Genomic DNA, 219,168 nt, shown 5'->3' with positions numbered 1-219,168 from the left:
TAAACTAGGACAAAAAAAGTTAACAGTTTAATATTATTTTAACATCATAGCATATTGCTGTGGTGTTTTTCAATTTAAAATTGATTGAATTCTATAGTTGTTGTATCAAAATATATAATCAGCAATTATTTTTTTCAGATCTTCTAAAGTTATTTTACTGTAATCTAATTCATTTAAACATTCGCTTTTTATAATAGAAAATCAGTATTCAACCTCCCTATTATCCAAAGAATTTCCTACACGGGATAATGAAACAGTTCCTCCCATTTTATTTATTTTGTCAATATAGATTTTTGAAGTGTATTGAAATCCATGGTCTGAATGAATAATAAAATCTTTATCGATAGACATAAATGTATTTATATTATCCATAACTAAATCAATATCATTGTTTACAGATAATTTAAAATCTCTGATTTTTTTAGTTTTATGCTCAATTATTACAGACAAAAATACATGGTTATCCTTAACATCTCTTGGCGCTTTTACATATGAAACATCGGTAGCGAAAATATTTCTGTTTAATTTGTCATTGTAATCGCGTTTAACAATATCTGGCAAAGCGAATTTAGTGTTCTTAATTTCGCTCTTTCTTCTTTGTTTTCTAATTTTGCATATTAAATTCAATCTTTTTAAATCTCTTCCAAGACTTCGAGGGTTAATGTAAATATTATATTTCATAGAAATATAAGCACTCAACCTTAAGCGACCATATCTACCTTTGTTATCAAGAAAGGATTTTCTAATTATTGCATCGTTTTTGTGTTCCTTTACTTTTATAACTCTAGTTTTAAATTTTGCTACTGCTTGTCTGCATACATTAAAAATTTTTGCAGATTTACTGTAGGGAATATTTAGTTTTTTAGCTTCACTAAGTTTTCCTGATTTTGATTTATTTTTATTGATCTCGTAATATCTCTTAGCTATTTCTATTAATTCTTCTTTTGTGAATTCGTTTCAATCGGGTTCGATTGGTTTTTTAGGTCTACCACTACCTGGCTTTCTGTTCGCACCCTTTTTATCTAATAATTGATCTTGCATACCATTATTATAGTATCTTATAATTTTTCTGATTCTTTCAAGTAGATGTTTTCTCGTTATAAAATTTGTGTCTGGCGAAATATCATTTATATAATTTATTGTTTGTTTTAACCCAAATTCATTGTAGATTTTATAAATCATATCAAACTCTTCTTTGATAAAGTGTCTTGACATTTGTATTCTCCTTTTTGTTGCATTTGAAAATTTAAAAAAGCTAACACTTTTGGTGTTAGCCTCCCCCTTAAACTCGGACAAAAAAGCCAACACCTCAGTGTTAACTTTTTTTGTCCTGGTTTAATCAGGGCTGAAAAACAAGCTAATTTGTTTAATTTTATGGAAAAATATTTAAATTTTCCATATTATCAATACTTGTTTGGTTCAATTTGTGAATTAATATACATAATCCTTATTGTAAAATGCCTTATTTTGTAATCATAGTTGAAATGATGCAATATGCTTAAATATGTTAAATAAAAAAATCAAGCACAAATTTTGCGCTTGAACTGACTATTTAATAATTAGGCACTTAAGATTAAAGTTTTTTATCCTATTTAATAACTAGCGATATTTTTATTCTTATTATTGCTTAGGATTTGTAATTACGGTATTTGATTTATTTTTTAACAGATTATTGTCATTCCCTTTAATAAATAAACCTTTTAATGTTACTGGAAAATTCTCTTGAGGAACTTGACCTTTTACAAATCTAAATTCTCCAAATATTGTAAATGAAACTTTACCATCTTGTGAATGTGTAACTCTTGTGAATATTGTAGGATTTTTAGGATCATGTGTATATACTCCGGCTGAGTATTTTTCATCGGCATAACTTGTATTTGTGTATTCAAACAATAATTCTACATTTTTTTCATTAGCTTTTAGATAGTCAAAATTTTCTTTTGAAGTAGTAAATCTATAATCAATATATCCGGTGCCTTTATCTAACACCCCATTAGGTGCATCAAGTAGTATTTTAGTTGGTTTAGCTATTTCTTGGATTTTAGTTAAAGGCTGAGTTTTTTTAATAGGTTTTGCAATATCTTGGATTTTAGTTAATGGTTTAGTTTCTTTTTTAGACTCTGTTGTATTTTGTATCTCAGGTTTTGGATTTTGTTTTTTATTTTTCATAGTAACAACAACTGCTGCGGTAGTAACTCCAGCAACTGCTAAAACTGATAGTGTACTTGCTAATATTATTTTAGTTTTTGACATATTAATCTCCTTAATATTTTTTTAAATATCTGCTAATCTTGCGCGCAGATACAATGAGTTTAACAAAAAAAAAAAAAAAAAGAAAATCAAGATCAAAAAATCGGTAAATTTGCTCTATTTTGCGGAAAAAATAAGATTTTTTTCATAATTTAAATAAGATACACACTCATATATTTAATAATTCATTAGTTTTTGAAGCGCTTTATTTTAAGTTATTAAGATTTTAATAAAAACAAGAGAGTATGATTAATACTCCCTGTTATTAATTACATTAATAATTGTGTATTTATATTTAAGAAAAAATGTAAGAAAATTTTATTTTTAATTTATTTGAAATTAAAAGTTACAGCTTCAGATTGTTTACTTAATAAATTATTAGCTTTATCCCCATTAATAAACAATCCTTTTAATGAAACTTTGTTTTCTGGTCTATCTGGTAATGTGTCTTTTTGGAAGTAATATTCACCAGATAACATAAATGAAACAGTTTTTCCATTTTCTGATACTTTTGTAAAGTATGTATCATGAGGGCTAACACCGAATTTTGCTGCTCTATATGATAAATCTTGATAACCTTGTATGTCATATAGCATCTCTATTGCTTTAGATTTTTTTAAAATTTCAAAATTATCTTTAGTTGTCTCAAAGTAGTAATTTATGTATGCCTTTTGTTTTTTTGAATCTGTTCATTCAACTTCTACTTTTTTCACTTCTAATTTTATTTGTGTCTCTACCTTATCATTAAGTTTTTTATCTGGTGTGCCAGTTCCACCATTAGTTTGTCCATTATTTGCTTGGTCTGCTTGTTGTTTATTAGTTTCCGCTCCTTCAGTTGGTTTAGTTATTGAGTTGCTATTGTCTTTGCCATCGCCAGTACCACCATTAGCACTTGGACCATCACTTTGGGGTTGGTTATTTGGGCTATCTACACTATTAGGTTGTTTATTCTTTTTAATTTGTTCTTCTCAATATTTTGCAACATTATCATCGTATTCATTAATTATTTGATTTTCTTTGTCATATTCATTTTTGATTGCATCATTTATTTCTTTGAAATCATTTTTATTTTGAACTATTTTTTGTGGATTGGTTTGATTATTGTTATTATTTTTTCCCGTTTCAGGTGTTTGTGTTTGTGTGTTGTCTTTATTTGGTTCTGTTTCAGGTGTTTGTGTTTGAGAACCATCTTTTTTACCATCTTTTATTTTTTTAGCGGGATCTTGCTCTTTACCTAATTCGGGGTTATTTTTTTGTTTATCCTTATTTTTGGTAGTAACAACAACTGCTGCTGTTGTAACTCCAGCAACCGCTAAAACTGATAGTGTACTTGCTAATATTATTTTTGTTTTTGCCATATTAAACTCCTTAATATTTCATAAATATCTGCAATTTCGCGTGCAGATAATATGAGTTTACAAAAAAAAAAAAAAAAGAAATCAAGGTTGAAAAACAAGCTAATTTGTTTAATTTCATGGAAAAAAATATAATTTTTCCATATTATCAATACTTGTTTGGTTGAATTTGTGAATTAATAGACATAAACTCTTATAGTAAAATGCTTTATTTGTAATTACAATTGAAATTATGAAATAAGTTTAAATATGTTAAATAAAAAATCAAGCGCAAAATTTTGCGCTTGAACTTACTATTTAGGGACAATTAGAGTTTGGATTTCTCCAATTGTCTTTTAAAGTTTTATATATTTCGTTTTCTATTTTTTAATCCATTTTCCTATTCGGGAACTAACTTACAAAAAATGTTTGACGCCTTCTTTTCATTGCAAAACCGTTATATGCTAATTTTCATTCTTTATTTTTTCCACCATTTTTATTCCATTGTTTAACACTTCTTCAAAGGTTATATCTTTAGAATATAAATTTTTTCTTGAATAGGCTTGCCATCTTTTTAAAAAAGCTTCATTCGTTTTCAATTTTTCAAGTAAGTCTACAATTTTGTTTATATCGAATTCTGTTTTTCTATACCTAAATGTTTTTCTACAAGCATCTTTTAATATCTCTGCATTTACATCTTTATTCTTTAATTTATAAATAATATAAAGATCATAATAATCCTTACTTCTACTATTTAAGAATCCTCTTGCATAAATGGTCTGTATTTTTTCTGCAAGCATGGTTTCTATCGGATAAGCTTTGATTATTATTTCTTCTTCTCCAAAAGAACTTACATACTTATAATCTATCGGATGAGGTGTAATAACATCTCCTGTTGCAATGTCAAGTGGTACAATCTGTCTTATATTTTCCATTTTACATAAAATATTTGCACGAAGGCCTCCATATTGATCTTCTTCTTTGATTGGTACAATACTTTGCAATTCATAAAAGATATCGTCAGTTTCTTCCGGGTTCAAAGTTTCATTCAACATTCGAACAATATTTTCTTCCGATAGCTGCATGTTACTCAAAAGAAAATCTATATCTACAGTACTTCTTGAATCAATTCCAACTACGCTTGATAACAAAAAACCACCCTTAAAAATAAATCGTTCATTATATTTGCTTCCTGCTATTTTTTTTAAAATACTTTCTAAAAAATAATACAACATAACAGAATTAAACGAAATACCGACTTCTTTGCTCACTTTATGGCAAAGAGCTGTTAATTTTGCTTTATTCATAAACCGTCTCCATAACTTCTCTCACTTTATTTTCAATTCCCATTTTCGTTGCAATATCATAAAGGGAATGAATATCTCTTTCTTTATATGAGAAATACGAACGAATGAGTTTTACATAAACCTCTATATCCATTTCTTCTTTGTGAGCAATAAAATCACAGAGTATCCTTTCATATGAATATACCTTAACTTTATTTCCAAACATTGTGTTTTTTTGGATTATGCCTAAATCATAAATTGATTTTTTTACATAATGAACATTGAAACCATTCGGTTTTTCATTAAATTTATAGCCGTTATAAACGGTTATGTCGATATTCCAAGGAATTTTATCCGTTTGTCCAAGCAGATAAAGAGCGGTCTCATAGGAAAATATCGCTTTTTTATACTGATGCTGAAAGAAATAATACTCATCGTAATCCCCATCTTTCGTTATATAAATTCCTTTTCTTACTTTTGACAATCTCCCATCTTTCAATAGTCGACTGAGATATATCGTAGGTATATTATTTTCCTTACAGTATGCTGTTGTAATAATTCCACCTGATTGCTTCAGATATTTTTCAATTTTATTTTTATAATTCATCCCATCCACCCTCTTTGTTGCGTTTGCACTTGCATTATATCATTTTTTGAGTGTAAACGCAACATGGTGTATTGATAATTTATATCTATTTTTTATTCCTCGTCTTCTTTATCATAAGAGTCGATTGCCATATCATCTATATTTTTCTATTCTTTTTCTTCTAAATATTCTGCATCATCTTCTTTTTCATACTCATCTTCAAATTCGGCATATTCTTCTTCATCTTCATCATAATCATCATCCTGCTTTATCTTGTAGATTTTAAAGTAATATCCTGCTCCTAAATTAGCCGCTAATACAAGAGCTAAGAGAATATATGTTCCTAAATTACTTTGTTCATCTTTTTAACAGGCTTTTAAACCAGGACAAAAAAAGTTAACACTGAGGTGTTGGCTTTTTTTGTCCTTGTTTATTTTTTGGTGCTAGTCTTTTCTTGCCTTTAAAGGTGCACGTGAGCTCGCAAAGAAAAAAATGGGCGCCACCAAAAAAATACCCGAAAATAACGTTATTCTTTACAATGTTAAATTACTTATTAACCAGCATGCCCGGTTTTACTCATTCAATTTTAAATAGTTATCTGTAAAAATATACCGTTAATTTCGGAATTTTTTTTGTGTAGAATATTATTAATTAGTAATTAAAAATTATTTGTATTACTTTGTAAGAGTATTAATCTTAGGTGGAGGGAAATATGGCAAAAATAAAATCAATCGAGCCTAACATAGCACAAAAAACAAATGAAGAGTTAAGGGATTATGGTTTAGATTTTAAATTAGAGCAAGAGAGTTTAAACTACCAAATCGATAAAGCATTGGATGAGTATAAATCCAAAAATGGCGGAGGGGGGGGGAACCGTCCAGATGTTAAATTACTTTTAAAGGGTAAAAATCTTAAATATTATCCTATTCTTATTGAATATAAGGGATATAAAGACACATTAGTTAAATTGGATGACAACAACAGAGTTGACAACATAACAAGCAAAAATCATCCCAATTATCAAAATATAAATAAATATGCAGTAAATGGCGCTGTTCATTATGCGAATGCAATTTTACATCATACAAATTATGACGGGGTAATTGCGATAGGAATTACTGGGCATAAAAACATAGATGGAGAAATAGAACGTTTGATTGGTGTATATTACGTTTCAAAAGACAATTTTGGTGTTGGGCAAGAAGTTGGCAAATATAGCGATTTATCTTTTTTACAAAAGGATAAATTTGATGAATTTATAGAAAAAATCAATGAATTATCTTTAACAGAGAAAGAATTACAAAAACTAAGAGAGAAAAAAGAAAAAGAAATTGAGGCAAGTTTAACTAAACTTAATAATGATATTTATCAAAACGAAAATGGACTAAGCGAAAATGACAGAGTATATTTAGTAGCTGCATCGATTATGGCATCATTAGGCATTCCAGATAAATTACAGCCACTAGAAAAATCAGAATTAAAATCTTCACCTGAATTAGGTAATACTGATGGTGATGTTATTATTAGAAAAATTGAATCATTTTTAAGGGAAAAAAATCTGCCAGATTCAAAACAACATTTAATTATACGAACGCTTAAAAACACTTTACTATCTGACAATATTAATAAAGTTGAAAATGGTGAAAGTCAACTAAAAAGGATATATTCAAAAATTGTTGATGATTTAGGCATATATTACAAAATAGGCTTAACAACAGATTTTACTGGAAAATTATTTAATGAAATGTATTCTTGACTTGGATTTACTCAGGATAAATTAAATGATGTTGTTTTAACTCCGTCATATGTAGCAACTTTATTAGCAAAACTAGCAAGAGTGGATAAAGATAGTTATGTTTGAGATTTTGCAACAGGAAGTGCTGGATTATTAGTTGCTGCAATGAATGAAATGATTATTGACGCAAAATCAAAAATCACATCCCCTAAGGATTTACAACAAAAAATACTCGATATCAAAGCCGAGCAATTACTAGGTCTAGAATTATTACCAAATATTTATATGCTTGCTATTTTAAATATGATTTTAATGGGAGATGGTAGTTCAAACATACTAAATAAAGACTCTTTAAAAGATTTTGATGGAAAATATGGTTTTGGTAAAACAAATGAAGTTTTCCCTGCAACCGCATTTATTCTTAACCCACCATATTCAGCAGATGGTAATGGTATGATTTTTGTTAAAAAAGCATTATCAATGATGAACAAAGGGTATGCTTCAATTATTATTCAAAATTCAGCAGGTAGTGGTAAGGCAAAGATAATTAACCAAGAAATATTAAAAAGGAATACATTACTTGCAAGCATAAAAATGCCGACAGATTTATTTATTGGCAAATCAAGTGTGCAAACAAACATATATGTATTTAAAGTTGGTGAATCTCATTCAAAGGATGATATTGTCAAATTTATTGATTTTACAAATGATGGATATTCACGAACAAATAGAAAAAAATCTAGTTCAAATCTAAAAGATAAGGATAGAGCAAAAGAAAGATATCAAGAACTTGTTGATTTAGTGCGCTTTGGAAAACATAAATTAAAAATATTTACTGAACAAGAGTATTATGAAGGCCATGTTGATCCTGAAAATGGCGCCGATTGAAATCAAACAGCACCAAAAGACAATAAGGTAACTCTTGAGGATTTTAAAAAAACAGTTGCAGAATATTTAGCATTCGAAGTATCCAACATACTCAAAAATCAAAATAAGGTTGATGATAAGATAAAAAAATAGATACCTCACTGAACGCAAAACTCCAAAATGTTCAGTGGGGTGAGTATAGAATTGGAGATTTGTTTAAGGTAACAGGAACTAAATCGTTAGATAGCAATGCAATTAAATTTATTGACGATGGAGTAAATTTTGTTGGTAGAACATTTGAAAATAATGGAATACAAGGGAAAATAGAAAAAAGAATGTTTGAGCCTAATGAACCTTTTACAATTACAGCTACAGTAATAGGAAATTATAAATATGTAAAATTTCAAAAAGAATCTTATTATTGTTCACAAAACATAAATAAATTAACGCCAAACGATTTAATAAGAAAATGGAATGAAAAAATCGCATATTTTTTTGTTTCTAACATTCAAAAGTTTGTTTCGTTATATGATTATCAACAAGCTGGTTATAAATTAGATGATATAAAAAACCACAGTATCCAACTCCCTACAAAAGATGGAAAAATAGACTTTGAATTTATGGAATCTTTTATTGCCGAGCTGGAAGCTCAACATATTGCCCAGCTGGAAGCATATTTAAAGGCAACTGGTCTAAATAATTATGAATTAACCAGTGACGAGAAAAAAAGCATTGATAATTTTAATAACATTAAATGAGTTGAGTATAGAATTGGTGATTTGTTTGATAGTGAAAATGGAGATTTTGATATACAAAAAAGCCATATCAATGATGTAGGCGAATATGTTATCACTGCTGGTGTGACAAATAATGGTATATTAGGAAAAACAAACATAAGTGCAAAAGTTATTAATGGTGGCACTATCACTATTGATATGTTCGGGAACTCTTTTTATAGAGATTTCAAATATAAAATGGTGACTCACGCAAGAGTTTTTTCTTTGATTCCTAAGTTTAATATGAATAAAGAACAAGGTTTATATATAGTGAACTCTTTTAAATATTTGATATTCGAATTCGGGTATGGAAATATGTGTTCGTGAGACAAAATTCAGAACAGGAAAATCCAACTCCCTACAAAAGACGGAAAAATAGACTTTGAATATATTGAATTATTTATAACTGCTGTTCAAAAATCAGTTATAAAAGATGTAGTTATTTATGCAAATAATAAAATTAGTGCAACTAAAAATGTATGTAAAAGTAAATAAGGCGCGCAAGCGCTTTTTCATTTATGCCGAAATAATATAATTTAAATATAAGACATTTTGGAGGCAAATTTTTTATGCAATTTGATAAATTCACCCCATATTTACCTAAACATAATATACTTTTTAATGTTTTTGGGCAACCAATAGATAGACACCCTGTTGTTATTTGATATAACGATAACGAGGATATGTATTATTTTGCCAAAGCACGAAGTGCTTCTAAAAAAGGAATAATAAGAGATAAATTACCAACAGAAATTCTTATTCCTGCAAGTGCAACAAATTCTGATTCTTTATTTTTTAAAGATAGTCTACTTGACTGTTCACAAATTTTTAGAATGCGTGGGAAAGATTTTGAAGTTGCTTATGGAAATAATAAGACTTTAAGTGTGGATGAACTCCCTTTTAATTACGCTACACAAATTATCAATGAAATTGAAAAAAACCTTAAAAATGACCACATCTCATTAATGAATGTAAGTATTACAGGGTATGACGATAAACAAGAACCTATTATTGAACCAGAATTGCTATATGCGAGTGGAGGTAGTTTTGAGCAAGAAAAAGGATGATATCATAATTTAACTAATAATGAAACCATAGGAAAAGTTAATAAGTTTGTAGATGATTATTTTAAGAAAACGCACCAAGCAGCCGAATTAAATTCTATTAAAGATGGTATTTATATAGTAAATGAAGAGTTAAGATATAGAATTAACTATCCTATTTATCATTATATATATGATAATGAACTATTGGATAAAGGTTATAATGTCGTTGAAATTATCGATTTAGTCAAAAGAGATATCTTTAACACAGAAGAATTTAAAGACTATAAAGTATCTGATGCTGATGTTTGAGGTAGTCTTACACTTCGTTGAGGCAAAAGAAGAACAAGTTTAAATAGTGTTGATGAATATCGCATCAATTCAGACAAATTAACTAAGATTCAACAAGACCATTTTTTCAATAATGTAAAAGATAATGAACTTTTAGAATTCAAAAAGGCTTATGAAAATGAATCATTAGGTGAATGAATTGACAATAGTTGTTTTATCAATGAATTTGAAGATTATATCAAACAAGAATTTGAAGATTACTATTTGCCAATAGAAAAAATGGCTAGTTGATACATCCAAAAAAGATTCCGCATTGAAAATAATTCAATCATCGATGAGGAATTAGAAAACAGAAACCTTTTAAATCAAAATTCACATGAACTTAAGCAACAAGTCCAAAAACACAGAAAAATGCGTATGTAATGTATATTAAAACATAGTTGTAAACCATGACAAAAAAGCCAACACCTCAGTGTTAACTTTTTTGTCCTGGTTTAGCAAGCGCTTTTTCATTTATGGCAAAATAATATAATTTAAATATAAGAAATTTTGGAGGCAAATTTTTATGCAATTTGATAAATTCACCCCATATTTACCTAAACATAATATACTTTTTAATGTTTTTGGGCAACCAATTAATGGACATCCTGTTGTTATTTGATATAACGGTAATGAGGATATGTATTATTTTGTTAAAGCGCGAAGTGCTAATAAAGAGAAAATGGGAAAAGACAGATTTTCTACAGAAATTTTTATTCCTGCAAGTGCAACAAATTCTGATTCTTTATTTTTTAAAGATAGTTTACTTGATTGTTCACAAATTTTTAGAATGCGCTCAAAAGATTTTGAAGTTGCTTATGGAGAAGATAATTTTCCGAGAGTAGATCAACTCCCTTTTAATTATGCAATGCAAATTATCACTGAGATTGAGAAGAACTTTAAAAATGACCACATCTCATTAATGAATTTAAGTATTACAGGATATAACGATAAACAAGAACCTATTATTGAACCCGAATTACTGTATGCAAGCCAAGCAAGTTTTGAGCAAGAAAAAGGATGATGAAAAAATCTATTTGATAATAAAGAAACTGAAACAATTAGAAAAGCCAATGCTTTTGTTGTTAGTTATCATAGAACAAACCGCACAATGGCAGAACTAAATCCAGTTGATGCTGGAATAGATATAGCAAAAGAAGAATTAAAGGTTGATAGGATTTACACCCCCATTTATCATTATCTATATGACAATGAACTATTAGATAAAGGTTATAATGTCGTTGAAATTATCGATTTAGTTAAAAAAGATATCCTTAACACAGAAGAATTTAGAGATTATAGAGTATCAGATGGAACTATATGGAGTAGTCTTACTCTTCCTTGAGGTAAAAGAAGAACAAGTTTAAATTTTTATGATGAATTTCGCATCAATTCAGACAAATTAACCAAAATTCAACAAGACTATTTTTTCTTTAATGTAGAAGATAATGAACTTTTAGAATTCAAAAACGCTTATGAAAAAGAATCTTTAGGTGAATGAATTGATAAAAGTGTTTTTAGCAATGAGTTTAAAGATTTTAGTAAAGAAATATTCGGCAATTCTGGTTGACCAATGGAAGAGATATCTACTTGATTTATTAAAGAAAGATATTGTGTTGAAAACACTTCAATCATTGATGAAGAATTAGAAAAAAGAAACCTTTTAAATCAAAATTCACAAGAACTTGAGCAAGAGCCAGAACACCAAATCAAAAAACGCAGAACAATGCGTATGTAATGTATATTAAAGCATAGTTGTACTATGTTTTTTCATAATTTTTATGCTATTGATTTTCATATTAATATATTTAACAATGACTTATATTTAAGTAATTTTTATGCTAAAAAAGCACAAGAATTAAATGTGATAGAACAAGAATTTAGAACAAAAAATCGTTTTATATTACACCCAGAATGAAAGATTTCTAAAAGAAAATCCAAGTGTTGAATAACGCCTGGAGGTATTTTTAAACTAAATTATACGATGTATGAATACATAGATGCAAGGGGCAAAAAGCATCGAATAACGCATTATCACGACGATATTATTAAGCGTTTAAAATGTTCAAAATATGATTTTGATTTAATAAAATTCTGCATTATAAGTGATTTAAATAATCAAAAATTACCTAATGAATTAGTTAATTTAAAACCATCTAAACAGTTGCTATATGAGAAGAAAAAACGCTTTAAAATATCGCAGCAAATTATTGAAAAAAATGACAAAAAATATAACGAAAATACGTCGGTATTTAAGCGAAAAATTACAAGAAAATTCATATCGAAGTTGACGATTTTTATACTCGATTTCAAGGTTCAAAATATCGCCCAAAAATGCGAATTAGAGAGGTAATATTACATCAAAATTTTATAGGTAAAAACGCTAAAAAAGACACTAAAAAAGCAAGTGCAATAAACTAGGACAAAAAAGCCAATACCTCAGTGTTAACTTTTTTGTCCTGGTTTAAATTAGCGTATAATATTTACGATATTAAATTGCTTGACAAGCAACACACCCGAATTTTACTCATTCCAGAAAAATTTAATTTAAGAATATACTATATTAATAAACCTTTAAAAATAAGATTTTTAAATAACGGAGTAATATGAAAAATGTATTTTCAATTTCAAAACAAATAAACACATTTACCAGTTTAACACCCGTTTCGGTTGTGCAAGCTCAAAATGGTATTGATAGTGAAAATGATGTTAATAATGAGCAATTAACAAAACTTTTCAATAATATGATTAATGAAAATAGTGAACTTTTTGACTCACTTACAAATAAAATGAATAAGGAAAAAGCATCCACTAAACAAATAATGAACAGCATAACTGAAAGCGAAAAAGATCAATTATGCGACGCTTTAATAAATAAATATAAAAAAGCAAATTTATTAAGCGAAGATGCCATAAAAAATATTGATCTAAATAAAGAGGACTTTAAGAAAAATTTATTTAAGCAAATAAGAAATAAGCTGTTAGAAGAAAAAAGAAAGTCTAAAAATGAGAAAAAAGAATTAAATAAACAATTTGATAGCTACTATAAAAGAATTGTTACCGATGCAAAAAATAAATTTGCTGTAAATGATGATGGCACAGAAAATGGCAAAAACATCTTTCAAGAAATTTCTAGGTTTGAAGAATTGTTAAAAAATATAGAAGAAAAAGTTAATCCACTAGCAAAGAAAATCAAAAACCTAAGAATAGCCTCAATGGCCTTCAAAGCTGGAGCTTTTGCTGCAGGTGCTCTTGCCGCTGGTCTTTATGCATTAGCTCCTTCAACCCTTGGTGCAACATTACCATTTGCAACAGGAGCAACAGCAGCAGCTGCCACTTTTGGAGCCATTTCTACGATGTTAGATATTATCATAAATAGTTTTGAGAAAAAACAGGCATTAGTTTTAAAATTAATTAATAATTTTAAAGAGTGAAAGACAAAGCCCACATCATGAGTAATAAAAAAAGCAGTTTCATTTTCTGTAAGTATTGAGTATGCCAAATTTAAAGCATTATCATTAATTAACTATAAAATTACTGAACGCGCTATTAAGCTTAGCACTATTAGCTCGAGGTTATCTAGTTTTGGTGTAATGATAAATATTTATGATCTGTCGGTTAGCATAAATGAATATAATAAATTTCAAGAAAGAATGGATAAGTTGAAGTTAGTAACAGAGCAAATATCAATCCAAATTGGCAATATGAAAAATATTAAATGAATAGTAGTTAATGAAACACCTATGGATAAGCCTTATTGAGAAGGGGGCGTTGGCGGTAAGAATTTGCATTTTAAAAATACTGAAACTGGTGAAATAAAATCATTAGAGGAAATGCTAAAGTATACAAATTTTGAGTTGAGCTCATGAAAAATGCTAAAGGTATATAGCAAAAAATATGGATGATATATCAAAACATTTCCTAACAAAGTTAAATTTGATAATTTGGGCTAGGAGAGAGGTATAACATTGTTTCAAGATGGTTTGCTCACAGCCTTTGGCAAATTAATTATAGCCATAATCTTTTGATTGCTTTTCATATTAGCTGACTGGTTATGTTCATTGACATGTTTATGGTTCAAAAAAGTTAATAGTATCACCTATAAAAAAATATTAAAGGATAATTATTCATCATTGATGAATAACATTAATAAAAATAAACAAAGAAAAGTAAATAAAATTTGTTTCAATATATTTGACTCTAAATTAAAATTTTGAAAAAAAGAAATTATCATATGTAGTATTCTAGGTTTAGCTTCTTTTATTTTACAAATTGTCAGCATTTCAATTTTTATAGTTAATTGAAAAGAGTTGCAACAATCGAGTTTTAATGTATATGATTTTGTTGAAACATGTCTTTATTTTTGCTTTTTACCTATTTTCACTATAACAAATAACTTAAAGACTATTTTTAAAATATATACATTTTTTAGTATTAAAAAAATCCTAATAGAATGAAAAGATAAAAACGATAAATTACCTGATGAGTTATTGATAGAAAACACACCAGATGTAGAAAATAAGGAAATGCTTGAAGTTTTTGTAAAATTTAATCTTAAATTAGAACGAACCATAGAGAATTCTAATTTTAAAACTATTGTTGAAATCTTAAAGTCATGCCAGAGTTACGAAGAATTTTGTAATGAATTTTATTTTTGTGTTGTATGCAATTATCAAAATATTTCTGTAAATGGTGTTAGATTTGAAAAAGAAAACTTTTCATGGTTATGAAAAAATAGAGAGTATATTTATGAACATTTTTTTAAAAACCAAAAATAATTTTTTAGTAAAAGTTTAGGCGAAAAATATTAAACGAATAGTCATTAATGAGACCCCAATGGATAAACTTTATTATAAAGGTGGTATAGGTGGTAAAAATTTATATTTTAAAAATACTGAAACCGGTGAAATAAAATCATTAGAAGAAATGCTAAAATTTACAAATTTTGAATTAAGTGTTTGGAATATGATGAAGGTATACAGCAGTAAATATGGCTGATATATAAAAACATTTCCTAATAAGGTGAAATTTGATAATTTAGGATAGAGGGGAAATAAAGTATGCTATTTGAAACTGGGAAACTCGGGAATTAATTGAATCTTATAAAAAATATATTCAAAATTGAATCGATTCTAGTGAATATAAATTGTTTAGTAGTGAAATTAGTATTGCTGTATGCTTTGTCAAAAGCGACAACAACGATAACAATTATTATTTAATAGGTGCAAGCACAAATAAAGAATTCAACAACAAAATCGATTTAGAAGTGCCGTCAAATTTAGAGCGTGATGTTGTAAGTAATCCAAATAAATACACTCCTTATGAAAACGCTATAAATATAATTGATGATGCATTAAATATTAATTAGTTTATTGAACTTTTTCAATAAAAATTCAATCACAACACAGTATTTAGCTAATTACTGTGTTGTTTTTAATAAAAAAATAGAACCAAATTCTATTTATTTACCTTTTCAAAAAATTATCTTCAACTGCTATGTGTAATAGGATGAGCGGAGCGACTTACAAATATAATTATTAAAATGATAATGTCAATAATCATTAGAATTATTGAAATTGAAATTGACACCTTAGATAATGTTTCTCCACGTCCCTCTAAACTGCCTGACCTATGATAAGCGATTGATGAAACAATTAATCCCACTAGTGGAAATAGAATGGCAAAAATGATACCGAAATAAGCTCAATTGTTTGAAATAGTGTCAAGGTATGTTTCTCTTTGCACTATTTTTATTGTGTTTGATGTATATTCCGCTTGTTGGTCATTGTGTTTGTTTTCGCAATTTTGATTTTCATCTTGACTTTTTTTATTTTTTGTTCTCGAAAATTTCACTTGAATAGTACATTTTTAATTTATTTTGACACACATCACAAATATCTTGATTGTTATTAAAAAATTTATTACAATTTTCGCAAATTAATATGCCCATAAAGTTCATCTCCTCAATATTTTTATAAATTTTGCTTAATTGATTGCTGCAACATTAGTATACAAAAAAAAAAAAAATAAGCAAGTAAGCAAAAATGGCTTTCAAAAACTGCGGTATGTGAAAAACTATGTTTATTTTTCCCTTTTATTTTTGAGTGATTTTTGCAATATTTGATTAGTTTTAATATTATTTGGTGTTTGAAAATTTAAAATTTAAATAAATTTAGTTGGGAAAATACTCTAAATTTCCATCTTTATGTGATTTTTTAACTATATGTTTTTCATATATATATATATATATATATGTATATAATGTTTACACTTGATAAAAGGAGAATCATGAAAAAATCACTTAAAAAATTATTTATTTTTGGCTCATTATCGCCAGTATCATTATTGCCACTTATTGCTTTTTCTTGTGCGAAATCAGAGAAAAAGCAAGATGATAAATTAAATGGCACAAACATTCCAAATCCAACACCAGGGCAACAAATTAAAGCTAAAACTACATTTGAAGTTAAGTTAAGCACTGATGAGAACTTAAAACTTAAAGATAAATTAAATGATTTAGTTAATCAATTAAACCAAGCATCTCAATCCAATGATGACTTTATAAATGTATCTGTAAATTTTTCAGGCAAAAGTTTGTCTAAAAAATTTACAAAAAATGAATTCTTGCAAAATATATTTAATAAAGTAGACAAATTTGATTTTACAAATCTTAAACCAGAGATTAGAACAGAAGAAATAAATGTTCAATTCGAAACTGAGTCTGATGCTAAAGAATTTGAAAAATTGCTTCAAAAAGAATTTAATAATTTTTATGTAACTGAAAAATGATTTACAAATGAACTTAAAGATGTTATTCATAAAGTAGGAACTAAAAGTGTTAAAAATGGTAAAACATCGCTTGATGAAGCAAAAAAAGATAAAAAAGAAACCGAATATCAAGCAGCTGAAAAAATGATTTTAGACTTTTTAAAATCACAAAATGTAACTTTTGAAAAGGATATTAGAATTACTAAAATAAATCAAAATATTAATGCTGGTTGGTCATTAAATATCGAACTAACAAACACAAAAAACAATATAAAAACCAAAAATGTTAAATTAGACTTTAAAAAACCAGATTCAAATTGAAGTGAAGATGAAATTAAAGAAAAAAATAGAGTCAGAACTATAGGTGCTAAACTAGCTGATCAACTTTCTGAATTATTTGATAATAGCATTATTGAAAATTTAGGTAAAACAATTTATTTAATGGTATTAATCGACAATCAGAATGTAATTTCTAAGGATTTATCTGAAAAAATTTCTAAATTGATTGTTAACAATCTTAAAAAAGTTGAAAAATTTGCGCTTTTAAAAATTAAATTCATTGACAAGGCAGCGAATAAATTAGTTAATAAAATTATTACTCCATTAGTAACTAAAATTGAAAATGCTGCAAAAAATAAATAATTATTAATATATTTTATCCCTATAAATTAGGGATTTTTTAGTCTTATTAATTTACTAATAAGCCTTATTTAAAAATTAAAAATATAACTTATATTTAAAAGTTTTAATAATTGCGCATTTATTGATATGAAAAAAATATGGAAATAATTATGAATTGTATAAATAAAGATATTTATTTCATGTTAATAAGTCAGCTAGTATATTATAACCATATAAATTTTTCGAGGAGAGATAATGAAAAATAAAAGAATTTTACTATTGGCAAGTGCAACTACATTTTTACCATTGGTGGCTATTTCATGCACTAAAACAAAAGAAGTAAAAAAAGTAGAAGAAGAAAATAAAAATAATAAAGTAATGAATCCCTCAGATCAACAAGGCGATCAAGGTTCTAAACCAGGATCGCCAGATAAAAATGGTCAACAAGACCAAAAACCTAAACAAGGACAATCTGGAAATACAAATCAAGATGGTTTAGCTAAACAAGGACAATTTGGAAATACAAATCAAGATGGTTCATCAGCAAATAATGCCGACAATGGCAGAGTGCAACAAGATGATCCTATGTCTGATCAAGAAAAACCTAAAACTCAGCAAAATGATCAATTAACAGAAATAAAAGCAAAATACGAAAGTGAATATAAGGAAGCTAAATTGTTATTTTCTGACGAAGAATTAGACAAAGAACAAATTGCGGAATTGGAATCAATAAATAAAACTCTTGGTGACAATTCTACTGTTCAAGATTATGAAGCGGCAATCAAAAAAATAAATGAGCTTTTAAGTAAAAATGATGTACAAACAGATGAGAGCGATACCAAAGAAAGACCACTTGAAGAAGCCAAAAAAGAATATGAAATGTTATTGGAGCAAGCTGGAATAATATTGGAAGGAGAAGATGGTAAAAAAGAATTAGAAGATCTAAAACGCATAAATGACCAAATTCCTTCAATCCCTCGTACATATGATTATGAAACCGCAATTGAAAAAATCAATAAATTAATTGGAAATAATGAAGATGATGAAGAAGATGTTGCTGCAGAATCAGAAGCCATCTAATTTAACCAATAATAATCTAAGATATAAAACCGCATAGGTTTTTTATTTTTCCAATTTGATTTTGAATGAATTGGTAAAATATTCATTATTTATTTAATTAAATAATTTTAAAAGTATAATAGAACAATTACGTAAAGAGGTCATATGAAGTTAAATAAATTTTTATCAATATCAAGTATATTTAGTGTTAGTGTAGTTTCAATATCTTGTTCTAAAACAACTAATGATATTAAGAACCCTGAAAAACCCAAACAACCCGATGATGGTATTGAAACTAACCCATCTAAAGGTTCTAGTGGTCAGAATGGTGGGGGCAATAACTCGGATTCACAAAAAATTGAATTAAACAATCTGAAAGCCATTTTGCTTCAAAGAATAAATCTTATCGAAAAACACTATAAGTCAATTAGTCTTGAGAAAGCAAATGATATTCTTAAATTAAAAAAAGAAATTAATGGTGCTGATAATAAAAACAATCTAGAAATTTTACGCAAAAAACTAATTGATACTTTTTTAGTTCCTTTAACAAAACAAGATTATCTTGAAATGTTAAATTACACTAAAACTAATTTTGCCATCCAAGAAAAAAGAATTGGCGAAATCAATTCAGAAACAGAGCAAAAAGTAAAAGAATCGAAAGAAAATTATGCCATAGTAGAAGCTTATAATCAAGGTAAGAATTCATTGATTAACTTCATCAAACCTTTGTTTGACGAAAAAATTAAAAATGGAATTGATTTACCCGCAACTCCTGAATTACATAAAGCATCAAGAATTTTAGAACGTGAAATTTTTGATGACAAAAAATATGCATTAAATCAATGAGAACAAATATTTAAAGAAGCACAATATATCCTTAGAGTAATCGACAAAGAAGAATACAACAAGATTATTAAAATTAATAATGAGATTATAAATTTAGATGAAAATCAAATTAATCAGCATATTTGAAATATCAAAAAAAATTTTATCAAAAATATTGATAAATATCTTGAATACGACAAAAAATTAGAAGTTCTTATTGAAAAATTTAAGGAATTATTAGCAAAAATTGCTTCATATATTGAAAAAAATAACGACAACGAACTTAAAAAAACAATTGAAAAGTTTGTTGCAAAAATGGATTCATCAGAATCAATTGAAGATAAACAAAAAGTTGTTGATGAATTAAACGATTTTATAAAAAAAGACGCTCGTTTTAAACAGAAATAAAGAGCTAATTCACGTAATTTATAATTTTCAATGTCTAATAGTATAAAATGTTAATATGAATAAATTAATTAAAAAAATTGCTACAGCGTCGTTGATAATCGTTTCAATGCTATTTATTTTAAATTTTATTGGAATAATTTTTATAGGAATTGAACTACAAAAATTTATTTTAGCAGCTGCTAATGGTCAACAACAATCATTGGCTTCTCTTTTATCAGAAATTTTGATGAGTATTGGAATTATCTATGCAATTATTATCCCACTAGAAACGGCACTTATAGTCTTGATAATTATTTTATTAACCAGTAATATAAAAGCAGTGCATAAAGTTTTAATTGGGTTAGGGATTTTAATAACTCTTTTAGCTTTGATTGGTTTAATTGTCTTGTTGATTGATATTAATAAAGAAGCCAAGATTTGTGCGCAAAATACGCAAAATTGTGAGAATAATAAAATGAGCTCGTAAAAGCTCATTTTATTAATCCTTTGAAGCGGTGTAAATATCATATGAAAGATGTTTGTTGAAACTAATAATATCTAGCGCAATGCTGTGTTGTTTAATTCGTTTTTCCATTGCTTCAAATTCTTCGTGTTTAAGAGTCTTGATTTTTTCTAATTTATAGATAAATGAATTGATTGCGATAATTAAAATGATTGCATATAAAGACAGAAAAGCAAAAATGCAAATAAATACAATGTAAATTATGTTGTAAATTTGCAGATTTTGAGCACCATGTGTAAAGTGGAAAAATTCAACCTTATTTACAATCAACGCCGTAAACAATACTGTTATTGCACTACTAACCACTAACAAAACATAGTATACAGAAACAAATTTTTTGTATTTTATATAGTTATTTTTATCCATAATTACCCTTTATAAACAAAGTATAAACTATTTTTTAAAAACTGCTATTGATTGGCCATGTTGATGGAAACAAAGTATTAAAATTGTGAATATAATTCCTAAAAATAACATTATGAATGTTGTAAACCATTTACGTTTTTCCATGTTATTGTGGTAAAACTCGGGTAGAAATTCCATTAGAGCAGTAAAGAGCATTACGCTACCTACGATTGCTAAAATCATTGCTTTTAGTCAAGCGACTGAATCAATAAATTTTGCTCCATAGATGCCAATAAATATAAATGGGATAATAAGAGCAAGTGCTCCTATTGAATTAAGCAATGCAAAAATTGGTTTTATACCCATTTCTCTTTGGCGGTAATAAAATACAATTTCTTCAGGTATTGTGTGTAATAAAAATGAAACAAAGAAGGCTACTGATATTGCATTAATATTTGGATTTGCTATCAAATTATGCAAACTAATTCCAATTAATAAGCCCTCAGGTATTCTGTGCCCCAACAAAAGCACTAGTGCTGTTCATTTATTTTTTGATTTTGGAGAATTTGAATGAACATCAGCTAAATCATTTGCATTTCAAATATGGTCCTTATGCTCGTGAGTGTGAGCAATTTCACCTTGATGATGCCCGTGTTCGTGATTATGAATAAAAATTGAGTTTTTTAACTTGTAATTTTTTTGAATAACTTTATAAATAATTATTTTGATTACAAAAGCACTGATAATTCCTATTAATGCGCCACCTCCAACAACAAAAATGTTATATAAATAAATATTGCTTGCCGGAATATTTTCGCCTTTAAGTCCGCTACCAATACTTGTTATTTCGATTGATTCTCTTAGATATCCAAAAGAACCTAAAATAATAAACATACCAGTTATGAATGAATAAAGATATATCGAAAACTCTTTTTTTGGTTTTTTGATTATAAAAGGAACAATGCTTGCAATTAAAATAGGTATTGATAATAAAATTACTGAAACAATTAGCGCTAAAATCGCTTTTGCACCCAAATCATTAATGTGGGGTTGGGATGTTAATCAATTGTAAAAATTGTTTAAATAATTATCCATTTTGGCCTCCTATCTTAATTTGAAACTCATGCTCAAAATAATATAAAGGCTGGTTTTTGTTGTTTTTATCAAAGTTTTTGCTTGCAAATTTTGCTTTTAGGCTCATAATATTGTTTTCAAATTTGAAATTTTCAATACTATCAATATGCATTTGGAAGTGAAGAACTTTTTCATGGTCTAAAAACACGTTTGGAATGTTTTCAATGTGAATATGATTGAATTGAGCATACCCATCACCTCATCCTGAATGAGGTCTTAGTGCTGTAATTGAAATTATAAAGTGTTCATTAATTATTTGTTTTAAATCTTCGATAGTTTTAATATTTTTGATTTTTGGCGCAATAACATTATTTTGGAAATCAATACTGTAATTATTCTTAAAATTGATTTTAATTGAATTTTTGTCAATATTTTTATAGTTTTCAATATTGCCAAATGAATTAAAATCTCAATTTCCTTGATGAACATTATAAGAACCATCTAAAAAACACGAGCTAGCAATAAGTGTGGGGCTTAATGCCGTAATTGACGCAAGTAATTTAATTATTTTTTTCATTTTCGCCTCCCCACAAGAAATAATCTATTACATTGTTTTGGTCTTTTAATTTGATTGAATTATTTTCTAATAAATATTTTAGTGTTAATTCTTGAATGTTTTGTTTTTTGATTTGTTCATTAATTTTAGTGTAATCTGTGCCTTTGAAACCATATCATTTTATTATTTTTTTGCGATTTACATCACTAAGAAGTGATTTTTTGTTTTTATCAAGAAAATCCACCTGGATATTTAAAACTCCGGGCTCTTCACCAACACCAAGATATTTTATCTCAATGTCATAAAGCAGATTTGTTTTATCCTTTTCATCTGCTACTAAATATTTGAATATGTCAATTCCGAGTTTTGTTTTTAATTGTTCGTGTAATTTTGTGTTATTAAGCGCCAAATGAGCTTCATAGTTTGCCATTATTTTATTGTCGAATATTGATAGGTTCGAATTTATCTTATACAATTGTAAAGACAATAGTTTTAGTAAAATTTTTTCATAAAATTCATTAGCACCTATAACTTTATTTGGTAAGGTTTTTTCATTATATTTTACGCCTGAAATTCAACCATAAGTTTCCTGGTCAAATCAGTTAAGATCGGGTGTTATTTTATATTTAGAAAATGTGTGATAGTGTGAGTTAATGTCGATTGAATATCATTTATAAACGTTTTTTGATAAATCTCTTTTTGTTACTTCGATATCAAACTCAATCAATGAAAGAGTATCGTTTAAGTATTTTTTATTTATTTTTTTGTTTATTATTTTGTATTCTAAATCAATATTTTTTCTATGTTCCGGTACTACCAATTCAAAATATTTTTGATCATTATTTAAAAATCACAAAAATGCCCTTGCTGTCAGTTTTTCATATGGGTATGTTGGATTAACATATGCTTCATATTGGTCGGCATTAATTGCTAATTTATTTTTGTACATTAAAATTGTTTGGTCACCAAAATAGACATTTGCATACTCATTAAATAACAATTCATCATCATCAGTGTTTAATGTGTTATTGAAGTCGATAACGGAATTGTAATTTTTAAATAAGGATGAATTATATTTTGCGATATTGTCTAATTCAGTTTTAATCAAGTATTGATTTTGGTTTTTACCTACTAGATAATGTTGGTTGCGATATTTTTCCGATATTAAGCTTTTACCGTCTTTATCTTGTAAGTCAATTTTTATAATTATTGCACTTTTAAATTTGCCATTTTCAATTGATTCTATGTGTTTAATGGGAAAAATTTTAACCTTATCTATTTGAGGCAATTGTCCAAAATCATATCTTAGTAATTCTAATTTAATGTAGTTTTCTCAATGTTTTATTTGTTCAATATTTTTTGATATTGTTTTTGCCCTCAACCATTTAGGGGGTATAAAATTTGGATTCAAAATATTAAAACTATCATTTAATTCACTACTAAACAACCTTGAAAAAATACTATTTAGGTTAATATATTCTCCACCATTTACATTTTGAAAATCAAAATCATTTTTCTCAAATAAAAATTCATAATTATCAATCGTTGAGGGTTTATTATTTACAATAAAATAATTTTGGCTCGGGTGTTTATGAATTCCTAATCTAGGTAAAAAATTAAATTTATCAATAATTTTTGATGCCAAAACAGTGTTTTTGCTATTTTTAATTTTTATATTATTCTCTAAAAACTCAATATCTATTTTAGATTTTGGGTTAGATTTATCAACAAAAATTGGTCGATAATTTTCATTTATAAATCTCAATTGCTCTTTTGAAAAAACATTAAAAATATTTTTATTAGCTGTTAATTTGTGTGTAATTTTGGAATTTATTTCAAATTGATTTTTAACGCAAGAAGCAGCTAAAAAGCAAGGACTAGTCAATAAAATTGAGCCAAGTCAAAATTTATTCATTTTTGCCCTCCATTTTTATGTCTTCAAAATATGTTAAGTTATCTTCTCTTGTTGGTTTAATTATTCATGGTTGAATTAATTCATATTTAAAGCTATCTAAATCAATATTTGAGCTTAAATTATAAGGTAATGAGTATAAAAGTTTTATTTCGTTGATTAATTTTATTATTTCAAAGTATGAAAATTCATTGTGTAATTTTATTGAAAATTCACCCATTTTTTCCAAAAAATGTTTGTCATTTATGTTTACTGTAATTTTATTTTCGTCAATAAATTTAATTAATAGTTGTTTTGTTTTGTTCAGTATTTTATACTTCGAAACATCAGAATTAGTTAAAGCATTAATTAGATTGTTATTACTTGTTAATAATAATTTATTAATATATTCAATTGTGTTATTTGTAGAGTGGTTTGAAAAGTTGTAATATTTTTTAGCAATTTCACTATCAATATCAACAATATTAACTTGTAAATTTTGGTTAATTTCATTGAAAATTTTGTTTAATTTTTCAATAATTCTTGTATCTAAAGATTCGAGTTTTAGCGGTAATATAAAATTAATTTTTTTATTCTTTATATTAGGGTTTTCCTTGTAAAAATCATCAATTATTTTGGCTAATTTTTTACTGATTGATTCAAAATGCATTGATTTTAGTTGTTTATCTACATTTAAAAATGATTCAGCATTGTAATAATTTTTCTTTAGATCTTGTGGATAAAATTCAATATTTTTCGCTAAATTTATTTGACCTTTGCTCACATGATCATTTGCATCAATAACTTTAAGATAATTTGTGTTTTGGGCATTTGATATTATCGCGTTTGGAGATATAAAATTATCATAATAATTAGTTTTATTGGCAATAAAATTCAATGTATATTTGTTTATTATTTGTGTTATATTGTTTCTAAAATCAATATTATTTTGCGAATAAAATTGACTTATTTGGCTATTTTTATCTTTATTTTTACCATACATCATTATTTCAAAAATATTATTCTTATTAGGTTCATCAATAAAATCTTTGAACATAATTGTATTGACTATATTATTTGAAAAGTTCTGTACAATAGATAATTTTATGCCTTTGTTTGAGTTGAAATCTCGAATCAATTGTTTTTGCTGAACATCACTAAAATCATCTAATAGATTGCTAGAAACAAGTCCTTGATGATATTCATTTAATAAATGTTTTGCATGCGTTGGCTTATCAACTTTGCCGGCAGCATTATATTTAATTAAAACACTTTGAATATCATTAGCATTATTAAGAGATTTATATAATGTGTGTTTAAGGTCATTTTTAACTAAATAATATTCAGAATAGTTGAATTTATCACTATAAGCAGAAAAAATCTTATTGTTAATAATTAAATCTAAAAATAATTCAGCTTTAAAATTACCATTTAATTTGATTTCAAAATATGAATTATTTTCATGTGTTTTAAAATCCATTTTTTCAATTCCAAATGCCTTTAATTCATTTGTTTGTTGAGAAGATAAATTTGCTTTTTCAATTGATTTTTCAATATCTTTCGCATTAATTAAAATATTAGTTTTTTTATCTTTGTCATATCAGTAAATATTGTTTTTAACCTTAAAACTAATTAGTTTACTGCTTGCAAGTTTTTGGTTAAAAAATGAAGAATTTATTGAATTATGGTTATTTGTTTGAATTTGATAAATCGGGTTTTTATAACCTCTATTAATGTCAGGGTGAATAAAATCGCTTACATTATTTATTTGAGAATCTTCATCAGTGTTAAAAATATGAGTTGAATTTTGTTCATCTACTAGATGGATTTCATCAATAATGCCAAATTTAAAGAATTTTGCACTAACTCCATTTTTATAGAAATAGTTATTTAAGTAGTCATATTTTGTTTCGTTTTTATACTTATATCTTAATAAATAGTTTCCGGTTAAAGTGTCATGAAGTGTTTTCCTTGATTCGTAAACGCCTGAAACTTTTGACAAATTGTTAAAAGTTTCATTTTGATTATTTACTTCGATTACATATGTTTTTTTGTCAACTTTATATAGTGATGAGCATGAACCGCAAACTAATGCAAGAGGTAAAGTTGAGCAAAAAAGTAATTTTTTAAACATTTTGCCCCCTTATGTTTGTGTATGCCGCGCTTAACGAATATGATATTGTTTTTAGAGCGTAAATTGTTGCAGATATGTATACAAATATTGTTAAAAGATAGCTTGGATTTTTATCAAACAGTTGTAATGATTCATTTAATATCAAACCTAGTGAAATATTAGTATTATCGATATTAAATATTGCTAATGCTGAGTATGAAATAAACATTAATGATATTTGCTCTATTGCAAAAATAAGTTGACTAAAAAATACTGGTTTCATTAAATCTTTTGTGAATATATTTCACTTACTAAATCCAAGAGATTTATCAACGTTTATATATTCATTTTTTAATATTTCACATGAAATTTGATAAGCATTTATATACATAAATAAAGATGACAAAATGCTATAAGATATTATGAAATTTAATATGCTAAATTTCATTGTTAAATTAATTATTAATGCAAATAATAAATAGGGCAATAAAGCGAATATAGATATTCATTTTTCAATTGATTTGGACAAATCTTTCTGCAAATATATTGCTGAAATAGGTGCAAAAATCATTGAAAAAAGTAAAGCAAATAATATTGAGAAAAAACAAATTATAAATGAATCAAATAGAACTTTTATTAGCCTTGCATAGATATCAATACCACTTGAATTAGTTCCTAATAAATGAAGGGAATTATCGTTCAAAATTCCATATGCATTGAATAAAACTAAATAAGAATTTGAGTCATAGTTTTGATTATTTATTTTGCTAATTTCAATGTAATTTGGGTATTTTTGTTTTAACTCTGTAAAAACATTTAACTCTTCACCTTCGGGAAGCGTAATAGACTTAAAAGGGACTAAAGATGATGGTAATTCATAGTTTATACTATATGCATCATTGATGCTTTGGTTGTAACTTTGTGAGTAAAAAAGTTTAGAAACAATAAGTAAAACAAAAAGCAATACTAAAATTACTATTGCAACTATCATTCACTTATTAGTAAAAACCCTTTGTCAATAACGTTTTGCAGAAGATTTTATCTGTGTTAATTGAGCAAGGGGTTGTTTTTTTGAGGCTATTTTGAATAATTTTTTATCCATTTTGACCTCCTTAAATAAATATTTCTTTGCTTTTTGTTAATATCAAATATAAATATTACCAATTCACTTGCAGATTTAATTGTAATTATGCTAACTATATTTAACAAAATTGAATACATTAGCAAATTAAAGTATTTTTCTTGCTTTAAATATTGGAATATAAATGACTGACCTGGTATATAGAAAAATCTTTCAATAACTAATATTAGTGTTAACAAGTATGAGTAAATTAATACAATTTTTTCAATGAATTTTGACAATCAATTTCTAATTAGAATTGTTCAAAATATTTTTTTATAGCTTAATCCATTTGCTTTAGCTCACAAATAATATTCACTCTTGACAATATCGTAAATGATTGGATAATTTATTGAAATAATTAAAGGCAAAACAAGTAAGCAAAGCATTAAAATTGGAGTTAATAAAGATAAAATAGTATTAAATAAATTGCCATAAAAAGTGTCAATGTAAACAGAAGGCAGAAATAAAAATTTATTAATTATGACTAACAAAGGTGCAATAATGAAAATTGGCAGTGCACTTAAAAATGTTAGTGTGGCATTTAATGTTTTGAACACTTTATTGTTTGATTTTGCTAAATTATAGGCAATAACAAAACCTATTACAAGACTTAATATTAACACAGTTAGCAATATGGCAAAAGTTGTGTAAAAATATGGATTAAATATTGCAGAAACACTAATTTGTGAATTTAATTTTACATTACCATAATTAAATATTAATATTTTACCAATATATTCGAAACTATATTCAATACGAAAATTTTGAACTAGGTTAAAACCTAGTGCGAAATGAATTAGAAATATTGAAATTAATATTAGGCAAAAATTTATTAATATGTTTTTTAATAAATATTCTATGTAATTAAAAAATTTCATTGACAATCTTTCTACATAAATATATATAATTAAAGTATATATTAATTTTAATATTTAATAAGATATAAAAATGCATAGTTGCCTATGCATTAAATACTTTTGGTATTTCTACATTTTGGGAAATTTTCACAGCCAGCGAATTTTAAACCGCTTTTTTTGTTGTATCTAACTATCATTTTTGCACCATCTTTTTCACAAGGTTCATCTAAAAATTCTTTTTGAATTTGAGTTAATTCCATTGTTGCTTGTGCTTCAAGGTAAACTTTATTAAATTTGTTTCAAAAATCACTCATAACAGGTTGCAATGAAACACTACCTTGTGAAATTAAGTCTAGTTCTTCCTCAACTTTTGCTGTATAACCTTCTTCAATTATGTCTGGGAATGAAGTTATTAATTTTTCAAGAACTAATCTACCAAATTCAGTAGGGTGCAATGAACTATTTAAATTTTCAACATAGCATCTTTCTAAAATAATTTTAACTGTTGATGCAAATGTTGATGGGCGGCCAACTTTAATATTATCTAGTGCCTCAATTAATGACCCTTCACTATATCTAGATGGCGGATTTGTTTGATGGTCTGTTATTTTAAAATGATTAACTTTTACCAATTCACCTATTTTATAATTCAAATCGGCAACTTCTTCTTTTTCACCTTTTACTACATAGTATCCGTCAAAAAGAATTTTACTTGTTGAATATCTAAATTTTAAAGAATCTTTGTTGAATATGTATAACTTACTCAATCTTATAGGAGAATTTATTAAACATTGCAATGTGTGTTCATAGATTATTTTGTAAACTTGATAGTCATAATTATTTAAATTGTATTTATTTTTTGCCATATCTGGAGTTAGTGAAACATCTGTTGGTCTGATAGCCTCGTGCGCATCTTGGTCACCAGAAAAACCTTTGATTTCACTTGAAACATATTCTTGTCCATATTTTTGAGCAATATATTTTCGTGCATTATCAATAAAGTACTGACTTAATCTAGTTGAATCTGTACGAGGGTAACTTATTAAACCACCATCTCCATAACCTTCATAAAGATTTTGGGCAGCCATTTGAGTTGATGAAGCTGAGAATGGTGATTTTTTATATAACACTGCTTGCTTAAGGGGTGTCAATGCTGATAATGTTTTTTTAGTTTCTTTTACCGATTCCAATATAAAATGTTTATTTTCGTTAAAAATTATTTTTTCTATATCAGCTTTTTCATGTGGGAAAATTCAATCTTTTTGCCCCGATTCATTTGCATCGTTATGATAAGTTGCTTCAAAATTATTACCAAAATTTGCAAACGCTTTATGGTAGAAAACGGGAACAAATTTTTCAATTAATTTTTCTCTATCAACAACCAATTTTAACGCTATTGATTGAACCCTGCCAGCAGACGGCTTGGTTGGTGAGTTTGATAGTTTTTGTTTAATTAATCCACTTAATTTAAAACCAATAATTCTATCCAGCATTCTACGTGCCTTTTGAGCATTTATTAGATCAATATCCAATTTAGTTGGATTGGATATTGCTTTTAAAATTGAGTCTTTTGTAATTTCGTTATATTTAATTCGAACATACTTATTTTCGCATTTTAGAAATTTAACTAAATGATCGCCGATTGCTTCTCCTTCACGATCGGGGTCAGTTGCAATTAAAACTTGATCAGCATTTTTTGCGGCATCACGTAATTTTTTTATTATTGACTTTTTAGTTGAGTCTAATAAATAAATGGGTTCTCAATTTTCGAAATCAATACCCATTTTTATTGATGGTGAAGCGTTTTTTGTTGAAAGTTTAGCAATGTGCCCAACAGATGCTAAAACTTGATATTCACTTCCTAAATATTTTTGTATTGTGGCTACCTTGTTTGGAGATTCGACTATGACTAATTTATTCATAATAAAAAATTTACCACATTTGGTAATAAAAATAGAAAAATGCTCAAATATTTCAATAAATTTTTTGAATAAAAATATCATATAAGTTCTTTTTAAATAATATTTATTTAAATTAATTATTTGTATATAATTCCCATTGAGTAAATATATTACTCCTTGGTCGTTAGACCCAGAAGTCCATAAGGAGGATTGAAATGAATAAATATGAAATTATGATGATTCTTGATCCTAAAGCAAACCCAGAAATCGGTTTTGAATTAGTGGAAAGTGTTTTTGGAAAAGAAAACATCACAAAAGCTGAAAAGCTAGAAAATACTACTCTTGCTTACCCAATTAAACATTCAACACAAGGAATTTACTTATTAATTCAGTTGAATGGTGAAGCATCATTGGTGGCAGAATTTGTTCGTCGTTCAAACATTTCTAAAGAAATTTGAAGACAATTAGTAATTAATTTAGATACAGAAAAAGGTTACGGTAAAGAAAGAAAAAACCGTTCAAAAAAACAATTTGTTCAAAATGACAAACCTAAAAGAAAAGCTGAATAATTAATTTGAGGGAGATTAAATGAATAAAGTTTTATTAGTGGGAAGAATTGCATCTGATATTAGATCGTTTACAACACCAAGTGGCGTGAATTATTGCCGTGCTACAATAGCGGTGAATAGAAGAGTTAGTTCAACTGAACCAATTACTGATTTTATCCCACTTGTTGCATGAAGAAATAATTCAGATTTTATGGCAAGATACTTAAGTAAAGGTGCTCTAGTTTCAATCGAGGGTTTATTTACAACAGGTTCATATAAAAATGCTTCTGGCGAAGTAATTAGAACTTACGAAGTAACTGTTGATAATGTTTCTGCTTTGGAATCGAAACAACAAAGAGAACAACGTTCAAGCTTTGCTAATTCTGAACGTAAATTCACTGATGAAACACATAAATTTGCAGGATCTCAATCGCCAGCTCAAAGTGATTTTGAAGACAATAATCAAAATAATGTTAAACACAATTTTGTGTTTGAATCATTAGATGATGATTTAAATTAGGAGATAATAATGGCTAAATTTAACAAAACAAAAAAACCTTTTACAAAACGTCGTAGAAGTTTAATTGCTGAACTAAATCTAAATTACATTGACTACAAAGATGTAGAATTACTAAGCAAATTTATTACTGGAACAGGACAAATCAAACCTAGATCTGCAACTGGATTATCAGCAAAAGATCAAAGAAAAGTTGCAATGGCAATTAAAAGAGCTCGTTTTATGGCTCTTATGCCTTACACAAAAGAACGTGTTCGTGCAGTTGCTACTGTAGCTCGTCAAGACTAATTCATGAAAATGTGCTTTTGGGCACATTTTTTTGTATAAAAAACAAAGCCATAATAAACTAGGACAAAAAAAGTTAACAGTTTAATATTATTTTAACATCATAGCATATTGCTGTGGTGTTTTTCAATTTAAAATTGATTGAATTCTATAGTTGTTGTATCAAAATATATAATCAGCAATTATTTTTTTCAGATCTTCTAAAGTTATTTTACTGTAATCTAATTCATTTAAACATTCGCTTTTTATAATAGAAAATCAGTATTCAACCTCCCTATTATCCAAAGAATTTCCTACACGGGATAATGAAACAGTTCCTCCCATTTTATTTATTTTGTCAATATAGATTTTTGAAGTGTATTGAAATCCATGGTCTGAATGAATAATAAAATCTTTATCGATAGACATAAATGTATTTATATTATCCATAACTAAATCAATATCATTGTTTACAGATAATTTAAAATCTCTGATTTTTTTAGTTTTATGCTCAATTATTACAGACAAAAATACATGGTTATCCTTAACATCTCTTGGCGCTTTTACATATGAAACATCGGTAGCGAAAATATTTCTGTTTAATTTGTCATTGTAATCGCGTTTAACAATATCTGGCAAAGCGAATTTAGTGTTCTTAATTTCGCTCTTTCTTCTTTGTTTTCTAATTTTGCATATTAAATTCAATCTTTTTAAATCTCTTCCAAGACTTCGAGGGTTAATGTAAATATTATATTTCATAGAAATATAAGCACTCAACCTTAAGCGACCATATCTACCTTTGTTATCAAGAAAGGATTTTCTAATTATTGCATCGTTTTTGTGTTCCTTTACTTTTATAACTCTAGTTTTAAATTTTGCTACTGCTTGTCTGCATACATTAAAAATTTTTGCAGATTTACTGTAGGGAATATTTAGTTTTTTAGCTTCACTAAGTTTTCCTGATTTTGATTTATTTTTATTGATCTCGTAATATCTCTTAGCTATTTCTATTAATTCTTCTTTTGTGAATTCGTTTCAATCGGGTTCGATTGGTTTTTTAGGTCTACCACTACCTGGCTTTCTGTTCGCACCCTTTTTATCTAATAATTGATCTTGCATACCATTATTATAGTATCTTATAATTTTTCTGATTCTTTCAAGTAGATGTTTTCTCGTTATAAAATTTGTGTCTGGCGAAATATCATTTATATAATTTATTGTTTGTTTTAACCCAAATTCATTGTAGATTTTATAAATCATATCAAACTCTTCTTTGATAAAGTGTCTTGACATTTGTATTCTCCTTTTTGTTGCATTTGAAAATTTAAAAAAGCTAACACTTTTGGTGTTAGCCTCCCCCTTAAACTCGGACAAAAAAGCCAACACCTCAGTGTTAACTTTTTTTGTCCTGGTTTATAAAATTGACTTTGTTTTTGTTTATTGCTTAAGCTGCAACAACTGGAGCTAAAGCTTTGAAAGCAGCCGAAGCTAAAAGAGTTCATATTGGTAATGCAATTAAGCAACCAACTGTTGATAATGAACTAACTTGAGCTGTAAATGGTGTGTGTTCGTGTTTGTAAGCAACTGAGAATACTATTGTAACGGCAGCAGGTGGACAAGCACCTAGGATAACTAGTAGTGTAGCTGTACTTGGTGTAAGTAGTCCGCCAACCACAAATCCTATTACCACTAAGAACATGAAAATTGGAACTGTGAATAGTTTTCTGATAGTTGTAATTCAAACAGCTTTATCTTTAACAGCTTCTTTTAAGTCTGAAGTAGCAATTGAGCCACCAATTAGAATTCAAGCCATTGGAGAAATCAATTGAACACCTGGAACTAGGAATGATTTAAGAATTGTAAATCTTTCTAGCATTCCGGCTCAGAATTGTTTTCCACCTTCTGCTGCAACATTAAAGTTGAATGGATCTTTTGCGCTTGTTACAAGGTTTTTTCCAATTTGTGGAATAAATTGTAGTGTTCATAGAGTTGCTGAAATGTATAGGCAAATCATCATTGGTGATAATAATGATTTAACTATATGTTTAATCATGTCTTTTGAGAATTTTTCTCCTGAATAAGACATTTTTAGGTATGAGAACGCACCAATCATGTAAGGTAGGTTTCATACTTGTAGTAGCGCAGTTGCTGAACCATTGAATATTGCTTCTGGACCATTTCCTTTAAGAGCAGTAACTAATGGAACCGCAAAGAATTGAAGCGAAGCATAAGCGACCATCATTTGCGCTGCTGAGATTTTTCTAGCGTAGCTTTGAATGTGAGCTTGTTTAAATTGCTCTTTTGTCAAATCTCCGCCTTGTTTTTGATATAGTCTTTCAGCTTTTGCATAAACAGATTTTGACATTAATTTTGGTCACAATCTGATTATTACTGTGTTTCATACACCGATTAAAATGTAGAACGCTGCAGAAATACCAATTACAATACCAGCTTCACGACCTAATTTAGCGTTCGCTGGTTGCATAAATGCGACAATGCATAGAAATGGCAATGCATAATCTAATAAGAATTTAGAAAGCTTACCATTTATTTCTTTATTAAATATACCTTTTTTGGTAACTAGATAACCTATACCTACAAAGACTAATGTAGCAATAACAGCTCCATATAGTCCTTGGTCAGAAAGGATTTTAACTAGGTTTTTAAAAAACATATAATCCTCAATATATATCTTAATTCACTGAAAGTGTTGTTGGCACAATTATGTACCAATATTATTATAATAAATTAACTTGTAATGTGTAATCTTTTCCATATTTTAACCAATATTACTAATATAATAGAAAAAACAAAAAAATAGCGATAAAATAACCTTATTTACATTTTTTAATATGTAGCTAACTTTCTAATTAAAATTTAATAGCTTAAAATAAAAAAATAATTTAAGAGTTTATTGAAAAATAAAACAATTTTTAATAATTTTTTCCTTATTTAAATAAAATTTGAATTATTGCTAATAGCATATTGAAAGGAAAATAGAATGAAAAAAATCGAAAACGACGCAGTTCAAAAAGCTATTAGCGAAATAACTAAGAAATTTGGTGAAGAGGCTATAACATTTTTTGACACATCAGATTTAACAAAATCAATTAAAGTAATTCCAACCGGTTCATATTTACTTGATGAAGCATTAGGGATTAAGGGTTATCCACAAGGCAGAATAATAGAGATATTTGGCCCTGAAAGTGGTGGTAAAACCACATTATGCTTGCACGCTATCGCGCAAGTACAAAAAGCGGGTGGAGTGGCGGCCTTTATTGATGCTGAGCACTCAATTGACCCCAATTACGCTGCTAATTTAGGAATTGATTTAGAAAAAGTTATCATTTCTCAGCCCGATAGTGGTGAGCAAGCAATGGATATTGTTGATTATTTAGCAAAATCAGGTGCAATTGATTTAATAATTGTTGATTCAGTTGCTGCTTTAGTTCCTGAAGCCGAGTTAAACGGCGAAATGTCTGATAATCAAATTGGCTTGCATGCTAGATTGATGTCAAAATCATTGAGAAAAATTACTGCAACATTAAATAAAACAAATACAACTATTATTTTTGTTAATCAAATAAGAGAAAAAATTGGTGTTATGTTTGGTAATCCTGAAACCACAACTGGTGGTAGAGCTCTTAAATTTTATTCATCGGTAAGAATTGAAGTTAGAAGAGTATCATCAATTGTTGATGGCAAAGAAATTGTCGGTAATGATGTCAAAATTAAGGTTGTTAAAAACAAATTAGCGCCGCCATTTAAAACGTTCCAAACAGAAATAATTTTCGGTCAGGGTGTTGATTCAATTGGAGAATTAATTGAGTTAGCATGTGAAAAGAATGTTTTTGAAAAGAAAGGGTCTTGATATTCATATCAAAACCAGAATCTATGTCAAGGTAAAAAAGCACTTAAAGATTTATTAAAATCACAAGACGAATTCAGAAAAGAAATAGAACAGAAAACCTTAAATTAACAATTATTTTCGTTGATTAATAGCAATGTTTATAAACATTGTCTATTTTTGATGATAATTCAGAAAGCAAGTTAATAATTCAGCATATAATTAAATTAGAAATAAATCAGGAGGAAAAATATGGATTTAGCAATATTGATTTTGTTAATTTTTACAATGATATTTATCATTGTTTTTGCAATTACTCAATCAATTGTATTTTTACTAAAACGCCGTAAATTCAATTCATTTGGTGAAAATATTTCTAAAGGCATTAATGATGGTGTTAAAGAACAATTTGATAGTATGAGTAAAAATATCTCAAGCAATATTGAAAAAGATATTGCTTTGAGCATCACTCAACAATTAAGTAATGTAAAGGATGTTTTGAGCAATGTTAAAGATGAATTAAACAAAAACAATCAAACTAATTTGGATTCAATCAATAAAAATCTAAAAGAAGGAAACGAATTGATTCATAAAAATTTGCTTGATGGCAATGAAAAAATAAATAAAAACATTGCGCAGCAGGAATCAAACTTTAAAGATTTAGAAGCAAAAATAATTAAAATCAATAATGAATCAATTGAAAATTTGAATGCGAAAATCGATAAAAAATTGTTAGAAATCACCAACAACAATGATAGTTGATACAAAACAATTAAAGAAAATATTGACTCACACTTTGAAGATAAACTAACCAAACACATTAAAGAACAGTTTAATAATATTAAAACTTCAATGGATGAAATGAACCAAGGAATGACTAAGTTTGAAACTGTTCAAAAAAGTGTTATGGGGCTTGAAAAAGTATTTAATAACAACAAAACTGTTGGTTTAATTGGTGAATTTTCACTTTCACAAATGCTGCAACATCATTTCCCGAATCTTAAAGATAAGTTATGATTTGAACAATACTCAATTGACCCTAACACACAAGAAAAAGTCGACTTTGTTATTAAATCAATAATGAATGAAAAAGATGGAGAACTTGATACAACAAAATCAATACTAATTCCAATTGATTCAAAATTCCATTTAGATATTTGAAAAAAATTCGATGAAGAAGATGACCCATCTAGAAAAGCAGAAAAATTTAAAGCACTAAGAGATGCTGTTAAAAAACAAGCCAAAGATATAGCCGATAAATACATAAAACCTAACAAAAAAACAACTCCTTACGCAATAATGTATATTCCAGCTGAAACAATTTATTTAACTTTAATAAAAGAGGGTAATGGATTTATCTTTGACTTATACAAAGAACATTATGTTCAAGTTTTAGGACCAACCAATATTCTAGCATTCATTTATTCAATATTTATGCAAAGCAATAACTATCATTTTTCACAACAAATTGATAAGATTCGTGACTTATTTTTAAGTGTTCAATCAACATATGAAAAACTTGTTAAGAGTGTTTCTGATAGTGCCAAATCAATTGATAAGGCCAAAAAATCAATCATTACAGTTAAAAAACACTCAGATAGTGTTTTGGGAAGTATCAATAAACAAGCAAGTTCGCTTGGAATTGCTAAAAAAAGCAAAATTGATGTTTCATTTGATGAAGAATACGAAGATGCAAGTGAACATTTAAACTAGCTAACACTGTTAAACATGAAAAAAAAGTTAACGCGTTAAAAGTGTTAGCTTTTTTGTTTAGTTTTAATAGAAACTTTTTAGTGCTTGTGATTTATTAAACATTGTTAACTGTAATTGTCGTAACTTTAATCAATATTATTTATATATTTATTTCTCTATAAATGTAATATTTATTACTTTTAATAAAAACTTTATTATAATTTTTGATATTTATTTAGTATTAAGCAATGAAACAATGCTAAATAATTTGTTAAGGAGCAATAATGCAAATATTTTTAATGTGGTTCAATATATCGATGTTGATATTTTCCCTTTTATTCCTATTTTTAAATATCTTGTATTTTGTTGTTGGATTCATATTGAGGATATTTAAAAATAAAAAGAATAATTTAATGTGCGCTATGCACAAATTTGCGATTTTAATCCCTGCTCGAAACGAAAGTAGTGTGATTGCGAATTTAATTAAGTCACTTAAATGTCAAAATTATCCATCTGATTTATTTGATATTTATGTAATTGCAGACAATTGCACTGATAATTCAAAAGAAATTGCTGACCAACAGGGCGCAATTGTTATTGAAAGAAATGATGCTCAAAACATCGGCAAAGGCTATACTTTGGATTATGCAATAAAGCATATTAACCAATTAAGACGGGGGGCAGCTATCTAATTCATTAGAATATGATGCTTTTATTGTGTTTGATGCTGACAATGTGGTTGATAAAGATTTTTTACACTACATCAATATTGAGTATTCAAAAGGATACAAAATAATTACATCATACAGAATGCCTAAAAATTACAATTCATCATGGGTTGCAGCAATCTCTGGATTAATGTACATTCGTGAATCAGTATTTGTTAATAGACCAAAAAAAGCTCTTAATATAAGTTGTTCGATATCTGGCACAGGATTTTTAGTTGACTCAAATATTTTAAAAGATGGTTGAAAATACCATTTACTAACTGAGGATATTCAACTATCATCAGATTTAGTTTCAAAGGGTCAAAAAATAGGTTATGCTAAAGATGCTATAACATATGATGAGCAGCCGACAGATTTAAAAACATTTTTTAGACAACGAACTCGCTGAGCTAAAGGTTTTCTACAAGTTTTTAGAAAATATTCTGGAAAACTATTTTTAAAATCATTCACAAGTATATCTGCGTTTGATATATTTTCATTCATTTTCCCAACTAGTTTAATTTTTATTCTTTCATTTTTGGTTAATTTGTCATTTGCGATTTTTGGATATTCAACTTCTAACATTGCTCTAGGAAATTATGCAATTATTAATTTAACTATCGGAATTAGTTTAACACTTTTAACTCCTTTTGTTTTTGGATTAATAACAACTTTGACCGAGTTTAAAAGAATCAAAGCCTCTTTTATAAAAAAGATTTGATACTCAATTTTGTTTCCGATTGCATTTTTCATTTACTTAGCAGCTTTTTTAACTGCGCTATTAAAGAAAAAAGTGGTTTGAAAACCTATTAAACATTCAGACACAAAAGATATAGTTCAAATGTAGGAAATTATGAATGAATTTCTTATTTATTTAAAGAACAAATTATTGAGCGTTCTAAACAAATTATTGATTCATATATTTCTGTTTTATTTTATGGAGACTAAAAAATGCGCACGCGCGCATTTTATTATTTGGGTTTTGGGAGCGATACATTGAACTTAATTGACAAGATTCTAACCATAATCACAGTAAATGAGGCAATTAGCATCGCAAACTTAATATCAACACGATAAAGAAGCATTAAAATAATTGTTCCCAAAACTGAAGCTAAGGCATATATATTTTTTTCAAAAATAACTGGGACTCGATTGGCAAATATATCCCTAATTATCCCCCCACCAACACCTGTTATAGCGCCAGTGAACATTATTAATATTATATTTCTCGCACTTATTTCAGTTATTTGTTTTATTTGGATTGCTTGCTGACTGCCAACGATTGTAAACACACCAAGTCCTAGAGCATCTACAAAATTGAAAAATTTGCTATCAACATCAATAATTCTTTTATTTTTTAATAAAAAGGTAATTATTGATGCCACTATTGCCAAAGATATATATATTGGGCTAGTAAATGCTGTTAGTTCATCTTTGTTTAATATAATGTCACGAATGATTCCCCCGCCAACAGCGGTTGTGACACCTAAAACAGTTATACCAAATAAGTCCATTTTCTTTTTGATTGCTACATCAGCCCCTGATGCAGCAAAGGCTATTGTGCCAATTATTTCAAAAATGGTAACTCAATCTAGTTCTAAACCTAAGATTTTAAGCATTACTTAGAATTTTTATCTAATCAATTAATTGCAGATTGAACCATGGCAGTTGGACCAATAATTAGTGCTTGCTCGTTAAATATGGTTTTAGGGTTATGAACACCAATATTTTTACTTTTGTCTTCAAAAGCTGGACACGAAACTAAAAAGTAACAAGATTCTGGCAATTCGTCAGCAATGTGAGCATAATCTTCTGAAGCGAGTGCGGGTTCATAATAATCAACATTATATTCATTATTAAGCGCTTGCTGTGATGATTCTATAACTAAATCAGCCATATTTTCATCATTAACTAGTGCAGGAACATTTGCTACAAATTCAAATTTAGCATTTGCTCTAAATGCCTTAGCAATATACTCAGTTACTTCTGGAAGACGAGTTCTTAAGTGTTCGGTAGTTTCAGTAAATAATGAACGAGCTGTACCTTGAAGATATGCTCTTGATGGCACAACATTAATAGCTCCACCAGGAGCTTCAATAAAGCCCATTGATAATGATGCACCTTTATTTGATGGCAATTCTCTTGCAAGAATACCATTTGTTGCATTAATAATTTGTGATGCTACAAAAACTGGATCAACACCATTAAATGGCATAGCGCCATGCGCACCTTTGCCCTCAATTTCGATTTTGAAATTTAGTGCAGATGCTAGTGCTTCTTTTCTTTGAACTAATATACCAAGTTTTTCGCCATTAGGTCACATATGAAGTGCTAAGCCAGCATCTGGTTTAGGGTTATTTAAAATACCTTTTTTAAGCATTAGTGCTCCACCATTTAGTGTCTCTTCGGCTGGTTGGAATAAAAATTTAATTTGTCCTTTTAATTTGTTTTCATTTTCTTTAAGAATAATTAAAGAAATAAGTAAACAAGTAGTGTGCAAATCATGGCCACAAAGGTGTGCAGCACCATTTTTAGACGCAAAATCTAATCCTGATTCTTCAGTAGTTGGCAGTGCGTCCATATCAGCTCTTAAAAGTAAAGTTTTACCTTTTTTGGCATCGCCTAATGTTCCAATAATTGCGAAGGTATCACCTAGTCTTTGGTGTTCGATATTGTACTTATCTAATATTTTTTCAATTAATTTTGCAGTATTTGGCAATTCGAATCCAACTTCGGGATTAGTGTGAATTTGACGTCTAATTTGTTTTGCTTCTTCAAAAAGTTCTTTTGCTCTTGTTAAATAAGACATGTAGCTCCTTCAAATATAAAATAAATAATTTAAATTATATATCTAGGTAATTTTTTCGTAATTATTTATTTTGCAAAATGCATTCAAAAATTCATTGAAAAATAGATTGATTTTTTGCTCATCTTTGACTATTTTTTTATCTTTGGTTCCAAAAAATAGATTTTTTAATTATGAAATGCTTATTCCATAAATTTTTACCCACCTTTTTACAAAATTGTTTAATTTACAAAAAACGAATTTTTGCCGTAAAAAATCACCCAAAAATTCGTTTTTGTTTTGCCAGCAAAAATCTTGAAAAAAATATTAAAAATTAATTAAAAATTAAAGCAATAATAATGTAGAATAGTGGTGGATAGTGGAGGAAAGTGTGTACGGACAATACGATAGAACAATTGATTCGAAAAATAGAGTTGCGTTGCCCGCTAAATTGCGTGATGCACTGGGCTCAAAATTCTATTTAACAATCGGAATGCAAAATATTGTTGAATTACGAAGCGAAGCTGAGTTTGCAAAATTAACTGCCGACTTAACTTCTAAGAGTGCTTTTGATAAAAACGCGAATTTGTTAAAGCGTTTTTGACTTGGAAACACTCACGAAATCGAACTTGATTCAATGGCACGTTTTGTTTTGCCAAAAAACGTTATTACTAAAGCTGCTATCCAAAAAGACGTTATTTTTATTGGGGTTGGTAATTCTGTTGAACTTTGGTCAGCAGAAAACTTTGAAAAATATAATGAGCAAATAAGTGTTGAAGAATTAGAAAATGCCGCAAACGAGTTAGCAAAATATGCTAGATAATCATTATTCAGTGTTGCTGGAGGAAACTATTGATTCATTGCAAGTTAAACCAGATGGAATTTATGTGGATTTAACGCTTGGAATGGGTGGGCATTCAGCAGCCATATTAGAAAAATTAACAACAGGTAAACTAATTAGTTTTGACAAAGATGACTTTGCGATAGAGAAAAGTCGCGAGCGTTTGAGTAAAATTAATGCAAATTTCATATTAGTTAAGTCAGACTTTAAATATATAACTGAAGAGCTAAATAAACTTGGAATTAAATCTGTTGATGGAATAATTGCAGATTTAGGAATTTCTTCTCCACAAATTGATAATGCTGAGCGCGGTTTTAGTTACAACAAAGATGCATATCTTGATATGCGAATGGACCAAAATCAAAGTTTAGATGCGCATTACATCATCAATAATTATGATGTTGCATCTATTGAGCAGATTTTAATTAATAACGCAGAGGTAAAGCTTGCACGTCAAGTTGCGAATGCCATTGTTAAGTCTCGCCCAATTGATACAACATTACAATTTGCGAATGTAATTAGAAATTCATTGCCAGCAAAAATTGTCAATGCGAAAAACCCTTGCAAAGCGGTTTTTCAAGCAATTAGAATTGCTGTCAATAATGAATTTGAATCGTTGCAAACTATGCTTAATAAAAGTCTAGATTTATTAAAACCAAATGCTAAGTTGGCTATTATAAGTTTTCATTCAATCGAGGATAGAATCGTTAAAAAATTTTTTGGCGCTCTTATCAAAGATAAAATGCCGGCCAAAATGCCAATAAAAGAACAAAAAAATTTCAGTGTAAAAGTTATTGATCCAAGTTCAAGTGAAACTGAACTAAACAATCGATCAAGAAGTGCTAAATTAAGAGTTTTAACTAAATTAATATAAAAGGAGAAGCTATGAAGAATTTTGTTGTCAACTTTGAAGTAGCCAACAAAATAATTCGAGCCAGTGTTATTTGCGACACTGACTCAAGTTTTAGCACAATATTAAACGAATCATATTTTTACCAAAACATTGAAGATATAGAGAAATTCATTAAATTTATAAAAACTTTACTAACACAAAAAATCAAGTTTAAAAAATATAGTGTTGAATACAATCTTATTCTGGATGACAAACACTTTAAAACTCAATGTTACATAAATAAATATGAGCAAAAAGTTGATAATAAAATATCGCAAACTCATATTAATAACTTTGAACAATATTTGTCAAAAGAACTTGATAATAACTCATTTTGCTTAAGAAAAAAAGCATTTATGTATGAGTTAATAAATCAAGGTGTCTCAAAAAAATATCAAACATTAAATTTTGAAAAACAAGCACAAATTTTGATTATTCATTATTCAATGTTATTTTTAGATTCAAACAAAGAATTGTATTTAGCAATCACATCATTATTTAAAAAATACAATATAACAATAAAAAACACCTTTTCAAAATCAACTTGCTTAAATGCTTCGCAAAAATTAGATAAACATGTTGCACTTGTTCAGTTTGATGCTGAGGGTGTAAAAATTGATGGTTTTTTCAATGATGTTAACTTATTTAGTGTTAACCGAAATTTACCTCTTGATACAGTAATTAAGTTAGTTTCGCAAAAATTAAATTGCAGTGAAGAACAAACTCGCACATTTCTTGATGCAACACTAACTAACTGGTCATATTTCAATTCAAAAAAATTTAATTCTAAACAAGGTAATATCTTAAAAGCTTTTGAAAACTTAATTCAAAGATTATGTGAATTTGTTAAGAAAGCTTATTATGAACATTATTCAGAAGGTCAACAAGTAATTTTTATTATCAAATCTCCTTATAATGATTTAGTAAAAAGCTATATTAATGATATTAAATACATAAAAATTGTTGATTTTTCTGAAAACGATAAAAGTTATGATGCTTTAGATGCAATTCATTATGGAGCATATACTTTAAGTTCACTAGTCAATAAAGAAGATCAATCACAAACATTGACAAATGTCAATGAATTCAAGTCAAAAAACATTTTTCAAAAACTATTTAGTAACTTTAAAAACAATAATTTAAGGAAATAGCAATGGAACCTGATGCAATAAAAATTAAAGTAATTGGTATTGGTAATGCAGGTTTAAATATTTGTGAGTCGCTAGTTGAGCGTCAAAATGCAAATATTGAAATTTATGCAGCTGATACAGATAAAAATAAACTTAATAAAACCAAAATAACTAACAAAATTATTCTTGGAACTTCTCTAAATGGTTCAGGCACTGGTGGTGACCCTAAATTAGGGGCCCAAGCTGCCGAAGAAAGTTCTGAGCAAATTTCGCAAATCATCGATGATTGCAATATGCTAATTATTGTTAGTGGTTTTGGTGGTGGAACAGGTACTGGTGCTAGCGAAACCATTGCAAAACTTGCAAGAAATAAAAATATTTTAACACTTGCAATAATTACTTTGCCAATGGCTGATATAGTTGGAAAAAGAAAACTTGAATTAGCAAACAATTACCTTGAGAAATTAACTCAATGCGTAAATTCATATATGGTAATTGATAATAACAGAATGTTACAACAAAATGCTGAATTGCCAATGTATCAAGCAGTTAAGATGGCTAATGTTGCCGTTGAAACAACTATTGATGTTATTGATGATATTATCAGCAATGTTAGTGATCTAAATATTGACTTCAGCGATGTTAAAAGTGCTTTAATAAATGGGGGTAAAATTGTTGTTGCTAGCGGAAAATCGCAAAATGGCGACAAAGTTACTAATGCTTTTGAAGCAGCTAGAGACTCGTCAAGTTTTATTGATAAACCTACAAGTTTTGCAACATTACTTACTAATTGCACAGTAGATACAAAAATATCATATGCTGACATTTTGGAATTAAGAAAAAAAATAATTGAAGAATACCAATTACCTGAAGATATTGATGGTAAATTTGGAATTGATTATAAAGAACATGAAGATTCGCGAGATGATTACCTTAAATTTAGTTATATACTAACTCAAGGAAATCATAATTCATCAACCAGCTATATTATTAATAATAATATGGATTTATCTCAGATAATAGATGATGAAATTACCAATGCTTTTAATTCTTATGATTCAAGCGATTCAATAAACAAAAACATTGATAAACTACCAGAATTTTAAATATGCATGCATCAAAGCCGGGTAACCGGTTTTTTATTCGAAATTCAATGATAATGAACTAATAAATGTAAGTTTTGGGTAAAATATTTATAAATTAAAGGAGTGTTATGCACAGATTTTTTTGCGATAATAAACAAAACAATTCATTTCTTTTAGATAAAGACTTGCTGCACCATATTAAAGTTGCTCGTCTAGAAAATGACTATTTTTTAATCAATTATCAAAATCACTTTTATAAATGCAAATTAAATAAAGAAACATTATGTGCTGATATTATTGAACAGGTAAATATTGATAATGAATATAAAAAAGATCTTGTGCTTGCTGCTCCAATAATAAAACCTGAGCGTTTTGAATGAATGATTGAAAAAGCTACTGAATTGGGTGTTAAAACAATAATTCCAATGTTAAGTCAATTTTGCAATCATAAATATGCTCAAAATAATTTTAGTGACAAAAAAATGCAGCGCTATAAAGCAAAAATTTTATCAGCTGCTGAACAAAGTTTTCGCAATGTAATACCTGAAATAACAAGTGTTAAAAAATTTACCAATATCATTGATTTATATATTGAAAAAGGTTATAAATTGTATATTGCTCATGAATTAGTTTCAACAGATAACACTATAGATAATATTGAAACTGATTCAATTGTTTTAATAGGGCCTGAAGGTGGGTTTAGTCAAAGTGAAATTGATTATGTTGCAAACAAAAATTATGATCAAATTAAAATAATTTCGCTTGGCAAAACAATACTAAGAGCAGAAACAGCTGCTATAAAAATGCTAAGTAAAATTAAGGAGAAATAATGCCAGAGCTTCCAGAAGTGATTATTGTTGCCCGCGAACTTAATAGCAAAGTTAAAAATTTAACAATAAAATCTATTAATATAAACAAGGAAAAATTAATCAAAGAAATTGATCATAATCAATTCAAAAATGAATTAATCGGTCAAAAAATTACTGCTGTAAAAAATATTGGAAAGCACATAATTTTTGAACTTACAAATGATTTATTTATAATAAGCCATTTACGAATGAGTGGTAAATATTCTTTTTATAAAGAGTTTCATAAGCCACAAATTCACGACCATCTAATATTTAACTTGGATGAAGGTTTTTTATATTATAATGACGCAAGAGCCTTTGGTACATTTCACTTAAAAACCAAACAAACTATATTTAATAGCCCACCATTAAATAAATTAGCAAGCGAACCAAATAATATAAATATTAATGAATTACACAAAAAACTTAAAAATAGAAATATGCCAATAAAAAATGCACTTTTAGACCAAACTCTGATTCTTGGTATTGGCAATATTTATGCCAATGAAGCTCTTTGAGAACAAAAAATCCATCCGTCTACTCCTTCTAAATTACTAGATATTAATACATTAGGCAAACTTGTAAACTCTGCTGGCATAATAATGAATAAATCAATTGAATTAGGCGGCAGTAGTATTCAAAGTTATGAATCTATGAATGGGAAAAGAGGTTCATTTCAAAACTTTTTAAAAGTGCATGGTAAAAATAATCAAGCATGCTCAAGATGCCAAACATTAATAATTAAATATAAATTAGGCGGTAGAGGCACATATTATTGTCCAAAATGTCAAAGAGGCAATTATGAGATTTAAAATAGATTTGCATGGTCATAATGTTGAACAAGCCCTTAGTAAATCAATTTTAGGATTATTTCAAGCAAAAGAGCAGGACTATGATTATTTAGAAATAATAACAGGCAAAGGCACAGGCGCGATGCAAGTAACAGTTGAACAGTTTTTAGAAGATGAAAATTTGGAATATTACATTGAAAGAGAAGGTTGTTACATAGTTAATTTGTCATATTATGGTGATTCAGATTATATAGATTAAACCAGCATTTATAGTATAATTACTATGCATATAATAATTTTTAAGGAGATTAGTTTGAAAAAAATATTATTTTCACTTGGCGGAGTTATAACCTCATTTGCTGCTGTTCCATTTGTGGCTGCATCATGTAGTAAAGAATGAGAACCAAAAGAAAGAAAAGTTGTAGTTGCAGATTTAAATGATACATCTAAAAAAGCTGGTGATAAAGTTGCTAATTACGATACTGTTCATTATACTGACCTAAGCGAAAGTATTGATCTTGGCGGGATTACTGTTAATATCGATTGATCAAAGTTCAAAAGCGATAATTTTATAGTTTCTAAACACAAAAAAGAAGGTTCTATAGGTCAAATTTTCATTAACACATATAAAGGATCTACAACAATTTATGGTAAGTCAGATACTAAACCATTTGAAGGTGTTGTTTTAGGCACTATAACCGGTTCACTACCAAAAGGTTTTTCAATAACAAATGCTGAAAGTCCAATTTACAAAAATAGCAAAGGTAACCTTAACTCTTCAGGATACATTGATTTAATCAAAGAAGGTGATAAAATTAAATTTAAATTTAGATTCCATAAATATAATGGAAAAGACACAGCACCAAACATTTCAACTCAAGTTTTTGAAGCAATAATTCAATAATTCATTAATACAAAAATGCACAATTAAATTGTAAATTGTGCATTTTTTATTTAATCCTATAAAACATATATGACTATTAAATAATATTAATGGTTTATTATTGGCAATAAATAGAACTAATTTATCTCACAAATATTTCACTAATCATTAAATATAATCCGCCAATTATTAATAACGATAAAAGAACGATTGCAATAATTGCAAGAGCACGTTTTAAAATCGCTTTGCGATTTTTTACTTTATCCTCACTAATTGAATTTCTAGCTTCTGCCAATAATTCTAGCCGTTTCTCTTTTGAAAGTTTTTTAATATTTTTTTTGTTTAAGGTTAGTTCTTCTTTTAATTCAATTGTTTCGGTCTGATTATGTGAACTAAATTGCTTGAAAATTTTCATAAGTTAATTTTAGCATTATTTAATATTTATATATTAAAAAACCCGCATTGCGGGTTAGGTGCGTTGCATTTGGTGGAGATGACGGGAGTTGAACCCGTGTCCACATAATGAGACATAATAACACTTTTTACAGTTTAGCTTATTTATATACCACAAATAAACTAAATAAGCAAAAGCTTATTTGTGGTTGTGCTTATTTTTAAGAATTAATTTTGCACAAATTAATTCCGAGCCCTTAAACCACAGCAATAAATTAAGGCGAATTTATAACTGCACTAGTTTGCAAATTACGCAAAAACTAGATTTGAATGACTTTGTAGAGCGTTTGCTGCTACTAAGTGTTTTAGTTCAACTTGAACTTTGTTTTTATCGTTTGCGACTATAAAGCCTAGAAGTATTATGGTCTACCAAACCACTGATGTTATTAATACCCATTACATGTCGAAGCCATTACACCCCCACATATAATTTAATATACCACATATTTCATTGGTACTTAATAAATAATTTAAGCATTTGCATAATTAGTAATTTAATAGTGGCCTATATTGCATTTGTAATAAAAATGAACCATTTAATGGTTCATTAGTAAAGCATATTATTTGTTTTGAATATTGTTGACTTGCTGGCGGCTTTTAAATTCAATTCATCTATCGCATTTTTTTACCGATATACTCATTTTTCTATTCATAAAGTCAATTTGAACTTTATCTTGAACAATTCAAATAGCAATAAATATTGAATAAAATATTAATCCTAAAATAGTTCAAGTGAATAAGTTTCAAGGTCATTTAGATAAAACACCAAACAATTCGGATTGCGAATTAACCTCGTTTTTACCTAAGTATAAATAATTAGTTTGTCAGCCTTTTGGAGCATAAATATAGGTTACTAAATTAATGCTAAACATTATTAAGGCCAAGCAAATAAAGAATATAGTTGTAATAAGTAAGTCTTTTGCTTTTATTTGAATTCTATGAGTTATAAGTAGCATTGAAGTAATAATAAGCAAGAAGCAATGGCACAAAATATAATCATAGAAGTAAACTGAATCAATACCAATTTTTTGTGGTTTTGTAGCAGGGACAAAATCAAAACTAGGATTTAATAAGGCAATTATGCAACCAATTATTGCTATTGGTCCAAAATACTTAATTAAATTTACTTTATTAAAAACTAAGCTTAATGCAGTAAACAATAGCATTAATCTGCAAAGATGGAAAGGTATTATTTCATAAATATTTGGGTATTTAGCAAATCAAAGAATTAAACTTCTGATAGCCATAAACACTATGGTTATTGAACCAATTAGAATTTTTAAAGATTTTGATGAAAGACTTCCTAAATGAACGCTTTTACTGTTGTATCATCTGTTGATAGGGTTTTTAAATATTCAAATTAATATAACTGCTAAAAATGAAATAAGCACACAAGTTATATATAAGGCAAGACTTATTCCCTTGAAATAAAAGTGTTTATTATCGGGTTGTCATCGAAAGAATTCGAGCATTACATTCCTCCGCCAAATCCCATTTTAGTAAGGTCGCCTAAATTTCCAGATTTAATTTTTTTAGCCATTTCATTCATTTGTTTGCTCATTGACTCAAAATCATTGATTAATCTGTTGAATTCAAATGCACTTCGACCAGAACCGGCAAGAATTCTTGCTTTTCTAGATGCTTGTTTTAGCAATTTGGGGTTTTTGCGTTCTTTTTTAGTCATTGATGAAAGTAAAATTTCATATGAAGCAAATTTTGACTCAGCTTCTTGTATTTTTTCGTCGCTAACTTTTTTAGCTAAACCAGGAATCATTTTTAAAATTGACTTCATTTTTCCTAGTTTTTTCATTTGGGCTAGATTCTGCATTAAATCATCAAGCGTAAAATCGCCTTTTAGAACCTTAGCAACCATATTATTTGCTTGCGATGGGTCATAAACTTCTTCAGCTTTTTCAATTAAGCTTAAAACATCTCCCATTCCTAAAATTCGGTCTGCCATTCGGTCAGGGTAAAACAAGTCAAGGTTTGAAATTTTTTCTCCAGTACCTATAAAGCGAATAGGTAGGTTTAGAACTTTGCACAAACTAAGTGCAGCACCACCGCGTGCATCCGAGTCTAATTTGGTAATAATTGAGCCAGAAAGATTTAATTTTTCATTGAATGTAGAAGCAACGTTAATAATATCTTGACCACTAAGTGCGTCTGCTACAAAAAATATTTCATGTGGTTTTGCAATATGTTTTAAATCAATTAATTCATTCATTAATGCTTCATCAATTGATAAACGACCCGCTGTATCGATTATTATTAGGTCATTTTTGTTTTCATTAGCGTGCTCAATTGCTTCACGAACTATATTTTGCGCACTTTCGTTAATTCCTTTTTCAAAGAAATCTACTTGTATGCTTTTAGCGAGAGTAACTAATTGTTGCACAGCGGCTGGACGATAAATATCAGCAGCTACTAGTAAAGGTTTTGAAATGTGGTTTTTCTTACGTAAATAATAAGCAAGTTTTGCTGCCGCAGTTGTTTTACCAGAACCTTGCAAACCACACATCATGATTATGAATGGTCTAGCAGTTATTTTTAATTCATTTACTTGTCCGCCTAATACATCTTGAAGCTCCATGTGAACAATTTTTATCATTTGTTGCGAAGCGTTTAAAGAACCTACCAAACGTGAATCCATTGCTTTTTGTTTAACATTAGCAACAAATTCTTTAACAACTTTTAAATTAACGTCAGCTTCTAAAAGTGCCATTTTTATATCGCGAGTAACTTCAAGAATATCTTCTTCATTAACCATTGTCTTGCGATTCATTTTTTCAATTGATTTTTGAATTCTGTTTTCTAAAAAATTAAACATAACCCTCCTATTTTACAACTATTGTGTACAAATGACCAATAGGTTTGTAGCCTAGCTCCTCATATATTTTTCCTGCTTTTTGGTTGTGGTAAAACAACATTGGAATTCTATTGTTTTCAATTACAAAATTTGAAACAGCACTAACTACTTGCGAAGCGTATCCTTTTTTTCTGTGTTCTTCTAGCGTGAATACTCCACCTATTATACTAATATTTGCTGCGTTAATGGCAATAAGAGCACAACTAACAACCTCATTATTAATTTTAATAATAAATGGGTTTGAAACATTTGAATCAAATGCTTGTTTATAAAGTTTTAATTCTTTTTCATAATCATTGCGAAAATCTTTAAATTCGTCAATTTTCATTCGCGATTTAACAATTAGTTCAATATCTTGACTTTGTGCTTTTGTTGCTATGTTTTTATCTTGAATAATTTTTTGCTCTAATTTTGAAATTATTTGTTTGTGAACATCAAATCTGTTTTTTTGATTGAAAAAAACTGATAAATTTTCAAACATTTTACTAGATATATTAATATTTTTAACACCTTCTTTTTCAATGAAATAATTGATGATTTTTTCATCAATTAAATAGTAAGGGTCGAAATATAATAATGTTTGATTATAAATCAAAATTACATATTTAATTTTTGATTCTAATTCAAAAATAAATGTTGTATGAATGTTTGAGTGTAAACCAAAAGCTTCAATATCCCCAATTAAAAAAAAGTTATTTTCACTATCTTGATTAAGAAATTCAATGATTTTTTTAGTCTCTAATTCATTAGCTTTTCTAAGCATTTTTACCTACTTAAAATATTAAAAAAACCTCTTTTAAAGGTTGTTGCAATAAGCTATTAAAGTGATTCAAGTTCTTTATCTAGTATCGCTTTTAGAGACTTTAATTCTTCGATTGTTAATGTGATGCCTTTTGATGAACGCGCGTGGTCTTCGCTTCAATCTCTGATATCGTATTTAGCTTCACCATTATTTCAAGATACAAGGTTTAATTCTCTTGTGTAACCGCTATTTGTTTCAGCTATTTTTCCAATGTGGCGAACAATTTTATTTGTTATTTCTGGTTTTTTGTATGCCATATATTCTCCTTAATAGAACCAATAAATACTAATATTAATATTATAATTATATTATAAATATTTAGTAATAATAAAAAAGTGCAAAAATCGCAATTTTATTGTATTTTTGTGGAAAATTAGCACTTATTCTTGATTTGTTCATACGCACACATTGCAATCATTGCGCCATTATCCGTTGCATATTTAAGATTTGGAACAAGTGCCTTATCACTTAATTGCATAAACTGTTTTCTTAGTTCACTATTAGCGCTTACACCGCCGGCTAGCGTCAATGAATTTACATTGTACTGGTTAAGCGCTAATTTAGTTTTGTTAATTAAATATTTAATTGCAGTGCGCTGAAAACTCGCTGCAATTTTATTTTTATCTATATTTTCACCCTTCATAGTTTGGCTATTGTAATAGTTTAGAACTTGTGATTTCAAACCACTAAAGCTAAAATCAAATTTATTTTCAGTATGTGGCATTGTAAAATCAATAAATTCTCCATTGTAATTTTGGTAGATTTTATCAATTATAGGTCCGCCCGGAAATCCTAAATCTAATTTTGAACTAACTTTATCAAAAGCCTCGCCTACTGCGTCATCAAGTGTTTGACCTATAATTTCAATGTCAAATGGCGATTTTACAACCATTAATTGAGTGTGCCCGCCTGAAACAAGCAAGCATAGAGATGGATATTGTATTTTTTGTTCAATTGCATTAGAAAAAAAATGACCGTGTAAATGATTTATTGGGATTAATGGTTTATTTAGGGTCAAAGAAATTGCAGACGCAAATAAATAACCAATCTGCAATGTGCCAATCAACCCAGGTTTTTCGGTGTAGGCAATATAATCAAGTGAATTGAATTCAATTTCATCTAATAGTAATTTTTGAATTAAATTTATATTTTTTACATGCAATCTTGAAGAAATTTCAGGAATTGTTCCACCGAATTCTTTAAATATATCAATTTGACTGATTGTTTTCATCGTCAAAATTTTGCCATCTTCCAATAGAGCAATTGATGTATCATCATGACTTGTTTCAATACCTAATATTCTCATTATTTCTTAACTCCTATTTGCGGACTTTTTATGTAGTATGGTTCAATATTCATTAAATCTTTTTGTGTTGTAAATAAACTAGAATAATCCTGAAAATTTTCAATTAAATTTTCGTAATTAATGAAATCAATTTCCTGGTTTTCTAATTGTTCAATTTTTATGTTTTCAATTGAAAATATATTGTCATTGGTAAAATATTTATATACTTTACCACCTGCTGCATTTATTGAAAATGCTTTTTTTGATGGGTTTTGTTTTGCAAGAATTTGCATTGAACTAATTGTATGAATGTTTGCATTAGTCATTAAGGTAATGGTTCTTACAAAGACTAATGATATTCTAACGCCGGTAAAAAATCCGGGACCAAGATTAATGTAAAAATCCTTTATATCATTGATTTTAATATTGTTTTCAATTAATATTTTTTGAACATATTGCGGAATAAGGGGTACTTTTTTTGGTTGGTTTTTAATGATATATGAATTTAATTTATTGAAATTATTATCGAATAAAGCAATGACAAAATCATCATTTGAGGTATCTAGAAAAAGTTTCATTATTTTACCTCCTCAATTGAAAATACGTGTTTTTCGCCATCTAATTTGATTCTTATATCAAGATAATTTGTGTACATATGGGATATATTATCTGACCATTCAATAGCAACAATATTATCTAGGTAATAGTCTTCAAATTCATCTAAGTCTTGAGCCAAGTTATATGCGTCGATGTGAATTAAACCCTCATACTCCTTCATAAAATTAAATGTAGGTGAGGTTATATTATCTTTTATACCAATTAACTTCGCTATTTCCTTAACCAATGTTGTTTTGCCTGCCCCTAAATCTCCATTAAGAAGTATGATTTTTGATTTTGTTAGATTTTTTAATACATATTGTGCAACATGTTGGATATTTTCATTGTTGTTTGTTGTAAAAATTTTGACCATTAGCGCCCCTTAGATATTTAATATTAATTATTATACTTAATATGGATTTTTATTAAGCAATAAAAAATAGGGCAATGCCCCATTTTGAATAATTATTTAATAATTTTTGTAACGTTACCGTAACCTACAGTGTGTCCACCTTCACGAATTGAGAATTTAGTTCCTTCTTCAACTGCGATAGGAGCAATTAGTTTAACTGTTAGTTCAACGTTTTCACCTGGTGTAACCATTTCACGGCCAGCTTCAAATTCAACACCACCAGTAACGTCTGTTGTACGGAAGTAGAATTGAGGTTTATAGTTTTTGAAGAATGGTGTGTGACGTCCACCCTCATCTTTTGTAAGAACATAGATTTGAGCTTGGAATTCTGTGTGAGGAACAATTGAACCTGGTTTTGCTAGAACTTGACCACGTTCGATAGCTGATCTTTCAACACCACGTAGTAATAGACCTGCGTTGTCACCAGCTTGAACTTCTTTAAGGTTTTTTCTAAACATTTCCATACCTGTAACAACAGTTTTTTTGGTTTGTTTTAGACCAACGATTTCAACTTCTTCGTTTAAGTTTAATCTACCACGTTCAACACGACCAGTAGCAACTGTACCACGACCTGAAATTGTAAATACGTCTTCAACTGCCATTAAGAATGGTTTGTCAAATTCTTTAATAGGAGTTTCGATTCATGTGTCAACAGCGTTCATTAACTCCATAATTTTTTCTTCTCATTGAGCTTCACCAGCTAAAGCTTTAGCAGCTGATCCACGGATAAATGGAGTGTTGTCACCATCAAAACCGTATTTTGATAGAAGTTCACGAACTTCCATTTCAACTAAGTCAACCATTTCAGCTTCATCTTCTGAAAGCATGTCTGTTTTGTTTAAGAAAACAACCATACGTGGAACACCAACTTGTTTTGAAAGTAGAATGTGTTCACGTGTTTGAGGCATAGCCCCGTCAGTTGCAGCAACAACTAGGATAGCACCATCCATTTGTGCAGCACCGGTAATCATGTTTTTAATGTAGTCGGCGTGACCAGGACAGTCAACGTGTGCATAGTGACGAGCTTCAGTTTCGTATTCGATGTGTGAAGTATTAATTGTGATACCACGTTCTCTTTCTTCTGGTGCGTTGTCGATTGATGCATAGTCACGAGCTTCAGCTAAACCTTTTTTAGCTAATGTAGAAGCAATAGCAGCAGTAAGAGTAGTTTTACCGTGGTCAACGTGACCGATTGTACCGATATTAACGTGTTCTTTTGAACGACTAAAATCTATTTTTGCCATGTTATATATTTCCTTTCATTTTGTTAAATATAAATTGTTTTAGCGCTAAACCAACCTAAGTGCGGCCTTTCATCCGCATCCTATCCATGGCTAATTTATTCGATCAATAAAATAGCACTTTAATTTTAGCAAAGAAACAAATTTAAAAAAATATTTATGTAGCTTATTATAATAATTTAATTAAATAATTAATAATAATTATAAATAAATAATTATTAATATTTGTTGTTTATAATTTTTGCAATTGCAACATTTAATAATTTATGTTAATTTTTATATTGCTAAATTGTAAATAAAATATAATTAAAATCAAAATTTAGGAGAATAATGAAATCAAAATATATCAATAATTCAGAGTTGGGTATTAATAATATTGGCGAAAAAGTAACAATTCACGGTTTTGTTGCAAACAAACGTCGTTTTGGTGAATTGACATTCATCGATTTAAGGGATAGAAGCGGAATTGTTCAATGTGTTTTCAATAAAGATGTTCATATTAATAAAGAAAGCGTTATTGAAGTTAGTGGTCAAGTTGTAGCTCGAAAAAGTGTGAATAAAGACTTAAAAAGCGGCGCCATTGAAATTATTGTTGAAAATTATCTTATTTTTTCAGAGTCTCATGAAGAATTGCCTTTCGCAATTCGCGATGATATAAATGTTAACGAAGATTTAAGACTAAAATATCGTTTTTTAGACTTGCGAAGAAATAAGATGCAAAATAACATAATTTTAAAAAGCAATTTAATGTTTGCTGTGCGTGAATTTATGCATAAAAATGGCTTTATTGATATTGAAACACCAATGTTGGCACGCTCAACACCTGAAGGTGCTAGAGACTTTTTGGTTCCAACACGAAATGCAAATGAGTTTTGAGCACTTCCACAAAGCCCACAACTTTTCAAACAATTATTAATGGTATCTGGTTTTGAGAAATATTATCAATTTGCAAGATGTTTTAGGGATGAAGATGGCAGAAAAGACCGTCAACCTGAATTTACTCAACTTGATATTGAAGCTGCGTTTTTAAATGTTGAAGATTTTCAAAAATATATTGAAGAATTGTTTAAGCATATTTTTGCTCAACTAGGTCTTAATTTAGTTACACCATTGGCAAGAATTAAGTATTTTGATGCTTTAAGAGATTATGGAACTGATAAACCTGATTTAAGATTTGGATACAAAATTGAAGATATAAATGATTTTTGTTTAGATACTGATTTCGATATTATCAAAAATTCTCCTGCAAAAAGACTATTGCAAGTAGATACAATAATTACTAAAAAAGATTTCAAACAACTTGCGGAAATTGCTCAGAAAAATAAAGCTAATATTTTGTTTTATTTTGTTGTTGAAAATGGCGAAATTACACATAGTAATTTTGCGAATAAAGTTTCCCAATCTGTATATAATCTAATTGAAAAAAGAAAAAATAAAGACGGTTCTTATTTCATTGTTGCTAACACATATGAAAACTCTTCAAAAGCGTTAGGAGCTGTTCGCGTTGAATTAAATGAAATGTTCCAATATGCCAAGGCAGATACATATCATTTGTCTTGAGTTACTGACTGACCAATGTTTGAATATGATGAAGAAAACAACTCTTGACAAGCAGCACACCATCCATTTACTCAATTTGACCATGAATTAGATGAATTGGATTCATTGCCACTTGATAAAGTTATGGCTCGAAGTTATGATTTAGTTTTAAATGGTTTTGAATTAGGATCAGGTTCTGCAAGAATTTATGACTCTAAAACACAACAAAAAATGTTTGAAATGATTGGTATGGATAAAGAACAACAACAATCAAAATTCGGTTGATTCATAAATTCATTTAAATATGGTGTTCCTCCTCACTGTGGAATTGGTTTGGGTCTTGATAGACTTGTGATGATTTTGACCAATGAAAAAAGTATTCGAGATGTAATTGCATTTCCAAAAAATGCAAAAGCGCAAGATGTATTTACTCAAGCGCCAAGTTCTGTTGATAAAAAACAACTCGATGAATTGTTTATTGAAGTCAAAAAAAGATTAGTATAAAAGTTTGCATTTTAAGACTTTCCCGTTTGGGAAAGTTTTATAATAATTTTATGAAAAGTTATCTTAAATATTTGTATCCAGAAATAGAACCTTATTTAAAAAAATTTTATAATCCCGATGATAGCGAACACAAAATTTACTATGAAATAAGCGGGAATCCTAATGGTATACCAGTCGTTTACGTTCATGGCGGACCTGGTGGCGGAACTAGTCCTGTTTGTCGCAGATTTTTTGACCCCAAAAAATACAAAATTATTTTAATTGACCAAAGAGGTTGTGGCAAATCTACTCCATCATTGCTTACAAAGAACAATACAACAGATTTTTTGATTGAAGATATGGAGAATATTCGCAAAATTTTAAAAATTAATAAGTGAATTCTTTTTGGCGGTTCTTGAGGCACTACTTTATCGCTTTGTTATGCAATAAAATATCCGCAAAATGTATCAAAATTAGTTTTAAGAGGTATATATCTTAATCGTCAAAGTGATGTAGATTGATTATTTCAAGAAGGAGCAAGTTATCTTAAACCAATTGAATTCGAAAAATATACTTCAATTTTAAGTACAGAGCAAAAGAAAAATATTCTAAATTCATATTATGAAATGATGAATAGCAATGATGAAAATATTCGCAATAAAGCTTTCATACATTGAACAAATTGAGAAACAGCTCTAATTAGTGTTAATAAAGTCAAATTTGATGCACATAAATATCCAAAAGAAACTGCTGAAATAGCTTTTTTAGAAAACTACTATTTTTACAATAAAGCTTGAATGCCTGAAAATTATATTTTGAATAATATTGACAAAATTAAACATATTGAAACTTATATTGTGCATGGAGAATATGACATTGATTGTCGCCCATCTGGAGCATATGATTTGCATAAGACAATGCAAAATTCAAAATTATTTATGTTAAGTAAAACAGCACATACACAGAGAGAGTGAAAAATCGCCAAAACTCTTGTTAAAATTATGGATAATTTAACTTTTGATTAAATATATTAATTAATAATACTCGGTTATGAATGTATAATTTATAAGCATAAAATATTGTGTTTATTGGTTAATCATCAATTTAGTTTATGCTGAAAATGGAGGAAAAATGCTAATTAGACTTACAAGAGATTTTTTAAAACAAATGCCACTATCAATTTTGACTGCTTTTAAAATCGAAAACTTTACAAATGTTGTAAAAAATGAAGAAAAATACAATGAATTGAAAAAAATGGCAATTGAAGTATTAAATGATAAAAACAAAATTGATGAATACACAAAAAACTTTATTTCTAAAAAAATAAAGCAAAATTCATTTTTGGAAATTGTTAAAAAAGGGCCTAAAGCTTTTGAAACAAACGATGCTCTTCAAAATGTTATTAATATGTTAACTATTTTGAGAGGATTTACATTATCTAATATCGTTATTGATAATTTATTTGGTAAACTAGACGTTTATAGCGATGATAAAGGATTAATATTTACAAATAACAACCAAACATTAGGCCACGTGTTTAATAATGGGATTGAAAATACTTATAATTTTGACAAATCAATTCTATTTCTAGAGTCAATGGACGAAACCGAATATGAACATTATTTGAAATCAATCACTATTACTACTGAATACTTGGGTACAATTTTTGATTTTAAACCAGTTCGTAAAATTTTAACATTAGTTAGCGATACTGCAGATACTTTCTCACAAGCTGAAATTGACTGAACTACTGAAGGTTGAGATTTATTTGGAGAAGTTGCTCTTATTCGTAAAAAGTCTTGTCACATTTAAAAAAATGCCGCGAGGCATTTTTATTTGACAATACTTGAAACTTTTTCAATTGATTTTTCAATACTTTCGCAAATTCCATCTGCAACTAATTGATTGATAACAATGCTACAAATTAAGTGCAATTTGTCATCTAAATTTAGCTCTTCTTTGAAAAAGAATTTATCAACTTTTGAAATATATCAACGCACTATTTTAACAGGAATGTCTTTTGTTTTTGTGAATGTTGAATTTCTTGATAAATCTTTTAACCATTCTTTTTCAATATTTACACTGTTTTCTTCATGATATTTATTAGTAAACGAGTCTTTAAATCTGTATTGGAATTCTCCACTTTTGAATCTTAAATCGTTCTCTAAGCAGTATTTTTTGACTTTTTCTCAATCAATTTTAGTATTTACTTTGATTTTTTTGTATTTTATTATGCAAATTAAAAGTACTATTACATTTAATGTGAAAATAATTGATATCAAAATTATATAGGATGCTCGATTTGATTTAAGAATTGATGGGTCTTTTACTAAAAACTCATTTATTAAAATCAATGCAATAAACATAATTAATGTTATTAATGCAGTGATAATATAGTGGAAAATTTGACTTAATTTAACAACTTTAATGTCAGAAAATATAAATTTTTTTTCGATATATGTTTTATTACCATATAGTATTTTTCGAATTAGTATGACTTGCAGAAATAATGGTGCAGCAAATAAAATGAAAATTGATATGTTAATTAAATTTGTGGTTGTGAAATATCCACCTGAATCACTTGCTGCTGAATTAGACAAGTTTGACATATAAAAATTTTGAACTGATAATCTTCACATTAGTCCTCCAATAAAAAATCTTTGTTATATATTTTCAATGCTAAATTTTTTGGTAATACTCTTTCGAGTTCTTCAATTGATGCGTTATAGATGTTGGAATATGTCTTGAAATGTTCAATGAGTTTTTGTTCATATTTTTCACCTATACCTTTTATTCTTTGAAGCTTGCTTTCTAGCGAAAATATTTTTTTTCTTTTTCAAAAATGCTCTTTTGCAAACCTATCAACTTCGATTTGTACTTGTGTTAAAAAGTTTTTGAGACTAGGTGGTTCTATATTTTGTACATTTCCATTAACATCAATTATTTTGCTTGTTTTGTGTTTATCATTTTTTACCAAACCAATAATATTTATATTGAAATTGAGTTTTTTTAAAACTTTATGAATTTCATTGATTTGGGCTTTGCCACCATCTGCGATAATTAAATCCGGGAGTAAATTTTCATCAATATTTTTGAAGTATTTTTCTGTTGTAAGTTTCATATATTCAACATCAGCTTCACGATAATTTATTTCAGAGTGATTAAATTTTCTATAATAATATTTGTTTTTCATTGCATTTGTGTATGCCACAGCAACACCGACAGGGTTTTCATTTGATAAAGTTGAGTTATCAAATGCAATTATATTTGAGCAAATCGTTCCATTTGTGTATTTTGATAATTGCTTTAAAATTTCATAATTTTTTTGCTCAATTGAATCAGATTTGTGTTGATTTTGTTGAAAATAGTTGTTCAAGTTTATTTGCGCAATTGATAAAATTTTTGAGTAAGAACCTTTTTGAGGAATTACAAAGTTATAATCCATGACATCTAACAATAAAGCTTGCCCAATTTGTTCACTTATTATAATTTGGTCAGGCTTTATTTTATTTTTATAGAAAACTCTAAAAAAGTTATTGATTGTTTCATTAAAATCAATTTGAATAGGAATAGTCATATCGTCTTTACCAATAAGATTTCCGTGTCTATAGTACAAAACTGTTATGAAAATGTTGTTTAAATTTGATTTTGCAGCAAAAACATCAACATTTTGATATTTATTTAGTTCAATTACTTGGTCTTGGACTAATTTTTCTAAAAAGATTAAACTTTTTTTAATGTCAAGAGCAATTTCAAATTGCATATTTTCAGCCGCATTTAGCATTTTTGTTTTTAATTGCGATAAGTAATCTTTATTGAATTTGATTAATGATTTTATTTTTTCAAATTTGCTTTCTCAAAACTTTGGATCTGAATTAATAATTTTTAACCCATTTTCATAGTGAGCTTCTCTTTGTAATAATTTGAGTATTTCGGTTGCGCCCCCAGATGAAAAAGGGCCAAAATAAATTACATCGTTTCCACGCTTATATATTTTCCTTTCAATTGAAATATCAATTGATTTGGTCGATTTTTGAATCTTAATATAAGGGTATCTTTTGTCGTCTAAAAGTAGTATGTTGTATTCGGGATTAAATTTCTCAATAAATTGTTTTTCCAGTAGTAAGGCTTCTTTATTGTTTCGAACTAAAAAGATTTCAAAATCACAAATTTTTTGAACAAGTGCGTGTGTTTTATATGAGTTTATTGCACCCTCGAAATAATCATGCATTCTTCTGTGTAAATTTATAGCTTTACCTACATATATGACTCGATTTAATGAATCTTTTCAAAGATAAATGCCGGGTGATTTTGGCAAATTTGACATTTTTTGTCTTAATTCGGGATTCATTATTCAAGATTTTCCTCAATAAAGTCAATGATTATTTCTTTAGGATAGATACCAGAGCCACTTCTTGTTACTTTGTTATTGTATATAACTATAAATTTTGGTGATTGTCAAATTTTATATGAATCATTTATGTCTTTGTATATATTGGTTTTTTCAATATCAACGTTCATAAATTTTACATTTGAGTTGTTTTTAAATTGTTCTTCTACTTCCTCATAAGTATTTAACATAGTTAAAGAATTAATATCATTGCTTTTTGTGAAACATACAAAAAATATAACAGATGAATTAACTCTGTTTTCAATTGTGCTTTGGACTTCATCTCACGTATATTTTTTCACGCTAACCTCTTTATTCAAATGGGCTTATTCAGTCATATTCGTCATTTGGTTGTTCTTTAATAGAATCAATGCTGTTTTCATAATGTTCTATTTCTTGTGTGTTTATATTCACGAATTCCATTGAATTTTTTGTTTGTTTATCAATGTTTTGGTAATCATTTGTATTTGTGATTTCTGCTTGTGTTGAGTCATTATGTAATAATTCATTAGTGTCAATTAATACAAAGTTATCACTAACAGAATTTGTAATAGTTGGCTTGATTTCTACCTTCATTGAAGAGGTTTGTGAATCTGGTTTTAAAATGATGTCACAAGTTTCGTCTTGAACTTCATTTAATGTAACAGTATCAATGCTTCTTAGCTCAATTGTTCTGTCAATATTTTGGTTCAATTCTTTTAAATCATTTTGTTCATTATTAATTGAATTATTATCAATAATTTCTTGATTATTAGTAATTACTTTTTCATCTATAACAGGCTCTGCAAATTCTACTTTTTCAATAGTATTTTCAGTGTTTTGGCTATCTTCTATAATGTCTGCATTTAATAGTATATCGTCTTGCGTTAATTGCTCTTCAATTTTTGATGCTTGGTATTGTGGAGGCATATTTTTTGCTGATTCAATATTTTGTTTTGCAAGCACATCATCAACGAGTTTCTTGAACTTCATCTCATCAGATTGTTCTTTTTGTTTAGTAGATTTAAAATGTTCGTAATACTTAAATGTTTCTACATTAGTTGATAATATTTCGTAATTTGCTCTAACAAGTTTTAATATTTTTTTCAACGAATTTTGTTCAATATCAATTTCAAGGATTTTGCATGCTTTGTCAATGAACTCAAAATACCTTTCAATTTCATCTGTATAAATAAATAATGAATTTATCTTTTTCAAGTTATTTTTCAACTCAATTGGTGTTTTTTTGCTCGAATATTTTTTAAAGTATTTTAAAGGATTTATTGTTATAAAAAACAACCATGACACTATTTGAATTATTGTGAAGCTTAATATCATTAAATATGGTCCAAATGAAATAACATGCAAAATATTAAAAATTGTATCGGCTAAAACACCAATATTTCCCTTTGCATTTGGAATTTCTAGTGCTTTTTGTGGACCTTGTGTAAATGAATAATATCATCCACGTTGAAATATATTTTTTAAATCGTTTGTTGAATATAATCAATTATTTTCTAATTCTCGCTTACTTAATAACGTTCAATGATAAAGCATAACAATGCAAATGATTGTGGATCATAAAACAAGTTTTAGTCTTTTACTTATAAACCAATAATCAATTTTTAAATGCTCACTAAATCACTTAAAATAATACTTTTTAAGAAACAATTCTAATCAATTAATTATTAACGAAAGCAAAACACCAATGATAATAAAAATTGTTAAATCGCCAAAAACTAAACCAATTGAGTAAAGATAAATAATTTCTATAACATTGGCTGTGTTTTGGTCTTTAATTCAATTGCTTCCATACTGTATTAAAATGAAAAAAGCACTTATAAAAATTAAAAAAAGCAATTTTAAAAATTCAACACCGGCCATAGCTGTCTTTGTTGTTAAAATTTGATTTTTTTGCTTTTTTTCTACATTTTTAAAATACGGATTTTTTTGCTTAACTTGGTTCTCTAGCGATTTAGTCATAATTAAATTATATATTTAAATTAAATTACGTAAAGTTAATATTAATTTTGAAACAATTCTAAGCTTTCGGTTGTAAAAATTAAATATTTTTTTCTCAATTCAATTGAAAAATGAATAAATTAGTTAATTTAATAACATTTCAATTTCTTGTTTGTAAATTGGCCCTTGATCTGTTCAAGGAGTTTCTAAAATAATTGGAATGTTATCAAAGTCTTTATCAAATACAAATTTTTTAAGCGTTTCTAGGCCAATAAATCCCTTACCAATGTTGGCGTGACGGTCTTTATGTGATGATAAGTCATTTAATGAATCATTTAGATGAATTACTCGCACATTTTTTAATAAATCAAAATCAATAAGTTGTTTTTTAAACTCATCATAATTTTTTAAATTATAGCCAGCATCTCATAGGTGGCAAGTATCAAGACAAATTTGCAGTCTTTCATTAGCGACTTTGTCAATAACATATTTAATTTGTTCAAAATTATTACATATTTCAGTGCCTTTGCCCGCCATTGTTTCTAAACAAATAACTACATTTGATGTTTTTTCAAAAACTTTATTTAAATTTTCACAAAGTTTGTCAAGTGTTTGATCAATCGGAAATTTTGTGTGTGCTCCTGGATGTAAAACTAAATATTTAGCCCCAATATAATCAATTCTTTTGATTTCTTCAATTAAAAATTCAACAGCAAAATCGCCTTTTTCAATTGAAGCTAAATTGATAATGTACGGCGCATGAACAATAATGTCCTCTGGTTTTATTAACTTAGAAAAGTTTTGTTTATATTCTTCAAGCTTGTATTTTTCCACACTCACTCTACGAGTTGTTTGGGGAGCACCTACATAAATCATCATTGTATTTGCGCCGTTTTCAATTGAAGTTTGGCAAGAATTAGTCAAATAATCTGGCGCATTAAAGCTAACGTGAGATCCAATTTTAATCATAAAACTCCTATAAATTTTGTATTTAATTTTATTAAAGATATTTTAATATACCTAAATAAATTGATTATGAATTATAAATATTTATTTATGCGATGCATAACTTATTTTTTGTTAATAGCAACATCCAGAAATATATATCATTTAAAAATATAAATCGTAAAAAAATAAAATATAAACAAATTCAATTTTCAATTTATTAATTTAATAAACTATTTTTTAAGATAATAATTTTCCCAAATCAATTTAAAAATGAATTGATTAGTAAAAATATATTTATAAAATTACATTGGCAAAAAAAATAAAATTTTACTTTTGTTAATAATAATTTATGCTACAATTAAATATATTTACTTATTAAATTAAGCAAATATTATTTTATACGCGATAATCAAGGAGTTTTATGGAACAGCTAAATAAAAAATATGTAAATAAATTCCAGTACAAAGTTAGCGAATTTGGTTCAGGCACCAAACGTAGAGATTATTCTTCTACAAAAAATATATTCCAAGTTCAAGACTTTTTAAAAACATCCAAAGAATCTTTTGAATGATTTAAGAAAACTGGTATCGAAGAAGCGATTAGAGAACACTATCCTATTTCTTCTGCAAACAAAGGTGTTACACTTGAGTATATTCCCAATACTGCAACACTTGAAGTTCCAGCAAAAGAATACGATGAAGTTACTAAAGCAAAGGTTAAAGGAACCAACTACGCAGGTAAACTGTATGGTAGATTTAGAGCAACAACAACAAACGAAGGTTTAGTTAAAGAAGACGTTGTTTTTCTTGGGGAAATACCATTAATGACTTCTGGCGGAAGTTTTATTATCAACGGTAGCGAGAAAGTTATCGTAAGTCAATTAATTCGTTCGCCTGGTGCGTATTTTGGTCGTGGAGTTAGAAATAAACAATCTGACGATCTTTTTAACAAGGTTGAAATATTACCTCGTGTAGGTTCTTGAGTTGAAATTTCACACAAGGTAACATCAAAAAACCCTGACAGTGTAAAAATAAGAATTGACAAAAATAAAAATGTTAACATTGTTACTTTCTTAGGTGCATTAGGAATAATGCATGATGATATTTTTGAATTATTTGGTAGATCTGATGTTATTTTAGAATCAATCAAAAGAGACAAAAAGGCAACTACAGAATTTACACCTGAGGAAGTTATTAAAAATTGTCAAGACGAGTTATTTAGAACCATCAGAAAGGGCGACCGTGTTTCAGATGAGTCTATAGCAAACTTAATTCCAAGTATGTTGTTCCATAAAAAGCACTACAACCTAAGTGCAACTGGACGTTATATGTTAAACATAAAACTAAATCTAGTTGACCGTATTTCAGGAACTATTTTAGGTCAAGATCTTGTTATTAAAGACAAAAATGGGGATGAAATTAGTCTAAAAATTGGAACCCCTATTACTCACAAGTTAGCTGTTTTAATCCAATGAAACTTCAATAACGGTAAGCTTTCATCTGAAAAATTAAAATGCATAAAAACTGATGTAGTTTATGCAAAATTATTAAACGATCCTGCCAACTCATCATTAAAAAGAAGGGATAAAATTATTTCTATAAAAGTTTTCCCTAACAAAAAATGAATGGAAAAAGGTTTAGATCCTGTTAGAGTTATTGGAACCGATCCAAAAGCAAACGAAACACATTTAGTAGTTTCAGACTTAATTGCTGCAATTAACTATTATTTCAATATGTTAGATGGTATTGGTCAAGATGATGACCCTGATGCGCTAACAAACAAACGTATTGTTGCGATTGGTGAATTAATTCAAAACAACCTAAAAGTTGGTTTAGCAAAACTTGAAAAAACAACACGTGAAAGAATGGGCGCTAAAGAACCTGATAAAGTTAGCCCTAAAAATGCGACAAACAATAAATTAATTTCTAACCAAATGAAAACATTTTTCAACTCATCGAAATTGTCGCAATTCATGGACCAAATTAACCCACTTGCTGAAATTAGTAATGAAAGACGTATAACTTCACTTGGGCCTGGTGGTCTAAACCGTGATACAGCTCAATTCGAGGTTCGTGACGTTCATGCGACCCACTATGGAAGAATTTGTCCAATCGAAACTCCTGAGGGTCCTAACATTGGTCTTATCTTAAACTATGCTACATATGCATCAGTAAACGAGTTTGGTTTTTTACAAACTCCTTATTATAGAGTTGAAAATTGTGTTGTTAATTACTCAGAACCTGTTTATTTAACTGCTGCTGACGAAATGGGCTACAAAATTGCTCAGTCAACAGTAAAAGTTGATGAAAACAACAGAATTATTGATACAAATATTACTATTCGTCATAATTACACATACCAAATTGCCTCAGCTGAAGAAATTGACTTTATTGAAGTTTCGCCAAATCAAATGGTTTCTGTTGCCGCTGGATGTATTCCTTTCCTTGAGAATGACGATGCCAACCGGGCACTTATGGGTGCTAACATGCAACGTCAAGCAGTTCCATTATTAGAAGCTGAAGCACCATTTGTTGCCACTGGTATTGAAGCAGATATTGCTAAATATTCATCAGGAAACTTCGTTGCTCGCAATGATGGTCTTGTTGAATATGTTGATGGTAAAAAAATCAAAATCAGAAACGCAAAAAATGCACTTGATACATACTATTTAAAAAACTTCCAACGTTCAAACCAAGATACAGTTGTACACCAAAAACCACTTGTTAAGGAAGGACAAGAAGTTAAAAAAGGTGACTTACTTGTTGATGGTGCATCATTTAAAGACGGAGAATTATCACTTGGTAAAAACGTAGTTGTTGCCTTTTCTACATACAAAGGCTACAACTACGAGGATGCGATTATCCTTAACGAAAGACTTGTTAAAGATGACGTATTTACCTCAATTCACATTGAAGAACAAACAATTCAATTTAGAACATCAAAAGCCGGTGATGACGAATTAACTGCTGATTTACCAAACGTTTCAAAATTCGCCACACGTCATTTAGACGAATTTGGTATTGTTCGTATTGGTAGTGATGTAACACCAGGTGATGTTTTAGTTGGTAGAGTAAGTCCTAAAGGTGACGACAACCCTTCACAAGAAGAAAAATTACTTTTAGCTGTTTTACAACAAAGACAGCAACCAGTTAAAGATACTTCACTTAAAGTTAAAAACGGCCATGGCGGTACAGTTATTGCTGTTGAAGTTTTAAGTAGAGAAAATAAAGACCAACTTGAAGATGGAATAACCAAAATTGTTAAAGTTTCAATTGCTGTTAAACGTAAAATCAAAGTTGGTGACAAAATGTCAGGACGTCACGGAAACAAAGGTGTTGTTTCAATTGTGCTTCCTGAAGAAGATATGCCACACTTACTAGATGGAACACCTGTTGATGTTATGCTTAACCCACAAGGTGTTCCTTCGCGTATGAACATTGGTCAAGTTTTAGAAATCCACCTAGGAATGGCGGCTAGAACATTGCAAACTAAATTTGTAACTAGACCTTTTGATGGTATTAAAAAAGAAGAAATTTATGATGTTATTGAAGAAGCGAACTTACCAACTACTGGTAAACAAATTTTAATTGACCCAATTACTGGTGAAAAATTTGACAACCCAGTTTCTGTTGGTGTTATGTACATGCTAAAACTAAACCACATGGTTGACGATAAAATGCATGCTCGTTCAGTAGGTCCATATTCATTAATTACACAACAACCATTAGGTGGTAAATCACAAAATGGTGGTCAAAGATTTGGGGAAATGGAAACTTGAGCAATTGAATCATATGGTGCTACAAACATTCTTCAAGAAATCTTGACATACAAATCAGATGATATTAATGGTAGAAACCAACTTTATGCAGCTCTTGCCTCAGGTAAAGAGCTACCAAAACCTGGTGAACCTGAATCATTTAATGTTTTAAAATACGAATTACGTGGTCTTGGTATGAAATTAGATGTAAAACACTCAGAACAAGATGACGAACAAGATACTTTACAACACTTTGACATTTTTGGAGGCACAAATGAGTAGATTTAATAACGAATCCAAATTATCAATTGACAAAATAACTCTATCATTAGCCACTGACAAAGATGTTACAAACTGATCAAATGGTGAAGTTACTAAGCCCGAAACAATTAACTACAAAAGCTACAAACCTGAAAGAGAAGGTCTTTTTGATGAAATAATTTTTGGGCCAACTACTGACTATAAATGTCCAGTATGTAACACAAAATATAAACGTAGCGATGAAAACACAGATTGCATTAGAACCCCAATGTGTGTAAAACACAAACCAAAAATTCTACCTAAAATCACACGTAGAAGTAGAATGGGTCATATTGCTCTTAAAAATCCTGTTGTTCACTTTTGATTCTTTAAAATTGACCACTCAATTATTTCAAAATTATTAGGATTAAAAGTTGCTAATTCTTCTAAATCAGTTACCAAATCTGAATTAGAAAAACTAATTTATTACAAAAGCCATATCGTTCTTGAAGATGGCGGACTAAAATCATTAAAGAAAAATACAATTATTGATATTTCTGATGCTGCCGCTATTTATTATGAAGCGCTTTTAGAATTAAAAGAAAAATTTGACCCTAATGGTGATGAATTTGAGCAAGAAGCTTATGAAGTTATCGACGAAGCAATTACTGAGTTAACTGAACAAGCAACATCGAAAATGGGGCAAGATTACGGTATTGACTTTTATGAATACAACGAAATTATTCATGAATACTCTGATGCATTAATTTCAACTGGTTCGAAAGCAATTGAATATCTACTAGAAAACGTTGATCCAGCTGAAGAAGCTCGTAAACTTGAAAGAGAAATTGAAGAAATTAATGAACAAATTTCACTAAATCCTAATGGTGCAGCTAAAATTCAAGAAAGATCTAAACTTTACAAACGTTTAACTGTAATTAATGCCTTTATTAAATCTGGTCAAGACCCTAAATCTATGTTGATTTACAACTTGCCAGTTATTCCAGCTGATTTGCGTCCATTAGTTCAACTTGATGGTGGACGTCACTCAACAAGTGATGTTAATGAACTTTACCGTCGGATCATTATAAGAAACAATCGTCTTAAAAAATGAGAAGAAACCGATGCTCCGATGTTAATCAAGCAAAACGAGTACCGTATGATTCAAGAAGCAGTTGACTCACTAATTGATAATGCGCGTAAAAAACCAAACCCAGTTGCCTCAAAAGATGGCCGTCCATTCAAGTCAATTTCTGACGCATTAACTGGTAAAAAAGGTCGTTTCCGTCAAAACTTACTTGGTAAACGTGTTGACTACTCAGGACGTTCAGTTATTGTTGTTGGTCCTGAACTAAAAATGCACCAAGTTGGTATTCCTCGGGAAATGGCGGCTAAATTATTTGAACCTTGAATTATTAGAGAACTTATTAAATCTGACAAAAACAACATAAATTCAATTAAAGCGGGTAAAAAAGCAGTTGAAAACTTAGACCCAATTATTTGACCATATGTTGAAAAAGCAATTCAAGGTCGTCCAGTGCTTCTAAACCGTGCGCCAACATTACACCGTTTAAGTATCCAAGCTTATGAACCTGTTTTAATTCGTGGTAAAGCAATCAAATTGCACCCACTTTCATGTACCCCATTCAACGCTGACTTCGATGGTGACCAAATGGCTGTTCACGTTCCAATCAGTCCCGAAGCTGCTCGCGAAGCTCGAGAATTAATGCTAGCTTCAAAAAATATTTTGGGGCCAAAAGATGGTGAACCAATTATTAACCCTGGTCAAGACATGATTCTTGGTCTATACTATCTAACCCAAGAAAAACCAGGCGCTTTAGGCGAGGGTAAATTCTTTGCAACTTATGAAGATATGTTAACAGCCTACGAAAATAAAGTTGTTAGTGTTCATTCTAGAGTTGTATTACCAATTGAACAAGTAAATAAAAAATGAATTAATTCAGATGGCAATTATAGATATATCACAACTACTGTTGGTAAATTTATCTTTAACAGAGCCTTTCCAAATAGTTTTGAATTCATTTTTGGTAAATATATTGAAGCAAATGGTAAAGAAGTTGTTCATAGTTCAAAATCTAGCCAACAACTTCAACATTATTTAATCAAACCAGGTACAAATTTTGCTGAGCATATTGCCCAAATGCCAATTAATTTAGCTCTTACTAAAAAAGATATAGCTAAAATAGTGCGTAACGTTTATGATCAATATGTAAGTGTTATTTGCATGGAAGATTTAGCTAATGTAATTAGCGACATTGACAAAGATAATTTAGATAAAATCTTTGAAAAATGTGCCGCACTTAAAGATTACAAAGGCGAACAAATTGATATTTCACACGCTGAAATTTTAACTAGATTTATCCATGAAGAATTTAACGAAATTCAATACATTGTAACAGCCGGTTACAACAATGAAGAAGCTATTTGAACATTGGATGACTATACTAAATTGCTTGAATCAGTTTGATTTAGATACACTAATGTTGTTGCAAATGTTTTAGACAAAATTAAAGCATTAGGTTTCAAATTCTCGACTATTTCGGGTACTACAATTGCAGTTAGTGATGTTATTACCCTACCTGAAACCAAAAATAAAATCAAAGAAGGTGAAATTTACATTGAAAAATTAAAATCATTCTTCGAAGAAGGTATGCTAACCGACGATGAAAGATATAGTTTATCAATCAAAAAATGAGCTGAAATTAAAAACTCAATTGAAGATGATTTAAAACAAGTAACTAAATCAGATCCTTATAACCCTCTATTCATGATGTTTACATCAGGGGCCCGTGGTAATTCATCTAACTTTGTTCAGCTTGCTGGTATGCGTGGACTTATGAATAACAACGTTAAAATTCTTAAGGCCGATGCCGAAAACGAACGTGTTGTTCGTTCAACTGTTGAAATTCCTGTTAAATCATCATTCCTTGAAGGTCTAACAGCTTATGAATTCTATTCATCAACTCACGGGGCTAGAAAAGGTCTTACCGATACTGCGCTTAACACCGCCAAATCAGGTTATCTAACTCGTCGTTTAGTCGATGTTGCTCAAGGTATTGTTGTTAAAGAACCAGATTGTGGTACTGACTATGGTTTTGTTGTTGACGATATTAAAGACAATAAAACAAACACAATTATTGAATCATTAGCTGAAAGAATTGAGGGTAGATTCACTAACAAACCAATTTTTGATGCTAATGGTGAATTAATAATTGCTGCTAACCAACTAATTACACCTGAAATAGTAGACAAAATTACTGCTGCAAACATTAAAGAAGTTGAAATTAGATCAGTTTTATCTTGTTATTCACGTAATGGTGTTTGTCAAAAATGTTATGGTAAAGACTTAGCTTTAAACCGTATTGTTAACATTGGTGAAGCTGTTGGTGTTGTTGCTGCACAATCAATTGGTGAGCCCGGAACTCAGCTAACCATGCGTACATTCCATACTGGTGGGGTTGCTGGTGTTGAAGATATTACTGGTGGTTTTGGTCGTCTAATGGAATTAATTGACGCCTATGACTCACCTTGAGGTCGTCCTGCTATTATTTCTCCAGGATATGGTTCAGTTTTATCTATTTATTCACCAACTGAAACATCACACCGCAACATTAAATTCATTGATATTGAAATATTCAATGATGCTGATGACAAAGAAGTTATTACTTTTGAAACAAAAGCTGACCGTAGAATTGTTGTTAAAGAAGGTGACAAACTAATTCCTGGTCAAAAAATTGTTGAAGGTCCAGTTGTTTTAGGTGATTTATTAAAATACGCTGACACACGTTCAGTACAAAATTACTTGCTACAAGAAGTTCAAAAACTTTACCGTCTACAAGGTATCTCAATTGCTGATAAATACATTGAAATCATTATTAGACAAATGCTTTCAAAAGTTATGATTACAGACACTGGCGATTCTAAATTCTTTACTGGTTCATTAGTAGATATTTTAGCATTCCAAAAAGAATCAGCTCGTTTATTAGCTGAAGGCAAGCGTCCACCATTTGGTGAAGTTAAAATCAAAGGCGCAAAACAAACTCCATTATTATCTGACTCATTTTTAGCTGCTGCATCATATCAAGAAACACCTAAAATTCTTGTTAATGCGTCAATTTCAGCACAAAGCGACAGATTAGAAGGCTTAAAAGAAAATATTATTCTAGGACGTAAAATTCCTGCTGGTACAAACTCTAATTTTGACCAAAAAGGTAAATACGATATTCGTGATCCTCGTTCATATTTCTCTTCTAAATACAAACTTGATGAACAAATACTTGAAGAAGATTACTCACTAGACAATTTTGAAGCCCACTTAATGGATGTTGAAGAATTGTTCTCAGAGTTAAACATTGAAGATGTGCAAGACATTGACGATCAAGATTTCGCAGAATAATTACTTTGCTTAATTAATCTTAGTATAGGCCAAGTAAACCAGGACAAAAAAAGTTAACACTGAGGTGTTGGCTTTTTTGTCCGAGTTTAAGGGGGAGGCTAACACCAAAAGTGTTAGCTTTTTTAAATTTTCAAATGCAACAAAAAGGAGAATACAAATGTCAAGACACTTTATCAAAGAAGAGTTTGATATGATTTATAAAATCTACAATGAATTTGGGTTAAAACAAACAATAAATTATATAAATGATATTTCGCCAGACACAAATTTTATAACGAGAAAACATCTACTTGAAAGAATCAGAAAAATTATAAGATACTATAATAATGGTATGCAAGATCAATTATTAGATAAAAAGGGTGCGAACAGAAAGCCAGGTAGTGGTAGACCTAAAAAACCAATCGAACCCGATTGAAACGAATTCACAAAAGAAGAATTAATAGAAATAGCTAAGAGATATTACGAGATCAATAAAAATAAATCAAAATCAGGAAAACTTAGTGAAGCTAAAAAACTAAATATTCCCTACAGTAAATCTGCAAAAATTTTTAATGTATGCAGACAAGCAGTAGCAAAATTTAAAACTAGAGTTATAAAAGTAAAGGAACACAAAAACGATGCAATAATTAGAAAATCCTTTCTTGATAACAAAGGTAGATATGGTCGCTTAAGGTTGAGTGCTTATATTTCTATGAAATATAATATTTACATTAACCCTCGAAGTCTTGGAAGAGATTTAAAAAGATTGAATTTAATATGCAAAATTAGAAAACAAAGAAGAAAGAGCGAAATTAAGAACACTAAATTCGCTTTGCCAGATATTGTTAAACGCGATTACAATGACAAATTAAACAGAAATATTTTCGCTACCGATGTTTCATATGTAAAAGCGCCAAGAGATGTTAAGGATAACCATGTATTTTTGTCTGTAATAATTGAGCATAAAACTAAAAAAATCAGAGATTTTAAATTATCTGTAAACAATGATATTGATTTAGTTATGGATAATATAAATACATTTATGTCTATCGATAAAGATTTTATTATTCATTCAGACCATGGATTTCAATACACTTCAAAAATCTATATTGACAAAATAAATAAAATGGGAGGAACTGTTTCATTATCCCGTGTAGGAAATTCTTTGGATAATAGGGAGGTTGAATACTGATTTTCTATTATAAAAAGCGAATGTTTAAATGAATTAGATTACAGTAAAATAACTTTAGAAGATCTGAAAAAAATAATTGCTGATTATATATTTTGATACAACAACTATAGAATTCAATCAATTTTAAATTGAAAAACACCACAGCAATATGCTATGATGTTAAAATAATATTAAACTGTTAACTTTTTTTGTCCTAGTTTAGTTAACCCCTTTTTTATTTGAAAAAAGCAAAATAAAAACACGAGAAACTCGTGCATTAAAAGACTATAAATTTTTCTTTTATCAGCTCGTCGCATTTTACTTTTCGGGTTGTCATTTTTATCTCTTTAAAGTAAAGGAGCACTTCTTCTTTAAATTTTGAAAGCGAGTAAGATTTATAACCAAAATCTAAGCAAAAGCGCTTATATTCTACGTATTTATCAACTACGGCGCAATTGTTGAAGCCTTCTCCTGCTTTTATTTGTTCGTCGCTTCTTTCCATGTCGTTTTCAATAAATACATTAATTGAGTTATTGGTTTTTATGTAGTCGTTTGTAATATCCTTAGCGGTTTGACTTTCTGCAAATTCTCCTTTTTCTTCTAATTCCCTTAGTGCTTCTGTTGCCATTCTGAATAGAACCATCATGTTTGTTTTTGTTAATAAACGCTCTTTTATGTTTCGGTCTATGTTTCTGTTTTCTTTTCTAAATTCATTATTAAAAGGAACAATTAAAAACCGTCTAAAATACCCGTCCGACTTGTCTTGTGTTGCTGGCAATTTATTTGTTGCAAATATTAATTTAGCCTTGTTTCTAAAACTGAAACGGTCCTTGCCTTTAAATTCGGCGCTTATTGCGTCGCCGGTTACTAATTTTTTGAAAGTAGAAGGTTCGGAAACATAATCGGTAGAAATATCAGCACCAACGTTAATCATTTTATCAATTAGCGAAGACGTTGCGAACCTTTGACTTAGTTCTTCAAATCCTAAATAACTGACGTTGTTTTTACTAAAAAAGAAGTCAAGCATATCAAGAAATGTACTTTTACCATTGCTAGCGGTTTGTCCATATATAAGTAAGGCTTTTTGGTATTTTGTGCTAGAAGTTAGACAATAGCCGATAAATTGTAAAAGTATTTTTTGAAGCGTTAAGTCGTTGCAAGTTATATCGGAAAGGAATTTTTGCAGTGTTCGCCCGTGTGTTGTTAGTGTTAACCTTGGGTCATAATCTACGTTAATTTTATTAATAACAAATAAATTGCTGTCCACTTCCAACTTTCTAAATGTTTTTAAGTTATAGTAGCAGTTATTAAGTGCGATTATGTGCTCTTCGGGTATTTTGTTTTTTATTTGTGTACTTATTAAAATTTGCGCTTGTATTTCTTTAATTATTGAAACCTTTAATTTTGGGATAATGTCAACTATAATCGTTTGAATTTCTCGGTCAAGTTTTAGTTCATAAATTCCCTTATTTTCATTAAAAAAGAATAACTGTTCCGAATATCTAACGACCTTATATTTTTGGATAATGTAGTCAACAACAGAAAAAAGGTTCAGGTTTTGTTTTCCGGTATTATGGTCGACCACGTAAAATTGGCTTTGTTCTGACTTATCAAAAAACTGTTCGCTTCCTTTGAATATGTTTTCAATTTCAACACTTGGCAAGGGGTTAGCAAATAGCAATTTATTAATAACACTAAACAAATTAAAAACCCTTTGTTGGTTAAAACCGCCGCGAGCAAGAGTTGGCAATCTTTTAAATAAATTATCCCGTCTTGAGCCTTCTTGTAAAGCAACTGGGGTGGGCAAGTTCTTAAATGATTGAGTAGACAAGGGGGTTAGTTCTTGCGGTAATTTGTCTATGTACTTAGTGAATTTTACCCACTTGCGAAACTCGCCCTTGTGTTTAATAACAACATAACTATTAGCACTTGCGCTTTTAATATCGCACTGAATGCCAACTGGTAGAATAACTGCCACTTGGTTTTTTATTTTTTCAGGTAACTTAAACCAGAAATGCATGCCCCGAGTGGTTTTCATAATATTACACTCTCACTGGTACTCTTCTATTATTTGCATTAATTTCTGAGCCTCTTGCGGGTGTAATGAGTTATCGACGTCAATAACAATATAATCATTATCAAGCACAAGACCTAAATTACTTTCAGAATAAACGTCCCGCAATTTTAGGTGCGTTTGTTTGTCTTTGAATGCGAATTTTGGCGTTTTGTCGTCGTTTAAAACAATAAACCGTGACTCATTTTCTAAAAAGTTTTTTAGTGCTTCGTTATCTACTAGTTGAACCATATTCCCTTCCTTTAATCGTATTTTTTGTCTTGTGTTAATAATTTTTAAATAGTATTATTAAAATAACATTTTTTGCAAACTTCAATTCCGTCATAAATTTCTCGCACTGCTATTTCGTCAAGCAAAGAAGCAGAACACAAACCACACTCAAAGCAGACGCCCGGGTATTTTGTTGTTTCTATTGCATTTTTTGGGGTCTTATTTAAGTATTGGTTTATTCTTGATCAAGCCAAAAGCACATAGTACTCATAATCTAGGTCTAGTTCTTGCGCTTGTTTATTTAAAACCGAATCATTAACAATTGTGCAACGTTCAGAACTAAACGGCACCTTATCTTTTCGCCATTTGCCTTCTATTTTTTGTGCTTTAAAAACTGGTTGTCCTTGTCTTGTATAAAATACTCTAACAACGCTCGCTTTTTCTACTTCATTATCTCCATAAAATACGGCAGAATAATTGCCTTTAACGTCAAAAATAAACTGAAACGCCACAAGGTCTTTTTCTTGCTTGATTGTGGTTTCTGGTTCTATGCCATAGACAAAATAATTAACCACCGCTTTATCTAATACAGTTAAATTATTATTTGCAACTCCCCGCACTTCGTCAAAGTCTTTGTGGTGAAATCTTTTATTATGATACTTAACCATTCCGCCCTTTGTTTTTATTTCGCCTTCTTTGTTTACTAATATGTAATTGTTGACGTCTTTTTGTCATAATTTAGCAAATTGGGTGGTTTCTAAATCCAGCATGGTTATTTTTTGTCAAGCGTTAAGTATCTTTTCAATTTTTGGCAAATTGTTAACGTCTTTTATTTGGTACATTATCCCGTCAGTGTTTACTTGTAAAATTTCAGCATAATTAGACAATTTAACAGCCAGAAAAAAGATAATTAATTCACCAGTTAAACAAATTGACATACGCTGCTTACTGTCTCATAAATTAGAAAACTTAAAGCCCATAGCGCCAAAAGGTCTAACTATTAACTCCTTCATATAAGAACTAACAAGCGTGTTGCCTTGTTTTTTGTTCTGTACTCTTTTTTCGATTAGTTGTGCTATTGTTTGCTCCATGTTTTTTGCTGCCCTTGAACCGTAATTGTATTTAACTATTAAATTTGGGTAGTTTGAAACAATGTCGGAGTTATAAATTAGCGCGTCGTTTTCTATGATTGTTTGCTGTGCTGCGTGCAAGCCCCCTGACTTAAATTCATAAATTAAGCCATTGACGTTGAGTTGTAAATTTACCTGTTCTTTTTGAAAGTCTGGGTGGTATTCGCTATAAAACTTGGTACTCTCTAACTTTGAGATTAATCAGTTATATTCAGGTAGTGCTTTGGCGTATAGTTCTTTTATGTTTTGCGGCACTTCATAATAGTATTCAGTATAACGAGCAAGCCGCGACGGGTGAGCGTTAAATATACTAGCCGTAATTTGGGTCATTGTTTGATGAAGTGCAGCATTTGGCAAGTTGTAGTCTTCAACTAGTTTAAGCCTAATAATGAACTGGTCTATAAATTTTAAGAACAAAAACGCGGTAGCCTTAACGTCATAAATGTTGTACTCTATAACTTGCTCTATTTGCTCCGGTGTTAGTTCTTTGTCATAATCGAAGGGCACTTGTGTTTCTTTAATTGCTAAACCTAAAAACGCTTCGTATTTCTTCAAAGATAAACGCCCCGGTCCTAATAATTTTAGAACGTCAAAACTTAAAAAACTGTGATTGATTTTTTGATTATAAGGTCATTCTCAAGGTTTGTTTCTGTGCTTAACAATTCAATTATTTAAGCCATTGGGGTTAATGCCTTGTAATATTTCTTTTAATATGTGGTCGTCATAATTAGAATTATTAAACCCACCTACAAATTGACCTTTTAATTTTTCGTCTATAAATCTTTGCAATTTTAAGTGTTCGCCAATTTTAAAGGTTTTTATTTCTTTGGTTTTAACATTGTAAAAACTTACACACCAAAACTTAGGATATACTTCTATGTCATAAACTCAAAGGTCTAATGGTATCAATTCTAATTTTTTACTCACTTATTCTCCTAATATTAAAATATTATTTTTTTAATTGTTCTATTCTGAATTCCTTTTTTAATTGTTAGAAATAACCTAGCGAATTTTTCTTTTCCTTCTATATGTATTTTTATCGGGTGGTTGTTTTGGTGTTCTGGGTATTGGCACTTAACATTTGAAACACAATAAAGGTCGAAGTTGTCGCGCACTTTTTTATTTTGTCAAGAACTTATCGGCAATGCTCAAATATAATCTCTTGGCGTTTCTACTGCATTTAAAAATTTGGATAGTTCGGCAACTCGATTGACGTTAATAATTTTATATTGTTGAACTAGTCATTCCTGACCTTTGAAAATGTCTTCTTCTTCTTCTTCTTCTTCTTCTTCTTCTTCTTCTTCTTCTTCTTTAATTCAATTGGTAATTCAGGGACAATTAGGACCGCCAGAGATAAACTCACCTTCTTTTTCGGTTAACTTCATAAATTCAGCCTCAACCACGCTATAACCATAATTAAATGCTCCCTTTTTAAAATTGTTAAAAACTAATGGTCGCCCGATTGCATGAATAGGTGCAATAATCAAAAAGTCTATTTTTAGATTTTGAAGCATTTGAAAAAAATCAGTAATTATGCTAAACGGTGGGTTAGTAATAATAACGTCGCCCTTTGCGTAAATTTCTTGCATTATTGGGTCTCTAAAATCACCGTTGCTTGGTACTTCTGTTTCGGTTAAGTTTTCTCCGTCATATTCATATACTTTTGTATTTGTTCCATCAAATGTAATAGACGAAGCAATAAGTTTTTTAATTTTTAACTCTTTGAAATTGTCGTGAAAATACTTAAAGAATTGCGAGCCCGAAAAGTTTTCATACTCTACAAGCCCAAAAATGGGGTCACAAGGTAACACAACAGTTTTGCCTACTAGTTGATTTTTTCAATGCTTTAATTCTTTATGTATAGTTTTATAAGTTGTATAAAATTCGTCGTTTTTATTTGCCGCCGCTCTGTTTAAATTTGCATTCCCTATCGCTCTTGCGTCTCTGTTTTTTCTAAATTCCGCTAGTTTTTGCTCGTAATTCATTAGATTAAGTCATCTATTAATTCAAAATTATGGTCAATTTTAGGTGTTGGAGTTTCTGTTTGAGTTGTTGGAGTTTTTGTCTGACTTGTTGGAGTTTGTGTTGTTTGTTCTTTATTGATTACAAACGGTTTATTGGCAGCGTCAATATATTTCGTTCTGTATGCTTTGCCGCTTTGTGGGTTTAATTTTTCGCTTGTTTCAATTTTAAACACTACGTCCTTTTGTTTTAGGTCATAAAGTGCGTTTATAAACTCGCGCTCAGTGTTATAGCCTAATCCTAAGTCGCTTAATAATTTATTGAATTGCGATTCGTCAAAACTGCGTTTTCTTGTGTGTGGGTATAATTCGTCAATAAAATAGGTTTTTGAATTTGAGTACCCTTTAAATGCTCCGCTTGATATTTCAACGCTTATGACTAAAACGTCATAATTTCCGCTATGGTGTCTTTCTGTGTGTGCTTCTGTAATTTTCGCCTCATAAGTTCCGTCCGGTAATGAACTCATTGTGACACTTTGTGATTGTAGTTCTTGCTGTCTTTCTAGTCAGGTTTTATTAAAATTTATAGCCATATATTACCTTCTTTCAATTTGTTTTTATTTGCTTTTTTTAATTGCTTTTTCTACTTGGTTAAATTTAAGACCGCTATTAGATATTGACCAAGCACTGGCAATTGGTTTATTTATTTGTTTTAAAAAACTAATAACTTCTTGTGCTTGTGTTGGTTCTAATTGGTGCACTACTTGGAGTGTTTTTTCATTAAATCCAACGTCAACACCGTCGGCTTGTGGAGAGACACATTTAACTAAATAATATCTCTCGCCGTCTTGGTAAATTTGGAAAATATTCCTCATTATATGCCTCCTATTGCTAAATCATTTTCGAACATTTTCAGCGTGTAATCGCCGCTAGTTCTTAGCGCGTTAAATATATTTACTTCCACCGAATTTTTAGCCAGTAAAAAGTAATAACGTACTGGTTTACTTTGACCTATCCTATGTATTCTTTTCAATGATTGCCGATGCAATTCTCCGGAATAAGTAAGTGAAAAATATACTTGGTTAAATATTTTGTCTTGTAATCCGTCAATTCCCCGCGCTCCGGATAAATACTGAATTATTACAATAAAGCGTTCCGTTTCATTTTGTAACAGTTTCAAGTCGTTGCGTTGACCGTTTATTTCATAACATTTAATTTTTAACTTCTCGCACAATTTCTTAATTGCTTGTGCTTCTACTTGATAGTTATAAAACACCGAAAAGTTGTAAGTGCTTGAAGTTATAAGTGTTTCTAATTGCTCAATTTTATTAGTATTTAGTTCAATAATATTGTCCTGATCGCTTTTAATGCTTCCGCCTATTATCATTCTTAACCCGTGAAATAATTTCATTACACTATCAGCCGTAAAACTTCAATCGCTAGTAGCGAGCGTCTTTGTCTTTTTTAAAGTCTCGTAGTCCTTGGTGGGAGAACTTATAAACTTAAACGCTTGCTTTTGCGGCAATTCTATTGCTTGCTCAGTTTTCAAAAAATAAGCCCGCGTTTTTAATAATTGCATTAAATAATCCGTGTTTTTGTATCCGGTAATCATTTTAAAAGGTTGAGCGCTTGTTTTCATTACAATATACTTGCAAAAATCTTCCAAAAAGTCACCGTACTTATAACCAGAAACAAAACAATTAAGAAGACGCATTTGTGGGTATAAATTAATATAACCAGTTGAAATAGGATCGCCACTTAAAAGCAGCAAGCGCCTAATGTAGGGTGATAGTTTAAAACAGTTTTTGCTAATTTGGCTAGTGTGAGATTTAAGCGCCTGACTTTCGTCAATAATAACATTAAGACCCGCGCCTAAGTTTAACTTCTTGAACAAATTACTAAACCGACGATAACTAACAATAAAAACCTTGTTTGCTGCTTGTGATATGTTTTGGAATTCTGCTATGCTGTGTTTGTCTTTAACTATAAAAACTTCGCCCGCTACTTGCTGTTCTGTGTATTCGTCAAATCAATCGCTAAGTTTTAACGGGTCGCAAATTATAATCGTTGGCAATGAGCAGGTTTGTTTTATGTGTTTTAGTCAATTAATAGCACATAGCGTTTTACCAAGCCCCATATCCAAAGCCAACAAAAAGCGGTCGTGTGCTAGTGCTTTATTTATCGCTTGCTTCTGGTAGTTATAAAGTTTTTTCATGCTTGTTTATGTACTTTCTCCAATAAGATAACTGCTTTTGTCCGTAGTGTTTTAAAACCGACTTCTTATTTTTTACAATGTTGTCAACCACTCACTTATAGTTATTATTATCAACAAATACCCAAATTAAATCATTCATAAAATTATGCGCTTGTAAAATTTGCAGCGGGGTTGGTTTGCTTCTTTTGAATTCGCTTTTAAGTTCTAATGCGTAAGTTGTGAAACGGTTAAAGATAAGTAAGTCGCACATTCCCGAAACTTGAAACAATCCGCCCGCAACTTTAAAAAATGGCACTCCTTGTTTCTTTAATTCTCGCTCTATCTTTTTTTCTACGTTCTTTTCTTTTAGATTAGACACAATGCTCCTCAATGTTTGTCGGGTGTATTCTTTTCCCATATGGGTCGGTCTTTTTTAAATAATCATAGAAACCGGGGCTAGTAGATATTCAAAAAACGTTATTTTTTACATTCAGCCCGCTTTGTTTTTCAATAATCTCAACAAGTCGCAACGCTTGTTCTGAATTACTGTGCCCAACATTTGAAAAACTCCGCTCTTGATATAACTGTGTTTGCTTTGCATTTACTGGGTGGTTGCTTTCAATCATAAAAATACAATTACTCATAAACTTATGGTGCATTAACGGCAAATATTCAAAAGAACCTCAATCAGTCATAAAAAACAACTGTTCTCCGCTTTGACTTGTTAATTGATAAGCATTATTAGCGGCGGAATCGTGAACAGCTTGCAATGTTGAAATGTGCAACCCGCTAATTTTTAAATGCTTGAAATAATCCAATAAAACAAAACGGTGCTTGTATTTTTCTAGTTCTGGATATATTGTCATTAATCTTGCAAATGATAAAGGGTTAATAATAACACTCGCCCGATTATTAAAAGCTAAAAAATTTTTTAAATACTTAACATGGTCAAGGTGCTCGTGTGAAATTAAAAGCAAATCCGCGGTCATTAAATCAGCATAATATTTGTGGTTTGTAAATTGTTTTACATTTATTCCCGCATCTATAACAACATTCAAATTTTTAAACTTTATTAAATAGCAGCTACCTAAGGAAGAAGAACCAAAACTTGTGATAATCATTAATAAGTCACCCTTGTCACGAATACTTGGCGGTCTTTGGTTATATCTTCAATAAGTTCGGCATTTCCTTCGTCTATTCTTTCAAAGTTATCAATAAATAACGGCAAATTAATCTCCATAAGATTTTGGAACAACACCGAGAATTGGCAAGCAATTTGCATTTTTTTCGCTTGATTTAAATTTTTATACTCTACCCCGTTGTGTGTTATTTTTAGCGATTCTTGACCCGTTTTTTCGTCCTGAACAATATGCACAAGTCAACCAAGGCAAGAAATCTCCCTCATTTTTTCAACTTCTTTATTAAATAAAGCAATTAAAGCATTCTCAATTGAGATAACAGTATTTAACTCATTTATAACGTTAATTTTTGCTTTTTCTCAGTGCTCTTGCTCTATCTCTCTTATTTGTCGTGCAACATCTCGTGCTGTGTGTTTTAATTCAAAAGAGTAGTTAATATTAACCGAATAAGACTCAAGCATTGTAAGAAATCCAAAATTTGCTTCGATTACTTTCAGTCTATCTTTTAGCGTTTTCTTGTAATTAATAATTGAACCGTGTTCTTTTAGTATGGTTGCAATGTCGAATTTTTTATCTAAATTTTTAAGCACAAAAGGTGAATTTTCTAATAATGCAATAAACTCTTCTCGCTGAGCTGCTCCACTTAAATTTATAAAATAGTCAGGCAAACACAAAAGGCGTAAATGTTGTTTTTTAATTCCTAAAACTTCCTCAAGCCCTTTTTTATAAGCGTTATATTCTTGGTTTGCTGATTTTCATATTCAGGTTTTACTCTGTGTATTTTGAATAAATCAACTTTCCCCGTCAACATATAGGTGCAGGGTTGCTGTTATTGGTTCAATACTGTTAGTTCTATTGCCATTAACGTCAATGCCACCTAATAATAAATGAGTTAAAGCACTAAGAGTTGTAGTTTTTCCGCCAGCGTTTCAACCTTCAACAATTGGGCAAAACACCCCGTAGCACGTAAGGTATTTATTTAAATGTGACAATGACTTAAACTGAAGCACTTCCAAGTCAAATAATTCAACTGTTTTCATTCTTAACTCCTTAATTGTTATAATTTTTTATATGATTAATTGAAAATATCCATACAATTCAAAACGCTGAATTGCGCTCCGCGATAAGCATTTATGAAAGCAACCTTATTGTGTTAAATGTGAGACCACGTTTAACCTACAAGTTGACCATATAATCTCTCATCGCAATAATGAAAATTTATTTTTAGACCCCGAGAACTTGCAAACTCTTTGCATTCAACACCACTCAGAGAAGACCAACCAAACAAAAGGGCTAATATTCTTTAAGCGTTCAAATTTACCCCTTAAAATCAACACCGGAGTTGCGGGTGGTATAAATTTACATTTAGACCAATTCATTAAATTACAAGCGCATTATTTTACAAATTACGCGACACATTGCGAGTTTAACATTAAACAAAATAACCTAAACTATAAAGAGTTGCAAACCTTAGTGAATTTAGTGCTTGAATTTTTCAAAATAAAGGGTCTAGTCTTTGAAAATATCCAAAGCAACGAAAGTCAGGTTGTCGAGTTATTTAACAATTTGCTCGCGGAATAATTTATTATTTTATTGTTTAAGTGTTATCACCAGCCCATTCTATGAATTCACCAAACTATAATAATTAACATTATTTATTCGCTTGTTTCGCTAGTTTCAGCACTTAGCGATTTTTTTAATTCTCTTGCTTGATTGTAAGTTTTAAAAATTGGCTTGGTTGGGTGCTTGGTTCTTCTGCTATAAAGCACATATTTAAAAGTTCGTTTTAGTGTGCTTGCGTCTATGATTTTGTCAGAGTTTAAAAGGCGCAAGTGTTTTATATGTTCGAACCTTAAAATGTAGCCTTTTTGCTCATTTGTAATTGTTAAAAGGTTCGGAGAATGTCAGCAAATCCCTAGCACGCCCTTAACACTCACATTGTCTTTTGTCGTAATTACAAGGTAGCGGTTAAGATAACTTTCAAGTTGGTTAGGTTCTAGTTTAATTTTCTTCATTGCTTAACTCCTCGTACTCCATGTCTCTGTAAATGTCTAAAAAATCTTCAAAAATATCTTTCAGTAACTCAGAAGGAATAGCACTAACATTTGCCGCTTCTTTTGCTTGGAAGTTCCCTTCTGTTTTATATTTATGATTGCGTAAAGACGGCAACATTCGGTCACTTATTGACATTTCAGCAATTAACTCGTTATTTCTGAATATTTGTTTGCGTTTGCCATTTTTAACGATTTTTAACGAGTTATTATTTTTTAAATCAAACAAAACATTAGACAGAAACACGGTAGGTTTGGGTTGTAAATATCCATAGTCACCATAATATGTTTCATTAAATGCAAAAGTCTCGTTGTAAAAGTCGTCGCGGTTGTACTGGATATATTTTCAAATTAGCGAACTTTTTGGGTTTTCGATATATCAAAAACGCGGTTTGAATTCTTTAATAAGATTTATAGTGTTGTCAATGCATTTTTGACCAAGTCGCTTAATAAATAATTGTTTGTCCGCGTCTAAATATTTAGTAAACCCATTTTTTAAACTTTCAAATTCTTTAACGCTTCTCTCAGTTAGTGCAGTTCTTGTCTCGTCTTTATATTTTCAAAAGCAAGTGCCACCACCTTTTAATGATAAAATAGAACTAAACGATTGGCAAAGGGGGCTAGCGACTATAATGTCAGGTTTTGGAAAAGCACTAAAATGCCTTTTTAATCACTCAAACTCTTCGCTCAAGTCTACTACAAATTGTTTATTATGATAACGTTCCGGAAACAGGTCGAACGTATAAATTTCAAAATTTGGGTTATCTCCTATCGCTTTATAAACAGAGTTAACGCCACCGCCGAATAAATCTCAGACAATTAATTTTTTCATTTCTTTATTTTTTAAAAGTTTTCAACAAGTGAAACTTTCGCCTTTCTGCGTTCAGAAACTTAAATTGTTTTACTCTTTGAAATATATTTATACTAAAATATAATTAATTAATATATAAGGAGCATCATGCAGAAAAAAGTTGTTCAAAATATTTGTGTCATTGGTGTTGGCAGATTTGGCGATGCCGTTATTAAGCAGTTACTAAATATGAATGTTTCACTTTTAGTAGTTGACAAAGATGAAAAAAACCTAACACACTACTCAGAATTGGTGGATAAATTGGTTGTGGCTGACGCTGCCGAGCCAAAGGCACTTAAATCACTTGGGATTCAAAATATGGATATGGTTGTTGTTGCAACCAATGATAATATCGAAATAGTAGCAGCATTAACTGAAATTAAGGTTACAAATATTATTGCTCGTGCGCACTCTGAACGCCATGCCAATGTTTTAAAACAAATAGGCGTTAATGTTATTATCAAACCAGAACAAGAAGCAGGAATGCGTACAGCACTTCTTGCTGCTAATCCAAATTTCGCTAAATATTCAATGGGGCTTCAAGAATTGGGCGATAATTTTGTGATGGGAACTACTTCACTTACCAATCCCGAATACTTCGATAAATCTCTGAAAGATTGTAAATTTATTGAAAAAGGACTAAGTGTTGTGTTAATAAAAAGAAATTCTGAAACAATTTTACCTAGCGGATTTACAATGTTGCAAAGTGCAGATTTAATAACAATACTAGGTAAAGTAAATGATGTTGTTCATGCTTTTGAAATTTTAAATAAAGTTTAATTTTAAATTTTTACTTATTGTTTAGAAAAATGAATAAATAAGTAAAAATAAGATTGGAGTAATATGTCATTAAAAGCGGGTATAGTTGGCTTGCCAAATGTTGGCAAAAGCACACTTTTTAGTGCGCTTACAAAATATCAAGTTGAAGCATCTAACTATGCATTTACAACTATTGAACCAAATATTAGTTCAGTTCCTCTTAAAGATAAAAGACTTTATGAATTAGCAAAACTTGTTAATCCTAATAAAATTGTTCCTGCTACATTTGATTTTGTTGATATTGCTGGCTTAGTTAAGGGTGCTTCAAAAGGTGAAGGACTAGGAAATAAATTTCTTGGCAATATTAGAGAAGTGGATGCAATAATTCACGTGGTGAGATGTTTTGAAGACAAAGATATAATGCATGTTGCAAATGAAGTTAACCCAGTTAATGATAAAGATGTAATTAATATGGAGTTAATTTTAGCTGACATTGAAACAGTTAAAAATGTTTTAAATAGAATTGCAAAAAAAGCCAAATCTGGCGATAAAACTGCTATTTTAGAACAAAATCTTTGCTTAAAATTACAAGAAAAACTTGAAAATGGTTTTGCTGCTAGAACCTTAGAAAGCTTAACTCAAGAAGAATTAAAAATTATCAAATCATATCATTTACTGACTTACAAACCAATGATTTATGTAGCGAACCTGTCAGCACAACAAATATCAAACTATGAAAATGATGCTCTTTTTATGAAATTTAAAAATTCATGCAACCAAAACGAGAAAATATTACCAATTTGCGTTCAATTAGAAAGTGAAGTTTCACAACTTGATGAAAACGAAGCAAAACAATGGCTTGATTCTTATGAAATTAAATTCAGTGGACTAGATTTATTAACCCGCGAAGCATTTGACTTACTAAATCTAAAAACCTACTTCACAGTTGGTCAAATTGAAGTTAGGGCTTGAGTTTTTAATAATGGAATGTTAGCTCCCCAGTGTGCAGGTATTATTCATAGTGATTTCGAAAACAAATTTATTAAAGCTGACATTATAAATTATGATGACTTTATTTCTTATGGATCAGAAGCCGCTGTTAAAGCAGCAGGAAAAATTAGATCTGAAGGCAAAAATTACGTTATGAAAGATGGTGATATTTGCCACTTTAAATTTAACAAATAATTTACTAATATATTCATTTTACAATTCAATACAACTTTTTCGCCATGTGCGAAATGGGGGTTTAGTATAATGGTAGTACTGCAGTCTCCAAAACTGCTTGCAAGGGTTCGATTCCTTTAACCCCCGCCATATGAGTTATACTCAAATTTTTACACCTAATTTAGGTGTTTTTTCTTAATTTGGACCGAATATATACTAAATATATAAATTAAATTTATACAAATATGCTATAGTTATATTGTAGATTTGAGGAAATATGAATAAACAATTAAATCTTCTATTTATTGGAGATATTTTTGGACAACCTGGGATTGATATGGTTGCCAAACATTTAGATAATATAAAAAAACAACACAATATTGATGTTACTATTGCTCAGGCGGAAAATGTTTCAGATCGTAAAGGTTTTATTAAAAAAGATTATGAACAACTAAAAAAAATTGGCATTGATATTTTTACACTTGGGAATCATGTATGAGCACAAAATGGCATATTTGAAATAATTTCAAATCCCGACGTGATTAGACCATTAAATATTTCAAACTCATATGCTGGACAAGGCAGTAATGTGTTCAAAATCAATGATTGCACACTTCGGGTAACTTCTTTAATGGGTATTACATTTAACAAATTACTTCATCCGTGAAAAGAAGAGTATGCACAAAACTTTTTTGATGCAATTGATAATGTCATTGAAAATGGCCAAAAAACTGATTTTCACTTTGTTGATTTTCATGCTGAAACAACAAGTGAAAAAGCAGTGTTATCTCAATATTTAGACGGCAAAGTAGACGCTGTTTGTGGAACACACACTCATGTACAAACAAATGACGCACATACTCTAAAAAATGGAACTTGTTTTATTTCAGATGTTGGTATGGTAGGGCCATATAATTGTGCAATAGGTGCTAATTTTCAAGAAGTTTATGAACATATGCGCTATGGGAGCAGATCAAAATTTCAAATTTCAAACAATAAATGCCAATTTAATGCTGTTATTTTAAAATTAAACACAATCGAAAAACAAAATAACTCAATAGAGTGTATTAAGATACTGCCAAATGACTAGAAATAATAAATATTTATTTGTATAAAAATACAAATGATTACTTTTAGTAAATGTGGAAATATTAGCTTTATTTGCACAAAAAGCCACAAATTTATGCGTTTTTGACCAATCGCGCATTTTTTTTTTTTTTGTAAAATCAAAATAACTATTGATAATTTTCGGAAATTTCAATGGAAAATAATTGATGATAAAAGGAGAAAAAATGGCAAAAACTAAAATACTGTTGGCCACAGGTTTATCGGTTTTAACTGTTGGTGCAGTAGTTACAGCTTCAGTCATTGTAACTAAAAACGCTAAAAACAAAAAAGACAACACTGTACAAAAAACTCCAGAGCAAATTACGCAAAACTCAGAGGTTAAATACGAATTATCTAATGAACAAAAAGACCTATTAAATGCAAAATTTATCTTACACAAAGGAAAAGAAGTAACAGTTGTTTTATCGAATTCTAGTGGTAGTGCTAAAACAATTAAAACAAAAATTAAAGAAGATGGAACAGTTGATTTTTCATCTCTAAAAGATGGTAAAACATATAATGTTGCAAAAATAATTGTTAAAGATGGTGAAAAAGAATCAGATTTAATCGATGAAGTTAAGACTCATAATGACGGTTCAAACACGGGTGGGCAATCTGGTAATACTACAAAACCAGCCGACCCAATCAATGGAGATGGTAAAAAACCGGGAGATACAACAAGACCTATGGAACCAATTCAAGGCGACGACCCAAGTGTTGGTGGCAGCTCAGAAGGTCCTAAAGATCCAGCAGCACCCGCAGAGGAAGGTCCTAAAGATCCAGCAACTCCAGCAGAGGAAGGTCCAAAAGACCCAGCAGCTCCAGCCGAAGAAGGTCCTAAAGATCCAGTAGCTCCAGCTGAAGAAGGACCTAAAGATCCAGCAACACCAGCAGAGGAAGGTCCTAAAGATCCAGTGGCACCAGCGGAAGAAGGTCCAAAAGACACGGCAACTCCAGCAGAGGAAGGTCCTAAAGATCCAGTAGCGCCAGCTGAAGAAGGTCCTAAAGATCCAGTGGCACCAGCAGAGGAAGGTCCTAAAGATCCAGTAGCACCAGCCGAAGAAGGTCCTAAAGATCCAGCAGCTCCAGCCGAAGAAGGTCCAAAAGACACGGCAACAACATCAGAAAGTTAAAAAAAATACAAAAAGCCCGAGCAACAAACTCGAGCTTTTTTTTATTTTAATAATTAAATTTTAGTATTTAGTGATCTTTGTTTTTGGGTATTAACAAATTTCATGTTTTTATTTTTTGAAGCGTACATCGATATTGGTATATTTAAAAAGATAAAGATAGGATAAGTAATTAATGCTTTAAATTTATTTCAAGGGCTAAAGCGTTTTATTTTCTTTGCTTGTCTAATAATTACACACAGACCCATAAAAAAAGTAATTAGATAATAATAGATAAACATAATAGGTAATGATAATGCACCTAAATATACTCCTATATTATCAATGTTATTTGCTAATAAGACCAAGTTTAAAACAGTAATAGTTGTATTTATAATTAACAAAGTAAAGAAAAATAATCAAGAAGGCGTTAGCATTGCTATATAGTCTAAATAATTAAGTTTTTTCTGTGGGGCTTCCAATTTAAAAAATAAATTTTTAAATATTGATTTATTGATTAAACTCCCTAATTTATAATTGCCAACAGTTCATCGTGTTCTTTGTTTTCAAGATATATTTCAGTCAGTTGGTTGTAAATCATAAAATTTTGCTTGGTCTACATATACACCTTTATAGCCATTTACAAGTGCATCAAAACTAAACTCAGTATCATGAACCATTGATTGATACTTGCCTCAATAATCATTTTTCTCTAGTAGACTTCAACGCACCATAAATCCAGTTCCACCAACCATATGTGGATTTCTAAATGCTGAACGCGTTGTAGCGACTTGTGATACTAAACGATAAAATTCAATTGAGTAAGCTGAAGAAATTCAATTATCTTCAAAGTTTTGTGTGTCTCTAAACGAAGTAAAATAATCATATTTTTTAGGATCATTAAAAGCATCATTCATAATGCTTAATCAATTTTCATCAACAATATTATCAGCATCAAATCATGAAAATGAATCAAAATCACCAAATTCATCTTTTATTTTTAATAATGTTTCATGTACTGCAAAATTTGGCCCAATTAATTGTTTATTAAATCTTTCGTAAACTTTATCAGCTCCTGCTTGCAAAGCAACTTGTGCAGTGTTATCGGTACAATTATCTGCGACCACAAAAACTTTAAAGTATTGTTTAGGATATCTCATAGATTTAAGTGATTTAATTAAATCACCAATGATATGTGCTTCATTATGGGCGGGAATAATAATGCAGTGATTATTAAATTTATTAGTTTTATTAAAGCGTTTATTTTTTATAAACAAGGCAAAAAAAGTATAAAAAATTTGCAAAAAGAATATTGCGGTAAATAGGGTGGTAATGCCTATACCTATATAAGTAATTATTCTTGTAGCTAGTACTAGTTGTTGCATATAACTTTACTCACTTTCAGTCCAATCTATATGGAAAAAATTTTCAAAATTATATATATATATATATATATATAGCAAGTTCTTTTCCACATGGGGCAAACAAAAAGTCGTATATGCCTATAAAATGGGCTTATACGACATTTGCACTCTTTAAAAAAGAATTCCATATTTGGGTGTTTAATCCAATTAAAAATAATGGAAATTTTTCTGAGAAAATGGGTCTAAAAGCTTAATAAAACAGGTTAAAAAAAATAAAATAATATAATTAAATAGCTTTAAATATATTGATATATACATATATACGTATATATCAAACAAGCATAATAATATACTTTATAAAAACAATGATTAGAGGTGTGATGAAAAAACATAAATTACTATTAAGTGTTGGAGTTTTATCTTCGACAACATTACCTATCTCACTAACTTCTTGCCATAAGCAAGAAGTCAATGAAATCAAAAAAAATACACAAACCGTTGAACAAGAAAAAGATATTAATACTGTAGCAGCAAATGTAAAAGTTAAATTTATTGGCGAAGCAAGCAAAACTCATGCAAGCGATGTTAAAGAAAATCAAATTGAATTTACAAACATTGAGGATGGCTATCAAAAAACCGATGTTAGTTTGCGCCCAGATGATAAAAATGGAATTTTAAGCGTTGAATTTGTAATCCAAAAAGGTGAAGAAAAATCGAATTTAATAACCAAAGAATTTACTGGATTCCTAATTAAAACCGATGAAGCGATAACTACTCCAGAAGGCGGCGAACAAGATAACCCAAGTAAACAAACACAACCAGAAAATGGTGCGCAGCCCGGTAACAATAGCGAAAACCATGAAATTCTTCCAAAAGACCAGGCAGATAACGGAAATACAAATACAAGTGAAAAAGATAAATATTTAATGCCCGAATTATATGAACCTTCTGTTAAGGGTGCACTTTTTGTAGTAAATGAAGATCACAAAAGTGAAATTCCTGCATTATTAGATAAAGTTATTTCAAGTGAAAAATCTGTTCTGAAAATAAGTGATGGAAAAGTAATATTAGGCAAAGCTGCTGACAAATCTAAAACATATATCACAGTTTCAAATAGTGTCTCTGGATGAGAAAAAGTCAACACAAATAAAGATAGTAAAAAGGGCAAAGAAGCTAACATTAGCCTTAAGGGCGGCAATAGTCGTGGAATTAAAGTTGTCAAAGAAAATGACAAATACACTCTAAAATGAGTTTTGTTTGATAAAAATAATAAAAAAGGAACTGAAGAGTTTTCTCAAACCCTTGACCTAACCTCAAAATCAACATCAGCAAGCTCAGAAAATAGTACAAGCACACCAGAAAACAAAGAACTAAAACCAAACACACAACCTAGCGAATCTTTAAAAGATGAAAAACAAAATGCGAGCACTTCTCCAGAAAAACAAAAAGAATCAGAAAAACCGGAATCAAATGTAGCGACACCTCCTATAACAGGCAACACTGAGACAAATAGTGATTCAAGTCAACCTCCAAAAGATTCAAATAAGGAAAAAGAACAATCAAATAAATCTGAAACCGATCCAAAAGAGGATAAAGAAAAAGAGAAAAAAGAAAAAACCCCTAAAAAGAAAACAACAAAGAAAAAAGAAAAAAATCTAAAAGAAAATCAAAAGCTAGAAAACCTAAAGCAACTGAAGAATCAACAGACAATGGTGAAGTTGATACTCTTGAATAATAAGGCTTTTTTAGGATTATAAAATTTACCAATTCACAAGAAAATGCGTATCATACGCATTTTTTGTTGCTTAAATACTTTGACCAATTAAAAGCAAAATAAAAAGCAAGTCTAAACTTGCTTAAAATACTTATTTTTTGTAGTTAATGCCTAATGCTTTTAGCATTGGAACTAAGAAGAAGTTAAATGGTTTGTTGAAGTGAGGTAAGAAGAATACGTCTGTTAGAGCAATTTCTGGTAATGTTAAGCCTTTTTGAATTGCTAAAGCAAACATGTAAATTGTTTCAGCGTGAATTGTTTTACCTCATGAACCTAATTGAACACCTAGTAGTTTTAATGTTTGTTTGTCATAAACAATGGTACATGCAACTTTTTCGGCTTCTCTCATGAATTCTGGTCTATCCATGTCTTCAAAGTGAACTGATGCAGCGTGTTCAAAACCATTAGCTTTTGCCATTTCTTCTGTGAATCCTGTTCCTGCATAGTGGCAATCAAATACATTAATTGCGTTTGTACCAGCTACGCCTGGGAATGGTACATTAACACCGGCAATGTGTAATGCAGCAACTAAACCTGATTTAACAGCGTTTGTTGCTAAAGCAACGTGTCTACTGTCACCAGTAACAGCATGTTTTAGTGCACATGAGTCACCGACTGCATAAATGTTTTCATCTGAAACTGATCTTTGGAATTCGTCAACTAAAATTGCGCCGTTTGGTAGTTTTTCTAGGTCAACAAAGTCTGTTCTTGGTTTAAAGCCAATGCACATTACGACTAGATCTGTTTTGTATTCACCTTTGTCAGTAACAACACTTGAAACATCTTTTCCATTTTTTGATCTGAATTCAACAACTTTTTCACCTAAAGCAAGTTTAATACCTTCTTTACGCATGTTTTCTTCCATAACATTTGTAAAGTCTTCGCTAAAGTAGTTACCTGTAACACGTTTGTTAACATCAATTAAAGTAACTTTTTTACCTTTTAAGTGGAATGCTTCAACAAGTTCAACACCAATGTATCCTGCACCAACAATAGTAACATCTTTAATGTCTTTATCATTTGCGTATTCAATTAATTTTTGAGCGTGTTGGTAAAGTTTAGATAAAACAATTTTATTGTATTCAATACCTTTGATTTTTGGTTCGATTGGTCAAGTACCACCAGCGAAAACTAATTTGTCATAAGTGTCTGTAAATGTTGAACCATCTGCATTGTTACGCACTGTAACTTGTTTTTTAACTTTATCAATAGCAATGACTTCGTGGTTTGTTTTTAGATTCACACCATAGTCTTGTTTTAAGCTTTCTGGTGATGAGTAAAATAGTCCACCTGGTTCGTCGAATTCACCAGCAACTCAAACTGCAATACCACAACCTAAAAATGAAGTGTTAGTATTTCTGTCATAAGCTGTAATTTCAGCATCTTTATTAACAGTTTTTAATGTTCTAATGAAAGATGTACCAGCGTGGTTTGCCCCAACTAATATAATTTTCATATATTCTCCCTTTTAAATGAAATAATAATTATAATTAAAAATGAATTATTGTCTAAATTATATAACTTTATAAATTAACAAATTAAGCTTTTTTACTAAAATTTATTAAAAATATTGAAAAATTTAACAAATGTAATAAATAACATTTTTGTTGCTTTTTTATGTGCATTAAACATAAATAATAAATTGATTTTGAACAAAAAAGAAGTAGATATCCACTTCTTTCACTACAATATCTTTAAATTTTTAAGTCATATATATGAATGGATTTAAGCATAAATATATTTTTAAACTACTTGAAATAAAAAGGTGGAAAACACTCACATTATGGAAAACATAATTTATAATGATCTGCTGCGCAGAGGATACAATATTGATGTTGGGGTAGTTAAACATGAATTTAAAAAAAGATTCAAAAAGAGAAAAAGTTCAACTCGAAATTGATTTTATTATTAATAAAGGACACAAAAAATACTATATCCAATCTGCCTTAAATATAGATAATTTAGAGAAAAAACAGCAAGAAATAGTCCGCTTAAAAAAATAGATGATTCATTTAAAAAAATAGTTTAGTAGGAAACAAAATAATTCCAAAACACGATGAAAATGGTATTTTATATGTCGGATTAGAAGATTTTTTACTCAATGAATCAATAATAGATTTATAAATAAATTTAATCATTAAAGTTATAACAATTAACAAATAAAAATACACTAAGTAAAGCTTGGTGTATTTAATTTTTAATTCAATTTTTAAATAACAAAATAACGAAAAAGGCTTATTTATAGTGTTTTTGCTATTTTTTGTTCTACTTTTTAATTATATTTTTAATTAAGTTAGAGTACATTAATATTCTGTAATTTTGTTAATTGTGCCATTATATTTATAAGATATAAGTCAATAAGGTGTTTTATCAATACAAAATTGATTTATTTTGTATGGAATTTGAAATTAATAAATTTTAAAATGAAAACATCACCGCAATTTGCAATGATGTTTACACTATTAAATCTATAATTAAATTTATTAAATTAAAGTTCTTTACAAATATTTTCTATATAAGAAATAATATCTTCATCATTTTTTAGTCTATCTGAAGCATATTTTAAAGCTTTCCGATCTTCTTTAATGGCTTCGAAAACAACTTCTTTGTCGTTTTTTAACTCGTGAGAAGCATATTCTAATGCATCACCATTATTCTTAACAGCCGCTAGAACAACTGTTTTGTCGTTTTTTAACTCGTCTGAAGCATATTCTAAGGCTCATCCATTATTTTTAACAGCCGCTAGAACAACTGTTTTGTCGTTTTTTAATGCTTCTGAAGCATATTGTAATGCTCGACCATTATTTTTAACAGCCGCTAGAACAACTTCTTTGTCGTTTTTTAATGCTTCTGAAGCAAATTCTAATGCATCACCATTATTTTTAACCGCTTCTAAAACAATTTTTTTATCATTTTTTAATTCTTCTGAAGCATATTCTAAAGCATACCCGTCAATTTTTATTGCTTCTAAAACAACATCTTTATCATTTTTTAATGCTTCTGAGGCGAATTCTAATGAATTTGAGCCTTTTGTATAGCGGCTACGTAGAATTCTATTAATAAAACCTATATTTCTGTGAAGATACATATCAAACTCGCTACCACCATCTCTAATAGCTTGTAAAACAAATTCTTTGTCATTCTGTAGCTCAAATGATGCAAATTCTAAAGCATGAGAGTTCTTTTTAACAAGTTTTAAAACAAGCAATTTATCATTTTTAATTTCATATGGCGCATATCTTAGTATATTTTTACTTCTTATTGAATCAACGCTGAGTATTAAATCTTTGTCATATCTTAAATTTTCATCAACAAAATTTAAAGCAATTTCATCTTCGTTTAAAAAACTTACAATAATCTCTCTGTCGGTTTTAAATTTATCTGGAATTCAACTTAATCCTTGGCCACATTCATTACTTAAAGCCATTATTACATCTTTGTCATTTTTAAATTTATCAGCAGCATATTTGTATGCATCTTCATTATTTTCGATCGATTTTATGACAAACAATTTGTTACTTTTTAGTTCTATTGGAGCGTATGCTAAGTACTCAGCTTTATGTTTGATTGCAGTCATTCAGAAATTTTTATCAGTTCAGTTTTTAACTGATAAAAATCCCTTTTTAATAGAATTTTCCAATTCATTTACACTAAAATTACCTCTTATTATATTGTTTTTATTTTTGACTTCAATTATTCATTGTTTTATAAAATCTTTTATAGATTTAAATTCATGTGGTGTTGATAAAGTAATTGTTAATTCATTTATTCCTTGCAATTCACCACCCTTTTCAAAGAATAAATATTCATTTTGCAACATATATTGTTTTAGTAGTTCTAGTGCTTTTTCTTCTAGAACTAATGAATTCGATTCATCAACTTTAATATCATTATAAAATCTATCTATCGAAGAATAAGATAGTTTTATTTCTTTAATATTTTGCATATTTTTCCTTTATTATTTTTAAATTAGTTTTTTATTCATTTTTTTCAATTCAATCATAAAATAGCGCAGAAATATAAGATTCAATTATTGTCTGCGATCTGTTTTTTATTTTTTGGGTAAAGTCTTTAAAAAGTTTTTCCTTTTCTTCTTCGTTTAGGTTTTCATATTTTTTAAAATTCTTATCTACTTTTCCAGTTAGTTCGTCATCAACAAAATCTTGAAAATGTTTAATAGCTGGGGGTATTTGTATAAATTGATCATTATATGCTACTATTCGCCCATCTTTTAAAGAGCTAAAATCAATTATGTTGAATTTAGTTTTTTCGCCATTTACTGTTTGATTAAAATGATTTTTCTTTTCCGGATTAAGAGATTTATTACCTTTACTTGCATTATCGGGTTGGGTTATTAATGCACCATTACCGATTTTATGAATTAGGTTGTCCCTTTTATAATCTTCAATACCAGCTTTATTAAAAATATCTGCAAGATTTTTATTTATTGTTTGGGGAACTGTGTGGTGGTCGTATGTGTAATTAGTGAAATCTTTATAGTATTCTTTTTGTTCATCAGTCTCATATTTACAAAAATATTTTGGAGTTTCTTCTTGGGTTAAGCTATAAGCTAATCTACCTAAAACATTTTTATAAGCATAATTGCTTATTTTGTTTTTGTATCCATTATTTGTGATTTCCTGATTAAATTTTGAATTCAGTAATTCATATAATTTTAAAATTTTCTCAGATTTTGGCTTGTCCTTAAGAATTCCAATCATTTCTTCTAACTCTTCATAAAGTTTATTTGGTTGAATAAATTCGCCTTTTTTATCTAATAATTTAGATTTACAAATTTCGTTTATTGATCTAGTTAGAGATTGAGCTTTATATTCGGTTTCTCAAAGCAATGAAAATTTTTCAATTTCAACCAAATATTTGCTAAATTGACTGTATGTTTGTTCAATTTCATTATTTTTTTTATTTGATGAATCAAATAATTTTAATTTATCAGCAATAGTTCAAATTAGTGGAATAAATACAGATTTTTTACCCTCATTTGATAAGTGATAAATTTGGAAATTTATGTAAAAATACTCAATTTTTTTGCTAAATTTATTTTTTTTATCTACAAGATTTCATAAAATTTTATTTTCTTTGCATTTTTCTTCAATATTTTTGTTTGCTTTAATGAATCCATCAACATCTTTAATTGAACCAGAAGAAAAATACTCAAACTGTAAAATGTCTTCTCAAAGTTTTTCTAGAGCACTTGTTTTGTCATTTTTATAATATTCATCAAAGAGCAAATTAAATTTTTCATAGGCGTTAGTGATTTTGTCACTAAAATTTCTATTTATTTCGCTTATATCATCAAATTTTCCATATTTCACTAAAATAGAATCCAAAAAATCTTGAATTAAGGCTTCATATTCATTACTTGTTGCCTTATTTTTTCGTCTAAAATAAAGATTTATTGTGTAGTTGTATGCATCAATATAATGTTTTGTTTTATCTTCTTTAAATAATTCATAAAGTCGGTTTCTGAAAAGATCTAAAGTACCGAGTTTTTTGCTATATTTATTCAAATTACAGAATATTTTAGCAATATCTTTTTCCTTTATTTCCCTAATATAAGATAAAGAAAAGAAAGTTTTATACATAATATGTTTAGTAAAATCATATAGTTCATCAATTTTTTTGATTTTATCTTGGATAAGTAAACAAACTTTTACTCAATTTTTATAAAAACTAGTGTTTTCTATTGACTTTTTATATTTCTTATTATCTTCATCATTTATATATTGTTTATGTGTCAATCTTTCTAGAAATTTATAGTTATCATCAATTCTAGTAAATCCGTTCACTAAATCAAGTATATTGTTGATTGGAAAAGATAAGAGATCTTTAAAATTTTGTTTGGACTCATCGATATTTTGCTGATCTTTCAATTGCTGATAATATTTTGCTAACGCAAAAATAATTATTATTAATGAGGTTATTCGCTGTTGTCCATCGATAATTTGGCTTTGATTGTCTATGGAGGTCAAAATAATGCTATTCAATAATGAAAAGCTTTGATTGTCTTTATAATCATTAAACAATGAAGTAAAGAATCCCTCAATTATGCTTGGATCTCAAGAATAAGTTCTTTGAAAAAGTGGTAATTTGTAATTAGTTGTGCAGCTTGAAGTAAAAAAGCTAAATATATTAGTTTTAATTAGTAAAAATTTTCTTTCATCGCCTGTCATTTCATCAATTTTTTCTAATGTATTGTCAATTGGATTTTCTTTATTTTTTATATAACTTGTATTGGTTTTATTTATATCGTATACTTTTGCTCATGGTATATCTTTTTCTTTGTCTATTTCATCATTTGTTAAGTTATCATTATTTTTACTAATTTGATTAAATTTATCAACGATTTCTTCAATTTCTTCAATCATTTCATCAAATTCGTTTGATATTGATTCAATTAATTGGCCATCTTCATAAAAGTAAGTTTTTACAAAATCAATAGTACTATTTCTTGGTTCTACTTCACTTGAAAAAATATTATTTGGTTTATCTTGACCTATCACATAAATAACGCTTGCTCAAAAATCACGATGAGATTTTTTGTCTTTTTTTGACATCTTTTTTGCTTAATGTATTAATAAAATATTTTTGAACATATCTTTTAAAATTTTGAACTATGAATTCTTTTAGAACTTGCAACGGTTTTAATTCTGAATTTTCTTTTATCTTTGATTTATAAAAATTAACTAGAGCGGGATTAATTTGAAGAGTTTTATCATCAATTTTAAATACTATTTCAAGAGGTAAAAGTGTATTGTTTATACTGTTAATAGTTTGCTCTCCTAAATACCTATTTTTTTCATTTACATTATAAAAAAGCACATCCAGATGATTTTCGAACTTATATTTGTAATTACTATTTTGTTCTTTTTGTTCTTCAAGCTTAATTATGTATGTTTCATTTTCATTTAATTTATCTAATCATTTTAAAACACTATTTTTAAGAATAGCCGCATAAATATGTGTAGTTTTTTTCGTTTTTAATTCTTCAATAATATCCTTGTTAGTTTTCATTTAAACCTCTTATTTTTAATATCTTTTAATAAATTATTATTAAATCCCCCTATTTCAAAGGGCAAAACAAAAAATCTCTTTTTTAAAAAGAGTGTTATATAAGTATTACTATGGAATTACATATTTAATTATTGATCTATATATATATATATATATTGACTTGATTTATTAGTTCAATAACATTCTTGTTCATATTATCTTAATTATACATAATTTGAGCATATAATGCTTGAGCTATTGCTTATTTTAAAATTTCATACTCAAAAAGCTTTGGCTAAATACGATTTGAATAGAACTCTTTAAGCTTATTTTTTAAGATTTGAATGCTTGAATTTAGCAATCCATCGTCTTCATATCCATACTGTAGTTTACCAAAAGCATCTATGTATTTAACTACTTTTTTATTCAAATCTTTATTAATTTGGTTTAATCCATATAGATAATGTGGTTGGTAATCTGTCATTTTTTTGGCTCTTTGGATAATCTCATTTCAATAGTTTATTAAATCATTATGGACATCTTTAAACAACTCAGAATTAAGCATTTGTGCTGCTTTTCCACTTAAACAAATCTGATTTTTAACTGTTTCATCGCTATAGCATTTTACAGTATCACTTAGTAAAGTTCAGAGTAAACAATCATTTAAAAAGGTTTCATCTGCTCAAGCTAATTCTTGCTTGTCTGCACTTTTCATAACTGTTAAAATATCATATAAATATGATTTGCTTTTTCAACTGCTAGCACAATGTAGAACGCTAATTTTCTTAATGTTCTCATTATTAACATAGAAAATTCTATTGCTTAATCCCTTATCTGTATTTGTTAAGATGTTGCCAATATGTTCTAATGTATTACCAATTGATAATTTAGCATAATAATCTTCTTTGTTTTGTGAAATATCAAAAGCATTTACACGCTTAAATACCTTTATAATAGTGGCGTTTTCTAAATGGATAACATCGGAATGGTTATTTGTTTTCTTTCAACGAATAATAGGTAATCCGCCATCTGTAGCATTATAATGCTTTCTATTTGATAAAAACCCTTGTACGAATTCGAAATTAATATGATTAAGCTTTCAATATTTAATAGGTGAAATCAAGCAATATTGGTCGTTTTCTTGCATATGCATATTAGCACTATAAATAAATTGAAAAGATAAATCCCGGACTTGGTTTTTAGGGAATTGGTTGGTCTTATAAATTTGCTCAATTACATAATTAATAGATACAGATTTTCCGCCAACAAATTTTGATTCTGCTGTTTCATCTCTAAAAGGTAGATTTTCTAAAAATAGTACCCTTCCAGTTGGATTTTCTTTTCTTCAAGTAGCTAAATATGTTGCCAATCAATCATTAAAATCCTTGTTTAATGCATCTCCTAAGCTCATTACATTTTCATTAATGTAACATCAATTAGACTGGCATTATTGTATGGCAAACGAATTATTTTAGCTCTATATTTATCAATAATTAACGCGTTATAATAACTTTTATGAAAAAAGTGAATGAGTAAAATTTAAAAAAATTCCCTTTTGGGAATTAAATTTTATGTGGGATTGAAATACCAATTAATCTCATACCAATTTCAAGAACAATATTAACGGCTTTAACGAGTGCAAGCGAGTTATCTTTGTTTTGTTTTTCTAAAATTTTATCAGTGTTTGAATATCAAGAATTAAATTCTTTAGCTAACTTAATTAAATATTGAGTAAGTAAGTTTGTAACTAATTTTTCAACTGATTTTTCAATAATATTAGGAAAATCTAATAAGAGTGAAATAAGTTTTATATCGTTATTATTTTCATATTTTTCAAGATTAAAATCAACTTGTAATGCATTTGCTTTTTCAAGTAGTGAATAAGCTCTTGCGTTAGCATATTGAACTAAAAATGAAGGATTATCATTGGTTTTAGTAGTAGCTAAGTCAATATCAAAGTCAAGTTTTGTATTAGTGGTTCGATCTAAAAGTATAAAACGAGCTGAATCTGTGCCGACTAAATCAATAAACTCGCGCAATCAAAAACTTGTACCCTTACGTTTTGACATTTTAAACTCTTCTCCATTTTTGATTAAACGGACAAGTTGCATACATAGAATTACTAAATTATCATCATTGTTTTGCAAGTTTTTCATTGCGGATTGCATACGTTTAATGTATCCTGAATGATCTGCTCCTCAAACATTTAAAATTAATGGATTAGTGCCATTTGATTTAAATTTGATATCGTGATAAGCAATATCTGGTAAAAAATAAGTAAATGAACCATCTGATTTTATTAAAACACGATCCTTATCATCGCCATCTAATGTTGTTTTAAGTCAAGTGGCGCCATCTTTTTGGAAAGTATTTTCTAGCTTATTAATAACATCATAAATTATTTTGCTATTGTTTAAATATAGAGATTTTTCGCTGAAATATTTATCGAAATGGACATTAAAGTTTGCTAAATCTTTTTTAATTTCGCCTAAAAATAATTCAACACCTTCATTTTTGAAAATATCCAAAATTTCACCTTTAAGTTCTTTATTTTTAAATTTATCGGCATATTTATTAAAAAATTGTTCAGCAGCCCAAATAATATCTTCGCCTTTGTATGATTCTTCTGGCATTGAAAAATCTTTATTGAATTTTTGTTGATAACGCGCAAAAATACTTTGAGCTAATAAATTAATTTGATTGCCAGCATCATTAATATAGTATTCACGAGTCACATTTAAACCACTAAAATCACAAATATTTGCAATTGTTGAACCAATTGCCGCATTTCTCGCATGTCCTACATGTAAATAACCTGTTGGGTTAGCAGAAACTCATTCGATATTTATATTGCCTGTTTTTGAACCACGTCCATAATTTACGCCTTTGCTCAAGATTTCTTTTATTCCCGAAACAAATGAATCATTTTTAAGTGTGAAATTGATAAAACCAGGACCAGCAACATCAATAGTTTCGATGTTTAGATTGTCCTTTATGTATTGTAATTTTTCAATGATTTTATTAGCTAAATCTATTGGTCTATATTCCTTGTGGCCCATCGCAATATTAGTTGCTAAATCACCATGGCTTTTTGGCTCGGTTAGCATAATTTCGCGCTCAATATTTAGTTCTTTAGCAATCTTTTTAAGTTCAATAAGTAATAATTCTTTAATTTGTGATTTTGTCATAATTGAAATTATACTTTAAATTAAAATTGATAATTTTAATAATTAAAAAAGTCAAAAATAAAACTTGCCAGAGGCAAGTAAGTGGGATACTTATTTTCTTAAGTTTAGTTCAGTTAGAGCTTTTGAGTATAAATCAAAGTTTTCTTGTTTTAAGTGTGCTAATAAAACACGACGTTGAGCAATTTTAGCCATGAATCCACGACGTGAGTGGTTATCTTTTGGGTTTGCTTCAAAGTGTTTTTTTAGGTCTTCAATTTCAGCGGTTAAAATAGCTATTTGTACAAATGAATTACCTGTATCCTTAGCATTTTTACCATATTTAGCAACTAATTGAGCTTTTTGTTCTTTTGTTATCATAATAACTCCTTTATTATGTTTTGACCAAGCATAAATTTACATTTAAACCTAGTACAAAATTGATTAAGTATAATCGATATGATTTTAGCAAAAATATAAAAAAAGCCAAGCAATTTGCTATTTTACATTATCAATAAAAAATTGTTTAGCTTGGGCAAAATCATCAAGTTTAGTTTCTTCTAAACTGTTTTTATAAAATGGTCTAATTAGTTTATGGATTATTATTTTACAATGAAATCTTTCAATAGAAGTTCAATCAAAATCAATCATTTCAATACTGCGAGTATTGTCTTTTTTAACTAATAGAAGGCAATAATAACCCATCTTATTTATTTCAATATTAGCAGCATATATACCGGGTTGTATTCTAGTTAAATTATCATCAAAATCTAAATTCAAAATGCAACTATTTTTTTGAATGAATGAATTAAAGCCGAATTTAAAACAATTTAACATGTTGATGACTTCAATTTCGCCTTGTAATGCCAGCTCTTTTAGGAAACTTGTTGAAATTTTCTGGTTATTTTCAAGTTTTAACATTTGTACACAATGATATTTTTTATCAAAGCGTGATGCTAAATAATTTGCATCGCCCAAAGCGCGGTAGCCAAAGCGAAAATCATTGCCACTTATAATGTCAAAATCATCTTGATTAGCAATCAATTTATCAATAAAACTAGTATGTGATAATTGACTAATTTCATTGTATTTTAATTGAATTGCGTTTAAAACACCATTCATTAAAAAACCTTCAAGGCGGTATATCTCATCACAAAAAACTTGATTAGAATTTTTTGGTAAATTTTGTGTATCGGCGAAATAAATTAGTATTATTTCCCTTTCAAAATTATCTTGTTTAGATAAAAAAAATGCCTTTTCAAGAAGTTTTTTATGGCCCAAATGAAAAGATTCAAAAGAGCCCATTATAAATATTGGACTTTTGAATCTTGGTAAATTATGTAGTGTATAAACTTTTAATGGCATGAATAATATTATAAATTAAATTAAGCGCAACTCTTTTAATTTTAAATATGCTCCGTCATTTTTAACATCGCCAGCAACGTCATTTGCGGCATCTTTTAAATATTGCTCAGAGTGGTTCATTGCAACTCCATATGCAGCATTAGAAATCATTTCAATATCATTTGAGCTGTCGCCAAATGCAATTACATTTTTAGAATTTTTAATGTTTAGATATTCGCACAGTCAGTCAATAGTTTGACTTTTTGTTACTCCTTTAGGACAAATGAAAAGTCCACTGTGTCAATATGAATTGATTGAAACATTTAAATTATTATCTTTTATAACTTTTTCAAAATATTCAACAGCGCGTTTTGTTTGCTCTTCGCCTTTGGTTTGAATAGTAATGATGTGGATGTGTTCCTCATCAATTGCATCTAAGTTGAATAATTTCATTTTTGCAGCATGAGGACTTAAAAATCAAGTATTTAAATGCGTACCTTCTGAATAATAACATCAATCAAGGTCTGTAACTGTTAAACCATTAGTATCTTTGCATTTTAAAACTTCATCATAAATTATTTTTAAATCAATAAGGCTAATTGTTTTTTCATAAATTATCTTTTTGTTTTGAAAATCGTATACAAACATTCCATTAGCACCAATAAAAAAATCTAAATCTGGAGTTTTATCCATTAAATTTCCAATAGTGATAAATTCGCGAGCTGTTGAAAGAGTTGAATAAATATTATTATTTTTTAATTCTTTAAACATTTTGGTAACTGTATCACTTAGCGCAGGTGCAGTGTAAGGCAAAATAGTTCCATCAATATCAAAAGCGGCTAACTTAATATTATTTTTCAATTCACTTTTCATTTTTCTCCTATCTATTTAGGCAAACGCGAACCAAATAACCTTTTAGGTTTAATTTTTTTTGCATTTGCAGTTATTATTCCCAAAACATTACATTTATCAAATTCTTCGCAGGTCAATAAATATTCACCATCTTCAATAGTGAATTCAATATCAAGGCCATTTTTAAGCTGAATTAATTGATTAAAACTAACATTAATATGTTGTAAAGAAAGTAAGGGCGTAAAATTAATTATAGCAACAAAATTGTTGTTGGCAAGCATATTTTTTTGCAGAGTTGAAATACTAGTGCGCTCAAGTTCTTTCATGTAAGAAAAAGTGTTAAAAGCCAAACCAATGTCATTAGCAAGTGAACGAATATATGTACCGTTGGATACAGTTAATTCAACGGTTAATATTTGATTTTGTTCATCGAAATCAATTAATTTTGTGTTTTTAACTTCGATATTTTGAGGTTTTAGTTCGAAATCAATATTTTTTCTTGCTAAATCATAACCTCTTGCGCCATTAATTTTTTTAGCGCTAAATAAAGGAGGAATTTGAGTTTTTTGCGAATTAAGTCATTGAATTGCTTTATTAATATCACTCTTTTTTAAGCGATTTATTGATGTGTTTGTAATTGCACCTTCTGAATCATAGGTAGAAGTAGATTTTCCGAATTCAATTGATGTTATATACGTTTTGGTTTTATCATTGATGTAAGGAATTAATTTTGTATCGTCATCAGTAGCTACTAAAAGTAGGCCGCTGGCAAGAGGGTCAAGAGTTCCTGTATGGCCAATTTTTTTAATTTTATTTGCTTTAGCAAAATCATTTATGCATTTAAAAGAAGAGACGCCTTTTGGTTTGTTTAATAAGTAAAACATAATTCCTCCTTGCAAAATAAATATCGCAAACGCGATATTTAAATTTTAAGCAACAAAATCATTTACGCCTGGGAAAATTTGTTCGTCATAGCCCGGAGTTACTCAGAATTTGTTAAAATGACGATTTTTAATTCCTTTTTGACGTTTGATTTCAAGTTTTTGTCAAATATAAGCCATTACAAATATTGTACTTAATGAACTCAATATAATTCCCACGCTAAATGTAAGTGTGAATGATAAATTAATTGGGTATATAAAGCTTGCTGCAATGACATTAATAATTATTGAAACAATAGCAAAGTAAAGACTACGCTTCACATTTAATCTAACTGATTTTTGAACAGCTTGTTCAATATCTTTTTGTTCAACAAAGTCTCCTAAATGTTGATTGCTCATAATTTCTCTAATTTTATTTATAAGAGCTATCTTGTCATTTAATGAGAATATTAGCGCAGATATAAACCCTATTAAGAACATTGAGTTTACTTGAATTCTAAATAATGCAACAACAATTAAAATGCCTAATAAATCTAAAATTAAGGCAAACACCACTGCAATTGAGTATGTTCATTTGTATCTGACTAAAACATAAAGTGCAATGATTAATAAGGTAGGTGCGAGTGCAATTGCTGTTTTTGAAAAAATATCAATAGCATTAGCAACACTTGTGTTGAATGTTAGAAGTTGAATTCCAATAAATCCGCTATCAATTAATTTTGCTCTAATTAAGTTAATTTGCGATGTTTCAAATAGTTGAGTTGTTTTGATAATAACATTGTAGACGGTTGAATTAATATCAGATGCTGAAACACTTATAACACTTGAAGCGTTATTGATATTTAGCTTGTTTGCGTCGTTAATCAATAAGTCTCTAATTTGGTTAGCTTGAATTTTATTTAAACCATTTGCGCCTTGAATTGTTATATTGGTTCCACTTCTAAAACTTGTTGATAAATTAAGAGCATTTGCTCAATCTTTTGAAATTAATCCGAATAATGTTATTGAAATTATTGAACAAATAAATAAAATTAAAAGACTAATAAAGAATCATTTTGAGTGTTTTATTAAATTTAAATTAGAGGCTTTTTCAACAGGATTATTGTATTTTTGCATTCTAATTCCAAGAAGTCGAGGATTAGAAATAAATGTTTTTGTGTTAGCTAGTAATGGAACAATCAACCGTGTAACAATGAATGTTGCAATTAATGAACTAATTACCAAAATTACTGTTGAAATACTAAATGTTCTTACGCTTTGAACTGTGAAATAGAAGAAAGCAAAACTTATTAGCATAGTTAAAATTGAAAAGTCAAATATTGGAGTGAGTGAAGAATGAAGTGAAGTAGCAACAGCTTTCCTCATTTTTTCTCCTCGATAAATTTCTTTTTTAAGTCTACCGAGTAGTAAGACATTGAAATCAAAGCAAATGGCAAGACCTAAAATTATTGAACCAAATGATATCGGAGAATAATCACCACGCAAGACTGTAATTAAAGTAAGTGTTAAAAATGTATATAATGCAAGGGAAATTGTACTCAACATTCCTAATAAACCATAATTAACTATTAACATAATTGCTAAAAATGTTAATATGACACCAATTGCTATTAATGAAAATAAATAAGCATTATTTGTGTCATTTGATGCTATAAAATTGCTTGAAATAATTTTTAAATCATATTTTGCAGTACCATAATTTATTTCTTCTGCAAGTTTAACTGCATCATTTTTTGTTCTTGAACGTGATGGGATTGAAAAACTTTCAGATCTAATTGGTTGAGCAACACCAATTTTATTCACCAAATATTTAGAAGCATTAAAAACATTTTCTTTTAGAACACCTTCTTTACCTTGAAAAACAGGTTGTTCATTGATATAAACAAAATTGTATGGATTTCTTTTAGCATTAGATCACTCTTGAGGATATTTTGTATTTGCTAATGAAATTAATTCGTCAATATTTAATCATGAAAGCAGGTATTTGTTATTTTGTTTCTTTGAAATGTACTCGGTTAGCTTAGTTCATTCAATTTCGGCATTTTTGTTTGCTAAAACTACCTCAGTTGAATGACTGCTATTATATTGATTAAATCTGTATCTCGCATCTTTAATTGGTGGAACAAATGATTGTAATTTTTCAGTATTTTTATAAACTAAATCTCAATCAATTTTATTAGATTCAGTAGGCTCAACAAACACGCCATTTCTAAATAGTGGCTGGCCATTTGTGTCAGTAAAAATTAAGGTTGATTTATTAGAAATTAAGTTTTCGAAATGAACTCTATCGGCAGATGTAAAATTACCAGATTTTGAAATTTTGATTTTATCTCCACCTTCAACAGTAATATTTGTGTCTTGATCATTAATTCTATTTGCAATTGACTTAGCAACATCATTAATTGATTCCTTTGAACCATTGAAATTAACAGAAACCAAAAATTCCTGACCACCGCCATACTCAATAGATTTTTTTGTATTTTTCGCAGTGTATAAAGTAGTTCCAACCGAAACCGTTGTGATAGCACCTAAAACAATAAAAAATGATAAAAATCATCTTTTCCAGCCGCTAAGTGAAAAAATTTTGCTTCAAGTTTTCTTTGAAAAAATGTTTCTAAAAAATTCCTTAAATTTATTCATAGTTTCAATTATATAGTAAGTATTTAAATTAAGGTTTAATTTATTAATTTAATATTAAATCCAAAATTAAAATGCGTCAAGTAATTTTGACGCACAATAATTGTTGATTTTCTAACTATTTATTTTTTTATAAAATCATGGAACTGAATATTTAAATGGGTTATTAAGCGCTTGTCTTAGGATTATATGTCCAACTGAATTTTTAAATGATTTTAAATCAAGTGGATTTTCATTATTTCAATTAATTCCATAGAAATTGTGTTTATAAGTGTCAAACAACAAACCAGTTGAAAATGAACCTTTAGCACCTGCTGTTCAAATTGCAATTGGATTCCCTTTGCTATTCCACATCACAGAGCCCGAATTCCCTTCACCAAACTGAATTGGAGAATAATTAGCATATTGTCTAAAATAGAAATTTGTATTTGAAATTTCGGGTCTAAAATTCACATATCCTGTCATAAATCCTCAGCCTGGAAAACCAATATGTGCATGAGGGTTCAATAATGGCACTATGTGATGATTTTTGTTTGATGAATGGTCTAATTGTGTAGGTTTTGCTTCTAGATAATTCCTAAATCTAATTAAAATATCATCTCTAAAACCTTGCTTAGCATGCTCATATGATTTTTTAAAATCACTTCAAGTTAATTGTAAATCGAATGAAAATGAACTAGGATTCCCATCTTTATCAACTAATTCATCAACAGAGACAGGTGAATTATTATTAGCCCGATTATAGCCAATATAAATAGGTTTGGTTAATCCAACAGGCATATTAATCGATGAACTGTAATCTCATCAAGTGTAAGAGTACCCTTTGTATAATTCAGAATCTCATTTGTTTAATGGTAGCGAAATGGACGGACTACCAATTGTTGGTGGTTGAGTTGCATTATCAGGGTATATGCCATTGGCATTTGCACCTATATTTGGGTAGAATTCGCCAACATGTCAATTAGAAATATAGTAAAGCGATAAATCATTAGGATCATCATTAATCTTAGTTAACATTCCACCCGTTCCTGGGTGACGATTTCATGTAACATATTTAAAACCATTATCTCTAACTCGATTAATAATATCTCAACTTCGATTTGTTGTTCCCCAATCGTCTCTTATTCATTGGATATTTGGGATAAAACCATCATTATGTTTTCAATAAACATTCTGGTTTGGATTATAAACTTTACTTGCATAGTAATTTGCGTCATTATACAGTAAATGAACTTGGTCTGTGGCCGAAGTATTTGCTTTATTGTAGTCATATAAATTAGTTTTGCCTAACCCAAAATCGCTCTCATTTTGAATTCGATTTGTATATGACATTTTAATTTTTAGCGGTGCGTAAGGCAACATTACTGCTCTATTAACATCAAATTTTAAACCATTAATAGCTCTTTCGTTTTGAGGGTAGCCTAATTTTAATTTATAAGGTTTCTCAACCGTAAAATAGAAATTAACACTCTGGTCTAAATGGCTGTATTGCACTGTAATAGTGTAATTAATAACAACTTTTTTATTATTAATACTTTCTACAAAACTAGATTTATAGTTTATTTCGGAATTAAGTAATTGCTCAAAATCAACTTTAAATTTAATAGTTTTGTTATTAGAAATGATGCGTTCGCTTGCTAAATTGTCAAATACCAACATTCCTGCATACATTTCAAATTCAAATTCACGATCTTGTGCACTATTTGTTAAAAAAGTATGTCTTATATATTTTGAATCCATTTTCCAACTTGCTTGTTGATCTGATTTTAAAGTTCAAAGCGCATCATCAACATGTGGTTCTAGTTCACGAATTCTTTTAACCAGTTTATTATCGTAATATATTGTTTGCAGTTTCTCATTTTCAAGATGTATATTTTCAAACTTGCTCATTTCGCTAGCTTTGAAATTTGATATCAAATATCAATTTTTACCTAAAACTCATTTATTATCAAAATTCAACACTTCAAAACGAATAAAAGCCGAATTGCTTCCATGTTGTTTAATTTGACCAATACGAATATATTTTCTATTCAATTGGAAATTTTTATAAGTTATAAATTGGTTTTCAATTTCTAAATCTTTATTTTCGTTAGAGTTAACTAAAGTAATTACATTTGTCAAAGATTTTAAATCAGTTTTTCACTCTTCAACAGTTTTTTGCGACAATTCTTTATTCTCAATTTTAATGTTATCTTTAATTAAATTATTTAACATTACTTCAGGGTATAAGTTTTGCTCATAATCATTTACAACATTGTTCATAACAAAAACTTTATTTGGTGAATAGCGCTTTGATTTATCCTTGTTTGAAACAAAACCTAAACGAAAACTAATTGAGTTATGGTCAATTTGCTTAATGTCATAGAAGTAGTAAAAGGTTTGCTCTTTAATTGCTTTAGTATCAGCACTTGAGTATTTTGAAGAAGTGGCAGGTATGTGGCCCGCAGAGTATGGCACATACTCTCCTTGTTTATAATGTTTGTGTGAAATTTTAGGTTTAATTGAATTCTTTTTATCCGCAGGATCAATTAAACGCAAAAAGTAGTTAGCTTTAAGTTGGGCTTTTTGATTTAAGAATTCTGTAATATTTATATTTCTATACTGTGCAGTTCTTGTATAGTTTTCAGCCTTGCCAATCACTTTTCTAAAATCAATATCACTGTCATCTAAAAGGTCAATTTCCGATTTTAATTTTAAATCAAACGAGCCATCACCAACAAAATCACTAGCTTGTAAAAAATGTTGGTTAATTGGTTTAATAAAATCATCATGTTGGTAACGCTTAAAATGATTGATTGTAAATAAATCTGATGAAGCATCCTCAACTCAATTTTGTAATTTTTCACCTTGATTAGTGACTTCTGTTTTTAAAATTCCTCAGAATATTTCAGCAACCCCGCCAAATTTATCACCCGAATCATAAGCTCTAATTAATTGTTTTGGAGCTATTATGTATTTACCGAATTTGGGAAAATCATACAACTTATTCAATACCTCAATTGCATTTTCAGGATAAAAATCTTGATGGGAGATGTTTAAGTCTTTCTTTAAATACAAATTATGCAATATTAAATCTTTATTTGCTAAGACTTCTCTTGCTTTTGCAAGGTCAATTTGATCATCATCTTGTTGTTTTGCATTATTGTCTTGAAATGACAATTCTTTTGAAAATAATTGTTTTTTTAGAATTACATTATTATTGAATGTAAATTCAACACTTACAACTAATTTATTTTTTTCAAAGGTTGGAGTTTGATGAATTCGATATTCAAAACTGTCTTTTACATACTTTTGTCTTCTTTGTATTGTTGGCTTATTATAATTTGCATAAAGTTCAATCCCCTTAACTTTATTGGATTGTTCTAAACTAAATTGATTTCTAAATTCATCATAATTTAATTTAGAAAGTAAATAATAATCAACTTCAAAATAATCATCTAGATCACTATTTTGTTCAAGTTCTTTAACTTTATTAACTATTTTTTCATTTGGTAAATTGAATCTTAATTCTCTAAACAAAATAAGATTTGGATTGTATTTATGTGTAACTTTATATGTAACAATTGACTGTTTAAAATCAGGGCTTAATTTTACGTTTTCAATTGAAAGATCAATGAAATTGGTGGCTAAATTAAGAAGCATTATATTAGCAGTTTGATTATTTAGAGAGCCAACATTCATAAATCTCAACAAGTCAAGTTTCTGTCAATTTGCCAAATTATCATTCACAATTTTGTCATGTTTAAAGACTTGGTCTACCATTGTTTCAAAAGCAGTTTGTATTAAATTAGTGTCATTGATGCTATTTTGTCAATTGATCAATCTATTTAAAAAATCGTCAGCTTTAAAAAATGATTTTAAATGATTATCATATGTTTGTTTATACTCATCTAATAAATTGTAAAAAGCGAATGCTTTGTTCGCACCATAATATGATTCATTGATTTTATTATGAGAATCGGCGATAATTTCGGTAATTTTTGAATCAATTTCTATTATATTTTTGATTCTTTTTTCCAATTCCACCAGTGAATAATAATCTGTTATTAAATTAATGTCAGTTAAAAGTGTGTTTTTAAGATCATTGCTTAAATTGCTATTTATTAAACTATTTTTCAGTTTTTTAATTTGTCATTTTGTTTGAGATTTATTAAAACTAAAATTCGAATTAATAACAAACATTGAAGAACTTTCATCATCAAATTGGTTCAAAAGTTGTTCTTTGGCTTCGCTAGAAATTAATTTTTCGCGTTGAATTTCTTCTTTTAAACTATTTTTCAATGAATTAATAGAATCTGAAGACCTAATTAATTTTTTAAATAAATCAACATAATCTTTTAGCTGGCTATAATCAACAAAATTTTGTTCCAACATATTATTGATATCAGCAAGCAATTTTTGCGCTAAAGAATTTTTGTGTTCATCTCCTAAATTAAAGTTATTTAAATTATTAACGATAAAATATGCATTATCAATTAGATCATCATATAAAGAAATTTGATATGTATCAAAATTTTTAATTGACTCATAGTCTATCTTTTGGTGTAAATTTTTCAAATATTGATAAGTTTTTGCCGATTTGTAATTATAGTTATTAACTCGATCAAAAAATGATTCTAAAACTTTTACTTTAGTTAACACATTGTTTATTGGTAAATTATTTGTATCTTTTTGATTATAAAACTTCAAATAATTTTTGTCTTCAATTGAAACTAAATATTTACTGATTATTCGGCCGCGTTGGTCAAATGTTTTAATGATGTATGTTTTAGATAGAACTAAATTTGGCTTATTTTTAGAATAAATTTCTTCCAAAAGAGTGGCTGTATATTTGATTGAAGGATTATGAAAGTAAACTTTAGAATTTGAAATTATGTTATTAATATCGAGTTCATGACTAGAATTAATAACGAATTTTTTTCGTTTTATATCGTACAACTTATCAGCAGCAATATTAACGTTATTAATTGAAAAATGTGAAATTGTGTCATCAATAATGCCATGTTTAGCTTCACTTTTTATTGATTCATCAAAACCAAGAATTTTTAAACCGGTTAAGGCAAACATTGCATATCTTCACCCCTCGTAATAGAAGGTATCATATTCTCATTTAATTTTTAAGTAATTTGCTTGAGTAGTGTTAAATTTAATTGATAATCAATCCGATGTTTGATCATCATTTACTTTAGGTGCACCTCAACTTGATGTTTCTATAATATCTTGGTTTTCAACATCATTGTAATTAAGGCCATCTAATGAACTTTGAATTTTAAATTCTTTTGGCAAAATTGTTTTTGAAATTGTGCCAAGTCAAAATTTGAATTGTATTTCATTCACATTTTTTGGTTCATCAAACTTAATAACTATTTGTTCATGTTTATCATCAAGCTCACCAAAGGTATTGACAATATCAAAGTTTTCCCAACGAGAACTTGCACTATAATCATTATCAAATAGTTTATAAAGAGAATCATTAAATTTAATCTGGTCCAAAACAAAATGCTGATTTTCATTTTCTTTGTTTACTAATGGGGTTAAATTGATTTTAGATTTATTAATAGATGTAGTATCTAAATTAATATTGGCCTTAATGTTGTAAGATTGACCTAAAAATTCAAAAACACCATAAATTGCAAAACTATAATTTATTTTTACGTTTTCGTCTAAATGATTTGTTAGTCAAATTACTTTAACACTTAATTGTTTGCCAGCAAAACTGATTTTAATTTGTTTTGGCAATCGTTCCAAAATTGATTGGATATTATCTTGGGAATTAACACCTAAAAATACATCATCATAATCAAGATAATGTCTTGTGGTAATTAGGTTTAAGTCAGTAGCATTATTATTAATTGTTTCTTTAACAAAGTTAGGTTGCTTTAATTCCGTTTTTTTGTTAGTGTTGATGTTGTTAAGGTCAATTTTATATTCATTTTTTAGTTTTGTTTGTAAAAATTTTAATTCTGCATAAAACTGCTCGAATTTATTTTTATTGTTTGCTATTTGAATATCGCTAGCTAAATGATGTAAATTGGATACTTTTTCTTTAATGATACCGCGGTGATTCGCATCAATTAAATTGTAGTTAATATTATTTAATGCTAACATTAAATTCATAGCATCATTGAATCTATGATTTGGTGATTTTGAATTAGAATCGCAAGCAATTAAAGAGGTGCTAATGGGTGCAAATAGCGATAGTGCAGATAATGGTAATAGTAATTTTGGTTTCATAGTAATTTCTTAAAATTTATTTATTAATTTTGTTATCTAAAGATTCTTTTTTTAAAGTTTTGAGTAATTCGTTAATTTGGATAATGAAGATATTATATTTATCAATTGTTTTGGATTTAGGATCAGTTATTTGCACTGAATGATTTAAAAATTCATCAATTTTTGTTGATAGATTAATGATTTGCTCATATTTTTTAATCATTCACTTATTTTCATAAATATTTTCACTGATCAAGTCATTATAAAAAAGTTCCATTTTTCGGAAATTATCTAATACTTCTTGTGTTTTAATTTGCCTTTGCGTTTTTATTCAAGTTATATTAAATTGAATTTTTGCCAATGTTTTTTGCTGTAAATTAAGGTCAGCATTTGATTCGTTTTGTTTTATAAATTCAATGTTTTGGTAAATTTCATTGAGCACAAAAGTATGGGGATTATTGTCGTTTAAATAATATTGTTTTACTTCATTTTGTAATTCATTATACAGTTCGTATAGTTCATGTAAATTTTGACTATATTTTATTTTAAGATTGGCTTTATTGTTTGAACAAGAAATAGATATAAATGTGCTAAAAACTGTTGAAATTGAACAAATTTTTAATTTAACTAAGCGTTTTAAAGCAAACTTATTTTTCATTTATATACCCATAAATTTATCATCTTTTTTCCTGTTACAAAATTATATATAAACAATCAATTTTCACGACATAATAAAGTCGATTAAATTTGTAAAATAGTTCAAAAAAATCGGCTTTTTGCCGATTAAGTGTGTCTATAATTTTTTAATAAATAATTTATTCCATTAACAGTTATTTTTCGGCCACGCGGACTTTTTTCAATTAATTTCAAAAATAGAAGTATCGGTTCGATTTCATACAAAATATTTTCTTTTTGGTAGTTCAAAATTCCGGTCAATGAGTCTAATGAAGCACTTTTATGGCCAAATGTATCATTCAAAACTCTTAAGTATTCTAAATGTTCTCGATTCAAACCAAATTCAAATAGTTCTAAATATTTAAATGTTTCAATAACTGTTTTTTTAGTGATATATTCCTCATTATTCTTTAATGAAAAATCATAAATTCTTTTAATTAAATGTATTGCAACCCTGGGTGTAGATTTAGAGTGTTCAGCAATCATTTTTCATATTGATTCATCTGAATCAATCTTTAAAATTTTGGCAGCATTTTTTACTATTTTCAATATATCTTCAATTGAATAGGGATTAAGTCTACCATGAAATCCGAACCGATCTTTTAATGGTTGACTTAGTAAATTAACTTTAGTAGTAGCGCCAATTAAGGTGAATGGTTTAAGATTCATTCTCATAACTTTGCTATTACCTTCAGGGCCTATAATAATGTCAATTTTGAATTCTTCCATAGCGGAATAAATAAGTTCTTCAACATTTTTATTTATACTATGGATCTCATCAATGAAAACAATATCTCCCTCATTAATATTAGCAAATATGCACAAAATATCTGCTTTCTTTTCCAATAACGACCCTTGTAAAAAATGTACCTTAACACCTAATTCATTACCTATAATACTAGCTAAACTAGTTTTTCCAGTTCCAGGCGGGCCAAAGAACAAAATATGATCTAGAGGTTCTCTTCTATGTTTACAACCGCTAATCATAGTTTGCAGAGTGGTAACTAATTTATTTTGTCCAATGAATTCAATAAAATTACTGGGTCGTATAACTTGAATTTTCATTTTCTAACTGCTTGCCAGTCATTGCATACATTGCGTGTTGAATGACAGATTCTACATCATTTGATAAAGGTATAGTACTTAATGCTTGTTCAATTTGGTTTGTTTTGAATCCCAGTGTTTTTAGGGTTAATCTAGCTTCATCAACGACATTGCTTGCCGTAATTACTTCACTAGCTTTATTTTTATTTATCATTTTAGATCATTTATCACTTAATTCCGCTATTGCTAAGCGGGCTACTTTAGGATTTAAATATGGGGTTTTAGTAATGCCTTCAAGATCGCTACTTGAAATCATAGCAGCTATTTTCTCTCAACCTTGATTTAATAAATTAAATGCAACTTTAGGTCCTACACCATTAAGAGAAATTAAGTCTATAAATAATAAACGTTCTTTAAAATCCTTAAATGCATAAGTAGCCTGATAATAATCGTTTTTTACATCAAATAAATATAGTTTTACTTTGCTTTTAACTTCAACCCTTTCATGTTTAGGCATAATAACACTGTGCCCAACTCCACCAGATTCAAAAATAATATTTGATCCATTTTTATAAATTATTTCGCCAATTCTATATAAAATCATTTTTTCTCCTAGATAGTTTCGTTCATGTTTATTTTGTTTGAGTACATTCTCCTCATAGTTTTAATCATTAAATTAATTTGTAACAAAAAAGAGCAATTGTTTTTAACCATATTAAGTTCCTTTCTTTTTTCTTACACTTAAATGCTACATAATTAAAAATGCTAATTTTTATATCTTTTTACATATTGTTTTTGTTAATAAGCTAATTATTTTTTGACTTTTCATACATGCAAAACAATTGTATTGGGAAAAATTTTTAAATAAATGGACTGTGGAAAAATAAAAAAAGCCCGTTAAGGGCTTTGGTTCTATTGAACATATGGTGCGCAAGGAGGGACTTGAACCCTCACGCCGTGAAGCACTAGAGCCTAAATCTAGCGTGTCTGCCAATTTCACCACTCGCGCAAATGGTGCCGGCTATAGGACTCGAACCTACGACCTACTGATTACAAGTCAGTTGCTCTACCAACTGAGCTAAGCCGGCATTTCTTAATTGCTTTACAATTATATATTAATTTTATTTTTAAATAAAATATTTTTTAAAAAAATAAAAGACTAGTTTTACTAGTCCGGCGAATAAACAAATGGTGGAGAATAAGGGGCTCGAACCCATGACCTACGCCTTGTAAGGGCGCCGCTCTCCCAACTGAGCTAATTCTCCAAAATGGCAGTCTGTACGGGGATCGAACCCGTGTATGCATGGATGAAAACCATGTGTGTTAACCGCTTCACCAACAGACCAAATGGCGCCGATTGCGGGGATCGAACCTGCGACCAACTGGTTAACAGCCAGCTGCTCTACCGCTGAGCTAAATCGGCATTGCAAAATATGCTTTATTATTATATATAAAATACTTTTTTTTCAAAATAAATTTACATATATTTGATATTTTGCCCAATTTAATGTAATTTAATACATATAGGTGTTTTCACAAATGGAGCAAACGAGGGGAATCGAACCCCCATTACTAGCATGGCAAGCTAGAATTTTGCCATTAAATTACGTTTGCATTTGCAATAAAATAATATTACATTTTTTATAAATACAAAATATTTTTTATTTTTTTAATAAAAAAATCTGCTGTGCAGATTTGGTGTTTTTAAACAAATGGCGCGCCCGGCAGGAGTCGAACCCACAACCTCTTGGGCCGTAACCAAGCACTCTGTCCAGTTGAGCTACGGGCGCATAAAATTGGAGGCACCAACCGGATTCGAACCGGTAATCAAGGTTTTGCAGACCCATGCCTTGGCCATTTGGCTATGGTGCCATCACAATTTAGTATTATACAACAAAACTTGATTGTGCTTAATAATTATACATATTTACTTTTTTATATAAACAAAAAAATTAAACGCTAAATTACAAAGAAATCAAGTAAGCTTTTTTCATCTTTTCTAGCCAAACAAACATCAACAATACTTTGTAATAAAACAACATCTATGATTTTGTGTTGCGTAATGATTTCATCCAAAATTAAAGCAGCATTATAACCTTCAACGGTTTTTGAATTTGCTGCAAGTGCATTTTTAATGCCATTGTTTGCAACTTCAATACCAAAACTAAAATTTCTACTTGTTGTGTTCAAGCATGTTAAAACGATATCGCCAATTGCAGCTAATTCATATCCAGAATTATCTAATGAATCTGGGTAAAGAACTTTAGCAATCTTTTTAATTTCTTTTAAACCAATAGAAATCATAGCAGGAGCTAAATTTTTCGCTTCATAAAGAGTTGAGGCTAATCCAATGCCAATTGCTAAAACATTTTTTAAAGCCGCATAAACTTGTAATCCACTATCATCATTATTTGGAACTAATTGGAATGTTTCATTGTTAAAAAGTTGAACTAATTCGTTCAAAAATTCAGTATTTTTTCCAACCACATTTATTATTGTTAAATTATTTTTAAAAACTTCAATAGCAAATGAAGGTCCAATTAAACTTGCAATATTATTTAAATTATTTCCTAAAATATCTGAAATTACAGTTGAAAAAATTTTCTTAGTATCCTTATCAAAGCCTTTAGCAACATTAATAACATTAATTTTTTTGTCTTTTAAAATTAATTTTACTTGATTTAAAACGTTAGAAATAGCAAGAGAAGGAACTGCTAAAAGCATTATGTCACTATTTTCAAGCGCTAATTCTAAATTATTGGTCGCGCTAACATTTTGTGGGTTATTAAATAAAATATCGCCAAAATATTTTTTATTGTAACCATTATTAATGTCATTTATTTCTTGTTCATCAATTCCTCAAAAAACAACTTTATGGCCATTTTTGCTTAAAATAGTACCTAATCCTGCGCCTCAAGCGCCTGTTCCAATTATCGTAATTTTTTTCATTTATTCCTCATCTACATTAGTTTTAATATAATACCTTAATTATTAATTTTTTTAAAACATTTAAAATCAAAAATACAAATTTTGTATGCTTTATAAGCTTTTTTAGAGTTTTCTAAATCATCTATTTTGGCTAGTTTATAACTTTTTCTAAATGATAAAAAGGCACCAAGGCGAATAAATGCATAAATAAATAAGATTATATCAATAGCAACAAAAGAATAAGCAAGCACTTTTTGTCAAACATTATCTAAGCCAACAACATAGAATAAAAGTAAACAAATCAATTGAAAAACCAATGCAATAAGGAAAATAAATTCACAAAATTTAGCTAATGAAGATACTTTCTTACTGGTAGCTTCACTTTCGCTTTTAAACATATCAAGGTCATTTTTATAATCAAACTCAAAAATGCTCATTATTTCTCCAATTCCTCATATAATCGAATAACTTGTTCTAAATCCAATTGTTGAATTCTTGTTAAATCTGATAAATTTAGTGTTTTGTATGCTTTTGATATTTTTTCATTGCTATATTTGGTTTTTAGTGACCATGTTAATTTTTTTCTTCGTGATAAAAAACATAATTTAAAGAAATTTTTTATATTTTCAAAATTTTTGGCTTCCTTATTAAATTCGATGGTGACTATCGCAGAGTCGACTTTTGGCGAAGGATCAAAGTGTTTTTTATCAACAAATAAAACTTTATTAACTGTTGCAACATATTGAAGCGTTAGTGATAATTTAGAATATTCGGGAGTATTAATTTTAGCAACAATACGATCAGCAACTTCATTTTGAACCATCAATGTTACTTTAGTGAAATTTTTACGAAAATCAATAATTTTAAATATGATTTCGGAAGTTATGTAATAAGGAATATTACCAACAATTTCATAGTCATTATAAATAGATAAATCCGATTCTAAAAAATCTTGATGAATTATCTGTTGATTATTTAATATATTATTTTTTGTTAAATATTCAACCATGTCGTTGTCAATTTCGTAGGCAAGCAATTTTTTTGATTTTTGAACAATTTGCTTTGTAATTGCACCCATTCCAGGGCCAATTTCAATAATATTTTTACCTTCGGGCGAAATAATCTCAACTATTTGGTCAATAATTTTTTGATTATTTAAAAAATTTTGACCAAATTTTTTCTTTGCCTTAATTTCAATATTAGTATTTTTTGACATTTAATTTAAAAAACTCCTTTGCGTTTTTATAAATTTGTTTTGCAAATTTTTCAGGCGAGATTTTTTTGATTCCTGCCAGAAACATTGTTGTGTAAATTACATTTTCACTTACATTAGTTTGTCCTCTTTTATTTGCCGGTGATAAATAAGGAGCGTCAGTTTCAGTAAGAATTCTTTCGATTGGTAAAAAATCAACAACATCAATTGTGTTTTGTGCATTTTTATAAGTGGAAATGCCGCTTATACTGAAATATGTATTGAATTCGGAAAATTTTTCAGCTCAATAGCGGTCACCACTAAATGTGTGAATCATAAATTTTACATCAGGGTATTGTTTAAGAACCTCATATAAATCTTCATAAGATTCTCGCATATGTATAACCACTGGTAAATTGTGTCTTTGAGCTACTTGAATTTGAGAATGTAATGATTCAAGCTGAATATTTTTAGGAACACTATCTCAATAATAATCAAGGCCTATTTCACCAATTGCCTTGACATTTGAATCAATTTGTTTTTCAAGAAGCGCTCCATCATTTGCGCCTGTAGCATTATTAGGGTGTATGCCTAATACAGGAAAAGTTCAATCATATTTTTCGCAAATTTTTTTGACTTCTTCGTTTTCCTCTAGACTACAACCAGTAACCATCATTATTGCAATTCCTTGCTCTCTTGCATTTTTAATGATTTGGTCAGTGTCTGGATAATATTCTTTTAATGGGTGTGTATGTACATCAACAAATTTCATATTTTATTTTCCTAAACAAAAGTTTTTAAACATATCATCAAGTAATTGTTCATTATCAGCTCTTCCAGTTATGTCAACTAAATTTTTCCATGCATCGCGAATATCAACAATAACCAAATCTGAATATGCGCCGTTTTCAATTGATTTTATAGCATCAAAGATAGAATTACTTGCCTTTTTAATTAATGATAATTGTCTAGCGTTATTAACAAATTCTTTATTTGAAATATCAATATTTTCAAATGTTTTACTTAATGAATTAAGCAAATCATCAATGTCATTTTCTTTAGCGCAAATATTTATTGAATTTTCAACTATTTGAATATCTTTTTTGTTCCAAACTTCAATAATTTTTTTATTGAACTTTTGTGCTATTTTTTGCACTTGTTCATCGTATTCATTCATTTTTTGAGTAGGATCGCACAAATGTATAACAATATCAGATTGCTCTATTTGCTTAAATGATTTTTCAATACCTAATTGTTCAGCTTTTGCACTAGCTTGTCTAATTCCAGCAGTGTCAATTAATTTATAAAGTAATCCATTGTATTGCCATGATGCTTCAACTACATCTCTAGTTGTCCCTGCTTCATCTGTTACAATTGCTTTTTCTTGACCTAATAATGCATTAAGTAGTGAACTTTTTCCAACATTTGGTTTACCAACAATTGCAACTTTAATCCCTTCAAAAATTATTCTACTGTCTTCACTATTTTTAACTAATTCATTCATTTTTAGAGCTATTTTGTTCAAGTCTTCAAGAAGACCACTTTCAAGAATATTTTCTACATCATCATATTCAGGATAGTCAATATTAACTTCAATTTGGCCTATTAATTTCATCAATCAATCGCGCAAATCATCAATTAATTTGCTTGTTTTTCCATTAAATTTTTGAACAACTAGGTCAGTTTGTAACGCGCTTGTTGCATGAATCAAGTCATTTATAGCTTCTGCTTTTATCAAATCCATTTTGCCATTCATAAAACTTCTGCGGCTAAATTCGCCCGGAGTTGCTAATCTAGCACCATTAAGTAGCAATAATTCAAGAATTCTATTAGTTAGAATAACTCCACCATGGCAATTAATTTCAACAGTATTTTCACCAGTGAATGTGTTTTTGCCAATAAATCACATAACTAAAACTTCATCTACTAGACGATTATTATTAAAATTATCAATTATATTTCCGTATGTAATTTGTTGGTGAGTTCCGATTTTTCCAGTGAAAATTTTCTTTACTACATCAATTGAATTTTCGCCGCTTACACGTATTATTGAGATAGCTTGATTGATTTTACCACCAGAAGAAATTGCTGCAATTGTATCATTAATCATATTTAAAATTTTACCTTATTTCAATGATATATCTTTATATAAAAAAAGCAGATAACTGCTTTTCGGTGTATTAAACAAATGGAGCGGATGACGGGAATCGAACCCGCATAGTCAGCTTGGAAGGCTGAAGTTCTACCATTGAACTACATCCGCATAATTTGCTTATTAATTATAAGGTATTTACTAAATTTTTTAAGAAAAAAATTATGTTTTTGTACGCACTAGATAATAAAAATAATCTACATAAATATGCAGACTATTGTTCAAATATTTTTGTTTCTGATAATGAAGCATCAAGTTCTTCTGTTTTATCAAGATTAATTGGGGCTGTATTACTAATTTCGATTTCAAAACGATAGTGATTTTGTTTTTTTGTTGGACTTAAAATTGCTTTAAATGACACACCCTCAAATTCAAAGCGATCATTTTTGTGAATGTAGTCAATATTTTGTTTAAATTTAAATCATTCACCAAGTTCCATATTTCTTTCTTTTTCAGTAATTTCAAGATCAAGATTCATTCGTTTTAATAAATCTTTCATAATTACATAGTTACTTGCCTCAAATAATTCAAGACTGATTTCAAAAATGTCTTCAACTTCTTCATCATCATATTCATCATATATTTCACCAACAACCTCTTCAATAATATCTTCAATTGTAATAATGCCAATAACATTTGTTGAAGAGTTATTATTTTTAACAAAAGCCATTTGTGAACGATGTTTACGCAAGGTTTCTAATGCGATAGCAAGCGAACTGTTTGCGCTTATTGAAGGAATCGTTTTTAGGTATTTAATTATTTTGCCTTTTTCAAGGAAAAATATATCTTTAAGTAGGACGATTCCTAAAAATTGTCCGTCTTTTTCAACAGGAAGTCTTGAATAGTTTGTTTCTTTAAACATTGCTAATGCTTCTTGAATATTAGCATTGTAAGGAAGATAATATAGGTCTTTTATTTTAGTGTAATGCTTACGAACTTTTGTTGTGTCAAGGTCTAGCGCATTTTGCGCCATGATGCTTTCATTAGCTTCCAAGACACCCTCATTATGCGCAACATCAAGCAAGTTTTTTACATCTTGTTCTGTGTTGGTTATATAAATATTTTTACTCATTTTGCCTAAAACTCAAATGATTGGGAAAAATATTCAGTATAGAAATTCAACTGGATAACAAAATGCTTTTGCTACTTGAACAGGGCGAGCTTTTGCAATTAATTTTGGCACTATTTCACCTAATAGAACAATGATTGGGGTTAGAACTGCCGTTGAAATAATCGCTGAATAATCTTTGTAATTTTCCGATAAATGTTTAGACATTAAATAAGATATAGCTGCTGATAAACCAATATTTGCAATGTTGTTGCAAATAAGAATTAAAGCCAAAATTCTATTGAAAAAACCGTATTGTTTTTTAATCAATTTTGATCCGAATTCTTTGTTATCAACAATCGATTCAATTTTTCCAGGGTTAAGAGTTGAATAAGCGGTTTCAATACTTGAAAACATTGAACTACAAAAAAGTAAAAATACTAAAATAAGTAACGTAACAACGAATAAGGCAGTGTTAAATTGTGTCGCATGTAAATTTTGCTCCATTATATACCTCCTTTCGTCTCAGAAGGTGTGTAAAATTGTAGGTTAGTAAACTTAGCAGTATGAGGTAAAAATCTTAGTGTAATTTTTCCAGTTTCTCCACCACGGTGTTTAGCTAAAATCAATTCAGTTTCTTCGCCTATTTCGCGAGCATCAAAATCTTTGTCTTTAATTTCTTTGTTTTTTGAGTTGTAGTAATTTTCACGATATAAAAACATTACAATATCGGCATCGTTTTCGATGGAACCAGATTCACGCAGGTCAGCTAAATTTGGGCGTTTATCATCTCTTAATTCGGTTTGTCTATTCAATTGGGATAACACAATTACTGGTACATTTAATTCAAGTGCAAGGGTTTTTAGGCTACGTGAAATTCGAGTAATTTCCATTTGGCGGTTTTCGCCGCCGCCTTTTTTTGTTGCAGAAACAAGTTGCATATAGTCAACAACAATTAAATCAAGCGGATTAATATTGTGCAATCTACGACATTTTCATAGTAGTGTTTGCAATTCATTTTCATAGGTATTATCAATAAAAAGATTCATTTTATCAATTTTATTTATTTTGTATGAATGAATACGCGCAAGATCTTCATCAGTTAAAAGCTGTGGTTTTTTAAGTTTAAATTGGTCCACGCCTGAAATCATTGAGTAAATTCTGCCCATCAATTGGCGAGGTGACATTTCAAGACTGAAGAAGGCAACGCGGTGATTTGAATTGGTTTTTTTATTGATATTAGATGAAACATTAACAGCAATATTAAGTGCTAAAGCAGTTTTACCAATTCCTGGACGAGCTGCAATAATTATCATTTCTGAGCCATGCAAACCTTGAGTTATTTTATCTAAATCATCAAAACCAGTTGAAAGACCACTAATAGAATTTAAATCTGTGTTTTTTAAAGTTACTAAGTGTGTTAAATAGTCATCAGAAACAGATTTTGTGCTTAAAAAATCCTCGCCAGACTTTGCTCTATCAATCTCATTTAAAAGTTGTTGGATTTCTAAAATTACGTCTTCAGGGTTTATCGAAGAATGATTTGCATTTAGTTTTGATTGCAAATCTTTAATTTTTGACTCAATTTTACGCAAACGAGTTAAACGAATTAATTCTTCTAGATAAGTTTGAATACTGCTAGGAAAACCAGTAGCAGCATAAATTGTGGCTAAAAAATATGAATTAATTTCATTGATTTTTTCCCGTGTTGCATGATTTAGAATTTGGTCATTATTGATGCTGATATTGTTGTCATATAAATGTGATAAAAGTTTGAACAAAAGCTTGTTCTCGTATACAAAAAAGTCCTCTTCGAGTAGATAAGGAATTATACTGTCGGCATATGAGTTATTTGAAAGCACAATACCAAGCAATGATTTTTCGTATTGTTCATTTTTAAATTCAGTTGAGCTAATGGATCTACTTGACATTAACCTTTACCTCAACTTTAAGCTGTGCAATAATGTCTTTGTAAATAATAATTTCAACTTCGTGAATACCATTTGAAACAATGTGTACTTTTTGAACTGAATATTTGTCAAGTTTATAACCTTTTTTGACTAAATCCTTGTTGATGTCTTTTGTAGAAATTGATTTATGAACAATTAAATTACCTCTAGCATCAATTAATGCATCTAAAATGTAAGTTAATTTTTCTTTTTCAATTTTTTCTTTAAGCTCAAGTGCTTGAGCCCTTAATTCCATTTCGTTTGAGGTCATTTCACTCAAACGTTTTTCAAGTTGATATTTAGTTTTTTCATTATATGGTACACCATAGCCTTTTGCTACTAAAAAGTTTGCTCCATAACCTGCTGAAACTTCAATTATGGTGTTAGCTTTTCCATCTTTGCAATCTTTTAATAAGATTATTTTCATTATTTTACCCCCACAATAGCTTGTTTTATGTTGCTGATAAATGTTTCTAAATCATCAGTTGACACAGCAGCTGCGCTAGCAAAACTTCCGCCGCCGCCAACATTTTCACAAATAATTTGTACGTTAGTATCAATTCCCCGAGCAGATAATTTGTATTTATTACCTTTTTCTTGTTTTGCAACAACAAAACTTGCTTTCCGGCCATCAATTCTTAAAATTTCCTCGGCAGTTATTGAAATTAAGTCATCAGACATCGGCATCTCTGAATATGTTAAAAAGAATCCTTCTTTAACCTCTTCAATATTTTCAAGCATTTTTGCAACTTTCTTTTGAGTTTCCGCGTCAATTTTCAATGAATTTGCCGCAGCTGTTGCATTAGCACCGTGAATTTCTAGCCATGATGCAGCTTCAAATGTTTTTGAAGTTGCGTGTTTTTGAAATTGTAAAGTATCAAGACAAATTCCATTTAATAACATTTGAGCAGTTATTAAATCAATATTAATTCTCTTGCTTGTAAACATCAACATTTCAGTAACTAATTCTGATGCTGATGAAGCTGAAGTTGAAATAATTCTATTTTCCCTTGGTGCAAAATCAATTGATAATTTCATTCGATGATGATCAACAATAAAAATATTATTTGCTTTTACACGTGTGATTGCATCTGGATTATCAGTTCGCGATGGATGAGCATTGTCAGTGAAAAAGACAATTGTTTTTTCATCTGATAATTGGTTTGCTTGATGAGGTTTTATAAAACGTGATTTGACAACTTCCCAATATTGCGAAAGTGCTTTTTTTGTTGTTTCATCCTGAGTAGATGAACAAATATAAACATCTTTATTGAATGATTTAGCAAGTGCGTAAATCCCCATTGCAGAACCGATTGCGTCAAGATCAGCCATTGCATGTCCATATATAATAACTTTTTCAATTGTTGGATTTGATAATGTCATTTCAACATGTGATGTAAAGTTTTTAATTCTAGTTCTGTCAACATTTGGCATTATTTCAGCACTTGAACCAAAATAAATTGGTTGACTGAATGGCGACATAACAACCACTTGGTCTCCACCTCTTCTTTGCGCCTGTAATAAACCAGTTCTAGCCATTTCTGTTTTTGTTTTTAATTCATTTATCCCGTAAGCAAATCCAACAGAAACAGAAACTATTATGTTATTTGAATCAGTTTTAAGCACATTATGAAGTTTGTCAAAAAAATCAAATTTAACTTTAATCATCTCATCAAGAGATTTTTTGTTCATAAATACAATAAATTTACCATTTGAGTTATATTGACGATAAATTAAATTGTATTTTTCACGAAGACTATCAAGAACAGCAATGATACTTTTGTTCATATTAAACATTTGGTCTTCCGACAAAATTGATTGATATAAATTAAAGTTATCAATTTCTAGTTCGCCAACAACAATTAACTCATCTTCATACAAAGTAATTGTGTTTTTTTCAATAGTTACATCGCGAATAACTAAGTAATTTTGGATTTCAAAAATTCCAACTTTATAATGATAGTCATTGTGAGATAAGTTGTATTCACGACGTTTCGTCTCTAAATCCATACCAATTGATATTAAAAAATCATTCAATTTTTTGCCAATTAAATTTTTACCAAAACGAGTACGAATAAATTCACTTACGTAAATTATGTCGCCTTGATTATCATGGATTATTACCCCGGTTTGATTGTAATCCATAATTTCGTCAACAAACTTATTGTATGTTGATTTAATTTTAATTTGGCGCTCATGATAATGTTTTAATAAAACAAAACCTGAGAGACTAATCATTATCATGCTCAATATTAAAGCAGCAATCATTAACGAAATTCAAACAATATTTTTCTCAATATAAATGATAGCTAATGATTCAAAAAACACAAAGGCGCCAATAATTAATGAAAGAATTGTAAGTATCAATGTTGATTTATTTTTTTTCATATTTTTAATTATATATTAAATATAATATTTAGATTTTAATGGCCTAAATATTTTTTAAGGTATCGAGCAGTATGACTTTCTTTATTTGAAATAATTTGCTCGGGTGTTCCACTTGCAACAATGTTACCCCCGCCTAAACCGCCTTCAGGGCCTAAATCAATAATGTAATCTGCACACTTAATAACATCTAAATTATGCTCAATAACAACAACTGTATCACCATTATCAACGATTTTATTTAGCACACTTAATAATTTATTAACATCGTGTGGGTGCAGACCAGTAGTTGGTTCATCAAGAACGTAAATTGTTTTTCCAGTTGGTTTTTTCTGTAAATATGTTGCTAATTTAACACGTTGTGCTTCACCACCAGATAAGGTTGTTGAAGATTGCCCTAATTTTACGTATCCAAGCCCAATTGATTGAATTACGGCTAATTTATCTCTAATTTTTGGTCAATTTTTAAAGAATTCGTGAGCTTCATCAATACTCATTTCTAAAATGTCAGAAATATTTTTTCCCTTGTATTTAATTTCTCTTGTTTCCAATGTATAACGTGTGCCATCACACTCGTCACAGTTAACATAAACATCAGGAAGAAAATGCATTTCAATTTTAATTAAGCCATCTCCAGAACACTTTTCACAACGACCGCCAGGAACATTGAAACTAAAATTAGATTTAGTATATCCTCTTGCTTGTGCTTCAGTTGTGCTTGCAAACAATTCTCTTATATCGTCAAAAACTGAAATATGAGTAGCAGGTGTCGAGCGAGGTGTTCTACCGATTGGACTTTGAGTTATTTGTACAATTTTATCAACAGCCTGAATATTTTTTATTGAAGAAAACTTGCCAATTTTTGCTGTGGATTTATTGACAACTCTTTGAATTCCTTTTACTAAAATTTCGTTAACAAGAGTACTTTTGCCAGAGCCTGAAACTCCTGTAACCGCAATAAATTTACCAAGAGGGAATTTAACATCAATATTTTTTAAATTATTTTCTTTAGCGCCAATAATTGTTACTACTTGGCCATTTCCACTTCTTCTAAATTTAGGAGTTTCGATTTTTAACTTGCCGCTTAAATATTGACCTGTCAATGAATTTGATTCATTTTCAATATCATTTATGCTGCCTTTTGCAACAATATGACCACCATTATTACCGGCTTCTGGTCCTATGTCAACGATGTAATCTGCTGCTTTGATTGTATCTTCATCATGTTCAACAACAATTAATGTATTGCCAATATCAACCATATTTTTTAGTGTTGAAATAAGTCTTTCGTTATCTCTTTGATGTAGGCCGATTGAGGGTTCATCAAGAACGTATAAAACACCAGTTAAATTTGAGCCAACTTGTGTTGCTAGTTTAATTCTTTGACTTTCTCCACCTGATAAAGTTTCAGCGCTCCTATTAATGCTAAGATAATTTAAGCCTACATTTTTTAAAAATGTTAATCTATTTATTAATTCAGTCAAAATTAAAGATGAAACAAATGTTTGTGTTTCGTCCAATTTTACGTTTTCAATTGTATTTAAGGCTTCTTCAACACTTAACCTTGCGTAATCATCAATATTTTTACCATCAATTTTTACTGCTAGAGCATACTTATTCAAACGTGAGTAATTGCATTTTGTACAAGGGAAAGAACCCATATATTTTTTTAATCAATCTCGAATTACTTCAGAACTTGTTTCCATGAACTTGCGTTCAACAATATCTAAAATGCCTTCTATTCTTTTATTTCTACGGGTTTTATTGCCAGAAGATGAAACTAAAACGTATTCAATTTCTTCTTTTGAACCATGTTTTATTATTTTTAACTCTTCATTTGTAAGGTCTTCTATTGGGGTGTTTTTATTGATATTGTAATGATTTAATAAAACTTCAAACTCTTGTCATTCAAGATTTTGAGTGTTAACAGTATTTTCGAAAATTTTAATACCACCAGCAGAAATACTTCTTCAAGGCTCAGGGACTAATGCATCAAAACTCGCTTTTAAATCTACTCCTAAACCCTTGCAATGTTCACAGGCTCCGGAAGGAGAATTGAAAGAAAACAAGCGAGGTTCAATACGAGGCATTTCAAAATCTTTGAAAGCGCAAGAGTGTAATTTGGAAAAAATTTTAACTTCACCTTCAATTGTTTCGATTTTTATTTGACCTTTTCCATACTCAGCAGCAACAGAAATAGCTTCAGCAATTCTTGCCCTATTTTCTTCATCAACAACAACTCTATCAACAACAATATCAATTGTGTGCTTAATATTCTTATCCAATTTAATTTCAGTATCCAACGCCAAAATATCACCGTCAATTTTTAGCCGCAAAAACCCTTCTTTTCTTAACTTTTCAATTAAATTTGCATGTGTTCCTTTTTCAGAATCGATAACTGGCGACAAAATAATAATTTTTGAGTTAGGCTCCAATGAATAAATTGAATCTAAAATATCTTTATTTGTTTGCGATTTGATTTCAATGTTGTGTTTAGGACAAAATGGTTTGCCAGCCCGAGCAAAAAACAAACGTAAGTAGTCATAGATTTCTGTTACAGTACCCACTGTTGAACGAGGGTTATTATGTGTTGTTTTTTGCTCGATTGCAATTGAGGGACTAAGTCCTTCAATTGAATCGACATCTGGTTTATTTGTTCCACCCAAAAATTGACGTGCATAGTTACTTAATGAATCAACATAACGTCTACGCCCCTCTTCATAAATTGTATTGAAAGCAAGACTCGATTTTCCCGACCCAGAAAGACCAGTAAAAACTATTAATTTATTTTTAGGTAATGTTAGCGAAACATTTTCTAAATTATTTTCTCTAGCGCCTTTAATTATGATTTGATCTTTTGCCATATATCTCCTAATTTTTCTCTAATTCAATGATAATATCACGCAGTTCAATTGCTTTTTCATAGTCTAAATTTTTTGCCGATTCATTCATTTTTTGTTTTAATTCGTCAATTAGTTGCTGTTTTGCTTTCTTTGAATTTACCTTTGCTCTATTATCGGATAAAAAGAAACTTATTTGTTCGTCTTTTGCATCATCAAGTAAGGAATCTGGAATCTCTTTAATGATTGTTTTGGGTACAATATTGTGTTTTAAGTTGTATTCAATTTGTAATTTTCTTTTGAACTCATTGTCCTTAATAGTTTCTAGCATACTTTTAGAAATTTTATTAGCATAGAAAATTACTCTGCCATTAGCATTACGTGCGGCACGACCTGAAATTTGAATTAATGACTTAGTATCCCTTAAAAAACCATCTTTATCTGCATCAAGAACCATAATTAAACTAACTTCTGGAAGGTCTATTCCCTCTCTTAAAAGATTAATCCCAATAACAGTGTCATAAACACCCTTGCGCAATTTTAAAAGAATACGATTTCGCTCAAAAGTATTGTGTTCTGAATGTATAAAAGCAATTTTTTCGTTTTTTTCAAGAAAATATCTTGTTAATTCTTCGGCCAATCTTTTTGTAGATGTCAAAATTAGTGTGCGTTCATTACGTTGTTTTTGTTTTTGTAATTCGTCATAAATATCTTCAACTTGATTTTCACTTGGTCTTGCCTCAATAACTGGGTCTAATAAACCAGTTGGTCGAACAAATAAACGAGTAATAACGCCATATGTTTTGTCTAATTCATACTCTTCAGGAGTGGCTGAAATAAAAATAGTTTGAAAATCGTAAGCGTTCTCAAATTCATCAAAACGTAGTGGTCGATTATCAAGTGCAGATGGTAATCTAAAACCATATTCTACAAGAGTTTCCTTGCGATGTCTATCACCTAAATACATTGCTTTAAGTTGAGGAATCATCATGTGTGATTCATCAATTATAAGCAATGGATTTTTGCCTTTAAAGTAGTCAAAAAGAGTAAAAGGTCTCTCTCCCTCTTGTCTACGATCAAAATATCTTGCATAATTTTCAATTCCGCTACAAACCCCAAACTCACTCAATGAGTCAATGTCTTTAAGGGTACGTTCTTCAATTCTTTGTGCTTCAAGTAGTTTATTATTTTTAGAAAAAAATTCAATTCTTTGTTGCAATTCTTTTTCAATGTTTTTTACCACTTCTTTTGTTAATTCAGTGCTTACGGTATAGGCATCACCCGGGAATATTTGATATTTTTTATAAACATCAAAAACATTTTTTGTTATTGGATCACAAGTAGATATTTTTTCAATTTCATCACCTCAAAAATCAACTCTTATCAAGAATTCAGAACTATGTGCTGGCCTAATATACACAACATCGCCCTTTGAACTAAATGTCCCTAATTCTAAATCTGTTTCATTACGCTTATAATTTTTTTTGACCAATTCTTTAAGAAAATCGTTTCTTTTGTAAATATCGCCAACTTGTATATAAAAAATTTGTTCACTATATTCTGTTGGATTTAGTGCTCCATATATTGCCGAAACAGAAGCTACAACAATTGTGTTTTTATTAGTTATTATTGAATTGTATGTTGACATTCGCATTGCTTCAATTTCTTTATTTGTTTGCGAGTTTTTTTCAATAAAGGAGTCAGATGATGGAATATAAGCTTCAGGGCGATAATAATCAAAATAAGAGACAAAATATTCAACATTATTTTCAGGGAAAAACCCTTTTAATTCACTATAAAGCTGACTAGCAAGAGTTTTATTGTGAGATAAAACTAAAACTGGACGGTCAAAATTAGCAATAACATTTGCTATTGTAAAAGTTTTTCCCGAGCCAGTAACACCTTTTAAAACTTGGTATTTTTCACCATTTTTAATGTTATTAACAAGTTCTTTTATTGCGTGTGGTTGGTCACCTGCTGGTTGGTATTTTGAAACTAATTTATATCCTGACATATTATCCTTATTATTTAATTATAAATGGAATATTTAAATAAAAAATCAATAAAAAAAGCCAATAAAATGGCCATTATTTCTTCTTAGCTTTGTTACTTATACTGTCTCTAACTTGACCAGTTTTGCGGTGAATAAGTACTGATCCATTACGTTTTTTTGTAAGATCATTAGCATAATCAATTGCTTCTTTTTGAGTATCAAATAATTTTGTTGGTCTAGTGTTGCCAACCCCTTTAACTTGTCATTTTCCGTTGTATGGAGTAACGTGATAAACTGTTGCTATTTTTTCTGTCATAATTGCTCCTTTTTATTAAGTAATTTAATTATATAAGTTTAATAAAAAATTAAATTAAAGATTGTTCAAACTATTGTTGTTTGCTTTTTTTATTGATGTTGTTTTTGATTTTCTTGTTTTTCTATCTTTAACATCCGCAGTATAAACATGCCCATCAACTTTTTTAACATCAATTACTGTCACGAAGGCATTTTCATCTATTTTGTGGGCCAAATCTAGTAAAAATGCAGTATCAATGAATAAACAATTTGTAATTAAGACTTCTTGAGATTTTTTCGAGTAACCACCTCTTGCATTTAAAAGCGTGGTCACAAATGCTTTACCCTTGGCATTTTGAATTTCTTGTTGAATTTCATTGATTTTTGAAGACATTATTTCAACACGAACCATTGTAAATTTAGGGAAAAATGTATTCAATGCAATGCCATTCACAACAATCATCATAACACCAGCAATAAAAGTTGGACTAAAAAATGTTCGCATTGCCCAAGCTAATTTTCTGTTGTCTTGTGTTTTTAATAATTCAAACGATGCAGGAATATAAGTACCAAAAATATTTGAAAATAATAAACAAATTAAGTGGAGAATTAAAAACACCGTACCTAAATCCTTGAATTTTTTTCTTGCTAAATAAACTGCATAAATATCAAAACCAGCTGATGATGATTCAGTTATGAGTAATATTGCATTGAAAATTGCCTGTAAAATTCCAAAAATTATTGCATAAAAGAAAATTGATAACTGTTGAAAATTACCATGTTCTCAAAGAACAATGTTAACTTCTTTTAAAACATTAATATTGTTTTCTAAAATCACAGTATTTGGGTCGGAAAAAATGAATAAATTTTCCGAACCAGGAATACTAGCGCACACAAAACCAGTTATAGTTGTTGAAATCATATAAACTAAATTCAGCAGCGCAAAACGCTTTGTTATTTTGTAGTATGCAAAAATAAATAAGGGTATATTGCCCGCAAAGTTAAAAATTCAGAATATAGCATCAAAAAGAACATCGTTCTTGTTTCAAATTCGAACAAAACGCGCAATTCCTTGGCCAATTGCGCCAATTCCTAGTGAATAAATACCAGTATTTTGTAAAAAAGTAAACTCAACTACACCAAATAAAATTCCAACAATAATTGAAGACAAAATTTGTCATTTTAACTTAGTAATTCTGTATAAACTAGAAAAATGCAAAAATGATTGTTTTACTCGATTTTTTTTAATTTCTATTTCTCTTGATTGAGTATACTGTTGTTTATTCATAAATTTTATTATATTAAAATGTTTGCAAAGTAAAAATGTTTTTGCTTTGCATATTATATATTTAGTTTAAAATTAAATATACCAATCAAGGAGACTTATGAATGATAATTTAAGAAAATATCTAGCTAATTTTCCAAATGATGAGGGATATTTTGGTGAATATGGTGGGATATATTTACCAGAAGAATTAGTTGGTGTATTCAAGAAACTTGCACAACAATACAAAGAAGTGTGCAATAGCCAATCTTATTTAGATGAGTTATCAAAAATTAGAAAAGAATTTCAAGGTAGACCAACTCCAGTTTATTATTGCGAAAACTTATCTAAAAAATTTGGTAAAGCGCGTATTCATGTTAAGCGCGAAGACTTAAATGAAGGCGGCGCTCACAAAACGAATCACTGTTTGGCTGAGGCTTTATTTGCTAAAATCATTGGTAAAACAAAACTTATTGCAGAAACTGGTGCTGGTAGCCATGGTTCTGCTGTTGCAATGGCAGCTGCGCATTTTGGTTTAGAATGTGAAATACATATGGGTGCAGTTGATATTGAAAAACAAAAGCCAAACGTTGAAAAAATGAAGATTTTAGGAGCAAAAGTTATTCCAGCAACTCACGGTGCTCAAACACTTAAAGAAGCTGTGGACTCAGCATTCGAATCATATGCAAAACAACACGAGACTGCACTTTATGCAATAGGTAGTGTTGTTGGCCCTCACCCATTCCCATTAATGGTTAGAAATTTCCAAAAAATAATTGGTGAAGAAACAAAAGCTCAATTTTTTGAAAAATACAATAAAGACCCAGAATATGTTGTGGCTTGTGTTGGCGGTGGTTCAAATGCTATTGGCTCATTTACTGCATTTTTATATTCAGACACAAAACTTGTTGGAGTTGAGCCTTTAGGAAAAGGATCAAAAAAAGGAGAGCACGCTGCAACTTTAACCTATGGAAAACTTGGCATTTTGCATGGTTTTAAATCAATTTTATTGGCAGATGAAAAAGGAAATCCTGATGAAGTCCATTCAATTGCCTCTGGATTAGATTACCAAGGTGTAGGCCCTGAACATTCATATCTTAAAGAAAATAATCTTGCCCAATATGTTGCTGTCACAGATAAAGAAGCATTAGAAGCATTTTTAATGATTGCGAGAACTGAAGGTATCATTCCAGCTCTTGAATCATCGCACGCTATTGCGCAAGGTATTAAATTAGCAAAAGAAAATTCTGACAAAGAAATTGATATTGTTGTTACATTATCAGGACGTGGCGATAAAGATCTTGCATACATTCTAGAAAATTGCCAAGACGAAATTGCTGAATTCAATAAGTTATATGCTGATATGGTATAATTTCACAAATAAAATAAAAGGAGAAATATGCAAAACCCAACAAACAAACAACTGGCTAAAATATTTACAATTCTATACATTGTTGTAGCTTGACTAGCAATCCTTCCGTTAATTATTGGTGTTCTAACATTGAAAAAAATAGAACAAGAAATGTCAAAAGATGACAAGTTATTGTACGGTATTCTAAATATTGTATTTGGTAACTTAATATCAGGTGTTTGCCTTCTTTTAGATGAGAAAAAATAATTTATAATCCTCAAAATCACTCAGTCACGAGTGATTTTAATTTTGCGGATTAATTCATTTTGCAATTCATTAGGTAAATTTAATAAAGAGCAAAATAAAAAACACGCAATTGTGTTTTTCAAGCTTAATAAATTACTAATTTCTAGTTTCAGTAAATTTACTTTTGTATTTTTTAGCATTTTCAACGAATTCAATAACTTCCTCGTCTGTTGCTAAAACAAAATGTTTATCAGCAACTTGATGTCATTTTGGCTGGTTATTCTCATCATAGTCATGAACTGTTGTAGAATAAACTTTGCCTACAAGTGAACCTTTTTCAGCTTCGATAGAAGGCACGGCATCAAGTAGAGACTGTGTGTATGGGTGATGTGGGTTATGAATCACTGATTTAGTTGGTCCAACTTCCAATAAAGTTCCTTTATTTATAACAGCAATTCTGTCCGAAATATATTCAACCATTCTTAAGTCGTGAGCAATAAAAATAATTGTAAGGTTGTATTTTTCTTTTAATTCCTTAAAAATATTAATAACCTGTGCTTGAATTGAAACGTCAAGCGCACTAATTGGTTCATCAGCTATTAAAATTTGTGGTTGTAATACAACTGCTCTACAAATTCCAAGACGTTGTTGTTGCCCACCTGAAAATTCAAGGGGATAACGATTCAGAACAGTTTCATCCAATCCAACTTGGTGAAGAATATCTATAATTAATTTACGTTTACATTGTTTTTCATTTAGATTTTGTTCTTGGTCTCTAAATTTACGTCTTTCAATTATAAATGAATTGATTTCGTCAAATTTTTCTTTACGAATTTTATCTTTTAGTTTTAATAAATTATTACCTTCAACCTCGTAAACAAAATTGTAAAGAGTTTGCTCGGTATCTCAATTTTCTCTTAAAGAATCTCAAGGATTTTTGCTTAAAACTAAATTAGGGTTTATCATTTCAAGTTTCTTGTTTAACTCTAAATAGGTTTCAATATCAATATTTGTTAAATAAATATATTTAGAATTTTTAATATTGGTTAAACCTTCTCCAACAACTGTTTCAACATTTTTAAATGGGTTTAAACTATTTGTAGGGTCTTGGAAAATCATCTGAACTTTATTTACCATGAAATTAATAATTTCACGACCTTTTTTAGTTCATTTATTAATTTTTTCTCTATTTTTAGGAATTATAGTGTCAATAATTTTGATTTGGCCAAAACTATGAGGTGTTAGACCAATTATTGCCTTACCAGCAGTGGTTTTACCTGAACCAGACTCACCAACAAGCCCTAAAACTTCTCCTTGATAAATATTTAAGTTTAAATCCTTTAATGCGTAAAATGTTTTTGCACCATAACCATATGTTACGTCCATATTTCTAATTTGAACAATAGGTTCTTTGTCTTCGCAATTTAACATTTCATCTGTTCCAGGACGAATTTTACGATAGATTTTTTTACCAAAACGAGCGTGTTCAACATAATATTTATTGTTCATCATGTGTCTCCTCGTCTAGTTTAATTTGTTGCTCTTTTTTAATTTGATTTACTTGCTCATTATATGAATTAATTTTTACTAAATCATTCATATATGATTGATTTTCAACAAAAATGTCTTTACCGTGAATAGCGTTAAGTCTATTAAAATATCTTTTTCACAGATTTTGAATAATTTTAGGTGGTTCATAATATGGAGCATTTTCATCTAACAGACTTGATTTGACAATGTGCGTTGATGAAACCATATAGAAATCAGATTCTTCTTCTAAATCTTTATTTAAAGCATAATCGTTTCTTACAGCAAAAGCATCGCCACTGATATTATTTAGAGAAGAAGGCACTGAACCACGAATAACATTAAGTCGTTCATCGTTATTGTAGTCTGGCATTGAAGAAATAAGACCTCATGTATAAGGGTGTTGAGGGTGCATTAAGATTTCTTCTCTGGTACCTGATTCAATAATTTGACCAGCATACATAATGTTTATAAATTCAGAAATTGAGGCAACAACACCTAAATCGTGAGTGATAAAGGCGATTGCAATGTTAAATTTTTGTTGTAATTCACGAATAATATCAAGAACTAGCGCTTGAACTGTAGGGTCAAGCGCAGTGGTTGGCTCATCCATTACTAAAATTTTAGGTTTTAGACTAACAATCGCAGCGATAGCAATACGTTGAATCATACCACCTGAAAGCTCGTGTGGGTATAATTTCATTACATTTTCTGGATTGTTTATTTTTGCTAATTTTAGGTATTTTATAGCTTCATTAATAGCTTCTTTTTTAGTTTTAACAATGCCATTAATTAGCATTCCTTCAACTATTTGATTACCAACTTTCATTGTTGGGTCAAGAATTGACATTGGGTTTTGGAAAACTGCTGAAACAATCCGACCTCTTAGGCGTGATTTTTCTCAGTTGTATAAATTGTAATTATGAACTTCCAAACCATATAGTTTCACAGAACCTGATTCAATTATTGAATTATTTCCTGTCAATCCATAAAGTAGCGATGTTAAAACTGATTTACCCGAACCTGATTCGCCAATAATTGCAGTAATTTTACCTTCATAAATTTTTAAACTCGGTCCACGTAAAACTAAGTTTTTTTCTTTAGGGTCAGCAGGGTTTTTGAATGTTAAATAAATATCTTCAATTTCAGCAGCTACTTTTAAGTCTTCTCCTAAAACATGGTCAATTTGTGCAGAATCAATGTATTTTTGAATATCAATATTTGATTCTTGTTTTCTTTTTCAATTGAAAATACGTTTAATTGAGTAAAAAACGTTTTTTCAGTAATCTTTAATATTTCTTCAAATTGATTTATTTTGTTCTTTGCGGACTTCCAATAAATTTAGTGGGTGGGGTTTAGCAAGTTTTTTAATTACCTGTGGATAAAGTTTTGTGTAAGGGGCTGCGTTTAAATTTTCACCAGTTTTTAGCGTTGTTTGCATAAATGTTGAGTAATGTTCTATTTTTTCTTTATATGACAATTTAGTTCAATTATTTATATTTTTATTCATTTTATACCTATCTTTGTCTCAACAATGAATCTTGAATTGTTGCAGCAACTAATTGAATTGATGTAGTTAATAAAACTAAAACTGTTGAAGGCAATAGAACATAACGAGGATATGCAGTGAAAACTTTTGAACCTTCTGAAATTAAATTACCTAGTGTTGGAATATCTATACTTAAACCAATGAATGCTAGTGAGGTTTCTGAAAGAATAACGCCAGGAATATGGAAAACTATTTCTGTAACAAGCAAAGGAATAACAACAGGTAAATAATTTAAAAGAATTTTGTATGTTGGAGTTCCTAAAATACTTGATGCAGCAACTCATTCGAACGATTTTGCTCTTAAAACTTGTGAACGCATTTGGTTTGCGATTCCAGTTCAAGAGGTAAAAGTAAGAGCAAATACCATAACTCAGAATGTTGGTCTTCAAACAATAGTAATAACAATAAGAATAATAATTGAAGGCACGTTCGAAATTATTTTGATTATAAAGGTCATTATTCGGTCAAATAATCTAAAGTGACCCATCATAATTCCGATCAATAAGCCAACAAAAACTTGAATAATCGCTGTTACCATTGCTAAAGACAATGAATATCTAAGCCCTCATCATAATCTAGCAAATAAATCACGCCCTAGAAAATCAGTACCAAATATTGCCGATGGTGTTTCAAAGAAGTTTTGATATCTATTGTTAATATCCAATTTTTCAGGATTCTTTGTAAAAAATGGAATTATTATTGCGCTAAATACAATTGCAAGTAGTAAAACTAGCCCAAATACACCTGCAAAACTTCTTGAAAATCTGTAGAATAATTCAACTCATTTATTTTGCTGCTTTTTAATATTATTTGATTCATAGTAGTCTAATAAATTACCAATTAATTCTCATTTTTTGTAGTTTAAGGGTTGTAAAAACCTGTTGGGAGCTAGGTCTTTACCGAATTCATTATTGGGTGATACGCGCATTGTTTTTGGTTTACTAAATGATTTTTTTTCATTCGATTTTTTTACTTTTTCAATTGAAGAATCAATTGAATTGGTTTTTAAAAATTTTCAATCAAACATAGCATCTCCCTATCTTCTTCTAACCCTTGGGTCAATTGCTTTATAAAGTGCATCACGACATGTATATGAAAGAATAGTAATTAATGAGAATAAAGTAACCATAAATAAAATAATATTGTAGTCTTTAGAGGTAATAGCATTTAATAATAATCCACCACTACCTGTTATAAAGAATATTTGTTCAACGAACATACTACCAATAAAACTACCAAAAATAACTACCGGAAAGAATGTTGCAATTGGGAATAATGAAGGTTTAAGCGCATGTGTTCAAACAAAACGTGATTTTGAAAGACCTTTTAAATAACAGAATTTAGCATGTTGTGAGTTTAACTCTCTGTTTAATTCAGTTCTAATGTATTTTATATAAACAATAATTGAACCAAGCGAGAGTGCAAACCCTGGTAAAACATATGTTGCTATATCTGTTTCTACATATAAATATGGTATGTTAAGAGTTCTACCAATAAGTAATAATCATAAAGCAAATACTAATGAAGGAATTGACGAGAATATTGAAACAATAACTGTAGCAATATGATCCGGTAATTTATCTGGGTTCATACCAACATAAACACCAACTGGTATTCCTATTAAAAGTGTTAGCATTACTGAGAATATACCAATTAAAAATGATTTATAAAATCTAATTCAAACAAAATCATTAATGTTTTGTCCCGGGAAAACTGAATAAGAAATCCCAAAATCTCCGCGTAATAGATTTTTTAAATATAAACCAAATCTTTGTACAAGCGGTAAGTCAAGGCCATATTGGGCTTCAACCGCTTGTTTTGAACTTTCATCAAGTCCAGTAGTTAAAGATGTTGAACCTGGAATAGAATTTATTAAAAAGAAGGTAATAGTTATAACTATAAATGCGATACTTAGAAATTCCGCTGCCATAATTAGGAATCTTATTAATGATTTTGCAAAAGGTGATCTAACATTGAAAAAAGATGCAATTTTCGATAATTTTGGCTTTATTTTGCCATTAAAATCAACAAATGAATCATTTTGAATGCTTTTTTTGTCGATTATTAGCTCATGTTCAGCTACGAATTCACTTACTTTTTTATTCATTTTTTTCCTCTATTTAATAATTGTTGGCAGGCTTGGAATTGGTGGGTTTAAAACATCATAAGCATATTGCAATGAATATGAATATAAACTAGATGCTCCATTAACCCTTGAAATTTCTCAATAAGTATCAACTTCCATTAGTGGAATAACTGGTGCAGCTTCCCTAACTATTTTCTCAAAACCAGAAATTACCGCAAAAGCAATAACTTCGGTTCATCCTTCTTGTTTTTCTTCCTCTGTGAATTGACTCGTTAAGAATCTCATATGACGTTTTGTATATTCATTGGTGTCTTCATTGTTGTGCAACACTGACAAGTCAACAATTTTGTTTCAAACGTCAGGACTATTAGGTTTTGTTCCAAGTATTCTTAAACGTTGTTTTAATTCATTGATTTTCTTTTCATCTTCAGGATTTTTGATTACTAATTTATTATTTTCATCACGTGAGTAACCTAATGATGTAAAGAATTTATGGTATGTTCATGATCCTGAAGGGTTATTTCTAAAACCAGTTGTTTTTTGTTGTTCACTAACAATACCATCAGGTTTTAAAAATACTCTAATATATGAATAAATATCGCTACCAAAGGCATCAAAGTTACGATAAATTAAGTCGTATTTTCCCGTGGTTCTTCAATCTTCATATACGTTTTCAGGTAAGTTTTTAATGTCAATTTCAATAAAGTTTCCAAATGCTTTTCTCATAAAATCTTTTAGTGCGATACCAGCATTTTTTTGTTCTTCAGATGAGTTTGAAATCATTTTTAGTGTTACTTTTGTAAGGTTTGGATGTTGTTTTTTAAACTCTTCCATAAAGCCACGAGCAACATCTAAGTGGAATCCTTTATCGGTTCTGTCTACTGTCTCAAATTTCATTGATTTAGCAATATGATCAATGTGTTTATAGTTTTGAATTGGTACTGGGATACCTCAATTATTTTCTTCAGCAGTTTTACGTGCTTCTTTGTAAATATATTCATTTAGGTAATTTTTCTTGTCATTTGTGTCAGTTGGATATGAACCGTATTTTGTGTACATAAAATCGTGTTCAAAACCCGCTTCAACTGCATCGCCAAAACTCGATGAAGCTTGGCCAAATGCTGTTCAAGTAATAACAGGGAATGAACTTGACCAACCAACAATATTTAACATTTCATTTCTATCAATTGCATAATAAATTGCATTACGTAAGTTTTGGTCATTTACAATTGAATTTGAGTTTGTTTCATTGTCTAAGTTAAACGCAAAGGCAATTGTTCCATAACCATTAGACTTATTCATATATTTTCTATTTTGTATATTTGTTCAATATTTCCATTGTAAAGCAGGTGGAATTTTAGTAGCAGAGATATAACCATCCTCAAACATAGCTGAATTAATATTAGGCTCATTTGAGAAGTAGATTTTAATTTTGTTACTAAATGTTTTAGCAGCTGAATAGTATAGGTTATTTTTTGAAAGTAAAATAAAACCTTGCGGACCTAGAACTAAATCTTGAATATTGAATGGACCATTAGTTAAAAAGTGTTCTCTTTTTAGTCCAAATTCTTTAATTCCGCCGATAGACTCAACAAAACGTCTATTAATAGGTGTAATTATTGAGTTTAAGTCTGTATAAGCATTATTGATATCGGTTGGTTGATAATCGTCATATGCAACACGCAGAGTGTATTCATCCATTGCTAATACGACACTGCTAAAGTAATCTTTCGGTTGCAGATTTTTGACAAAATCATTATCAATTGTTGTTTGGTTATTTGGAAGTAAATTATTGTAAAGTTTGTTTACTTCTTCAGTGTAATTTTCTGGCGAAAATTCATCATAACGCACTGAACCTAGTTTGTATTTTAATTCTCTAGATCTTTGAATTAATTTTTTGAATTCTTCAGAAACAGTTTGTTTTGGATCAAAATATAAATATTTTCTAATTCTTACAGGAATACGTTGTGGAACGTCACTATTTTTTCCCGATCCAATTGATTTTAAGTATTCTGGGTTAGGAAGCATGATAACAGTTGACTCAGCTTCAAAATCAAAATCTGGTGAATAAGGTATTGAAGACAAGATTGTTTTATTGTCATAATTTCAATACATTCTTCCTGAATAGAAACCTAAATCAAGTGCAGTTTTCTTAATTTCAGCAACTTCTGCTTCGTCACCTTCGTTTTGTGAACCTCAAGGTGTATATAATGGGTCAAAAACATCATAAACTCATTGCCCATCTTTATTTTTGATAATTGGTGGATAGGCAAAAGGGTTTTTGTATGCTTTTTTGTGTTTACGAATATATTTGTTTTGTGCTTCAATCATCTCACTTGAAGATTTAAATTTTCTTTGTAACATTGTTGTTACTTTTTGAGAACCAGTTTCAAGGTCAAAAATATAGTGCATTGCATCAACATAATCGTCAGCAGTTACTGTGTCACCATTACTTCATTTACTTTGGCCATCATTTAGAAACACATTGCTTGAAAGGAATTTATTACTTGGTGTAACTATTGAATGGACTGCGTGGCGAATTGATTGGTCTGTTGAAATATTGCCGGGTGCTGAACCAAAATCGTCCAGGCTATAAAATCTTGGAGAATTTTCGGGATTTGGGTTTTTTTCTAAAAATTTATCAAGATTTCCTTCTTCATCGGTTTGATACAAGCCCATGTGAATTTTAGGCACATTAGCAATTCTTTTAATTGTTTCATTTGGCCCTGATTTTAATGGAGATTCTACTAGTGATGGCAATAATTTGTTAACAGAAGGATATTTAATGTAATTTAGCGAGTTAATCGGGTCAGCAGAAAGACCTAAGTCATAATCTTTTTTGGCTTTATTTGAACATGAAGCGGCAATAAGAGGGGCGCTTAAAATTGATGTAAATAATGATAATTTAAGATATTTTTTAAAGCTCATAATTCCTCCTATTGTTTTGATCCGTTAAATTGAACACCAACTCTCATAACTGGCACTTTTTCGCCGTTAATTTCCTTAATGTATACTGCTGTTGGTGCTTGTGAGAATGTTTTTCCATTTTCTGAAACACTTTCAAATGAACCTAGATCTACATTAAGTGTTTTTGTTCCTTTTTCATCTGCTGCAAAGTAAATTTTGTATTCGTGATTTGGGGTTAATAATTTGTCTGCATAGTTTGACATAATTGCATAATCAGAAACTCAAGCAGTAAATCCTGTTCCCTTGTGTTCACCATTTGAATCGGTGTAACTGTATTTTTCATCTTTTAAGTAGTGGCGTGATTCTGGTTTTTCTTCATTGTGAATATGTTGTGTTTTGTAATAGAACATATTCGATGTGTAATTTTTGTTAATTTTTAGTGTTTTAATTTCTTTAGTTTCAAGATCTTCGAACACTAAATAGTTAACTTTTTGAGCATCTTCATTATTTAAATAACCAAATAAAGCAACCGCATCTTTTTGAGCGTTTCTTCAAATATTAGATAAATTACGTTTACCAACACCTTGTGATTGAATGTAATATTGTCAGTATGCTTGAGGTCGATTTGTTACTTTATTTCCTTCTAAATCTTGAATACGAATTGTGTCGTCTTCAATTGGATTTCCGCTGTCATCGTAAAGTCTAAAGTTTAGCATATCTCTATATCAACGGTCTTTAAATCAACCATTATTGATTGACTTAAATTTGCCAAAGTAGTTTGAATTTTTGTTTTGATCATCTGAGAAAGCATCACGAGTAATAAATGATTCTGGCTTGAATTCAGTTCCTAATTTTTGTGCCCGCAATCTTGTTTCATTATTCAATCTATTTTGTGAATTCATTACACTTTGACGCACTGAAAATCTTGAATCACCGCCAAAATTAATTTGCGCTGAGCTTCATTTTTCAGTAGCTTTTCCATCAATAACATATTCAAGACCTGTGTTTGCTTCATTTACATTAGTTATAAATGATGGCAAGTTAGCGAATTCAGTGTTTGCTGGTGAATAAGTTATTTGCAAGTTATCACGGTTAATAACTTCCGCAAATGAATAAGTATAATCTGAGAAGAATTCATTAAATTTACGCTCAGTTTTTGTTTTAAAGTATTGTTCAACATCGCTTGTTGGACGAGTTTTTTTAGTGAATGCCTTAACAAAAGCAAGTAATAAGTCAACCAAGCCTCATTTGTCTTGTTGGAAACTGTAATGAACTTGAGTTGAATACATTTGAGTTTTATTGTCAAGAATTAAATGGTCGTATAAAGTAAATTGATTTAGTTTTACACTATTTTCTTGTGCAAATTTGTCATAAGTATCAAAAAGTTCTTTAACACTTATTTCTCAATTTTTGCGATCTAATTTTGATTCATCTGCTTGGGCTACAACATCATCCGATTTGTATAATCCATAACCTAATTCTTTATCGAATATTCAACCGTATCTATATACATTTAAAGGGTTTTGGGTAATTTTTTCTTTAATTTCACCTAGTGATAAATCTTTTACAAAGAATGCAAGTTTAGATTTAGTGAATCTTAGCATAATTTCGTTTGCTAATTGTTGTTTGTCTTTTGATTTAACAAGTGCACTTAATCTTTCTTTTTCTTTTGCACTAACAATTGAATTTAGAAGAGTACTTTCAAGATTTCTTGCAAATCTGTCAATATCAAATTTTGATTCAACATAATCAAGATCTCAATTAACTACGCGCTTAACTGGGTCAAGTTGTGCTTTTGTTGTATCAACACTTGCAAACTTAACAAACTCATCATATGTTTTAAAAATTATTTCTGAGCCAAACAATCTTTTTTGATCTCTTGTTATATAAAAACTATTAAATAGGGAATCCTCAACAGTTTTTACAAGCAAATTATTATTGATTTTTATACCGGTCATTTCTCAAAAAGCAGGATAATCTGCTGAACGAGGGTTTGGACTAATTACATCACCATTTGCATTAACCATCAAGTATGTGTGTGAGTCAAGTTTGTGACCAACAATTTGTTTGGTATATGGATTGTATCAATTTTGAATTGGCAACTGGTGCAATTGTTTTAAAGTGCTTTCTGAGAATGAATGGTATAAGAATGAATTTCTAAATGCTTCTTTGTGCATTATGTTAGGCAAGTATTGTTCAGTTGCTGACAATCATAATGATTGTTTTGCACCCGCTGTTGCAGCTGGATAGTTACCACCTTCCGCAAGGTATAATTGAGTTATAAAATCTCTAAAGTCTGTTTTGTCTTTGCCTTTGCTTTTAAATGGATTTAAGTAGTAGTTTTCTTGTTTAATTGTTTGATATTTAGGGTCTTTTAGTTTTTCATCATCGCTTGTTGCATCATAAACCACTTTTCCTGCATTATCATAGTATTTTGCAAATTCAGTTCCATCGTTTAATTCTGCTGTTGCAACATTTCTTGATTTGATATAGTCAAGATATGGTTTAAGCATTGTTTGATTGTAATTTTTGTCTGCATTATTAAATAATTCTGCATATGTAGGATACGAAACATATGTTTTTGAGTTAGTTGAAGTATCTGTTGTAGCAAAATCTCAACCATTTATGCTGTAATCTTTAACAATTAAAGCACTAATTGTGTTAGCAGCTTGTCTAATTCGTTCATTTATGAACTCAATATTGACATTATTACCTTCTGAATCAATTTGGTAAAAACCACTGTCTTTATCTGTAAAATCGACATTTAAAGGAACATTAATAATTGGCGAGCCGTCTTTGTTGTAAACAAGAACCTTAGTAATTTTTGTGTATTTGCCCGATTCGTCTTTAACACCTTCAACAATTTTAGGTGTAATATTTTCACCGTTTTCTTCAAACTGAATAAAGTTGCCTTGCCCATCTTTAACAACATTTTTAAGCATTATTAATGAAGCTTTTTTAAATGATCAATTACCTTGTTCATCTTTAACCATGTATTTTACAGGGTGTTTTTCATCTGAATACTTAGTTGGGTTTAGAGTACCTGAGTTTTGGTCAAGAGTGTTCATTAGCCACAAGTCAAAAATTTCAAGTCATTTTTTGTCTTGTTCTGAATCAATGCCATTTTCTTTTCGTCTTGCTTCGGTTGCTTTTTGTAGACCTTCATACGTTTGTAAGAATCTACGTTTTGCATTTTCCATTGCTGCTTTTAAGTCTTCTTCACCAACTTTGTGACCTCAAACATCAGTAGAATTTTCAACGGTATTCTCGTTTATAACTACTTTTCCATCAACTTTTTTAGGTTGATTGAATAATAAATATTCACCTTCATTGTTTTCTGAAACAACATTAGGTTGGTTTAATAACGGAGAAGAGTTTAATTCTAAGTGTGTTCTGGCTTTTAAATATAATCCAATAACTTCTCTTGAATAATAGTTGTTAACATTTGGAGTTGTACCCGGAACAAGTGCAGAACCAAATAATGGTTTTTGAGCTTTATCACCTAAATCTTGAGCTGAATTAAGTGTCATATGGTGTCCATATTCATGGGCAGCAACGAATTTTAAAAAGTCGATTGACAAGCCTTTGTAATTTGGATTATTCATTGCGATTAATGATCATAAACCAATCCGCGAATCAGGTCTAAACCCTAGATATTTTCCGTTTTCAATTGAAAATTCAATTTCCCCGTTATCATTAATTTTTTTAACAATGTGTTCACCTTCTAATCATTCGCCAGCATAAGGAACAGAAGCAAGTAATTCATCGGTAAATCCATCGTATGCTTCGGTGAATAAACTGTATGTAGAAATTGTCTTTTGTTCACCTTTTTCATTTGTGACAATTCTTGTTCCTTCTTCTTTGATATTTGAAGGTTGAATAACGGTTGTATAACCCGCAGCTGAAAGCATATCTTTAAATTGACGTAATGTATGTGGGTGTTGTTTTGTGTCTAATTTAGCATCAATAGTGAATTTTGCAAGTTTTGTTGTCAATAGTTTATCAATTTCATTTTGATTATCATTTGAATTTTGACTTAAAACAAATGATAAATTAGTACCATTTTTCTCTACAGAAGTTAAAGAAACCTCGAAAATATTGTTTTTTGAGAACTCAGCAAGGTTTGCGCTTGTTTCCTTATTGATAATTCCAAGTGAAGTCAGTTTGTCAATAAGTTCAATTTTGCTTTTTGCTGTAATTAATGATGTGTTTACTAAATCAATTGGTTTTGCATTGATATTGGCAAATGCCATTGATTTAATTGCTTGATATTTCGCGATATTTTGTGCATGTTTTATTGCGTTTTCAAATGATGAATTAAATTCTTTGTCAATTGAAATAAATTTATCTGAACTATTATTTACTATATTAGTTTGCTTAATTACTTCATTTTTCAAAGAATTTAATCCAGTTTCAAAACGTTTGGAATTTTCAAAATAGTGGTCTAGTGCAGCATTATATGTAGCAATATTTGAAGCATGTTTTTTTTGCAAATCTTCACTTAAAATACTTGGACGATATTTTAATACAGGAACATCATCTCTATTAAATGCATCTTTAAGCTCTGTAATTTTTCTAATATTGTCTAAATCTTGATTAAATTCATTGTTAGTTTTAGCAATTTCTGCATAATATTTTGAATTGTTTATTGCAAAATCGTATTCTTTTTGCAATAAATCTTTTGTAGATTGGTCACTCGCAGAATCAATTTGTGCTTTAATTTGTTCTGCTTTTTGTTTATACAAATTAGAATAATCTTCATTAAATTTGTTGATTTTTTCAATGTAAGTTAGCAATGGATTGAATAATGTTCCAATAAATTTAAGGTCTTGGTTATCAGTTTTACCATTAGTATCCACTTCTCTATAAATTGGGTTTTTAATGACATTAAAGTAACTTGTTGCATACTCTGACATAAATTCAATTGGATATTTTTCAATCAAATCTTTAACAAATTTTATTGAGTCAGCAAACTTAGATGCTAATTCACTTAATTGATCTTTATTCAAAAGATTTGATTGTTTGAATTCAACAACCCGACGAGATGAAAGTTCAAATATAGCTTGTAAGTCGCTAGTGTATTTTGCGTCTGTAATATCTGAAGATTGAATATTATTAATTAATTCAGACATTTTTTTATTGAATAATTGGTCTTTTTGTTTTAAGTATTCATTTATATCAGAGTTTAGAGAATCATTGTACTCATTTGAAATTGCTTGTGATATTTTCAACATATTTTCAATTATTTTGGCAACTCTATACTTAAATTCATTGAATTCTTTTTGGGATATTTCGAATATTTTTTCAATATTATCCATCACTTTTGTAAATGATGCTTCATTAGATTTTAGATGGTTATTATTTTTAATTAGATTAAGAAGTTGATCTCTATAAATGTATTTTTTATCCTCTGCTTGAGCACTTGCAAAAGCTTTTAAAGTACCACTTTTGACTAATACATTAGCATTTATTTTGTGTTTTTCAACAACCTTATCTAACTCTTTTAATAATTCTTGATATTCTGAACGTAGTTTCTGAATGTTTGAATTTGATAGTTTATTGCCTATTGAATCATGCAATGGCTTAATATTTGCATCATTAACAAATGAGGAATTTAAATTGTTGAATTTTTCTTCAACTTTTTTAGATTCTGCCTCTAATTCTGCTTTTTGAGCTGTGCTTGAGCTCATTTGATTTATATATGCAAAAAATTTGTTTGGTTTTACCTTATCATCAACATTTGAGCGAATAAATCCATCTAGATTTGCATATTCTCTTCAATTGATTTGAGTTTTAAGCGACAGACTAGTTAGTTCATCAAGTGCAATAAGTTGTGTTGGTAAATATGCAACATCAAAGCCATATAAATTAAACTCGCTTTTTTGTAGATTTAATTTTGCGAATGTTTCTCCAGATAAATGACGGTTATATAAATTGTAGTAAGATCTTTGAATATCAACAAAGTTTCTAACTTCTCTTATATATTTGGCTTTTGAGTCTAAAGAATCAAAATCTGTTTTAAAGTTTTTGTATTCGCTATTATTGAATAAATTATGTAATAAATGCAACTTAATAACATCATCAATAAATTCTTTGTTGATGCCCACTGAGCGTAATAAAGAAGTTATTTGGTCTTTGTTTATTGATTTTTCTAGTTTTGATTTTTCATTAACTGCTTGTGCAAGTTTTTCTCTAGCGTCTTTGATTTGTTCTTCACTAATGATTTTGGCTTTATTTTCATTAATTAATCTTTGGGCGGTTTTAACAGCATTTTCGTATTCAAAAAGTTGCAACTCAATATCGTTTTTTTCTTTTTCTAATTTAAATAATTCAAAAGAAATAGAATCTTTGTTTGTTTCATTTAGTTCGTTTTGTTTTTGTTGAATTTTTTGTTGTACTTCTGCAAGCTGTGTTTTTAATTCAGTAACTTTTTGTTTTGATTTTTCTTGATCTTCATTAAGTTTTGTAATTATTTCATTGTACTGTTTGTTTGTGTTTGAAATTATTTTATTGAATTCAATTATTTGTTTAGATAGTTCGTCAATCTTTTCAGTAGTTTCAGCAAACTTATTGAATTTAGCAAATGAATCTTTTGAAAATAGAATATTTTTTGATATTCATTTTTCATAAAGTGATTCAATGTCGGTAAATAAATTGTTGAATTCAATTTTTGCTTGTTCAAGGGCAAAATCAAGACTTTGAACATTGTTATGTAGTTCGAAGTCGCCTTTAGAGTTTTGGTATTCAACATTATCAATAGCATCAAAAAGAACGAAATTAGTTGCGTCATTGAATGTAAGATTTAAATATTTTTCTTTTTGACCATTGTGTGTGTTGTTTATAAAACTAGAATCAATTATTGTTTTTTCTTCAAAAATATAATCATCAATATTAGTTAGTGATTTATATTTGTCTTTGTTTGAGTAAAATGAGTGATGTTTGGCGAATTTTGTTTTTGCTTCTTCAATATCTTTAGCAAAAATTAAAGTTTGATAATCTGAATTAATATTTAGTCTACTTTTTTCAACGTTACTAAATGCATAATTAGCAAAATTTTGTTTTGTCTTTGATTTTACGGCAAATATTTTTTTATTGATTAATGAGCGGTTATCTAAAAGGGTTCTAAATGAATGATTTAATAAAGTGTCACTTGTGATGTTTGCTTGTGAATTGAATAAAACGGTTTTAGATAAAAATCCTTTTAACTCATCAATTGTTAAAAGCTTTTTATTGATTTTATATAGAAGTGAGTCGGGTGCATTACCTTGTCCGCTTAATGTTGAGTGCATTGGAATTGAACCAAAGAAGGCATCGGGGAAGAATTTAATTGTAGTTTGCTCTTTATCAATATTTGAGTGTGAACCAAGTGTAAGGTTGTTACCTCTTAATTCAACCCCTTTTACAATTGAGAATTCTTTAAGTGTAATAATTTCAGGCCCTCAAGAAACATTTTTCATAAATCAATCAGTAAAGACAAAAAAGTCTTTTGCGGTAACCGCTTCAAGATATTCATTATAAAAATCAAACATTCCGTATCTAATGTTTAAAAATGGTAGTGAACGATGTTCTTCGTAATATTCATTCAAAAACGAATTGTAGTCTAGAGTTTTACCTTTGTATGTTACTGAACCCAATACTCCATCATTTGGATTAAATGTAGCAATATTTTTTTCTTTACTTGCATCAACAAAAGTTAATACCGGTATAGCATTTGGATCTAAAAATTCGTTTTTTAAATTTTTGGCGCTTTCATTTTTTGCTAACTTAGGATTTTTTGAATTATATTTAAAAATACCAAGTGTAGCAGCTACTGCTCCTGCAATAATTCCAAATGATATTAAATATTTTGGCCAAACTAATGTTCTTCAATTTAATTTCTTTTTAGGTTGATTTTTATTTGCCATATAAACCTCTTTATATTGAATATATAAATTAATATGTATATTTTACTCTAAATACTTAAATTTAATATTAATATACACGTATTGAACAAAAATAGTGCAAATGCACTATCAATGTTTGACAAACATGTATTATTCTTCGTTGAATTTTTTGTTTGCAAAATTATCTATCATGTCAGATAGAGCATAAGCGTCTGCTGCAAGACCTAGAAGGGTAGATGAGACAAAACGTTCATCTTGCTCATTTGAATTGTTATATTTATCCCCACTAAATCTAACTCAAGTATCAGGAAATATTTTTTTCTCCTTAAATGAATTTATATAGTTGTAGTATTTTTCTCTTGACTCAACTAAAGATTTTTTAGCAGACAATTTATCTTGAGAATCAGAATTTATAAATTTAAGTAGGTCTTCTGCGTATTTTGTCTCAAGATCTTTGAATTCATTATACACAATCAATGGTGTTCTAGGGTCTTTGTTAAAATATTCAGTATCAAAATAGTCTTCATCCCCTTTTATTGATGTTATTAATTTGTATTTAGAATTATTTGAAAAATCATTAAATAATTTATTTAAGAATAATGATAAAACTTTATCCGGGTGAGTATTTTTATCAGGTAAATTTGATGTTGTTTTGGTAAAGTTATTATTTTTTCAGTATCTTAGTAAAACAAAAACCTCTTGACCTGGTATGTATTTAGCAGTTTTTATTGCTCTTTTTTTTCTATTTTCAATATTTTGAATATTAGACTCTCAACTGTTTAAATCATCAAATATGATAGTTAGTAAACCCTTTTGTGGGGCGCCATCAGTTGCAGATCCAATTTTGTCTAAAACATTATTGATCTCAATCTTCAATGATTCATTATCATGAGGGTTGTTTTTGGTGATTTCAGATACCTTAGCTAATGATTGTTTCAGTTCTTCTTGGAATTTAGAACGCACTCCATCCGGAAGAGACAATCAAAATCATGGTTTACCATATTCTGTGACGGTATCTATATTTTTAAGTAATTTTTCTATTGTTGCATTATGATTTTCACTCAATTTAGAAAGTATATTATTTAAAGTGGTAAGTATTTCTTCAAATATACTTATAAATCCCTTGTAATCACTATCATCGGCTTGAACAGAATATCCTTCTTTAATCAGGGTTTTATTAAATTTACCAAATATTGATTGTGTTTCATTATCGGTATTAGAAGCGGTACCAACAACCATTTCATTTCATATTTTTTTGGCTAATTCATTTATTTTTTTAACTTCAGAACTGTCGATAGTTTCTTTATTATTTGCGTCATTAACTAATTTGAAGAATTCATTAAATTTAGCCAGCAATTGATTTTTTATATCATCATTTTCTGCAAAATATTGAATTCAATCACCTTCCGGACTCAATTCTTTTTCTAATTTTGTCTTAAATGCTAAAACCTTAGTAAATAAAGTTTTTACTTTTTCTTTATTTACATTTTCATCAAGCGGATTGAAAATTAAACCTTCAGTAATATCACTAATAAACTTTTTAGCTTTGGCATTTGTTTCTTTCTCACTTTCGATTAGCTTATCAAATTTTTCGCTATTATCTCATTTCAATAATTCTTTTAATGATGAATCATCTATATTTTCGCCAAGATTAGCATATAAGTTAATTAAATTAATTGATAATCCAAATTGTTTTTTTAGCGTTAAATACTGAGCATATCTTGCATAAGAATTAGTAAATGTTGATTTAGGCATTTTATTAATATTTTCGATTAATTTATTGTATTTAATATAAAAATCTTTTCATAAATAATCATATATACCGTTTGTTTCATCATTGTTTTTATTTGAATAATTTTTGTAAAATTCAGAAGCAAATGACCCAGCTTTATTGCGATCCATCTCAGAATCAACAATTTTATCAATTTTGTCTTTCTCATTTTTGTAATCAACACTAAATGTTTCAAACAAAGTTAATTTTGCTTCATCAACAAATTTTTTAAGATCATTTCAAGTTTCAAATTCATTATAGTAATTTATATTTGCTGGGTCTGTCGCAATTGTTCTAATAGTGTCGGCTACAACTTTTGCCCTTTGATATAAATCATTGAAACGAATAGAATAAATATATCCAACACCGTCATTTTTAAGTCATTTATCGTATGAAGCATTAATTTCTAACAATTCTTTTTTAACTTCTGCTTTAAATTCATCATCTACGATTTGACGATAAACAGGAAATAGAGAGATTTTAAATGCCGGAAGATTGAATTTAGGAAGTAACTCTCTGTATTGAGGAGAAGCAAAGTTTACTATATCTCTAATTGGCCCTTTAGTTTCATCACTGCTTTCTCTTTCAAGTTCAAATCATTTAGCAATTTGGTGCGCAAAAAGTGATGATTCATCTTTTGCTTTTTGGTATTTCTCCTTAGCATCTTTAACTTGTGCAATTAATTCAACTTTATTGGCATGTGTATACGAATCATAAGACAACTCTTGAATAATTCTATCTAGATCTTTAATTCTTCAATTGAATAATTCATCCATCAATTCACTTTTTGGAGTTAAAACAGTTACGGGATTTGAAGGATCATCAATGAATTTAGCTACTAATTGTGCTCTATTTAAGTTATAGAATATAGCACTTTGTCAAGTAAAAAGATGTTTAAAGTCTTCGGGTGTAGTTTTGAACTCTTCTGCTGATGATTTAACACTTTCAGATATTTTGTTAAATAAATCTTTGTTTGAATTGAATGCTTCAGGATTCTGATCTTGCATTGCTTTTGGGAAATCTTCTGCTAAAAATTTAACTAATTCACCATATAAAGTTCTGGCAGATATATTATTCTTTTTAACTTTTTTGCCTTCCGCAGCTTCTACTTGCTTTTGCAATTCTTCTAATTGTCTTTGTAAATCGGCTATTGTTGAGTCTTTTTGATCTTTATCAGAAATTTCTACACTTAGTTTTGCTTTTAGTGCCTCAAGTTGTTTTTGAAGTTCTGATTTTTCTGTTGCATAATCTGAGTTTAAACGTGAAATTCTTAATTTTAATTCAGCAAGTTCTTTGTCAGTTTGGGTGTTTTTATTAGTACATGATGCAGCTAGCGCAACTGTTGAAGTTGCGAGTATGGGAGCTAGTATTAATAATTTTCTTTTCATCATCTCTCCTTAAGTTAATTTAAGTTAATATTGTTAGTTATGTAAAAAAGTAGATTTTTCCAAAACCTACTTTATCCATTATTACAAAATTGGTAGGCTTTGTCGCCACCTTTTATATATTTAAAAATAGTGGCGCGTTATTATGAAATAACCATCATCTTATTAATGATGTTATAAGATTTCATTGCGCGTTGACAATAATTTTTAAACATAACGTTTTAATTATATACAAAAATTTTCTTTTGAATAAAAAATATGCCAGTCAAGCATATTTATTCGAAGTTTAAATCTATATCTTCAATGGCTTGTAATTCATTTGCATCTAAAAAGTGCATTAAATCCATAAATCCTTCTTCAGTGTGCGAAAAGTATATTTTTTCGTTGTTTTCAAGACATTTAGCAAGCACTAAATCATTACCATTCACATTATCATCAAAAATTACAAATTTCGCATTTAGACGTTTAGCTTTATCGAAAATTTTTTTACTTTTTGTAACGTCCTTTAAAAACTCGATTTTCACACCATAAGCTCTAAGTTCATTTGACATCGCAAATAATGGAATACTTTGTTCTTCGCTTGTTGAAGCAACTAATATATCAACAACTTCAACATCATCATTTGAAACATCAAGCTCTTCATCGAGCATAAGTTCTAAAGTTCTATCAACCCCAAATCCTCAGCCACTTGATGCTAATTGAGGGCCACCTAGTTCGCTAATAAGTTTTGAATATCTACCACCACCAATCAATGTTGATTGAGAGCCACTTTTACTTGATGTAGACACAAATTCAAATACTGTACCATCATAATAATCAAGACCTCTAACAAGTGAGTAATCGACTTTGTAGTTTATATAACAATTGTCCAATATATTCAATAATGAATTGAATTCGTCTAATTCTTCCTTACTTAAAAAAGTATTAATCTTAGGTGCTTTTTTAACAAAATCTTTTTGCGAGTCTACTTTATCATCAAGAATTCGCAAAACATTATTGTCTAATCTATTTTGTGAATCTGTGCTTAATTGATCTTTATAGTTTTCTAGGTATTTTTTAAGTTCTTTTTGGTATATTTCTCTTGTTTTTTCACTACCAATAAAATTAATTCTTAGTTGATATTTAATGCCTAAAATATCCAAAATGGTTGAACCCATTGCTATTAATTCAGCATCACTAAAGGGATTTGAAGGACAAACAGATTCAACACCTGCTTGATAAAATTGTCTTTGGCGCCCTTTTTGTGGTTGCTCATATCTAAACATTTGACCAAAATACGCAAATTTAGGAGTTTTTAGCGTTGAATATCATTTATTTTCAACCAATGCACGCACAAAACCAGCAGTTCCTTCTGGTCTTAGTGCAACTTCACGGTTTCCTTTATCAACAAATTCATACATTTCTTTTTTAACAATATCACTGCCTGCAACTGAACGTTTATAAAGCTGCGAGTGTTCAATAATTGGTGTATCAATTAAACTGAAATTATAACTTTTAACTATTTTGCAAAATACATCTCGAATGAATTCATGAACATTCATTTCAATTGGATTTAAGTCTCTTGTGCCTTTAATTTTATTGAACATAATACCTCCAATAACAATATTTATATTATACTCTATAATAAGAATATTAATTTTTTATTATTTTTACCTAAATGAATTAAAAAATACTGAAATTGGTAAAATAATGTGCAACAAATTAAAAATATAAATATGTTATAATTCTTTCTAATAATAAAGGGGTATTATGACAGAGCAAAATAGCCAATCTAATTTCAAAAATGCACCAAAAAATAAGAAAATGGGTTTTTTCTCTGCAATGCTTATTGTTATGGGAAGCTCAATTGGGGCAGGTATATTCTTTAAATCCGAAGAAGTTTTAAATAATTCAAGAGGTAATTTAGTTTTAGCAATTATTTGCTGAATAATTGCGTCTTTTTCTGTAATTTCAATGGCAATGGCAATAATAGAAGTGGCCGGAGTTAAAAATGATAATTTATCATTAATTGGTTGAAATAGAATTTTTAACTCGCGTTGAGTTCATCAAGCTTCTAAAAATTTTATGGTTTATTTAACATTGCCACTTACCTTTTTTTATATGCCAGTATACACAATAATGGTTCTGCAAGATGGTCTTGGTGCTTTAGCTAACAAAGAGGCTTTAACATTTGGAACAAGTAATGATTGATTAATTTGATTGGCAATCACAACATTTATTGGCTTGTATTTTTTAACAATACCTACATTAATTTCGAAAATTGGCAATATTCACAATATTATTGTTTTATGTATTAAATTTTTACCCTTAGTATTCATTATTATAATTGGGATTGTTTTAGCAATAACTGGTAAAGGTGGAACAGATTCTGTTAAAATTCTTGAATTTGAAAAAAATTACAATATAAAAACAGGTTCAAGCATAATTCATTATGGTGGTTTTGGCGGATTCATTGGTATTTTCTTATCAATCGGTGCAATATTTTTTGCTTATGATGGATTTTATATTGCCGCTGGCATGCAAAGTGAAATGAAAAATCCTAAAAAAACTAGTTTAGCGTTGTCATTAGGGTTAATAATAATAACAGTTATTTATTTGATGATAGCTATATCAATGTCAATAAATGGTGGCTCTTTTTCGCAAATGCGCCAATTTATTGAAAATATTATGGGTAATAAGGCTGGACGAATTATTTTTGGTTTAATAAACATCGCAATTGCAATTGGGGTAATTGGTGTAATCAATGGTTTTCAATGTGAATGCCAAGATACATTGAATCTTTATTAGTAGAAGGTGAATTACCATTTTGAAGATTAACAATAAAGAAATTAAATCCAAATCGCCCAGTTATCGGTGTTGTATACTCACTAATTATTGGCTTGAGTGCTAACATAATTTTTACAATAATTGGAGCAAAATTATATCTACCAACTAACGACTTTTACCTAAAATACGGAATAGATATGGCGAGTCTTTATTCGTTTACTGATTTAATTGCTAACTGAATAACTGTTTTTACATTCGTTTTTATTGCTTTGGCAATTATTGGTGCACTAAGAAATAGAAAAACTAAAAAAGTTCCTATTTCTGACCCTAAAAAATCATTCAAATTTTTCGCGTATTCGACAATAATTTTTGTTAGTTTAGCTATGCTAGCACAAATTTTAGTTCCCATATTAGACTTTGCTTTAATTTTTGTTTTTGATGTTAAGCAATACGCCATTGAAAAAAATGTATCTTATGAACAAGCACAAAACTTTTTCATCTCACTAGCAATAAGTCGCTCAATGCTTGTCGCAGTTTTAATAATTTTTCACTTTTTAGTATTTTTACCAATACCTATTTTTGACAAATATAATAAACGCAAATATGGTTCTTTAGAAGCATTTGAACAATATAAAGCCAATTTTATTAAACAAAATTTAAGAAAAAACGATGCATAAAAACTTGCATCGTTTTTTATATTTTAAACCGATTTTGATTAATCATTTTCAATTGATTTTTCAATAATCGCACGTTCTTCATCACTTAAATTAAGATCAACATTTAAATTAACATGGCAATAACCATTAGGGTTTTTATCTAAGTAGTCTTGATGATATTCTTCGGCATGAATAAAGTGACGAAGTGGCTCAAGTTCAACATAAAAATTTTTATATTTTTTTCTTAATATATTGAAAATTGAATTGATTTGGTTAAAATCTGATTCTTCATTAAAATAAACCCCTGTTCTGTATTGAGGGCCAATGTCGTTACCTTGTTTGTTGTAAGAATCGGGTTCAATTAAACGAAATAAGTGAATCACCAATTCTTTTAAACTAATAACACTTGGGTTATATTCAACCTCAACAGTTTCAGCATGCATTGTATTTTTTAAATTTTTATATGTTGCATTTGTATCAATACCATTTGCATAACCACTTATTGCATTTACAACACCTTTAAGTCTTGAAAAATATGCCTCAACTCCTCAAAAGCATCCACCAGCTAAATAAATTTTTTTGTTCATAATGTCTCCTAATGCAAACAATTTTACAACGAAAACAAAAAAAGCAACAAGTTGTTGCTTATCTTTTAAACTAATTGATCAAAAATGTCATCACCAGTTTCTGCCACTGTTGCAACACCTCAGTTTCTTGCAACAATGTTTCCAGAAGTCCCTAAACCTTCTACATCTTTAAGAACTTTTGGATTTTTAAATGATTTAGAGAAGACTGTTAAAGGTAATAATTCTCTTGTGTGGTTAAATCCTGGATACAATGGGTCATTACCGTGGTCAGAAGTCATAATTAATAAATCATCTTCTTTCATTGCATTGATTAATACCCCAATTTTACTGTCTAATAAAGCAATATTTGAAGCATAACCATCAACATCACGTCTATGTCCATAGTGTGAGTCAAATTGAACTAAGTTTGTAAAAATAAATTTGTTTGAACCTTCTTTTTTAGCTTCTTCAATTGTAATATCCATTGCGTGAGCATCACCATCTGAGTGAATAGCTCTTGAAACACCTTGACCAACAAAAATATCATTAATTTTACCAACTGCTACAACTTCAACACCGGCTTTTTGAAGATCGTTTAAAATCATTTCACGAGGTTGGTTTGCATAGTCATGTCTATTGAATGTTCTTTTGTATTTGCCATTTTCATTAGTGATAAATGGTCTAACAATAATTCTACCAACATTTCATTCTGGTTTTGATGAACAAATTTGTCTTGCTGCTTTACCATAACGGTATAAATTTTCTAAACCTATTCATTCCTCGTGAGCAGCAATTTGCAACACTGAGTCCATCGAAGTATAAACAATAATTGCGCCAGTTTCTTTTTGTTCTTGGGCGTATTCGTCAATTATATCAGTACCTGAACCGCTTTTGTTACATACAATTTTACGGCCATCAAAAGCTTTTGAAAGTTCATCTAGTAAGTCTTGTGGAAAGCCATTTTCAGTAAATGTAGGGAATGGAACTAGTGTTTTTATCCCCATCATTTCTCAGTGGCCTGCAAGTGTATCTTTAGCATTTGAAACTTCTTGCACTCTAGCCATATAAGCCATTGGTTTTGATACATGGTAATTACCATCAAGAGTAGTTATATTACCAATACCAAGTTTTTTTCAATTATCTAGGAAAAACATAGAGCTTTTTGAAGCAGATAAAATTGTGTTTGCTCCTTTGTCTCCAAATGAAGTTTGATCGCGGTCAGGTCCTATACCTAAACCATCTGTAACGATCATAAAAATACGATTAAATTTAGCCATTATTACTCCTTATTTAGCATTCTCCGCTTCTCAGCGTTCAACTTCTACATTGCAATCATCAATAACTTTTTCAACATCATCAAATGTGCTAAGCATCGACCCAGATGCGCGGTCATGACCGCCACCGCCTCATTTTATTGCAACATTACGTACGATTGGACCATTTGAACGATATTCAACACGAATACGCCCGTCCTCTTCTTCATTAAATGATACTCAGAATGGATATCCTTTAATATTCCCAATTAAATTAGGGCGCGCCATATCACCAGGTTTTTTGCCTAATGCAACTGTAGTTTTGTAATCAACTTGAATGTATGCAACTTTGCCTTTTGTTTTCAATGAATTCATTAAAGTTGACTGAACTTTTAGGTCTTCTAAGCTTGTTTGGGCCAGTCCTAAATAAATTTTTTCAGGGTTTAAATTGTTTTTATATAGAAATGCTGCTAACTCATGTGTTCTTGAAGATGTATCTGAATATTGAAATCTTCCTGAGTCTGTTACCATGCCTAAAAACATGAAGTTTGCTGCTTTTTCATTGATTTTTCAATTCATTTGGTAAGCTAACTCAGTTACCATTTCAGCCGCAGCGATTCTATTTTCTTCAAGTCAAACAGTACATTTGTCAAGATCATCCTCATTTGGATGATGGTCGATTCTTAGCGTTTCTGCAAATAAGTTTTTATCCAGTACTTCTCTATTAAAAATTCTTTCTTTTTGATTGGCATCAACAACAACTCCTAATGATTTTTTTAGTATTTCATCACTTGGAATTGGGTCAAAATCGAAATCTAAAAAGTGAGAAAATAAGCCATTATTGTCACCGATTGCATAAACTTTTTTGTTTGGATAATTCAATCTAAGCAACTCTCTTAAACCAAATTGACTACCCAAGCAATCCCCATCAGGACGAATATGATGAAAAATAACTATTGAGTCGTATTGTTCAAGTTTATTTGCAGCGTCTTTTCAAGTTCCAGTGTCTTGCATTTTCATATTATTTTTCCTCCCATTTTTCAATTGCTTTATTTAATTGTTCCAAAATTGATGGAATTTGTTCTTTTGAATGCAATTCGCAGCCCGATGCATTAGCATGGCCGCCACCATTGTATATATTTGCAACTTCGTTAACAAGTGGCCCATTAGAACGTAGTCTACAACGAATTTTTCCATCTCCTTGCTCAATAAAAAATACTCAACAAGAATTGTTTTCAATATTAGCAAGTTCGTTTACAAACATTGCTGCAGTTAATTCGTTAAAACCAAACTCTTCTTGCACTTCTTTTGTAGCAATAAAATAAAGAACTCTACCCTCTTTTTTAAAATTCGAAAGAATGTGGCCAACATATTTAATGTCTTTTAGAGTTCTTTTTCCAAGTTCTCTATGAATTACACTTGGATCAAATTTGCCTTCTTCTTCTAAAAATGCAACCAATTTATGAGTTCTAGGCGATGTGTCAGGGTATAAAAATCTACCACTATCAGTAATTATGCCTAAAAATGTATGCATAGCCGCTTTTGGCGAAAGTTTTCATTTTGCATCAAAAGCAATATGCGCTACTTGTTCAGCTGCTGCAACATAATCTGCATCAACAAACAAGTGATCATATTCAATGTCGCTTCCATTTGGGTGGTGATCAATTCTTAATTTTGCACTGAATTTATCACTCAATAATAAATCACCATGAACAATTCTACCTGAACTTGACCCATCAACCATAATTCCTAAAGAATCGGTAAAATCAATTGATTCAATTGGATCAAAATGATAGTCCATAAATTCAAAACTGTCTAAATTGTCACCAACTGTATAAACATTTTTTTCAGGAAAATTATCTTTAATCATTTGTGCTAATCCGTGTTGAGAACCTAGGCAATCCCCATCAGGACGTGTATGATGAAAAATTACTATATTTTTATGTTTTTTTATAGCATCAATTGCTACTTGTGTGCTACCTATTTTCAATATTACCTCCTTATGTTTCTTTTATGTGTGTTTATTATACTATTTATTAATTTTAAGTTTAATATTAATAGATTTTTAAATGTAATTATTTATTTTAAAATTTACCAATTCAATTGAAAAATGAATGTAAAATAAAATTTTTAAATAACTAAAATATGTAAATTCCATTTGATTGCAAATGGTCAAGGACTTCTGCAATCAATTTATCAACAATCTCGCCATTAATCATTTTTATAAATTTTTCAAGGTCATAAAACATATAATAAATTGACTTTAATTCCTTATTTCATCTTGTTTTAGTGCTATGAAGATTGCACAAAAAGCCACCCTTGTAAAATTCAAAATCAGCAAGATTTTGAGTGTTTTTGCACTCAACACATTTATTTATTATTGGTCCAATACCAAAACTAAACAAACTATTAGCTAACACAAATAATAAAAGCCTTTTGTTTATTCCTTCACCTAAATATTTAAGTGTTTGGCAATATTTATCAAACATATCAAAACTTTTACCCAAAATCGAATCTAAAATTTTAACTGCATGAATTACAAAATTTAAATTTGCTGAGCTTGAATAATCTATATTTTGAATTGTAGTTGCTTTTTTAAGTCTGCCCACACTTCCGTATTTACGAGCAGCAAAATATTCAATTTCAGCAACAGAGCCAACTAATAAATTTGCTTTATTTTTTGAAGCAGCTTTATTAATGCCTTTTGCAAGCAGTCTAAATTTGCCTTTTTTGCCAAAAAAGTCTACAAATGAATCATTTTCATTTGTTGACGAATCAATGATTTTAAGCACAATCGCTTTTGAAATTTGCTCTGCCATAATTATTAATATTTTATTCTAATTTTTAATTTATAATTTCAATATCTAACTTATAATATTTATTTATTAGGAGGTGTTGTGGAAAAACAACAAGCGGTAAAAATATTCATGGATATTTTAGAGACCACGCCCGGAATTTATAGTATTCAGTGCCCTTATAATTGTGAAAATAGCGACTGTGGTGATTGCATCATAGTTTCCAAAAATGAATCATCTCACTCGTGGGATTTTACAGCTTCAATAACAATTTTAAAAAATAGTAATCTTAAAAACATTGTTAACTCAATAACAACAATCGTTAGGTTTGCTTTAAGAAAACAAAAACAAAAGCTTGGCAAACTTAATATTTTAGTCGGAGGTTTGAATAATGATTAAACAAATAGATGGGAAGATATTTTATGATTTATGTCTTTCCGGTGCCAATAACTTAATGAATAATAAAAATCGAATTGATGCATTAAATGTTTTCCCTGTCCCTGATGGTGATACAGGTACAAATATGTCTTCAACCGTAAAAGCAGCAATTCAAGGAATAGATCGAAATAATGATAATTTAACTGAAGTTGCAAATAAATTTAGTAAAAGTATGCTTTTTGGTGCTCGCGGTAACTCTGGGGTTATTTTAAGCCAAATTTTTAAAGGTTTTGCAATATCATTCGAAGGCAAAAAGTCTGTAGACATCAAAGGTTTATTAGATGGATTTAAAAAAGCAACTGAAAAAGCATATGGTTCTGTTCTTAAACCGGTTGAAGGAACAATGCTAACAGTTATTAGAGAAACTACTGAAGAGCTTGAAAAAATCGTTGATAATTCAACAACATTTGAAGTATTTTTTGAGCTTGCTGAAAAATTCGCTCGTAAAGCTTGCGATAACACTCCAAATAAATTAAAGATTTTACGTGAAGTTGGAGTTACTGACTCAGGTGGAGAAGGTCTTTACTCAATAATTTTGGGAATGAACTCTTATGTAAAGGGTGAGCCAGTTGAAATTAAAGAAGAAACAGCTGCAGACACATTTATTCAAACAAGCGAAGTTTATGATGGTGAATTTGGCTATTGTACTGAATTTATAATCGAATTAGCAAAAGTAAATGATTTCAAAAAAGATTTATTTGAAAAAGCCTTAAACAAACAAGCAACAAGTTTAGTTGTTGTTCAAGACAATGAAATTGTTAAAGTGCATGGTCACACACTAAAACCAGGTAATTTATTGAACTTTGGTCAAAGATTTGGCGAATTTATCAAAATTAAATCTGAAAATATGAGCTTGCAAGCTGAGGAATCAAGAAATAAAAATGTTGTTCTTAACGAAAATAACGAAATTGAAAAAGAATGCGCAATTATTTCTTGCAACCTAGGGTCTGGAATTATTGCCAAAATGAAAGAATTAGGTTGCGATGCAATTATCGAAAGTGGACAAACACAAAATCCTTCAGCGCAAGATATTGTTGATGCCATTAGTTCAGTAAACTCAAGTAATGTTTTTGTTTTACCAAACAACTCAAATATTTTTCTAGCAGCCGAACAAGCAGCTAAGATAATAAATGATAAAAATGTTTATATTATTCAAACAAGAACTCAAATGCAAGGTATTTCCGCAATGATATTCTTCAATGGGGAATCAAGCGCAGAAGAAAACCTAGACCTGCTTAACGATGCAATTAAAAATGTTACAACCGGTGAAGTTACTACTGCTGTAAGAAACACCAAAATTGATAATGTAAAAATTAATGAAGGCGAATTTATTGGCATAATTAACGGAAAAATTACAACATGTACACCAAATTACATTGAAACAGCTAAAGAAATTGTTAAAAAAACAATTACTAACGACCATGAACTAGTAACAATTTACTATGGAAACGACATTTCTGAAGAAGATGCAAATGAATTGCAAGCATTTATTGAAAGTCGTTACGATGTAGCTGTTGAAATTGTCAATGGGGCCCAACCAAACTATCACTTCTTGATAAGTTTTGAATAAAATGGACAAAAAATTCACAATAGCATTTGACATTAATGGCAATGATAACGGTATATTTGCCGCAGTTTCAGCCTCTTATTCATTTGCAAAACAAAATCCAAATTTTAAGATTATTTTAGTTGGCCCTGAAAAGGAAATCTTAGAAACAAAAGTTGCTGGATTTGTTAAAAAACCAGAAAATATTGAAATAATTAATAATAATCTAATATCACTAAATCCTGAAAATATTCGCGGCTCTTTACACGAACCCACTTCGATGAATATTGCAATTGATTTGGTAAAAGACAAAAAAGCTCACGCTGTTTTGAGTTCTGGCAATAGCGGACTATATTTAGCGGCAAATACTTTTAAATTAAAACGTTTGCCTAATACTTCAAGAGCTGCTTTTATGCCAATTATGCCAACCATTTTCGGCAATAAATGACTACTTTTAGATGTTGGCGCAAACATTGAAACAAGATCAGAATACCTTGTTGAATGAGCAATTATTGCCAATGTTTTTGCTAAAATCATGTTGAAAATAGAAAATCCAAGAGTTAGTTTAATAAACATCGGAACCGAAGACAATAAAGGTATCGAAACAATAAGATCTGCTCACCAAATTCTTAAATCAACCAAAGACTTAAATTACATTGGTTTTGTTGAACCAAGAGAAGCTTTAAATTCGATTTGCGATGTCGGGGTTATAGATGGTTATGGCGGCAATTTAGTACTTAAAAGTCTAGAGGGAGCAATTTTAAGTTTTAAGGAATTGTTAAAAAACAAAATTTCTAAATCACTTGTTAGAAAAATTGGTTATCTTTTAGCCAAAAATGCATTTAAAGATGTAGCAGAAACCCTTGATTATCGGAATGTTGGTGCTGCTTGAGTAATTGGTGTTGACGGCGTGGCAATTAAATCGCACGGCGGAAGCGACCAAAAAGCCTATATTGGCGCGCTAAACCAAATTAAACTTGGTCTTGAAAATGATGTTTTAAACAAATTTAAATTGGCCCTTAACGAGAAAAATGAATAAAAAATACTTTGAACAATTTATTGAATTTTTAAATAAATACTCAATAAGACCTAAAAAAATATCTGATTATGATGCAGCTTTTACTCACCCTAGTTTTGTAAAATCTAGCAAAGTAAAAAGTTTTATACCTGATTATCAAAGATTAGAATTTTTAGGTGACTCTGTTTTGCAATTTTTAACCTCAAATCATCTCTTCTTGAATAATAAAAATATTGATGCAGGTCAATTAACACTGATGCGGGCAAAATTAGTATCAACTGAAAATTTGTATGCTATTTCAAAGCAATTAAACTTAAGTAAATATCTAAAAACTGGCGATGGCCAAACAGCGTCGCAAGTAATAAATTCAAAAAAAGTTAATGCCGATATTTTTGAATCATTTATTGGCGCATTGTACTTGGATCAAGGATTGCAAAAAGTTAAAACTTTTTTAAGTGAAACACTTTTTAAAACAAAAATCGATCTCAACTCATTGAAAGATCCCAAAACTTCGTTTCAAGAATATATGCAAGCATTCTCAAAAATGTCTGTAATTTATGAAACAATTCAACAAAATTCTTCTTTTATATCAAAAGCCACACATTCCGGCAATGTCTATGGAATGGGAAAAGGCAAAAATAAACAAGAAGCTGAAGAAAACGCTGCAAAAGATGCTCTTGCAAAACTAGCAGCAAATAGAAAGGATGAACATGAAATTAATTAGAGTTCAAGCACACGGATTTAAGTCATTTGCTGATCCAATTTCACTGACTTTTGACGGTGGTGTTGCTGGTATAGTTGGACCAAATGGTTCTGGTAAATCTAACATTAATGATGCCATTCGTTGAGTTCTTGGAGAAAGAAGTGCGAAAGAACTACGTGGTGATAAAATGGACGATGTTATATTCCAAGGTTCGCAAACCGCAAAACCGATGGATAGAGCCGAAGTTACTTTAACATTTGACAATAAAGACGGTAAAAATTCAATCCCACACGAAACATTCACTATATCTCGTGTTTTGGAAAGAGGCAGCGGAACTAATAAATATTATTTAAATGGTGAAGAGTGCCGTCAAAAAGATATTCTTGAAATAGCTATGGAATCTGGAATTGGTAAATCAAGTTTAGCAATTATTTCACAAGGTACAGTTTCAGATATAGCTCAATCAACACCTGAGCAAAGAAAGAGCATCTTTGAGGAAGCTGCCGGAGTTTCAAAATACAAGTTTAAGAAAAAAGAAGCAATTTCAAAACTAGAAAAAACTCAATCTAATTTAGATATTATTGAAGCAAAAATTAAAGAGATTGAAAGAACACTTATTCCACTTAGAAAACAAGCTGAAAAAGCAAAAATTTACATTGAAAAATCAGAAGAATTGAGAGATGTTGAAGTTGGCCTTCTTGTTGATAATATTCAGAGATTTGGCGACATATATGAAAAATTAAATATTGAACTAGAAGGTGTCGCTGAAAGCAAAAGTGATTTAGAAGAAAGAATCAAACAAACAGATTCAAAAATTGGCCAAAACCATTCATTTAAAATTGAATTGGAAAATGATATTGAGTCATTAAACAATGAATTAAAAGAAGTTGAGTCAAGATTAAAAAGCATCGAAATTGCTCTAAGTCAAGAAACAGCACGTGAAAAACTTATTGAGCAAGGTGAAATCGAAGTCAACAAAGAAGAAAGAATCAAAGCATTCAAAAAACTTGCAACAACCTATACAAGTGAAATTAAAAACATAGATAACCAAATTGAAGTGCTAAAAATTAGAATTCATGAAAATGCACAAGGCTTAAAAGAAACTGAAAACGAAATTTTAAAACTTAACACAGCTAAGTCGGCAAAAGAAACTGACTTAATTAAAGTTAAATCACGCTTAGACATTTTAAAACAACAAAAAGAAAATAACACAATGCTTTATAAAGGTACAAAAACCATCATTGAAAATAAAGCATACTTTGGAAAACCTTTAAAAGGCACTGTTGCTGACTTAATCAAAGTTGAACCTGAATACATTCGTGCTATTGATGCGGTTTTATCATCAGCTACTCAACACCTTGTTGTTGATAAATCAGAAACAGCTGTTAAAGCAGTTAACTTCTTAAAATCAAACGATGGTGGTAGAGCTACATTTATTCCACTAACCTCAATACAACCTAAATCAGTAAGAGATGACCATTTATTAGGTATTCAAGGACATATTGGTTTTGTTGCTGTTGCAGCAGATTTAGTAAATACTGAACCCGAATTTGATGTTCTTAAAAGATTTTTACTAGGTAACGTTATTGTTGCCAGTGACATTGACAATGCAAATAAAATTTCAAACATTTTAGAGCGTCGTTATATGATTGTTACTCTAGACGGGGATACAATTAGAGCCGGTGGTATTATTGTTGGTGGTGCTAAAGATAAATCAGAAAGCTTGCTTGGCTTTGATGAAAAAATCAAAGAATTCGAAAAAATTATTCCAGGTCTAAATGCTCAAATTCAATTATTATTAACAAAAATAAATGAAGCAAAAAATAAAAGAAGTCAAGCATATGAATTTGATACGAATTTAAAAGCCAAAATTTCTGCACTAGACAGTTCTCGTGCCACAAAAAGATCTGACCTAGACCAATTAGAAATTAAATTAGCTTCATTGAACGCAAAAATTGAAGAATTAGACCAAAATCAAATTGAAAAAGACGAAAAAGGTAGAAATGATTTTGCTTCTTTAAATACAAAGAAAGACACAATCGAAGCTACATTATTCGCCAAAAGACAAAGCTATAAAAAATTGATGTCAGAAATTGACCAATTGCAATTAACAAAAGATGATTACTCATCAACGCTTAATAATTTAATTCGCTCATTTGCTGACAAAATCACTGAAAAAGAACGCTCACAAATGAAAGTTGAAACCTCAAGAGAACGTTTAGCAAGTCAATATAAACTAACATTTGATGCAGCTGCCGATTCATACAAACTTGAATTACCTCGCGAAACAGCTGAAGAAATTGTTAGAGAACTAAGAGAAGAAATTAACAAACTTGGTTCAGTAAACATTGAATCACTTGAAAAACTTGTTGAAGAGGAAACCAGATTTAACGAATTAACTCATAATTTCAATGAATCAAGTGAAGCTAAACAAATTTTGGTTAAAGCTATTGCCGATATTGATAAAGTCATTATTAATAGACTTGTTAATATTGTAAATGATGTAAATCCTTCATTTAATGAAGTTTTTGCAACAATGATGGGTGGCGGAAAAGCTGAATTATACTGAACTGACCCAAATGATATTCTTGAATCAGGTATTGAAATTAAAGCTCAGCCTCCAGGGAAAAATATTGCTAACATTAAATTATTCTCGGGCGGTGAAAAATCACTTATTGCTATTTCATTGCTATTCGGTATACTAAAAGCTCGTCCTCTTCCATTGTGTATTCTTGACGAAGTTGAGGCTGCACTTGATGAAGCCAATGTTGTTAGATATGCTGAATATCTACAAGAATTAAAAGCAAAAACACAATTTTTAGTTATAACTCACCGTCACGGTACAATGTCAAGAGTTGATGCTCTTTTTGGGGCAACAATGCAAAATCGTGGTGTAACCACAATGTTTAGTCTTGAACTAGCTGAAGCTAAAAAACTTGTTAAAGATGAACAAAAAGATATTTCAGAAGTATTAAAAGAACAATAAAAAGTGCGCAGGCACTTTTTTTGTTTTAAGATTCATCAACATATTGAGTGTTGAACTTGCCGATAATTTGGTGAACAGGTTTAACACTAATTCAGACATTTGGGCAAATATTTCGTATATCTTTTATTATATTACGAGCTTCTAAATAAAGCATTGTTGTTTTGATTTTAATTACCTCTTCATTACTGAAGCCGCTTATTGATTTTTCAATTGAAAACGCATGTCAATATTGAATATCTTTAAAGTAATTTAATACAATTTCAGAATTCGGAGAGCAAGATATTTGAATTTCAACTTTTTTGTATTTTGGATACAGCAAACCAACCAACAAGTTAACGACTGCTATGTATAAAAAGGATGTAACTTCTCTCATACCAACAATAACTTTAAATTTGGTTGGAGTATAAACCTTGCTGCCTTCTACTATTTCTACTGCTACTGCATTATTATGTGGTTTTGCAAATGCAAATATAAGTAGAAAGGTAATTGAAGTCATTAGCGCAATTGCACTCAATATTGAACCTACACTTTTTTGTTTTTTAGTTGAAAAATAGTAAGCAACAATATCAGTCCCCCCCGTTGAGCCACCAAATTTTCAAGCTAGCGAGATTGATGCACCAACAAATATTGACCCAATTGCCCCATTAACCAAAATTGGTCAGGTAGTTGGATTTTCATAGGTTTGTCCATTAATCATTATATCCCTTGACCAACCCGGAGCAACATTAAATACTTTGATTAGTCAATGTGCTGCTGATGAGTTAGCTCCATTAAACTCAAAACTCAATGCAAAATTAATTATTATTTGAAAAATCATGAATTCAAGAGTATGCAAAATAAATGTTTTCTTTATTTTAGTGGCAAAAGCACAAAATAAAGGAATATTTATACCAAGATACATTAAGGCAAAATATGGTTCAGTTTTTTTAAAAACTAAAGTTATCAACATTGGGATTCCCGAAAGTCCAGATGGTATAGTTTCGGACCTTTGCAAGAAAACAATAACACCAAAACTAAATAATAATGCCGAAACAAACATAAAGAATGTTCGCGTCAAATAAGTTAATAAATTTCTTTTTTTGATGCCTTGTTCATTAGGGTTTTGATTGCCATAAACATATGAGCCCATTTTGTAGTCTTTAATTTTTTGATTCAGCTTTTTAACTGAAGATGATTCGGTTGTCTTTTGTGTTGATTTATTAGTATTCATGATTAAAATTGTACTAATTATTTAAAATTTTATAAATAAACTTTTGTACATAAATAACAATTTTAAATTTTAATTGTAATTCATTAAATCTGCTACGTGTGTTATTAAATTTGCGCCATTTTTTAGTAAATAATTATTGCCATCCTCTAAATCAACACTTGGATAACAAAACACTTCTTTGCCTAATTCAACAAAATAATTAGCTAAATTTATTATTCCTGAGGCATTCTTGGACCCATAAATAACTAAATTGTCAGCTAAAACAGATATTAGCGCATTTCTTTCCTTAAATCTTATATATTTTGGATTTACATCTGGTGGATATTGTGAAATAAATAAATCTAAATCATTCTCCATTTCTTTTGGCAAATATTTATGGCCGCTTGCTAAAATATGGATTACACCTTTATTGACCAAATTAAACATTTTAGCAATCTTTCGGTCAAATTTAGTAAAGTCACTTGTAACCAAATTAAATTGTCTACTCATTGAATCGAATGAATTGTCCAAATATTTTTCTGTTGCCATATTCTCTACATCGCCAGTCATGCAGACTAAAGGGTTATTTAATATATTTAAATCTCCTCGATAATAAATTACATATGGTGCATACTTAAGTTTTTTAAATGCTTCTGGGTATTCTTTGTCAAAAACTGTTATGTATTTCAAATTAGCGCTTTCTAAAATTTTTTTAATTTGAATTATTTGTGATTCTGTAACTTTTTTCTTTTTGATTAAATCTTTGAATATTTCGTAGTTGTTTCCTTTGTTTATGTATGAAAAGTACAATAATATATCGTTCATTTAGCCTCCCAATAATTGATATGAAGAAATTTAGAATCAATTAAAAAAAGGAAAAAAATATAAAAAAACCGGATTAATTCCGGCTTAAATTAGTTGTTTTTTTGTGTAACAACTCTTTGTTCATATACAGAGGCATATGTACGATTTCTACGTTTTTCAAATTTTACATATCCTGAAATTAAAGCATAAATTGTATCATCTTTACCAATACCTGCGTTTGTGCCTGGGAAAATTTTTGTTCCTCTTTGACGGAAAATAATTGACCCTGCTGTACAGTATTGTCCATCACCTAACTTAATGCCAAGTCTTTGGCCGCGACTATCACGACCGTTTCTGGTAGAACCACCGGCTTTCGTGTGTGCCATTGAATTAACCTACTATTTTTTGAACTTCAACACGTGTGTAAGGTTGACGGTGTCCAAGTTTTCTTTTGTGAGTTGATTTAGCATTGTGACGGTATACAATAATTTTTTTGCTTTTGCCTTGTTTTTGGATTACTCCTTCAACATAAGCTTTTTCAAGATATGGTTTACCAATTTTATCTCCAACTAGTAAAACCTTGTCAAATTTAACTTTTGATCCTTCTTCACCTTCAATTTTTTCAATGAAAATGGTTTGTCCTTCTTTGACTAAAATTTGTTTGCCTCCAGTTTCAATAATAGCTAACATGTCTATTAATCTCCTGTTTTTGTGGCTCATCTTTAAGGTGGCATTTTATGCACTTGTTAACCTGTTCAGAATGGTTACAAAAGTAACATTTGAATTATAGACCAAAAGCTCAAAAACCAAAATATATTTAATAACTTACATAAATTGTTCTAGTTTCAATAACTGGTTTTATTTCAGCCTTGGCTGGGTCATTATTTCATTTTACAGAACTTGTGCCAATTTTATTTTCGCCAGACCTGCTATTAAACATTTTTATAATATGTGCAATAGCTGTAATTCCCGAAATAACTATTGGAGCCAGTGTGCCAATAACAGCTAATGTTGTGGCTCCACCATAAATGTTTGCTTGTTGCTTTTCAGTTAGTTTTTTCAAATTTACCTCCCAGGATAAATTAATCTTTTCAATTTAAATTGGTTTGAAAAAGTAAAAAAATATTAAAAACAACGCTTTTTTGCGTTGTTATTTGCTAAGTTTTTCGTTAAGTTTTTTAAGTTCTTCCAAAATCAATTCTTCAGTAGTTGGTTCAGGTAATTTTTCGGGTTCAACTGGTTTTCTTTTGTTTTTTCAAGAGATTATAGAACCTCTGATTAAGAACACAATCATTAAAAATATGTAAATAATTGCTGCGGTTATTAGAAAGGCAATTAAAGCCCCTAAAAACTTGCCAATCATCATACCTTGTCATTCTCATTTTTCAAAACTTTGAGTACCAATCATTTTTGCAATTGGTGGCATTATAATGTCATTTGCCAATGATTTAACTAATTCGTTAAACGCAGCCCCTAATAAAAGACCAATTGCAAGCATGAACATATTGCCTCTTTTAACAACATTTCACGCATCTTTGCTTGCTTTTTTAAACATAATTTATTAAATTATTCTCCCTTCTTAGTTAAAACTACTAAAGCATATTTGATTACTCTACCGTTTAATAAGTATGCATCTGAGTTTATTTTTGCAATTTTGCCCGGTTCTGCATTATTATCAATCACAAAATCAATAGCTTTTTGAGTTTTAGGGTCAAAATCATCACCAATATTTGGTTTTTCAATTACTAAACCATGTTTAGAGAAAACTGATTCAAGCATATTTAGTAACATTGTGAATCCGCCTACATATGTTTTTACAGACTGGTCATTGCTTTGTGCGCCAGATTCAACTGCCAATTTAAATGTAGAATATGGATTTGAAAAATCTTCGAAGAATTTTTGCAAAGCATACAATTTTATTTTATCGATTTCTTCTTGAGGGACAGTTATTCTCTTTCCTTCATTTAATTCATTAGTTAAATTACGAACTTTATCTTTCAATGTTTCATTGATATTTTCAAGAGCATTGAATTTTTGCTTCAATAATATTAATTCTTTTTGTGCTTCAAGGTTATTTTTAATTAATTGCGCTTTTAATTCTTGCTCTCTTAGTTTTTTAATATGATTAAAAGATTTGTTTATAACTTCAAATTTTACCTTTTTGTAATCAGGTTTTATAGAAGAAAGATCTAAATGAAAGTTATATTTTTTTAGTAATCCACTTTTAATTATTTCTTGATCAAATCCATTAACTATTTTTTCTTCTCCAATTGTAATTTCAATTAATTTGGGAGAAAATTCATCAATAGTTTTATTGTTTCAAAACGCGTTTATATCTAAACGCATTATATCGCCATTTTTAACTTCTAATTTACTCATAAAACTCCTATTTTTTGTCAATTATTAAGTCTTCTAATAATTTGATAGCTGCCATTGATTTTTGATAGTCCATTCTGTTTGAACCAACAAGACTAATTTCTTTAATTTTGCCCTCGTCATTAATTTTTTTAGTGATAATTGAACTATGGTCTGGGCGAACTGAAATTTTTAAATTTGAATCATCTTCAATGCCATTTTCAATTGTTTGTCATATTGATTGATTCTCAATCAAATAAAGTATTTTACTTAGATCTGGACGCGATATTTCATCAGCTAAAACAATTTTATCCTTGCCATAAACAACATTTTTATTTTTAAGTTCAAAATCAAATACATTATTAACCATGCTTTCTAAAATGGTTTCATAATTTTTAATTTGTGAAGCCAATATTGGCGCTAAACTATCAGCTGTTTGGCGCAGTTTTAAAATTGGCACATCAATTAAACGTTCTTTAAAAATTCTAATAGCAATTCGCAAGTCATTCATATCACATTTACTTGTGTCCAAACTAACAGTTCGATGGCTAACTTCGCCAAAAGAAGTTACCAAAACAATTGTTGCATCATTTTCTGTCAAAGGAACTAATTGAATACTTTTTAGTGTTGCTGATTCGTTGGTTTCACTTGTAACAAGTGTAATACCAACTGTGTCTGAGATAACTTGGCAAGCCTCTCTAACTGTATCTTCAACATTTGCGCGTCGTTTAGCAAAAATATCCTTAATTTTTTCCTTTAATGTTTGAGTATCATGAACAACCAAATTCGATGCATAATATTGATAACCCATAATCGAAGGAACTCTACCGCTTGATGTGTGTATTTTTTCAAGGTAGCCAAGTTGTTCTAATTCTTGCAAAATGTATCTAACTTTAGCACTTGAGCAATCAATATTGTATCGTTCGATTAATGTACTTGAACCAACTGGTTGGCCAGTTTCAATATAAAGTTCAATAGCTAATTTAAGAAATTTATTTTTCTCATCATTTAAAGAAAAGTCCGGACTATTTTTCATATTTGAATTATACCATAAATTAGCATTTTAATGCTTTGAGTGCTAAAACAAGTTGTTTTACATATATATTCATTTTTCTATTGAAAAAGAAAAATCCCGAATGGGATTTATTCACAAAAATGCAAATTATTTTTGATTTGATTTTGCAAGACGTTGATTGAATTTGTCGATCATACCTGTTGCTTTTGTTTTAGCTCTGTCACCTGTATATGCAACGTGGCAGCCTGAGCAAACGTCAACAGAAATAGCTGTTTTAGTAGTACCAAATGAGAATTCTGTGTTGCAAGTTGAGCAAACTACATTAACTCTATTGTGTTGTGGGTGGATATCTTTTTTCATTATTTCTCCTACTTTCTATTTAACTATTTTGAATAGAACTCAACAACTAAGTTTTCTTTAATTTCTGGTAATACTTCTGTTCTTTCAGGTAGACGATCTAATTTAGCAGCAAAATCTTTTAAAGTAATTCATGAAGCAGTTAGTTTTGCTTCTAGATTAGCAAGGATTTGTACATTTTTTTGTGATTTTTCTTTAAGAGCAATAACTTGACCAACTTTAATTGTCATTGATGGGATATTTGCTTTTTTGCCATCAACTGTAAAGTGGTTGTGAGCAACAAGTTGACGAGCTTGTCTTCTTGTATTAGCAAAACCAGCACGGTAAACCAAGTTATCTAAACGTGATTCAAGAAGTTGAATTAAGTTTGTACCTAAAATACCTTTAATTTTTGTAGCTCTTTCAAAGAATTTTCTTAATTGTTTTTCACTCATTCCGTAAACAAATTTAACTTTTTGTTTTTCGTATAAGTGTAGACCATAGTCAGATAATTTAACTCTTTTGTTTCCGTGTTGACCTGGAGCATAAGTTCTCTTTTTACCTTTTGAGAATTCTTTTCCAGTTTCTAAAATAGAAAAACCGTAACGACGAGCTTTTTTAAATACAGGACCTGTATATCTCATAATTTTCCTCTCTTTGCATAAACATAAAAAGGGTTGTTTCCTAGTTATTGATCTAAATTTAATGATTTCAACATTCAGCTAGTTTACTTTCAAATCAATATGAATATAGATTTTATTCACTATAAACAACTGCTGTAATATGCTTTTCAATTATATTGAATAAATAAAAAAAGCAAAATATTAAATTCTCCTGCGTTTCCCAGTTTTAAGCGATAAATTAATCTAATTTAACTATTTTTTTCACTCCATACTATATATAGTATGGAATTTTTCATATTTTTTAATTTTATAATTGCATTTAATTACATTTATGATATAATAAGAATATGGAAAAACAAGATTTGATGCTATTTAATGTTCATGGAAATAAAAAGGGCGTTTTATATAAATATGTTGGCTGGTCAAACGGATTCAATAAAAATCCAACAAGATGGTTTAGTTTAGGAAATGTAGAAAAACTACTTGAAATTAACGAAAACGCAATCGAGATAATAAAAAACAAACTTAAAAACTTCACTAGACAGGATAATCCAGATAAAGTTAAACATGCGCTTCTACACTCGATTGAAAAAGAAAAAATCCAACATACAAGTATTTGCGTTGGCAATGAATTAATAAGTGAATTTATTGAAAAACACAACATATTTAAACAATTAAAAGCCACAAGACATAAAAATATGAATGAAATATTTAATTTCTTAGTGGCGAAAAGAATTATTAATCCCACAAGTATATACAACTCATTTAATGAATCAGATGAATATTCAACAAATATCTTTTCTTCTAAGAATAGCTTTTATAGACTTTTAGACATTGTTCACGAAAACAAAGACCAATTGCTTTTTTCAATAAATAAATTAGTTGAATCGGAAACAAAAAGTAAATTAGATGAAATCTATTTTGATTCATCTACAGTGTATTTTGAAAGTTTTAGCCGCGAAGGACTTAGGGTTCCTGGGTATTCTAAAGATGCCAAATTCAAAGAAGATCAGATTGTGATTGGTCTTGCGTGCGACAAAAATGGTATTCCTATTTACATGAAAGTTTTCAAGGGAAATACAGGGGATTCAAGAACAATGATTCCATTTATATTAGAACTTGAAACTAAATTTGGCATAAAAAATATAACAATTATTGCTGATAGAGGGATGAGTACAAATGCAAATATCCGTTTTTTAGAACAAAGAGGACACAATTTTATAATCTCATATAGAGCAAAATCTGGTAGTCAGAATTTTAAAAATTGGATTTTAGATCGCGAAGGATACATTGGAGATTCTGAATTTAGATACAAAGAAACAGAATATGAATCTAATTGAAAAAATACAAGATTTAATGGTAAATTAAGAAGAAGAATTGTAACTTATTCAAAAACAAGAGCAAAAAAAGATAGAGAAGATCGCGGAATTTTGATTGATAATTTCCGTAAAAAACAAGACAAAAGCGGTTATGTTGATTCAACAAAAATGTTGGGTACAAAAAAATGCAAATTCTTTAAACAAATATCTAAGTTTAAATTTGAATTAGACTTTGAAAAAGTCACAAAAGATTCTGAATTTGATGGTATCTATGTTTATGAAACAAATATTTCAAATATTTCTGCTGAAAAAATCATTGAAAAGTACGCGAACCAATGAAAAATTGAAACAAATTTTAGAGCATTAAAAAGTTTTTTACAAATTAGACCGGTTTATGTGAGACTAGACGAACACATAATAGCACACTCAATATTATGTTTTATATCACTTGTTTTATTAAAACTTATTACTTATAAGATAAACAAGTTTTATGAGGATTATGGTGTAATTGACCATTTATCTGAACAAAAACTTATTAATATATTATCCAAACTAAGAGAAAGAGTTGATATCAACTCAAAAACAAAAGAAATCATTAAAAGACAAAGAGAAGATTCGAAAACAATAAAAGATATTTGAAGCGAATATGATCTTATTAAAAAAATTGTAATTAAAAAATAGCATAAAAATAACGAAAAGCACTATAAATAAGGCTTATTCGTTATTTTTATTATTTGAAACTGGGAAACTCGGGATAAACAACTGCTGTAATATGCTTTTCAATTATATTGAATAAATAAAAAAAGCAAAATATTAAATTCTACTTTTATTATTATGTTTTTTAGATAAAAATTTCTTTATCAATTTAAAGATTTTGCTTGTTAAAACTTTAGCTTTGAATGTGTCAAAAAAATGCAAATACTGGTTTGAATTTATAAACATAACAAAGGTTTGTGATAACCTTAATTTTATCAGCAGCAAAATCATAATAAACGATTATTTCGTGATTTTTTAAATTTGATAATTTAAACAAGTAAAACTTACTATCTTCATAACTTAAAATTGCAGAACAATTTTGTATATTTTTCAATGATTTATTTTTTACGAATTCTTTTGTAAATTCAATCAAATGGTCAATATTTTTAACAACTATTTTATGTTGAAAATTAACTTGTTTATACTGTCCAAAACACTCTATTATTCTATTATGCTTAAACGACAATAAATTGTTTCGATTTAAATACGAATTTATCATTCAAATTAAACAAGTAATAAAGTAATGATTATTAAATTCATTTGAGTATTTAGGATTAGCTATGAAATTATTTTCGTTGTACACAAAAACATAGTTTGGATTTTTCAACAGATCTTTATATGTTGCTTCATCAAAATATTCTCAACCCACGTTGTATTGACTCAATAATTCCTTAATGCCATTGTTGGCTGAGTGCGGAATTAAGACAATGAATTTTGAAATATCAACATGGGCTCTTTTGTATTCTTCTAAATAAAAATCTAAATATATCATTGCCAGTAAATTCGAATTAATTAGTTGGAATTTATTATTGATTCGAAGAAAAATATCTATCTTGTCAATTTCGTTTTGATGAATTATGCTTGATATTTTCTCGCGAGCGAAATACGCTTCAAAAAAATATAGTAATGTTTTAATTTTTTTTATTGACAATGATTTATTTTTGGCAATAAAATCGCTTGGATAATTTGTTAGTAATGATTTTGATATTTCGAAACTATTTAAATTATTTTGGTGAAACAAATAAGTTTTAGATTTATATCTTTGTCTTATGCCGATAAATGGTTTTAAAATTCCGCTTTTTGAAGTGCTTGAGTTTACAATTGTTTGATATTTTATGTTGTTAAATGACTGAGCAGTGGTGCTGTCGAATTTGAACACCATATTTTCATTGTAAGATTGAATAATTTTTTCAAGTAAATTTTTGTTTATTGATTGGAGATTTTTGTCTAATATTTTAATATAAGCATTTTGATTTTTTGAATCAATAAATATCTTAATAAGGTAATCTAATTCATTCGTTTTAAAGGCTAATTCGTCAATTCATAAAGATGAAGATACGGGTTTGTCATATGTATAAATTTGGTGTTTTTTTGTTTGTAAAAAAGCTGATAATTTACGTATGTATTGATGTTGAGTTTTGCCTAAAATCGTAACTAAAATTTTGCTATTTTTATTAAGTGCAAGATCAATTGAGTAAGCTAAAAGCGTTAGTGATCCGTATTTAATAGGAGTTTTTTCGGTTACATTTTTGAAATACAATCTATCCGAATAGAGATGTAGCAAATCCTTCATATTTCCTCAATTAAGCTAATAAATCATTTTCATCGTCATTTTCATCAACGAATTCTTCATCGTCGATTTCATCAACTTTATATTCTTGTGTTTGTTGTTTAATTAAATCTATTAGTTCTGAAGATTTTTTAGCTGCTTCTTCGTCTTCTTCCTCACTTGACTTAATAACTTCAACAGCTTGAATTTTTTCTTTGTTTTTTAAGTTTATTAATTTAACACCTTTGCCACTTCTTCCAATAGTTGAAATGTCTTTAATTAGCATTCTGATAGTTAGACCGCTTGTGGTAATAATTAATAATTCATCAGTTGGATTTACAAAACGCGCAAAAACAATATTACCTGCTGATTTAGCATTAATACCTTTAACACCCTTACCACCACGCTTAATTAATCTAAATTGTTCATGGTGAGTTAGTTTACCGAAACCTTGTGAGCCAATTGTCAATACCAATTCACCCTCAAGACTTGATGATGCAGAATTAACAATTTGTTCATTCGCTAGAGTGATTCCTTTAACACCAGTTGCAACACGAGACATTGGTCTAATATCTTTTGAGTTAAATTTAACAATTCGATCTTCGTTGTTAGCGATCATAATTAATGATTCATCATTGACAACTATTGCTCTAACTAATTCGTCATTATCACGCAGTTTAAAAGCGTATTTTCCATTAGCATTAATTGTTTGATAATTGTCAAGTGAGGTTTTTTTGATAACACCGAATTTTGTAACAGTGAATAAGAATTCTGTTTGTTTATATTCATTTATAGGTAGAATTGAAACAATTATTTCCCCATCTTTTGTGTTTAAATTTGGAACCAAGTTCACAAATGGCACACCTTTTGATTGTTTTGATAATTCAGGAACTTCGTGAGCTCTAATTCTATAAACACGAGCGTGATTTGAGAACAATAATAAATCAGTATGAGTTGAACAAGTAATTAAAGAAGCAACATCGTCGTCGTCATAGGTTTTCATTGTTGTAACACCAACACCACCTCTTCTTTGAGTTTTATACTCCTCAAGGTCAATTCTTTTTACATAACCTTTGGCTGATGTAGTAATCACAACTTCTCTTTTGTTAATTAGATCTTCATCAGTGATTTTGTCACCAGCTTCAAAATCAATTTGAGTTCTTCTTGCATCACCGTATTTTTCTTTAACTAGTGTTAGTTCATCAATAATTAATTGAATTAATTTTGCATGATCAGCTAAAATTTCTTCGATTTTTGCAATCTCAGCTATCAATTCATTCATTTCTTGAATCATGTTGTCGATTGCTAAACTGGTTAAACGACCAAGACGCATATCAACTATCGCTTTTGTTTGTCTTTCGCTTAAAGAAAATCTTTGCGCTAAACTTTGTTGTGCTTCTGCATCATTACGAGATTTTTTGATTATTGCAATTACTTCATCGATATTTTCAACAGCAATTTTAAGGCCTTCCAAAACGTGAAGTTTATCTTTAGCTTTTTCAAGATCAAATTTAAGTCTTCTTGTAACAACATCTTCTTGGTGTTTTAAATAAACTTCGATTGCTTGTTTAATGTTAAGCAATTTGGGTTCACCGTCAACAAGTGCAACAAAGTTAACATTGTAATTGACTTGTAGGTTTGTTTGACGATAAAGTTTGTTTAATAAAATGTATGGATTGGCATTTCTTTTAACATCAATAACAATTCTAATACCTTCTCTGTTTGATTCATCTCTTAAGTCAGAAATGCCTTCAATTGTTTTATCTTTTACTAAATCAGCAATTTTTTCAATGATTGCAGTCTTTTTAATTTCATATGGAATTTCAGTAACAATTATTCGGCTTCTACCATTTTTAAATTCTTCTACTTTTGCGACTGAACGAATTGGAATTGAACCCTTACCGGTTTTATATGCTTCTTGAATGCCTTTTGTGCCTAAAATTGTGGCTCCAGTTGGAAAATCGGGGCCTGGTAAATATTGCATTATTTCATCAATTGAAATTTCGGGATTTTTTGCGACAGCAATAGTAGCATCAATTGATTCGGTCAAATTATGAGGTGGAATATTTGTTGCCATACCAACAGCAATACCCGAACCACCTGTAACTAGTAAATTAGGAAAACGGGATGGTAAAACAACTGGTTCAATTTCGCTTGCGTCATAGTTATCAACAAAATCAACAGTATTTTTCTTAATACCATCCAACATTTCAGAAGCAACCTTACTCATTCTTGCTTCTGTATAACGCATTGCAGCGGCCCCATCGCCATCTATTGAACCAAAGTTACCATGACCATCAACTAAAGGATAACGCATTGAAAAATCTTGTGCCATACGTACCATTGCTTCATAAACAGATGAATCGCCGTGAGGGTGGTATTTACCCAAAACATCCCCAACAATACGAGCACTTTTTCTGTGTTGAGTTGAATGAGTAATACCTAATTCACTCATATCATACAAAATACGTCTATGAACTGGTTTTAGTCCGTCTCTTGCATCAGGGAGTGCACGCGAGACAATAACACTCATTGCGTATTCCAAGAATGAGTTTTTCATCTCTTTATTGATGTCTACTGGGAATAAACCGTCAACTGGTTGATCAATTATTTGACTTTGAACAACATAATCCTCTTTATTTTGCGGTATTTCTTCTTCATCTTCTTCAATTTCAGGGGTTGGTTCTTCTTTGAAGGCTACAAACAATTCTTCGTCAGGAATGTAATCAGGTTCAATTAAATTTTTGTCTAATTCTTTATCTTTTTCCATATGTTCTCCTAATTAATATTAATATTTAAATTATACTAAAAATGATTTTTTTTGAACTTATAATCTAGAGATTATTAATGGTATAATTTATGGTGACAAGGGTGCTGTAAAAGGCTGAGATTATACCTATTAGCAGATCATGGTAATTCATGCGTGGCTAAACACTATTTATTCCTCACCTTGTTAAGGAGAAAAAATTGATTAAGAAAAAAATATTTACACTTGGCGCAAGTTTACTTGCGAGCGTTTTTGCTTCAAGTTCATGCGCCGCAACTGCAATTTCAAGTAAAGAAAGCAAAGATGAAATTGCAAAAAAATGAGATTCAAAAATAACAATTGTTAATTCATGAATTAACCCAGGTTTTAAAGATGATAAAAATCCCAATTCAATTGAAAATCAATTCATTAAGTTATTAAAATCAAGATTTAAAAGCCTCAAAGATTCAGATCCGCTTACAAAAAATCTGCCAGATGTTGATTTTAATTTTGATGTTGACTATGACAAAAATTCATACTTTTCTAAATTAGAAAACAACGATAAAAACAAAGACATTTACATTGCAAACTACACAACATATATTAATAATTTTTGACAAAATAATCAATTTAATAAAGAGTTCGATGTTAAACTAATTGCTCAAACAAGCACTCTGAAATTTAATTGACAAACAAAGGACTCACTATTTTACGTGGATGGCCAAGATTCTGACCCGTTACGCCAACAAGCACAAAGAAATAATATTGAATGGGTACAAAAAACTAATGTAGACTATCCAGATTGACATAAATCAGATAAACTGACCTTTGATGGGTCAAAATATTCTAATTTTTATCAACCAAATCAATTGACTTTTGTTTATAGAGGTGTAATTTTCATTTCTGGTGATAAAGCCAAAAGAGATGAAATTACAAAAGATTGAAATGATAGAAATTGAGAAAAATTTGTAAAGCATGGAATTATATTTAAAGATAAATCAAAATCTGGGTCATATAAATATCAAGTTGCCTTGCTTGCTCGCCATTTTAACAAAACAATAAAAGAAATTAATGAATATTTTGAATCGGGTGCAAAAGAAATTTTCAAAGGCACTAAAGCACAAGATCAAATTGGTAAAGAATCCAATTCATTTACACCTAGAATTGCTTTCGATGATGAGGGTGTATACAACTGAACAAAAAATACAGAAAATAGCAATCTTTTCAAAACAAGCAAATATCAAGAAAATAAGCCTTATGATGACAAAAATAATGATGTTGTCAGAGTATTAATTACAACAAACCCAGCGCCGTATGATGTTGCAATTGGTCGTAGTGGCTTAAGCAATAAACAAGTTGAGTTATTGACCAAAACACTTAATTCTCTAAGTGTTGAGGAAAATCTTTACGGAAAATATACTGGATATAATAAGTTTTACGCTTTAAATTTAGATAATTTTGAAAAATTCATAAAATTACAAGTTCAAGCTGAAACTAAATTAGATTTAATCAAGGAAATTGAAGAACCAAAAAATGACTAATATTATTGATTTTAAAGATGTATCAACAAAATATTCAAAGAAGAGGCCTATTTTAAATAATATCAATTTAACTATTCAAAAAGGTCAAATGGTTGCTATTATCGGGGCAAGTGGAGCTGGAAAAAGTACTTTATTTAAATTAATAGTAGGTGCACTAAACTATGATGGCGATATAAAAATTTTTGACCAAGATTTATCAAAAATAAAAAAAACTAGAAAACAAAAATTAATTCAAAAAATTGGCTTCTTAACACAAAAAGCAAACCTAATTTCATCTGAAAGTGTTTATCAAAACGTTGCTAAATCTCAAACAAATTATAAAAATTGATTTTTTAAAGTGTTTGGTTTGCTTACCAAAATACAAAAGATTGAAATTTTCGAAAAATTAAACCAATTGGGTATCTTGGATAAGGCATTTTATCGTGTTTCGGACTTAAGTGGTGGACAGCAACAACGAGTAGAACTTGCTAAATTATTAATTAAAAAATGCGAATTAATATTAGCAGATGAGCCAACTTCAAACCTTGATGAAGAAACAGCGAAAATCGTTTTAAAAATCCTTAGAAATTTAGCAAACAAGGGAAAAACTGTTTTAGTGAATATACACGATTTAGACTCAATAAAGGAAAATTTTGACAGAGTAATAGCAATTAAAAATACCAAAATTTTATTTGATATGGAAACAAAGGAAATTGAAACTTGGCAACTAAAACAAGCTGTGAAAATAGAAAAATAAATAAAGAAACTAATTTATTTAGATATCGATACGTCAATAAAAATGGAGTGGCAACTTCTTGAAAAATTAGGCCTATTTATTGACATATAATCTCAATTTTATTAATAGCGATAATTTTTATAGCGCTTTACAATAGCTCAAGCTCAATAAGAATTGAAAATATTAAAAATGTTGCTCGAAAATTTCAAAATTTATTCATTTTTAGTAACAAAAGCACAAGATTAACAAATTCATTAACAAACGAATATACAAATCTCTTTTTAGATACTATTAAAAGTTTATGAATAACTATTAAAATAGCGATTGCTGGAACTTTTATTGGATTTATTTTTGCTTTAATCACTTCCTATGGTTCATTTTCTAAGCACAATAATAAATATTTTTCATTCGTTTTAGGCATATTAATGCTAGTTTTAAGGGCTTTTCCTGAATTGGTTTTCATTAATGTTGTTACAAAAGTTTTTCGAAATGAATTAAGTTTACTGGCTGTTTATATTTGATTTACATGACTGTGATTACACAAATACTACTTAGATATGCTTAACTCATTTGATTTAGAACCTTATTACATTGCTATTAACCAAGGACAAAGTAAACATAGAGCATTCATTAATGAAGTAATTCCACGAATCAAAAATCGACTTATTGCATTGTTTTTATATTCATTTGAGTCAAATATTAGATGAGCATCATTATTGAGCGCATTGTCGCTACCAGGCATTGGAATATTAATTAATTATGCTGCAAAAACAACAAATTTTTATAGCCAATTAGGTATTCCGATGACTGTGTTAATACTATTTGTTTTATTACTCGAATTATCTAATTATTTGATTAAAAAATATCTACTTGAAACAAATTCTAAACAGATTAAATTTAATAGCAAATACAAGTTTGAAATTTATGCAAAATTGGCAAAAACAATCAATATAAGAAAGATCTTTAATAATTTATTAATTTTGTTCTTTGCAATAATGAGTATTTTCACATTAGCAACAACAAAAATATGACTTTTTGACTTATCCGCAACAAAAACATTCATAAAAGTATTATTTAAACCTGATTTTTCACACTTTAATTTTAGGAATCTTGACCCAAGACTAAATCCAATATTGCTTGTTTGAAATTCATTGCAATTTACAATAGCTGCCTTGTCAATTTGTATCATTTTTACAATGATATTTATACGAGTTCAACCTTTAAATATCAATATAAAACCTGTGTCAGTAATAAGCAAAAGCATAATTATCATATGTAGACAAATCCCGAGCGTTGTCTTAATATATCTATTTTTACCAATGTTCGCAAACCCAATAACAATAGTTATTTTAGTTATCGGATTCCATGAAATGTATAGCAAGTCAAAACATTTGACTCAGGCAATTGAAAGTTTGGATAGTGAAGTAATAAATAATTTAAAAATTGCTGGTTATACTAATAATCAAATATTTTGAAAATATGTTCTTCCTTCTATAAAATATGACTTCATTAGTTTAAGTTTATTTTATTTTGAATTAATTTTTAGAAACTCAATAACATATTCTGTGTTCGCAACAGGCGAATTACATATTGGTCAAGCAATTGAAACACATTTAGATTTAAGAGCATATGAACCAGCAAAAGCAATGTCTTATATTTGAATAGCAACTTTTTCAATACTTCTTATCAATATAACTGGTGCTATAATCAATAAAAAAATAAAGAAATAAAGCTATTTATAATGGTTTTATTTTTTTACTAATATGAATATAAAACGAATGTATAAGTAAATTTTTTTGTTTAAAAACAAACCATAAATAAAATTCTACTTAATTTATATAATTAGTTTAAAATTTAAATTTATATAGGAGGCATCAATATGACAAAAAAAGTTAGAACAAGATATGCGCCAAGTCCAACAGGATATTTACACATTGGAGGTGCTCGAACCGCATTATTTTGCTACTTATATGCAAAACATTTCAATGGCGATTTTATTTTTAGATTAGAAGATACCGATATAAAAAGAAATGTTGCCGGCGGTGAGGCTAGTCAACTTGATAATTTAGCATGACTAGGAATAATTCCTGATGAAAGCCCTCTTAATCCAAATCCTAAATACAAAAAATATCGTCAAAGTGAAAAACTTGACAGATATCGCGAAATTGCAAATCTTTTAATCGAGAAGGGCTTTGCATATAAGGCATATGACAATGCAGAAGAACTGGAAGCGCAACATAGCGAATCAGAAGCTAAGGGAATTCCATCATTTAAATATGACAAAAACTGGTTAAAAATCAGTGAAGAAGAAAGAAAAAGAAGAGATGATTCCGGGGAATTTTCAATAAGATTTTCAATGCCAAAAAATCAATCTCTTAGCTGAAATGACTTAGTTAGAGGGAATATAGATTTTAATTCTAGCGACATAGGTGATTGGGTAATTTTTAAATCTGATGGTTATCCTACATATAATTTCGCTGTTGTTATTGATGACTATGATATGGAAATCACACATGTTTTAAGAGGCGAAGAACATATAACTAACACGCCTAAACAATTGGCTATTTACAATGCTTTAGGCTGAGACGCTCCTCAATTTGGACATTTAACAGTTATAACAAATATGGAAGGTAAAAAACTTTCGAAACGTGACACATCGCTAAAACAATTTATTGAAGATTATAAAAATGAAGGTTATGTTCCCGAAGCGTTATTTAACTTTTTAACCTTGTTGGGTTGAACTGCAGAAGATTCGAGTGAAATAATGTCAAAACAACAAATAATCGAAAAATTTAACCCTTCTAGACTTTCTAAATCGCCTTCTAAATTTGATATTGTTAAAATGAACTGATTTTCAAAACAATATTTCAAAAATATTTCGACTCAAAATCTTATAAGTAAATTAGAAATTGAAAATAATGAATGGTCAACATTATTCGTTGATACTTTTAAAGAAAGTTGCGCAACAATTGATGAACTTAAACATCATCTAAATAAATATTTAAACAAAGATATTCAACCAAGTTTTGATCTATCAAGTGAAGAAAAAATGGTTGTCTCTTGCTTTTTCAATTTGTTGAATTCAATTGAATTTACTATTGAAAACATCCAATTAGCAATCGAGCAAACTAAATCAAAATTATCAGTTACTGGCAAAAAATTATTCATGCCAATTAGAAAAGCAACTACATATGCTGAACATGGTCCAGAGTTGGCTAAAGCAATATATTTATTTGGAAAAGATTGTGTAGTTAAGAGATTAAAATCATGAAATTAAAATTTAAATCAATTGCTCAACAAAACGGTGAACAAAATATTGTTGAATTTGAAGCAGAAACCACTATTGAACAAACAGAATTTAAAGATTTATATGATTCAGAAGTTTATAAATACACTACTTTAACATTCATTGATCCCCAAAGCAAAAAAGCAACTAGAATAGAATTTAATCCAAAAAGAATCAACATGCTAAATGATTTTGCAACCTTGGAATTTAGACTTAATGAACTAAGTGAATATTCAAAAATTAATGTTAATGGTAATAATTTCGGATTAAAAACTTTGCTAACAAATTATGAATTCAGCGAGCAAAATCATAATTTTGAATATAGACTATTCTCAATGCATGATGATCCGATGGGTGAATTTAAAATATTCATTGAACTTTTTGAGTAATTTTGCAATAGACACACATAGCTTGTGTGTTTTTATATTCAAAACAACAAAATAATTTTCAAAAATTAGCTAATTAGTGTAACATTATTACAGATTAATTTAGTGTTTTATTAACAACTAAAATCTGCCATTAACATATAAAGATAAGCTGAAATCATAAAATTTGAAAGGATTTATGATGAAAACAACAGCTTTTAATTATTCGCGGTTTGCATTCAACATAATAATGAAGAAAAAAAGCACAATAATTATGCCATTATTGGTATTAATTAGTTCTTTTGTACTTGGTTTAGTAATTAATTTTGCAATTAATGAAAAATATTTGAGTTTGACTTCATATTTATATGCTTTTGCAATATTAATAATTACAGTAATTTTTGCATCAATAAAAGCTTTGAATATTTTCAAAGATTTTGAGCAAGAAGGACTCGAGTTAATTACCTTATCTAAGCCACTATCTAGAAGCAATTTAGTGCTTGGTAAATTACTAACACTAACCTATTTTGGCTTAATTTGATTAGGTGTTTTAACAATTTCGGCATTGCTAGCTCTTTATGGTGTTTATTCAATAAATTATTGAATTTTATATTCATTATTATATCTTTTTGTTGGATTGTGCACATATTTATTAATTTCATTGATTACTTCATTGATTGCAAATAAATTGAACCAAAAAATAGCAATTACATTGCCATTAGCATTCTTTATACCTCTTTCATTAGGTGGCGCATTGCTTTCAATAAATTCAACAACAAACATAAACAATGCAGCATATTTTATAAACAAGAAATATCCTTACCACTTAGCAGGTAATGAAGCCAATGTTGAACCATTTTTTATAAACAATAATAAAGATGAGTTATTGATTTTACCTAATGGCCTAAATAATGAACAATTCTCAAAACAACAACATCAATATCTAAACGATGTAATGAAGCTATCACAAAATTCATCTATTGAATGACAAGTTTATTCGTGACTATCATTGCCATATCAACTTTTAGACGTATTTAACAAAGACAATAAAAATGTATTTGAAAGCATTCAGCCAAACACTTATAGTAATTTAAGTGACTATGTTTATTACAATGATCTTGATAGAATAACATACAAATATAAACTTGATACTGAACCAAAATATACAAAATACCAAACAATTCGTCAAGGAAAAGCAACAAACAACTACATAACACCTGGCCTAATCAAATCTAATTCTGTGATAGCCAATGTTGCTAATTCTGGGGTAATTTATGCTCGTGAAGGAGCATCGGAAATAAACAATGATTTTCCAGAAGATAATTCACAATTTTCGGCTCAAAACAACTTAGTTGGTAAGCTTCATTGAACAAATGTCAAAGAAGCCTTGGAAGATAAACAGTTCAATAAAATAGCTGCTGAATTTGTTGCAAAAATCAATATAAATAATGACAATTTAAATAATTTACATGATACTTTGATGAGTAAAATTTCTGAGTATGTAAATGATTCTAAAAGCCCTATAAATCAATACAAAAATGCAAACATAACAATATTCAATGAATTCGCTGTTAAAGAACAAAAACTTCAATCAGAAATTGAGAGAAAAATTTATTTTGCAGCTAGTTTAATGTATTACATTTACTTCAACCACCAAGACACAAAACTTTTCAAAGCAATGATCAAAAATACCTCAATTAACAATAGTTATGGCAATAACCAAATTAAGTTAACAATTAACGGATTTTTTTATAAAATAGGTGGATTTGACTCAATAAATAAAGAACTTTATATTAAAAAGGGTGAAAATGGGAAAAATGACAAAGTTATAGTTAGATACAACTTAACAGATTCAAACAATAATTATTTATTCACAGCATCTCCTCAAATGTATTCAATAACTCGCGACAAATTAGTCGTGAATAAAAATCTATATTTTGCACTATGAATTGGCGCAATAACAATCCTATTTACCTCAGTTTATTTTGTATATAAAAGAAAGGAATATAAATAATGATTAAAGCAAAAAATATATTAAAAATTGCTAACCTTCAAAAAATATTCCGCAAAACAAATAGAGGCATAAAAAATGTAAACTTTGAAATTCCTGAAGGTAATTTTCATGCATTTATTGGTGAAAATGGGGCAGGTAAAACAACAACCATTAAAACTATAATTGGCGCTTATGTTGATTATCAAGGAGATATTTTTATCAATGATATAAATGTCAAAAATGCTGAAGCTCGTTCAATAATCGGTTATGTTCCAGAAGTTGCCATATTCCCCCGTGAATTGAGTGTATTTGACTATTTATATAACTTTTCTATCTTGTCAGGTATTGATAAAAATATAGCTAATGAAAGAATTGATTCATTTTTAAAATTATTCGCAATCGAAGAATTAAAAAATGAGAAACCTTACACATTTTCATCAGGGCAAAAGAAAAAAATTCTTTTAATTCAGGCATTATTACATAATCCAAAATTATTAATTTTGGATGAACCAGCAGCAAACCTTGACCCAACTGCTCGTTATGAATTATTTACACTATTAAAAAAACTGAACAATGAAAAAATAACAATTTTAATATCATCACACGTTTTAGCAGAAATTGATAAATACGTAAACTCAGTAACATTAATTCACAAAGGCGAAATTTTATACTCTGGTGCCAAAAACCAACCATTAGAAAGCTTGTTTTATGAAAAAGTTATTTCTTCATAGTCTTACACCAATTTTATTGTCAATTTCTACAATTAGTTGCACTAAAAACATTGAACAAAAGCAAGAAAAAAACGTAAAAAATGAATCAAAGTTATACGAAAATGAGCATATTGCAAAAATGTTGAAAAGTTACACTTCAAATAAAAGCGATGTAGCAAACATTTATATTTCTCAACAAGAAAATCTTCCTTATTCAAAGTTTTCTGAACTTAAATATGCTTTTGTTTATGATCCAATTTTTATTTCAAAAAGCGTTCATAATGTTGGTGGAGAATATCAGTATTTAGCTAATACTTCAAAAAATGTCATCAAAAACACATTATCAAAAGATTGATATTGGACACTAAATAATATTGATAAATTTAAATTTATTTTTAACCCATATGGAGACAGATATCGCGCTTTCAATATAGAAGAAAAATTGTTTGAACACGTTAAAAATGAACTTGGTTCTCTTATTTATTCAATAAAAAACACAACTCCTACAAAGTTAATAACTATTCCATTTCAAGAGATTGAACAGGTGGCTAGATACAACAAATTTCAAGAAAAAGAAACATGATACTTGGTTTATAACAATGTTGCATTAAGAATATTTAAATATAAACATAATGGAAATGTTGTTATCCAAATTCACCCAGATTTACTTTATTTTAAAGATGCTACAAATATCGAAAATGAATTAAAATCAATTGAAAAAGAAATTTACGAGAAACGAAAATCTAAATTTGAAAAAGATTATCAAGAAGAAAAAGAGAGTGCAGCGGAATTCGAAGATGAAGAGTTCAATGAGGAGCAATTTATACAACAATACACTGATGATAAATTTATGGAGTTTCAAGGTATATACCAATACAATGATTATTTTGTTGATGCTTTAAATTCACGCAATAAAATTAACACAAATAGCAATGATTTTGACAAAGATCAATTCAATATAATTAGATTTAGTATGAGGTTTGTAAATGAATAATCTTAAAAAAGTATTGACAAAATTATCATTGCCATTAATAATTTCTACCCCAATTTTAACTGTATCTTGTGCTTCTTATGACTATTCAAAACTAAAATCTGAACGCCCTTCTGGTTTTGATTATGTGCCTAAAATCATTGATCAAAGCCAAATTAAAACAGATAAAATTATCGAGAGTATCCTAAATCAACAATTCAAAAATGATGAAGTTGGTAAAACAGAGTTTGTAAAATCACAAGAGAATAATGAATTACTTTTACAAGAGTTAGCAGCTATTTCTAAAGAATATTCTCGCCCAATGACACAAGAAACTATTGCAAAATTCAATGATTTTTACACAAAAAATTGAATGTTTTTGTTAAGAAACATTGATAAACTGACTTGAAAATACACTAATTGATGAACCCTTGAACCCAAAGGCAATGCTAAACATTCTGAAATTTTCATTGAAAATATTAAAAACAAAGAAATACAAAATGATTTTAAATTCACTAATAATTACCTTGACAAACTTGAAGTAGGTGATGAATCAAGAGAATCACCGGATGATGTTTTTTACTTGAAAAAGTATAAGCTAATTATTAGAATGTTTATAACTCGTCAACAAGGTACAAAAAAGGTTATTTTTGATAAATTCATCTATTTCCCTTGAGCTAGAAACAACAATATAGCCATAAAACTCATCTCAGACATTGTTCATAATGCTATTATTCACCACAACCAAGAAGGATATAACAGCTTTGAACACGATCTTGTTGTTAACTATGGTTTACCTGAACTTGGTGTGTTAATTTTGGGGGGATAAAAATGAAATTTAAAAATATTTTAAAAACACTAATTACTACTTCATTAATTAGTTCTCCCATATTAATAACAGCTTGCAATAAGCAAACAACAAAATTTACTCAGCACACTGAAAAAACAAATGAAAAAGAAAAAAAATGACAACTATTTTTAAAATATGAATATATTGATTCACTTCTTAAAATAGTGTTTGGCAATGATTCTGATCAAAAAGCTAAATATATTAATGAACAAAAGGCAATAGATGACAAATACTTCTCGGAAATAAAAGAATATTTAATGTACGCAAACAACGTAACCGCTTTCCAAAGGTCAGAAGATTTAGGTAAAGTACTACCACTATCTAAATTTAGACCAAAATTAAGTGAGTTATTTAAACGAAATTGACTTTGATTTTTGTTTAACCTAGATCGTTTTACCTTTGCGTACTATGAAACATTTGACCAATTTAAGGCCGACTTAGAAATTCACAGTTTAGATATTCAAAAAAATTCGCTTGATTTAGGAGCATTCCACCGTCCTAAAACTAATCAAGCACTTCAACACGTTATGTTTGAAAATATTAATGAACAAAACAAAGAAATTAATTTCTTTATATTAACTGGTGAAGGGGCAATACTCGAAATAAAACTACAAAAATCAATGCATAATAAAGAATCTAATCCAACTGAAAATAATGAACAAAAAATAAATGTAGAAATATTTACTTATTCGCACATTTACCCTAAACTATTTAAAAATACTGAAGAATTGGAAAAATTTGATCTTTCGAAATATGTTTCTGCATTGGAAATGTATAGAAATGTTTCGGGCGGTAGGACCCCTAAAATCTTATTTGATAATGAATACGGCGGAGAGCCACTTAGATTCACAATTGTCGATGTGGATGATACGCAAAATAAAAAATTGGAAAAGTAAATTCCAATTTTTTTATATTTTTATGAATCAAGAAAAATTTAAGGATTATTAATAATTATTCTGAGGCTTGAGCTCTTTGTGCTCTTCTTAAATCTCTTGCTTGTTCTTTTTGTAGTTTGTGCAATCTTTTTGCTGCACGTTCTTTATTTTTTTGTCTAACAATTTTTCTCATATTTTCCTCATTTATTTATAAATTATAAGTTTATTTTAACATAAACAAGATATTTAGAAAATTCTTTCTTTAACATATTCTTCAATTTCTTTGACTTTGTTCAATCTCTCTCATGGAAGATCTAAATCATCTCTACCAAAGTGGCCAAAATAACTAGTTTGTTGGTAAATTGGGTTTCTTAATTCCAGTTGTTCAATAATGGCAGCTGGCCTTAGATCAAACAAATTATTAATAACTTCTCTAATAAGATCTCTTTCAACTTTTTCTGTTCCAAAAGTATAAACACTGACAGAAACTGGTTTAGAAATACCTATGGCATAAGAAACTTGTATTTCAATTCTTTCAGCAAGTCTTGCGGCTACTAAATTTTTGGCTATTCAACGGCAAGCATATGCGGCAGATCTATCAACTTTTGTACAATCCTTACCACTAAATGCTCCACCGCCATGTCTAGCGGCGCCTCCATATGTATCAACTATAATTTTTCTACCGGTTAATCCAGTGTCCCCAACTGGTCCGCCAATAACAAATCTGCCAGTAGGATTAATTAAAATTTTGTCACAATTTTTGAATCCATATTTTCCCAAAACAATTGAAATAATATTGTTTTTCACAAAATTTTTGAATTCTTTTTCATCATAGTTTTCATCATGTTGTATTGACATTAAAACAGTATCAATTTTTGTTTCTTCATAATCAGTGTAATCAACAGTAACTTGACTCTTCATATCAGCTTTTGCTCACTTAAACTTGCCTTCAATTCTCAATTTATCAGCATATTTTACAAGGTCATGTGCAATTGAAATGGCTAGTGGCATATATGTTTTTGTTTCAGTAGTTGCATAACCAAACATAATACCTTGGTCACCTGCGCCAATTTCATTATTTTCTTGTGCAACGCCTTGGCTAATGTCTGGGCTTTGTTTTTTAATATCTGTGATAATTTTTAATTGATCAGAATAGTAACCTAGTTTAATTAAAATATTTTTAGCAATTTCCACTGCATCTACACTAGCATTCGCATAAACCTCACCACCAATTAACAAAACATTGCCAGTAGCAACGGTTTCAATTGCTACTCGAGCATATTTATCTTGAGTAATATATGCGTCTAAAATTGCATCAGAAATTTGATCGCAAACTTTATCAGGGTGTCCTTGGCCAACACTTTCAGAAGTAAATAATTTTTTATTCATAATATAAAAAAGCTCCTTTTAGTTAAAAAACAAAAGAGCTCTTTTCACAATCTTATTAGAACATGTTGGAGAAATCTCCCTAACAATCCACCTTCCTTAGAGGGGTTGGCATGCCTCAATGCTGTCAAGCTAAGCAACTCTTTATGTTTAAATAAATAATAAACTATTATCACTTTTTTGATAGCATTTTTTTTGATTTTAACCTTATTTTTCGGTTAAAAAGCACCATATTTTTTATTTTTATTTTATCTAATTTATCTTATAATTACATTACGTTATTTAAATATAAATAATTAAGATCTTAACAAAATATTTAAGGAGGAAATTATGGCTATAGTTCCAAAACGTAAAACGTCTAAACAACGTAAACACAAAAGACGTACACACCATGCGTTAGTTCCACAAAACCTTGTAGACTGCAAAAATTGTTCAAACAAAATTCAACAACACAAAGTTTGCCAATTCTGTGGCTTTTATAAAGAAAAAATCGTTGAAGGTTACAAAAGTATCAATTCACGTACCCAATAATAATCCAGTGCACTTTTAATCTGCTTTGCAGATTTTTTTAATATTAAAATTAATATAATAAAATATAAATAAACTATATTTTAAAGAGGAATTATGTGATACAAATATTTTCTTCCAGTCGTTATTATTGCTTGTTTTATTGCATTAATTGCAGTAGTATTTTTAATTATAAGAAATAGCAAACTACAAAATTACAGAGATAACATAAGCAAAATGAGTGCTCAAATTGTTAAAAATAATTCAAATAATAGAGCAGCAATTGCAAGAATTAAACATTTGTCAAAAGATTCAAATAGATACCAAAGTGATTTAACTAAATTAGGAAATATATCTCAAAATATCGAAAAAATTACAATAAAATTACAAGAATGTAAAAATAATTTTTTAGAATCTCTAAAAAAATATAATTTGACTGTCTGCAAGAAAAATTATTTAAATTTTATTTCTGCTCATAAAGAATATATAGCATTAAATTCCGAATTTTCTGCTATTAGCGACACAATAAATAAACACTTAAATGTGATTGAAAACGTTGTACTTAATTCCTTTGAGCTTTTAAATCAACTTGATAAAAAGTTAGATGCAAATAAAAATAATTTATCAGTTTCCCACCCTTTACTAAAAAAAGAATTGACTGAACTTAAAGGAATAACCATTGAACTAGAAAGTCAAAAAAATTCTCGTAACTTACGTGATGTTTCATCTATTTTAACAGAGCAATCAAAACGTCTAACCGCTTTTGCAGAAAAAATAAGTCACATTGAATCTATAGAATGATTAGTCTTTAAATATTTGCCTAAAACTATTGAAAAAGCAAAAGAATCAGGAAAAATTAAAGACTCAATTGACAGTATTAAAAATAACCTTTTATCAATGCAATCAAACTTTAAAAATAGATTTTTTCAAGATAATTTAATGGATGCAAAGAAAATATTAAATCAAATTAATATATTAATTAAGGAAGAAGAATTTGAAGAAGAATTCAAACAATTTGCAACCAAAACAATATCAGATTTAAAAGAAATTTTAAATAATGCAAGACAAAAATTGAGTGAAATTAGTGAAAAAGTTAAAATTGCTAAAAACAAAGATATATCACAATATTATGAGGCATTAAATAATTTTGATACACAATTGAATGAATCAAAAGACAATGATATTTTACAATTAACAGTCTTGGTGAGTTCAATTTACAAATTCATACTTGATATTAACAAAATAGTATACATTGATACAAAATTAAATAAAAAATCAGAATATTTACACTATTTATTAAGAATGTTAGAAGTTTGATATATAAAAATAATTTCAATGAAGAATTCAATGGAAAATTCAATGGAAAATCAAACAAAATTTAACGAATTAATTAATATTTACGAAACATTACAACAAACACAAGTTAAACTAACTAAATTTGATATAAAAAAGCTTTCAAACAAACTTATTGAAGTTTACCAAATAGCAATGACAAGCAAAATTTATTGCGCAATGTCAACTAACTTAATAAATAAATTATTGCCACTCAGACTAGATAACGAAAATATTGATAAAAAAATTAGATTAGCAAACTCATATTTAAAGGAATTTAAGTATAAACAAGCTTTTAAAATGTTGCATGACACAATAAACAAGGAGAAATTGAATGTACACAAAAATATTAATTAGATATGGTGAATTAACTTTAAAAGGGAAAAATAGACAAAATTTTATAGACATTTTATCAAGAAATGTTTCAAGTGCCCTTGGCGAAAAACCACAATCAAAATATGATCGAATGTTTGTTAGTTATTCACTTGATAATCTTGAAAAACTTGGCAACGTCTTTGGAATAAGCTCATTTTCTCCTGTTATTGAAGTTGAAAATAATATTGATGAAATATTCAATGCAGCAAAACAATTAGTTTCAGAAGATACACAAACATTTAAAGTATCAGCCCGAAGATCTAATAAAGGTTTTGAGCTTAATTCTTCCCAAATCAATACAAAATTAGGTGGATTCATACTATCAAGCTTCCCATCAATAAAAGTTGATGTACACAATCCACAAAAAAATATAAATGTTGAAGTTAGAGAAAAATCAACATTTATATTCACTGAAACAATCAGAGGACTAGGTGGACTACCTGTTGGTGTTTCTGGCAGGGTTTTACACTTGATGAGTGGCGGAATTGACTCGCCAGTTGCCGCATTTGAGCTAATGAAAAGAGGGCTTGAAGTAACTTTTCTTTCATTTATTTCTCCACCCCAAACTGATGAACGAACTGTTAATAAAATGAAAAATCTAATAAATGTATTGAGTAAATACCAACAAAAATCAAATTTGATTTTAATAGATTATTCACAAATTCTAAATTACATCTCTCTTGTCTCAAACCCTTCTTTTAAAATAACATTACTAAGAAGAAGTTTTTATAGACTTGCGTCAATGTGAGCTGATAAACAAGGCTACATAGCTCTTTCAAATGGCGAAAATTTAGGTCAGGTTGCTTCACAAACTCTAGAGTCTTTATCAGTAATAAATGACTCATCAAACAAATTAGTTTTAAGACCATTACTAACAAAAGATAAGGTTGAAACTATTGATATCGCAAAAAAAATTGGCACTTATGAAATAAGTATCATTCCAGCAAATGAAACCTGCGAGTTATTTGCTCCAAAAGAACCAGTGACAAAACCTAAATTAACTCAAGTTGAGAGACTAGAAAATGAACTTTCTGAATTAAAAAATTTTGAATGTAATATAATTGAAAAAAATGTTGAAATTATCAAAATAAAATAATAAAGGAGCAAATATGTCGAAAATTATTGATATTTATGCAAGAGAAATATTGGATTCAAGAGGCAATCCAACAATAGCTGTTCAAGTTGTAACTGAATTAGATGCAATTGGTGTTGCAATGGTTCCTTCTGGAGCTTCAACTGGTACTAGAGAGGCTTGTGAATTAAGAGACAAGGAATTTCCTGAATTCGCAGATAACTGATTTGGTGGCAAAGGTGTTATGAAAGCCGTTACAAATGTTAACGAAATTATTGCGCCTGAAATTATAGGTTTCGAAGTTAGCGACCAAAGAGGCATTGACTTAAGAATGATTGAATTAGATGGCACAAAAAACAAAACAAAATTGGGTGCTAATGCAATTCTTGGTGTTTCACTAGCTGTTGCTCGTGCTGCCGCAAATGAATGTGGTTTACCACTATACAAATACATCGGTGGAACAAACGCAAGAACATTGCCAGTGCCAATGTTAAATGTCATGAATGGTGGTGCTCACTCTTCAAACACTGTTGATATGCAAGAATTTATGATTATGCCGGTTGGTGCCAAATCATTTAGAGAAGCATTGCAAATGGCTAATAAGGTATTCCACAACTTAGGTAAACTTCTTAAAAAAGAACACGGAACAACTGTTGGTGATGAAGGTGGATATGCCCCAAACCTAAAATCACATGAAGAAGTCCTAGATTACATGGTTCAAGCAATTAAAGCTGCTGGACTTGTTCCTGCAACTTCAGGGGATAAAGCTGTTGCTATTGCAATGGACCCTGCCTCAAGTGAATTTTATGATGAAAAATCAAAAAAATATGTGTTCAAAAAATTAAAACAAGCTATTGAAGAAAAACGTCCTGGTTTTGAACACCTAAAAGATGTTAAACTTGAATACACAACCGAAGAAATGGTTGATTATTATGAAAAACTAGTTAACAAATACCCTATCATTTCAATTGAAGATGGTTTAGCTGAAAGCGACTGAGATGGCTTTAAATTAATGAAAAAACGTTTAGGTGATAGACTACAAATCGTTGGTGATGACTTAACAGTTACAAACCAAGAAATTTTAAGAGAAGCTATCAAAAAAGATGTTATGAACTCAATTCTTATTAAATTAAACCAAATTGGTTCATTAACCGAAACATTAGATACAATGGAATTAGCTCATAAAGCTGGATTTACCTGCGTTGTATCACACCGTTCAGGCGAAACAGAAGACACAACAATAGCTGATCTTGCAGTTGCTTTGAATACTGGACAAATTAAAACAGGTTCACTATCTAGAACTGACCGTATTGCAAAATACAATAGACTACTTGAAATTGAAGATGAATTAGGCGAAACTTCAAAATTTGATGGTGATAAAACATATTTCAATTTAAAAAGACACGTTTAAACCTCGTTTATAACTTTAAATAAATTACGTATAGACCTTAATTTAGTCTGTACGTTTTTTATACAAAAAAAGAAGCCTAGGCTTCTTTGTTGTCATCATTTGCCCGAGTTTCCCAGTTTCAAATAATAAAAATAACGAATAAGCCTTATTTATAGTGCTTTTCGTTATTTTTATGCTATTTTTTAATTACAATTTTTTTAATAAGATCATATTCGCTTCAAATATCTTTTATTGTTTTCGAATCTTCTCTTTGTCTTTTAATGATTTCTTTTGTTTTTGAGTTGATATCAACTCTTTCTCTTAGTTTGGATAATATATTAATAAGTTTTTGTTCAGATAAATGGTCAATTACACCATAATCCTCATAAAACTTGTTTATCTTATAAGTAATAAGTTTTAATAAAACAAGTGATATAAAACATAATATTGAGTGTGCTATTATGTGTTCGTCTAGTCTCACATAAACCGGTCTAATTTGTAAAAAACTTTTTAATGCTCTAAAATTTGTTTCAATTTTTCATTGGTTCGCGTACTTTTCAATGATTTTTTCAGCAGAAATATTTGAAATATTTGTTTCATAAACATAGATACCATCAAATTCAGAATCTTTTGTGACTTTTTCAAAGTCTAATTCAAATTTAAACTTAGATATTTGTTTAAAGAATTTGCATTTTTTTGTACCCAACATTTTTGTTGAATCAACATAACCGCTTTTGTCTTGTTTTTTACGGAAATTATCAATCAAAATTCCGCGATCTTCTCTATCTTTTTTTGCTCTTGTTTTTGAATAAGTTACAATTCTTCTTCTTAATTTACCATTAAATCTTGTATTTTTTCAATTAAATTCATATTCTGTTTCTTTGTATCTAAATTCAGAATCTCCAATGTATCCTTCGCGATCTAAAATCCAATTTTTAAAATTCTGACTACCAGATTTTGCTCTATATGAGATTATAAAATTGTGTCCTCTTTGTTCTAAAAAACGGATATTTGCATTTGTACTCATCCCTCTATCAGCAATAATTGTTATATTTTTTATGCCAAATTTAGTTTCAAGTTCTAATATAAATGGAATCATTGTTCTTGAATCCCCTGTATTTCCCTTGAAAACTTTCATGTAAATAGGAATACCATTTTTGTCGCACGCAAGACCAATCACAATCTGATCTTCTTTGAATTTGGCATCTTTAGAATACCCAGGAACCCTAAGTCCTTCGCGGCTAAAACTTTCAAAATACACTGTAGATGAATCAAAATAGATTTCATCTAATTTACTTTTTGTTTCCGATTCAACTAATTTATTTATTGAAAAAAGCAATTGGTCTTTGTTTTCGTGAACAATGTCTAAAAGTCTATAAAAGCTATTCTTAGAAGAAAAGATATTTGTTGAATATTCATCTGATTCATTAAATGAGTTGTATATACTTGTGGGATTAATAATTCTTTTCGCCACTAAGAAATTAAATATTTCATTCATATTTTTATGTCTTGTGGCTTTTAATTGTTTAAATATGTTGTGTTTTTCAATAAATTCACTTATTAATTCATTGCCAACGCAAATACTTGTATGTTGGATTTTTTCTTTTTCAATCGAGTGTAGAAGCGCATGTTTAACTTTATCTGGATTATCCTGTCTAGTGAAGTTTTTAAGTTTGTTTTTTATTATCTCGATTGCGTTTTCGTTAATTTCAAGTAGTTTTTCTACATTTCCTAAACTAAACCATCTTGTTGGATTTTTATTGAATCCGTTTGACCAGCCAACATATTTATATAAAACGCCCTTTTTATTTCCATGAACATTAAATAGCATCAAATCTTGTTTTTCCATATTCTTATTATATCATAAATGTAATTAAATGCAATTATAAAATTAAAAAATATGAAAAATTCCATACTATATATAGTATGGAGTGAAAAAAATAGTTAAATTAGATTAATTTATCGCTTAAAACTGGGAAACGCAGGAAAAAAAGAAGCCTAGGCTTCTTTGTTGTCATCATTTGAAACATTTATAGTTTCTGAATTTTCATTTGTAGAAATATCATTATTTTTCTTTTGCTCTTTGACGTATTCAATAATAATTTCAGTAATAAAGTAAATTATTAAGCCAACAGCACCAATCACAAGAAATACATCAGCAAAGTTAAATGTACCTAGTTCTCTGCCGCTTCATTTTTCAAGAAAAGCGGCAAAAACTATATCTTTAACGTTGCCTGAAAACATAAATCTATCAAGCATATTACCAACATCACCAGCAGCAATGCATGCGAATAAAATTACACTAATTTTTGAATCTACAAAAAACGGTACAAAGCATAAAGCTATAAAAATTAAAACACTAATAATTTGGATTAAAACAATTGTTAGCTTACTTTTATCAGGAATAATTGTAACACCGTGATGCGATACTGACCGAAAACCTAAAATGACTCCTTGATAAATTACTGTTGGATCACCTTCAAATTTTGATTCATCTTTTCATCTAAAAATGAATGTTTTTGTCAATTGGTCAATTAAAATAGCAATTAAACAAACACCAACAAATATTGCATAATTAATCAATATTTTGTTTTTATGATTTTTAAATCTGTCTCTAAATAATTGCACAAAACTTTGAAATTTTGTTTGTTGTTGATTATTCATTTATGTCTCCTAGTGAAGCAATAACCTCATTGCAAAGTCCACATAAATCGTCAACGATTTGTTGTTTAACAAAATGATTTCAACATCTTTGACATTTAACTGAATCGAATGTTTCAACTTTAAATTCATCACCAAATTCAACAAGTCCAACCATTAATAATTGTTTTAAATCAAGCGACATAATAAAGTCAGATTCGGGTTTAATTGTCAGTTTGACTTCATTACTACGTTTTATAACGCCTTCTTTTATTGCTTTTTCAATCGCTAAGTTAACTTTATCTCTCAAAATAAAGAATTCATTTCATTTTTCAATAACCGCATAATCAACTTCATTTTCTCTTTGAATTTTTTCCAAATGAACTGAAATTTGTTTATTTTTCTTATCAAAGAAATTATATGCGTCTTCAGATGTTGTCGGCATAATAGGTGCCAATATCGTAATTAGAAACTCTAAAATTTCATAATAGTTGGTAAGCGTCATTAATCTGTTTGCCGAATTTGACTGTTCTACATAAATAATGTCTTTTGTAAAGTTTAAATAGAAACTTGAAAGTTCAATAACATAATTACTAATTAGTTTAATACCATTCATAAATTTATATTCGTCAAATGATTTTAAAACTTCTTTACGAACATGCTCTAGATTGTTTTTTATGTATGAATGCACACCTTTTCTCGGATAATTAGCATCATATTCAAAACCATTTACATTGGCAAGCAAGAACTTGATTGTGTTTCTTATTTTTCTATATAAATCAGAATTTTGATTGATTATAGTATCTGAAATAGAAACATCATTTGTATATTCACTATTTGCAACTCATAAACGAAGAATGTCAGCACCATGTTTTTCAATAACTTTTAATGGGTCAACTGTGTTACCCTTTGATTTTGACATTTTTTCGCCTTTGCCGTCTAAAACAAAACCGTGTGAAATTAAATTTTTGTACGGAGAATTACCACTAAAAGCAACTGAATTAATCAATGATGAATTAAATCAACCGCGGTATTGGTCGCTACCTTCTAAATACAAATCAAATGGTGCTTTTATATTTTCAATATCAACTGCTATTGAAGTTGAACCAGAATCAAATCAAACATCCATTATGTCCATTTCTTTTGTAAAATGTTTATTTTGGTAATTTTTAGGAAGTAATTTGTCTGCTTCTCATTCTCATCAAATATCTGCTCCGTGCTCTTCAATTAATTCAATAACATGGTCAAAAATTTCTTTTTCAAAAACAGGATTTGATTCAGAATCATAGAAAATAATTATTGGCACACCTCATGTTCTTTGGCGAGATATTGTTCAATCATTATGATTTGTAATCATATTGCTTAAACGTTTTTTAGCTCATTCTGGATAGGCATTTATTGTATTAATTTGCTCTAAAATTTGTGTTTTGATTTTCTCAATTGAAATAAATCATTGAGGAGTTCCTCTAAAAATAATTGGTTTATGCGTTCTTCAATCGTGCGGATACGAGTGATTTATTTTAGAAGCGTTAATTAGATTTTTTGAGTTTGTTAAATCTTCAATAATTATATTATCGGCCTTTGAGTAGTATTGACCCACATATTGTAGACCTGATTGATTAATTTTACCGTCATCATCAATGTGCATAATTTTATTAAGTGAATATTTATTACCAATTAAAAAGTCATCTTCACCAAATAGTGGAGCTATATGAACTAAACCACTACCAGATTCTAATGTGACATGGTGCCCAAAAACAACTGGACAAATTTCTTTGTTTAGTGGGCTAACATATTTTGTGTCAACTAGGTCACTTGCATTTACGTTTGCAATGATTTCGAAATTTTCTCAACCGAATATGGTGCTTGTTTTTTCTACTAAGTCACTAGCAATAACATATTTAATATCATCTTTTTGGACAATTGAATATTTAAAAGACTCGCCAATGGCGACCCCTGAGTTTGCAATTAAAGTTCAAGGAGTTGTAGTTCAAATAACAAGTTTATCTCCTTTTGATAAAAATTCGCAAGGAGTGCTTTCGATATCAAAGCCAACAAAAATAGATGGGCTATCAATATCTTTATATTCAACTTCAGCCTCTGCCAAGGCAGATTGGGATGATGGTGATCAATAAACTGGTTTTAATCCCTTGTAAACCAACCCATCAAAAACCATTTTTTTAAATAATCTCAATTGTTGTGCAACAAATTTGGGGTCCAAGGTTACATAATACTTGCTAAAATCTGTTAAAAGTTGCATTTGTTTGAATTGATTCATTTGTTTTTCAACTTGACTTAAAGCATATTCTTTAGCTTTTTTTCTCAGCTCTAGAGGTGTTAACTCATTTTTGGTTAAGTGTGCATCCTGAAGCATTTTATGTTCAATTGGCAAACCATGTGTATCTCAACCAGGAATAAATGGAGCATAAAAACCGTTCATTGATTTATAACGAACAATAATATCTTTCAAAATTTTATTTAATGCATGGCCAATATGCAAGTTTCCATTTGCATATGGAGGGCCATCATGAAGAATAAAGCTTGGATTATTTTTATTGTTCTCCAATACTAATTGATAGATTTTGTTATCTAATCATCTTTGTCTGAACTCGGGTTCTTTGCTTACTAAATTAGCACGCATTTCAAACCCTGTGCTTGGCATATTTAATGTATCTTTGTAGTTTTTTGACATAATGCTCCTTAATATTTAATATTTATATTATATATAAAATTAATAATTTAATATTCATAATGTATAACAACAATTTTTGCGACTTTTTTTACCAATTCAATTGAAAAATGAATGAATTAGAAAATAAAAAAGCCGACAGGCGGCGATTTTCATCATATGGTGGCTCCGGCAGGAATCGAACCAGCGACACACGGAGCTTCAATCCGTTGCTCTACCTACTGAGCTACAGAGCCTAATGGCGGTCCAGACGGGAATTGAACCCGCGATCTCCTCCGTGACAGGGAGGCGTATTAAACCACTTTACCACTGGACCATTTGGTGGCGGAGGTTGGACTTGAACCAACGACCTCAGGGTTATGAGCCCTGCGAGATACCGAGCTTCTCCACTCCGCGATGTGAGTTTGTGTTAAGGTGCCTATAAAATAGGCGAATGGCGGGTGATGAGGGATTTGAACCCCCGCGGGCCGTGAAGCCCCTGCTAGTTTTCAAGACTAGTCCCTTCAGCCAGACTTGGGTAATCACCCGTGGTGGACCTAACTGGATTCGAACCGGTAACCGACCGGTTATGAGCCGGTTGCTCTAACCGTTGAGCTATAGGTCCATAACAGTTAGAATTTTCCATATAATGGTAGCGTCGAAGAGAGTCGAACTCTTGACCTTCCGGGTATGAACCGGACGCTCTAACCAACTGAGCTACAACGCCATAATGGTGGAGGATATGGGATTCGAACCCACCACCCCCTGCGTGCAAGGCAGGTGCTCTAGCCAAATGAGCTAATCCCCCAAAAATGGTGAAGAAGACAGGATTTGAACCTGCGACCACTTGGTCCCAAACCAAGCGCTCTACCAAGCTGAGCTACTTCTCCGCTTGTCTCTTTTTAACTAAAAAGCATAGTTATTATAACACATAAAAATAATTTCAAAATAAAAACAAATTTTTTTAAAATCAAATGCTGCTTAATAAATAACTAATAAATAATGCAATATAATATTAATAAATATTTGCGGAGAATAAAATGAAAAAACAATTTTTTTTAAATAAACAAGATTTTATTAATTTTGACAAAAATTTAATATTGAGTTTAGATGAATTTAGGTTAAAAACTGGATTATCCGATTTAAGCAATATAAACTTATTTACTATTTTTAGAATAATAAATCAAGAAAATAATGAATACTTTTTTGCAAAAATATCCAAAATTGACAAAAATGTTCAATTTAAAAAAATAATTCTGAGTTTAGATGATTTTGATACCTTCGTTTTTGATATGGACGGCACCTTATTAGATAATAATAAAAAAATAGTCGAAAAAAACCTTGTAGCATTAAAGAAACTAAGTGAAAAGGGCAAAAATATTTGCATTGCTACTGGAAGAGCAATGTTTATGCTTGATAAATATTTAAACCAAATTCCTTATAACTTACCATTTCTTTGTGCGAATGGTTCAATGGTTTATGATCATAAATCATTGAATTTGATTTCTGAATCAAAAATTGATAAAAATACTGCCTACAAAATAATGGATAAATGTCAAGAATTAAATTTAGGCTACTATGTATTTTTGCCAAGCGCTCTAATTGGCATGAATGTTGAAAACACTTCTGAGTATAAATTAAGAAGATATGATCAAACACTAAAACCAGGTCAATGAGGCCTAAATGTTGATAGAAGTTATTTTGATGATAAAACCATCTGCAAAATATTAATTAGTTTTGAGCCAGAAGAGCAACAACAAGATTTAGATAAATTAGCTGAATTTATCAAAAATTTCAATCAAATAATTGGCGTGCAAACCCAAAAAAATTTCTTTGATATAGGTGAACCTTGCTCAAAAGCTTCTGCTCTTGTTTTCATTTCAGATAAATATAATATTAATTTAGAAAAAACTGTAGCATTTGGTGATGCAAATAATGATGCTCCAACATTTGATGTTGTCGCCTTATCTTGTGCACCATCAAGCTCAATGCCTAATGCAATTAACAAAGCTACATTTGTTTCGAAACAAGATAATAATTCAGCTTGAATAAATGATTTTATTGAACAAAATTTTCAATAGCAAAAAAAACACAAATTTTCCTTATTTGTGTTTTTTTCAATTCATTTTGTAAAATTAAAATTTAATTATTTTTGAATCGCAAACTCAACCAATGTATCAATTAATACGCCCATTGGTTTACCTTTAATATCAGCTGTACCTGCAATGTCACAATGAATGAATGGAACATTGTTTGTAAATTCTTTTAAAAACATTGCTGCAGTATTATGGTCTGAAGTTTCGTCATTATTGTAATTATTTAAATCAGCAACTAAACTTGCTGTATTTGGCTCGTGAAAATCTTCATGAAGAGGCATTCTTCAAACTTTTTCATGTGCAATTTTTGCAGATTTATTAAATATGTTTCAATTTTCTTCGTCTGTTGAGTAAATTCCACTATATTCACTACCTAATGTTCTACTCATTGCACCCGTTAATGTGGCAATATCAACAAGAGTTGTTGCATTAAGTTTTGTCGCACCATAATATAGACCATCCGCCAACACTAAACGACCTTCAGCATCAGTATCAGTAACCTCAACACTAATTCCGGCCATTGATTCATACACATTTTCAGGTAGAGAAGCATCTCCATCTTGTCTATTATCAGTAATGCACATAATTGCTGCCACATTTTTTTTGACTTTTAATTCCGCTAAGGCTTTAACTGTGTATGCTGCAATTACAGAGCCAGACATATCATATTTCATACCTTCCATGTGATAACCTTTGGTATTCATACCACCAGTATCAAATGTTATACCTTTACCTACATAAACAATTTTGTCTTTTGACTCTTTATTCCCATTGTATTCGATAATAACAACCCGAGCAGGATGAGTTGATCCTTTGTTAACAGAAAGAAGCAATCCCATATTTAATTCTTCAATTTGTTTTTTATTTAAAATAGTTATTTCTAAATCGGGATTTACAGAAAAATCATTTCTTATATACTCAGCAAGCATTTTTGAATTACAATGATTTTCAGGCATTATTTGCAAGTTTCTGATTGAATTTTTATTCAAAGCAATAATCGCATATTTTTGAGCAAGCGTTGTAAATGAATCATTTGGAAGTAGAAAAGTGAATTGATTTTTATTTTTTACATCTTTCTTTTTATTAAATAAGTTTGCTCCGTAAAAAATAACACGAGAAATAAAAGCTTTTAGAACATCATCCATATTGACTTTTTGCGAAACAAAGCTTTCTAGATCGATTTGATAATCACGATTATTATTAACAATTTTGTTGTCAATTAATTTTACCAATTCAAAGTAATCTAATTCATTTTCGATAAAAATGTAAGCCTCATTTTTATCGATAAACTCAGTTATAAAACCGTCCTTTTGAGCTACATTTGGTATATTATTTTTGTAGCATGCTTTTAAAAGCATCTTGTCATCTCTTATTGTTGTGTAAAACTTAATCATTTGAACCTCCGTTTATTCAATTATAATTAAACTTTTTAATAATAAAGCTATCTTATTTATTATTTTTTCCTTTTTTAAGTTCAATAAAATTTTGTGTTTATTTAATAGTATGAAAATAGATAATAATAATTTCAAAACTATTGTAAAAGACTTTTTTAGATCTTTTTGCAGCATTGAATCTTTTAGCTTTATGCATTGAATTAACGAAAGAAAACAACAAATTAAATTGATATTAGTTTGAACGAAACTATTCTTTTTTCATGCGCTTGGATTATCAAACATAAAAAAGGAAAAAATGAATAATTGTACAATGAATGAGTTTGTTGCTAAAGTTATCAATGATGAGTGAACATTTGAATATATTTGGTCTAAATTAAATAAAAATCAAAAGATAAAATTTGTTAAGAAAATTCGTTGTATTGCTATATTTAACAGTTTTTTAAAAAATGAAAAAGCTGCAAAAAGTTTTGAGATTAAACAAGTAAATCAAACAAATAGTGTATATGGCAAATCAGAGTGTTTAATAAACATTGAAAACGACGGTCAATATATTCAAATTTTATGCAAAATTGGCAATAAATATGGTTTAGATATCAATACACATAGGTCAATATATTGAAATGATAAGAAAAATATAAGACATATTGTTGCAGTGCCAATCAGTATAAAATTATTCAAAAATTCAAGTCAAAATTTTACCAATTCATTGAAAATTGATTGAATTTTTAAAAATTGTAAAAGTAATTTAATAATTAAAAACGAGCCTTAGCTCGTTAATTATTAAGATAATTTTGCAAAATGAATTGTAGTTCTAACTAGTTGTGATACATATGACATTTCATTGTCATATCAAGCAAAAACTTTATAAATTCTTTGTCCATTTGCTTCTTGAATTTTTGTTAGAGTGGCATCAAAAATAGATCCAGCATGTGAGTTTATAATGTCTGATGAAACAATTTCGTCAGTATTATAAATAAATGATTCATTTGCAGCTTTTTTAAATGCAGCGTGTAATTCATCTAAAGTAGGTTGTTTTTCTAATTGAACTGTTAAATCAATGATTGAACCCGTGATTGTAGGAACACGAAGTGCTGAACCATCTAATTTTCCTGTTGCTTCAGGAACTACTAGACCAATTGCTCTTGCCGCTCCTGTTGAAGAAGGAACAATATTCATTGCTGCTGAACGCGCTCTTCTTAAATCTCCTTTACGGTGAGGCCCATCTTGAAGCATTTGGTCTCCTGTAAATGAGTGGATTGTTGTCATGTAACCATTGATTAATCCAAAGTTATCAACTAAAACTTTAACCACTGGTGCTAAACCATTAGTTGTACATGATGCCGCTGAAGCAATTTTGTCGTCTTTATTCAATTCTTGGTGGTTTACGTTGTAAACAACTGTTTTAACATCGCTACCTGCTGGCGCTGAAACAAGAACTTTTTTAGCACCTGCGATAATGTGTTTATTTGCTAAATCTTTTTTAGTGAAAAAGCCTGTACATTCAAGAACAACATCTATTTCTAGATCTTTTCAAGGCAAGTTTTCAGGATCTTTTTCTGCAAAAACTTTAATTTCTTTTCCGTCTACAACGATTGCATTTTCTTTTACTTGAACATCGTGTTTTAGAACGCCAAATGCTGTATCATATTTTAATAAGTGTGCAAGCATACGAGGGTCTGTTAAGTCGTTAATTGCAACTACTTCAACATCTTGATTTTTAGTTTCTAATAAGTGACGTAATGTTAAGCGGCCAATACGTCCAAAGCCGTTAATAGCTATTTTTTTCATTATATGCCTCCAAATGTCTTGTAATAATTTTACTTTTTTAATAAATAATATTTTTTTCAGCGTTAGAAAATATGAAAAAAGTTTGTAATTATTTCCATATTAGGCCTAAAAATCAAAAGAAAAACCCAAACGCAAATTGGGTTTTTCTAGTTTTATTTAATACCTTCTCATTTTCAATTTTTAACAATATCAATGTCAGTACCGTGTTCTCTAACATATGCTGTGTGGTATTCAAGTGTTTCATTCATTTTCTTAACAAATGAAGCAGATTTTGGACCATAAACAGCTTCTGCAGCAGTAATTGACATGTGGAATCTATCCATGTGTGAAAGTTGACGAATGTCAAATGAAGTTGTAATATCTCCATTTTCACGGTATCCATGAGGGTGTAGATTTTTGTTTGTTCTTGTAAAGAATATATCTCTTAATAAACCTTCGTATCCGTGGAATGCAAATACAACTGGTTTGTCTTTTGTAAATACTTTGTCAAATTCAGCATCACTTAGAGCACGTTTATCAATTTTTTGTGATCTTAGTTTTAGAATTTCAACAACGTTTACAAATCTAATTTTTAATTCTGGGTATTCTTTATTTAGAATTGAAATTGCAGCAAGAGCTTCAATTGTAGATTCTGTACCACATGCAGCAAAAACTAAATCAGGTTCTTGGTCAATTGAAACATTTGATGCTCAATCAATTACTTTATAACCTTTATCAGCAAGTTCTTGCGCTTCTTCAACTGTAAAGAATTGTTCTCTTGGTTGTTTTGATGCAACAATTAAGTTAATTACATCTCTTTCTTTAAATGCTTTTTCAGAGATAGCCAACAATGTGTTTGTATCAGCAGGCAAGTATTCTCTTACTATTTCAGGAGTTTTATCAGCTAAGTGACCTAACATACCTGGGTCTTGGTGTGTATAACCATTATGGTCTTGTTGGAATGCGTTTGATGTTGCAATCAAGTTTAATGATGGCAATGATTTTCTTCAGTCGTGTTCTTTTGATTTGTTAATTCATTTTAGGTGTTGAGTAACCATTGAGTCAACAACTCTTAAGAATGCTTCATATGATGCAAAAATACCGTGACGACCAGTTAATACATAACCTTCTAAGAAACCTTCAGCTTGGTGTTCTGAAAGTTGTGAGTCAATAATTCTACCAGCAGGAGAAACTGATTCATCTAACTCAGTTTCAATTGGATCTAGTCATTGACGATCGGTAACTTTTAGAACTTCAAATAGACGGTTTGACTTAGTTTCATCTGGTCCAAATACTCTAAAGTTATCTGGGTTTAATTTAATAATTTGAGCATAATATTTTGATAAATTTGCCATATCTTGCTCAATCGCTTGACCTGGTTTGTTAAATTTAACTGCAAAATCTGTTCATTTTGGTAAATTTAGTTCTTTTGGATTGATTCCACCGTTTGTAGCTGGATTCATAGCCATTCTTTGGTTGCCTTTTGGTGCAATATTAAATTCAGGTCTTAATTTAGCATCATCTGTAAATAGTTCCTGTGGTCTGTATGACTCTAGTCAATCGATTAGGTCTTGTAAATGTGTATCATCTGCAGCTTTTACAGGAATTGGAACTTGGTGAGCTCTAAAGCTACCTTCGATTTGATTTCCGCCAAATTTGCTTGGTCCAGTTCAACCTTTTGGTGATCTTAAAATAATCATTGGTCATTCTGGTCTAGTTTGTTTTGAAGCATCTAATTTGTTTGCTTCTGCTTTGATTGCTAAAATTTTTTCAATTGCATAATCTAATTTATCAGCCATTTCTTGATGATAATCAGCAGCTTTTAATACATTAACGATGATTGGTTCTCAACCAAGTCCTCTAAATAATGATTCAAGTTCAGCATCACTTCTTCTAGCAAAAATAGTTGGGTTAGAGATTTTTCCACCATTAACGTGAATAATTGGTAAAACAGCACCATCATTTTTAGGGTTAATGAATGTGTTAGACAATCATCCTGCCATAGATGGTCCTGTTTCAGCTTCGCCATCACCAACAACAGTAGCAGCAATTAAATCTGGATTATCTAGAATTGCACCAGTAGCGTGAGATAGTGAGTATCCTAATTCTCCACCTTCGTGCAATGAACCAGGCGCGCAAGGCGCAGCGTGTGATGCTGTACCGCCAGGGAATGAGAATGTTTTAAATAACTCCTTCATTCCTTTTTCATCTTGCCCTACTTTAGGGAATAATTCAGTATATGAACCATCAAGATATGAGTTAGCAATCATAACTTGTCCACCGTGACCTGGGCCTGAAATATAAAACATATTTAAGTCATATTTGTTGATTACCCTGTTTAGGTGTGCGTAAATAAAGTTTTGTCCAGGAATTGTGCCTCAGTGACCAATTGGATAAACTTTAACGTCTTCAATTTTTAAACCACCTTTCATAAGTGGGTTATTTTTTAAATACATTTGACCAACAGCAATATAGTTTGCAGCTCTTCATCAAGCATCAACTTTATTTAAATACTCTCTTGAGTCAAAATCAATGTTTTTGTTTTTCATTCTCACTCCTTTTCTTTTGTTATTTTCAACAAACTTATTATTAACTTTATTATTATAATAAATAAATTTATTTAAAAGATAACAATGTGTTTAATCTTAAAAAATAGTGGAATTAATTACTTATTTTAAAAATAGGAATAAATATTAAATTTTGTCCAGACAAATAAGCTTTTCATGTTAAATTTAATAATTAAAAATTACCAATTCAATAGAAAAAAACAAAAGAAAAGGTAAATTAAAAAAACAAACCGCAATGGTTTGTTAGTTTGATTTTTATTTAAATGTGTGTTTTACGCCAACTAGACTTAAAACATCATTGTGTACTTTACAAAATCCTTCAGATGCTTTGTTGAATCTTTCTCATTCAGCGTCTGTTAGAGACATTTTTTCTTTTAAGTATTCGTATCCGTTTTCGCCAACAATTACAGGGATTGAGAAGTAAATTCCAGGGTGTTTGAATGTTTCAGGTAATTTAACACCAATAGTCATAATTCTTCTTTTGTTTTCTAGAACTGCACTTGTAATTTCGAACAATGAAGTTCCAATTCCAAATTGAGTATTTCCTTTACGTGAGAATATTTCAAAAGCTTCTTTTTTACTGTCTTCGTATAATTTTTCTTTAAGTTCTTCTGTAAAATGAGGTAAATCTTTGATAAATGTATCACCAACTTTTGCAGTTGATCAAACAGCCATTGCTGAAGCACCGTGTTCAGCAATCATGTTTACTGAAACTGAATCTGCATCAATGTCAAAGTGGTATGAAACTAGTTTTCTTAAACGCGCTGAGTCAAGAACTGTTCCAGCTGAAATAACTTTTTCTGCAGGAAGTCCTGAAGCATAGTGGAATACAGCAGCCATAACATCACAAGGGTTAGCAGCAACAATAACAACACCTTTGAATCCTGATTTTTTCAATTTTGAACCAAAATCATTCATCAATTTAGCGTTAGCTTCAGCTAATGCTAAACGGTCTGAGAAGTCTTTGTTTGCAGGAATTGATGCACAAACTACAACGATATCTGCATCTTTTCCATCTTCCTCAAGTGTACCAGGTCTAAATTTAGATCCGTTTCTAGGCATGATTGAAACCATGTCTGAGAAGTCTTTAGCATGCGCAATAGCAATATCTTCATTTTTGTCAACTAGAATTCATTCAACTTCTAGCCCTCTACAAACAGCAATATTTATGTAGGTAAAACCAACATTACCTAAACCAACAACAATAATTTTTTTCATTTTATCCTTTCTCAATAAAAATATAAATTATTAAATTCATAGCCTTAATAAGCTTATTAATATTATAAGTTTTTTAATTAAAAGGCGTCACTTTTTATGAAATAAATTTACTTTTATATACAAAATATGAAATCGTTTCCGTTTTTAATATATTATTCTATTTTTATTACTAAAAGTGAAGTTAAAAATTACATTTTTATAAAAATAAACAAAAATTCCCTATTAAAAAAGTCAATGAAAAAGCACCAAATATTAGGTGCTTAAGGATATTTTTACTTTCTAAAATCGATAACTGCTCTACCGATGAAATCACCTTTTTCAAGTTTTTCAAAAATTTCTGCAACTTCGTCAAGTTTTACAATTCTTGTAACTTCTGATTTTACCAGTCCTCTTGCAGCATAATCTAGTGCTTCTTTAAGATCTTTACGTGTTCCGACGATTGAACCGGCTAATTCACGTTCTAGTAATACTGTTCAGAAAACTGAAACTGGGAATTCATCTTTACCTAGTTTGTCTTTAGCAGGTAAACCAACTAACACTTGGCGACCGCCACGACGTAACATTTCCATCCCTTGGATGGCTGCAGCAGTTGCAACAGAAGTATTAACGACACCGTGTACGCCGCCTTCAGTTGCTTTAATAACTTCAGCAACGGCATCTACTTTTTTACTGTTAAATGCAAATTCTGCACCTGATTTAATAGCTAAATCACATTTTTCGTCAGTTAAATCAATTCCAATTGGGCGATATCCCATTGCTTTTGCATATTGGATTGCTAGTTGTCCTAAACCACCAACACCAATTACAGCAACAAAGTCTCCAGGTTTTAATTTTGCTTGTTTTACAGCTTTATATGTTGTAACACCTGCACAAACTACTGGTGCACCTGTTACTATATCAAGAGTTTTAGGAACGATGCCAACAAAATCTTCGTGGCCAATTGCATATTCTGCAAATGAACCATCTTTTGTATATGCAGACATATTTTGGTTTGGACACAATGTTTCTTTACCACTTAAACAGAATTCACAGTGCCCACAGGCATCGTGAAGTCAAGCTAGACAAACTCTATCTCCAACTTTTAAGTGTGTACAACCTGGTCCAAGTTTTTCAACAATACCAATTCCTTCATGACCTGGAATTAATGGATATTTTGGTTCTACTAATCAATCGTAATTAGCAGCGTGTAGGTCAGTGTGGCAAATGCCACTTGTTTCCATTTTAATTAGAACCTCTTTTTCTTTTGGTTCTGGAATATCAACTGTTTCAACACTTCAAGTACGTGGTGAACGTACTACAAAAGCTTTCATTTTAGCCATAAAGCTATCCTTCTTTCATATCTTATAATGTTTTATTTTTTAACGTATGATAACAATTATTCATTATCAACTTAATCATACTCTTTTTTCAGAAATGCAAAGAAAATCCCCCAATTAGTTTCCTAATTAGTCTATTTTTCAGTTAATATCAAAAAAACACCAATAATAATGGTGCTTTAGTGAAAATTTATTTTTTAAATTTTGCTCTAACTTGTTCAGCAACTTTTTTAAGACGTCTTACTCTATCTTTTTCATAAAATAACTTGATTGTATCAATGTATTTTTCAATAGAAATATCAATAACTTCACCCCATTCTTTGGTAAGGTCCATTGCATTTTTACCTACAACTTTTAATCTGTGTTTGTTTTGGAAGATCTCTATTATCTTATCAGCCATTTGTTTTTCATGTTGTGTTGTGACATAGCCGTTTTCGCCATCGATAATACCCTCGGAAGATGGAGAATTTTTAATAACTAAACTAGCAATCCCTTGTGATGCTGCCTCATGAACAACCAAACCGAATGTATCTAAAATGGATGGAGATATCAATAAATCATGTGATAAATATAAACCCTTTAATAAATCTTCATCATTGACTCATCCAGTGAAATTAATATGATTATAAATTTCTAATTCTTTGGCATATTCAATGATTTCGTCAAAATTTCAATCACCACCCACCATAGTTAAAGAATAATTTTTATCTACTGTCAATAATGTTTTAAAAGAATCTAAAAGCAGTTTAATATTTTTTTCTCATATAAACTTAGATATAAAAAGTAAATTGTGTTTTGTGGTGTCTATATTAAATTTAGTGATAGCTTTTTTAGCTAAATCACTCGAGTTTTCAGTGTATTTAAATTTTGTTCCATCGCCAACAACTGATTGCATAATGCTATCAGAAAAATTATTAAGTTTCATTGATGAATTTGAAACATAGAATATATGGTCAATTTGTCTAGTGAATTGATTCATTAAAAAGCCGCTTAAAGTCCCAAAAAGATCACTGTTAGTTGCTAATATTACACTCTGTTTAAAATTTTTATGCATTGTAAAAACAATGGGAATATTGTATCTATTTTTCAATGAAACAGCAATTTTACCAGCAACAAATGGAGAATGCGCATGAATAATATCCGGGTCAAAATCATCAATTAACTGTTGTTCTTCGTTAATTATAGGAAACTTAAAAACTTCATATGAGCCCCACTTCATTCTCGAGGTTTTCAATCTAATTATTTTGCCTTTGTATTTTTCATCGATTGATAAGTCTGCTGATTTATATCTTGGAGCCAATATTCGATAATCAACATTTTTTTGCTCGAATTGTTCAGCATAATTTTCAATTACTCTTGCAACACCATCAATATAGGGAAGAAAACTATCAGCAATTATAAGCACTCTTAAGGGTCTTGATTTTAAAGAAATTAATTCGGGTTTATATCTTCTAATGTTCATTTTTACCTACTTTTTTATTATTAAAATTATACATTATTGAGTTGAGCAAAATATTTATTAGAAAATTACATTTATGAATGATTTTCAATTGAATTGGTAAATTAAAAAATAGCTCGAAGCTATTTAATAACATTAATTATAAAGTTTCCTGCAAAAACATCTATTTGATATTTTTCTTGATTATTAATTTCGCCATTTATTATTTTATATGCCAACACACTTTCAACTTTGTTTTGAATAAATCTTTTAATAGGGCGAGCGCCAAATTGACTATCATAGGCTGATTTTGCGATAAAATCAATTAATTTTTCACTATATTCTAAGTTAATATCTTTTGTTAATTTAACTCTTTTAATTAATTTTTGCATTTCAAGATCAACAATTTCTTTAATAACTGATTCACTTAAAGAATTGAATTTAACAACTTCATCAATTCTGTTTAGAAATTCTGGACTCATAAATTTTAATAGTTCTGCTTTTAATTCGGGAGCGTTCATTTCAATTTGTTTTTTTAGAATTTCATCGGAAGCTATATTTGAGGTCATAATTATAATTAAATTACGACAGTTTATATTTCTCCCTTTAGAGTCAGTTATTGAACCATTATCTAAAATTTGAAGCAAAATATTTAAGACTTCCTTATGGGCTTTTTCAATTTCATCAAGTAAAAGAATAGTATATGGATTTTTTCTTATTTGTTCTGTTAATGAATTGTTTTGGTCAAAACCAATATACCCTGGAGGAGCACCAATTATTTTTGAAACTGAGTGTTTTTCCATGTACTCAGACATATCAATTCTAATCATTTGTTTTTCTGAATCAAATAAAGCATAAGCTAATGCTTTTGAAAGTTCAGTTTTACCAACACCTGTAGGCCCCGTAAATAGAAAACTTGCTAGCGGTCTATTCGGATCATTAATATTTGCTTTGGCTCTTAATACAGCTTGACAAACTAAATTAATTGCATTATCTTGACCTTTAATTTTACTTTTCAACTCATTTTCTAGGTTCAAAAGTTTATTTTTGTCAGTTTCAAGCAACTTGGTAACCGGTATTTTTGTTCATTTAGAAACTATTGAGGCAATTTCTTCGCTAGTTACCGTGTCTTTAATTAAAGAACTGCTATTTTGCAAAATTTGCTGTTCCATTTGTGCAATTTCTTTTTCTAAATTTGGTATTTCAATATATAAAACTCTTGAAGCCTTTTCGTAGTCAGCTTCTTTTTGATAAATTGTTAAAGCATGCTTTAAATTTTCTAGTCTAGACTTAGCATTTGAAACTTGTTCAAGACGCTCTTTTTCTAAATCTCATTTATTTTTTAAGTCTTTTATTATTTCATTTTCATCATTAATTAATTTATCTAATTCAATTAATCTTTCTTTATTTTTACCTTTTGATTCATTACTTGAACTCAATGCAATTTTTTCCATTTCAAGCATAGCTAATTTTTGCTGAGATTTTTCAAGTTCTTCAGGTTTGAAATTAATTTCTGTTTTGATTGTTGAAGCAGCTTCATCAATCAAATCGATTGCTTTATCTGGCAAAAATCTATCAGAAATATAGCGAGATGATAATTTTGCTGCTGAAACTAAGGCTTCATCAAGAATTTTAACATTATGAAAATTCTCAAATCTCTCCTTAATTCCCCTTAATATTGCGATTGTGCCTTCAGTTGTTGGTTCTAAAACATCGATTTTTTGCATTCTTCTCTCTAAAGCTGCGTCTTTTTCAATATATTTTCTATATTCATCGAATGTTGTAGCACCAATTAAATGCAATTTTCCGCGAGCCATCAATGGTTTAAAAATGTTTGCTGCGTCCATAGCGCCATCTTGATTTTTACCTGTTCCAATTAGCATGTGTATTTCATCAATGAATAAAATAATATCACCATTACTTTCTTCAATTTTTTTCAATACAGATTTCAATCTTTGCTCAAATTGGCCTTGATATGATGCGCCAGCTATTAATGATGCTAAATCTAATTCAAAAACATCCTTACCTTTTAAATTTTCGGGAACCTGACCTTCAACAATTTTTCTAGCAAGGCCTTCAACTATAGCAGTTTTTCCAACACCCGGTTCACCTACTAAAACTGGATTATTTTTGTTTTTCTACTTAAAATACGAATCATTCGGCGAATTTCATCATCTCGATTTATTACCGGATCTAATTCATTTCTTGTTGCTAAATCAG

At 29.3% G+C, this 219,168-nt stretch carries 173 protein-coding genes, 18 tRNA genes, 1 other RNA gene and 2 pseudogenes (1 of these 194 cut by a window edge); 68 read left to right on the top strand and 126 right to left on the bottom strand.

From position 1 onward, the window contains the following. Positions 1–33: 33 nt before the first annotated feature. The 5 genes from MBVG596_RS03730 to MBVG596_RS03710 form a co-directional block, all read right to left on the bottom strand. Complete coding sequence (locus tag MBVG596_RS03730; RefSeq protein WP_096385807.1) at positions 34–1,215, bottom strand: IS3 family transposase; 1,182 nt, start codon at positions 1,213–1,215, stop codon at positions 34–36. Between the two features lie 405 nt (positions 1,216–1,620). Further along, entirely contained in the window at positions 1,621–2,253 is a 633-nt protein-coding gene (locus MBVG596_RS03725) for a hypothetical protein (protein WP_096387363.1), read from the bottom strand. A 326-nt stretch (positions 2,254–2,579) separates the two neighbouring features. Further along, positions 2,580–3,608, bottom strand: coding sequence for a hypothetical protein (locus tag MBVG596_RS03720; RefSeq protein ID WP_096387360.1), 1,029 nt, complete (start codon positions 3,606–3,608; stop codon positions 2,580–2,582). A gap of 440 nt (positions 3,609–4,048) precedes the next feature. After that, positions 4,049–4,891: a nucleotidyl transferase AbiEii/AbiGii toxin family protein gene (locus MBVG596_RS03715; RefSeq protein ID WP_096387357.1), complete on the bottom strand. Its 843-nt coding sequence runs from the start codon at positions 4,889–4,891 to the stop codon at positions 4,049–4,051. Continuing rightward, positions 4,884–5,477, bottom strand: a complete 594-nt coding sequence (locus MBVG596_RS03710; RefSeq protein ID WP_096387354.1) for a type IV toxin-antitoxin system AbiEi family antitoxin domain-containing protein — start codon at positions 5,475–5,477, stop codon at positions 4,884–4,886. The genes MBVG596_RS03715 and MBVG596_RS03710 overlap by 8 nt, the downstream gene beginning before the upstream one ends. A gap of 691 nt (positions 5,478–6,168) precedes the next feature. Between MBVG596_RS03710 and MBVG596_RS03700 the strand changes: the two genes are divergently transcribed. From MBVG596_RS03700 to MBVG596_RS03660, 9 genes and pseudogenes are all read left to right on the top strand, one after another. Then, a complete protein-coding gene (locus MBVG596_RS03700; RefSeq protein WP_096387351.1) occupies positions 6,169–8,211 on the top strand; it encodes an HsdM family class I SAM-dependent methyltransferase in 2,043 nt (680 codons plus the stop codon). Further along, positions 8,208–9,329, top strand: coding sequence for a restriction endonuclease subunit S (locus MBVG596_RS03795; protein WP_148664022.1), 1,122 nt, complete (start codon positions 8,208–8,210; stop codon positions 9,327–9,329). The genes MBVG596_RS03700 and MBVG596_RS03795 overlap by 4 nt, the downstream gene beginning before the upstream one ends. A gap of 74 nt (positions 9,330–9,403) precedes the next feature. After that, positions 9,404–10,591, top strand: coding sequence for an Mbov_0400 family ICE element protein (locus MBVG596_RS03690; RefSeq protein ID WP_096387348.1), 1,188 nt, complete (start codon positions 9,404–9,406; stop codon positions 10,589–10,591). 142 nt (positions 10,592–10,733) lie between these two features. Next, a complete protein-coding gene (locus MBVG596_RS03685) occupies positions 10,734–11,945 on the top strand; it encodes an Mbov_0400 family ICE element protein (RefSeq protein WP_096387345.1) in 1,212 nt (403 codons plus the stop codon). 24 nt (positions 11,946–11,969) lie between these two features. Further along, the gene (locus MBVG596_RS03680) at positions 11,970–12,560 is read left to right on the top strand and encodes a hypothetical protein (RefSeq protein WP_096387342.1); all 591 of its coding nucleotides are present in this window, start codon (positions 11,970–11,972) and stop codon (positions 12,558–12,560) included. A 253-nt stretch (positions 12,561–12,813) separates the two neighbouring features. After that, positions 12,814–14,160, top strand: a complete 1,347-nt coding sequence (locus MBVG596_RS03675) for a hypothetical protein (protein ID WP_096387339.1) — start codon at positions 12,814–12,816, stop codon at positions 14,158–14,160. Between the two features lie 15 nt (positions 14,161–14,175). Next, positions 14,176–14,985, top strand: a complete 810-nt coding sequence (locus tag MBVG596_RS03670; protein ID WP_148664021.1) for an MAG0920 family protein — start codon at positions 14,176–14,178, stop codon at positions 14,983–14,985. Positions 14,986–15,043: 58 nt separating this feature from the next. Then, positions 15,044–15,253 (top strand): hypothetical protein, encoded by a 210-nt coding sequence (locus MBVG596_RS03665; RefSeq protein ID WP_041103273.1) that lies wholly within the window; start codon positions 15,044–15,046, stop codon positions 15,251–15,253. A 31-nt stretch (positions 15,254–15,284) separates the two neighbouring features. Next, positions 15,285–15,575: pseudogene (locus MBVG596_RS03660) on the top strand (type III restriction endonuclease subunit R); the annotation flags it as partial. Between the two features lie 113 nt (positions 15,576–15,688). Here MBVG596_RS03660 and MBVG596_RS03655 read toward each other — a convergent pair. After that, a complete protein-coding gene (locus tag MBVG596_RS03655; RefSeq protein ID WP_096387332.1) occupies positions 15,689–16,060 on the bottom strand; it encodes a hypothetical protein in 372 nt (123 codons plus the stop codon). 435 nt (positions 16,061–16,495) lie between these two features. On the opposite strand from MBVG596_RS03655, the gene MBVG596_RS03650 reads away from it, so the two are divergent. The 4 genes from MBVG596_RS03650 (at position 16,496) to MBVG596_RS03635 (ending at position 20,354) form a co-directional block, all read left to right on the top strand. Then, positions 16,496–17,617, top strand: coding sequence for a variable surface lipoprotein (locus tag MBVG596_RS03650; RefSeq protein WP_096387329.1), 1,122 nt, complete (start codon positions 16,496–16,498; stop codon positions 17,615–17,617). Positions 17,618–17,851: 234 nt separating this feature from the next. Next, on the top strand, positions 17,852–18,676 hold the full coding sequence (locus MBVG596_RS03645) for a variable surface lipoprotein (protein ID WP_096387326.1): 825 nt from the start codon (positions 17,852–17,854) through the stop codon (positions 18,674–18,676). Between the two features lie 144 nt (positions 18,677–18,820). Next, a complete protein-coding gene (locus tag MBVG596_RS03640; RefSeq protein ID WP_096387323.1) occupies positions 18,821–19,888 on the top strand; it encodes a hypothetical protein in 1,068 nt (355 codons plus the stop codon). Between the two features lie 55 nt (positions 19,889–19,943). Beyond that, positions 19,944–20,354: a hypothetical protein gene (locus MBVG596_RS03635; protein WP_096387320.1), complete on the top strand. Its 411-nt coding sequence runs from the start codon at positions 19,944–19,946 to the stop codon at positions 20,352–20,354. A gap of 12 nt (positions 20,355–20,366) precedes the next feature. Here MBVG596_RS03635 and MBVG596_RS03630 read toward each other — a convergent pair whose 3' ends face one another. From MBVG596_RS03630 to topA, 8 genes are all read right to left on the bottom strand, one after another. Then, positions 20,367–20,756, bottom strand: coding sequence for a hypothetical protein (locus MBVG596_RS03630; RefSeq protein ID WP_096387317.1), 390 nt, complete (start codon positions 20,754–20,756; stop codon positions 20,367–20,369). Between the two features lie 27 nt (positions 20,757–20,783). Continuing rightward, positions 20,784–21,830, bottom strand: a complete 1,047-nt coding sequence (locus MBVG596_RS03625) for a ZIP family metal transporter (RefSeq protein ID WP_096387314.1) — start codon at positions 21,828–21,830, stop codon at positions 20,784–20,786. Beyond that, entirely contained in the window at positions 21,823–22,386 is a 564-nt protein-coding gene (locus MBVG596_RS03620; RefSeq protein ID WP_096387311.1) for a hypothetical protein, read from the bottom strand. Before MBVG596_RS03620 ends, MBVG596_RS03625 begins: the two co-directional genes overlap by 8 nt. Continuing rightward, entirely contained in the window at positions 22,370–24,280 is a 1,911-nt protein-coding gene (locus MBVG596_RS03615; RefSeq protein ID WP_096387308.1) for an MAG3240 family lipoprotein, read from the bottom strand. The genes MBVG596_RS03620 and MBVG596_RS03615 overlap by 17 nt, the downstream gene beginning before the upstream one ends. Then, complete coding sequence (locus tag MBVG596_RS03610) at positions 24,273–26,390, bottom strand: OppA family ABC transporter substrate-binding lipoprotein (protein WP_096387305.1); 2,118 nt, start codon at positions 26,388–26,390, stop codon at positions 24,273–24,275. Before MBVG596_RS03610 ends, MBVG596_RS03615 begins: the two co-directional genes overlap by 8 nt. Then, positions 26,383–27,471: an ABC transporter permease subunit gene (locus MBVG596_RS03605; RefSeq protein ID WP_096387302.1), complete on the bottom strand. Its 1,089-nt coding sequence runs from the start codon at positions 27,469–27,471 to the stop codon at positions 26,383–26,385. Before MBVG596_RS03605 ends, MBVG596_RS03610 begins: the two co-directional genes overlap by 8 nt. Next, positions 27,447–28,370 carry an ABC transporter permease subunit gene (locus MBVG596_RS03600; RefSeq protein ID WP_096387299.1) on the bottom strand — a complete coding sequence of 308 codons (924 nt, stop codon included), beginning with the start codon at positions 28,368–28,370 and terminating at the stop codon, positions 27,447–27,449. Before MBVG596_RS03600 ends, MBVG596_RS03605 begins: the two co-directional genes overlap by 25 nt. Positions 28,371–28,459: 89 nt before the next feature. After that, entirely contained in the window at positions 28,460–30,271 is a 1,812-nt protein-coding gene (gene topA, locus MBVG596_RS03595; protein WP_096387427.1) for a type I DNA topoisomerase, read from the bottom strand. A gap of 194 nt (positions 30,272–30,465) precedes the next feature. Here topA and rpsF point away from each other — a divergent pair, with 194 nt between their 5' ends. The 3 genes from rpsF to rpsR are packed head-to-tail and all read left to right on the top strand — an operon-like array spanning position 30,466 to position 31,603. Further along, entirely contained in the window at positions 30,466–30,819 is a 354-nt protein-coding gene (gene rpsF, locus MBVG596_RS03590) for a 30S ribosomal protein S6 (RefSeq protein WP_004418857.1), read from the top strand. 19 nt (positions 30,820–30,838) lie between these two features. Then, positions 30,839–31,318 (top strand): single-stranded DNA-binding protein, encoded by a 480-nt coding sequence (locus tag MBVG596_RS03585; protein WP_096387297.1) that lies wholly within the window; start codon positions 30,839–30,841, stop codon positions 31,316–31,318. A gap of 9 nt (positions 31,319–31,327) precedes the next feature. After that, on the top strand, positions 31,328–31,603 hold the full coding sequence (rpsR, locus tag MBVG596_RS03580) for a 30S ribosomal protein S18 (RefSeq protein ID WP_004418862.1): 276 nt from the start codon (positions 31,328–31,330) through the stop codon (positions 31,601–31,603). Positions 31,604–31,690: 87 nt separating this feature from the next. On the opposite strand, the gene MBVG596_RS03575 is transcribed toward rpsR, so the two are convergent. Then, positions 31,691–32,872 (bottom strand): IS3 family transposase, encoded by a 1,182-nt coding sequence (locus MBVG596_RS03575; protein ID WP_096385807.1) that lies wholly within the window; start codon positions 32,870–32,872, stop codon positions 31,691–31,693. 151 nt (positions 32,873–33,023) lie between these two features. Continuing rightward, complete coding sequence (locus tag MBVG596_RS03570) at positions 33,024–34,253, bottom strand: AEC family transporter (RefSeq protein ID WP_096387293.1); 1,230 nt, start codon at positions 34,251–34,253, stop codon at positions 33,024–33,026. 327 nt (positions 34,254–34,580) lie between these two features. On the opposite strand from MBVG596_RS03570, the gene recA reads away from it, so the two are divergent. The 4 genes from recA to MBVG596_RS03550 all read left to right on the top strand — a co-directional run bounded on the left by recA (position 34,581) and on the right by MBVG596_RS03550 (position 38,672). Next, on the top strand, positions 34,581–35,558 hold the full coding sequence (gene recA, locus MBVG596_RS03565; protein ID WP_004418866.1) for a recombinase RecA: 978 nt from the start codon (positions 34,581–34,583) through the stop codon (positions 35,556–35,558). Between the two features lie 120 nt (positions 35,559–35,678). Next, the gene (gene rmuC, locus MBVG596_RS03560; RefSeq protein ID WP_096387290.1) at positions 35,679–37,139 is read left to right on the top strand and encodes a DNA recombination protein RmuC; all 1,461 of its coding nucleotides are present in this window, start codon (positions 35,679–35,681) and stop codon (positions 37,137–37,139) included. 401 nt (positions 37,140–37,540) lie between these two features. Further along, positions 37,541–37,810, top strand: a complete 270-nt coding sequence (locus tag MBVG596_RS03555) for a glycosyltransferase family 2 protein (RefSeq protein WP_172412434.1) — start codon at positions 37,541–37,543, stop codon at positions 37,808–37,810. A gap of 25 nt (positions 37,811–37,835) precedes the next feature. Then, entirely contained in the window at positions 37,836–38,672 is an 837-nt protein-coding gene (locus MBVG596_RS03550; RefSeq protein WP_096387284.1) for a glycosyltransferase family 2 protein, read from the top strand. A gap of 124 nt (positions 38,673–38,796) precedes the next feature. Here the strand turns inward: MBVG596_RS03550 and MBVG596_RS03545 are convergent, their stop codons facing one another. Both MBVG596_RS03545 and MBVG596_RS03540 read right to left on the bottom strand, forming a co-directional pair. Then, positions 38,797–39,444, bottom strand: a complete 648-nt coding sequence (locus tag MBVG596_RS03545; RefSeq protein WP_096387281.1) for a trimeric intracellular cation channel family protein — start codon at positions 39,442–39,444, stop codon at positions 38,797–38,799. After that, on the bottom strand, positions 39,444–40,634 hold the full coding sequence (locus MBVG596_RS03540; protein ID WP_096387278.1) for a M20 metallopeptidase family protein: 1,191 nt from the start codon (positions 40,632–40,634) through the stop codon (positions 39,444–39,446). Before MBVG596_RS03540 ends, MBVG596_RS03545 begins: the two co-directional genes overlap by 1 nt. Before the next feature lie 367 nt (positions 40,635–41,001). Here MBVG596_RS03540 and mraZ point away from each other — a divergent pair, with 367 nt between their 5' ends. The 8 genes from mraZ (at position 41,002) to MBVG596_RS03500 (ending at position 47,101) form a co-directional block, all read left to right on the top strand. Beyond that, positions 41,002–41,433 carry a division/cell wall cluster transcriptional repressor MraZ gene (mraZ, locus tag MBVG596_RS03535; RefSeq protein ID WP_096387275.1) on the top strand — a complete coding sequence of 144 codons (432 nt, stop codon included), beginning with the start codon at positions 41,002–41,004 and terminating at the stop codon, positions 41,431–41,433. After that, entirely contained in the window at positions 41,423–42,325 is a 903-nt protein-coding gene (rsmH, locus tag MBVG596_RS03530) for a 16S rRNA (cytosine(1402)-N(4))-methyltransferase RsmH (RefSeq protein ID WP_096387273.1), read from the top strand. The genes mraZ and rsmH overlap by 11 nt, the downstream gene beginning before the upstream one ends. 11 nt (positions 42,326–42,336) lie before the next feature. Then, a complete protein-coding gene (locus MBVG596_RS03525) occupies positions 42,337–43,494 on the top strand; it encodes an MAG3720 family protein (protein ID WP_096387270.1) in 1,158 nt (385 codons plus the stop codon). Between the two features lie 2 nt (positions 43,495–43,496). Beyond that, positions 43,497–44,579, top strand: a complete 1,083-nt coding sequence (locus MBVG596_RS03520; protein ID WP_096387267.1) for a cell division protein FtsZ — start codon at positions 43,497–43,499, stop codon at positions 44,577–44,579. 107 nt (positions 44,580–44,686) lie between these two features. Then, entirely contained in the window at positions 44,687–45,388 is a 702-nt protein-coding gene (locus MBVG596_RS03515; RefSeq protein WP_096387265.1) for a 16S rRNA (uracil(1498)-N(3))-methyltransferase, read from the top strand. Next, positions 45,388–46,218, top strand: coding sequence for a DNA-formamidopyrimidine glycosylase (mutM, locus tag MBVG596_RS03510; RefSeq protein WP_096387262.1), 831 nt, complete (start codon positions 45,388–45,390; stop codon positions 46,216–46,218). The genes MBVG596_RS03515 and mutM overlap by 1 nt, the downstream gene beginning before the upstream one ends. Then, a complete protein-coding gene (locus MBVG596_RS03505; protein ID WP_096387259.1) occupies positions 46,208–46,456 on the top strand; it encodes a Smr/MutS family protein in 249 nt (82 codons plus the stop codon). Before mutM ends, MBVG596_RS03505 begins: the two co-directional genes overlap by 11 nt. A gap of 54 nt (positions 46,457–46,510) precedes the next feature. Beyond that, entirely contained in the window at positions 46,511–47,101 is a 591-nt protein-coding gene (locus tag MBVG596_RS03500) for a variable surface lipoprotein (RefSeq protein WP_172412432.1), read from the top strand. A gap of 121 nt (positions 47,102–47,222) precedes the next feature. On the opposite strand, the gene MBVG596_RS03495 is transcribed toward MBVG596_RS03500, so the two are convergent. From MBVG596_RS03495 to tuf, 10 genes are all read right to left on the bottom strand, one after another. Further along, a complete protein-coding gene (locus tag MBVG596_RS03495) occupies positions 47,223–47,495 on the bottom strand; it encodes a hypothetical protein (RefSeq protein ID WP_096387253.1) in 273 nt (90 codons plus the stop codon). Between the two features lie 70 nt (positions 47,496–47,565). Further along, positions 47,566–47,955, bottom strand: a transfer-messenger RNA (tmRNA) gene (gene ssrA, locus MBVG596_RS03490). Positions 47,956–48,093: 138 nt separating this feature from the next. Beyond that, positions 48,094–49,005, bottom strand: coding sequence for a YwaF family protein (locus tag MBVG596_RS03485; protein ID WP_096387250.1), 912 nt, complete (start codon positions 49,003–49,005; stop codon positions 48,094–48,096). Next, positions 49,005–50,360 (bottom strand): signal recognition particle protein, encoded by a 1,356-nt coding sequence (gene ffh / locus MBVG596_RS03480; protein ID WP_096387247.1) that lies wholly within the window; start codon positions 50,358–50,360, stop codon positions 49,005–49,007. The genes MBVG596_RS03485 and ffh overlap by 1 nt, the downstream gene beginning before the upstream one ends. 7 nt (positions 50,361–50,367) lie before the next feature. Continuing rightward, entirely contained in the window at positions 50,368–51,162 is a 795-nt protein-coding gene (locus MBVG596_RS03475; protein ID WP_096387244.1) for a GNAT family N-acetyltransferase, read from the bottom strand. A 56-nt stretch (positions 51,163–51,218) separates the two neighbouring features. Next, a complete protein-coding gene (locus tag MBVG596_RS03470) occupies positions 51,219–51,458 on the bottom strand; it encodes a YdbC family protein (protein WP_004418898.1) in 240 nt (79 codons plus the stop codon). A 116-nt stretch (positions 51,459–51,574) separates the two neighbouring features. Next, complete coding sequence (gene tsaD, locus MBVG596_RS03465; protein WP_096387239.1) at positions 51,575–52,507, bottom strand: tRNA (adenosine(37)-N6)-threonylcarbamoyltransferase complex transferase subunit TsaD; 933 nt, start codon at positions 52,505–52,507, stop codon at positions 51,575–51,577. Continuing rightward, entirely contained in the window at positions 52,507–53,064 is a 558-nt protein-coding gene (tsaB, locus tag MBVG596_RS03460; protein WP_096387236.1) for a tRNA (adenosine(37)-N6)-threonylcarbamoyltransferase complex dimerization subunit type 1 TsaB, read from the bottom strand. Before tsaB ends, tsaD begins: the two co-directional genes overlap by 1 nt. Continuing rightward, complete coding sequence (gene tsaE, locus MBVG596_RS03455; RefSeq protein ID WP_004418904.1) at positions 53,064–53,456, bottom strand: tRNA (adenosine(37)-N6)-threonylcarbamoyltransferase complex ATPase subunit type 1 TsaE; 393 nt, start codon at positions 53,454–53,456, stop codon at positions 53,064–53,066. The genes tsaB and tsaE overlap by 1 nt, the downstream gene beginning before the upstream one ends. A gap of 92 nt (positions 53,457–53,548) precedes the next feature. Continuing rightward, positions 53,549–54,739, bottom strand: a complete 1,191-nt coding sequence (gene tuf, locus MBVG596_RS03450) for an elongation factor Tu (protein WP_004418907.1) — start codon at positions 54,737–54,739, stop codon at positions 53,549–53,551. Positions 54,740–55,066: 327 nt separating this feature from the next. Between tuf and aspS the strand changes: the two genes are divergently transcribed. The 3 genes from aspS to MBVG596_RS03435 all read left to right on the top strand — a co-directional run bounded on the left by aspS (position 55,067) and on the right by MBVG596_RS03435 (position 58,570). Beyond that, positions 55,067–56,779: an aspartate--tRNA ligase gene (gene aspS, locus MBVG596_RS03445; RefSeq protein ID WP_096387233.1), complete on the top strand. Its 1,713-nt coding sequence runs from the start codon at positions 55,067–55,069 to the stop codon at positions 56,777–56,779. A 50-nt stretch (positions 56,780–56,829) separates the two neighbouring features. Next, complete coding sequence (pip, locus tag MBVG596_RS03440) at positions 56,830–57,783, top strand: prolyl aminopeptidase (protein ID WP_096387231.1); 954 nt, start codon at positions 56,830–56,832, stop codon at positions 57,781–57,783. Positions 57,784–57,889: 106 nt separating this feature from the next. Then, the gene (locus MBVG596_RS03435) at positions 57,890–58,570 is read left to right on the top strand and encodes a hypothetical protein (RefSeq protein WP_096387228.1); all 681 of its coding nucleotides are present in this window, start codon (positions 57,890–57,892) and stop codon (positions 58,568–58,570) included. Between the two features lie 20 nt (positions 58,571–58,590). Here the strand turns inward: MBVG596_RS03435 and MBVG596_RS03430 are convergent, their stop codons facing one another. The 5 genes from MBVG596_RS03430 to MBVG596_RS03410 form a co-directional block, all read right to left on the bottom strand. Next, positions 58,591–59,397 (bottom strand): hypothetical protein, encoded by an 807-nt coding sequence (locus tag MBVG596_RS03430; RefSeq protein ID WP_096387226.1) that lies wholly within the window; start codon positions 59,395–59,397, stop codon positions 58,591–58,593. Continuing rightward, positions 59,397–61,109 carry an excinuclease ABC subunit UvrC gene (gene uvrC, locus MBVG596_RS03425; RefSeq protein WP_096387223.1) on the bottom strand — a complete coding sequence of 571 codons (1,713 nt, stop codon included), beginning with the start codon at positions 61,107–61,109 and terminating at the stop codon, positions 59,397–59,399. Before uvrC ends, MBVG596_RS03430 begins: the two co-directional genes overlap by 1 nt. Next, a complete protein-coding gene (locus MBVG596_RS03420; protein WP_096387220.1) occupies positions 61,109–61,450 on the bottom strand; it encodes a thioredoxin domain-containing protein in 342 nt (113 codons plus the stop codon). The genes uvrC and MBVG596_RS03420 overlap by 1 nt, the downstream gene beginning before the upstream one ends. A gap of 10 nt (positions 61,451–61,460) precedes the next feature. After that, the gene (locus MBVG596_RS03415; RefSeq protein WP_096387217.1) at positions 61,461–63,110 is read right to left on the bottom strand and encodes a hypothetical protein; all 1,650 of its coding nucleotides are present in this window, start codon (positions 63,108–63,110) and stop codon (positions 61,461–61,463) included. A gap of 123 nt (positions 63,111–63,233) precedes the next feature. Further along, the gene (locus MBVG596_RS03410; RefSeq protein ID WP_096387214.1) at positions 63,234–64,058 is read right to left on the bottom strand and encodes a deoxyribonuclease IV; all 825 of its coding nucleotides are present in this window, start codon (positions 64,056–64,058) and stop codon (positions 63,234–63,236) included. A gap of 400 nt (positions 64,059–64,458) precedes the next feature. On the opposite strand from MBVG596_RS03410, the gene MBVG596_RS03405 reads away from it, so the two are divergent. From MBVG596_RS03405 to MBVG596_RS03395, 3 genes are all read left to right on the top strand, one after another. Beyond that, on the top strand, positions 64,459–68,076 hold the full coding sequence (locus tag MBVG596_RS03405) for a DNA-directed RNA polymerase subunit beta (protein WP_096387211.1): 3,618 nt from the start codon (positions 64,459–64,461) through the stop codon (positions 68,074–68,076). Beyond that, positions 68,069–72,451, top strand: a complete 4,383-nt coding sequence (locus tag MBVG596_RS03400; RefSeq protein WP_096387208.1) for a DNA-directed RNA polymerase subunit beta' — start codon at positions 68,069–68,071, stop codon at positions 72,449–72,451. The genes MBVG596_RS03405 and MBVG596_RS03400 overlap by 8 nt, the downstream gene beginning before the upstream one ends. Positions 72,452–72,608: 157 nt before the next feature. Beyond that, complete coding sequence (locus MBVG596_RS03395) at positions 72,609–73,790, top strand: IS3 family transposase (RefSeq protein ID WP_096385807.1); 1,182 nt, start codon at positions 72,609–72,611, stop codon at positions 73,788–73,790. A gap of 88 nt (positions 73,791–73,878) precedes the next feature. Here MBVG596_RS03395 and MBVG596_RS03390 read toward each other — a convergent pair whose 3' ends face one another. From MBVG596_RS03390 to MBVG596_RS03350, 9 genes are read right to left on the bottom strand one after another with little or no spacing between them, the layout of a single operon-like run. Next, entirely contained in the window at positions 73,879–75,906 is a 2,028-nt protein-coding gene (locus tag MBVG596_RS03390) for a phage/plasmid primase, P4 family (protein ID WP_096387206.1), read from the bottom strand. Between the two features lie 44 nt (positions 75,907–75,950). After that, positions 75,951–77,942 carry a hypothetical protein gene (locus MBVG596_RS03385; RefSeq protein WP_096387203.1) on the bottom strand — a complete coding sequence of 664 codons (1,992 nt, stop codon included), beginning with the start codon at positions 77,940–77,942 and terminating at the stop codon, positions 75,951–75,953. Positions 77,943–77,956: 14 nt separating this feature from the next. Then, the gene (locus MBVG596_RS03380; RefSeq protein WP_096387200.1) at positions 77,957–79,000 is read right to left on the bottom strand and encodes an adenine-specific methyltransferase EcoRI family protein; all 1,044 of its coding nucleotides are present in this window, start codon (positions 78,998–79,000) and stop codon (positions 77,957–77,959) included. Further along, positions 79,000–79,569: a hypothetical protein gene (locus MBVG596_RS03375; RefSeq protein WP_096387197.1), complete on the bottom strand. Its 570-nt coding sequence runs from the start codon at positions 79,567–79,569 to the stop codon at positions 79,000–79,002. Before MBVG596_RS03375 ends, MBVG596_RS03380 begins: the two co-directional genes overlap by 1 nt. A gap of 24 nt (positions 79,570–79,593) precedes the next feature. Beyond that, complete coding sequence (locus MBVG596_RS03370; RefSeq protein ID WP_096387194.1) at positions 79,594–79,851, bottom strand: hypothetical protein; 258 nt, start codon at positions 79,849–79,851, stop codon at positions 79,594–79,596. Next, the gene (locus MBVG596_RS03365; RefSeq protein ID WP_096387191.1) at positions 79,851–81,191 is read right to left on the bottom strand and encodes a DEAD/DEAH box helicase; all 1,341 of its coding nucleotides are present in this window, start codon (positions 81,189–81,191) and stop codon (positions 79,851–79,853) included. Before MBVG596_RS03365 ends, MBVG596_RS03370 begins: the two co-directional genes overlap by 1 nt. Then, a complete protein-coding gene (locus MBVG596_RS03360) occupies positions 81,175–81,549 on the bottom strand; it encodes a hypothetical protein (protein ID WP_225247168.1) in 375 nt (124 codons plus the stop codon). The genes MBVG596_RS03365 and MBVG596_RS03360 overlap by 17 nt, the downstream gene beginning before the upstream one ends. Next, the gene (locus MBVG596_RS03355; RefSeq protein WP_096387188.1) at positions 81,542–82,291 is read right to left on the bottom strand and encodes an MBL fold metallo-hydrolase; all 750 of its coding nucleotides are present in this window, start codon (positions 82,289–82,291) and stop codon (positions 81,542–81,544) included. The genes MBVG596_RS03360 and MBVG596_RS03355 overlap by 8 nt, the downstream gene beginning before the upstream one ends. Continuing rightward, positions 82,291–83,349, bottom strand: coding sequence for a hypothetical protein (locus MBVG596_RS03350; RefSeq protein WP_096387185.1), 1,059 nt, complete (start codon positions 83,347–83,349; stop codon positions 82,291–82,293). Before MBVG596_RS03350 ends, MBVG596_RS03355 begins: the two co-directional genes overlap by 1 nt. A gap of 31 nt (positions 83,350–83,380) precedes the next feature. Between MBVG596_RS03350 and MBVG596_RS03345 the strand changes: the two genes are divergently transcribed. Next, positions 83,381–83,890, top strand: a complete 510-nt coding sequence (locus MBVG596_RS03345; RefSeq protein ID WP_148664020.1) for an HNH endonuclease — start codon at positions 83,381–83,383, stop codon at positions 83,888–83,890. Between the two features lie 74 nt (positions 83,891–83,964). Here the strand turns inward: MBVG596_RS03345 and MBVG596_RS03340 are convergent, their stop codons facing one another. Together MBVG596_RS03340 and MBVG596_RS03335 are read right to left on the bottom strand one after the other, a co-directional pair. Further along, on the bottom strand, positions 83,965–84,324 hold the full coding sequence (locus MBVG596_RS03340) for a hypothetical protein (protein ID WP_096387179.1): 360 nt from the start codon (positions 84,322–84,324) through the stop codon (positions 83,965–83,967). Then, positions 84,311–85,192, bottom strand: coding sequence for a C-5 cytosine-specific DNA methyltransferase (locus MBVG596_RS03335; RefSeq protein ID WP_096387176.1), 882 nt, complete (start codon positions 85,190–85,192; stop codon positions 84,311–84,313). The genes MBVG596_RS03340 and MBVG596_RS03335 overlap by 14 nt, the downstream gene beginning before the upstream one ends. A 126-nt stretch (positions 85,193–85,318) precedes the next feature. On the opposite strand from MBVG596_RS03335, the gene MBVG596_RS03330 reads away from it, so the two are divergent. From MBVG596_RS03330 to MBVG596_RS03775, 5 genes are all read left to right on the top strand, one after another. Beyond that, positions 85,319–85,990: a potassium channel family protein gene (locus tag MBVG596_RS03330; protein WP_096387173.1), complete on the top strand. Its 672-nt coding sequence runs from the start codon at positions 85,319–85,321 to the stop codon at positions 85,988–85,990. Positions 85,991–86,053: 63 nt separating this feature from the next. Continuing rightward, positions 86,054–87,154, top strand: coding sequence for a redox-regulated ATPase YchF (gene ychF / locus MBVG596_RS03325; protein WP_096387170.1), 1,101 nt, complete (start codon positions 86,054–86,056; stop codon positions 87,152–87,154). Positions 87,155–87,209: 55 nt separating this feature from the next. Next, a tRNA-Trp gene (locus MBVG596_RS03320) sits at positions 87,210–87,283 on the top strand. Positions 87,284–87,410: 127 nt separating this feature from the next. Beyond that, positions 87,411–88,223, top strand: coding sequence for a TIGR00282 family metallophosphoesterase (locus MBVG596_RS03315; protein WP_096387168.1), 813 nt, complete (start codon positions 87,411–87,413; stop codon positions 88,221–88,223). A 202-nt stretch (positions 88,224–88,425) separates the two neighbouring features. Further along, positions 88,426–89,373: a hypothetical protein gene (locus MBVG596_RS03775; RefSeq protein ID WP_096387165.1), complete on the top strand. Its 948-nt coding sequence runs from the start codon at positions 88,426–88,428 to the stop codon at positions 89,371–89,373. 53 nt (positions 89,374–89,426) lie between these two features. Here MBVG596_RS03775 and MBVG596_RS03305 read toward each other — a convergent pair whose 3' ends face one another. Further along, positions 89,427–90,734, bottom strand: a complete 1,308-nt coding sequence (locus MBVG596_RS03305) for a glycosyltransferase family 2 protein (protein WP_096387162.1) — start codon at positions 90,732–90,734, stop codon at positions 89,427–89,429. A gap of 359 nt (positions 90,735–91,093) precedes the next feature. On the opposite strand from MBVG596_RS03305, the gene MBVG596_RS03300 reads away from it, so the two are divergent. Continuing rightward, the gene (locus MBVG596_RS03300) at positions 91,094–92,470 is read left to right on the top strand and encodes a hypothetical protein (protein ID WP_096387159.1); all 1,377 of its coding nucleotides are present in this window, start codon (positions 91,094–91,096) and stop codon (positions 92,468–92,470) included. 108 nt (positions 92,471–92,578) lie between these two features. Here the strand turns inward: MBVG596_RS03300 and MBVG596_RS03295 are convergent, their stop codons facing one another. Beyond that, positions 92,579–93,943 carry an FAD-dependent oxidoreductase gene (locus MBVG596_RS03295; protein WP_096387156.1) on the bottom strand — a complete coding sequence of 455 codons (1,365 nt, stop codon included), beginning with the start codon at positions 93,941–93,943 and terminating at the stop codon, positions 92,579–92,581. 394 nt (positions 93,944–94,337) lie between these two features. Between MBVG596_RS03295 and MBVG596_RS03845 the strand changes: the two genes are divergently transcribed. Then, positions 94,338–94,490, top strand: a complete 153-nt coding sequence (locus MBVG596_RS03845; protein ID WP_225247167.1) for a hypothetical protein — start codon at positions 94,338–94,340, stop codon at positions 94,488–94,490. A gap of 485 nt (positions 94,491–94,975) precedes the next feature. Here MBVG596_RS03845 and MBVG596_RS03285 read toward each other — a convergent pair whose 3' ends face one another. The 36 genes from MBVG596_RS03285 to MBVG596_RS03110 form a co-directional block, all read right to left on the bottom strand. Then, the gene (locus MBVG596_RS03285; protein ID WP_096387151.1) at positions 94,976–96,433 is read right to left on the bottom strand and encodes a DUF4116 domain-containing protein; all 1,458 of its coding nucleotides are present in this window, start codon (positions 96,431–96,433) and stop codon (positions 94,976–94,978) included. 31 nt (positions 96,434–96,464) lie between these two features. After that, complete coding sequence (locus MBVG596_RS03280; protein WP_096387148.1) at positions 96,465–99,062, bottom strand: DUF262 domain-containing protein; 2,598 nt, start codon at positions 99,060–99,062, stop codon at positions 96,465–96,467. Continuing rightward, positions 98,992–99,519: a hypothetical protein gene (locus MBVG596_RS03275; protein ID WP_096387145.1), complete on the bottom strand. Its 528-nt coding sequence runs from the start codon at positions 99,517–99,519 to the stop codon at positions 98,992–98,994. The genes MBVG596_RS03280 and MBVG596_RS03275 overlap by 71 nt, the downstream gene beginning before the upstream one ends. 274 nt (positions 99,520–99,793) lie before the next feature. After that, positions 99,794–100,909: a hypothetical protein gene (locus MBVG596_RS03270; RefSeq protein ID WP_096387142.1), complete on the bottom strand. Its 1,116-nt coding sequence runs from the start codon at positions 100,907–100,909 to the stop codon at positions 99,794–99,796. Positions 100,910–101,060: 151 nt separating this feature from the next. Further along, a complete protein-coding gene (argS, locus tag MBVG596_RS03265; RefSeq protein WP_096387139.1) occupies positions 101,061–102,686 on the bottom strand; it encodes an arginine--tRNA ligase in 1,626 nt (541 codons plus the stop codon). 90 nt (positions 102,687–102,776) lie between these two features. Then, on the bottom strand, positions 102,777–103,043 hold the full coding sequence (gene rpsO, locus MBVG596_RS03260) for a 30S ribosomal protein S15 (protein ID WP_004421573.1): 267 nt from the start codon (positions 103,041–103,043) through the stop codon (positions 102,777–102,779). Between the two features lie 117 nt (positions 103,044–103,160). Then, on the bottom strand, positions 103,161–104,027 hold the full coding sequence (locus MBVG596_RS03255) for an FAD synthase (RefSeq protein WP_096387136.1): 867 nt from the start codon (positions 104,025–104,027) through the stop codon (positions 103,161–103,163). Positions 104,028–104,042: 15 nt separating this feature from the next. Further along, on the bottom strand, positions 104,043–104,879 hold the full coding sequence (locus MBVG596_RS03250) for a YcsE-related riboflavin metabolism phosphatase (protein ID WP_096387133.1): 837 nt from the start codon (positions 104,877–104,879) through the stop codon (positions 104,043–104,045). A gap of 11 nt (positions 104,880–104,890) precedes the next feature. Continuing rightward, complete coding sequence (gene truB, locus MBVG596_RS03245) at positions 104,891–105,742, bottom strand: tRNA pseudouridine(55) synthase TruB (RefSeq protein ID WP_096387130.1); 852 nt, start codon at positions 105,740–105,742, stop codon at positions 104,891–104,893. 45 nt (positions 105,743–105,787) lie between these two features. Further along, positions 105,788–108,379, bottom strand: a complete 2,592-nt coding sequence (gene secDF, locus MBVG596_RS03240) for a protein translocase subunit SecDF (protein ID WP_096387127.1) — start codon at positions 108,377–108,379, stop codon at positions 105,788–105,790. Between the two features lie 111 nt (positions 108,380–108,490). Further along, the gene (locus MBVG596_RS03235) at positions 108,491–114,610 is read right to left on the bottom strand and encodes a discoidin domain-containing protein (RefSeq protein WP_096387124.1); all 6,120 of its coding nucleotides are present in this window, start codon (positions 114,608–114,610) and stop codon (positions 108,491–108,493) included. Positions 114,611–114,626: 16 nt separating this feature from the next. Continuing rightward, the gene (locus tag MBVG596_RS03230) at positions 114,627–115,247 is read right to left on the bottom strand and encodes a hypothetical protein (RefSeq protein ID WP_096387121.1); all 621 of its coding nucleotides are present in this window, start codon (positions 115,245–115,247) and stop codon (positions 114,627–114,629) included. Between the two features lie 125 nt (positions 115,248–115,372). Beyond that, positions 115,373–116,329 (bottom strand): Holliday junction branch migration DNA helicase RuvB, encoded by a 957-nt coding sequence (ruvB, locus tag MBVG596_RS03225; RefSeq protein WP_004421561.1) that lies wholly within the window; start codon positions 116,327–116,329, stop codon positions 115,373–115,375. Beyond that, positions 116,301–116,912, bottom strand: a complete 612-nt coding sequence (gene ruvA / locus MBVG596_RS03220; RefSeq protein WP_096387118.1) for a Holliday junction branch migration protein RuvA — start codon at positions 116,910–116,912, stop codon at positions 116,301–116,303. Before ruvA ends, ruvB begins: the two co-directional genes overlap by 29 nt. Positions 116,913–117,232: 320 nt before the next feature. Then, a tRNA-Leu gene (locus tag MBVG596_RS03215) sits at positions 117,233–117,317 on the bottom strand. A gap of 3 nt (positions 117,318–117,320) precedes the next feature. Further along, a tRNA-Thr gene (locus MBVG596_RS03210) sits at positions 117,321–117,396 on the bottom strand. 101 nt (positions 117,397–117,497) lie between these two features. Next, positions 117,498–117,573 (bottom strand) — tRNA-Val (locus MBVG596_RS03205). A 4-nt stretch (positions 117,574–117,577) separates the two neighbouring features. After that, a tRNA-Glu gene (locus MBVG596_RS03200) sits at positions 117,578–117,653 on the bottom strand. Positions 117,654–117,656: 3 nt separating this feature from the next. Further along, positions 117,657–117,731: transfer RNA gene (locus MBVG596_RS03195), tRNA-Asn, on the bottom strand. Between the two features lie 117 nt (positions 117,732–117,848). Beyond that, positions 117,849–117,922 (bottom strand) — tRNA-Gly (locus tag MBVG596_RS03190). Positions 117,923–118,021: 99 nt separating this feature from the next. Further along, a tRNA-Arg gene (locus tag MBVG596_RS03185) sits at positions 118,022–118,098 on the bottom strand. 7 nt (positions 118,099–118,105) lie between these two features. Further along, positions 118,106–118,180: transfer RNA gene (locus MBVG596_RS03180), tRNA-Cys, on the bottom strand. Positions 118,181–118,267: 87 nt separating this feature from the next. After that, positions 118,268–119,257, bottom strand: a complete 990-nt coding sequence (locus tag MBVG596_RS03175; protein WP_096387115.1) for an NAD(P)H-dependent glycerol-3-phosphate dehydrogenase — start codon at positions 119,255–119,257, stop codon at positions 118,268–118,270. Between the two features lie 35 nt (positions 119,258–119,292). Beyond that, positions 119,293–119,673 carry a hypothetical protein gene (locus tag MBVG596_RS03170; protein WP_096387112.1) on the bottom strand — a complete coding sequence of 127 codons (381 nt, stop codon included), beginning with the start codon at positions 119,671–119,673 and terminating at the stop codon, positions 119,293–119,295. Then, the gene (gene rsmA, locus MBVG596_RS03165) at positions 119,673–120,452 is read right to left on the bottom strand and encodes a 16S rRNA (adenine(1518)-N(6)/adenine(1519)-N(6))-dimethyltransferase RsmA (protein WP_096387109.1); all 780 of its coding nucleotides are present in this window, start codon (positions 120,450–120,452) and stop codon (positions 119,673–119,675) included. Before rsmA ends, MBVG596_RS03170 begins: the two co-directional genes overlap by 1 nt. Beyond that, entirely contained in the window at positions 120,436–121,200 is a 765-nt protein-coding gene (locus MBVG596_RS03160) for a TatD family hydrolase (protein WP_096387106.1), read from the bottom strand. Before MBVG596_RS03160 ends, rsmA begins: the two co-directional genes overlap by 17 nt. A gap of 3 nt (positions 121,201–121,203) precedes the next feature. Beyond that, positions 121,204–122,538 (bottom strand): tRNA uridine-5-carboxymethylaminomethyl(34) synthesis GTPase MnmE, encoded by a 1,335-nt coding sequence (mnmE, locus tag MBVG596_RS03155; protein ID WP_096387103.1) that lies wholly within the window; start codon positions 122,536–122,538, stop codon positions 121,204–121,206. 79 nt (positions 122,539–122,617) lie between these two features. After that, positions 122,618–122,691: transfer RNA gene (locus MBVG596_RS03150), tRNA-Gly, on the bottom strand. Between the two features lie 103 nt (positions 122,692–122,794). Then, positions 122,795–124,135 (bottom strand): CNNM domain-containing protein, encoded by a 1,341-nt coding sequence (locus MBVG596_RS03145; RefSeq protein ID WP_096387100.1) that lies wholly within the window; start codon positions 124,133–124,135, stop codon positions 122,795–122,797. After that, positions 124,135–125,559, bottom strand: a complete 1,425-nt coding sequence (locus tag MBVG596_RS03140) for a replicative DNA helicase (RefSeq protein WP_096387097.1) — start codon at positions 125,557–125,559, stop codon at positions 124,135–124,137. The genes MBVG596_RS03145 and MBVG596_RS03140 overlap by 1 nt, the downstream gene beginning before the upstream one ends. Further along, the gene (gene rplI / locus MBVG596_RS03135; protein WP_096387095.1) at positions 125,549–126,004 is read right to left on the bottom strand and encodes a 50S ribosomal protein L9; all 456 of its coding nucleotides are present in this window, start codon (positions 126,002–126,004) and stop codon (positions 125,549–125,551) included. The genes MBVG596_RS03140 and rplI overlap by 11 nt, the downstream gene beginning before the upstream one ends. Next, a complete protein-coding gene (locus tag MBVG596_RS03130) occupies positions 126,004–127,965 on the bottom strand; it encodes a DHH family phosphoesterase (RefSeq protein ID WP_096387092.1) in 1,962 nt (653 codons plus the stop codon). Before MBVG596_RS03130 ends, rplI begins: the two co-directional genes overlap by 1 nt. A gap of 35 nt (positions 127,966–128,000) precedes the next feature. Next, positions 128,001–130,826 (bottom strand): excinuclease ABC subunit UvrA, encoded by a 2,826-nt coding sequence (uvrA, locus tag MBVG596_RS03125; RefSeq protein WP_096387089.1) that lies wholly within the window; start codon positions 130,824–130,826, stop codon positions 128,001–128,003. Positions 130,827–130,833: 7 nt separating this feature from the next. Continuing rightward, complete coding sequence (gene uvrB, locus MBVG596_RS03120; protein ID WP_096387086.1) at positions 130,834–132,816, bottom strand: excinuclease ABC subunit UvrB; 1,983 nt, start codon at positions 132,814–132,816, stop codon at positions 130,834–130,836. A 73-nt stretch (positions 132,817–132,889) separates the two neighbouring features. Continuing rightward, positions 132,890–133,111 (bottom strand): DUF2188 domain-containing protein, encoded by a 222-nt coding sequence (locus tag MBVG596_RS03115; protein ID WP_096387083.1) that lies wholly within the window; start codon positions 133,109–133,111, stop codon positions 132,890–132,892. Between the two features lie 54 nt (positions 133,112–133,165). Further along, the gene (locus MBVG596_RS03110) at positions 133,166–134,377 is read right to left on the bottom strand and encodes a DUF2179 domain-containing protein (RefSeq protein WP_096387080.1); all 1,212 of its coding nucleotides are present in this window, start codon (positions 134,375–134,377) and stop codon (positions 133,166–133,168) included. A gap of 97 nt (positions 134,378–134,474) precedes the next feature. Here MBVG596_RS03110 and trpB point away from each other — a divergent pair, with 97 nt between their 5' ends. Both trpB and MBVG596_RS03100 read left to right on the top strand, forming a co-directional pair. Further along, entirely contained in the window at positions 134,475–135,725 is a 1,251-nt protein-coding gene (trpB, locus tag MBVG596_RS03105) for a tryptophan synthase subunit beta (RefSeq protein WP_096387077.1), read from the top strand. A gap of 27 nt (positions 135,726–135,752) precedes the next feature. Then, positions 135,753–135,971: a hypothetical protein gene (locus tag MBVG596_RS03100; RefSeq protein WP_096387074.1), complete on the top strand. Its 219-nt coding sequence runs from the start codon at positions 135,753–135,755 to the stop codon at positions 135,969–135,971. Between the two features lie 135 nt (positions 135,972–136,106). Here the strand turns inward: MBVG596_RS03100 and MBVG596_RS03095 are convergent, their stop codons facing one another. The 8 genes from MBVG596_RS03095 to hisS all read right to left on the bottom strand — a co-directional run bounded on the left by MBVG596_RS03095 (position 136,107) and on the right by hisS (position 156,644). Further along, entirely contained in the window at positions 136,107–137,459 is a 1,353-nt protein-coding gene (locus MBVG596_RS03095; RefSeq protein WP_096387421.1) for an ABC transporter ATP-binding protein, read from the bottom strand. Next, on the bottom strand, positions 137,449–138,918 hold the full coding sequence (locus tag MBVG596_RS03090) for an ABC transporter ATP-binding protein (protein WP_096387415.1): 1,470 nt from the start codon (positions 138,916–138,918) through the stop codon (positions 137,449–137,451). The genes MBVG596_RS03095 and MBVG596_RS03090 overlap by 11 nt, the downstream gene beginning before the upstream one ends. A 76-nt stretch (positions 138,919–138,994) precedes the next feature. After that, positions 138,995–139,954: an ABC transporter permease gene (locus tag MBVG596_RS03085; protein ID WP_096387418.1), complete on the bottom strand. Its 960-nt coding sequence runs from the start codon at positions 139,952–139,954 to the stop codon at positions 138,995–138,997. Positions 139,955–140,062: 108 nt separating this feature from the next. Beyond that, positions 140,063–141,133 carry an ABC transporter permease gene (locus MBVG596_RS03080; protein WP_004421537.1) on the bottom strand — a complete coding sequence of 357 codons (1,071 nt, stop codon included), beginning with the start codon at positions 141,131–141,133 and terminating at the stop codon, positions 140,063–140,065. 9 nt (positions 141,134–141,142) lie between these two features. Then, complete coding sequence (locus tag MBVG596_RS03075; RefSeq protein WP_096387072.1) at positions 141,143–144,040, bottom strand: ABC transporter substrate-binding protein; 2,898 nt, start codon at positions 144,038–144,040, stop codon at positions 141,143–141,145. 8 nt (positions 144,041–144,048) lie between these two features. Beyond that, positions 144,049–151,923: a PDxFFG protein gene (locus tag MBVG596_RS03070; protein WP_096387069.1), complete on the bottom strand. Its 7,875-nt coding sequence runs from the start codon at positions 151,921–151,923 to the stop codon at positions 144,049–144,051. A gap of 129 nt (positions 151,924–152,052) precedes the next feature. Next, entirely contained in the window at positions 152,053–155,061 is a 3,009-nt protein-coding gene (locus tag MBVG596_RS03065) for a hypothetical protein (protein WP_096387066.1), read from the bottom strand. Positions 155,062–155,333: 272 nt separating this feature from the next. Next, positions 155,334–156,644, bottom strand: a complete 1,311-nt coding sequence (gene hisS / locus MBVG596_RS03060) for a histidine--tRNA ligase (protein ID WP_096387063.1) — start codon at positions 156,642–156,644, stop codon at positions 155,334–155,336. 163 nt (positions 156,645–156,807) lie between these two features. On the opposite strand from hisS, the gene MBVG596_RS03840 reads away from it, so the two are divergent. Both MBVG596_RS03840 and MBVG596_RS03835 read left to right on the top strand, forming a co-directional pair. Then, entirely contained in the window at positions 156,808–157,845 is a 1,038-nt protein-coding gene (locus tag MBVG596_RS03840; RefSeq protein WP_225247166.1) for an amino acid permease, read from the top strand. Then, positions 157,812–158,501, top strand: a complete 690-nt coding sequence (locus MBVG596_RS03835) for an amino acid permease (protein ID WP_225247165.1) — start codon at positions 157,812–157,814, stop codon at positions 158,499–158,501. The genes MBVG596_RS03840 and MBVG596_RS03835 overlap by 34 nt, the downstream gene beginning before the upstream one ends. Positions 158,502–158,539: 38 nt before the next feature. On the opposite strand, the gene msrA is transcribed toward MBVG596_RS03835, so the two are convergent. The 5 genes from msrA to recO form a co-directional block, all read right to left on the bottom strand. After that, complete coding sequence (gene msrA / locus MBVG596_RS03050; RefSeq protein WP_096387060.1) at positions 158,540–159,067, bottom strand: peptide-methionine (S)-S-oxide reductase MsrA; 528 nt, start codon at positions 159,065–159,067, stop codon at positions 158,540–158,542. A gap of 65 nt (positions 159,068–159,132) precedes the next feature. Further along, positions 159,133–160,323, bottom strand: a complete 1,191-nt coding sequence (locus tag MBVG596_RS03045; RefSeq protein ID WP_096387057.1) for a phosphopentomutase — start codon at positions 160,321–160,323, stop codon at positions 159,133–159,135. Between the two features lie 9 nt (positions 160,324–160,332). Continuing rightward, positions 160,333–161,319, bottom strand: a complete 987-nt coding sequence (locus MBVG596_RS03040) for a DHH family phosphoesterase (protein WP_096387054.1) — start codon at positions 161,317–161,319, stop codon at positions 160,333–160,335. A 1-nt stretch (position 161,320) separates the two neighbouring features. After that, complete coding sequence (locus MBVG596_RS03035; RefSeq protein WP_096387051.1) at positions 161,321–162,289, bottom strand: DHH family phosphoesterase; 969 nt, start codon at positions 162,287–162,289, stop codon at positions 161,321–161,323. 148 nt (positions 162,290–162,437) lie between these two features. Further along, complete coding sequence (gene recO, locus MBVG596_RS03030; RefSeq protein WP_096387048.1) at positions 162,438–163,118, bottom strand: DNA repair protein RecO; 681 nt, start codon at positions 163,116–163,118, stop codon at positions 162,438–162,440. A gap of 78 nt (positions 163,119–163,196) precedes the next feature. Here recO and MBVG596_RS03025 point away from each other — a divergent pair, with 78 nt between their 5' ends. Genes MBVG596_RS03025 through MBVG596_RS03005 form a run of 5 tightly spaced genes read left to right on the top strand, consistent with a single transcriptional unit; the run spans position 163,197 to position 169,785 of the window. Next, positions 163,197–163,493: a hypothetical protein gene (locus MBVG596_RS03025; RefSeq protein WP_004421521.1), complete on the top strand. Its 297-nt coding sequence runs from the start codon at positions 163,197–163,199 to the stop codon at positions 163,491–163,493. Then, the gene (locus MBVG596_RS03020) at positions 163,486–165,102 is read left to right on the top strand and encodes a DAK2 domain-containing protein (protein WP_096387045.1); all 1,617 of its coding nucleotides are present in this window, start codon (positions 163,486–163,488) and stop codon (positions 165,100–165,102) included. The genes MBVG596_RS03025 and MBVG596_RS03020 overlap by 8 nt, the downstream gene beginning before the upstream one ends. A 1-nt stretch (position 165,103) precedes the next feature. Then, on the top strand, positions 165,104–166,117 hold the full coding sequence (gene plsX / locus MBVG596_RS03015) for a phosphate acyltransferase PlsX (protein WP_096387042.1): 1,014 nt from the start codon (positions 165,104–165,106) through the stop codon (positions 166,115–166,117). Next, positions 166,110–166,820, top strand: a complete 711-nt coding sequence (gene rnc / locus MBVG596_RS03010) for a ribonuclease III (protein WP_004421518.1) — start codon at positions 166,110–166,112, stop codon at positions 166,818–166,820. Before plsX ends, rnc begins: the two co-directional genes overlap by 8 nt. Then, complete coding sequence (locus tag MBVG596_RS03005) at positions 166,807–169,785, top strand: AAA family ATPase (RefSeq protein WP_096387039.1); 2,979 nt, start codon at positions 166,807–166,809, stop codon at positions 169,783–169,785. The genes rnc and MBVG596_RS03005 overlap by 14 nt, the downstream gene beginning before the upstream one ends. Positions 169,786–169,810: 25 nt before the next feature. Here the strand turns inward: MBVG596_RS03005 and MBVG596_RS03000 are convergent, their stop codons facing one another. The 10 genes from MBVG596_RS03000 to rpsD form a co-directional block, all read right to left on the bottom strand. After that, positions 169,811–170,995, bottom strand: a complete 1,185-nt coding sequence (locus MBVG596_RS03000; RefSeq protein WP_096387035.1) for a YitT family protein — start codon at positions 170,993–170,995, stop codon at positions 169,811–169,813. Positions 170,996–171,064: 69 nt separating this feature from the next. Continuing rightward, positions 171,065–171,799: a DNA-processing protein DprA gene (locus MBVG596_RS02995; protein ID WP_096387033.1), complete on the bottom strand. Its 735-nt coding sequence runs from the start codon at positions 171,797–171,799 to the stop codon at positions 171,065–171,067. Positions 171,800–171,888: 89 nt separating this feature from the next. Beyond that, positions 171,889–172,164 carry a 50S ribosomal protein L27 gene (gene rpmA, locus MBVG596_RS02990; protein WP_004421514.1) on the bottom strand — a complete coding sequence of 92 codons (276 nt, stop codon included), beginning with the start codon at positions 172,162–172,164 and terminating at the stop codon, positions 171,889–171,891. A gap of 4 nt (positions 172,165–172,168) precedes the next feature. Continuing rightward, complete coding sequence (gene rplU / locus MBVG596_RS02985) at positions 172,169–172,468, bottom strand: 50S ribosomal protein L21 (protein WP_004421513.1); 300 nt, start codon at positions 172,466–172,468, stop codon at positions 172,169–172,171. A gap of 127 nt (positions 172,469–172,595) precedes the next feature. Then, positions 172,596–172,841, bottom strand: coding sequence for a hypothetical protein (locus MBVG596_RS02980; protein WP_096387030.1), 246 nt, complete (start codon positions 172,839–172,841; stop codon positions 172,596–172,598). Positions 172,842–172,928: 87 nt separating this feature from the next. Beyond that, positions 172,929–173,333 carry an MscL family protein gene (locus MBVG596_RS02975; protein ID WP_096387027.1) on the bottom strand — a complete coding sequence of 135 codons (405 nt, stop codon included), beginning with the start codon at positions 173,331–173,333 and terminating at the stop codon, positions 172,929–172,931. Between the two features lie 11 nt (positions 173,334–173,344). Then, the gene (locus tag MBVG596_RS02970) at positions 173,345–174,157 is read right to left on the bottom strand and encodes a nucleotide exchange factor GrpE (protein ID WP_096387024.1); all 813 of its coding nucleotides are present in this window, start codon (positions 174,155–174,157) and stop codon (positions 173,345–173,347) included. A 7-nt stretch (positions 174,158–174,164) separates the two neighbouring features. Next, a complete protein-coding gene (gene hrcA / locus MBVG596_RS02965; RefSeq protein WP_096387021.1) occupies positions 174,165–175,169 on the bottom strand; it encodes a heat-inducible transcriptional repressor HrcA in 1,005 nt (334 codons plus the stop codon). 126 nt (positions 175,170–175,295) lie between these two features. Continuing rightward, the gene (gene rpmE / locus MBVG596_RS02960) at positions 175,296–175,508 is read right to left on the bottom strand and encodes a 50S ribosomal protein L31 (protein ID WP_096387019.1); all 213 of its coding nucleotides are present in this window, start codon (positions 175,506–175,508) and stop codon (positions 175,296–175,298) included. Between the two features lie 23 nt (positions 175,509–175,531). Continuing rightward, on the bottom strand, positions 175,532–176,131 hold the full coding sequence (rpsD, locus tag MBVG596_RS02955) for a 30S ribosomal protein S4 (protein ID WP_096387016.1): 600 nt from the start codon (positions 176,129–176,131) through the stop codon (positions 175,532–175,534). Between the two features lie 323 nt (positions 176,132–176,454). On the opposite strand from rpsD, the gene MBVG596_RS02950 reads away from it, so the two are divergent. Beyond that, positions 176,455–178,107 carry an IS1634 family transposase gene (locus MBVG596_RS02950; protein ID WP_096385711.1) on the top strand — a complete coding sequence of 551 codons (1,653 nt, stop codon included), beginning with the start codon at positions 176,455–176,457 and terminating at the stop codon, positions 178,105–178,107. Positions 178,108–178,315: 208 nt separating this feature from the next. Here the strand turns inward: MBVG596_RS02950 and MBVG596_RS02945 are convergent, their stop codons facing one another. Continuing rightward, a complete protein-coding gene (locus MBVG596_RS02945) occupies positions 178,316–179,755 on the bottom strand; it encodes an MAG5620 family putative phospho-sugar mutase (protein WP_096387013.1) in 1,440 nt (479 codons plus the stop codon). 10 nt (positions 179,756–179,765) lie between these two features. Next, positions 179,766–182,501: a DNA gyrase subunit A gene (gene gyrA / locus MBVG596_RS02940; protein ID WP_096387010.1), complete on the bottom strand. Its 2,736-nt coding sequence runs from the start codon at positions 182,499–182,501 to the stop codon at positions 179,766–179,768. A gap of 197 nt (positions 182,502–182,698) precedes the next feature. Between gyrA and cypl the strand changes: the two genes are divergently transcribed. From cypl to MBVG596_RS02890, 10 genes are all read left to right on the top strand, one after another. Then, positions 182,699–184,018, top strand: a complete 1,320-nt coding sequence (gene cypl, locus MBVG596_RS02935) for an ABC transporter thiamine pyrophosphate-binding lipoprotein p37/Cypl (protein ID WP_148664019.1) — start codon at positions 182,699–182,701, stop codon at positions 184,016–184,018. Further along, complete coding sequence (locus tag MBVG596_RS02930; RefSeq protein ID WP_096387004.1) at positions 184,011–184,754, top strand: phosphonate ABC transporter ATP-binding protein; 744 nt, start codon at positions 184,011–184,013, stop codon at positions 184,752–184,754. Before cypl ends, MBVG596_RS02930 begins: the two co-directional genes overlap by 8 nt. After that, a complete protein-coding gene (locus MBVG596_RS02925) occupies positions 184,718–186,463 on the top strand; it encodes an ABC transporter permease subunit (RefSeq protein WP_096387001.1) in 1,746 nt (581 codons plus the stop codon). Before MBVG596_RS02930 ends, MBVG596_RS02925 begins: the two co-directional genes overlap by 37 nt. A 149-nt stretch (positions 186,464–186,612) precedes the next feature. Continuing rightward, positions 186,613–188,010, top strand: a complete 1,398-nt coding sequence (gene gltX, locus MBVG596_RS02920; protein ID WP_096386998.1) for a glutamate--tRNA ligase — start codon at positions 186,613–186,615, stop codon at positions 188,008–188,010. Beyond that, positions 188,001–188,408, top strand: a complete 408-nt coding sequence (locus MBVG596_RS02915) for a hypothetical protein (protein ID WP_096386995.1) — start codon at positions 188,001–188,003, stop codon at positions 188,406–188,408. Before gltX ends, MBVG596_RS02915 begins: the two co-directional genes overlap by 10 nt. 178 nt (positions 188,409–188,586) lie before the next feature. Next, positions 188,587–190,398 carry an ABC transporter permease gene (locus MBVG596_RS02910; RefSeq protein WP_096386992.1) on the top strand — a complete coding sequence of 604 codons (1,812 nt, stop codon included), beginning with the start codon at positions 188,587–188,589 and terminating at the stop codon, positions 190,396–190,398. Beyond that, complete coding sequence (locus tag MBVG596_RS02905) at positions 190,398–191,108, top strand: ABC transporter ATP-binding protein (protein WP_096386989.1); 711 nt, start codon at positions 190,398–190,400, stop codon at positions 191,106–191,108. The genes MBVG596_RS02910 and MBVG596_RS02905 overlap by 1 nt, the downstream gene beginning before the upstream one ends. After that, positions 191,086–192,081 (top strand): aromatic motif membrane protein, encoded by a 996-nt coding sequence (locus MBVG596_RS02900; protein WP_096386986.1) that lies wholly within the window; start codon positions 191,086–191,088, stop codon positions 192,079–192,081. Before MBVG596_RS02905 ends, MBVG596_RS02900 begins: the two co-directional genes overlap by 23 nt. After that, entirely contained in the window at positions 192,074–192,886 is an 813-nt protein-coding gene (locus MBVG596_RS02895) for an aromatic motif membrane protein (protein WP_096386983.1), read from the top strand. Before MBVG596_RS02900 ends, MBVG596_RS02895 begins: the two co-directional genes overlap by 8 nt. 2 nt (positions 192,887–192,888) lie before the next feature. Next, the gene (locus MBVG596_RS02890) at positions 192,889–193,803 is read left to right on the top strand and encodes an aromatic motif membrane protein (protein ID WP_096386979.1); all 915 of its coding nucleotides are present in this window, start codon (positions 192,889–192,891) and stop codon (positions 193,801–193,803) included. 225 nt (positions 193,804–194,028) lie between these two features. Here the strand turns inward: MBVG596_RS02890 and metK are convergent, their stop codons facing one another. Further along, positions 194,029–195,171, bottom strand: coding sequence for a methionine adenosyltransferase (gene metK / locus MBVG596_RS02885; RefSeq protein ID WP_096386974.1), 1,143 nt, complete (start codon positions 195,169–195,171; stop codon positions 194,029–194,031). A gap of 327 nt (positions 195,172–195,498) precedes the next feature. On the opposite strand from metK, the gene rpmF reads away from it, so the two are divergent. From rpmF to eno, 4 genes are all read left to right on the top strand, one after another. Beyond that, positions 195,499–195,699 carry a 50S ribosomal protein L32 gene (gene rpmF, locus MBVG596_RS02880; protein WP_096386970.1) on the top strand — a complete coding sequence of 67 codons (201 nt, stop codon included), beginning with the start codon at positions 195,499–195,501 and terminating at the stop codon, positions 195,697–195,699. Between the two features lie 93 nt (positions 195,700–195,792). Continuing rightward, on the top strand, positions 195,793–197,364 hold the full coding sequence (locus tag MBVG596_RS02875; protein ID WP_096386967.1) for a hypothetical protein: 1,572 nt from the start codon (positions 195,793–195,795) through the stop codon (positions 197,362–197,364). After that, complete coding sequence (thiI, locus tag MBVG596_RS02870; RefSeq protein ID WP_096386965.1) at positions 197,342–198,478, top strand: tRNA uracil 4-sulfurtransferase ThiI; 1,137 nt, start codon at positions 197,342–197,344, stop codon at positions 198,476–198,478. Before MBVG596_RS02875 ends, thiI begins: the two co-directional genes overlap by 23 nt. Positions 198,479–198,491: 13 nt before the next feature. Continuing rightward, positions 198,492–199,865 carry a phosphopyruvate hydratase gene (eno, locus tag MBVG596_RS02865; RefSeq protein ID WP_004421476.1) on the top strand — a complete coding sequence of 458 codons (1,374 nt, stop codon included), beginning with the start codon at positions 198,492–198,494 and terminating at the stop codon, positions 199,863–199,865. Positions 199,866–200,040: 175 nt separating this feature from the next. Here eno and MBVG596_RS02860 read toward each other — a convergent pair whose 3' ends face one another. From MBVG596_RS02860 to MBVG596_RS02810, 11 genes are all read right to left on the bottom strand, one after another. After that, positions 200,041–201,693, bottom strand: coding sequence for an IS1634 family transposase (locus MBVG596_RS02860; RefSeq protein ID WP_096386962.1), 1,653 nt, complete (start codon positions 201,691–201,693; stop codon positions 200,041–200,043). 149 nt (positions 201,694–201,842) lie between these two features. Further along, positions 201,843–202,508, bottom strand: a complete 666-nt coding sequence (locus MBVG596_RS02855; protein ID WP_004421474.1) for a signal peptidase II — start codon at positions 202,506–202,508, stop codon at positions 201,843–201,845. Beyond that, positions 202,501–205,176, bottom strand: a complete 2,676-nt coding sequence (ileS, locus tag MBVG596_RS02850) for an isoleucine--tRNA ligase (protein ID WP_096386959.1) — start codon at positions 205,174–205,176, stop codon at positions 202,501–202,503. The genes MBVG596_RS02855 and ileS overlap by 8 nt, the downstream gene beginning before the upstream one ends. A 157-nt stretch (positions 205,177–205,333) precedes the next feature. Further along, positions 205,334–205,409 (bottom strand) — tRNA-Phe (locus tag MBVG596_RS02845). Between the two features lie 3 nt (positions 205,410–205,412). Next, positions 205,413–205,489: transfer RNA gene (locus tag MBVG596_RS02840), tRNA-Asp, on the bottom strand. A 3-nt stretch (positions 205,490–205,492) separates the two neighbouring features. Then, a tRNA-Met gene (locus tag MBVG596_RS02835) sits at positions 205,493–205,569 on the bottom strand. A gap of 38 nt (positions 205,570–205,607) precedes the next feature. Continuing rightward, positions 205,608–205,700, bottom strand: a tRNA-Ser gene (locus MBVG596_RS02830). 1 nt (position 205,701) lies between these two features. Further along, positions 205,702–205,777 (bottom strand) — tRNA-Ile (locus MBVG596_RS02825). Between the two features lie 25 nt (positions 205,778–205,802). After that, positions 205,803–205,879 (bottom strand) — tRNA-Met (locus tag MBVG596_RS02820). A 4-nt stretch (positions 205,880–205,883) separates the two neighbouring features. Continuing rightward, a tRNA-Ala gene (locus MBVG596_RS02815) sits at positions 205,884–205,960 on the bottom strand. A gap of 5 nt (positions 205,961–205,965) precedes the next feature. Continuing rightward, positions 205,966–206,042: transfer RNA gene (locus tag MBVG596_RS02810), tRNA-Pro, on the bottom strand. Between the two features lie 150 nt (positions 206,043–206,192). Between MBVG596_RS02810 and MBVG596_RS02805 the strand changes: the two genes are divergently transcribed. Then, positions 206,193–207,233 (top strand): HAD family hydrolase, encoded by a 1,041-nt coding sequence (locus MBVG596_RS02805; protein WP_096386956.1) that lies wholly within the window; start codon positions 206,193–206,195, stop codon positions 207,231–207,233. A gap of 65 nt (positions 207,234–207,298) precedes the next feature. On the opposite strand, the gene MBVG596_RS02800 is transcribed toward MBVG596_RS02805, so the two are convergent. After that, positions 207,299–208,642 (bottom strand): M17 family metallopeptidase, encoded by a 1,344-nt coding sequence (locus MBVG596_RS02800; RefSeq protein WP_096386953.1) that lies wholly within the window; start codon positions 208,640–208,642, stop codon positions 207,299–207,301. A 109-nt stretch (positions 208,643–208,751) separates the two neighbouring features. Between MBVG596_RS02800 and MBVG596_RS02795 the strand changes: the two genes are divergently transcribed. Beyond that, the gene (locus tag MBVG596_RS02795) at positions 208,752–209,411 is read left to right on the top strand and encodes a hypothetical protein (protein WP_096386950.1); all 660 of its coding nucleotides are present in this window, start codon (positions 208,752–208,754) and stop codon (positions 209,409–209,411) included. 11 nt (positions 209,412–209,422) lie between these two features. On the opposite strand, the gene gap is transcribed toward MBVG596_RS02795, so the two are convergent. The 6 genes and pseudogenes from gap to MBVG596_RS02765 form a co-directional block, all read right to left on the bottom strand. After that, the gene (gene gap / locus MBVG596_RS02790) at positions 209,423–210,430 is read right to left on the bottom strand and encodes a type I glyceraldehyde-3-phosphate dehydrogenase (RefSeq protein ID WP_096386947.1); all 1,008 of its coding nucleotides are present in this window, start codon (positions 210,428–210,430) and stop codon (positions 209,423–209,425) included. A gap of 152 nt (positions 210,431–210,582) precedes the next feature. Further along, positions 210,583–212,958 carry a phosphoketolase family protein gene (locus MBVG596_RS02785; protein WP_096386944.1) on the bottom strand — a complete coding sequence of 792 codons (2,376 nt, stop codon included), beginning with the start codon at positions 212,956–212,958 and terminating at the stop codon, positions 210,583–210,585. Between the two features lie 273 nt (positions 212,959–213,231). Next, positions 213,232–214,194 carry a lactate/malate family dehydrogenase gene (locus MBVG596_RS02780; protein ID WP_096386940.1) on the bottom strand — a complete coding sequence of 321 codons (963 nt, stop codon included), beginning with the start codon at positions 214,192–214,194 and terminating at the stop codon, positions 213,232–213,234. A gap of 272 nt (positions 214,195–214,466) precedes the next feature. Next, entirely contained in the window at positions 214,467–215,504 is a 1,038-nt protein-coding gene (locus MBVG596_RS02775; RefSeq protein ID WP_004421456.1) for a zinc-dependent alcohol dehydrogenase, read from the bottom strand. A 196-nt stretch (positions 215,505–215,700) separates the two neighbouring features. After that, the gene (locus MBVG596_RS02770) at positions 215,701–216,972 is read right to left on the bottom strand and encodes a glycosyltransferase (RefSeq protein ID WP_096386938.1); all 1,272 of its coding nucleotides are present in this window, start codon (positions 216,970–216,972) and stop codon (positions 215,701–215,703) included. Positions 216,973–217,091: 119 nt separating this feature from the next. Further along, positions 217,092–219,168: pseudogene (locus tag MBVG596_RS02765) on the bottom strand (ATP-dependent Clp protease ATP-binding subunit); it runs 94 nt beyond the window's last position.

The organism is Mycoplasmopsis bovigenitalium (genome assembly GCF_002356075.1).
In the GTDB taxonomy this organism is placed as follows: domain Bacteria; phylum Bacillota_I; class Bacilli_A; order Mycoplasmatales; family Metamycoplasmataceae; genus Mycoplasmopsis; species Mycoplasmopsis bovigenitalium_A.
This window is presented reverse-complemented; position numbering and strand designations above follow the sequence as displayed.